This is a genomic window from Parvularcula lutaonensis (assembly GCF_014651915.1).
Taxonomy (GTDB): Bacteria; Pseudomonadota; Alphaproteobacteria; order Caulobacterales; family Parvularculaceae; genus Parvularcula; species Parvularcula lutaonensis.
The window spans coordinates 962,721-1,185,373 of record NZ_BMXU01000001.1; the positions used below are offsets into that span (position 1 = coordinate 962,721).

Below are 222,653 nucleotides of genomic sequence, written 5' to 3' on the forward strand. Positions count from 1 at the left end.
GTCAATGGCGACCTCGATCGCGTCGGCGAGCTCGGCCCGCAGGCGCGACGCTTCGGCGCGGAGTTCCTCCTGATGGGCCCGCGCAGAAAGGTAGCTTGCCTGGGCTTCGTTCACGGAGCGGGCGGCGCTCAGCAGGGCGATCCGGGCTTCTTCGAGGCTCTTGAGCTGTTCCTCGCTCGCGACACCCATTTCGAGACGGCCAACAACGTCGGCGGACTCTTCGAAGCGCTGCTTGAAGGCCGCGTAGCTTTCCTCGCGAACGGTGTCGCTGTCGGCAGAGATCAGGCTGCCGACATCGTCCGCCATCCTTTCGGATTCGGCGGCAAGTTCGTTGGCCAGGCTGGCTTGGGGAAGCTTCTGCATACTGACCTGACGGACAGCATCCGACGTCGAGAACAGGGCGACGATCGCGATCGCGAGCGCCACCAGCTGCAGTAGCGCGGACGCTGTAAGTCCGCTAAGTAGACGTGTACGGATCGTTGTAAAACGATGCATGTTCCCCAGCCCTGCCTTGCCTTGTTGGTTGTTGGATCAGCCTTGCATCTGGAAGGCGATTTTCTTCTTGATGCCCGTCGTCGGCTTACCGGCTTCGAACTTCCAGCGCTTCACCGCAGCAACGGCGGCACTGTCGAAGATGCCGGCCGGCTCGGCCGAAAGCACTGTCACGTTGCTGACCTTGCCGGAACCATCGACGTCGATGCTGACGATGACGGCACCTTCCATCTCGCGGCGTTCAGCCGCACGCGGATATTCCGGCGGCACCGCTTTGATAACGGCAGGCTCCTCTGCAAATGCGACACTCGAGCCCACCGATCCCAGGAAAACCGCTGCAAAAACAGCCGGAATCGAGGCGCGAGCGCTCCAAGTCTTTTTGGTCATAGCTCTCTCCTCATGGCCGGACCCCCTCCGGCCGTTCCGAGAGCAATAGCCGATGGCCGTTAAGGCCCCGTCATCAAGAGGTGAAGAAAGTCCTGCCACGGAAAAAAGAAACGATCGACAAGACTTAACAGACAGAATCCCATTTCAAGACATCAGCCCTTCAGGGCTTGGTATCATGGGAAACTTTCAGCTGCGGATTGGTTAGCAGTTCAGGTGTCGCCGGAAGACTGGCGAGACATCAAGATTCTGCATTCGCTGTAAAAAAAGCGGTGGCCGCAGGCTACGACCACCGCATCGAAGTTGTGTTAGTTGATCATCTGGCTTTCAGGAGCAGCCATCGGGCCAGAGGCGGCGCCCAGCTTGAACGCTTCCCGCGATTTCAACGGCACGCCGTTAAGGGTCAGCCCGTCATCGTCGGCACCGAGCTTCAGCTCGCTCCCGTCCTTGACGGTCCCCTCGAGAATCAGCTCGGCGAGCGGGTCCTGCACGGCCTTCTGGACGACACGTTTCAAGGGACGTGCGCCGAACGCCGGATCGTAACCCGCCTCGGCCAGCCATTCGCGTGCCGAGTCCTCGAGCTTGATGGTGATTTTCCGCTCGGCGAGCAGCTTTTCCAGCCGGGCGATCTGGATATCCACGATCGCGCCCATCTGGTCCCGCTTGAGGCGCGAGAAGAGGATGATCTCGTCGAGCCTGTTGAGGAACTCGGGCCGGAACGCCGCGCGGACGGCATCCATTACCTGCGGGCGCACCGCCTCGACATCCGCGTCTTCGGCCAGACCCGCCATGAACTCCGCACCGAGGTTCGAGGTCAGGATGATCAGCGTGTTGCGGAAATCGACCACATGGCCCTGGCTGTCGGTCAAACGGCCCTCGTCCAAGACCTGCAGCAGGATGTTGAAGACATCCGGGTGCGCCTTTTCGACTTCGTCGAACAGGACCACCTGGTAGGGACGCCTGCGGACAGCCTCCGTCAGCACGCCGCCTTCTTCATAGCCCACATAGCCCGGAGGCGCACCGACCAGACGGCTCACCGCGTGCTTCTCCATATACTCCGACATGTCGATCCGCTGGATCGCGGTGTCGTCGTCGAAGAGGAACGCTGCCAGCGCCTTGGTCAGCTCGGTCTTGCCGACACCCGTCGGGCCGAGGAACAGGAAGCTGCCCAGGGGACGGTTCGGGTCCTGAAGGCCCGCCCGCGCCCGGCGCACGGCGGAGGACACCGCGGTGACCGCTTCGTCCTGGCCAACGACGCGCTTGTGCAGGGCGTCTTCCATCTTGAGGAGCTTTTCACGCTCGCCTTCGAGCATCTTGTCGACCGGGATACCGGTCCACTTGCTGACGACCTGGGCCACGGCCTCCGCGTCCACGACTTCCTGGACGAGATCGCCCGGATCGTGGCTCTGGGCTTCTTCGAGCTGCTTCTCGACCTGCGGGATGCGGCCATATTTCAGCTCCGATGCCCGCGCGAGGTCGCCCGTGCGTTCCGCATCGGCAAGCTCTGCCCGCATCCGGTCGAGCTGCTCCTTCAGTTCCGTTGCGGACGCCAGCGCCTGCCGCTCCGCCTCCCAGCGGTTCGTGAGATCGCGCGAGCGCTCTTCCATGTCGGCGAGTTCGGCCTCGAGCGTCTTCAGGCGGTCCTTGGACGCTTCGTCGTCTTCCTTGAGAAGCGCTTCCCGCTCGATCTTCATCTGGATGATCTGGCGGTCGAGATTGTCGAGCTCTTCAGGCTTCGAATCGACGGCCATGCGGAGCCGCGACGCCGCCTCGTCCACGAGGTCGATCGCCTTGTCCGGCAGGAACCGGTCCGTGATGTAGCGGTTGGAGAGGGTCGACGCAGCCACGATCGCGCTGTCGGAGATCCGCACCCCGTGGTGCAGCTCGTACTTTTCCTTCAGGCCACGGAGGATCGACACCGTGTCCTCGACCGTCGGCTCGCTGACGAACACGGCCTGGAACCGCCGCGCCAGAGCTGCATCCTTTTCGACGTGCTTGCGATACTCATCGAGCGTCGTCGCACCGATACAGTGCAGTTCACCCCGCGCCAGCGCAGGCTTGAGCAGGTTCGATGCATCCATCGCGCCGTCGGTCTTCCCGGCACCGATCAGCGTGTGCATCTCGTCGATGAACAGGATGATCGAGCCATCGGCTGCCTGCACCTCGGACAGCACGGCTTTCAGCCGTTCCTCGAACTCACCGCGATACTTCGCACCTGCGATCAGAGCGCCCATGTCGAGCGATAGAAGGCGCTTGTCCTTGAGGCTTTCAGGGACATCGCCGTCAACGATGCGCAGGGCCAGGCCCTCGGCGATCGCCGTCTTGCCAACGCCCGGCTCGCCGATCAGCACGGGATTGTTCTTGGTGCGGCGCGACAGGATCTGCATCGTCCGGCGGATCTCTTCGTCGCGACCGATGATCGGGTCGAGCTTGCCCTCCTTCGCCCGCGCAGTGAGGTCGGTCGCGTAGCGCTTCAGCGCGTCATAGGCTTGCTCAGCACTCGCACTATCGGCCGTACGGCCCTTGCGGATGTCATTGATCGCCGCGTTCAGCGCCTGGGGCGAAGCCTTCGCTTTCGCCAGCGCATCCTTCGCGCTGCCCTCTATCCCGAGGGCCACGAGCAGCCGCTCGGCAGTGACGAAGCTGTCGCCCGCCTTCTTGGCGATCTCCTCGGCCAGCGCCAGAACCTTGGCAGTGTCCTGCGCGAGGTAGGTCTGCGCAGCCTGTCCCTCGACCTGGGGCAGCTTGGCCAGCGCCTGCTCCGACAATTGCAGGGCAATCGCGGGGTCGCCGCCGGCTTTGCGGATGAGGTTGGAAGCAAGCCCCTCGCTGTCGTCGAGCAGGGCCTTGAGGAGGTGGTGCGGGGTAATCTGTTGGTGGCTCTCCCGGACGGCAATCGTCTGGGCGGCCTGGATGAGACCGCGAGCGCGGTCAGTGAAGTTTTCGAATTGCATGTCGACCTCGTCTGAGCATCGTTGGAACGCAGCGTCCCTGACGGCAACGCTGGAACGCAGATGGGTGTTTGCTTTGTCACAATCAACGCCCCACCGGACAAAAAGAGAACAGCCAGCGCGTCAACCTTGCGAAACTGCACGCAGGCGGTCACACCATGGCGACGTCTTTTCCGGGGAGCATCCAATGTTCGAGCTCAACCTTCCGCGCGCCCTTCTCTGCGGCGCAGCCAGCCTCGCCCTCCTTGCCGCCTGCGGCGAAACCGAGACCCCCGCGGCAGAGCCCGCTCCGAAACAGATGGAGACCGGCGCTGCGCCCGAGCAGGTGGAGGAGACTGCGGACGAGGCCTTCGAGCGCCTCGTCGATGAAGCCACCACGGCATCGCTTCGCGCCAATCCGCGACGGGCGAGCTACGCCAACCTGCCCGAGGACGTGGCCGGCGGGCGCTACAAGGACCGCTTTGAAACGCCGGGTATCGCCGGGCTAAGCGAGCGTCGCGCCATCGAGAAAGAGTATCTCGACAGGCTGCGGGCGATCGATCCAGCGACCCTTTCGCCGAAGAACCGCGAAGGCCTCGCCATCCTGCTTGCAGGTGCCGACGCCATCGAGCGCGCCTACGCCATTGCCGACGAGGCAGGCTATTTCCTCGACCCAGACAACTACCTTTCGCCGTACAACATCACCCAGATCGGGGGCATCCACATCGACCTGCCCCAGTTCATGACTGGCGGTCATGCTCTGTTCACGGAAGATGATGTCGAAGCTTATATCGATCGCCTCGACCTGTTCTACGATCAGTTCCAGGGCGAGATCGAGATCTTCGAGGCCAATGCTGCCGCCGGTGTCCTGCCGCCGGACTATGCCATCGACGGCGCCATCGCGAACGCTGCCCGCTTCATTGCCATGGACCCATCCGAGAACCCCCTCGTCTCTCATCTCGAAACCGCGATCGAGGACATTGAGATACCGGACAAGGACGAAGTCATCCAACGCGCGATCGGTGCCGTGGAGACGTCGGTCTATCCTGCATATGAGGCGCTTCTTTCCACCCTCCGTCAGTATCAGGATGACGCCACCCACGACGCCGGTATCTGGGACATCCCACGCGGATCCGAACTTTACGCCCAGCTCGTCAAGATCAACGGCGAAACCGATCTCTCCCCGGACGAAGTCCACCAGCTCGGCAAGCGAGAAGTCGCACGGATCCATAACGAAATGGAGGCCCTGTTCGAAGAGATCGGCATGACCGAAGGCGACATCCGCAGCCGCCTCGCCGCCCTTGCCACCGACCCGGCCCAGATCTTCCCAAACACGCCCGAAGGCAAGGAAGAGCTCCTCGCCTATGTCCGCGAACTCGCCTCCGAGGCTGAAGAGGTCATGGACGACTATTTCCTCGTCACGCCGTCGATCGGCTTCGAGGTGCGACCGGTGCCTGCCTATGCGGAGGACGGGGCTCCGGGCGGATACTACAATTCGCCTGCGGAGGATGGATCGCGCCCCGGCGTCTACTACATCAACCTTCGGGATACAGCGGCGCAGGAAAAATTCTCCCTGCCGACCCTCACCTATCACGAGGCTGTGCCCGGCCACCACTTCCAGCTCGCCCTCGCCGTCGATGACAAGGACACCAAGCTTGCCATCCGCAATGCGGCATCGAGCAATGGCTTCGTCGAGGGATGGGCCCTCTACTCGGAAAGCTTTGCCGAAGAAATCGGTCTTTATGATGACGATCCTTACGGCAATATCGGACGCCTGCGCGACGAGCTCTTCCGCGCTGTCCGCCTTGTCGTCGATACCGGGATGCATGAGAAACGGTGGAGCCGCGAAGAGGCCATCGACTACATGGTCGACAACGCCGGCATGAACCCGGGCGGCGTGGCCACCGAGATCGAGCGCTATTCCGTCTGGCCGGGCCAGGCCCTGGCGTACAAGATCGGTATGCTAAAAATTCAGGAACTTCGCGCCAAGGCCGAAGAGGCTCTCGGTGAAGACTTCGATGTCGGCGCTTTCCACTACCACGTGCTGCGCGGCGGCGGCGCCCCGCTTCCGATCCTCGAACAACGCATCGACGCCTGGATCGCCGAAGGCGGCCCTGCACCCGAGATCGGCTAGCCCTCACCACTCGTCATCCCGGGCCCGCCGTGCAAGCGCACCGGGGTGACAGCCCATCGGGCACTTCCCACGCATCGACCGTGGGGAGCGTGGCTGGAACGACTTATCCCCGCCCGCTCCAGCCAGCGTATCCTGTCCGTCCCTGCTGCTAGTCAGGACAATCCGGATTCGTCACGGTTTGGCAGCGGCCGGTGTTCCTCGTCGCTACGGATGACAACCGTGGCACGGGGACGAGGGCTTGAAGTGCTCTGTGGGCCCCTCGCAGAAAAACACCGGGAGCGGGCGCAAAAGGCCCGCATACAAATTAAACTAGAAGCGAGCCCTAGCGTCCGTTGTCCTCAAACAGCGAAGCGATAGGACAGACGAAAACCAAAACCGCTTACGGACGGACGAACCTGCTGCCTGCCGTCCCGGGGCGCTCGAAGAGCGAGCCCGGGAGCCAAACAGTGCCCCGTCTGGCTCCCAGGAGCCTCGCCTCGCCCAGAATGACCCAGATGGAAAAGCGTGCGCCCGGCGACTCAGTCCTTCACGACCTTCTGGTCGATGGCCCCGAAGATCGAACGGCCCTCGTCGTCCTCCATCCAGATCTTCACCCGATCGCCGTCCTTCAGGAAGGATGTCTTCGGCTCGCCGTCATTGATCGTCTCGATCATCCGGATTTCCGCGATGCAGCTATAGCCGGCACCGCCTTCGGAGACCGGTTTGCCCGGCCCGCCATCGAGCTTGTTCGAAACCGTCCCTGAACCGATGATCGTTCCGGCACCAAGCGGTCGCGTTCGCGCAGCATGGGCCACCAGCTGGTCGAAGCCGAAAGTCATTTCTTTTCCGGCATCGGCACGGCCGAACGGTTCGCCATTCACGTCGATCTTCAGGATGCCGCTCAATTTCCTGCCGTCCCATGCATCACCGAGCTCGTCCGGTGTCACGGCAACAGGGGAGAACGCTGTTGGCGGCTTCGACTGGAAAAAGCCGAACCCCTTGGCGAGCTCGCCTGGAATCAGGCCCCGTGCACTGACATCATTGACCAGCATGACGAGGCGGATCTCCCGCTCCGCTTCTTCCGGACTGACCCCGCGCTTCACGTCGCCGGTGATGACGGCGATCTCTCCTTCAAGGTCGAGACCCCAGCTCTCATCACCAAGGGGAATGTCCTCCGTGGGCGCAAGGAAATCCGTCCCCCCCTGATACATCAGCGGGTCGGAATAGAAGCTTTCCGGAACCTCGGCCCCACGCGCCTTCCGGACCAGCTCCACATGGTTGATATAGGCCGAGCCGTCTGCCCACTGATACGCACGGGGAAGAGGTGAATGGAACTTTTCGGCCTCGAACTTCTCGGAGGCCACATCCCCCCGCTCGAGCATCGCGCTCAGCTCTTCAAGCCGGGGCTTTGTCGCTGACCAGTCGTCCAGAGCAGCCTGCAGCGTCGGTGCGATATCCTCGGCGACGGCATAACGGCTAAGGTCTTTCGAGACGACGACCAGTTTGCCGTCACGGCCACTTTTCAGTGATGCGAGCTTCATTCCGCGCACTCCCTTGTTTGCCGGTCCCATATCGCCCAAGCCCGCCAATGCCAAACCCTGTGCGGCACCGATAACAGTGAGGTGGAGCGATGAAACTCTATGGCTATTGGCGTTCAGGCACGTCCTACCGCGTCAGGATCGCTCTCGCGCTGAAGGGCGCGACGATCGAGCAGGAGCCGGTGAACCTGCTGGCAGGAGAACACCACAGCGAGGCCTTTCGTGCCAAGAACCCGCAAGGACTCGTTCCTGCCCTCGAACTCGACGATGGAACGATCCTCACGCAGAGCCCGGCAATCATCGAATATCTCGACGAGACCCTGCCGGGCCCGAAGCTCCTGCCGGAGGATCCACTTCGCCGAGCCAGGGCTCGCCAGCTTGCGGCGATCATCGGGTGTGACATCCATCCGGTCCAGAACCTCCGGATCCTGAAATATCTCCAGGACCCTCTCGGTCACGACAAGGAAACCGCTTTCGCCTGGGCAGCGCACTGGATTGATGTGGGCTTTGAGGCGCTCGAAAAAGAACTCGAACGGACAGGCTGGCAGGGCCCCTTCCTCCTCGGCGCACAGCCATCCGTGCCCGACTGCTACCTGCTTCCCCAGCTCTACGCCGGACGCCGTTTCGGCGCGAACGTGCAGCATTTCCCCAAATTGCTTCAAGTCGAAGAAGCCCTCACCGCTATGCCTGCGGTCAAGGACGCGCATCCCGATCACCAACCCGACGCCCAACCATGTTAGCGGCGGTTCGCAAACCGGGGTTAGGATGATGGTCCGAGCAGCTTGAGGGATGCGCGAGAAGGCTATGCTAGCCAGGTTGGCAAAGCCTTCCTGATCGCTTTCAGATCGTCGGTCTTGCCGCATCGGCAGTGTGGACCACCGGGAGACGGTGAGCAGTTCGCCGGCTGGCCGGCGCTTGTTGATCTCTTCGGATAGGCCGTCAAAGCCTGCCTCTATCCCGCGGGCTGCTGCCGACCGAACGCATCGACGCGCTCGTCTTTCTGCAGGGGGCGCAAAGGACAAAAAAGGCCGCGCTGGGGGCGCGGCCTTTCTTTGTGTCGGTCAAGGGAGCCTTAGCCAGCTTCTTCTTCCGAAGCGGTGTCGTCACCCTCGGTGCCTTCAGCTTCGCCCCGTGCTTCGCGAACGAGGCTTTCGGGGGTGGCACCAGCCTCGACCTTGGCGACCAGTTCACGGCAGGCGGCGAGCTGCTCTTCGGGCACCTCGGTCTGGCCACCGAGCTCGATGACATCGAGGATCGTCTTGCACCGATCGATCTGACGGCGCTGGCGCTCGACAGCCTGGCTGAATTCGACCTCGGCCTGGCGTTTGAGGGTCGTCTCGATGGTGTCGATATACTCGATCCACGAGTTGGCCGTGCGCGCTGCGCTCGGATAGTCCCGGGCACGGACGAATTCAGCCCGCGCAGCTTGTCGCCCTTCCCGGCTGTCGCTGTCCTTCTGGAACAGGGCCGTGCCGAGGAGGACGTAGGCATTGCCCACTTCGCGGTCGTCGAGACCGCCACGCCGCAAGGCCTGACGAAGGTTCGAGATCGCACGATCGTAGTTCTCGTCAGCAAGATAGCTCTGGCCAAGCTGGTAGTAGAGACGACCGTCCGAACGCTTCGGAGCCGCTTCATTCAGGATCGCGATAGCCTTTTCCTGCTCACGCGCCGCGGCCCAGAGTTGGGCCAGCAGTTCGAGATTGGAAAGGTCGCGTTTGACGTTGCCCGCGTTCATCTCTGCTTCGAGAAGCTGGGCGCCGCGGAACGGGTTGTTCTGGTCGTAGTAGTACTGCGCGAGGGCGACAATCTTGTCTTCCTCGTCGATCAGGCCAGCTTTGTAGGCGACCTCAAGAGCAGCGAGGGCATCGGCGCGGCGATTGGCCTGCGAATACGCACCAGCAAGTTGTTCCCAGTAGCTGGCCTCGCCGGGGAAGTACTCGACCATGGTCTCGAGAAGACGGCCGCGCTCGGCCTCGAGATTGAGCTCGTTGTAGATGAGGTTCAGCAGGTCGTAGAACTGCTTGTTCCGATTGCCGGACTGCTGGTCGAGGCGAACGGCGGTCTCCGCCGGGCCACGAGCCTGCGAGAACTGGTTGTTCTGCACATAGGCGGCGGCAAGGATGAAGTAATCATTCGCTTCGGCCTCGGCGCCTGCTTCGCGGATATACTGCTCCATGAAGCGGATCGCCTCATCGTAGCGTTCCTGCGTGTAGTACAGCTGCGCGACGTTCCGGCGGATCTGGCGCTGCCGGTCGGAGGGCAGGACGTCGAGATTCAGGACTTCCACGAAGTCACGCAGGGCGGCATCCAGATTGTCGAGCTGGAAATAGAGCTGGCCCCGCACTTCGAGCGCTGTCGCCCGGTCATAAGGCGGCAGGTTGCGCTGCAACAGCGCGTTCACCGTATTCAGCGCTTCCTGGGTTTTCGGCGGTTCCTCGTTGATGAGGTTAATCGCCTCGGCAAGCGCCCGGCCCGAACGCTCCGTCAGGGTCTGGCGCGAACGGCGCCGGTCTTCCTCTTCCTGACTGCGGTTCTGGGCGAACGCAGAATCGATGGGAAGGACCATCCCCGCCGTCATCAGGACAGCGAGAAACGCAGAGGCCGGTTTGCGAAGCTTGGTCATGCGTTCATTCATGCTCATGGCGATCACTCCGCACCAATCGAGAAGACGATGGTCGTTTCCACGCCGCGACGTGGGACCTGTTCGCCCTTCAGGACCTTCGGCTGGTACTTCCAGCGCTGGGCCGCACGAACGGCGTAACGGTCGTAGCAGCGGTCGGTGGAATCGAGGACCTGGACGTTCACGACGTTGCCGTTCGGATCGACGTCGAAACGCAGACGCACACGTTCCTCGCCCACATCACTGTCGATGCAGCGCTCGAACCCCGTCGGATTGACCCGGACGAGCGGCTGGGCGTCCCGGTCTGGGTTGAAACCGGACCCGATATCGACGTCGGCACCGAAATCAGGCGCGGCGGCGCGGACGCCATCGACCTGGGGTTCAAAGTTCTGGCGCTCGATCGCCGGCGGAGGCGGGGGCGGAGCGTCGAGCTTCGGCCGCTCGAAGCGACGCTGGTTCACGAGCTCGGAATCTTCGATCTGGTTCGTGATGGTGATCTTGATCGGTTCCTTGTCTTCCTCGAGCGGGACGTCCTTCGGTCGGATCTGCGCCCACATCAGCAGGAAGAGACCAAGCACGACAACACCGGCGACAGGAACACCGATCACGGTGCGGATGAGGCCACCCATTTGTCTTCCTCCATTCGACTCGAGACGCGCCAGCGCCCGGCCGATTCAAACTTGTTACTCAGCGACCGTCGACAGGGCGACGTCCGCAATCCCGGCGTCCTTCACCTGCTGCAGGACATCGAGGGTCAATTCCGACTTGGCGCCCTGGTCAGCCTGAACGACGGCGTTGCCCTTCGGTGTCTCGCGACGGAGTTCCTCCACCTTGTAGCGGACCTCCGAGAGCTCGACGCGCTCCTTGTTGATGTAGATCTCGTCGTTCTCCGTGATCGCGATGAGCACGGCAGGGTTTTGCTCGACCTGCGTCACCGCGACGGGCCGGACAACTTCGACACCCGGTTCCTTGATGAAGGTCGAAGTGACGATGAAGAAGATCAGCATGATGAAGACGATATCGAGCAGAGGCGTGATGTTGACGTCCTCTTCCTCTTCCGTCGCGCTTTGCAGTCCACGTCTCGACATGGTGTGCACCCAGTTCTTGGTTCTCACTGTGGCGCCGGAGCGCCTCGATTTCGGTGGCGAGGGCCGGATCAACCGGCCCCGCCTTGTTTTCTAGCCCTTGGACTGCGGGGCCAGGATGATCCGGTCGTAGCGATCCTGACCTGCTGCCTGCCGAGCCTCGTCAAGGGTCGTGACCATCACTCCCGTCTCGCTGTCGCCAGCGGCAGAGATGATGACGACGCCTTTCGGCTCTTTCGCCAGGAACTCCTCGACGACCGGCTCCACCGACCGGGGATCGACGATCCTGATGTCATCCACCAGAACGAAGCCGTCGGCCTGAACCGTCAGGAGAAGCGAGGGCGGCGGAATCGAGTCGTTCTCGTCTTCAGGGCTAGGGGTCGGCAGGTTCGGCGCGATGCCGTCCTCGTATACGAACGTCGCCGTCACGATGAAAAAGATCAGCATGATGAAGACGATGTCGAGCAGAGGCGTGATGTTCACATCGGAAGCATCACCCTGCCCGTGTTTGACGCGATGGCGCATCTCTTAGTCCTCCAAGGCCAGGCGGCTCGACACGTTAGAGACGGCGCGCTTCTGCTGACGTTCGAGAAAGTTCATCGCGATGATCCCCGACAGCGATGCGACGAGACCGGCCATGGTCGGGATCGTCGCCTTACTGATGCCGCCAGCCATGAGGCGGGCGTTGGACGAACCGGTCACGGCCATCACGTCGAACACCTCGATCATGCCTGTGACGGTCCCGAGGAGGCCCAGCAGCGGTGAAACCGCCACAAGGCCCTTGATCACCCCAAAGTTCGCGCGCGATTCGACATCGACCTCCGAGATCAGCTTCTCCCGGATCGCATGGGCGTACCATGAGTGCCGCTCAGGGCGGGAAGCCCACTGACGCTCCACGCGCTTCTGGAGAGCACCCAGTCCGGTAGCGAAGAAGATGATCCGCTCGACGATCAGAGCCCACATGATGAATGTGACGATCATGATCACGAGGAGAACATTTCCGCCAGCGAGCAGGAAGGCCCGGATCGCTTCGAACGGGTTCAGGAAAATTTCTGCCATAACAGACAACCTCCCGAGGTTGCCAAGGCGCGCTTAATGGCGCGCCTCAGCGTGTTCCGCGATCATGCCTGCAGCCTGCTCTTCGAGGATCGACGCCACCGACTTGGCAGTGCCAGCCGCGAAGGCATGGATCAGCAGGAGCGGGATCGCAGCGATCAGGCCCATCGCCGTCGTGATCAGCGCGAGCGAGATACCGCCGGCCATGATCTGCGGGTCACCCGTGCCGAACAGCGTGATCTGCTGGAAGGTCTGGATCATACCCACGACGGTACCGAGAAGACCGACGAGCGGCGCAATGGCGGCGAGCACCTTCACGAGGTTCAGGCCGGCATCGAGCTTCGGCAGTTCCTTGAGAATGGCGTCGTCGAGCTTGAGCGCGAGAGTCTCGGTGTCGGCATCCCTGTTGCTCTCGTAAGCCATCATGATCCGGCCAAGCGGGTTGCCGCGCGAGGGCGACTTGCGGCGCATCTGCGATTTCACCGCGGCCTTGACCGACATCAGGGACAGAAGGCGAATGATACCGATCGCCATACCCACGATGAGGATGAAGGTGATGAAGTAACCGAAGATGCCACCGGAGTGGAAGCGCTCCTCCAGGGTCGGCGTCTCGATGACGAGGCTCAGAAGCTGGCCAAGCGACGGGTCGATCGTCCCGGCAATAAAGCCATCACCGGTATAGCTGCTGACGGCCTTGGCATTCGCCACGGCATTGGCCGTGCTCGGGTTGCGGGCGAGTTGGCTCAGGCGCGAACGGCCGTCCTGGAGCTTCTCCATGACGTAGTAGTTGCCGTCGCCGTCGAAAGCCGAGAACGGACCGATGCGGGTAATCCTGCGGGTCACGGTCTCACCGCCAGCGTCGACCACCGACGCGTCGAAGGATGCAACGTTCGACTGCGCAACGATCTGCTCGAACATCACGTCAGTGATGAAGCGGAGCTGCTCTTCCGACGGAAGCGTATCGGATTGGGCGATTTCCTGGAGCGGCTGAACGCGGCCAGGGAACTGGGCCGAGATCACCGAATCGGCAAGCTGAGCGGCGAAATCGCCAGCGGCGGAGCGAGCGACACCGAAGAGCTCGCCGAACTCGCCCTGAGCTGCCTGCAGCTCGGTGGTAAGCTCGTTGATGCGGGCGTCATTGGCCTCGAACTCAGCGGCCAAGCGGTCGGATTCGGCCTCGGCGGCAGCCACTTGGGCACGAACCTCGGCGAGGCGGGCAGCCTGGCGGTCACGCTCGGCGAGGAATTCCCGCTCGCGCTGGCGGTCGGCTTCACGGGCGCGCTGTTGCTCCTGGCGAGCGGCACGCAGCACGTCTTCAAGCGAAACGCCGGTGTCTTGGGCGAGGGCCGTGGTCGTCGCCGCTGCAGCGAAGGCTGCGCCGGCAATGAGACCCTTTTTGAGCATCTGAAACATCATCATCCTCTATGAATCTCTTATCGTACCTTATTCGCCCGACGTATCGGAAACGGCTTCGATCGCCGGTTTCGGCGCAGTCACCGGCACTTCCAGAAGGCCCGGAGGCGTCTGTTCCTTGGCCATGCGGAGGCCGAGGCGGACATCGTCAAGGAATGACTTATCGAGGTCTTCGAATTCGCGGGTTTTCTTGTTGTAGATACGCAGGATGCTGTCGTCGGCGGACTTGTAGATCAGCGCAATACGACCGATGCGGAGGAACTCGACCGTGAGCTCGGTCCCGTTGTCATCAACCGTGCCGTCATAGGCCTGGATGGTGCGGCCGTACTCGTTCTCGATCTGGTAGGCCTCAATAATCAGGCGATAACGCGAGGCCGCCGTCTGGGTCGGGTCGGCCATGACCGCTTCCAGTCGCTCCAGACGCCTCTGGCGCTCAGTGCTCAGGAACGGAATGTCGGCGGCAACAATCAGCTTGAGCTGTTCAAGCATGTCCCCGATCAGAGGAACGACGGCGCGCTCGAGACCTTCGACGTTAGCGATGTCTTGCTGGAGACCGGCGATCTGCTCGAGCTGGTTCTCGATCTCAGCCCTCTGGCTGGCGTTGAACCGCTGCAGCAGGTCCAATTGCTTCAACGCAGCGCGATACTCCGTGAGGAGCTCCGTGGTCTGCTGGTCCAGCTGCTCGATCCGCTGCTGCGACTGCGCACCGGCGCGTGCCGTCTGGCGGCTGATATCGAGAGCCTCCCGGAATTGAGCCGAAGCCGGAGCGATCGCCGTCACAGCAACCACGGCGGCCGTGCCGAGCAGCGCAATCTTCTTGTGCATGTGCTTCACCTTCAAGTGTCTCCACCCATCTTGGTAACAGGCAAGGACACGAATGGTGCGCCTCGCCCCAAAAACTTTCCTACGAAGGGGTCCCGATGCGCCCTCGGCGCCTCACCCCACCAGTCCCAGCCGCCCGACGACGGAACCTTACCATGAAGCCAAACTATCCATTTGGCAACAAATTGGACGCCCGCGGTTAACCGCGTGAACGCAACATCCCTCCTGTCGGCCACCAAAGAGCATGATCTGCCCTTTGGCGAATCAAGCGTGACGTAAAAACGCCCGCGGATCAATCGCGCCTGAAAGCTTCTGTTGCAATCTTCACGACGCAATCGCGCTCTTAACATTACGTGAGAAAATCACAACAGGGCATAAGGAAGATCGGGCGGGCGCTCTCAAGACCGCCGCCTATCCGGATTACCTTAAACCTTCGTGATGGATGGCTGGGGTGGCAGGATTCGAACCTGCGCATGGCGGTACCAAAAACCGCTGCCTTACCACTTGGCGACACCCCAACTGGAGACCGAGGCAATAACGACCTCCGCCTAGGGATGCAATGCAAAACTGGAATGAAAAATACACAGGATTGTCGCGTCGATTTTTCGGGCGAATACCGATTGACGGGCGCGCGGCCCTGGGTCTATGGGCCGCTCCCTACGGAGTGTAGCTCAGCCTGGTAGAGCACTGTCTTCGGGAGGCAGGGGCCGGAGGTTCGAATCCTCTCACTCCGACCATTCTTCACATCGAAGGAGATCAACCGATGCGGCGACTGAACGAAAAAGTCTCCGTTTCAGGCCAGATTTCTCCCGAAGATCTCCCCAAGCTCAAGGCTGCAGGCTTCGACGTTGTCGTCGACGGTCGGCCCGACCAGGAAATTCCTGCTGAAGCAGGCTCTGCCGTGATGGCCGAGAAAGCCGCCGAGGCGGGCCTTTCCTTCCATTATGTTCCGATCACGCCGGGTTCTCTGCCCTCCGAGGAGCACGTGGCAGCCTTCCAGAAGGCGCTGGGCGAAGGCCGGGTCTTTGCCTATTGCGGGGGCGGACCGCGGGTGATCGCGCTGGCGAGCTTCGCCGCGGCGGCCGAGGGTCGGCTGGTGGACGAGATCATCGAAGAGGCGCGTACGGCCGGCATCGATCTTTCCCAGGCAAGGCTTCTCCTGATCGAGCGCGGCGCGCGGGAGAGCTGATTCGTCCGTGGGCATCCCCTTCGTCCATGCGCCCGATCTCGAACGCGGCCAGCCAGAACGGCTGACGGAGCGAATCACGCGGGTCATCGCGAACAACCCGGGGCCTTTTACCTATACAGGCAGCGGCACCTATCTGCTCCAAGGAGAGGGTGAGACCTGGGCCATTGATCCAGGGCCCTTGGACGAGGCGCATCTTGCGCTTCTCAAGCAGGCCGCACCCTCCCCGATCACCAAAATCATGATCACCCATACGCATTCGGATCACTGCGGGGGAGCGAACGCCCTCAAGGAACGCACCGGGGCGACGACCTTCGGCTTCGGCCCCCACCCTTCGGCGCCTGATGATTCTCCACCGGCACTGGACGAAGGCGCGGACCATTCCTTCAAGCCTGACGAGCTCCTGTCGGATGGTGATTCCCTGGTGATTCCCGGACTGACCATCAGGGCACTGCACACGCCGGGACACATTTCGAATCACCTCTGCTTCGTGCTCGAGGAAGAAGGCGCGCTGTTCACGGGCGACCACATCATGGGCTGGGCCACGACCGTGGTTGCGCCGCCCGATGGCGACATGCGGTCCTATATGAAGAGCCTCGACCTGCTGCTCGAACGGCGGGACCGGGTTTATTATCCGACCCACGGCGCCCCGATCACGGATCCCCTGCCCTTTGTCGAAGCGGTCAGGGAGCACCGGCTTGGCCGAGATGCCGCCATCCTTCGTGAGCTCGAAGCCGGAGCGCGGAGCATCGAAGAGCTGGTGGAGGCGATCTATGTCGGGCTCAACCCGGCCCTGAAAATTGCCGCGGGCCTCAACGTGAAGGCCCACCTCGATGGCCATGTCTCGGATGGCACGGCAGAAGAGATCGAACCGGGACGGTTCGCGCTTCTTTGATCAGATCTCGCTCGGCGCGGGATCGTCGCCGATAGCTTCGAGTCGCTCGGCAAGGCCGGGGAAACCGGGGTCCAGCTCGGCAGCCTTTTCGTAGAGAACGGCCGCGCCGCGGACATTGCCTTCTTCGGCTTCGAAATCGCCCATTTCGACGAGGATGGCGGGGTTCGAGGGCTCGAGCTCAGCGGCCTTTTCGTAATGGCGACGGGCCTCGTCCACGCGGCGGCCGTTTTGGGCCACCTCCGCCCGGACCACCCAGACACCCGGATGGCTGGGCGCCAAGCGAGCGGCGATTTCAGAGATCTCGTCAGCGACGGAGAGTTCGCGGGCTTCAAGAGCGAGCCGGGCGCGATCGCAAAGAATTCCGACACCCACCTCAGGACCGTCCTCAGCCGAGCAGCGCTCAAGGCCGTAAGGTTCCTGCACCGCCGCCTGGGCGGCGAAAAGAATGACTGCCAGCGTGATCACGACCGGGATGCTAACCCAAGCCGGTAAACCGGCCAATACGGCCAGCCAACAGAGTCAAGGAAAGAGAGTGACGATCCCGTCAGGACCGAAATCCTCAGCCCTGGCGTGCCTTGAAGCGACGCTGCGTCTTGTTGATCACGTAGATGCGGCCCTTACGGCGCACCACGCGGCAGTCACGGTGACGGTTCTTCAGCGATTTGATCGAGCTGCGGACTTTCATCGGTCTCTCTCAGAAGAGGGAAAATAAGAACGCGCCCCATGCCGCATAGCCGGGGGACAAGTCAACGCCTGATGCGGGAGAATCGACGCGTTGATTATTCGACACGGAGCGAAATACCTGTCACACGATCACGCGAGGGTGAGGTCGAGGGATTGTAGGTGGAGACAAGGACGCTCGGGCGGTGTCTTGTGACAGGCGCAACGGGGTTTGTCGGTCGACGCCTCGTGAAACGCCTGCTCCGCGAAGGTCATGACGTCAGGGTGTTCGACCTTCCCGGCTCGAAGATTCCAAAGAAATGGGATGTCGAGGTCGTCTCCGGGGACATTGCGGACGCTGAGAGCGTCACCGAGGCCGCCGCCGGTGCTGACACGATCTTCCACCTCGCAGCCTTCATTGGTGATTACGGTCCCTGGTCCCGGCACGAAAAGGTCACGGTGGAGGGCACTCGCCTGGTGGCAGGGGCTGCCGCGGCAAGCGGCGCGCGGCTCGTCGTCTCCTCTTCGATCTGCGCCTACGGCACCGCTCTGCGCAATGGGCCGGTCACGGAAGAGACGCCGCGGGGCAAGCCGACGGGGCGCTACGACCGCGCCAAGCAACTCCAAGAGGATGCGGCGCTCACAAGCGCCGCGGACGTCGCGATCGTCAGGCCCGCGAACGTCATCGGCGCGCGATCGGGACCGTGGGTCCTCGCGCTCACCGAGACAATCCGCAAAGGCGAGCCGGCGATCATCGGCGACGGCTCGGGCAATGCCGGCCTCATTTATATAGAGAACCTGCTCGATATCCTGCTGCTGGCGGCCGAGCGAGCCGAACTTCCCCACCGGGTGTTCAATGCCTGCGACCGCTATGGCGTGACGTGGCGACAGTATGCCGAGGATCTTGCCAAGCTGATCGGCGCGCCGCCGCCGAAGATGATCCCGCGGCATACTGCATGGATGGTTGCCAACGCTGCGGACGCGCTGTGGCGGGCGACCGGGCGGCAAGACCGGCCTCCCCTCACCCGCTCGACGGTCAATCTCTGCGGCTATCCTATGCTGATCGACATGACGCGGACCGAAGAAACCTTCGGCCCGCTTCACTCCCGTCCCTATTCCGAGGCCCTGGTCGAGATAGCGGAATATCTCGACAAGAACCCCTCGCGGACACCCACCGTGGGCAAGGCTTTCGGCTAGAGCAGGCTCTGCTGGTCACCTGATGGCGGGGTCTTCTTTCTCGGCTTGGGTGCAGGCCTGCCCGAGCCGACACGGGCCGTGCCGTCGGCAAAGGTGAGGTTGAGGACCGGCGCCGCTTCAGCGGCTTTTTTCGTCTTGACGACCCTGCCTTCATCGTCCGTGACCAGAGCGAAGCCCCTGTCCAGAACGCCCTTGTAGCTGACCGAATCTAGAAGCCGTCCGGCCTGGGCCACCCGTTCTTCTCGCCGTTCGAGGCGGGAGAGCATCAGGCCGCGAGGCAGGCTCGCACGGCCGAGGCGGTACTCCATTTTCTCTACCGGGCGCAGCAGGAGGCTCGGCTGGAGCCGGGGCAGGCACCTGCCGAGTGCAAGCTCCCGACCTTGCAAAAGCCCCTGCCGGAGCGACAGGAACCGGCTGTCGGCGCGGTCGAGACGCTGCTCCGCCGTGGACAGAAGGCTCTCAGGACTTCCAAGGCCACGTTCGGCCGAGCGCAGCGCCATGCGCGCGCCCTCGAGGAGCGCGCCCATCTGGCGACGCAGGCGCCCTTCGCATTGGCTGACCTTCGCCATGAGTTCCGAGCGCACCGGCACCGCAATCTCGGCTGCGGCTGTCGGGGTCGGGGCGCGGACATCAGCCGCGTAGTCGATCAGTGTCGTGTCGGTCTCGTGCCCGACAGCAGAAATCAGCGGGATCGGGCTTGCCGCCGCTGCGCGCACCACCGCTTCGTCGTTGAAGCACCACAGGTCCTCGAGGCTGCCGCCGCCGCGGGCCACAATGACAACGTCAGGACGCTGACCTTCGGGCATGCGGCCAAAGCCCTCGATGCCGCGGACGATGCCTGCGGGCGCACCCTCTCCCTGCACGAGGGTCGGCCACACCATGACATGGCTCGGGAAGCGGTCGCGCAGGCGATGGAGGATGTCGCGGATCACCGCTCCCGAAGGCGAGGTCACGACACCAATCCGGGCCGGCAGCATGGGAAGCGGCCGCTTGCGGGCGGGATCGAACAGTCCCTCCGCGGCGAGCTTCTTCTTCCGCTCTTCATAAAGCGCCATCAGCGCGCCTGCGCCCGCCGGAGCCAGCGTGTCGATAATGAGCTGGTAGCGCGACTGGCCCGGGAAGGTGCTCATACGTCCGGTGGCGACGACCTCCATACCCTGTTCGGGCTTCACGGTCTGGCGCTGGGCCGTGCCCTTCCACATCACCGAAGAAAGGACGGCGCGGTCATCCTTGAGGTCGAGATAGACGTGCCCCGACCCTGCGCGGGTCACGCGGCCAAGCTCGCCCCGCACACGGACATAGCCATAGGCATCCTCGATAGTGCGTTTCAGCTTTCCAGCCAGCTCGGTGACGGTGAATTCGGGGACGTTGCCATCGGACATGCAGAACGATGTGTGCGAGTCACGCGGTAGGCTCAAGGGCGGATCAGCTGCCGCTGGGGCTGACCGGGTTGTAGGTGGCTGCGTCCTGGTCGCGCTCGCGCTCTTCCTGAATCGCCTGCTCGACCTCCGAGGAGCGACCGAACTCCTGGATCGCCTGGCGGCGCCGCAGCTCCACCAGGGCTTCCTCGTATTGTCGCAGGACTTCAGGTGGGACTTCGAGACCGGACGGATAGCCGAACTCCTGCGGATTCACCGGCGCGCGCAGGGGGCCATAGCGGATCTGCCGCCGTCCCGTCCCCAACGTCTCGGCGAAGCTGGTCCAGTCATCGGCAAGGGTCGAGGCGAGCTCTGCGCGCCAACCCGACAGGATCTCGCGGCCCGCGCATTCGAGAGCTTTCTCACGGTTGTCCGAGAAAACGGCGTAGCAGTCGACGCCGACAATGCCGTCGGGGCGGCCCTCCCCGGCATCAACTTCCGGCAGGGCGATCGAAGGAATGTCCACGCCGACCCGCGCGGCAGTGGTCTGCTCGCCCACCTCTTCTTCGGGGGGCTGTTCGCCTTCGAGTTCACCGACCTCCTCGCCTTCCTCGATGGCGTTGCCCTCGGGAAGGGTTTCGGCGCCGACCTCGGCATTTTCGGGCTCGTCAGTGTCCTCTGCCTTGATCTCCGGCTCGGGCTCCTCGGTCGGGATGGCGTCGAAGAACTCGACCGAGACCACGCGGTCACCCAAACCGCCGTCACGAATGCCCTTGGCAACGAAGGACGTGTAGCCTGCGGCCAGGGCGAGGACGAGCGCACCATTGAGCAATGCGGACAACGCATAGGGCGAGGCGCGGCGCGCGCGCGCGAGCTGCGCCGCCACGCCGGGGCGCCGCTTCCAGCGGCGCAATCGCACGGCCGCACGCAGAATCCTCACACTCGTCATAGACCTGAGCCTCGACCGCAGCATAAAGCCGGTCACGTGACATAAGATAGAGGGTACAGCCTTGAAGATCCTTCTTATTGGAAGCGGTGGCCGCGAGCACGCCCTTGCCTGGAAAATTGCGCAAAGCCAGCTTGTTAGCAGGCTCGTCTGCGCGCCTGGCAACCCTGGAATGGCGAAAGTGGGCGAGTGCATTCCCGTCGATGACCCCATCGCTTTTTCCAAAGAGAACAGCATCGACCTCGTGGTGGTCGGCCCTGAGCAGCCCCTCGCGGAGGGGCTGGCGGACAGGCTGGCAGAGGCGGGCATCCCCTGCTTCGGCCCGGTGAAGGCTGGCGCCATGCTGGAAAGCTCGAAGGCTTTCACGAAGGAAATCTGCGACGAGGCGGGCATTCCGACCGCGCGCTACGGCCATTTCACCGAAGCGGCTTTAGCGAAAGCATTCCTCGATGAGTTCGAAGCGCCCTTCGTCATCAAGGCCGACGGCCTCGCTGCCGGCAAGGGCGTCATCATCGCCGAGGACCGTCAGCAGGCGGAAAAAGCGATCGACGACCTTCTCAACATCTCAGGCTCGCTCGTCATCGAGGAGTTCATGAAGGGCTACGAAGTGTCCCTCTTCGCGGTCACCGATGGCGAAACCGTGCAGCGCTTCGGCACGGCCAGCGACTACAAGCGCGCTTTTGACGGCGACAAAGGTCCCAATACGGGCGGGATGGGCTGCGTGTCCCCCGCCCCCCGGTTCACGAAGGAACTCGAAGACCGGGCAATGGAGGAGATCGTCCTGCCCACGGTCCGGGCACTGAAGGCGCGGGGGGTCACCTATCGCGGGGTCCTCTATGCCGGCCTGATGGTGACGGATGACGGTCCGAAGCTCGTAGAGTACAATTGCCGTTTCGGCGATCCTGAATGCCAGCTCCTGATGCGCCGCCTACGGTCCGATGTCGTGCCTTCGCTTTGGGGGGCGGCGACCGGACGGCTCGCGGGTGTCGGGCTCGACTGGAAGGACGAGGTCGGTGTGCTGATCACCTACGCGACCAAAGGCTACCCGGGTGCGTATGAAAAAGGCTCTGAGATCAGGGGAGTCGAAGAAGCCGAAAAAGACGACAGCATCGTGATCTTCCACGCAGGGACAAAAGAAGAAGGCGGAAGGCTGCTCGCCAATGGGGGCCGCGTCCTGTCAATCACCGCGCTCGGCGAAGACTACGCCTATGCGCGCGGCAAGGCCTACCAGGCGGCAAACCTGATCGACTGGCCCGAAGGATTCTACCGGAAGGACATCGGTGAGGGGTTCTAGATGTCCAAAGGGATATCGTCCCAGTCGGTCCCCTGATTGCAGACCCACTCAATGGCGTGGCGACGCGCCTTGATGACGGAGAACCATTCCGGCGGCAGGTTCCGCTCGGCAGCGCCATGACGGGCTGCCCAGTGCAACCGGTAGTGTCGGTCGAGGGCGACCTGTAGCTCCTCCTTCGGACGAAGCCTTGCCTCCGCGAGCATCGCTGCAGGATCCGTCCACGGAGCGATGATCTCGCGCAGCTTGGCGGGAGCAGTCGCGAACGGGTTGAGCTCCACAACGCCAAGGCACCAGCCGAGCCCAGCGATAGTCTCATAGGTCCAGCGCGTATCGATCCGCGCCCAGGCCGGGATGAAAAACCGCTTTTCGACCGCCGTCTGCTCAATCGGCGTGAGGCCGTCCCAAAGGCGATAGGCTTTCAGCGCTTTCTTGATCCGGCGCTTCCGCACGCCCTGGCTGATCCCGAGAAGGTGCATCAGGGCAAAGGCGCGCCGCATGACTTCCGCAGGCGCGCGCGGCTTCAGTTCATCCAGCTCCTCGATCAACGGCAGGCCGGGAACGAAACCGATACCCTCGGACGCAAGCCAGATCTCGGTTTCGGCCTTGAGTTTCTCGGGATCCATCAGGCTTCTCCTCGCCCTATCTCTAGCGTGCTGCGAGAAACGGAACCATCCACGTGACTCAACGCCCGGCGAGGACTAGAGCGCGGCCCATGAAAATCTTCATCGACACCGCCGACACCGACGAGCTGCGCGCGGCCTTCGACACGGGCCTCGTGGACGGCTGCACCACCAACCCTTCGCTGATCGCCAAGTCCGGCAAGGACTTCAAGGAAGTGATCGCGGAAATCTGCGGAATGACCGACGGCCCGGTCTCCGCCGAGGTTGCTTCGACCGAAGCCGACATGATGATCAAGGAAGGCAAGCGCCTGGCCGAGATCGCGGACAATGTCGTGGTCAAGCTGCCGCTGACCTGGGACGGCCTGAAAGCATGCCGCGCCCTGACGGCGGACGGCATCGATACCAACGTCACCCTCTGCTTCACGGCCACGCAAGCCTGGCTCGCGGCCAAGGCGGGCGCGACCTACATCTCGCCCTTCATCGGCCGCCTCGACGACCTCGGCCAACAGGGCATGGAGCTGATCGGTGAGATCCGCGCGCTCTACGACGCCCAGGACTACGACACCCAAATCCTCGCCGCCTCGATCCGCGGCCCGCTGCACGTGAAAGAAGCGGCCCTTCTGGGTGCCGATGTGGCGACCATCCCGCCGAAGGTCTTCAACGCCCTGCTCAGCCACCCGCTGACGGACAAGGGGCTCGACGCCTTCGTCAAGGACTGGGCCGGCACGGGTCAGTCGATCCTCTAGCGAACTCACCGGCTAAGTTGCTGTCGCTGTGACAGTCTTTCCGCGCAGCCGTGCTCGAACCGTATTCGCATGAAGGCGGCGTGATTCAGCCAACAAAAAAGCCGCGCTGGGATTTTCCCGGCGCGGCTTTTTCCTTGTCTTGTCCGCCGGTCGGCGGCGTTCTGGGATCAAACCAGGACCCCTGTCTGGGTAACGGCAGTACCAATGACCACAGCGCTCATGACGACGGTGACGAGCGAGACGAGGGTGAGTGCGAAACCTGAGGCTTTCATTGTTTTGATTCCTTGTTCTGCGAGCGGATCATTCGCTTGAGTTCTGTTCTTGGCCGGACGCGTGGCTCAGACCAGGACATTCATTTGCGTGATCGCGGCGCCAATGGTGACGGCGCTCATGACGACGGTGATGAGCGAAACGACGGTAAGTGCGAGACCCGATGCAGACATGGTGTTTTCCCTTCTTCCTTGAGCGGACGGTCCGCTCTCTGATTTCCTTGGCTCTGTTTCGATAAGTGTCGTCCTTATCGACTCTCGATATTGTCGCTTCTCGATAAATTACAAGTGCCGACCCACACTTTTTTCAGCTCGTCAAGAAAAATATTGCAGGTAGGGGAAGGCATGAAAAAACCGCCCGGCTGGGACAAAGCCGGGCGGTCAGTCTGGGGAGCGAACCGGAGCAAGGGGCAGTTGCTGCGGCCGTCCCTGAAGCGTAGGACCCCGCCTCCGGTCCATTGGTGGGGACATCGGGGCAGTCCGGGAGCGGGGCCTACACCTCGAAAAGGTGCAGTTTAGCGGGTCGCTTTGAACTCGCTTCGCATATATTTTTTCATCGACCGGTCGAGACGTTCGTCTTCGACATTCTCGACAAAGAATTTCATCATACGGACACGACACTTATCGACGATAATGACACCATCCGTCAGCTCACTGCTGGCAACGCAGAACTCGGTCGCTGCCTCGTCCACTTCGGCCAGAAGCTCGATCCGGCTCTCGGCGGTGGCGAGCTGTTCCTCATCGAGATCGATGTCTATCGTCAGGTCGCGGGCCGAGGCCGTGGCGGCCAGTGTCAGGGCACAAGCAGCAGCTGTGAGCATCAGTTTCATTCTCGTCTCCCTCTCCCCCCCTCAGCGGGGCCTACCGGTCAAGGTGGCGGTGGGCATCCCGCCTCCCCTCAAGCGACACAACTTGCGCTGTATCGAAACTCGATATTATCGCTTTTCGATGAGTTACAAGACGCCGCCAGCAAAAAAATCGCTCTTTTTGCAGCGCTGCCCGGAAAGTGAGACTGCGCCAGCCTTTCAGCCGCAAAGATAGCTTTTGACGGCGGGGCCGGAGCGACGCATGTCCCGTTCATGCATGGAAGTCTCGGTACCACGAAAAGCAGGAATGGCTGGGCTGTTGCAGGCACGGTTGCGGCGCTTTGCGTTGCTGGCCTGCTGATCGCAGCGAAGGCCTATGCCTTCTTTGTCTCAGGATCCGTTGCCGTTCTGGGCAGCCTGGCGGACTCGGCGCTCGATCTCCTGGGTAGCGCAGCGGCGTTCTTCGCCGTGCGCTACGCCTCGCAGCCGCCGGATGATGACCACCGCTTCGGTCACGAGAAGGCCGAAGCCGTCAGCGCGCTCGCCCAGGCTTTCCTCATTTCCGCCTCAGCGCTTTTCATCGCCGTGGAGAGCATCAAGCGCCTCGTGCACCCGCAGCCGCTGGAGGATAGCGGGGCTGCGATCGCCGTTCTCACGTTCGGCGTGGTGGCGACGGTGGGGCTGGTCACGTTCCAGACATTCGCGCTCAGGCGGTCGGGATCTCTGGTCGTCGAGGGAGACCGGGCGCACTATCTCGGGGATGTGATCGCCCATTCGGGCGCGCTGGCCGCGGTGTTCCTTTCGGCCCGGTTCGGTTTCTTCAGGGCCGATGCCATCGCGGGACTTGTCGCTGCGTTTTTCCTTGCCTGGTCCGTGCGCGAGCTGGTCGGCAAGGCCCTGCCCCAGGTCATGGACCAGGAGCTGCCAGACGAGGACCGCGACAGGATCATCGCGATCATCGACGAAGAGCCCGAGGCCTACGGCTTCCATAATCTCCGGACACGGAGGTCGGGCAATGTGCGTTTTGTGCAGATGCACCTCGACATGCGGCCGGACCTGACCCTGCGCGAGGCCCATGAGATTGCCGACAGGGTCGAGAAGAAGATCGAGGCGATCTTTCCCGATACGGACGTGATCGTTCACCAGGACCCGCTGGAAGCGTGGGAAAAAGAGTAGGCTGGAAGCGGGAGGACAAAACCGCTCCCAGCCCGTGCGCTGGTTGAAGACACCCTGGGGCTCAGTGGCCGTGCTTCATGGCGGCGCGATAACCGTCCCTGTTCATTTCCTGGATGTCCCAATCGCCGAGGTCATCGACCAGGCTATCGACATAGTCCTGGGCGCAGGTCGCAACGGAGGACAGGCGCTTGGTCGGGCGAAGGCTGGCGCGGCATTCATCGAGGGCTTCCTCGACAAACATGGCGTAGATCTCGGCGCGGCCTTCATCGGATTTGAGCAGTTTCTCGTTGAATTCCACTTCGACGTCAGCAGACGCCGTGCCCAGCATGGCGGCGGCACCGGTGATGGCAGCGGCGAACATAGCAACAGTCTTCATGATGGTCTCCTCTCCTCGACCTCGTTCCTCCGGGCGCAGGCCAGCCTGCGGGGTTCCGGCGCGAGCCGGGTGTTGCCTCCTGAGACTGCCTCAGGACCCGTCGGACACACTCGTGATGTATGCGGAGGGAAATTCCTCCGCGGTTGCCGATACGGTTCGTTCGTATCGAAATACGATATTATCGCTTTTCGATGATTTACAAGATTGCGTGCTGAGAAAAGTTCAGTACGGATATTACGGCACTGATAGTTTCAAGCGAAACCAGGTGCTGGTGAATCAAGACTTAACAGGCAAAGGGGCAGAAGGCGAAGGAGCAGCACAGGCAGGATCGCCATTCGATCGCGATACGGATGAAAGCGGCTGGAGCCGCGCACGCTGGAGGGCGTCCCGGCTTTCGGGACCGCCCTACTGGTTTGCGGCGCGTTGCTGGTTGAGGTCGAAGAGGCGTTTGAGGATGTCCTCCTCGTCCATCCCGGCCTCCCAGTCGTCCTCCCAGCCATAGGCGGCGGCGACGGCGCGGTCGAGTTCGGCGTGGGCGTGGTCCAGCCAAGCCGGGCGTTCGTTGTAGAGATTGGTCAGTGTGCGTTTCTTGAGGATCTTCGCCGCTTCCTCGTCCCTGGGCAGGATGCGGTCGGGATAGCCCTCCACGACCTCAGGCTCGCGGATGACGAGGTCCTCCGGGTTCAGCCAGTTCTCGCGCAGGGTGTTCAGCCTCTCAGCGGCCTCGGCAATGCGGATGGCGCGGGGGTCATCGGCGTAGTCTTCGGCGGGGATGTCGGGGGTGAGGCCTTCTGGGAAGGGGAAGGTTTCGAACGAGTTCGTTGGCGTGTACTGAGGGTCATTCCCTTTGCCGTGCCAGCCTCCCGTAGCAAGCGACCAGACTTCGTGAATGCGCCCCTGTAGGAGCACGAAGCTTGTGTCATCGTCCCGAGCAATCACGACTAGCCGTCCATCGGGAACCACCGAAACGTCCAGCCATTTGAAGAGCCGCCACTTAGCTACACGTGGGGTCGCGAGGTACCTAGCCCTTCCAGTCAGTGCGCGACGCATAGCAGGCCGCGCCTCTCCAAATATCCACCATCGTTCGCGATGATTTCGTCGCCGCACCTTGGCCCGAGCGGGCTTCACCTTGTGCAACAGGTGCTCAAAAGGAGCTTCGAACATCGCTGCATCCGCTTCAGAAGCGTCAGTGCCGAAGTCGATTATCCACTTTTCACTACTGCGGCCAGTTACATCCTGACCGTTAGCCCAAGGACGGACGACGCGTTCGTTTCGTTCGCCGTTCGGGTTCGTCGGCGCATTTATGAGCCGGACAGCCAGTTCACGCTCGATGTCAAAGTCGCCAACCTTTATAGTTCCTTGGAATGAGGCCTTAGCATTCTCACCAAGACGTGCAGCCCTTGAAAAATCAACGCCACTGGTACGCGCCGACAGATCTGCGTTGATGGTGGGGACTTCGCTGCCATCGAGATAACGTTTGCCACCGCGATCGCCCAAGAAGACAATTGACACACGGACCGCGGCGCCGTCCGCTGCCCAAGGCTAATCTGAGTACGCGCGAAAAATCTGCTGATTGTCGGCGGCGGCTTGTAGAACCGATCTGTTATTCTGCCCCCGGATGGAATTAGTTGTTACAAGACCAGAATACTTAACTTCTGAATTCCGGATCAGCTTCCAAGTTCGAAGAACCCAGAACATAACGAAATCCGCGGTTTTCGGGAGTTCGCGATACGCTCCCCGGACGTCCAGAACATATTGCTCCCCCAATTCACCGATCATCCGCTTGTTCCCCAAAAACGGCGGGTTCCCCACGATCACGTCGGCTTCGGGCCATTCCGCTTCGCGCCATTCGCCAGTCTCTTCGTCCTGCTCGATCAGGGCGTCGCGGTTTTCGATGTTGTTCAGGGGGCGGAGAATGGGTGTCGAGGTGCCGAAGCCTTTCTTCTGCATCCACTGGATATCGCCGATCCAGACCGAGACGCGGGCGAGTTCGGCGGCGTAGGGATTGATCTCTATGCCGAGGACATTCTCCGGCCCGACCCGCGGCAAGCCGCGCGGGAGGCCCAGATCCTCGGCCTCTGAATTCGCGCGCTGCTCGATGTCCTTGAGGGCCTTGAGCGAAAGGTAGAGGAAGTTGCCGGAGCCGCAGGCAGGGTCGAGGACGCGGAACCCCGCGAGCTTTTCGATGAAGTCCGCATGCAGCTTTTTCGCCCTGTTCATCGCACGGGTGCGGGTTGCGCCCTTGCCCTTCGCGGCCTTGGCCAGCTCTGCCTCGATCTTGCCTCGCACCTCCTCCCACTCTGCCGTGAGGGGCTCGATGATGACGGGCTCGACGATCATCATGATCTTCTCGGCGTCGGTGTAGTGGGCGCCGAGCTGGCTGCGCTTGGAGGGGTCGAGGCCGCGTTCGAACAGCGTGCCGAAGATCGAGGGGTCGATCTCCGACCAGTCGAGCTTGGCCGCGTGGACGAGGAGCTTCACATCCTCCTTCTCCAGCGGCAGGGCCGTGTCGTCGTCGAACAGGCCGCCGTTGAAGTGCGGAACGGCTACAAAGCCGACGCGGCCACCAAGGCTCATCGCGCGGAAGAGATCGGAGAGGTTCTGCTGCGCCTCCGCCGGGTTCTTCACCGCCAGCTCCATCGAGCGCTGGAAGAGCTTGTTGGGCAGGAGGTTCACGTCCTCCGCGAACATGCAGAAGACCAGCCTGTTGACGAAATGCGCGACGGTGTGGGGATCGTGCCCCCTCTCCCGCAGGCGCTGGGCCAGGCCCGAGAAGTCGTTCGCCGCATCGCGGGTCAGCTCGTCCCGGCTGCGCTTGGGCCTGAGGGCCGAGGGGTTCTCGAAGACGTTTTTGAGAAACTCGCGCTTCTTCGCGTCGAGAAGATCGTCGAGAGCGATCTCGTGGACCTCGGTGACGTAGTTGGTCCAGTCGGTGTAGACGCGGATCGTCTTGGTGTCCGAGACGATGAGGAGCGGCGGGTTGCCGAGCGCGCCCTTGTAACGCTGGAGCTGGCGGTAGGCGGCGTCGAGGTCCTTGCCGGGACCCTTGTACTCCCACGCGAAGTGGCCCTTCTTCCAGACATCCGCGAAACCGATGCGGCCGTCATCCTTCGCGGTCTGCTTTTCGAAGGTGTATGTGTCGCCCTTGGTGTCGTCGTCGAGGGGCTTCGTAACACCGAGAAGATCGCAGAGGTCGTTGAAGTGGCTGTGCGCGGCCTGGCGCTCGCCAAGCTCCATGTCCCGCCATTTCTTCACGAAGTCAGTCGGTTGCATCAGAGCCTTGTAAGCAGCTTCGCGTGACGCGCCAGCCCCGATAGCACTTGCCCCCCGCCCCCTTTTCCGCTAGCCGCCGCGTTTCGAGCAGCGGTCGGCTGGCATCTGGGATTGTCCCGCCGTCAGTCGAGCCGAAGGCGGTCCAGCGTTCCCGCGCCCCGTCTCCGCTGCCAGACAAGGGTGATAGAGCATATGGCTCTTTACGAGCACATCTACATCGCGCGTCAGGACGTGAGCCCCGCGCAGGTGGACCTCATCACTGAGGAACTCCAGAACATCGTGAAAGAGAACGGCGGCAAGGTCGAGAAGACCGAATACTGGGGCCTCCGTAATCTTCAGTACAAGATCAAAAAGAACCGCAAGGGTCACTACTCGCTCATGCAGATCGACGCGCCGTCCGAAGCGCTCGTCGAGATGGAGCGCCAGATGAAGCTGAAAGAGGACATTCTCCGCTTCATGACCATCCGCGTGGACGAGTTCGACCCCGAGCCCTCGCCGGTGATGAGCCGCCGCGACCGCGACGAAAGGAAGCCTCGCTAATGGCCAAGACCTTTTTCCGCCGCCGCAAGACCTGCCCGTTTTCGGGCGAGAAGGCGCCGAAGATCGACTACAAGGATCCCAAGCTCCTCGGACGCTACGTCTCCGAGAAGGGCAAGATCATCCCGTCGCGCATCTCGGCCGTCAGCCAGAAGAAACAACGCGAGCTCGCCCGCGCCATCAAGCGCGCCCGCTTCCTCGCGCTTCTTCCCTATGTTGCGCAGGACTGATCCATGACCCAGGTTATTCTCCTCGAACGCGTCGAGAAGCTCGGCTCGATCGGTGACGAAGTCACCGTGAAGCCCGGCTTTGCCCGCAACTTCCTCGTGCCGAAGGGCAAGGCCCTCCGCGCCACCGCCGAGAACCGCAAGAAGTTCGAAGCCGAACGTGCCGCGATCGAAGCCCGCAACGCCGAAGAGCGTGAAAAGGCCGAAACGCTCAGCCGCTCGGTGGCGGGCAAGCAGTTCACGGTCATTCGCTCGGCCTCCGACAGCGGCATGCTGTTCGGCTCGGTCTCCTCGCGCGATATCGCCGAGACCGCTTCGACCAAGAAGCTGAAGCTGAACCGTCAGAACGTCCTGCTCGACTCACCGATCAAGACTATCGGTATCTTCCCGGTCCGCATTCGCCTGCACCCGGAAGTGACGGTCGAGATCGAGGTCAACGTCGCCCGGACCCAAGAAGAAGCCGAACGCCAGGCCCGCGGTGAGAACGTCCTCGCCAAGGAAGAAGAGGTGGTCGAAAAGGTCACCGGCACCGGCTTTGATGAAGACGAAGAAGGCACGGAAGCTTCTGCAGAAGCCGCCGACGCCTCGGCCGAAGAAGGCACCACGGAAAACGTCACCGACGCTCCGTAAGCCCCGCTTCTTCTGCAAGCATCCAAGAGCCCCGCATGTTCCCCATGCGGGGTTTTTCATGCCTGAAGGGGAGCCATCGTCATCGCCGCTGCGGACGCCGACCCCGCTCGGTGCAAGGCACGTTCAGCCGCAGCCGTAAGGCGCGGAGATGCGCCAACGCACCCCCTGCTGGTCGGTGCCCCAGATCGGACCCTCGGCGATGCTCGCCCAGGTCGGCACCGACACGAGAGCGATGCCGTAGGCGGTGGGTATCGAGATGTAGTTGCGGTCGGTCCGGTAAACGCCACCACCGACAGCCCGGTTGAGGGCTTGCCCGCTGCGGATCTGCACCACGGTGATCCTGCCCCGGTCATTGCCGCGGGCGGCGCAAACCCTGACCGATCGAGCCGGGACCCCGCCATAGCCGGAACCGTATCCCGAGCCGTAACCCGGATCGTAGCCGGAACCGTAACCGCTCCCGTAGCCTGAGCCGTAGTAAGGGTCGTAGGTGGCCTCCGCGAGGCCGTTCGAGATACCCTGAAGCAGGGCTGCCTGCTCCTCCGGGGTCAGTTCACAAGCCGACAGGCCGAACACGGCGAGAATGGCAAGGCCAAGTCGTTTCATCATCACAACGCGCTCCCTCGTTCGTGAGAGGGTGACGCCCCTGCCCGCATAGTCAAACCCCCGGTGCAGCAGGCTGCACAAGCGGGCCGTGTGTTCAAAGCTAACTCTTTCCCCCGGCGCACGAAGATGGAATCCTGCCTCATGCCCGACGGATCACCCCTCCCCGCACCCGCAGGAGCCGAACAGAAGCTCCCCTACTCCCTCGACGCTGAGCAGGCGCTCCTCGGCGCGGTGCTTTACGACAACGAGGTGTTCTACAAGGTCAATGGCTTCCTGAAGCCGGAACACTTCTATGACCCGCTCCACGGGCGGATCTATGCCGCGTGCGAGAAGCTTATCAGCTCGGGGCGTCTCGCCTCGCCGGTGATGCTGAACACTTATCTCGGCGAGGAAGACGCGTTCCGCGAGGCTGGCGGCGAGCGCTATCTGGTGCAGCTTGCGCAGTCGGTTCCGACGACGGTGGGCGCGGCGGACTATGGCCGGCTGATCTTCGACCTGCACACCAGCCGCGGGCTCATCAATATCGGCACACAGATGATCGAGCGGGCGAAATCCGCCGACATCGAGGACGACCCGCAGGCACAGGTTTCCGAGGCGGAGAAGGAACTCTACACCCTCGCAGAAACCGGGCATTATGGTGGCGGCTTCCAGAATTTCGAGACGGCGCTGACCGAAGCGATCAACATCGCGCAGGCTGCATACCAGCGCGGAGGCGGCCTCTCGGGTGTGACCACGGGCCTGCGCGATCTCGACGCCAAGCTCGGCGGGCTGCACAACTCGGACCTCCTGATCCTTGCCGGGCGTCCGTCGATGGGCAAGACGGCGCTCGTCACCAATATCGCCGTCAACGCGGCGAAGGCGTTCGTGCCGGAAAAGGCGGCAGACGGATCGTACAAGGCAAAGGAAGGCGCGCGGGTCGGCTTCTTCTCGCTGGAGATGTCGGCGGACCAGCTTGCAGGCCGTATCCTGGCCGAGTTTTCCGGCGTCGCCTCGGACAAGATCCGGCGCGGCGACATCACGGAAAAGGATTTCGAGGAGATCTATGATGCCTCCTCGAAGCTCGAGCAGCTGCCGCTCTACATCGACGACACGGGCGGGCTGACGATTGCGCAGGTTGCGGCGCGGGCACGGCGTTTGAAGCGCATGAACGGTCTTGACCTCCTCATCATCGACTACTTGCAGCTTCTCGCGGGCTCGAAGAAAGCGGGCGAGAACCGGGTGCAGGAGCTGACCGAGATCACGACGGGCCTCAAGGCGCTGGCGAAGGAACTTGCGGTGCCGATCATCGCGCTGTCCCAGCTCTCACGCCAGGTCGAGCAGCGCGAAGACAAGCGCCCCCAACTTTCGGACCTCAGGGAATCAGGCTCGATCGAACAGGACGCGGACGTCGTGATGTTCGTCTATCGCGAGGAGTATTATCTCGGCCGGGCCGAGCCGCGGGAGGGCACGCCGGAACACCTCGAGTGGCAGCAGAAGATGGACGAGGTCCATGGTCAGGCCGAGGTCATCATCGGCAAGCAGCGCCACGGCCCGATCGGCACCGTGAAGCTCGCCTTCCAGCCGGAGCTCACGCGCTTTGGCGATCTTGCGAACCCCGAGCGGTTCCCCTCAAGGTACTGATCCGTGTACGAGGATTTCCGCCCGCGCCTGACCGTCGACCTTGGCGCGCTGCGCCGCAATCTCAAAACCGTGCGGCAGCTTCGTCCGCAGGCGGAGCTTATGCCTGTGGTGAAGGCGGACTGCTATGGCCTGGGCGCGGAACAGCTCTTGCCCGTGATGATGGAGGAAGATTGTTCGACCTTCTTCGTGGCCTATCCCGAAGAAGCGACGGTGCTGCGCCGCGTGGCGACGACAGGCGTTTTCTATGTCTTCGGCGCGGCACCGGGCACCGGTCCCTACAATGAGCATTGTCGCCCACTGCACTACCGGGCTGACGACCTGCGCGCATGGTCCGGCGGCTCCTGCGGTGTGCAGATCGAGATCGGGATGAACCGGCTCGGCATGCGGCTCGACGAGCTTGAGGGCTTGGAACCGCGCGAGGACGTGAAGCTGGTCCTGGCGCATATGAGCGATGCGAGCGACGAGCACTCGGCGCGGAACGAAGAGCAGCGGACCAGGTTCGACGAGATCGTCCGGGGGCTTCAAGCGAAGTTCCCGAAAGCGAAGTTCTCGCTGTCCTCGACAGGAAACTTGATGCTGGAAGGCGTGCGGCAGGAAGATGCCGTCAGGCCCGGTATCGGGCTATATGGTGCCTCGCCGGGAACGCAAGACCCGCTCGAGCCGATTGCAACGCTGGAGGCGCGAGTTCTGTCCGTGCACGATGTTCCTGCTGGCGAGCGTGTCGGCTATGGCGGTCGCTGGACGGCGGAGCGGCCTTCGGTGATCGCGACCCTTGGCACGGGTTATGCGGATGGCCTGCCGCGGAGCCTCGAGAACAGCGGGAAGGTGTGGCTCGGCAATGGTCAGCGCACGATCGTCGGTGCTGTTTCGATGGACCTCATCACCGTCGATGTCACCGATGCACCGGGTGTGAAGGTCGGTGAGTGGGCCGAGATTTTCGGGCCGAACCTGGCGGTGGACGCGCTGGCGAGGGAAGCCGGTACCATCGGGTACGAGCTCTTCACCTCGATCCACGGGCGGACCCAGCGGGTCTATACCAGCGGCTAGCCGCGGCTGAGCGCGAGGTACCGCAAAACGTCGTCGAAGTCGCGTCGGAGCGCTCGCTCGCGCGCTTCGGCCTCGGCATCGAGGCCCCACTTCTCGGCTTGGAACGCTTCATCGAGGCGTGCAGCGGCGAAGGCATTCTCCGGGTCCTGATCGGCATAGAGCGCGAGGATGGCAGAGCCAGTGATCTCTGTTAGGAGCTTGCGCGGAAAGACCTCCAAGGTCGGACGGTCTTCGAGCCATGCGCGGACCCTGTCGATGGTGGCGCGCGCCTGGGTGACCGGGACAATGCCCTCGGTCATGGTGAAGGTCATGCCCTCATCAGATGCGCGGTCGAGGAAGGGGCGGAAGAGCTGTTCCTGCCGCGCAGCGAGATCCCTGTCCGAGGCGCGGTAGCAGAGAAGATCGCTGCCTGCGTATTGGACAATGGTGTCGATGAACTCAGCACGGCCCTCTTCTCCGGCGTCGAGGACGAAACCGTGGAGGCGGGTAAGCGGCATGGTTTCCATGCTGATCGTCCCGGACTGGGCGTCCCATTCCGCCCGCAAAGCTTCGGCCAGCGCTTTGGGAGCGACAAGCTCGGCACGGCCTGCAGTCCTGGCGAGCCGGCCATCTAGGGCGACGGCGAAACCGTCCTTGCGCTCAGCTAGCGAGACGTCCTTGTAGAAACGCTTGGGTCCGTCGGTCATAGGTTCTCCGGCCATCCAGGCTGGGCGTTGTCGTCGAAATCGAAGAGCTTCCACGTCTCTTTCATATGGCCGTGGAGCGGCGCTTCGAGCACCAGCGGGCGGCGACCGGGGCGCGGGATGACCAGCCTGCGGCAGAAAAGATGCATCTTCTGGGGCAGGCCCTCGACCTTCGCCTCGGCGCCGCCATACTTGCCATCGCCGACAATCGGTGTGCCGATCAGCGCCATGTGGGCGCGGAGCTGGTGGGTGCGCCCGGTGATCGGCCGCAGTGCGACGAAGCTCGCCTTCATCGCGGCGGTGTCGATCACCTGGTAATCGGAGATCGCGCGCTGGCCGTCCTCCGAATGCCGCGCTTTTTCTGCGCCCTTGGGGCCAGATTTCTCGAGCGCGGCGTCGATGCGGCCTTCAAGAGGCTGGGGCACGCCTTTGACGAGGGCCCAGTACTCCTTCTCGACCTGACGCTTGCGGAAGGCTTCGGTCAGCCACTGGGCTGCCTTCCGGGTCTTGGCGGTGACGAGGAGGCCGCCGGTGTCCTTGTCGAGGCGGTGGACAAGACGCGCGCGGGTTTCTTCCGAGCCTGCATCCTGCAGCAGGGCATCGACATGGTTCGTGGTCTTCGCGCCGCCCTGCACGGCGAGGCCGAAGGGCTTGTTGAGGACGAGGACATCGCTGTCTTCATAAAGCGTCATCGCGGCCAGTGCCTCACGGGCTTCGGCGCGGCTTCGCTGCTGCGGCTTCTTGGGCGCGCCGCCCGGATCGTTCATAGGAGGCACACGGACGGTTTCGCCTGCACAGAGGCGGCGGTCGCCCTTGACGCGGCCACCGTCGACCCGGACCTGCCCCTTGCGCAGGAGCTTCTGGAGCTGGCCGAAGGATAGTTGCGGGAACCGCTCCTTGAACCAGCGGTCGATGCGTAGGCCGTCCTCGTCGTTCTTCACCTTGATGTTCTGCACACCGCTCATAGTGCCCTCGCGAGCATCAGGCCGATCACGAAGGCTGTGATGGCAAGCACGACGGATGCGGCGATGTAGAGCGCGGACTGCACAGGATTCGCGACAAACAGCCTGACGGCATCTGCCGAAAACGTGCTGAAGGTCGTCAGCGCACCGAGAAGGCCGGCGCCGAAGAAGATGGTCCAGAACTCGGAACGCCCCTCCCCGCTGGCAAAGAGAAAGCCGAGGGCGAGCGAGCCGCCGACATTGAGGCACAGGATACCGAGCGCGCCGCCCTGCACGAAATAAAGGAAGGCGTAGCGCAGGCTTGCGCCCAGGGCGCCACCTGCCGCGGCCGCGAGGAGTGTCATGGGAAACTGGGTCACATGCGGCGCTTTAGAGAAGCCAGGGCAAGCGCGAAAGGGTCAGCCTTGATAGGCTTCCTCGAGCGCCTCCACCCGCGCCGCGAGGTCGATGTCGAGGGCGCTTGTCACTTCGAGACCTCGGTCCTCGAAGACATCGCCCTCATGCTCCTCGGCCCAGCGGGCAACAGCCTCGTCTCGCTGGCGCAGCAGCCTGACGATCTCGGGGCGGTAGAGCCTGACGATGTTGGTGAGCCAGAGATTGAGCGGCCAGCTAGGCGTCGAGAGATCGACATCGAAGCGGTCGAGCATCGCGATCATGTCCTCGGCAGGATACCAGAGCTCTCCCGTGACCCACCGGTTGGTCGTGAAGAGCCTGATCGGGACGCCCTTTGCGTCCATACCGATGCCGATGATGTGGGCCGCGATGTCGCCCGGCTTCTCCGGCACCTCCTGCCCCGGCGCAGGCTGCCGGTCGATGGCCGGACCTCTCAGGAAACAGTGGAAATGCCCGTGCTCGTCGTCGTGGATCGACGGCCTGTCCGGCTTCTTGGAATGGGCATGGTAGTAGTATTGGGAAGCGTTCTCGCGATCGAACACGTCGCCGCGGGGCATGTGCTGCCACTCGATGAACTCGTCGCCGGTGCGGAGGATCTCCGCCACGGTGTTCGAGCCTGACTTGTGCAGCACGCGCATCGTCTCCGCTACGATGCTGGCCGCCTCGAACTGCGCTTCGAGGGCAGCGGGGTCGGCGCCCTCGAAAAGGTTGTGAACGTTGCCTGTCAACGCATTTGCGCCCGCTTACTGCGGCTCACACGGATTGCACGGGGTGCACGGGCCACAGGGCGCCTCCGCTGCGCAAGGATTGCACGGGTTGCAACCATAGCCCTCGGCTTCCTCGTCCCAGCCGCAAGGGTTGCAAGGATTGCAGGCACCGCAGGGCTTCTCCGCCGCGCACGGGTTGCAGGGATTGCAGCCATACTCCTGGGACTTGGCGCTGCACGGGCCGCAGGGCTTGCAGGCACCACAGCTACAGCCCGATGCCGAGGCAATGGCAGCCGCGCCGATGCCGATGGCGGCCCCTCTCAGGGCGCTCTTGGTGATCTTCTTCCTGAAAAGGGATTTTTGCATGGTGGCCCTCCGTGCCGGTCCGCAAGTCTATGGCTTGGGGTTCGCAGTGTCGTGGCTCAAGGTTTCAACGCAGCTGCTCTTTCTACGCGATCCTGCCCGCGACGATCGTGAGGGGCATGGAAATCGTCACGGCGCGATCGCCGAGCTCCGCCAGCGCGCGGTCGGTGACAGCGTCCAGCCTGGCCGCTTCGCCCTCGGCCCGCGCGCGGGTCATGGCGGACCAGCTGCCGATGAAGGCAAGGACCTTTGCGACGGTCCAGTCCATGGTCATGGAGAGGCTGGGAGCTTCGACCTCCATGAAAGGGAAGCCGATTTCATCGCGCGGGTAGCGCCGGAGCGCCAGCCTGTTCCCCTCGGCCCAGTAGGGATCGATGATGGCGAGAACGGGCTCGATCAGGTGCGCCATCAGGGGAGCGGGACCGTCGAAGAGGCCATAGGTCCAGCCGCAGAAGAGGCCTCCGGGACGGCTGACCCTGCGCACCTCCGCCCAGAACCGGGGGAACTCGAACCAGTGCAGCGCCGTGGCGACTGTGACGGCATCGACCGAGGCGTCGGGCAACGCGGAGGCTTCCGCTTCAGCGACGGCATATTGGATGTTGGGCCGGCGCACGGCATGGGAGACCTGCTCGTGACTGATATCGGTGGCGTGGACGATGGCGAAGCGCTCCGCGAGCTTTCGGGCCGCCTGGCCCGAGCCGGTCGCAACGTCGAGGACGCTCCACGTGGCGGGCGCTTCCCCGGCGATCCAGTCGAAAAGCGCGTCGGGATAGCTCGGGCGAGCCTTGGCATAGGCGCCGGCGTACCGGCCGAAGGATTGCGCATTGGCGTCCATGGGGCGAGTGTCGCCGCGGCACAGCATTTTCGTCCATATTCTTCTGCAGTGCCCGCGCGTCACGGCTGGCGCGATGGCCTGAACGGCCCTAGCTTCCTTGCGACATGAACAGCGTTTCCCGTTTTCCCTTTGCCCGCCCGGAGCTGCGTCTCACCCGGCCTATTGTGCTGGTCGGCCTGATGGGGGCTGGCAAGTCGACCACTGGCCGCCGTCTTGCGCGGCGCCTCGGGGTCGGCTTTGCCGATGCCGACGACGAGATCGAGGAAGCGGCGGGGATGCGTATCGCGGACATCTTCGAGATCTATGGCGAAGCGGAGTTCAGGGATCTCGAGCGTAAGGTGATGCAACGCCTGCTGGCGGAAGGGCCGCGGGTGCTCGCGACCGGCGGCGGGGCGTTCATGAATGACGAGACCCGCGCAATGGTGAAGGACCTCGGCACGTCGGTCTGGCTGAAAGCCGATCTCGATACCCATGTGCGGCGGACGGCGCTGCGCGACACGCGCCCGATCCTGCGCAAGGGCGATCCGAAAAGCATTCTCGCCAAGCTGATCGAGGAGCGAAGCCCGATCTATGCGCAGGCGGACATAACGGTGGAGAGTCATGACGGTCCGCACAAGGATACTGTCGGAAAGATCGTGAAGGCGCTGAGCAATCGCGTGCGCGCGGGGGATCCTGTCTGATGCACACCGTTCCCGTTGCCCTTCCGGGCAAGAGCTACGACGTGGTCATCGGCAGGGGTGCGCTCGGGGACCAGGCCGGAAGGATCCGTGCCCTGACGAAGAATCCGAGTGCAATCGTCGCCGATGAGGAAGTCTGGAAGCGGCATGAAAAGGCACTGCGCGCGGTCCTGCCGGACCTGCCGGTGATCGAGGTGCCGTCAGGAGAGAAATCGAAGAGCTGGGCCGAGTTCGAGCGGGTTTCCGAGCTGCTCCTGGCCATGGGGGTCGAGCGCGGTGGATCCGTGGTCGCCTTTGGCGGCGGTGTCGTGGGGGACCTTGCAGGCTTCTGCGCCGCGACCCTGCGGCGCGGCTGCAAGCTGGTGCAGGTTCCGACGACGCTGCTTTCCCAGGTCGACAGCTCCGTAGGCGGGAAGACTGCGATCAACACGCGGGCTGGCAAGAACCTCGTCGGCGCCTTCCACCAACCATCGCTCGTGGTGATCGATACTGAATTCCTCGGCACGCTGCCGAGGCGGGAACTTCTCGCTGGCTATGCGGAAGTGGTGAAATATGGCGCGCTGGGCGACGAGGCGTTCTTCGACTGGCTGGAGCAGCATGGCGGCGGTGTGCTGACGCTCGACGACGCGCCGCTGTCGGAAGCCATCGCCAAGAGCTGCGCGGCGAAGGCTGCGATCGTGGCGGATGACGAGAAGGAGGCCGGCAAACGCGCGCTCCTCAATCTTGGCCACACTTTCGGCCACGCCATCGAGGCGGAAGGCAAGTATGACGGGCGCATCCTGCATGGCGAGGGCGTGGCGATCGGGATGGCCATGGCGGCGCGCTTTTCCGTGCGGGAGGGCCTGTGTCCGCCGGGCGATGCGGATCGGCTTGAACGGCTGCTGAGAAGGGCCGGGCTGCCGACGCGGCTGGCCGATATGGGCTCCATCGAGACCACCGCCGAACGGCTCGTCGATCATATGAAGCAGGACAAGAAGGTCGAAAGCGGCGCGCTCACTCTCATTCTGCTCCGGCGGCTGGGCGACGCCTTCGTGGCGAAGGACCAGGATCCGTCACGAGTGCTGGACTTTCTCGCGGAAGAGACGCACCTCCCTGCCCTATGATCACCACGGCTCTCTTCATCCTTTTCCTGCTGATGATGTCAGCGTTCTTTTCGGGTTCAGAGACAGCACTGACGGCGACGTCGCGGGCGCGGATGCGCTCGCTGGAGCTCAAGGGCGACAAGAAGGCCGCCGCCGTCAGCCGTCTGACGGAAGATCGCGAACGGCTGATCGGCGGCATTCTCCTCGGCAATAATGCGGTGAACATTCTCGCTTCAGTGCTGGCGAGCGGGTTGTTCGTGGAGCTTTTCGGCGAAGGCGGAACGGCGGTGGCCGTGTCGACGATCGTCATGACGCTGCTCGTGCTGGTCTTTGCCGAGGTGATGCCGAAGACGGCCGCCATCGCCCGCGCCGATTCGATCGCCATGCTGGTTGCGCCGGTGATGAGCCGGATCGTGGCGATCCTCGCGCCGATCACCGGTGTCGTGCAGCTCATTGTACGGACGACGCTGCACCGGGTTTTCGGCCTCGATGTCACCTCAATGGACGATGCGCTCTCACCGCAGGAAGAGCTCAAGGGCGCGATCGAGCTGCACCACGAAGAGGGCCAGATCGAGAAAGAGGCCCGCGACCTGATCCGCGGCGCTCTGGAACTCGACGATATCACGGTCGAGGATATCATGCTGCACCGGAAGCAGATCGAGATGCTCGACGTGAACGCCCCTAAGCAGGAGATCGTCGAGGCGGTCCTTGCGTCCAACCACACGCGGATCCCGCTTTACGACGAGGATCCGGACAATGTGGTCGGCGTCCTCCACGCCAAGGACATGCTCCGCGCATTGTGGAAAGTCGGCAATGACGTGGACAAGATCGATGTCCGCGAGATCGCGATGGAACCCTATTTCGTTCCGGAAACAACGACGCTGAAGGAGCAGCTCGACGCCTTCAAGAAAAGCCAGCAGCACTTCGCGCTGGTCGTGGACGAATATGGATCATTGCGCGGCCTCGTGACGCTCGAAGACATTCTCGAAGAGATCGTCGGCGAGATCGAGGACGAGCACGACGTCGTCGTCACCGGAGTCGAGAAGCAGCCTGACGGCTCGGTCATCGTCGATGGCGATGTCACCATCCGCGACCTCAACCGGATGATGGACTGGCGCCTGCCGGACGACGAAGCCGTCACGGTTGCAGGCCTCGTGATCCATGAGGCGCGCTGCATCCCGGACGTGCATCAGGTGTTCAGCTTCCACGGCTACCGTTTCGAGATTCTCGCCAAGCGCCGCAACCAGGTGACCAAGCTGCGGATCGTGCCGTTGCAGGATTCGGCGTGAACGAGGTGGCGCCTCCGGGCCAACCCTTCCGCTTGACCCGGACTGCCCCTGACCCCACGAGGCGATGATGACCGAGAGTCCTGCGATAGCGCCCAGGCGGGCGCTTCTTTTCATGTTCATCACCGTCCTGCTGTCGATGATCGGGTTCGGCATCATCATTCCGATCATGCCGGCACTGCTGATGGACGTGACCGGAGAGAACATCTCGGGCGCGGCAGCGCTCGGGGGATGGCTCTATTTTGTCTACGCGCTGGCGCAGTTCATCATGTCGCCGATCATGGGCGCCCTCTCCGACCGGTTCGGCAGGCGACCCGTAATTCTCATCTCGCTGACCTTCTACTCTCTCGACTTCCTCCTGATGGCCCTCGCGCCCAACTATGCGTGGTTGGTCATCGCGCGCTTCCTGTCAGGCGCGACAGCGGCGACCTACTCGACGGCCAACGCTGTCATCGCCGATGTCTCACCGCCGGAGGAACGCTCGGCCAATTTCGGAATGATCGGCGCTGCCTTCGGACTCGGCTTCATCATCGGGCCAGTGCTTGGCGGGCTGTTCGCGGAGATCGACGTGCGGGCGCCCTTCTTCGCAGCCTCAGCGCTCGGCGCGGTGAACGTCCTTTTCGGCTATTTCGCCCTGCCCGAGACCCTCAAGCAGAAGCGCCCCTTCAACTGGCTCCGGGCCAACCCGCTGGGCAGCGTGTGGTCGGTCGGGCGGCACGGCATCGTGCTGACGGTGCTCGGCGCCTATTTCCTGATGCAGTTCGCGCACAACGCCCTGCCCGCGGTCTTTGCCTATTTCGCCAAGTTCCAGTTCCAGTGGTCGGAGCTCGATATCAGCCTCGCGCTCGCTTATGTCGGCCTCACAGCGGCCATCGTGCAGGGCGGACTGACCCGCAAGCTCATTCCGGTTCTCGGCGAAGCGCGGTCAGTGCTGGTCGGCGCGACAGCCATGACGGTGAGCTTCATCGGCTACGCCTTTTTCTCACCCGATGGCGGGTTCCTCTATCTCTGGATTACCGTCGGGGCGCTCGGCGGGCTGATGATGCCTGCGATGCAGGGAATCATGTCCCATGCCGTGCCTGCCGACAGCCAAGGCGAGCTGCAGGGCGCCATCGCCAGTGTTATGTCACTGACGATGATGACGAGCCCCCTGCTGATGACGAATATCTTCAGCCGCTACACGGACAGCGAAGGCGTCATCTTCCCCGGCGCGCCGCTTGTCCTGGGCGCGATCCTGATCGTGCTGTCGATGATCCCCTTCGCGGTGATCGTCTTCAAGGCGAGAAGAGTAGCGGGTCAGGCCTCTCCCGGGGTGAGCGCCTGAATCGAAAGGGCGTGAACGGGACCTGCGAGCTCGTCCTTCAGGGTATCGTTGACCGCGCGCTGGCGCTCGACACGGTTCATTTTTCCAAACAGCTCGCTGACGATCTTGACCCGGAAGTGCGACTCCCCACCTTCCGGAGCCCCCGCATGACCTTTATGGAGGTGGCTCTCATCGACAATCTCGAGCACGAGCGGTTCGAACCGCGCCTTGAGCTTGCCTTCGATTTTTTCAGCCACCTGGCCCATAAAGCCTCCTTCGGGAAAAATGCCGCAGTCGGCCCGCGATCCTGTGTCCTGTCAAGGCTGGTTCGTCGGGCGCATGAGGACCATAATTCAACCATGGCCGACGACCAGTTCAACTATCGCCCCCGTCACGGTTTCGACATCCGGATCAAGCCGACCAAGGGTTCGAAGAACTCCAAGAAATCTTGGGCAAAGACCGAGACGCGCACTTGTGACCACGAGGGCTGTGACAAGCCCGCGGAAACCCGTGCGCCGAAATCGCCGGACCAGATGAACCAGTACCTGTGGCTGTGCACCGCCCACGCACGGGAGCACAACAAGAACTGGAACTTCTTCGAGGGCAAGACCGACGCCCAGGCCGCGCAGTTGCGCGATGCCGCGCGCTATGGCGAACGGCCGACATGGAAAATGTCGAAGAACGGACGGGCTGCCGCCGCAGCGAGGGCGGGGATGCATGGCTTCGCGGAGATCGACGATGCCGTCGGTGCCCAGACCCGGATCGACGCCAGTTCCGGCGATGATGGCGTCTATCGTGAAGGCCGCCGCCTGACGCGGCTGCAGCTCCAGGCTTTCCGCACGATGAACCTGAAGCCGAATTCCTCGAACGCCGACGTGCGAAAGCGCTATGCGGAGTTGGTCAAGCGCTTCCACCCCGATTCCAACGAAGGCGACCGCTCGGCCGAGGCGCAGCTGCAGGAAGTCATCAAGGCGCACCAGATCCTGAAAAAGGCCGGCTTCTGCTAGGTCGCCCTGCCCTCTGACGCATTCTATTCGCCCATGAAACAGGCGGTCCGCTGTGTCGGCCGCCTTTTTTGATTCGGCTGGAGGGCGACCTCCTGCTTCGACTGGGAATTTAGAACAATATTGTGCTAAATCATGTGGCGAATGCGCAACCACGAGCTATGAAATGTCATAAATCTGCTGTCGAACTGACGTTTTATTGCGCGCTGGCCTTGCTGCGCCGCACAACAATTAATTAGCGTCCCCTTTTGCTACGCACCAAAAGGGGATACAAAATGCGACATTACGCTCCTCCGAGAAGAATTTCTCGCTACGGAATAGCGGCTCTCGCAATATTCGGCTCACTCGCGGGGACGAGCCACGCACAGGACCCGTGGGCTTTCAGCGGCGGCGCAGCCGTGGTTTCCGACTACCGCTTCCGCGGGCTTTCCCAGACGATGCGAGACCCCGCTGTCCAGGCTTCGATCTCGGCGGCACGGGGCGGGTTCACCGGGTCGATCTGGGCGTCGAACGTGGAAGGCTTTGCCGACGCCGAAATCGACTTCGTGCTCGACTATGGCTTCAGCCACGGCGACAACAATTTCAACGTCGGCGGGATTTACTACGCCTACGCCGGATCGGGCACCGACGGCCTCGACTATGTCGAGGGCTACGCCACTTGGGGACGCAGCTTCGGTGACTGGAGCCTCGGGCTTGCGGGCTATTACAGCCCGGATTTCTTTGGCGGGTCGGGCAATGCCACCTACTCCCAGGCCTCAGCCTCGTTTGCGGCGACGGAGAAGGTCAGCATCAACAGCTATTACGGTTATCAGTATGTGGAGGAAAGCGGCGTCTACGGCGTGCCGGACTATTCGGTCTGGTCGATCGGCGTGAGCTACACCCCAGATATCGTGACCTTTGCCCTCGATTATGTCGATACGGATATTTCGGACACAGAATGCGGCGGCAACTCTTGTGACGGCAGCCTGATCGCCTCGGTCAGCGTCTCGTTCTAGCAAGGGGCGGCCCGGGGTCAGGCCGTGGTTTGGGTCACTCCACCGGACCCGGCGGCCTGGCCCCGGACACTGTCCGCAAGCAGGTAACGCCAGATACCGATCACGTTGATGACGAAAAGCACGGCGTTCTGGATAGTCAGGGCGGTTTCACCCTGAATCACCGCCGTGGCGATCCAGCACACGGAGCTGAAAGTAAAGACGACGAAGCCCCAGCCGGTCTTCGTTGGGCCAAGGTTGAGCGAGACAATGACAGCGGCAACGATGCCGGAACCCGTCGCCGCCCATTCGAGCAAGGTTGCGAAAGTCATGGCCTGAGAATGCCGCGCTCCCGCAACCCGTTCCTTTATGCGACCGATTAGCCGCGGAGCTCACCGTTCTGCCAGTAGGTCTTACCGCGGGTCTCGTCGAAGTAGTAATACCGCCCGGCACGCTGGTCGTAATAGAGCTCGCGCCCTCCCGGACCTTTGCGCAGGCGGGTGCCCTCGCCGGACTGGAGGTCCTGCTGGCGCCCGCGTGCGGCACCGGCAATCGCGCCGACGACAGCACCGACTTCGGCGCCCTCCTCAGCATCACCGCTGCCAACATTGTTTCCGATCACCGCACCCGCCGCCGCGCCGAGGGCAGCGCCGCCGACTGCGTTTCGCTCGATATTACCTGTTGTGGTGCAGGCGCTGAGAAGAAGCGCGCCGGCACCAAGACTGATGGTCAGAGCCTTCATGATGGGTCCTTTCCGTTCCCGATCCAACAAACGTGGGACGAAAACGGGCCTTGGCAAAGGGTGGTTCCCATGAAGAGCTGGTGAGAACCAGCGTCAGCCAACGAGGAACACCGCTGCGAGACCCAAAAAGACAAAGAAGCCAACCACATCGGTGACCGTTGTCACGAAAACCGCGGAGCTGACCGCAGGATCCTGACCTATCCTGCTGAGCCCCAGCGGGATCAGGATGCCGGCAAGGCCGGCGCACAGCATGTTGATGATCATCGACGCGGCCAACACGCCGCCCAGCGCCACTGCTTCGGAGCGCGGCTGTCCCGCCAGCAGGCCGTACCAGACCGCCGTAGCCGCCCCCATCAGGATGGCGAAGGCCACGCCGTTGATGATCGAGACAGCGGTCTCCTTGTAAACGGCGCGCAATGCCGTGGCGGTGGTGAGGGTCCGTGTGGAGAGGTTCCGGACCGCGACCGTCATGCTCTGGGTGCCTGCATTGCCCCCCATGGAGGCAACGATGGGCATCAGGATTGCCAGGGCGACCATCTGCTCGATCGTCGCGTCGAAAAGGCCGATCACGAAGCTCGCCAGGATCGCCGTTCCGAGATTGACGAGCAGCCACACGAAGCGCGACCGCGCCACTTTGATTACAGGCGCATTGATCGAGTTGTCCTCGGCGATACCGGCGAGGGCGAGCATGTCTTCGTCGGCCTCCTCCCGGACGACTTCAACGATGTCGTCCACCGTGATCATGCCGACCAAGCGCTTGGATTCGTCCACGACCGGAGCGGAGATCAGGTTGTATTTCTCGAAGAGGTAGGCAACCTCCTCTTGGTCCATGTTCGCGTCGATAACGATCGGATCCGGGGTGCAAAGGTCCTGGATGACAGTATCCCGCTTCGCCTTGATGAACTTGGAGAGCGGTACGGAGCCGATGATCCTGTAGCTCGGATCGACGACGTAAACGTCGTAAAATCTGTCCGGCAGGCGCTCGACCGACCGAAGCCGATCGAGAATCTGTCCGACATTCCAGTAGCCTGGTGCAGCGAAAACGTCGCGCTGCATGATCCGGCCGGCCGTATCCTCGTCGTAGTCGAGAGCCGCCTTGAGCGCCAAACGATCGGCGATCGGCATCTCGGCAAGGACTTCGGCCCGCTCCTTTTCATCAAGATCCTCGAGAACGAAGGCGGCCTCGTCGGTGTCGAGCTCGCTAACCGCCTCCGCAAGCTGCTCCGTTGACAGAGCATCAACGACGATGTCGCGGGATCCATCCTCAAGCTCGGGAAGGACCTCGAAGGGAAGCTCCGTTCCCTCGATCGCCACGAATTTGCGAGCATCTTCCTCATCGAGCTGTTCGATGAGGTCCGCGATGTCCGCCGGCTTGAGCTCGGCTACGATCCGCCTGACCTCTTCTGCGTCGCCTTCGTCGATCCGTTCCCGGATCATCCGGACGAAGTCAGATGTCAGAGACCCCCGTTCATCAAGCACCGTTTCCTGTTCTTCTTCGGGCTCGATGGTTTCGGGGGGAAGGTCTTCGCGCAGCGGTTCAGGCGTCGTGGTTTCGGACACGCGTCAGGCAATCTCCAGGTTCGAATTGTCGGGATGCCTTCTACATAGCCTATTTCGCGCGCAAGGCAACGCTGGGTTGCAGCATTCATGCGGCTTTGCGGCCTAGTCGGGCTGGAGCACACCGCTCGAGACAAGAAGGAAGACGACGAACCAGACCGGGATGGCGATCATCGTTGTCAACCGGACCTTGAACCAGATCTCCGGATTGACCGGCGCACCGCGGTCGACGCCTTTGGCGTGTTCCTCCGGCTCTTCCCAGACATTGCGCTGCCTGATCGGCAGCACGCAGAACAGGCATAGCCACCAGATGATGACGAACGAAACGATCGAACCACCAACACCCATATCAGACCCTCAGTATCAGGACGGCAATCTCGGAGCGCTTGCCCCAGCGCGGCGTCAGCTCCGAGCGGATGGCACGGCGGATCTGGAGTTCCACCTCTCGGTCATCCATGCGGCGAGGCTTGGGCAGCGCGTCGAGCGCTGCGTCAATTCCTTCGGTGATGAGGTCTTCAAGAACCTCGCCCTCTTCGTCCTCGGACGGAATCCCCTTGAGGAACACCGGCCCTCGGTCACGGATATTGCCCTTGTCATCGATCGCGACAGTCACGACGATGACGCCCTCTTCCGCAAGCCTCCTCCGCTCACGGAGGACATTGTCACCCTCCGGAACCAGGATCTTGCCGTCAAGATAAAGCCGTCCCGCGGGCACCTCATCGATCTTCTCGGGCCGGCCCGGTGCGATGCGAATGAGATCGCCGTTCTTCGGCACGATCGACCGCTTGGCACCGATGGTCGTCGCGAAGGCACCATGCTCCGCGAGATGGCGGCCTTCGCCGTGGACCGGGATGGCGATTTCGGGCTGCACCATCTGGTACATGTCCTTCAGTTCGTCGCGGTTCGGGTGGCCGGAGACGTGGACGAAAGCATCCTTCTCGGTGATGACTTCGCAGCCCATTTCAGTGAGCTGGTTCATCAGTTCATAGATCTGGCGTTCGTTGCCGGGAATGATCTTGGAACTGAAAATGACCGTATCGCCCTCGTTGAGGACGAGCTCGGGGTGTTCGTCGCGGGCAATGCGGGCAAGCGCGGCGCGGTCCTCACCCTGGCTGCCGGTGCAAAGGTAGAGAACCTTGTCATTCGGCAGGTAGCCTGCCTCGCCAGGATCCACGAAGCTGACGCCATCGGGCAGGAGGCCAACGTGGCGAGCGACATCCACCATGCGAAGCATGGAACGTCCGAGGAGGCATACGGAGCGATCAGCCTCCACCGCTGCGCGGCAGATCGAGACGACGCGGCTGACATTCGATGCGAAGGTCGTCACGGCCACGCGCTGCTTCTGTTTCTTGATAAGCTCGGTGAGCGCTTCGGCCACGTCGCTTTCGGAGCCTGAATGGCCATCGGAGAAGACGTTGGTGGAATCGCACATCATGGCGAGGACGCCCTCGCGCCCAAGGGCTTCGAGGGTCTCACGGTCTGTCTTCTCACCCAGCACCGGGCGCGGGTCGATCTTGAAATCTCCCGTATGAAGGATCAGGCCGAGGGGTGTACGGATGGCTATTGCGTTCGGTTCGGGGATCGAGTGCGTCAGCGTGATGTACTCGATGTCGAACGGGCCGAGATCAAAACGCGAGCCGAGATCCTTGATATGGAGCGGCGGGTTGTCGATGCCCACATCGACGAACTTGCGACGCACGAGCTCTGCCGTGAACGGCGTGGCGTAGATCGGGCCTTCGAAGCTGGGCCAGAGGTGGGCGACGGCGCCGATATGATCCTCGTGCCCGTGGGTCAGCACGAGGCCGAGAAACTCCGATCCCTGATCGAGGTCGTCGAGAAGGTAGTCGATATCAGGCGTGATTAGATCGATGCCGGGCAGGTCGTCACCCGCGAAGGTGACGCCGCAGTCGATCATCATCCATTGGCGATTGCCGGGGGGGCCGAACCCGTAAAGGTTCAGGTTCATCCCGATCTCCCCCGAGCCGCCGAGCGGGAGGAAGACGAGTTCGTCGGTCATGTTTGACCTTTCACTTTGTAACGGCGGGCGATTTCGATGAGCCCGCGAATGGTGAGGTCCTGGTCAAAATGGTCGATCGCATGGGTCGCGCCCTGGAAGAGCGCGGAGACGCCGCCGGTTGCAACAACCGACATATCCTCTCCGTATTCGGACTTGATGCGGGAGATCATGCCTTCGATAAGACCGATATAGCCGTAGAAGACGCCCGACTGAAGCGCCTCCACGGTGGTCTTGCCGATGGCTTTGCCAGGATCGGTAATAGCGATGCGCGGCAGCTGGGCCGCGGCTTCGTGGAGAGCTTTCTGGCTGAGATAGATGCCGGGTGCGATAACGCCGCCTTCGAAACCTCCATCCTTGCCGACAATGTCGAAGGTGGTCGCCGTACCTGAATCCACGATAATCAGTGGACCGCCATATTGCATGAAGCCGCCGACAGCGCCGACGAGGCGGTCGGCCCCGGCTTCTGACGGGCGGTCTATGCGGACCTCGACGCCGGGAATATCGGCAGTGACCACCATCGGCTCAACGCTGAAATAGCGCCGACTGAGATTGCGGAGGTGGAACAGCGATTGCGGCACCACGGTGGAGACGATGCACTCGGTGACGGCGGAGAGATCGCCATGGCCGTTGAGGTTCAGGAGCTGCGCCAGCCAAACGGCATATTCGTCCGCCGTCCGTTCAGGGATCGTCGCGGAGCGCCAACGCTCGAGCGGCTCGCCATCCCTGACGAGCGCAAAAACCGTATTCGTGTTGCCGACATCGATAGCCAGAAGCATAGGATTGCCTTGTGCATGATTGGCAGGGCGAGGTCACCTGCGCGCAGCGTCGCCTGCCGCGATTATGCGGTGCTCCCCGGTGGGAAGACGGAGGATCATCCGGCCGTGCCCGTCGATGTCCTCGAAGATGCCTTCGATGGGTTCGCCAGACGTACGGACGGCCAGCGGCTCGCCCAGCCTCCAGGCGTGGCTTCTCCACGCAGCGAAGATGTGGGGAGCACCCTGGGCCTCGGCAAGGCTGATCCAGCGCAGGAGCGTCTCGCCGAGACGCTTGCCGAAGCTTTCAGGGTCCGGGGGATCCGCGTCAAAAGCCGCTGCGGCAGGGAAGGCGGTCGCCTCGGGAGCCTTCCGGAGATTGACCCCGATGCCGATGATGAACGCACGCCGGGTGCTGTCCTCGACCATCTCCGCGAGGATGCCTGCGACCTTTTGCTCGGATTTGAGGACGTCGTTGGGCCATTTGAGGGTGAGGTCCTGACTGTCGGCACTGCAAGCGACGAGCGCATCGCGGACGGCGAGACCTGCGAGGAGGGAGACCGCGCCCGGATGGGAGAGGAGCGCTCGGGTTGCTTCGACGAGGAAGCTGCCGGCGAAGTTTCCCTCAAGCTGGGCCCAAGGACGGCCTTCCCGCCCCCTGCCCTCGGTCTGCTGTTCAGCGGAGATGAGAAGCGGGAACGCCGCGCCCTCAAAGAAGGCACGGCGCACTTCGTCATTGGTCGAGCCGCAGGTGACGAGGCGCTGGTGCCTCACCCTGCCGCCGGGAAGAGCGAACTCGCCGCCGCATCCGCCACGGACGCGAACGGGCCGACGAGGAAGATGAGGCCTGCCGTCACGATGATGGCCGAAGCCCAGGCGGTAAGGCTGACCGTGCGGTCATTGTCCTTGACGAACTCCGCCGCAGGCTCAGCAAACCAGATCGTTCTGATCACGGAGAGATAGTAGAAGGTGGCAATGACCGAGGTCACGACCCCGATGATCGCCAGGATATAGAGGCCGCTGTCCACCGCCGCCATGAAGACGAAAAACTTCGCGAAGAAGCCGATGAAGGGCGGGATGCCTGCGAGGCTCAGGAACAGTGCGGTAAAGAGCATCGCAAGGCCAGGGCGGGTCTGCGACAGGCCCGAAAGGTCGGAGATGTTCTCGGCCATCCCCTCCGGACGGCGCATCATCAGGATACAGGCGAAAACGCCAAGGGTCATCACGAGATAGATCAGCATGTAAGCGACCATGCCGCTGAGGCCGGTCTGCGTCCCCGCGGTCAGGCCGATGAGCGCGTAGCCCATGTGACCGATCGAGGAATAGGCCATCAGGCGCTTGATGTTCGTCTGGACGATGGCGCTCAGTGCACCGATGACCATCGAAGCCGCAGCGATGAGCCACATGACAGGCTGCCATTGGTCGATGAGGCCCGGGAAAGCCTGCACCAGAATGCGGCCGAAGAGAAACATGCCGGCAAGCTTCGGCGCGGCGGCGAGGAAAGCGGTCACCGGAGTCGGTGCGCCTTCATAAACGTCCGGCGTCCACATGTGGAACGGCGCAGCAGAAACCTTGAAGGCGATGGCTGAGATGAAGAAGACGAGACCGAAGGTCAGGCCGATACCCGGCTCGCCGGACATACTGGCAGCTGCGATATCCGCGAACTGGGTCGAGCCCGTGTAGCCGTAGATGAGCGAAGCGCCGTAGAGCAGGAAGCCCGAGGAAAGCGCCCCCAAGACAAAATATTTGAGGCCAGCTTCGGTGGAACGCTTCGAGTCCCTGTTCAGCGTCGCCATGATGTAGACGGAGAGCGACTGGAGCTCGACACCGAGATAGACCGAGATCAGGTCCGAAGCCGAGACCATCAGCGCCATGCCGACCGCGCTCAAGAGGACGAGCACGACATATTCAGGGCGCAGCAGCTTCTCCTGACGGAAAAAGCCGGTGGAGATCAGGAGCGCCACGGCCGCCGCAAGGAACACCGCGATGCGGCCCGAGAGCGAGAAGACATCCGCCCGGAACGCATCGTCGAAACCGGACGCGGCGGCGGGATCAGGGTTCGGGACAAGGACCGCTGCAATGACGAGAAGCAACGCCCCGAGGAAGGTGAGCTCGCGGGTGCGTTCGGCCTTGAGGAAGACACCTGCCATGAGCACGGCCATTGCCGAGATGGCAAGGAATAGCTCCGGCAGCAGGAGCTGAACATCGACGAAAGGCTGGATCATCAGTGCGCCTCGTTCGTGGAAGCGGGGTCAGTCTCCTCGGCACCGGCGAATTGCTCTTCGCCGCGCCGGGCAGCGAGCTGCGCGTTGCGGCGCTCGACAGCCTCGAGAATCTCGGCGCTGATCGGTGCTGTGGGGACGGCGAAGACGTCGAGGGTCGGGGTCGGACGGACACCGAGGTAAAGGGTCATGAAGCCAAGAACGGCGAGCATGCCCAGCTCCCGGCGGTTGAGGTCCGGCGTGGTGGGGTCGTCGTTCCTGGGTGGGTCGAAGACAACTTCGCGATAAAGGCGAAGGCCATAGGCCGCCGAAAAGATCATGCCGAGAGCAGCCAGCGCCGCGACCCACGTATTGATCTGGAACGCGCCGATCATGGTCAGGATCTCACCGATGAAGCCCGACAGCCCCGGAAGGCCGACATTGGCCATCGAGAAGAACAGGAAGAAGAAGGCGAAGACCTTCATCGACTTGGCAAGCCCCCCGAAGGCCGCGATCTCACGCGTGTGGCGGCGCTCATAAAGGATGCCGACGCAGAGGAAGAGCGCGCCCGAAATGAAGCCGTGGCTGAGCATCTGGAACATGGCGCCGTCGATGCCCTGCTGGGTGCCCGTGAAGAGGCCCATGGTGACGAAGCCCATATGCGCCACGGACGAGTAGGCGATGAGCTTCTTCATGTCCTCCTGTGCGAAGGCCACGAGCGATGTGTAGATGATCGCAATCACCGACAGGGCGAAGACCAAGCCGGAGAAGTAAACGCTGGCGTCAGGGAACATCGGCAGGCTGAAGCGGATGAAGCCGTAGCCACCCATCTTCAGGAGGATCGCCGCGAGGACAATCGAGCCACCGGTGGGCGCCTGGACGTGGGCATCGGGCAACCAGGTGTGGACCGGCCACATCGGCATCTTCACCGCGAAGCTGACAAAGAAGGCGAGCCAGAGCCATTTCTGGGCCTCGAAACCAAAGTCGGTCTGCAGCAGGGTCGGAATGTCCGTCGTGCCCACGGTCAGGTAGATGTAGATCAGGGCGATCAGCATCAGGAGCGAACCGAGAAGCGTGTAGAGGAAGAACTTGAACGCCGCATAGACACGGTTGGACACGGTCCGGCCGAAAATCTCGCGGGTCCCCGGACTGCCCCAGATACCGATGATGAGGAACATCGGGATCAGTGACGCCTCGAAATAGACGTAGAAGAGGACGAGATCGAGCGCCGTGAAGACGCCCATGATCGCGGTCTCGAGAACCAGGAAGGCCACCATGAAGTCACCGACCCGCGACGTGATCGACGTCCAGCTCGCCAGGATGCAGATTGGCATGATGAAGGCCGTCAGCAGCACGAAGAGCACGGAAATTCCGTCCACGCCAACCTTGTAGGCGATCCCATTGCCAAGCCAGTTTGCCTGTTCGACCAGCTGGAACCCCTCTTGCTGGGGGTCGAAAAGGACGAAGTAGACAAAGGTCGTCATGAGGAAGACCGCGCCGGTCGTCACGAGTGAGACCCAGCGGGCGGCGTTCGCTGCCTGCTCTTCGTCCGAGTCCGAACGGATACGCCCGTTGAAGATGATCAACGCCGCGCCGACGAGCGGCAGGAAGGTGATCAGCGAGAGCCAGGGGATAGCTGAGGTGCTTTCAGGCATGTCAGAAGACGATCAGTGAAAGGAGGATGATGACGCCGAGAAGCATCACGAAGGCATAGTGGAAGACGAAGCCGGTCTGGAGGCTGACAGCCCGCTGGGCACCGATGATCATCAGCTTGGCCAGGCCGTTCGGCCCGCCGCCGTCAATGATCGCCTCGTCACCGTATTTCCAAAGGACCCGGCCGATGATCCGCGCAGGCTCCTGGAACAGAATCTGGTAGAGCCGGTCGATGTACCAGCGGTTCTTGAGGAACTCGTAGAGAAGGCCGCCTTCCCTGATCAGGCCAGGCTTGAGCGGATCCTCTCCGAGATACTGGTACATTGCTGCGATCAGGCCGAGCGTGCCGGCGATGAGCGGCGCCCAAAGGACCCAGATAGGAATGTCGTGGCTGCCGCCATGCTCTTCATCGGCATGGCCATCGTCCGCGTAGGTCGCCTCGGCGCTGTGGCTGTCAGCGTAGGCGTCTGCCCCATGCTCCGCGCCGTGGCTGTCGCCATCGCCATAGGCAGCCTCGGCTTCATGGGCGATGTGAATGGCGCCGTCCCAGAACTTCTCGGCACCCTTGCCAACAAAGGGCTTGTAGAAAACCATGCCAGCGAACACCGCGCCAATGGCCAGCGGGATGAGCGGGATCAGCATGACATTGGGCACGCTGTGCGGGTGCTTGCGCACCTCCGCCGGGGCGCGCCACTTGCCGAAGAAGGTCAGGAAGATGAGACGCCAGGAATAAAAGCCCGTCAGGACCGCGGCGAACAGGCCACCGAAGAACGCCGCCGAGGCGAAGGCCTTGCCGGCCTCGATGCCAAAGAAGGCTTCTTCCAGAATAACGTCCTTGGACACGAAACCCGCAAATCCGACAGGGAACGGTGCGAAGTCAGGATAGAGGAAGGGCAGCCCGACGCCGGTGATCGCCAGCGTGCCGAGCATCATGCAGATGAAAGTCAGCGGCATCTGCGTGCGCAGCCCGCCCATGTTGCGCATGTCCTGTTCATGGTGACTGAAATGGATGACCGCGCCCGCCCCCAGGAACAGCAGCGCCTTGAAGGCCGCGTGGGTGGTCAGGTGGAACATCGCCGCGCCATAGCCGCCGAGCCCAGCCGCGAAAAACATGTAGCCGAGCTGCGACGCCGTCGAATAGGCGATGACGCGCTTGATGTCGGTCTGCACGAGGCCAACCGTCGCGGCAAAGATCGCCGTGGTCAGACCGATCACCGTCACGATGGCCGAGGCTACCGGAGCTGCGGCATAGAGGTCCGACATCCGGCAAACGAGGAACACACCGGCCGTGACCATCGTTGCGGCGTGGATGAGCGCCGAGACAGGTGTCGGGCCCTCCATGGCGTCGGGCAGCCAGGTGTGCAGCAGGAACTGCGCCGACTTGCCCATTGCGCCAATGAAGAGAAGCACGCCGATGATCTCGATCGCCGGATAGGTCCGGTCGAGAAACTTGATCGACAGGTCCGACAGGTGGACGGCTTCGGCAGCGAAGGGTGGCTGCACCATGCCATCGGTACGGATGATGTCGAGGATCGGATCGAACTCGACCGAACCGAAGACGAAATAGCAGGCCATGATGCCAAGGCCGAGGCCGACATCGCCCACACGGTTGACGACGAACGCCTTGATGGCCGCATCATTGGCCGATTTCTTGTGATGCCAGAAACCGATCAGGAGATAGGACGCCACACCCACGCCCTCCCAGCCGAAGAAGAGCTGGAGGAGGTTGTCTGCCGTCACCAGCGCCAGCATCGCGAAGGTGAACAGGGACAGGTAGGCGAAGAAACGCGACCGCGACGGATCCTCCGCCATGTAACCGATGGAGTAGAGGTGCACGAGCGCCGAAACCGTCGTGATGACGATCATCATGGTCGCCGAAAGCGCATCGACTCGGACGGCCCAGTTGGCCTGCAACGAACCCGAACGGATCCACTCGAAGAGGACAATGGTGGTTTCGCCCTCGCCAAAGCCGACGGCGAAGAAGGTCAACCATGCGAGCACGGCGGCAATCGACACCAGCGAGGTGGTGACGATCTCGGCCGCGCGATGGCCGGAGGTCTTGCCGATCGGCATGGCCAGCATGGCACCGAACAGCGGGAGGAGAACGATGAAAGCCTGCACGTCTTAGTTCCGCATCGTGTTGGCAGTCGTCACGGAGATGTCTCCGCGGTTCCGGAAGAAGGCGACGAGGATCGCGAGGCCGATGGCAGCCTCTGCCGCGGCCACGGTCAGCACCATGAACGCGAAGACCTGGCCGACAAGATCCTGGAGGAACATCGAGAAGGCGACGAAGTTGATGTTCACGGCGAGGAGCATCAATTCGATCGACATCAGGATGATGATGACGTTCTTCCGGTTGAGGAAAATACCGACGACACCGATCGCGAAGAGGATGCCGGCGACGAGAAGGTAGCTCGAGAGTTCGCCTGCCATGTCAGATCCCCCGTCCTGTCGGCACTGAAACAACTTCCACCGCGTCTTCGCGGCGGCGGCCCACCTGGGCACCGACGTCCTGCGTCTTGATGCCGCGGCGCTCACGGAAGGTCAGCGTGATGGCGCCGACCATGGCCACGAGAAGGATCAGCCCGGCGATCTGGAAGAAGTGGACATACTTCGTGTACAGAACCATGCCGAGCTGTTCGGCATTGCCCACCTCTTGCCCCGTCACGTCGAGAACCGTCTCGGTCGGCTGCGTCCGGGCGGCCACGGCGGCTTCGGGGATGTGCCAGTCACCGACGGCGAGGCCGATCAGCGCGACCAGCGCCACGGCAACGACACCGCCGAGCGGCGCATAGCGCATATAGTCCGCCCGCAATTCCGCGAAGTCGACGTCGAGCATCATCACGACAAAAAGGAACAGGACGGCAACGGCGCCGACATAGACGACGACCAGGAGGAAGGCGAGATACTCGGCGCCCATGAGAACGAAGAGCCCTGCCGTCGAAATGAAGGCGAGGATCAGCATCAGGACCGAGTGAACGGGGTTCTTCGCGAGAATCACCCCGAGACCGCTCAGGATCGTCGAGGCAGCGAAAATCAGGAATGCAAGGTCAGCAAAGCCCATTGGTACCATGAGATCGGGACGACCGGCCGGATGACCGGGCGCCCCCTTAGAAGCTTCGCGGCGCGCTAGCGCAATCGCCTTGCAAGGGAAAGCCCCGCCGGGTGGTTGGAATTCCACCGGACGGGTTTTTTCGGGATTTTACCCCTCGGCGGCTTCGTCGCCTTCGGGATTGACCAACATATCCTCGGCAATCAGGCCGGCATTCTGGCGAATCTTTTTCTCGATCTCGGCAGCGATGTCGGGATTGTCCTTGAGGAACTGCTTGGCGTTCTCGCGCCCCTGCCCGATCCGCTCGGAATTGTAGCTGTACCAGCTGCCCGACTTGTCGATCACATTGCCGAGGACGCCGAGGTCGATGAGCTCGCCGGTCTTCGAGATGCCTTCACCGAACATGATGTCGAACTCGACCACCTTGAACGGCGGCGCCACCTTGTTTTTCACCACCTTCACCTTGGTCTGGTTGCCGATGACCTCGTCACGCTGCTTGATCGAGCCGATGCGGCGGATGTCGAGGCGCACCGAGCTGTAGAATTTCAGCGCATTGCCGCCAGTGGTCGTCTCGGGCGAGCCGAACATGACGCCGATCTTCATGCGGATCTGGTTGATGAAGATGACGAGGCAGTTCGAGCGTGCGATCGAGCCTGTCAGCTTGCGCAGCGCCTGGCTCATCAGGCGGGCCTGGAGACCCGGGAGACTGTCCCCCATGTCGCCTTCGAGCTCCGCCCGTGGCGTGAGCGCAGCGACCGAGTCGATGACCAGGACATCGACAGCCCCCGAACGGACCAGGGTGTCGGCAATCTCGAGAGACTGCTCACCGGTATCGGGCTGGGAGATCAGAAGCTCGTCGAGATTGACGCCCAGCTTCTTGGCATAGACCGGATCCAGCGCGTGTTCGGCATCGACAAAGGCCGCCGTGCCGCCCTGCTTCTGGATTTCCGAGACCACGTGCAGCGCGAGGGTCGTCTTGCCGGAGCTTTCCGGCCCGTAGACCTCGACGATCCGGCCCTTCGGCAGGCCGCCAATGCCAAGGGCGATATCCAGGCCGAGAGAACCGGTGGACACGGATTCGATCTGCACGATCGCATCCTTGCCCCCGAGCTTCATCACCGAGCCCTTGCCGAAAGCCTTATCAATCTGCGAGAGCGCCGCCTCGAGAGCCTTTGCCTTGTCCATTCCGCCGTCCACTACGCGTAAGTTCTTGGTCATGGTGGGCAATCCTCTCATCTCTGCCAAGCACCAACCTCGTCGGTGGTGCTGCTGAATGCCGTTGACGAGGACAGCCGTACACGTTTTGTTCTCGCCCGCAAGAGGGCGAGCTGAGATTTTTCTTCGAGGGAGTCGCCATGGGTTTGAACACACCTTCTGACGCAGCCGCCGATCTTCAGGTCGGGCCGACCGATCAGGGCATGGTTCGCATTTATGTGAGTGGCGAAGGCGTCGACCTTCCGCTGGACTTCGACCCGGATGATGCCGAAGCCATCGCCGAGGAGCTGATGTCTGCGGCCAAGACGGCACGGGAGATGACGGGATGAAATGGCTCTTGCGGATCGGGATCGGCCTTGTTGTTCTCATGGTTGTCGGCGTGCTGCTGGTCCCGATGTTCATCGACAAGGATGACCTTCTCCGCAGGGCCGAAGCGCAGGTGAGCGAAACGCTGAACCGTCAGGTCTCGATCGGCGGGATCTCCGGGGTCAGTCTCTTCCCTGCCCGAATCACCATCAGCGACCTCTCCGTGGCGAGCGGCGACGGGTTCGCGGCTGAGAACCTCGTCACCGTCTCCGAAGCGCAGCTCGGCGTGGCGCTCTGGCCGCTGCTGTCAGGACGGGTGGAGATCCAACGCTTCGTGCTGACCGAGCCGGTGATCGCGCTTGAGCAACGTGCGGACGGGTCGAACAACTGGACGCTCGGACAGGGCGCCGGGGATGCCCCCCCTGGCGAGCAGGAAACGGGCGAGCCCGAACAGGCGCCCATCGTAGGCACGATCGAAGTGATCGACGGGACCGTCGCTTATACCGCACCGGACGCTTCCTATCGCGCCAGCGATGTCGACATGGTCTTGGTGCTGCCAGAGCTTGGCGATGCGCTGCAGCTTGGCGGGACGATGGCGCTCGAAGGGGTGCCGACGCGGGTCGGCATCCAAATCGCCGATCCGTGGCGGATCACGGCGGAAAAAGCCTCGGCGATCGGCCTCGACATCGAGCTCGGCGGCAACACCATCAAAGGCGATGCGGATGTGGTGCTCGAACCGCTGACGATCCGTGGCCCGCTGGAGATCCGCGTGCCAAATCTCCGCGCGCTGACGCCTCTTCTCGGCGAAGAGCTGGTCGCCTCGGCGGATAGCTTCAGCCCCATGGAACTGTCGGGCATCGCCGATGCCACAGCCCAGTCAGTGGCTTTCGAAACATTGCGCTTCTCGACTGCGCTCGCGTCGGGAACAGGCGACCTCAATCTCGACCTGTCGGGCGCCAAGCCGATGCTCACGGGGAATGTGACTGCGGGCGAGGTCGACCTCAGGCCGTTCTTCCCCGAAGGCACAGGCGAGCCTGCTCCGGATGCGGATGAGCCTTTCCCCGCCTGGTCCGAAGAGGAGATGGATTTCTCCGGGATCGACGCGGCCAATGCCGCGGTGGACGTCGCGGCCGGGCGGATCATCCTGCCGACCTATGAGCTGACCAATGTGAAAGCCGCAGCGGCCCTGACCAACGGCCTGGCCCGGTTCAACCTTCAGAATGCGGAAGCTTTCGGGGGGACTGCCGCGGGCGCCTTCACGCTTGATGCACGGCAAGCGATGCCTCGCATCACATCGGCGCTCAACTTCGCCAATGTCGATTTTGCCCGCGCCGCCCCTGCCCTGCTTTCAACGAAGCGCCTGACAGGCCGCGGCACGATCCATTTTGACATGACGACGAGCGGGGCGAGTGAGGCTGCCTGGGTGCGCAATCTCGATGGCACCGCGAATGCAGACATTGCCGATGGCGCGATCGCCGGGATCAATCTCTCGACGATCGCGACGACCGGCCTCGCGCTCGTCCAGGAGCTTCGCCAGGATGCGAAGAAAGCGCCGGCCTTCCGTACCGCGATCAATACCCTCCGCACCGAAGCCATCGCGCCCGGTGCGATGACGCGCTTCGATCTTGCGGATTTCGACGTGACGGTCGTCGATGGCTACACGCAGCTGGGCGAGGCGAAGCTGGTCTCGGACACCTTCCGCGGAACGATCAGCGGCGGCATAAACCTGCCCGCCCAGAGCCTCGACCTCAAAATCCGGGTTGCCGCGAAGGCGCCATCGGAAACGGCCTTCAGGGAATTCCGTATACCAATCGTCGTCACAGGCAGCTTTAGCGACCCGGAGATCGCTCTCGATCCCGATCCGCTGATCCAGGAGCTCGTCCGGGGCGTGGCTGCGGACGCGCTCAGCCGTGCGGGAATTGACGTCCCGGAAGGTCAGGATATCGAGGGTGCCCTGCGCGAGCGGGCGGCGACGGAGCTGCGCAACCTGCTGGGCCGGAGACGACCGGCGCAGCCCGCAGAGCCTGCCGATACTGCGCAGGATACGGAAGAGCCTGCGGGGGAAGCCTCGACCGACGGGGCGGCTTCCGATAGCACCGGCCCTGAAGAGGATACCGGGGACGGACCGCAGGAATGACAGAACTACCCCAAGCCACGCTTTTATGGGCCGGACTGCTCGGCCTGCTGATGGCTTTTCTCAGCATAAGGGTGCCGCTGCGGCGGCGCGCCCTTCAGGTTTCGCTCGGCGATGGCGGGGACGGAGACCTGCTTGCCCGCATCAGGGCCTTCGGCAACTTCATCGAATACGTGCCGATGATCCTCCTGCTCCTCCTCATGATCGAGCTGTCGGGCGGGGCGACGGCGTTCATCCATGCCTGCGGCGCCCTGCTCTTCGCGGCGAGGCTGTCACACGGGCTGATGCTGACCGCCGGTGCTATGACCAGGCCCCAGCGTATGGCGCGGATGTTCGGGAGCGGCATGACTTTCCTGGTCCTCACCATGTCGTCCGTCTACGTTATTGCTCTCTTTTTCTAACCAGTTCCAACCAGGCCGCATGAAAAAGCCCTCGCGCGGGACGCGAGGGCTTTGCTATTGATCCGCTTGCGGATCGTATCAGCTGGCGGTGGGCAAGACGTAGTCCTTGAGCATTTCGCGGAGCTTGGTCTTCAGGACCTTGCCGGTTGCACCGATCGGGATTTCGTCGACCGCCACGACGTCATCCACATGGCTGATCTTCGGCAGCTGTTTGTTCACGAACTCCTTGATCTCGTTGAGATCAGCGTCCTTGTTCTTGAGCTGGACGACAAGAAGCGGCCGCTCGTCCCATTTCGGATGGGGCATGCCGAGGGCGGCGGCCTGAACCACTTCGGGGTGGTTGAGCGCGGCGTTTTCGATGTCAATCGAGCTGATCCACTCACCGCCGGACTTGATGACGTCCTTGGCCCGGTCGGTGATCTGCATCTGGCCGTTCGGATGGATGACGGCAACATCGCCGGTGTCGAACCAGCCGTCCTTCGTCAGCGCACTCTCCTCCGAACCGTAATAGGCCTTGATGATCCACGGGCCGCGGACCTGCAGGTGGCCTTCGGCCTTGCCATCATGGGGGAGAACTTCGCCTTTCTCGTTGACGATGCGCATGTCGACGAACGGCACGGGCTTGCCCTGGCGCAACATGAATTCGATGCGCTCGTCCACCGGTTTGTCGTAGAAACCCGGCGGCTCCATGTTGACCGTGCCGATGGGCGACATTTCGGTCATGCCCCATCCCTGGCGGCAGCGCACGCCGTATTTGTCGTAGCCGCGGATCAGGTACTCTGTCAGTGCCGAGCCGCCAATGAGGCTATATTTCAGCTTGCCGAAGTCGAGATTGTTCTCTTCCACATAGGCGAGAAGGTTGAGCCAGACCGTCGGCACACCGAGGGCATAGGTCACTCCTTCCTTGACGATCAGTTCATGGAGGCTGGCGCCGTCAAGGCCGGGGCCCGGCATGACGAGCTTCATGCCGAGAAGAAGCGCCCCATACGGAATACCCCACGCATTGACGTGGAACATCGGCACCACCGGCAGGCAGACATCGTCCTGCTGGCAGCCGAGAGATGTCGGAAGGCAGCTGACCAGCGACTGCAGCACCAGTGCGCGGTGGGAATAGAGGACGCCTTTCGGCTTGCCGGTCGTGCCCGAGGTGTAGCACATCGCGCAGGCTGTGTTCTCGTCGAAGGATGGCCAGTTGAACTCCTCCGGCTTGCCCGCGATCAGGGCTTCATAGCTTTTCGCTTTGAGGTCGTTCTGGCTCGTCTGTCCTTCGGGGCAGAGTTCGACATAGTGCTCGACGGACTTGAGGTAAGGCGAGAGGCCCGCAGCAAGAGGCGCGAAGGTCGCGTCGTAGAAGACCGCCTTGTCGCCAGCATGGGCCATGACATAGCCCGCATTCTCTGGCCCCAAACGAGGGTTGATCGTGTGGCAGACGGCGCCGATCCCGGCGAGCGCGTAATAGAGTTCGAGCTGGCGATGGGTGTTCCAGCCGATCACGCCGACACGGTCGCCCATGCCGATGCCCATTTCGGTCAGCGCATGGGCGAGTTGCGCGATGCGCTTGCCCGCGTCGCGGTAGGTGTAGCGATGCATCCCGCCCTCAACGAGGCGCGTGACGATCTGCTGTTCGGGAGCGTTGCGAAGCGCGTGGCGCAGGATATCGGTGAGCAGCAAGGGCACATCTTGCATCAGTCCGAGCATGAAATTCCTCCGGGCGGATTGTTTTTGGTCGTTGCCGCCATCGTAGGGAACCCCGCCGCGCATGCAAGCACGGGCGGCGATGGCATCGCCGCCCGGCTATCGCGGGACCTGAAGTGGGACAAAGCGGCAGGAGCTTTGCAACAGGCCCCGAAGAAGCGCCCTAGTCCGGGTTATCGCTGGAGGCGCAGCGATTCCTTGTAGTGCTTCTTCTCTTCCCGGCTGAGACCCTGGCGCTCGATGAAGCGCAGCATCTCTTCGGAGGCGAACCGGTCGCGGCCACCGGTGGCACAGACCGCGCGGATGCGCTTGCCACCTTCGATCCGCTCACTGAGGATGATAGGCTTGTCGCTCTCTTCCTGATGGTCAGCGCATTCATCGGCAAGTTCTTCGAGGGCTTCACCCGCGACCTCCATCTTCGCGCCCCACGCCTCCATACGTTCGCCGAAGGCTTCCATTTCCTCTCCGAAGGCTTCCATGGCGACTTCGAACTCGGTCATGTCGGGCTCGTCGGGGATGAGGATCCAGGTCCCTTCCTCGGTCTCGCGCGTTTCGAGTTTCGGCGCCTTGATTTCGACCTTCGGGGCTTTCGGGGCGACAACCGGCGGGACCTTCAGGCCTTCGAAGGGGTCCGTCAGGAGAACCATCATCTCCTTGTGGCCGTCGTGGTCCACCAGGCCGATCCGGTCGGCGTGGTCGTCGTTATGAAGGCGGAGGCCATGCTTGCGCTCGCCTTTCGGGACCAGGACAGCGACCTTGCTATCCCCACCACCGAGATCGACGACCACCGGACGGTCGCCGTCGGAGAATGAATAACCATAGGTCTCGTCGCCGGATGTCCGCTTTTCACCCGGTCGGCGAAGCACAGCAGCCCGGTCGCCACGCTCCTTCGCGAGACCGGCGACCACGGCCACGGCCTCGCCATCGCGGCTCGCGAAGCGGAGAGGCTGCGCCTTGCCGATGAAGACATTCTTGCCGCCGGTATCGAGGTCGAAGCCAACCTCGCCATCCGTCTCGGGGAAAACATCGATATCGATGTCGTTTTCCCTGGCGAAATCCTCGAGCTCGTCGGCGTTGAGGAGCTTGCCTTCCGGATCAATGATCAGGTCGATCGACTCGCCCTTGCCGCGACCGACGCGGACTTCGATCCTGCGAAGCTCGCCGCCATCCCTGCCGCCTGAAAAGAAGACATTGGAGGAGTCCTCGCGGGCGCGTTCCCGAGCCCGTTCGATCGCTGCTTCTGCCCGCGCGCGGGCTTGGTCGCGGCGCTCCCGGCTTTCCTCGCTGCGCCATTCGAGCTGCTTGCGCTCCTGCTTCATCTCCTTGCGAGCGGCCTCGAGTTTCTTCTCGAGCTTGGCCCGCTCCTTGTCGGAGAGGCCCTCGACACGCAGCACTCGGATCTTGTCTTCAAGCTGAAGCTCCTTGTCAGCGAGGCGTTCAAGAGCGATCTCCAGCTCGCGTTCCGTGACCGTCTCCTCGTCCTCGATTTCGGCGAGGAAGCGTTCCCATTCCTTGTCCTCGACCTTGTCGAATCCGTCCTTCTCCTTCGCCGCCTCCTTCTCTGGGTGCACATATTCGGTGACGGTGGTGGAGCTGGCGGTGAAGCCGGCAACGGCGAGGGCCGAGACACCTGCGGTCAGGATGAAGGCGTAGCGCCGGAAAGGTGTTCCAAGAGGGTTCTGCATACGAACGATCCGTTCCTTGAGACTGTGATCCAGGGTCAGCGCCGGGACCGGGCGCCCGATGCTGGCGGCTTTCAGGAGAAGCTCCGCGTAACCCTTGGTGCTGACACCGAGGTCCCGGACGGCTTCGTCGCAAGCGGCTTCCTGGTCGGCGCGGAGCGCTTTGCGGGCATGCCGGGTCAATGGGTTGAACCACTGCAGGGCGAAGGAGATCTCCGAAAGGAGGAGCACGGAGAGATCATGCCGCCGCAGGTGGATCAGCTCGTGGAGCAGCGCCATTTCCTGCTCTTCCTCATCATAGCGCTCGGCAAAATCGACCGGCAGGGCGAGGAGCGGCTTGCGAAAGCCCATGAGCTGGGGTGTATCGGCGGCGCCTGACACCACGAGGGTGAAGTTCTTTTTCGTGCCTACGCGGTCGGCGGCGTCCTCCGCCATCCTTGCCAACGCCTCGGGGACGTCGGCGGATTCGGCCAAAAGCGTCTTCCGCCATGAAGCCGCCCTGCCGGCACAGAGCGCCAGTGCGACGACGACACCGAGGAACCACAGGCTGAGAACCAGCGAAGCAAGGACTTCAGCTGTGATCAGCTCCCGGAACATCGGCAAGAACTGGGCCAAAGCCGGAGTCTCTTCGACGGGACCCGCATAGGTCATGACGGCATCGCGGACGCCAGGTTCGGGGTTCGCCACGGGCTGCGGTTCGAATGTCCAGTTCTCGCCGGTGGGGGCGAGCGGCGCGGAGTCGGTCGGGGACGGGACTTCGATCGTCTCCCTGCGCGTCACTGTCGGGGCAAATAGGCGGAGCGCAGGGAGCGACCAAAGAAGGATGGCGGCGCGGGAGCCGAAGCGGGCCGTGACCGGGCCGCGGAGGCTGAGCGCCAGGATGATCAGCAGGCTGACCCAGAACGTGGTCTCGAGACCGTGGATGAGGAATTCGCTAGCGGTCATCTTTCAGTCTCCGAACCAGGTTCTCGAGTTCTTCGATGTCATCGTCCGAGAGGTCGCGGGCATCGGCGAGATGCGCGACCAGCGGGGCGGCCTTGCCGCCGAAGAGCGTGTCGGCGAGACGGCCCACGGCGCTCTTTCTGTGCTCGGAGCGTTTGACCAGCGGATGGTAGAGGTAGCGGCGCCCCTCAGGCTCGGCGCGCAGGGCGCCCTTGTCCACAAGACGGGCGAGCAGCGTCTTCACGGTCTTGTCGGACCAGTCCTTGTCCTCGATCCGCGCGACGACGTCGGCGGCAGCGAGACCAGGGTCGGACCACAGGACCTCCATGACACAGAGCTCTGCATCGGAAATGCGCATAGCGTTCCCTCTATGACTACGGATGTAGGCTTATGCTATGACTACAGATGTGGTCAAGCCAGAATGTCGCAGATGTCCTCGGAGTCATGGTGAACGTGTCTTGCCTGCCACGAGGCAGGTTCATGAAGCTGTTTTACCGCGTCTTTTTTGTCGGCGCCGGGACGGCTGCGATGCAACGGCGCGGCGCGGGGAGCGGCGAAGCGGAACGAAACGCGCCACTGGGAGCCGATCCCCCGAGCAAAGCGCCATGCCGTCGCCGCCAGCGCTTCCCCTCGCCCCCGTTCCCCGCTATCCGCGCCGTCCCATGCTGCACATCAATGACCTCACCTACCGGATCGAGGGGCGGACGCTGTTCGATCAGGCGACCGCCATGATCTCGGACGGCTGGAAGGTCGGCTTCACCGGACGCAACGGGACGGGGAAATCGACCCTCTTCCGCATCATCCGTGACGAAATCAGCCCTGACGCCGGCTCGGTCTCGATCCGTCCCGGCGCACGGGTCGGCGGCGTGGCACAGGAAGCTCCGGCGACCGAAGAGAGCCTGCTCGACACGGTGCTGAAGGCCGATGAGGAGCGCCACGCCCTCCTCGCCCGCGCCGAGAGCGAGACGGACCCGATGAAAATCGCCGAGATCCAGACGCGCCTCGCGGATATCGAAGCGCATTCGGCCGAAGCGCGCGCCGCGGCGATCCTTTCGGGGCTCGGCTTCTCCACCAAAGAACAGGCCCGTGCGTGTGCGGAATTTTCGGGTGGCTGGCGGATGCGCGTGGCGCTGGCGGGGGTCCTTTTTGCAAGGCCGGACCTTCTCCTGCTCGACGAGCCGACGAACTATCTCGACCTTGAAGGCGCGGCTTGGCTCGAGAGCTATATTGCGAAGTATCCCTATACAGCTCTTATCATCAGCCACGACCGCGGGCTGCTCAACCGCTCGGTGACGCATACGCTCGCGCTGGACCAGAAGAAGCTGTCCGTACACAACGGCGGCTACGACACCTATGCCCGGCGGCGCGCGGAACAGGCGCGGCTCGCCTCCATGCAGGCGGAGAAGATCGAGGCCCAGCGCGCGCACATGCAGGCCTTTGTCGACCGCTTCAAGGCCAAGGCGTCGAAGGCCAAGCAGGCCCAGAGCCGGGTAAAGGCGATCGAGAAGCTGGCCAGTGTCGACCTGCCGGTCGCCGAGCGCACGACACCGTTCCACTTCCCCTCGCCCAAGCCGCCCATGGCGCCGCCGATCGTGCGGCTTCAGGACGCCGACATCGGCTATGAGGAAGGCAACCCCATCCTCCGGAAGATCACTCTACGGATCGATAATGACGATCGCATTGCGATCCTGGGCGCCAATGGCCAGGGCAAGTCGACGCTGGTGAAGGCGATCTCCGGACGTCTGCCGGTGATGTCGGGCAATCTGTTCAAGCACAAGAAGCTCAAGATCGCCTATTTCGCGCAACACCAGCTCGACGAGCTGAAGCCGAAGCAGACGCCCTTCGAGCACGTCCGTACCCTGATGCCCGACGGGACCGAGGCGGAAGTCCGTTCGCGGACGGCCCAGCTCGGCTTCGGCGCGCTGAAAGCGGACACCAAGGTCGAGAATATGTCCGGCGGCGAGAAGGCGAGGCTCCTCTTTGGACTGATCACCCTCGACAACCCCCACATGATGATCCTCGACGAGCCGACCAACCACCTCGACATCGACAGCCGCGACGCGCTGATCGAGGCGCTGAACGCATATGAGGGCGCGGTGCTCCTCATCACCCACGATGCGCACCTGGCCGAAGCCGTGGCAGACGTTCTGTGGGAAGTGCGCGACGGCGACGTGCACCGGCTCGATGACAGCCTCGAGGACTACCGCGCAAGGGTGCTGGCGGCGGAGAAGAAGGAGACGCGCAGGGAAAAACCCCAGGCCGAGACCGCAGCGGACCGCAGGCGCGACGCTGCGGAGAAGCGCAAGGCGCTGCAGCCCCTCAAGAGGAAAGTCACCGATTCCGAGAAGCTGATGGAAACGCAGTCGGCGCTGATCGCGAAGCTGGACGACGCCCTCGCCGACCCTGCCCTCTACGAGAAAGACCCTGCCAAGGCCGCGGATCTCAACAAAAAGAGGGCCGACGCTGTGCGGGCTCTGGAGGCGGCGGAAGAAGCCTGGCTCGAGGCCAGTGCGGCTTACGAAGAGGCGTCCGGGGACGCGTGAACTCTTCGCAACTGCGAAATCCCCATTTGGCGATGGAACCTTTTGGCGGTAATACCCTGTTGAGCATATCTCACAGTCATGGGGACAACATGAAAAAACTCACGATCCTGGCCAGCGCAGTCTCGCTGCTCGCCATCGCCGCCTGCGGTGACAACGAAACCGAAGCCGAAGAGTCGCTCGACGAAGCCGTCGAGGAAATGCAGGGCTCGACCGAAGAAGCCACTGAAAATATGGGCGAAGCCGTGGAAGACATGGGCGACGCCATGCAAGACGCTGCCGAAGACACCATGGATGCCATGGAAGACACGGCCAACGACGCCGGTGAAGCCATGGAAGATGCTGCGGACAACGTCGGCGAAGCCATGGAAGATGCTGCGGACGACGTCGAAGACGCCATGGACCCGCAGGTCGATGAAGAAGACCCGACCCGCTGAACCACGGTCACTTCGAATGCAGAAAGCCCCGCCCCGGCGGGGCTTTTTCTTTGGACAGCGGCGCGAAGGCTTGGAACATTGCGCATGGAGGTCCGGCGCAGGGACGCGCCGGACGGGGAGGATGACGATGCTGAAGTTTCTTGCGAGCCTGATCGTTTCGCTGGCCGGGATCGGCCTTCTTGTCATCGGGGTCATTGGACCGCTGACCGTTCCGGGCGTACCGAAGCTCGCCGATATCGGCCTCTACGCCGTGCTGCCGGTTGCGATGATCGCGGTGAGCATCAGCTACACGAGCTCGACGATCCTCAAATTCCTGCTGACCATCGTGCTGATCGCGGCGATCGCCGTTCTTGGCTATGTGGCGCTGGCGTTCTTTGCTTGAAAGCAGGGCTTAGTAGCGCGGACGGTAGTCCCGCAGGCCCAGCTCCTCCTGCAACATGAACAGTGCCGCCTCGGCCCGGGCCAGGTCGCGCTCGCGGTCCCGCAGGAAGAACCGCACGCGGTACTCGCGCCGGTCGAAATCGTCGAGCTCGTCGTAATAGTCCTCGAGCTGACGGCGGAAGTTCTTGCGCTTCTCGTCCGAAAGGCCGTCGTCATAGGCCAGCTTGTCACGGATCTCTTCGATCTCGCGGCGGACAAACCGGCGGCGGTTGAAGAGCCGCTCATATTCGTTGCGCGCGCGAGCGACATCGCGGCGGGCATTGAAATACTCGATCGTGATGCGATGGATGCGGGCGAGTTCCGGTGCGTTGCCGCAGACGGCGGCACTGCCGCGTCCGCGCATGCCGGCCTCGTAGACGCCTTGGGGCGTGCAGTAGGTCTTGAGCCCTTCCTTGCGTCCACGCTCATAGGCGACCGAGTCCGGACGGATGCCGTAGCGGCCACATTCCTTGACATAGCGCTGGAAGGCGCCCGAACTCGATCCATTGGCACCATCGTTCTGGCCGACGAGCTCCCAATCCGAATACTGACATTCTTCTTCGGAAAAAGTGGCACAGGATGCCAGCACGGCCGCCGCCATCAAGAGGGGGAAAATTAGACGGAAAACCACTGCCCTGACTCCCTGCGCCACAGCGACGCTGACACCTCTGTCACGAAACTGCAAGGAAGCATCACTCGACGAGATGCTTGTTCTCAATTCGCAAAACCCGCGGGAGCCTAGCGGCAAGACCTTGATCGTGGGTTGCCATGACGAGCGCCACGCCCTCCTGGGCCACGAGTTCTAGGAAGAGGTCGAAAACCTTGGCCGAGGTCTCCTGGTCGAGATTGCCCGTCGGTTCGTCCGCCAACAGCAGCCGTGGTCGGTTGGCCAACGCCCGCGCGATCGCGACGCGCTGCTTCTCGCCGCCCGACAGCTCAGGAGGCTGATGGGTCAGCCGCTCCGCTAGGCCAAGCCGGGTGAGGAGTTCTGTCGCGCGCTCCCTCGCCGCGGCCTTGGACGCGCCCTTGATGAGCATCGGGACCATGACATTCGTGACGGCGTTGAACTCAGGCAACAGGTGGTGGAACTGGTAGACGAAGCCGATCTTGTCCCGGCGGATGGCGGTGCGCTCGCGGTCCGAGAGCGCCTTCGTCGCCCTCCCCTCGATCAGGACCTCGCCTTCGCTTGGCTCTTCGAGGAGGCCTGCGATGTGGAGGAGCGAGGACTTGCCCGAACCCGACGGGCCGAGCAGCGCTGCAGCCTCGCCGCGCCCCACGCGGAGGTTCAGCTTCTCGAAAATCAGGAGCTCACCATAACGGCGGGTGATGTTGTGAAGGTCAAGGACATCACTCATAACGAAGCGCCTCCACCGGATCGAGCTTTGATGCCCGCCATGCGGGATAGGCTGACGACAGGAGGGCCATCGACAGGGCGAAGACGAGGACGAAGAGCACCTCGCCGGGGTCGATCGCGAAGGGCACCTCGCTCAGGTAGTAGACATCCGGCGGGAAAAGGCAGGTGTCAAATTGCCTGCAAAGATACTGGTCAAGCGGTCCAAGATTCGAGGCCAGCGCGACGCCCGTAATGACCCCAAGGATTGCGCCCGTCACGCCGATCAGCGCCCCGACCATGAGGAAGATTCGCATGACCGAGTTCGCCGTCGCACCTACCGTGCGCATGACGGCGATGTCGCTGGTCTTGTCTTTCACCAGCATGACGAGGCTCGAAATGATGTTCAGGGTCGCGATGGCGATAATCAGTGACAGGATGATCCGCATCAGCCCGCGTTCTGTCTGGAGGGCATTGAAGAAGGTCTTGAATCTGTCCCGCCAGTCGAACAGCAGCACTCCCGGCCCTGCCGCCTCACGGATCGCGTCGAGATAGAGGTCGATTTCGATCGGCTTTTCGACCCGCATCTCGATTTCGGTGATCTGCCCGCGCTTGCCCGAGAAGAGCTGCGCCTCCTCGATCGGCATATAGGCGAGGATGTTGTCGTATTCGTAGTTCCCTATGCGGAAGACCGCGTCGATCCGGTAGGACTTCTGCGTGGTCGGCAGGGTCCCGAAGGGGGTTTCGCGCTGGCGGTTGGTGACGAGGGTGATGTACTCCCCTGCCCGCGCCTGAAGCTTGTTCGCGACGCCATAGGCGATGACGATGCCCGGATCCTCGGTGTTCACACCGTAACCGTCGAAAGAGCCCTCGAGCAGCGAGCGGGGCCCTGTCACCTCCTCGATCTTCATCAGGTCATCGCGGGCGACGCCCTGGATATAGACGGGAGCCTGCCCCCCCGAAGGAGCGAGAGCGAAGGCTTCGACCTTCAGCACCGGGACAACGAAGGTCACGCCGTCCACGCTTTCGAGGGTTTCAAGGTAGCCGTCCCCGTCGGGCAAGGTCTTGTCCACAGGCTGGACGAAGACGTGACCGTTCACGCCGAGGAGCTGCTCGAGCAGCGTGATTCGGAAGCCCTGCATCACCGACATGACGACGATGAGCGTGGCCACCGAAAGCAGAATGCCAAGAAAGGCGATAGCGGAGATCAGGCTGACCCCCGCACCGCGGCGGGTGGCCCGCAAATAACGCAACGCCAACATACGCTCGAAAAGCCCGAAGGGCTTCGAGGCGGACTGATCGCTCATCGGGGAACTTCCCTTTGTCTTCTTCGCATGTGGCAAGTTCCGCTAGCGCCGACAAGCGACGGGTGGGAAAGGTTTTGCCGGGAGGGAAGAGGCGGTGACAGGAGACTGGATGCCGAAACGCGACGGCGTGCCGGGGCACGAGGCCCTGCAGGGTCGCCTCGTGACCCTGACCCCCATCGCCGAAGCCAACGTGGCGGAGACGCTGGCTGGCGCGATGGTCGCTGAGGAGGCCGCGCTCTGGCGCTGGATGGGTATCGGCCCCTTCAGGGACGAGGTCGCCTTCCTCGCGATGGTGGCGCGGCAGAATGCGCAGGGCGTCAACCTGATGGCCATTGCGAAACCAGGTGGACCGCCCCTCGGCATGGCGGCCTTCATGCGCATGAAGCCCGAGCATGGCTGTGCCGAGATCGGCTCGGTCGCCTATGGCGCGAAACTGCAGCGGAGCCGCGAGGGGACCGAGGCGATCTACCTGATGCTGCGGCACCTGTTCGAGGATTTCGGCTGGCGCCGGGCCGAGTGGATCTGCAACGCGGAGAACGCGCCATCCGCGCGCGCGGGCGAGCGCTACGGCTTCGGCTATGAGGGAACATTCAGGCAGCACCGCTGGGTCAAGGGCGCGAACCGGGACACGAAGTGGTTCGCGATGCTCGACCATGAATGGCCGCAAAGAAAAGCCGCCTTCGAGGCATGGCTCGATGACGGCAATTTCGATGCTGGCGGGCGACAAAAACGGCCGCTTCAATCGTTCATGTAGATAGTCATTCCGGGGCAACTGAAGGGTGAGCCCGGAACCCAGACGGTGATCTCTTTGGGTCCCGAGCAGCGGCTTTGCCGCTCTCGGGATGCCAGGGATTAGGCGCTCAGAAGCGTCGGCTCGACCGGCTCCACTGTCTGGGCGCCTGCCGTGACCGCCGGGGCAAGGCCAGAGGCGCGCGGCAGGAGGTTGTCGCAATAGAAGCTCGCAATGTGGATGCGGCTATCGAAATAGTCAGCCCGCGACGGGTCCTGCTTCTTCGCTTCCAGCGCGGAGATCGCCCCCTTCAACAGGTAGTGACCGCCTGCGATATAGCCGAACTGGTCGAGATAGGGCGTGCCGCCGGCGAGGCCCTCCTCGGGGTTGGTCTGCATGGCGGAGACCATCCACTCCGTGTTCTGACGGAGGCTTTTGGCTTCGAGCTTCATGCGTTCGCCCGCGCGCTTGAGATCGGCATCGCCAGTGGCGATCGCCGCGTCGGCGTTCGCCATCGCCTCGTCGATGAAGTCATAGGCAAGCTTGCCCGAACCCATGCCAAGCTTCCGGCCGATGAGGTCGATGCCCTGGATCCCGTTGGTGCCTTCGTAAATCGTGCAGATCCTCACGTCACGGAAGAATTGCGCGGCACCGGTCTCCTCGACATAGCCCATGCCGCCATGGACCTGGATGCCGATATTCGTCGTCTCGAGGGCACGGTCCGAGGAAAAGGCTTTCGAGATCGGCGTCAGCAGCTCCTCGCGCTCTTTCGCGGCTCGTGCGACATCAGGATCGGGCGAACGGCGCGCGAGGTCATAAGCGACCATGTTGGCGAAGCAGATGGCCTTCGACGCATCGGTCAACGCCTTCATCGTATACAGGTTGCGGCGAACGTCCGGGTGGTTCCAGATCGGTGTCGCCGGGCCTGCCTTGACGCCGAACTTGCGGCCCTGCGGCCGGTCAAGGGCATATTCGAGAGCCTTCTGGAATGAAGCCTCGCCCACCGAAGCGGCCTGCATCCCGACGTCGATCCGGGCCGCGTTCATCATGACGAACATGTTCTTCAGCCCCTCGTTCTCCTTGCCCACGAGGGTGCCGATGCACTGGTCGTTATCGCCATAGGCCATGACGCAGGTGGGCGAACCATGCTGGCCCAGTTTCTCCTCGATGGAGACCACCTTGACGTCGTTATGCTCACCGATGTTGCCATCGCTGTCCACACGGAATTTCGGCACAAGGAACATCGAGATGCCGCGGGTGCCCTCTGGAGCGTCAGGCAGGCGCGCAAGGACAAGGTGGACGATGTTGTCCGCCATGTCGTGGTCGCCATAGGATATCCAGATCTTCTGGCCCTTGATGTTGTAGGTGCCGTCGCCGTTCGGCGTCGCCTTGGTCTTGATGGTGGCGAGGTCGGAGCCGGCCTGCGGCTCGGACAGGTTCATCGTGCCCGACCATTCCGCGGTGGTCAGCTTGCCGAGATAGAGCCGTTTCTGCTCCTCGGTGCCGAAGGCGAGGAGCGCCTTCACGGCGGCGGTGGTCAGCATGGTGCCCATGGCGAAGCTGATGCAGGCGCCCTGCATCGCATCGACGACGGCGAGCGCGACAGAGTTCGGCAGGTTCTGCCCGCCCCACTCCTCCGGGAAGGCGACCGAGTTCCAGCCCGCCTCGACATATTGCTTGTAGGCTTCCTTGAAGCCTGGCGTGGTGATGACCCTGCCATTCTCGAGGCGCGCGCCCTGCTGGTCCGAGATTCGGTTGAGAGGCGCGAGGATGTCGTTTGCGAACTTGCCGGCCTCTTCGAGCACCGCTTCGAGGAAATCGTCGGAAAGGTCCTCGAAGGCACCAGTGGCGCGGACCTGGTCGAAATCCGCAGAGTGATTCAGCAGGAACTGAACGTCTTTGACCGGGAAATTGTAGGGCATAAAGCGTTTCTCCCTTATCGGGGTTTTACATCGTTGGACGCCTTGTGCGGCAGACAGGACCGGAAAGCAAAGTGACGAAGGGCAGCAGAATGTTGCGCAATGCAGCCGAGGCGGCGGAGATCCTTGCCGCGGGTGGCCTCTGCGCCCTGCCGACCGAGACAGTCTATGGCCTCGCGGCCCTTGCCGAGAATGGCGAGGCGGTGGCGAGGATCTACGAAACCAAGGGCCGCCCGCGCTTCAACCCGCTGATCGTGCACTGCGCGTCGCTGGAGCAGGTCGGGCGCGTGGTGAAGCTCGACCACTGCGCGCGGGGACTCGCTGCGCTGTTGTGGCCAGGGCCGCTGACCATCGTTCTTGAGAAACAGGAGGACGCGCCGGTGTCGGAGCTGGCGGGCGCGGGCCTCGACACGCTGGCCGTCCGGATCCCCCGACATCCTCTGATCCGCGAGGTCATCGAAATCCTTGGCAAGCCCATCGTCGCGCCCTCCGCCAACCGTTCGGGCAAGCTCAGCCCGACCGCGGCAGGGCATGTGGTGGCCGAGTTCGGCGATGCGGTCCCCGTTCTCGACGGCGGGCCTTGCGAGGCGGGCATCGAAAGCACGATCATCAGCCTCGCGAAAAGCAGGCCGACGCTCTTGCGTCCCGGCGCGATCCCTGCGCGGGAGGTCGAAGCGCGGCTGGGCCACCCGCTTCAGGCTCCCGGCGGCGGCATCGAAGCGCCGGGGATGCTGGCGAGCCACTACGCGCCCAATGCGGCGCTGAGGCTGAATGCTCAGGCAGCGCGGGAGGGTGAAGTGCTGCTCGGCTTCGGCGGGACGGACGGTGCCGCGCTTGACCTGTCGCCGTCGGGGGACCTGCGCGAGGCAGCTGCGAACCTTTTCAGCCATCTCAGGAAGCTCGATGAGCGGGGCCAGCCAATCGCGGTCGCTGCGATCCCCGAAGAAGGCCTCGGCGTCGCGATCAATGACAGGCTCCGGCGCGCCGCTGCGCCCCGGGGATGACCCGGGCCGGGGGCGTGATAAGGACGACGGCCTCGGGAGGACAGACCATGACCATCAGCCGCCGCGCGCTTCTCGCGCTGACCCCTGTCGCGCTTGCCGCCTGTACGACGGACGAGCTCAATTCGGTGCTGGGCGATGTCCTGGGCGGGACCACCGGTCGCGGAGGCCTGACCCCGGCGGAGGCGGCGGAAGGCATCCGCGCCGCGCTTGACCAAGGGGTCAGCGCGGCCATCGCGCGGGTCGGCCGGACCAATGGCTATCTCGGCGATCCGACCATCCGGATCCCCCTTCCGGCGCGGCTTGCGAGCATACAGACGACTCTCAGGCGCTTCGGCCTCTCGGCGCTGCTGGACGATCTCGAAGTCCAGATCAACCGCGGCGCCGAAGTGGCGGCTCCGCAGGCGCGCTCGATTTTCGTCGCGGCGATCCGCCAACTGACGATACCCGACGCCATTGCCATCGTGAATGGCGGGCCGACAGCAGCGACCGACTATTTCAAGCGCACCACGACCCCGAAGCTCACGAACCTCTTCACACCGATCATGACGGACGCCCTACAACGCGCAGGCGCGATCCAGACCTTCGACCAGATGGTGACCCGGCTCGAAGGCATCCCCCTCGCCCCGCAGCTGGGTGCCGATGCGAAGCAGGACCTCATCCGCCACGGCGTGACCCGCGGCCTCGAAGGGCTCTTCGTCTACATCGCCGAAGAGGAAGCGCAGATTCGGCAAAACCCGGCCAAGCGGACGAGCGAGATCCTTCGGCGGGTATTCGGGTAATCTCGTCATCTCCGAAAGCGAACAAGCGCTGATCCGTAACACGTGGCTGAACGAACGGCCCGGCAGCCCGAACTTGCGTTCTATATCCTCAAAGAGCATCTCCCGCCCATGACCAAGATCCCCGAGAGCGCCCTTCAAGCCCTGCGCGCCGTCGCTGACCCGAAGTCGATCCTGCCTGAGGATGCATGGGCGCCGCATCTCGAGGAATGGCGCGGCCGCTGGCCCGGCGAGACGCCGCTGGTGCTCGCGCCGGGGTCGACCGAAGAGCTTTCGAGGATCATGGCCGCGGCCTACGCCCATGGTGTCGCCGTGGTACCGCAGGGCGGCAACACCGGCCTCGTCGGCGGCGGCGCCGCGAAAGGAGAGGTCATCATCACGACCAAGCGCCTGCGCAAGGTGCGTGACGTCTCGCCCGAAGGCTTCACCATGACGCTCGAGGCCGGCATCACCCTGCAGGAAGCGCAGCAGGAAGCCGAGAAAGCCGACCGCCTTTTCCCCCTCTCGATCGGCGCGGAGGGAACGGCGAATATCGGCGGTGTGCTGAGCACAAATGCAGGGGGCGTGCATGTCCTGCGCTACGGCAATGCGCGGGACCTGGCGCTCGGCCTCGAAGTCGTACTTCCGGATGGACGCATCTGGGAGGGACTCAACGCGCTGCGCAAGAACAACACAGGCTACGATCTCAAGCACCTGTTCATCGGCGGCGAGGGAACGCTCGGCATCATCACCGCCGCTGTCCTCAAGCTCTATCCGCGTCCAAAGGATCACGTGACGGCGTTCCTCGCTGTTCCGTCCCCGGAGCATGCCGTGAAACTCCTGTCGATGGCGCAGGACCGGTCCGGCGGGCAGCTTGGCAGTTTCGAACTGATGAACGCCGGGACTGTGGATCTCGTGCTCGAGCATTTTCCCGACCTTCCGCGCCCGGTTAAAGAGCGGGCGCCCTGGTATGTGCTGATGGAGTTCGCCTCGGGCCAGAAAGGCATTCTCGCGCAGGTGGCAGGGGGTATCCTCGAAAACGCCTTCGAGGAGGGGCTCGTCAGCGACGGCACCATTGCCACCTCAGAGGCGCAGGCCCGCGCCCTGTGGACGATCCGGCATAATGCTTCGGAGGCAATGAAAAACGACCCCTCGCCTTGCGTGAAGTGTGACGTGAGCGTCCCGATCGCCTCGATCCCGGCGTTCCTCCGGCGGGCGGACGAGACGGTGCACGGCATGGAACCCGGTGCACGGATCATCGCCTTTGGCCATATGGGCGACGGCAACATCCACTACGACATCCTCGGTCCGAAGGATGGCCCGCACGATGCGTGGCGCGCGCGGATGACCGATTTCGAGCATAGTATCCATGATGTCGTGGTGGAGTTCGGCGGGTCGATCTCGGCCGAGCACGGTATCGGCCAGCTCAAGCGTGACGAGCTTGCCGAGCGGAAGAGCCCGGTGGAGATGGACCTGATGCGGGCGATCAAGCACGCGATCGACCCCAAGGGCCTGATGAATCCTGGCAAGCTGCTCGGATAACCGAGGCGCAATTCAAGGAGATGGGCAAAATGCCCATCCCGAGCTAGGTTACGCTATCGAAAGCCTGAAACGTCCAGGGAAATTAGCGTCATTGGCGAGGAAGCGTAACATGTCGGTCCTGTCCGAGCTCACTGGAATCCTTGGCGGGACCAACGCCCACATCCTGCTGGCCGCGCTGGAACAGCTTGGCGAAGGCGTCATCGTTGCCGATACCGAGGGCAAGCTGATCTACGTCAATTCGGCTGCCGAGGCGCTCCACGGCGTCAAGGAACTGGACGTGGAGCCAGACAGGTATTCGGAAACCTACCACCTCCTGACCCCCGAGGGGGAGCCCCACCCCTTCGAGGACCTGCCCCTGGCACGCGCCGTGATGAAGGGCGAGACCGTCGAGAACGCACATTGGAAGATACGCAGGCCCGACGGGACGGAAGTCGACGCTGTCGGTACGGCGCGGCCGGTTCTTGATGAGAACGGCAAGCAGGTCGCCTCGGTTCTCACGATCTTCGACCGGACCGAAGACCTGCGTCGCCAGCGCGAACTCGACACCGCGCTCGCGGCCAAGGAGACGCTGCTCTACGAAGTGAATCACCGGGTGAAGAACAACCTCGCCATCGTCTCGTCGATGATGCGGATCCAGGCGCGTGCGGTGGAGGACAAAGCGGCCAAGAGGCTCTTCGAGGAGGCGTCGAGCAGGGTCCATACCCTCGCGGAACTCCACCGGAAGCTCTATCAGACCGGCCAGCACAACAAGATCGAAATCGTCAGCTATCTCTGCGAAAATGTCGAGGAAACTGTCGAAGCGCTTTCCTCGGGCAAGACCGTCTCCGTGCGGACCAAGACGAACGGGGTCGCAGACATGACCCTCGACAGGGCAGTGCCGTTCGTGCTGGCGGTCAACGAGCTGACGGTGAACTCCATGAAGCACGCCTTCGCGGACACCCCCGATCCACGGATCGAGCTGGAGATCGATGTGACGGAGACGGCCGTGGACGTGGTCTACCGTGACAATGGCTGCGGAATTTCCGAGGCATGCTATCAGCAAGCCATGAAAAGCCGTGGCCTCGGGCGGGCGTTGATCCTCAACCTGTCGAGCCAGCTTTCTGCAACCGTCGACGTCCTGACGGACCAGAAGGGCTATTGCGCCAATATCAGTGTGCCGATCGAGGCAGTCCGCTGAGGCGCGCCAGCGCCCCTGTCAATGCACGCTCGGCTCGGCTACATGCCCGTCATGCTGATTGTCCTGTCCCCTGCCAAGAACCTGAATTTCGAGCCCGTCGACCTGCGCGTTGAAACCACGGCCCCGCGCTTCCCCGAGCAGACGGAAAAGCTTGTCAGCGTGCTGCAGAAAAAGTCGGCGCGGCAGCTTGGCGAGCTCATGGGCCTGTCGGAGAACCTCTCGACCCTCAATGCCGAGCGCTACCGGGCCTTTGGCGAGCAATCGAGGAAACCAGCGATCCTCGCCTTCAACGGCGATGTCTATCGCGGCTTCGACGCGGGCACGCTCGACGCCGACGGGCTGCAAGCGGCGCAGGACCGGGTGCGAATCCTCTCGGGCCTCTACGGCATCCTGCGTCCCCTCGACGAGATCGAGCCCTACCGCCTCGAAATGGGGACGAGACTCAAGGTCGGACGCGGGGAGAGCCTCTATGACTATTGGGGCGACCTTCTGGCAAAGTCCCTCGACGAGGAACTCGGCGGCCAAGCCCTCGTGAACTGTGCCTCGAACGAGTACTTCAAGGCCGTGAAAGGGGTGAAAAGCCCGGTCATCACGTGCCATTTCAAGGAGGAGAAAGAAGGGAAGCTGCGCACCCTCGGCTTCTTCGCCAAGACCGCGCGCGGGATGATGGCGCGCTACGCCGTCGATCACCGCATCGACGATCCCGAGGGCCTCAAGGATTTCCGTGGCGGGGGCTACCGCTTCAACCTGCAGGCATCGACTCCCCGCGACTGGGTTTTCAGCCGGCCGCAGCCGCCCAAGGCATCCTGATTTCGGCTTGCCGCAGGGCGCTGGAGATCTTAACGTTCTGTTGACCAAGGAGGGCAGCATGTTCCGAATTCTCGCCATTCTCGCGGCCTTTGCAGCTTCGGTGGCCAGCGCGCAGATTCCTGCGAAGCTCGCGCGGACGCTGCTTCCCGATGTCAGCGCGGAAACGATCCGCCCGGTCCTGCGTCAGCAGGGCCTGACGCCCGAAACCCAGACGATCTCCGGCCGGGATGTCCTGGTCCTCCGGTCCGACCGGCATGCGATCATCCTGCAGCCGCGCGTCTGCAACCCGAAATGCACCGGGCTCCTGATGATCACGCTGATGGAAGGCTCGGCGCCGAGCCATCTCGTCAACGACTTCAACCAGGAAACGCCGCCCACCATGGCCTATACCCAGAACGGTGCCACGGTCCTGTCGCGCTACCTGATCGCCGATCACGGCATCACGGCGGGCACCCTGCTGGTGAATATCGGTGTTTTTGACGAGACCGTGCGCAAATGGCTTTCGAACCAGCGGGCCAGCAGCCTCTCCGTGTCGCTGGCCGAGCAGGGTCCGGCGCCCGAAATCGACACGGAAACGCGAGAACTTTTGAGCGAGATCCGTCGCCGTCCCGAGCTCATCAGCGGCCGGATCCAGTCCGCCTACTGATCAGACGAAAATATCCAGGATCGTCCCGAGGATGCCGCCGCTCGCCTGTGCGGAAAGCGGCACTTCGGTCTGGATGATGACGTCGCCCGTGCCCGAGAGCCTGACGTTCTCGGCCTCGCCGCTTTTAAGGTATTGCGCGCCGGTGAAGACTTTCCCGTGGGCGGAAAAATCCCCGCGAACAGCCGCGACATAGTTGGTGTCCACGATCACCGGCTCGCTCGAAAGCTTCTGCCGGAAGCTGCGCCCCGGCGCCTTGATCCACACGGTGCCCTCGCCCGTCACCTCTGTCAGGGTCCAGAACTCCCGCTTCGCCACGCGCCGGGTGACGAAGGACAGCGTCCCCCTGTGGCCGAGATAGAGCGAGGGCTGGAGCCAGACCGGTTCCTCGCCTGAAACCGGCAGCCCGATCACGGTGCCGTGGAAGTCACGTCCCGCGATGATCTTCACCAGTCCGCGCGCCTCGAACCGGTTGGCCCAGAGGTTCTGGCCGGAGAAAAGGCCGAGGAGCGGAAGGCCCCTCTTGGCGATCCGCTCCGTCGTCATGTGGAAATCGCCGCTGGCGAACATGAGGGACGAGCGGCGGGCATAGGCCGTCTCGCCCTTTTCGAGGTCGAAGGTCAGGACATGGTTGTCGAGGACCTGGTCCTGCCTGAGGGCCACCTCGGCCTGGCCTTCCTCGCGGCCAAGGACGGGCAGGCGTTTCAACGCCTCGCCAAGGCGGGCGCGGCGGGCAGCGAGCGGGAGTTCGGGCAGGCGCCTGGTCATCGGACCTATATAGGGACGCCGCGCTCAAGGCGCCCCCCCCCCTTTCCTTCCTCCGCGAGCTTTGCTCCTAAGGAAGGTATGTTTCTACTCGTCGGCCTCGGAAATCCGGGCTCCAAATATCAGGCCAACCGGCACAATGCGGGCTTCATGGCGATCGATGCCATCGCCGAAGCGCAAGGAATGCCCTCGTTCCGGTCGAAATTTCAGGCCGAGGTCACCGAAGGGCGCCTCGGACGTGAGCGGGCGATGCTGCTCAAGCCCCAGACCTATTACAACGAGGCAGGCCGCGCGGTGCAGGAGGCCTGCCGCTTCCACAAGATCCCTCCGGAGGACGTTATCGTCTTCCATGACGAGATCGACCTCGCCCCCGGCAAGCTCCGTATCAAGAAGGGCGGCGGACTCGCAGGCAATAACGGCCTCAAGTCGATCGCCGCGCACCTTTCCCCCGATGTCTGGCGCTGCCGCATCGGGATCGGCCATCCGGGGCACAAGGATGCCGTGACCCACCATGTGCTGAGGGACTTCTCCAAGGAGGAGCGCGAGGGCTGGCTTGATGAGATGCTGGCGCGCATGGGCCCGGCCGCGGAGCACCTTCTTCCGCTGACGGAAGAAAATACGAACCGCTTCATCTCTTCGGTGCTCCAACCCCCCAAGCCAAAGCGCGACAAGCCGATCACGCCCAAGCCTGAAGCGGCGGCGAACGAGAAACCCCAGGAGAAGCCCTCCGCATTCGACGCGCTGAAAAGCCTCCTGCCGAAAAAGGACTGATCCGATGAAACGCCTTCTCCTCGTCCTGGCCCTTCTCGTTCCAGCGTGCACGGAGGAGGCACCGATCATTGGCGATGACAAGGTCAGCGTGACCGTCATCGCCAACGTTCCCGCAGCGACGGGTCCAGTCTATCTCGCGGGCAGCATCGAAGAGCTCGGCCCGTGGGATGCCAATGGCCTCATCATGCAGGGCCAGGGCACGGAGCGGACCGCCACTTTCTCGATGGATGACGGCGAGGAGCTGCAGTACAAGTTCACGCTCGGCGAATGGTCCCGCGAGGCTGTCGACGAGAACAAGTTCCCGCTCGACAATTTCATCCTCACGGCGAGCGAAGGCCTGACTGTCGAGCACGATATCGCAGGCTTCCGCCCGGACATGCGTGTGCTGATGGATGACTGGGAAGGATCGGGCGTGATCGGCACGCTCGTCTATGAGCAGGACGTCGAGAGCGCGTTCCTCGAGCTGCCGCGGCATCTGTCGGTCTGGCTGCCCCGCGACTATGACGCACCGGAGAACGCCTCCAGGCGCTATCGCGTGATCTATATGACCGACGGGCAGAACCTTTTCGATCCGCGCATCGCCAATACCGGCACCGACTGGGGCGTCGACGAGGCGATGATGCGCGGTGTCGAGGCAGGCGAGTTCGAGTCCGCCATCATTGTCGCCACGTGGTCCACGGACCAACGTTTCGAGGACTACAGCCCGTGGCACAATGGCCCTCAATATGCGCGTTTCCTGAAGGAAGAGCTGAAGCCCCGGATCGATGCGGCGTTCCGTACACTGCCCGAACGGGAAAACACCTTCGCCATGGGCAGTTCCATGGGCGGGCTGATGGCGATGTATCTCGTCACCAGCCATGGCGACACTTTCTCCGCCTGCGGATGTGTCTCAACCCATACGCCGCTAAGCCCCAATGTGGTGGCGGAGTGGACGGGCGAGAAAGCGGATCCCACGCCCTACCTCACTCGCGACATCGAGGAGGGCCGCCTGACCATCCCTGAAGGCGTTCGGATGTTTTTTGACTACGGCACGGAGACGCTGGACGCAGAATATGGCCCCGGCCACGAAGAGCTGCGCCGGTTCTTCACCAGTCAGGGTCTCGAGGAAGGTGAGGATTTCCTGATCCGCGAATACCCCGGAGCCGCCCACAACGAGGCTGCCTGGCGTGCCCGGGTCGGCGACCAGCTCACCTGGATGCTCGCCGGCAACGTACCGCTCCCACAGGCGGGAGCAGGCACCAATCGTGAAGTCGAGTAGCTTCGTCAGGACACTCATGTGACCTCCCAAGGCGGGTTGGCCCGCTCGGACACGAGGAAGACAACCGGGCTTTTGCCCGGCTTCCAATGATCGGCGGTGCGGAAGCCGGCCGCGACCATTTCGTTTTCCAACTGCTTCGCCGTGAGGAACGAGACGAAGGGCAAACGCCCGAGCATCCGGCCGACCGACAGGACCGGCTTCAGATACCAGTGCCGCTCCCCGAGGCAGACTGTGCTGGTGATCAGCACGCCGCCAGGCTTGAGCAGCCTGTGCACCCTGGCGAGGACCGCTTCGCGGTCGTGCACGAGGTGCAGGATGCTCATCCCCAGCACGGCGTCATAGCTCTCCTCCGGTGCATCGAATTCGGCGATGTCCGCGCACTCGAAAGTGACGTTCTCGACGCCGTGCTGCTTCGCCTGCTTGCGCCCGAAGGCCAGCATGTTCTCGGAGATGTCGATGGCGTGGACATGCTCGACATGCGGCGCGTGCGTGATGGCCGTCCCGCCGGTGCCGCAACCGAACTCGAGCACCCGAGCATCAGGCTTCAGGTGCTCGCGCGTGATCGCAAGCTTCCTTTGATAGGCTTTCTCGTCCTTGATCGGCTGACTGAAATACTTGGCGGCGATCTTGTCCCAGAATTTGGGATCATGTTGCATGGTCGTTCCCTCTAAAATCATCCGTTTCCGGAAGGCGAAGCGGTTTCCTCGCCGCAAAAGCCAGGCTGATCTGGTTGAAAAGCGGCATCCCCGCAGGCTCGATGCGCTCGACGTCCGACGCTCCTGCTTCTGAAAGCCAGGCTGCAAAGCGGTTCGCTTCGAAGCCGTGGGTCTTCCAGAACACCTGGATCGGCAGGCTGGCCGCCGACGCCCTTGTCGCAGCGATCAGGATCCTGCCGCCAGGTCGAAGCACACGGAACATCTCTGCCAGCACGTCTCTTGGCTCAGCGAGATGCTCCAGCACGTGGGCCATGAGGACCACGTCCAACGTCCCATCGGTAAAGGGCAGCCTACGGACGTCACCGAGGTGGAGCCGCGCTTCCGTCCCCATCTCGCGATAGCGCCGCTGTGCCTCCACGAGCATATGCCGAGAGGTATCGAGCGCGTGCAGCTCGACCCGCTCCACCGCTTCGCGGAGGAAGGCGGAGGAAAACGCCCCCGTCCCCGCACCAGCGTCGAGGACTTGGAGCGGCTGGCCGGGAACAGGGGCCGTCAGATCGCGCGTGAAGGCGGCGCAAAGCGCACGATAGGCAGCCTCCGTGCCGAGAGTCCCGAGAGCCCGGTTCCAGCCCGATGCCTGGGCATCATAGGTCTGGCGAAGCTCGGGGTCCGACATGACCCGCCGGTGAAGGGACAACCTCCAGGAGCCAATCCAGCGCTCGGCCACGGGAATGCATCCGGGGTCTCGGGACGGTGCCCTGGTTGTCTCTGGCGCGGTCATTCTGGTCTCCATCGTCTGACCTGGCCCAGATATAGATGCGGAAAGCATGGAGGAATTGCCGAAAAACGATGAGCTGCTATACGCTAATGCATGGATCAACCCCAAGGCATGTTTGACTGGAACCAGATCCGGGCCTTTCTCGCCACGGTGGAGGAAGGCTCGCTATCCGGCGCCGCACGGGCACTCGGCCTGACCCAGCCAACGCTCAGCCGACAGGTCGCCTCGCTCGAGCGGGATCTCGGCGTCACGCTGTTCGAGCGTGGCCCACGGACCATGATCCTGACAGAAGCAGGCCGCCAGCTCGTCGATCATGTCCGCGCCATGGGCGAAGCTGCAGACCGCATCTCCCTTATCGCCATGGGCCAGAGCCAGGACGTGAAGGGTCACGTGAAGATTTCCATGACGACAGCCATGGCAACCTGGCACATGCCGAAAGTCCTCGAGGCCGTGCGCCGGGCCGCTCCGGCCGTCAGTGTCGAGATCATCGGCTCGAATGATCTCAGCGACATAAGCAGGCGCGAAGCCGATATCGCTATCCGTCATGCGAGACCCGAACAACCCGAGTTGATCGCCAAGCTCATTGGCGAGACCTCGGCCCATCTCTTCGCATCGAAGAAACTGCTCAACCGGGTCGGAAGGCCGCGGACAGCCGACGACCTCAGGAAATTCGACGTGATCGGCTTCAATTGGAAAGTCGGCTTGCGGAATGCCCTTCTCCAGTATGGAATCAATGTTCCCGTCCGCGATCCGATGATCATTACCGAGGCCGGTACCGCCCTGTTGCAATACGTCCGGCAGGGACTGGGAATCAGCATCTTGACGAAGGATGTGCTCGACCTGTTCCCGGACCTTGAGATCGTACTGCCCGACATCGGCTTGATCCCCGTCCCGGTATGGCTCGTGACCCACCGGGAGCTTCACACCAGCAAGCGGATCCGGATTGTTTACGACGTGCTCTCGGAAGAGCTGGGCAAGCTCGCGGCCTGAGCCCGCAAAGCAGTTGTTCCCTCGATATTGCCATCCTGAAACCTTACCTCGCCGGAAACCGAAGGAGGCGTTCATGGCCGATCCAACCTACACCCCGCCTGAAGTCTGGACTTGGGACCGGGATAGCGGCGGAAAGTTTGCCAATATCAACCGGCCGATCGCCGGGAAAACCCACGACAAGGACCTGCCGAGAGGCGAGCATGACTTTCAGCTCTACAGCCTCGCCACCCCTAATGGCGTGAAGGTGACGATCCTGTTCGAAGAGCTCCTCGAGCTCGGGATCAAGGAAGCTGAATACGACGCCTACACCATCAATATCGGTGAGGGCGAACAGTTCGGTTCGGGCTTCGTCAGTATCAACCCGAACTCGAAAATCCCGGCTCTTCTCGACCGCTCCGGCCCCGAACCCGTGCGCGTCTTCGAGTCAGGCTCGATCCTCGTCCACCTCGCCGAGAAATTCGGCCAGTTCCTCCCCAAGGAGGGTCCCCAACGCACGGAGGTCTTTAACTGGCTGATGTGGCAGATGGGCTCTGCGCCCTTCCTCGGTGGCGGGTTCGGCCATTTCTACGCCTACGCGCCGGAGAAATACGAGTATCCGATCAACCGCTATGCAATGGAATTGAAGCGTCAGCTCGACGTGCTCGACCGTCAGCTTGCCGACAATCCGTATATTGCAGGCCAAGAATACTCCATCGCGGATATGGCGATCTATCCGTGGTATGGCGGTCTGGTCCGCGGCAAGCTCTACGATGCCGCGAAATTCCTCAGCGTGCACGAGTACGAGAACGTGCTGCGCTGGGCCGAGGAACTCTCGGCACGTCCTGCCGTGGAGCGCGGCCAGATGGTCAACAAGGCCTGGGGCAACCCGGGGACGCAGGTGCGCGAGCGCCATGGCCCTGAAAGCTTCACGGAAGGCACCTGGGACAAGGTTGGCCCCAAGGACGAGCCACAGGACTAGGGCCTCGCGGGATCAGCCCCACCAGAACCGCCGCTGCTTCTTCGGAGGCGGCGGCGCGAGCGGTGTCCATTCCGGCTCCTTCTCCCCCCAGAGTGGCAGGTAGTTTCCCTCTCCATCGAAGGAAACGATCAGCCTGCCGCCATTTCTCTGCCAGAATGGATGACGTTCGAGGATCCGGCGGTAACTCACCCCCACGAGATCCGGCGCCTCGATCTCGTCTCCGACAAAGGCCCACTTGCCATTCCTCGGCTGCCAATCGTCGATACCGAAGCAGGCCACGCCGACGCCTCGCTCCACCGCGACAGCCACCGCGTTCCATGCGCGCTGCTTCTCGCCGAAACTCCAGTCGCCGCGGGCTGCGTCGTAGACGGAGAGGCCCCGCGCCCTGCTCCGCGCGATATTGAGAAGGAACACAGCATCATAGGGACCGGGGTCGACAGGCGGCGCGAACCGTCCGCATGCCGCATCAAGGCTCAGGAAACCCCGCGCCTCGACGTCGTTACCCGATAGCTGGTTGGTGAGAGCTTCCGCGGCGCCGAGGTTGAGCGCGTCGATGACCGCGGCCTCGACATCGTCGAGGGTCTCCTCGTCCTTGATACCCCGCCTGAGGAAGACGATCTCGACCGCCTCCCCCGCGCGCCAGATATCGAGGATGACTTCGAGCTTGTCCGAGAGGGCCCGCTCACCCCGGTCAGCCTCGACGGCCTCGGTGAAATGCTGGTTGGGGCGGCTGCGCCTGCCCTGCCCGACATAGAACGGACGCCCGGTGGCGGGGTCACACAGGGCGTAGACATAAAGGCCGAGATCCTTCTCGACCTCTGCAGGAACCATGGGCTGGAAGGAGGGCACCGTCTTTAGCGGGCGCCTGCCGAACAGGAAACGCATGGGTGCTGCCTACACGGGAACAATCAAAGAACAAGAGCCTGCCGAAAGCCTTCCCAAGGGGATCCATCACCTTGCACCGCAGCACGGCAGCGCGCATAGCCAAGCGCAAAACACCACGAGAAAAGGCGACCATGGGTTTCAAATGCGGCATTGTGGGCCTGCCGAATGTCGGCAAGTCGACACTCTTCAACGCTCTGACCAAGACCGCGGCTGCACAGGCTGCGAACTATCCGTTCTGCACGATCGAGCCGAATGTCGGCGACGTGGCCGTGCCCGAGCCGCGTCTCAAGATGCTGGCGGAAATTGCCAACTCCGCCGAGATCATCCCCTCGCGCCTCCAGTTCGTCGATATTGCGGGCCTTGTGAAGGGCGCTTCGAAAGGCGAGGGCCTCGGCAACCAGTTCCTCGCCAATATCCGCGAGGTCGATGCCGTGGCCTATGTGCTGCGCTGCTTCGAGGATGACGACATCACCCATGTCGAAGGACGCATCGACCCTGTCGCCGACTTCGAGACCGTCGAGACCGAGCTGATGCTTGCCGACCTCGAAAGCCTCGAGAAGCGCCGCGTCAATCTCGAGAAAAAAGCCAAGGGCCAGGACAAGGAGGCGAAAGCCACCCTCCTCCTCGTGGACCGGGCCCTGGAACAGCTCCGCAAGGGCAAGCCCGCCCGGACGGCGGAGATCGCCCCGGACGAAGAAAAGGCCTGGAAGGGCCTGCAGCTCCTGACGACGAAGCCGGTCCTGTTCGTCGCCAATGTGGATGAGGCCAGCGCTGCCGAAGGGAACAAGTATTCGGACCAGGTTTTCGAAGAGGCGAAGAAACACGGCGCGAAAGCCGTCCTCATTTCAGCCAAGATCGAGGCCGAGCTGGCAGCCCTCGACGACGAGGAAGCAGCGGAATTTCTTCGCGAGATCGGCCTCGAGGAACCAGGCCTCAACCGGCTCATCCGCGCTGGATACGATCTGTTGGGACTTCACACTTACTTTACAGCAGGCCCTAAAGAAGCTCGGGCATGGACTATTCGCAGAGGCGCGCTTGCCCCCGAGGCCGCGGGAGTTATCCATACTGATTTCGAAAAGAAATTTATTAGGGCGGAAACAATTTCTTTCGACGACTATGTCGCTCTCGGTGGCGAGACTGCGGCCAAGGAAGCAGGAAAGCAACGAATCGAAGGCAAGGATTACGTGGTGCAGGACGGGGATGTCATGCATTTCAGAACAGGGAACTAGCGTGCATGGGTAATGATCACGGTCTTTCGGGGCTTTTTGACGAGGACGGCAGCGTCCGCGTGAAGAAGCCTGCGTCGAAGAAGAGCGATGCGCCGAAGAACGATGATCTGCCGCCGGTCCTCGATGACGCCGACAAGTCGCCGCTGCACCTGCTCGCCGACAAGATTGGGTTTGATCCTTCAGAAGGCTCGGCAGCACCTGCGCCGCCTCCCCCGCCGGAGAAGGCCCCGCCCGCGCCTGAACCCGAGCCCGAGGCATTCGCGCCAGAGCTCGCCCCTCCGCCCCCGCCGTCCAGGCCGGCTGCGCCGAAACCCGCGGCGGCAGAGGCCCCACGCTACCGCCCTGCCGATGATGGCGGCCACGACGCCTTCGCTGCGGCCCTCGGCGCGGAACCCGTCGCCCGCCAGCCAGCACCCGTGCCCGAGATGTCCGCGGCCAAGCCTGCCGAGAGCCTGCCGCGTCGCGGTGCTCCGGCACCCGCGGTCGGTGGCAGCATCCTCTGTTTCCTGATCCCTTCCGATGATGACCGCGCCCGGCGCCGGACCCTCGAAGCGATCAACGTCGCTGCTGGTACCGGTTCGGTGCGCCTGCGGTCCCTGCCGCGCGATCCGTCACTGATGGACGAAGCGCTGTTTGATGCGCTGGCGACGTCCGACAGCGAGTTTGTTGCCTTCCTCAGCGCCGGAACGGAACCCGCCGATGACTGGGCCATCGAGGTGCAGAAGGTCTTCGAAGAATACCCGAGCGCCGGCGCCGTGACCGTGCGCGCTGCCAATGCCGATCCGCTCAGCCCCTGGGCCCGCGTCGGCTTCTTCATGGACGAGGTCGAGCGCCAGAATGGCCTGGCCAGCGGATTGGACACCATGGTGTTCCGTGCCTCGGTCCTGCGCGAGATTGGCGAGCAGCTCGGCGTGGTCATCCGCAATGGCCGCCTCGCTTCGGCTGTCGAGGGCCGCGGCCACCGCATCGTCACGGCGAGCGAAGCCCGCGTCTCCATCGCCACGCCCGGCGACCGCCGCGAGGTCATCCGCCACGTCAAGGAACAGGCCCGGCTCGCTGCGCGCCAGCGTGCCAAGGGCAAGAACCCTTTCACCCGCTTCATCCTCGCGGCTGGGATCCTGCTGGGCTATCCGTTCCGGATCATGACCGTCCGCGCTGCTGCCAAGAAATCGATCGGCAGCACGCAATTCCGCGAAGTCGCTTCGAAAGCGGCGATGGCGATCCTCGCGGACCGCCACACCCGTGCCCGGACCATGCTGTTCCCCGGCAAGGACAAAGCGTAGCCCTTCCCTCGCATCCTGAGGCTCTTGCCGTTGAGGGTGTGGAGACGCACCTTGCCTGCCAACGCCCGCTCTCCGAGCTCGACTGGGTTGCGCAAGAGGTGGACGCGGCCTCCGCACCGCCCCATTGTGCGCCGCTGAGGAAACACCTGACAGCGGGGCATGATGACCGACAAGGCACGCCGCGGATTTTTGAAGAAAGCAGCGCTCGCCGCGCCCCTCGCGCTGGCGGCCTGCGACTGCGCCGAGCGCTGCGCCGCCGTGGCGCCGGTGGAAGCGAGCGCGGGCATTGAGCCGCGCAGGCTCAAGATGGTGACGACTTGGCCGAAGGACTTCCCCGGCCTTGGCGATGCAGCGGAGCGCACGGCGGACTTCATCCGTATGCTGTCGGGCGGCGCGATCGACATCGAGGTGTTCGCGGCGGGCGAGCTGGTTGGCGCGTTCGACAGCTTCGATGCCGTGGCGGCGGGGGCCGCCGATCTATATCATGGTGCGGACTATTACTGGACGTCGAAGTCCCGCGCCTATCCCTATTTCACAGCCGTCCCCTTCGGCATGACCGCTGTCGAGCAGATCGGCTGGCTGGAAGCAGGCGGCGGGCAGGAGCTTTGGGACCGTCTCGCCGCGCCCTTCGGCATCAAGCCGTTCGCGGCGGGGAACACGGGACACCAGCTAGGCGGTTGGTTCAAGAAGGAGCTCGTCGAGGTCGATGGCCTCCGCGGCCTCAAGATCCGGATGCCGGGCCTTGGCGGCGAGGTCATGCGCCGCGCCGGGGCCTCGCCTGTCCTTCTTCCGGGCTCGGAGCTTTACCAGTCGCTGCAGTCCGGTGCAATCGAGGCGACGGAATGGGTGGGTCCCTGGAACGACCTTGCCATGGGCTTCTACCGCGAGGCCAAGTACTACATGTGGCCGGGCTTCCACGAGCCGAACGCCCAACTTGCCATGGGGATGAACCTTGACCTGTGGAATTCGATGAGCGCGCAGGAGCAAGCCATCTTCAATGCCGCGGCGCGATCTGCCAACCATGAGAACCTCGGCACCTATATCATCAGGAACGCCGAAGCCCTCCGTGTACTAACTGAAGAACATGGGGCCAAGCTGACGCCGATGCCCGACGATGTCATGGCCCTTCTCGCCGAGAAGACCAAGGAAGTCCTCGAAGAGGTCGCGGACAGCTCGCCCATCGCACGCGAGATCCACGACAGCTACATGAAGACCCTGCGCGAGACGATGCCGCTGACAGCCATCACCGACGCTGCCTTCATCGAGCTGCGCCAGAGACTGATTGCAGAATGAGCTGGCCCGTTTCCGTCCTGACCAATCCCAACGCCCGCGCCCTGCCATTCATTGGCACAGCCTGGGCCTGCGCGACGATCCCTGCACTGATCATCGTCCTGGCGCTTGAACAGGTCGTACCCGCCGCGTGGACCGATGCTGCGAACGAAGCCATCATTCCCGAAAACGTCCCGCCCGCGATGCTCGCCTTCGGCTTCGTCGTCTTCGCACCGATCGTGGAGACCGCGTTCATGGCGGTGCTCTACGCGATCCTGGGCCTTTTCCGGCTTCCGGTCCGGGTCCAGATCGGCGTGACGATCCTGCTCGCCGCCATCGCGCACGGGGCACAGGCGATCATGTGGGCCGCGGGCCCGGCGTGGATCTTCTTCATTCTTGCCGTCGTCTGGTTCACCAAGCGGCAGAAATCCTGGGGCGAGGCCTTCGCCTTCACGACGATTGTCCACGCGCTGAACAACGCCGTTCCGTCGGTCGGCCTCTTCTTCCCAGAACTCGCGGGCACCGCATGACGATCAAGATCATCGCCATCGCGGCGCTGTTCCTGCCGCTCCTCCTCGCCCAGGTCACCCCCGCGGCGGAAGGTGTCCTCAGGAAGATCGTGCACGGTGCGTTCGCCATTGCTGTGGCCAGCGCCCTGCCGCTCTTCCTCGTCCAGCTTGCCGTCGTCATCCTGCGAAGCGTCTTCTCGGTGAGTTTCATCTGGCTCCAGGAATCGGTGATCTACCTCTTCGGCACGATGTTCCTCCTGTCGTCTGGGGCACTGCTCGTCAGCGAGGGGCACGTCCGGGTCGATATCCTCTACGCCAAGCTCTCCAAGGAGAAGCAGCGCATCATCGACCTCCTTGGCCAGCTCATCTTCGTGATGCCGCTCTCGATACTCATCATCCTCGTCAGCTGGGACTACGTCGCGACGAGCTGGGCGCAGATGGAGCGCAGCCAAGAAGCTTCGGGCATCCATGCCGTCTTCCTCCTGAAGTCACTGATCCCGGCCTTTGCCGTCCTACTTCTCTTCGCCGCGCAGCTTCAGGTCCTGCGGCTCTCCCGCGCGATGCGAGGCGTCGATGCTTGACCAGGTGATCCTCTGCTTCTGTGCCTGCGCGACGTGGCTCGACATCGCCATGGTGCTGGTGCTCTGCGCGCTCTTGCTCGCAGGGTTTCCCGCAGCCTTCACCCTCGCAGGGACAGCGCTTCTCTTCGCGATGATCGGTCTCGGCATGGGCGTCCTCGACGTCACCTTCATCACTGAGCCCTATCCGATCCGCATTTTCGGCATCATCAGGAACCAGGTCCTGCTCGCCGTACCGCTCTTTGTGCTGATGGGCGTGATCCTCGAACGCGCCAAGGTGGCCGAGGAGCTGCTCGAGACCACGGCCCGCCTGTTCGGCCCGATGCCGGGGGGCCTCGGCATCGGCGTGATGCTCGTCGGTGCTCTGCTGGCCGCCTCCACCGGCATTGTCGGCGCGACGGTCGTCACCATGGGCCTTCTCAGCCTGCCAACGATGCTCCAGCGCGGCTATTCGCCAGCCCTCTCGTCAGGGTCGATCGCAGCGGCGGGCACGCTGGGCCAGGTCATCCCGCCGTCGATCGTCCTCATCCTCCTGGGCGACGTGATGTCAAACGCCTATCAGGAAGCACAGATCAGCCAGGGCATCTTCTCGCCCGAGCCGATCTCCGTGGGCGACCTTTTTGCAGGCGCTCTCATTCCGGGGCTCGTCCTTGTCGTCCTCTATCTTGCCTATCTGGGCATTGTTGCGGTGGTGAAGCCGTCAGCCAGCCCTGCCGTGCCGAGCGAGGACCGCTATGATTTCCGCGAGGGCGTGGCAGCGGCAATCAAGACCCTGCCCGCGCCGCTCCTCCTCATCATCGCTGTGCTCGGCTCGATCCTGACAGGGGCGGCGACCGCAACCGAAGCCTCCGCCATCGGCGCGGCGGGCGCGTTCCTCATTGCAGGCAGCAAGAAGCGCATCGCCGACGGTCTGCCGCGAACGCTCGCCATCGCTGGCATCGGCGCCAGCGTCGTCCTCATCCTCCTGGCCGACAATTTCGACCTGCGCCTTGGACGGAAAGCCTCTGCTGCTGATACCGCGGCGATCTGGGCCGCAATGGCCGCCACCGGCGTTCTCATGGCGGGCCTCGCAGCAAGCCTGTGGAGCGTCTCGAAAGAGCTTCTCTGGCCGATGCTGAGCCGGACCACCGAAGTTACCTCCATGGTCTTCACCATTCTCATCGGCGCGGCGCTCTTCAGCCTCGTCTTCCGGGGGCTCGGCGGTGACGAGACCGTCGCGGCGGCGCTGCAATCCGCGCCGGGCGGGGTCTTCGGCGCTCTTGTCATGGTGATGGTCGTGATGTTCCTCCTCGGCTTCTTCCTTGATTTCATCGAGATCACGCTTGTCGTGGTGCCTTTGGTCGCCCCGCCGCTCTTGATGGCAGGGGTTGATCCGGTGTGGCTCGGCGTGCTGATGGCCGTGAACCTGCAGACCAGCTTCCTAACGCCGCCCTTCGGCTTCGCGCTCTTCTACCTGCGCGGGGTGGCCCCGCCGGAGCTGCCGACAGCCGCGATCTACCGCGGCGCACTGCCCTTTGTGGCGATCCAGATCGCCATGCTAATTCTACTGGCGCTGCTGCCGAGCCTTGCGACGTGGCTACCGGAGCGCATCTACGGCTAGCGCCAACCGACGCGGAGAGACCCGATGTTCCAGACCTTTGATTCCGTTTCCGACAAGAGCTTCGGCGCGAAGCACCTGCCGCTCCTCCGTGCACGCCTCAAGGAGATCGGCCTCGACGGGTTCCTTGTTCCGCACGAGGACGAATATCTCAACGAGTACCTGCCGGACAATGCGGAGCGTCTTGCGTGGCTCACGGGCTTTTCCGGCTCGGCCGGGTCCGCGATTGTCCTCACCGACAAAGCGGCCGCCTTCTCCGACGGCCGCTATGCCGTCCAGCTCCCGCAGCAGGTGGACGAGGACCTCTTCGAGCTGAAGATGACCCATGAGACGAAGCCCGAGGACTGGCTTCGCGAGAACGCACCCGCCGGAACCAGGATCGGCTATGACCCGCTCCTCTTCTCCGAAAGCGCGCTCAAGCCCTTCCAGACCGCCGCGGTGAAAAAGGGCTTCACCCTGGTCCCAGTGCGTCCGAATCCGATCGACGAAGTCTGGAAAGACCGTCCAGACGCTCCCGCAGCCCTCATCCATCCGCACCCGATCGAATTCGCCGGGGAAGACCACGCCGCCAAGCGCGCACGCATCGGCAGGGACGTGGCGGAAGCGCAAGCCGACGTTGCGCTTCTCACCTCGCCGTCCTCCCTCGCATGGCTCTTCAACATCCGCGGCGGCGACGTGCACGCAGCGCCCCTTCCGCTCGGCCGAGCCCTGATCTTCGCTGACGGAAGAGCGGAACTCTTCGTGCATCCCGACAAGGTCTCGGCGGAGCTGCCTTCCCATCTTGGCGATGAGGTCGCGCTTCACGCCGAGGACGAGATCGACACCCGGCTCGAAGCGCTTGCGAAAGAGGGCAAGCGCGTCCTCGTCGATACCGGGCTGACCCCCGTCCATTACATCGACCTTGTCGAAAAGGCAGGAGGCTCGGTCGTACGCGATGTCGATCCCGTTGCCCTGCCCCGCGCCATCAAGAACGCCGCCGAGAAGGAAGGCGCACGCCAGGCCCATATTCGTGACGGTGCGGCTGTCGTCCGTTTCCTCCGCTGGCTGAGCATCGAGGCTCCGAAAGGCACGGTCAGCGAGATCGACGCCGCGAAGAAGCTGGAAGGCTTCCGCATCGAAACCGGCAAGCTCAAGGATATCAGCTTCGATACCATCACCGGCTCTGGCCCCCATGGCGCCATGGCGCACTATCGCGTCACCACCGAGACCGACCGCAAGCTCCAGCCGGGCGAGCTCTTCCTCGTCGATTCAGGTGGTCAGTACGAAGATGGAACCACCGACATCACCCGCGTCGCTGCCATCGGCAAGCCTTCCGAGGAGATGCGCGAGCGCTACACGCTCGTTCTCAAGGGCCATATCGCATTGGGCATGGCGCGCTTCCCCAAAGGCACTTCGGGCCATGCCCTCGACGCCATCGCGCGCCTTCCGATGTGGAAGGCCGGTTTCGACTACGACCACGGCACGGGCCACGGGGTCGGAAGCTTTCTCTCCGTCCACGAAGGGCCGATGCGCATCTCGAAGGCACCCAACGCCGTGGCCCTGGAACCAGGGATGATCCTTTCGAACGAGCCCGGCTATTACAAGGCCGGCCATTACGGCATTCGGATCGAGAATCTCGTGCTCGTCACCGAGGCCACCCCGATCGAGGGTGGCGAGCGCCCGATGATGGGCTTCGAGAACCTGACCATGTGCCCCTTAGAGCGTGAGCTGATTGTCACCGACATGCTCACCGCTGACGAGCGGCGCTGGGTCGATCAGTACCATGCCGAAGTCCTTGCGAAGCTGAAGCCCCTTCTCGGTGCTGATGATGCAGCCTGGCTCGAGGGTCGTTGCGCTCCGCTCGACTGAGCTCGGTTGTCGCCAGAAGACGTTTTCCGTCGCCATCATCGGCTGGGCTCTTCGTCATCGTCGCGGCCATGACGAGACCGTAGAACGGGTCGAGCGCTCCAGCCCCGCGCAGGGCTGCCTGCCTTGGAGGTCATGACCAACACCGTGCGGCACCCTTTCGACGGAAGGGACACAGATCCGCCTGAGGCATCTTTCCGAAAGAGTGATACGCCGCGAAGTGATCGATGGCGGTGCCGGCTTCCGACAAAGGTCGGCTGGCCAAAGCGTAATGGGAGCGGCGCAACCATCGTGAACTCTCTGCTCGAGGGCGCAGAGGGCACAACGAACATCGCGTGAGGGGTTGCAGGAAAGACGGTCAACGTCGATGTTCCCCTGACCGATCTGCGCGAGAAACATGCCAATTAGCAAGCTCCTCATCACGCTCGCCCTCGCTGTCCAGGCCACCGATGCGCCCTCTCCCGCGCCGCTGACGCCTGAGATACTCGATGCCGAAGTCGTCCGCACCTACCCGCACGAAACCGATGCCTTCACCCAGGGCTTTCTCTTCGCCAACGGTGTCCTGATCGAGAGCACCGGGCTCGAAGGCGAATCGCGCCTTCGCAAGCTTAGCATCAAGACGGGCAAGCCAGTGCAGGAGATCCACCTGCCATCGGATGTCTTCGGCGAAGGCACTGCTCTCGTCGGCGACAGGCTCGTCACCCTCACCTGGAAAGCGGGACAGGGCTTTGTCTTCGATCTCGAAACCCTCGAACAGGTCGGCGCCTTCACTTATGAAGGCGAAGGCTGGGGCCTGACCTATGACGGCGAACGCCTGATCATGAGCGATGGATCGGACGAGCTGCGTTTCATCGACCCGGAGACTTTCGAAGAAACGGGCCGGGTCGCAGTCACGCTATCCGGCCAGCCGCTCAGGAACCTCAACGAGCTCGAATTCGTGGACGGAAAGGTCTGGGCGAATATCTACTTCCAGGACTTCCTTGTGCGGATTGATCCTGAAACAGGCGTCGTGGACCAGATCGCCGACCTGCGGGCGCTTTTCCCGCGGGACCTTCGCGAGGAGCCCTTCCGAGATGTCCTCAACGGCATCGCCTACGAAGAGAATTCGGGCCGTCTTTTCGTCACTGGCAAGAATTGGCCGCAGATTTACGAGATCAACCTCCGCCCACGGACGGGAGCAGAATAGATGCCTGGACTTTGGTTTTCAGAGTTCGAAGAAGGACAGGTCTTCGAGCACGAATGGACGCGCACGGTCACAGAGAGCGACAATATGTGGTTCTCGATGATGACCATGAACACGCAGCCGCTGCATATCGACAGGCACAAGGCCGCGGAGACGGAATTCGGTCAGCCGCTGGTCAATTCCCTGTTCTCGCTCGGTCTTCTTGTCGGCATGACGGTGAATGACACGACGCTGAACACCACGGTCGCGAACCTGGGCATGGAGAAGGTGCGCTTCCCGGCACCGCTGTTCCACGGCGATACCGTCCGTGCCAAGACAACCGTCATCGGTGTGCGCCCTTCGAAATCCCGGCCGGGCCAAGGCATCGTGACATTCCTGCATGAACTGTTCAAGCAGGACGGCACGCTGGTCGCGAGCTGCGAACGCGCGGCCCTGATGAAGGCGAAGCCCGAAGGCGCCTAGTGCGCAGGGGAAGCGAAGGCTTCGACAACTGCGTTAAGAAGAGCCTGGACGTCCATTTCGGCTGAGGCGTTCTCTCGGCGGGTCGCCGACGGGATCGCCTTTTGCGGCAGCGGGTCGACAGTAAAAGGCTGCGGCCAGGGCAGCTTCGGGTCGAGAAGGAGCGCCTCGCCCGGCTCGAGCCGCGAGCATTCCCGCGCGATATCCGCCTCGGCGCCCTGCCCTTCTCCGAGACGGGCGATGGTTGCTGCGTGGCGGTGAAGGATGCAAAGGCTGGAGGCTTCGGCACCGTACCCCGCGGAACGCACTACGGCAAAACGTCCGTGGACCGCGCTCAGCTCATCACGCTCCGTAAAGAGATCATCGCAGCCATCAATGGCCAGCAGGACAGGCACCCTCCCGGCGGCCTGTTCACCCAGTGTCCGCGACAAGCGCAGGATGACGCGGGCAGCCACGGGCTTGAGCGCGTCATCGACATCGCCGAGCTGGCAGACTGCCATGGGCGGGCGACCGTCGGGCAGTCGGAAAAGACGCTGGAGGATTGCCTCCGGCGTCAGGTCCTCGGCGGCCTCGCCAAAGAACAGCGCGAGCCTCTCATCGTCCCGCGCATCGCGGAGCCGCCTGAGGAGGGAGGCATAGGCATCGTGGGAAGCTGCGCCCGCCTGGCCACGCTCGCGCTCGAACGCCGCGATGAGCTGCTTCAGCGAGCGTTCGCCGGCCACTTGCGCCATGCGCAGGAAGTACCATTCGTCATCCGTCAGCGGAGTATCGAAGGCTTCGAGGCAAGCCCGCATCTCCTCAGATGTCAGGAGACCGGCAGGCAGCAGGGCTTGGTTGCAATCTACGATTGACGCTGCCCGCCCGAAACTCGCCGTGAACCGACTGTCTGCATCGAGAAACACCAGGCGCGCGGGGAAACGCTGCCTCAGCAGCGCACGGACCACCACCGCGAGCGTTTCGCCCGTGTCCTGATCACTGTCGCCAACAATTTCGAGGCCCTCGGCCAGGAGCCGCTGGGCGTCCAGTAGCAGGCTGGTATCGCAAGTGGCGGCACCGAGCGGCACGGGTGCAGCGAAGCGGCTCTGCCACTCGCCGAGCGCCGCTTCTCGATCGAGAATGGTGGCCCGCGCTCCGACTGCAGGGCAGCATGGCTGCGGCTGCGGAATTCCCTCACAGCTCAGCCTGCCCACAAGTTCAGCTTCGATGATGACGAGCTCAAAGCTATCTGCGTCGGCATCGGCGGCGGGAGTTTCGACGCCGCGGATCACCGCGATCGCCCGCGGGTCGCCTTCGATTTCGAGATAGGTGCCAACGGTCACGCCGGCGTCCCGCGCCCTGTCCGCAGGCATGGCGACCAGCGTATGGACAGCTGATACGGCGGCGACGACGCCGGTGGCGGATGGGCTGCGTTCTTGATTGAACGATAGCGGCTGGGGGGCTGCGTTCACGCGGCTTTCTCCTGAACGGTTCCGGGAAGCGCCAGCACCAGCGCAGGCCCATCATCGAGCTCGATTTCGTCAAGGCGCAGGTCGGCCCGCATCAGGTCAGTACGCAGCGACCGGAGGACTGAGAGCGGCAGCCCTGCACGACCCGAAAGAAGCTGAAAGGTAATAAGGACATCGCTCCCATGCCGCCCGCCCGAAGTGACCGACAGGCCAACCGCGCGGCGTTCGCCGCCGTCGACACAGAAGGCAGCGAAGACGCGCTGCAGGGCCCGGTAGAGGTCTCGACTCGGCAGCGTGGTGGCGGGCAGCTCGTCGTCGATTTCGACGCGGCCGACGAACAGCGCGTTGGCATGCTCCTGCAGCAGGCGCCGGAGGATTGGCAGCGGGTCCGTCCCTGGCGCGCGCTCCTCGACGGGTCGTGGCGCGTACGCCGCCGCCTCGAGAATCGCGTCGATCTGCTCGCGTAGATTCTCCGCGGACTGAAGGACATGATCGAGATACTCTTTCGCCTTCTCGGCGGGAAGATCTGGGTTCTCACGGACCATCCCGGTGAAACCGGTGATGTGATTGAGCGGTGTACGGAGTTCGTGGTTGAGTCCGGAGAGGAACGCGGCCTTGGAAGCTTTCGCCTGTTCCGCATCGAGCTTGGCTGCGGCAGCCTCGCTCTGTGCCAGTCGCAGAGCCCGGCGCGCGGCATAGCTCTTCGCGTATTCGCGAAGGTAGCCCGCGCCGGAGGTGCCGATCGTGCGCCGCATGCCGCCCCTTTCACATTCCCCGCGGGAACGCGTTAGGACTACGTGCGTCAAGCTTAACCGGTGGTTAATCCAAAGACTCGCCGACCTTATCCAGTGCCTCTTCCTTGGCTTTCTCGATCGCGTCCGGCTTTTCCTCCTTGGGCGTTTCGTCCCCTTTCGTCCGGTTCAGGACAGAAGGGGGCACATAAGCGAGGACCCGGTCTCCCGGCTTCAACTGGAAAGGCCGGTCGGAGCTCACGAACTGCAGTTGACCGTCGCGCTCGATCATGACGATGACACTTTCCTCGCCGATGGCTTCGAGGAACTCCTCCGGGCCGTAACTGTCGGAGATCCGCGTCAACTGGAAGCCCCAGCCGTTGTAATGGCGCTGCATCAGCTCATCGAGGCTAAGCGGTTTCGACAGAAGCGGCCGCCCCTGCAGGGCATAGGACACCGCACGCCGGTGCTCGCCGACGCCTTTCGGAGAAGATAGCTGGAACGTCCGTGAACGGTCCATTTCATGGGCAAGGTCAGTGCAGACCAGGGCATTGTGGCTTTCGTTCGGACCGACGGCGAGCAACGTGTTGTAGCGCCCGAACTCGATGTGATGATCGGAGACCTCGGACAGGATCTCGCCATAGAATGTGTCGAGCCCCCTGTTCCGCGCCGGCCGCAAGGCGCGGTAGCTCGAATCGGCGATCAGGACGGGAACGTCCAGTTCTCTGAGCTTCTCTCCCAAAGCTGCGGACCAGGCCGAGCCGCCAACGATCAGGACGCCGGGCCGGCCCGTATGGGCCAGGCCCATCCGCTTCGCCAAGGGCCCGATGGTAAAGCCGTGTGCCACCACTGTGGCGAAGACCATGGCGAAAGCCAGCGGGACCATCTTCTGGCCGTCCATGTAGCCAAGCTCCACCATTTTGGCCGCGAAGAGCCCGGAGACGGCGACGGCGACGATACCCCGCGGCGCAATCCAGCCAATCAGCAACCGCTCCTTCCACGTGATCGGGGTGCCGATGAGGGACAGGATCACGGAAGCCGGGCGGACGATGAACAGCATGGCAATGACGTACAGCGCATCGGACCAGGTGAGGCTGAACAGGATTTCCGGCGTCAGGTTGGCCGTCAGCATGACGAAAACGCCGGAGACGAACATCACCGCGATGTTCTCCTTGAACTGACGAAGCTGGTTGATGCTTGGCAGCTTGGCATTGGCGATGGTGACACCCATCGCGGTCACCGCTAGCAGCCCGCCCTCTTCCTGCAGCGCATTGGCTAGCGCGAAACAGACCAGAACCGTCGACAGCAGCACCGGTGTCTTCAGGAATTCCGGCACCCAGCCATTGCGGAAACTGCGGGCGATGAACAGGCCCAGGACAATGCCAAGAACCGTCGACAGGACTGATCCGAGAAGGAGGCTGCCCGTGACTTGGAAAGGCGAAAGCCCGCCTGCTGCCGGATCGGTGAGGTGCAGCACCTCGAAGACAAAAACAGCGAGCAGCGCGCCGATCGGATCGTTGACGATGCCCTCCCACCGAAGGAGCGTTGCAGGCCGGCTTGAAAGTTTGGCCTGACGCAGCAGCGGCATGATGACCGTCGGTCCGGTGACCACCATGATGCCCGAGAAGAGAAGCGCCGTGGGCGCACTGAGCCCCGCGATCTTGTGGGCGGCGAGATAGCCGAAGATCCAGGCGAGGAAGACCCCAGGCACCACGAGGCGGCGCACGCCCTTGCCGACCTCGCGCAGCTCATCGAACCGGAGCTGCAGGCCACCTTCGAACAGGATGATACCGACCGCGATGGAGATCAGTGGACTGTAGACATCGCCGAGGATTTCCTCGGGTTTCAAAACCCCCATCACGGGACCAAGAATGATCCCCGCGATCGCCATCAGCACGATGGCAGGAAGGTTCAGCCGCCAGGCCAACCATTGGGCGCCGATCCCGGCGAAGCCGATCAGCGTGACCGCGAAGACGATATCCATGGCCTCTCCAGGTTAGCCCGCGAGCGTGGACTGGCCTCTCAACAGTCAGGCGTCCTTGAAGTTCGGCTCTCTCTTTTCGATGAACGCCTTCATGCCTTCTTTCTGGTCCTCGGTGGCGAAGACCGAGTAGAAAAGGCGACGCTCGAAAAGGACACCTTCGGCCAGGGTCGTTTCGAAGGCGCGGTTCACGGCTTCCTTGACCATCATGGAGACAGGGCGCGAGTAGCCCGCGATCTTCTTCGCGACCTCGATGGCCGTATCCATCAGCTCGGCCTTCGGCACGACGCGGGAGACGAGGCCGCAGCGTTCGGCTTCCTCGGCCCCCATCATCCGGCCGGTCAGGCACATGTCCATGGCCTTTGACTTGCCGATGAACCTGGCCAGGCGCTGGGTGCCGCCTGCACCCGGGATGGCGCCGATGGTGATTTCCGGCTGGCCAAACTTGGCATTGTCCGCCGCGATGATGAAGTCGCACATCATCGCCAGCTCGCAACCGCCACCCAGGGCATAGCCCGCAACCGCCGCGATGACCGGCTTGCGGGTACGGGTGACCTGTTCCCAGTTCGAGGTGATGAAGTCTTCGAGATAGGCCTCGGTGGCCGTCTTGTCGGCCATTTCCTTGATGTCCGCACCTGCGGCGAACGCTTTCTCGGAGCCGGTGATGATGATGCAGCTGATCTTCGGATCCGCATCGGCAGCCTTCAGCGCGTCGGTCAGCTCGTTCATGAGTTCGTTATTGAACGCATTGAGCGCTTCGGGCCGTGACAGGCGGATGATCTGGACACGATCGTCGGTTTCGGTCTCTAGGCAGTTGTAAGCCATAGGAAATTCGCTCGTCTTTCTGCCGTCCACGGGAGCGGGACAAGAGGCCCCAATAGACCTCTCATTACTGTCCCGCAACAGCCGTGGGCGGACGCTTTGTCCGCATCTTCGGGGGTGACGGGAGGCGTGAGCGTCGCTATCTGCGCTGCTCAAGATCATTTCCTCGTTCGGAGATCCGCATGTTTTCGATCCTCGCCGCGTCGTCCGGCAACTTCTTCAGCATTTTTGCTGCGCCGTCCCTGCAGGCGATCATTCTCTTTTTTGCAGCCTTCTTTGCGCTGAACGTCCTCGAGAAAGGCCGTTGGGACTGATCTTAGCTCCATGATCGAAGCGATCCTTTTCCTGCTCCTCGGGCTGGTCATCCTGCTGGCCGCGGGTGAGAGCCTCGTGCGCGGGGCAGCCAGCCTTGCCAAGCTCGCCAACGTGCCACCGCTCGTCATCGGCCTGACGGTGGTTGCCTTCGGCACGTCGGCGCCCGAGCTCGTGGTCACGGTAAACGCCGTTCTGGGCGGCGCGGCAGGGATCGCGATGGGCAACATCGTCGGCTCGAATATCGCCAATGTGATGCTCGTGCTCGGCCTGCCTGCAATCCTGACTCCGATCTCGATGGCGGTGCCGCGGCTGCGTCGTCATGCCTTGGCGCTGATCCTCGCGACAGCCGTTTTTTGCGGGATGGTCTACTGGAACCGGGAGATCGCCCTGACCGAGGCGCTCGTCTTTGCTGGCGGCATGGTCCTTTATTTCGCCCTGATGGCCTATGAGGCCCGGACGGGAGAGGCGGACATCGCTCTCGAGGCCGAAGGGCTGGTCGAGGCGAGGCCTCATCTTGGAAAGACCCTCGCCCTCACCATCATCGGGCTCGTGGGCCTTCCGATCGGTGCGACGCTCCTGGTAAACCATGGTGAGCATCTGGCAAAGATGCTGGGCGTGCGCGACGAGATCATCGGCCTGACAGTCGTTGCCTTCGGCACGTCGCTGCCGGAGCTCGCCACCGTCCTCGCCGCCGCGATCCGGCGGGAGGCCAGCGTGTCCGCCGGCACGATTATCGGCTCCAACATCTTCAACATGCTGTTTGTCGGGGCAGCGGCAGGCTTCGCTGGGACCAGCCGGTTCAGCGATGAAGCCGTGACGTACGACCTGCCCATGATGATCCTCGCGACGGCGCTTGTGGCGGTCCTGATCTTCACGCGTCGGAAGTTCGGCCGGATGCTCGGAATCTTCAGCCTCACGGTCTACGTTGCCTACATCGTGTTCCTGGGAACTGGCTCTGTCTGATGACTCGAACGGTGCTCGTGACTGGCGGCGGCAAGAGGCTCGGCCGCGTGATCGCGCTGACCTGCGCCAAGGTCGGCTGGCGCCCGGTCGTCCACTACAACACCTCCGCTGACGAAGCCGAAGAGGTCGCCAAGGAGACAGGCGGCGTTGCGATCGGCCATGATCTCGCCCTCGACGGTGCAGGCCACGCGGTCATCGAGAAGGCTCGCCAAGCCGCGGGCTGCCGCATCGACGCGCTCGTCAATTCAGCATCGATCTTCCCCTTCGACGAGGCCCGCGACGCGACCGAGGACAGCCTTCTTGAGAACTTCCGGATCAACGCCATGGCGCCGATCATGCTGGCCCAGGCGTTTGCCCACCAGGCCGAAGACGGCGGGGTCGTGGTCAACATGCTCGACCAGAAGCTTTTCAACCTGAACCCGGACCATTTCAGTTACACCGTCTCGAAACAGGCCCTGCACGGCGCCACCATCACCATGGCCCAGGCCTTCGCGCCCAAGGTCCGGGTCGTTGGCGTCGCGCCCGGCTACAACCTCCCCTCGCCCGGCCAGGACGAGAAGACATTCGAACGCCTCGCCCCCACGGTCAACGTGTTGCACAAACGCCTGCAACCTGAGCAGGTGGCGGACACGGTGCTCTTCTGCATGCAGAACACATCGATCACCGGGCAAGTCATCATCGCCGATAATGGCGAGCACCTCAAAGCGGCGGCGCGGGACGTCGCCTTCGCGGACTAAAGACCATGCGCCTGCCCAACCTAGCCGAAGGCTACTATGCCGTCTTCCTCGAAGACCTCCGGGCCCACGTGAAGCTCGGTGTGCTCGAGCACGAAACTCGTCCGCAGGCGGTCAGTTTCCAGGTCGGCGCGATCGTCACCCGCGTCGGCAAGGGCGACGGCATCGAGGATGTCGTTGACTATGACCACCTCCGCCAGACCGTGCTCGACGTGACCGAGGGCGAGCATTTCGGCCTGCAAGAATCACTCTGCGAGGCCATCATCAAGACGCTCCGGACACACGGCAATGTCCACGGCGTCGTGGTCGAGACCCGCAAACTCGCTGTCTACGACGATGCGCAAGCCGTCGGCTGCCGCATGGCCTCTATCGACCGGGAGGCGCTGCTTTAGATGTTCGAACAGCGTTACCGCTTCCACTTCGAAGCCGCCCACCAGCTTGGCGTCAATGTCGACACCAAGGACCACCCCTATGCCCATGTCCATGGCCACAGCTTCGAGGTGTTCCTGATCCTGCGCGGCAAGGAGCTTGGCCCGAAGGGCTGGCTCACCGATTTCGGCCGTGTGCGGAAGACGGCGGAGGAGATCCACGACCTCCTCGACCACCGCTACCTCAACGACATCGAAGGGCTGGAGGTCCCGACGCTCGAAAACATCGCGAAGTTTATCTTCGACAAAGCAAGCGCGTCACTCGAAAAGCTCGCAGCCGTCGAGGTCAACCGCCCGTCGCTCGGCGAACAGGTCCGCTACGAAGCGTAGCTGCTAACCCGAGGCCGCTCAACGTAGCCCAAGACTCACACGGCGCTTCGTACGGCTTCCCTGCCCGCTCTACGAGCCTCCCGGACTAATGGGGGAACTTAGCTGAAGACCACGATCGTCTGCCGTGCCGCCGCCAGCGGCCGCCCGTCCCGCGCCCAGACGCCCATGTCCTGCGCGGACCATCCGTCCCCTGCCGAATTGGCATGGCTGTGGATGAGGTACCAGCCGTCCTGCGACGACAGGTCTTCGGACAGGATGTCGATGTGCCAGTTCACGGAACTCACCGGCGCAAAGGTCTTCATCAGCGGTGCTGCCGCCGGTGGGGTCAGGTCCCCGATCGCGACCAGCCCTTCCTCCGTGCCCCGTGCGGCCTCGTCGCGGTGGCGCGCCCACCACGTCATGTGATGCTCGTTCGTCCCCATGAACGGCAAGCCGCCAGCCGCCGGAGCGATCTCGAAATTGCTCAGGAACTTGGGATGGAAAGGCGTTATCTCCATCCGCTCAAGACCCTCAGGACCCGGAACTTCGGGCATGGGCATGTCGGTCAGGGACACCGCACTCTCCCTGCCCGAGCCGTAGACCAGCGACCCCCGGCTTGCGATGCCCTTCTCCGCCGTCACGTCGAACTCGACGAAAGTCGTCGACTTGCCCTGCCGGAGGACCCGGCTCGTCGCGGTCACCGAGCCAGCGGCAGGCCCGATGAAAGCAACCTGCACGGAGCGAAGCGGCGGCAGGTCCGAGGTGCCCCGCCGTGCTGCCACCAAACCGATCGCGGCGGTCAGTCCGCCGTAAGCGGTCCGGCCCTGCGCCCAGCTCTCCGGGATCTCGACCATGAGGTCACCCTCGGCCGCTTTGCCTTTCAGGAGATCGGAGAAAATCATCACGCTACCCTTTCGCCTTCGCCCGCACGGTGCCAAAGCCCGCAGCCATGAGTGCTCCTAGCGGCAAGATCTTCTCCGGCGAAGCGACCTTTATGCTCGGCGCCGTCAACATGGCGGGCCTGCCGCCGGCTGACCTCGGCGAATTCGCCTTCGCCGGACGGTCCAATGTCGGCAAGTCGTCGCTTCTCAACGCGCTGATGAACCGCAAGGGCCTCGCGCGCACTTCCAACACCCCCGGCCGCACGCAGGAGGTCAACTTCTTTGACATTGGCGGAGAGTTCAGGCTGGTCGACCTGCCGGGCTATGGCTACGCCCGCGCCTCGCGGTCCAAGGTCGATGCGTGGACGCAGCTCATCTTCGACTACCTGCGCGGCCGTCCGAACCTCTTGCGCGTCTTCGTGCTGATCGATAGCCGCCATGGCATAAAGCCGGTGGATGAGGAAGGCATGGCCCTCCTCGACGAGGCGGCGGTCAGCTACCAGATCGTCCTGACGAAGCTCGACAAGATCAAGGAGACCAAGGCGGCGTTTCGCATCAATGAAGTGACCGAGCAGCTTGCCAAACGCCCTGCCGCCCACCCACGGGTCCTCGCCACGTCCTCGGAGAAAGGCATCGGCATCAAGGAGGTCCGGGGAGAGATGCTCGAGGCCCTGCGGAACTGGAACGGCTGAGGCTCCCGGCAACGAAAAAGGCCGCCCAGCGGGCGGCCTTCTCTGTTTTTTCGAAACAGGATCAGCGGAACTTCACCGACTGACGCGCGCCCACATCCGGCGTCTTCTCGTCAATCAAATTCGCCTTGGCGATCTCCCAGCCGAACTTCACCGAGCTATCGGTCGAGCCCCAGACCGTTGCGGTCTCGAGGTCGAACTGCAGCAGCACCAGCGTCGGGTCGTCCTTTCCGCTCTCGTACCAAGCCGCGACAACGGGGTTCCAGAGCTGCTCGACCTTCTCTCGCACTGTGTTCTCGCGGATGTGACCCGTGGCGCAGGCATGGAAGTCATGGTTCTTGCCGACGACGCAGAAATGGGCGGTGTTGTGGCCGCTCCGGATTTCGGAGACGAGATCGCTGTCGCTCTTGGCGAAGATCCAGAGGGTGTTCGTTCCCTCTTCGCGAGTCGCAGCCATTGGCTGGGCGTGGAGCGACGAGCCCTCGAGGTAGAGCATGCCCGCGGGCACGTCATCGAGCTGTTCGAAGAACTGCTTGTCGGGGTGGTTCTTGGTCTCGTTCAGGTCAACCATCATGTCCTCCAAATCGTTTGCCCCCCGAACAGGGAGGCGGCGGAGGCGGTTCCGGGCTGCGGCAGTGTAACCTGTCGCTGGGTCATCGAGAACAAGGGCCCAGAGACACGGGGAGCACCGGCATGACCGGCACGCCGCAACTGAGAGTGATCGACGGGAAGACCGCATCGTCGCGTCCTGTCACCGACCTTTCCGGTCTCGGCCGGTTGATGGCCGAGGCCCAGGCTGGCGACAAGCGGGCCTATAACCAGGTCCTCAAAGCCTGCGACGCATGGCTGCGGGTCTTCCTCGCTCGCCGCGTCGCGCCGGAGTCGGTCGAAGACATCGCGCAGGAGGCCCTGATGGCTCTTCACCGCAAGCGCCACACCTACGACCCGGACAAGCCGTTCGCGCCGTGGTTCGTGGCCATCGCGCGCTACAAGTGGCTCGACCGGCTGCGCCAGCACTATCGCGCCGAAGAAGTCGAACTCGAGGACCAGGCCTCGGTCGGGGGCCATGAAAGCGCCGTGATGTCGAGGATCGTCCTCGAACGCCTCCTCGCCCACATTCCGGAGAACCAGGCCCAAGCCATCAGGCTTGCGAAGATCGACGGGTACGCCCTCGACGAGATCGCCCAGATGACCGGTCAGTCCCTGTCCTCGGTCAAGGTCAGAATTCACCGCGGCATGAAGCGGATGATGAAGAAGCTGGAAGAATCCCATGCGTGAGCATCAAACCTCAAGCAGCACCCAGTCGCTGATCGACGGCCTGACCGAGAGCATGGCTCCGGTGGCGCGCCGCAACCCGCGCCGCGAAGCGCTCGTGCTAGGCGGCATCCTGTTCCTGCAGCTCGCGGGCACGATAGCCCTGATGGGCACCAATGCCGTTGCGGTTTTCACGCATGATTTCTGGGGCTCTGCCGCGAAGGCTGTGATGTTTGCAGGCTTCGCCCTCGGTTTCGCGCTGCTCGCTTTCAGGAGCTTCGATCCCACCGCGCCGCGGCAGAAGAACCTCGCCATTGCCATGGCCGGCGCCCTTGTCGGGTTCGGTGTCCTGACACTCGACCGGAATTTCGGTGGCGGTGCGCTCAATGTCCTTCGCCCGGCCAATGGTATCCAGTGCCTCATCAGCTCGATCAGCTTCGCCATCCCGATGTTCATTGCGCTGACCGTTTTCATGCGCGGCGCGGCACCGACCCAGCCAAGGATGACGGCCCTGTTCATCGGTATTGCATCCGGCGCTTGGGGCACCTTCATCTACGCCCTGCAATGCCCCTTCACCAATATCGGGTACCTTGCAGCCTGGTATGGCGGCGCCATCGCCATCACGACACTGGTCGCGGCAGTTCTCCTGCCGCGCCTTGCGCGTTGGTGACCTGGCCGCTGAGCAAGGCAACGCCCTGAGCGAACCGCCGCGCCTTGAGCGCTGTTCATGGTCCCATGACGGTCGGGTGCACGAAGTTTCAGCAGCTTGTCCTTTCCGGTGGCGGCACGCGCTGCTACTGGCAGGGCGGCTTTCTGCACGCGGTCGGAAATGAGATCGGTCTTGGCAGCATTGAGCGCATCTCCGCGGTCAGCGGCGGCGCCCTGACCGCCTGCGGCCACGTCGCCCATATTGGCGAGCGCATTCTCGAGAAAACCCTCGAAGTCTTCGAGCGCGAGACCTCCAACCTCGATCCGTCGAGCGAAGAAGGCGGCCCCACCCCTCACGAAGAGGCGTACCGAGAGATAGTCGAGGCGGTTTTCGACGAGCCGGCCATCCGCTCGGTGGCGGAAGGCCCGGAGATCGAGATCGTCCTGACTGGCCTGCCGGAGAAACTATGGGACGAGCTTTCGATCGCCGCCACTTTCGGCCTCTATCTGGTGGACCGCCTTGCCAGGGGCTCGACGACCAAGACACTGACCAAGCTGGCCGGGATCGAGGAAGTCCGCGTCAGCGCGAGAAAGGCCGCGCGCGACGGTCGCCTCGTGGATCTTGTCACCACCGCCGCCCGTATCCCGCCCGTGTTCGACGTCGATAGCTGGAACGGCCAGCACGTGATCGACGGCGGTTCGATCAGCGACGCTCCCTTTCCCAGCGAAGACAAAGGCAACAGCCTTATCCTTCTTGCCTCCGACTTCAGGCATGTTCCGCACAAGGAAGGCCGTATCTTCGTCATGCCTTCCCAGACAGTCCCCACCGACAAGATCGACTTCACCGATCCCACGGAGGTCCGCGACGCCTGGGATCTCGGGCAGAAGGACGGCTTGGCCTTTCTCGAGGCATGGAGGATGGGACCCATGGACTGGCAAAAGGTCTACACACCCTCATGAGCACGACGCTTGCAAAAAGCTCCGCCCACGCCCCGGATGCTGGCCAGCCGCTCAGGTTCGACCAGCTCGTCCTGTCGGGCGGCGGCACCCGCTGCTTCTGGCAGGCGGGTTTCCTCCACCGGGTCCGCGACGAGATCGGGCTGGAACCGTCGCGCATTTCGACGGTCTCGGGCGGTGCCATGGTCGGGGCTGGCTTTGTCGCCCGGCTTGGTCCCGACCTCTTGCGCCTCACGAAGATCAGCTTCCGCCACGCGCGCAACTTCCACTGGCCCACGAGCTATCTCGGCTTCCTTCCGCATGAGGAACAATACCGCCGCGTCATGGAGAAGGTGTTCGACGATGAAGCCTTAGAAAAAATCAAGAACGGTCCCCCGATCGAGGTGGTCCTGACCGAGCTTAACGCGCGCATGCCCGACGGTCTGTCGGCCGCTGCCGGGCTCGTCACCTATCTGATCGAGCGTGCGTGGAAGGATTCCACGGACAAACACTGGACCAAAAAGCTCGGGCTCAAAGAATACCGTGCCTGCGCCCGTGAGGCTGCGGCAGAAGGCAGGCTGCCGGAGCTGATCCTCACCGCGGCGCGCATCCCACCGATCTTCCAGTTCGAACATTGGGACGGACGCCCGGTGATGGACGGCGGTTCGATCTCCGATGCGCCCATGCCGAGCGAGGAGACAGGCAACACGCTTTGCCTGCTGGCGAGCTATTTCAGCTTCCTGCCCCACCGCAAGGGCCGCTACTTCATCATGCCTTCGCGCACGATCCCCACGGGCAAGATCGACCTCACCGAGTCCAAGGAAATCCAGGAGGCATGGGACCTTGGCGAGGAGGATGGCGAGGCGTTCCTCGAGATGTGGCGCAAGGGCGAACTCGACTGGCGGCGACCGCAAGTGGCGTCCAGACACCTAGGGCGCTACGTTTGCATGATGGTCCATCCGATGAACATCGTCGTCCTGACAGGCGCAGGCATCTCTGCCGACTCTGGGGTCGATACCTTCCGCGATCCCGACGGCGCGTGGGTGAAGAACGACCCGATGAAAGTCGCAACGCCAGAGGGCTTCGCCGAGGATCCCGCGCGGGTTCATGCCTTCTACAACGCAAGGCGCGCACAACTCCCGACTGTCGATCCGAACCCGGCGCATTTCGCGCTGGCCGAACTGGAGGCCGAGCTGGTCAAGGCAGGCGGCAGTTTCACCCTCGTGACCCAGAACGTCGACAACCTGCACCAGCGCGCAGGGTCGAAGCGGGTCCTCCCGATTCACGGATCGCTCGACAAGGCGGAATGCTCGGCCTGCGGACATGTGACCGTGTGGAAGGACGACCTCTCGACAGAGACGCCCTGCCCCGCCTGCGGGACCACGGCCATGCGACCCTATATCGTCTGGTTTGGAGAGATCCCCCGCCATTTCGACGAGGTCGAGGACGCGATGATGGATGCTGATCTCTTTGCCGCGATCGGGACGTCGGGCAGCGTCTATCCTGCTGCGGGCCTCGTCGCCTTCGCGCGGGAGCGCGGCATTCCCCGGATCGAGCTCAATCTCGAACCTTCGGACAATGCTGCGCTCTTCACGGAGAACCACTACGGCAAGGCGAGTGAGATCGTGCCCGCCTGGGTGAAGACCGTGCTCGGATAATCAGGCGTCGAATGCGGCCTTGGTCGTCTGGCGCAGAAGATCGAGATCGACACCCGGCGCCATCTCCACGAGCTTCAGCCGCTTCGAATCCTTGTCGACGTCGAAGACCGCATGGCTCGAAATCACCCGGTCCACGACCTGCACGCCGGTCAGCGGCAGGGTGCATTCGGGCAGCAGCTTCGGATCGCCCGACTTGGAGACGTGATCCATCAGAACGACCACGCGCTTCACCCCGGCGACGAGGTCCATCGCGCCGCCCATGCCCTTGACCATCTTGCCCGGAATCATCCAGTTGGCGAGGTCGCCAGCCTGGGACACTTCCATCGCACCGAGGATGGAGAGGTCGATATGACCCCCACGGATCATCGCGAAGCTGTCGGCGGAGCTGAAATAACTTGTCTTGTCGAGCTCGGTGATCGTCTGCTTGCCGGCATTGATGAGGTCGGCATCGACCTCGTCCTCGGTCGGGAAAGGCCCCATGCCGAGCATGCCGTTCTCCGACTGCAGCGTCACCTCCATCCCTTCAGGAATGTAGTTCGCCACCAGCGTCGGAATGCCGATGCCGAGGTTCACATAGAAGCCGTCTTTGAGTTCAGTCGCGGCCTTCTCGGCCATCTGTTCACGGGTCCAGGGCATGTGATGCTCCTTTCATTATCTGCTGACGGAGAGCTCAGGCGGCACGCACGGTCCGCTGCTCGATCCGCTTCTCCTGATCGGCCTGGATGATCCGGTCGACATAGATCCCCGGCGTATGGATATGATCCGGGTCCAGATCACCTGTTTCGACCAGCTCCTCCACCTCGGCAACGCAGACCTTGCCAGCCGTTGCCATCATCGGGTTGAAGTTGCGCGCGGTTTTTCGATAGACGAGGTTGCCCTCCCTGTCGCCCTTCCATGCACGGACGATCGAGAGGTCGGCCTTCAGGCCCGTCTCCATGATGTAGCGCTCCCCGTCGAATTCGCGCTCCTCCTTGCCCTCGGCAATCAGCGTACCGACGCCTGTCTTGGTGAAGAAGGCCGGGATGCCCGCGCCACCAGCACGGATGCGCTCGGCCAGGGTGCCTTGCGGGTTGAATTCAAGCTCCAGCTCGCCTGCAAGATATTGCTTTTCGAAAGTCTTGTTCTCGCCCACGTAAGAGCTGACCATCTTCTTGATCTGCCGGGTCTGCAGAAGAAGACCGAGCCCCCAGTCATCGACGCCGGCATTGTTCGAAATGACCGTGATGTCCTTCACGCCCGAATCGCGCAGCGCGATGATGAGCTGCTCGGGGATCCCGCAGAGGCCGAAGCCCCCGGCCATCACTGTCATGCCGTCGAAAGTCAGACCGTCCAGCGCTTCCCTCGCGCTGGAGAACACCTTGTTGGCCATCGCGTTTCTCCCGTGAAAGCTCGTTTCGGCCACGTGTTGCCGAGCCCACGGGATTCCGCAAGGGCGGGTTCCATCATGTGATTGAGCGAAATGGTCCTACCAGGCCGGCGGGACTTCCATGATCCGGAAGGTGGTTGCCTCGACGGCTTCCGCCGCCTCGCGCTGGGCCGCGAGCTGACCGGGGAAACGCGGCGCCGCAGGGCTGTCGCAGCCCATGGCGAAGCCGACACCCTTCAAGTAGCTGCGGCGCAGGCGGCCATTGCGATAGGCTTCTCTGATTGCCCGGTCATGGGCATTCGCCCCGGTCGCGCGGCGAACCACGGAGCGGAAGGGAATGAGGTCGGTCGTCAGGTCACTGACGAGCTTGTAGGCCTGGTCGTCGGCGAGGTCGGAAACCTGCCCACGCAGGGATGTCGTCTCTTCGATATCGAGTGCATCAATATCCGAGCCGACATAGGCTTCCAGGTCGAGAATCTCGATCTCGATCCCGGCGCAGCTCGTCGGAACCGGTTTCTCGTAGACGTTCAGGTCGCGCAGGATCGGCGGGATTTCCTCGCGACGGACATTGAGGTCCGCCAGCGGGGCGAGCACGCCCTCGGTAATCCCCCCCGTGACGCCATCATCGGCATCATGGGGCCGGGTATGACACCCGGAGACCGCCATCACCACTGATGCGAGCGTCAGACACTTCCACCAACCCATGGTTTCACCGTACCACGAAGACCCTTCAAAGTCACAACTACCATTCAGAAAACGCAACAATCCTGCCGAAGTTCGCTGCTGATCGGCAGGAGTGTTCACGCCTGCGTGCACTGGGGACAGTTCGATCTGTCCCGTGTTGGGAAAGGTGTAGCCAATCTGAGGGCCGACTTATGAAGTTTCTGCTTTCCACCACCGCAATCTCCACTCTCCTGTTGACCACGACGGCCTTTGCCCATCTTGGCCAGGACACGCAGGAGACGGAGGCAAAAGACGTCGAGAAGTACGTTGAGGACTCGGCGGAGCAGCCGATCACGCCGACTGATCTCGACCAGGATGCGTTGGATCGCGTCGAGGATGCCGAGACCCTGAACAAGATCGTTCTCGACGCCACGACCGAGGCCGGCGACGGTAAGGTTATCGTCGAAACAGGTGATGATGAACGGAAACAGGTCGTCGCTGATGCTTCGACCACGCCTGACCGTCCGTCCCAGAATGAAACGGACGATGGCGATGACAATGAGTTGAATGAAACCCAACGTCGCCAGCAGGCCGCAATCAACGCGATCCTCGCAAAGACCTCCGACGAAACCCGCACCGCAAGCAGCGACGTCGATAGTGACGAGAACAACGCCGAGCCGGAGAAAGTCGCAACCAACGCAGAGGTCAAAGAGGACGAAACCTACGAAAAGCAGGCCAAGCCCGAGGCCGAGTCGCCGATGATGAGCGCGGCCATGCAGGACAAGCATCGGAAGATGATGACAGAGCAAGCGGAGATGCGCTCCGACGATGTCTTCATCACGACCACCTCCGTCCGCCTGCGCCCCGATGCGATCAACGCCAACCGCTTGCTGGGCGAGGACATCGACAGCATCGAAGGCGATGACGATATCGCAGAACTTGATGACCTCATTATCGACAAGGACGGCCGGGTAACCGAGGTTGTCCTGAAGGCCGGCGGCGTGCTCGGCCTTGGCGAGAAGACCTATGTGTCGACCTTCGACAAGCTGACATTCCGGCCTGAGGAGGACGACGACGAGGACGAACTCGACATCATCATGAACGCGGACAAGGACACGATCAAAGCGCTTGCGCCGTGGTCGCGGGATGAGTTCGCCATCGGTGAGAACGGAATGACGCTGCTCACCGAACTCAAGGGCGCCGAGCTACGCATTCCTGGCGTCGATGAGGAGGTCGAGGTCCAAGACGTGATCATCAGCCCAAGTGGCCTCGTCCGTTCTCTGATCATCGAGCGTGACGGCCAGCGATTTGCCCTCGACTACGACCGCATCTCGGTCAGCGAAGGCAGTGCTGATGACGATGCAGGCTATACGGTCAACCTGACCCCTGCCGAACTCGCAGCGCTCCCGGTCCTGATCGTCGATATCGAGGACAACCCGCTCCGCCGGGTGGGAACGGCCATCGAGAATGCCGCCGAGAACACAGCGGAAAAAGCCAAGAAGGCCACCCGTGCCCTGCGTTCGGAGGGCCGTGAGGCCGCCGAAGAGGCAGACGAAGCCGCTGGAAACGCCAAGCAGGAACTCGAAGAGACCGGCAATGAGGTGGAAGCCGAAGCCGAAGAGACCTGGAACGAAACCAAGGAAGCCGCCGAGGCCGCCGAAGAGGAAGCCGAGGAAACCACGAACGAAGCTGCTGATGCAGTCGAGGACGCAGGCGACGATTTCAAAGAAGGCGTTGAAGAAGCGACCGACGGTCGTCCAAACCGCTAAAACCGATCATCGGTTCAAAAAAGAAAGGCCGGGGTTCGCCCCGGCCTTTTTCGTCTCCGTTTGCGGCGGGCCTTAGAGGTCCAGCAGCAGGCGTTGCGGATCCTCGAGGTTCTCCTTGATCCGCACCAGGAACGTCACGGCGCCTTTGCCGTCCACGATCCGGTGGTCGTAAGTCAGCGCGAGGTACATCATCGGGCGGATCTTGATTTCGTCATTGATGACCACCGGACGCTTCTCGATACGGTGCATCCCGAGAATACCCGACTGCGGCATGTTCAGGATCGGCGTCGACATCAGCGAGCCGTAGACACCGCCATTGGTGATGGTGAACGTGCCGCCCTGCATTTCTTCGAGCTTGAGCTGGCCGTCACGGGCCCGGCGACCGAAGTCTCCGATCTCCTTCTCGATCTGCGCCAGGTTCTTCTCGTCGGCATCACGCACGACAGGAACAACGAGCCCTTTGTCCGTACCCACCGCAATACCGATATCGTAGTGGTTCTTGTAGATGATATCGGTCCCGTCGATCTCGGCATTGACCTCGGGCACTTCCTTGAGAGCCTGGATAGCCGCTTTCACGAAGAAACTCATGAAGCCGAGCTTCACGCCGTGCTTCTTCTCGAAGAGGTCCTTATATTTGGAGCGCGCCTGCATGACGGCTGTCATGTCCACGTCGTTGAAGGTGGTCAGCTGCGCTGCCGTTTCCTGGCTTTCCTTCAGGCGGCGGGCGATGGTCTGGCGCAGGCGGGACATCTTCACGCGCTCTTCGCGCTCTCCCAGCTCACGCGGAGCGACCGGTGCCTTGGCCTTGGCCGGTTCCGACGAAGCGGCACCCGCCTTCTCGAGGGCTTTGAGGGCATCCCCCTTGGTGATGCGCCCGCCGCGGCCCGTGCCTTCGATGTTCGACGGGTCGAGACGGTTCTGCTCGACGATGCGGCGCGGTGCGGGCGAAAGTTCCGTATTCGTCTGCTGGACCTGGCTCGCGGCAGCCTGAGGCTTGGTTTCCTTGGCAGTGCTGCCGGCAGCAGCTTCCCCGGACGTGATGATGCCGAGAACTGCGCCGACGGAAACCGTCTCGCCTTCCTTCGCGACAATCTCCTTGAGGACGCCCGACACAGGGGCGGGCACATCGACCGCCGCCTTGTCCGTCTCGAGGGTGACGACCGGCTCGTCGATTTTCACGTAGTCGCCGACCTTGACAAGCCATTCGCCGACATCGGCTTCCGTCACGCTCTCGCCGGAGGACGGCGCGAGGATTTCGACCTCTTCGCCCTCAGCCGTCGCGCTCTCCTTGATGGTGCCTTCGCCCGGAGAAGCTGCGGCGGTCGTCAGTTGTTCGTCCGTAGGCTGCACACCGCCGCCTTCGTCGCCTGCAGCATTGCCGTTCACCGCAGCGCCAGAGCTCTCGCCGATTTCGCCAAGCAGAGCGCCTAGCTCGACCGTGTCGCCTTCCTTGGCGGCGATCTTGCTCAGCACACCCGCGGCAGGTGCGGGCACCTCCACGGAGACCTTGTCAGTCTCGAGTTCAACCACAGGCTCGTCGGCGGCGACCTGGTCGCCTTCCTTTTTCAGCCATCGGCCAATGGTGGCCTCGGTGACGCTTTCTCCGAGGGTGGGGACGCGGATCTCTACCATGATGCTTAACCTAGGGCTTCTTCGAGGAGGGCCTCGAGTTCGTTCTTGTGTTGCTGGGCGTGGCCGGTGGCCGGCGAAGCGGCGGCGGGACGACCTGCGTAGCGGGCGCGGCGGTGCTTGGCATCAATCTGCTCGAGCACCCATTCAAGGTTCGGATCCATGAAGAACCACGCCCCCATGTTCTTCGGCTCTTCCTGGCACCAGACCATCTCTGCATCCTTGAAGCGGCGCAGCTCCTTGATGAGCGAGCCTGCGGGAAGCGGATAGAACTGTTCCACACGGAGAAGGTAGATGTCGTCGGCGCCGCGCCTCTCGCGATCCTCGAGCAGGTCGTAATAGACCTTGCCCGAACAGAGCACGACGCGCTTGATCTCGTTGTCCGGTTTCAGCGTGAGCGTCGAACCCGGATTATACTCCGCATCATCCCAGAGAAGGCGGTGGAAGGTCGAACCGGGGCCCATCTCCTCGTAGGTCGAGACCGCTTTCTTGTGCCGCAGCAACGACTTTGGCGTCATCAGCACGAGCGGCTTGCGGAAGTCGCGCTTCATCTGACGGCGGAGAATATGGAAATAGTTCGCAGGCGTCGTGCAGTTCGCGACCTGGATGTTGTCCTGTGCACAGGCCTGCAGGTAGCGCTCGAGACGAGCGGAAGAGTGCTCCGGACCCTGACCTTCGTAGCCGTGCGGCAGGAGAAGCGTCAGGCCGGACATCCGCAGCCATTTGCGTTCGGCCGAGGAGATGAACTGGTCAAAGATGATCTGTGCGCCATTGGCGAAGTCGCCGAACTGCGCCTCCCACAGGACTAGCGTTGTCGGGTCGGCCAGTGAGTAGCCGTACTCAAAGCCCTGCACCGCGAACTCGGAAAGGTTGGAATCGATGACCTCGAACTCCGCCTGGTCGTCCGAAAGGTGACGAAGAGGCGTCCAGCGTTTTTCCGTCTTCTGATCGACAAAGCTTGCATGGCGCTGGGAGAATGTTCCGCGTACGGAGTCCTGTCCCGAAAGGCGGACACGGTAGCCCTCGGTGAGCAGGCTACCGAACGCCAGTGCTTCAGCGGTCGCCCAGTCGATGTTCTTGCCGGTCTCGAGGGTCTTCTTCTTGGCGTTCAGGATCCGGCCAAGGGTCTTGTGGATGGTGAAGCCCTCGGGAACGTAGGTCAGCTTTTCGCCAATGCCCCTGAGCTTCTCGACGTCGACAGCCGTGTCGCCCTTGCGCTCGTCATCCTGTGGCGGCCGGAAGCCCTTCCAGCGTGCATCGAGCCAGTCGGCCTTCGTCGGTTCATACGCCTTGCCCTTCTCGAACTCGCTTTCAAGGAAGGCGCGGAAGTCCGAAATCTCTTTCTCGACCTCCTGTTCCGTGACCAGCCCTTCCTGCACGAGGCGGTCGGCGTAGAGCTCACGGGTCGTCCGCCGGTTGCGGATCTTCGCGTACATCAGCGGCTGGGTGAATGCAGGCTCGTCACCCTCATTGTGGCCGTAGCGGCGATAGCACCACATATCGATGACCACGTCGTGGCCGAACTCCATGCGGAACTCGGTCGCAACCTTGGCGGCGAAAACAACCGCCTCCGGATCATCACCGTTGACGTGGAAGATCGGCGCCTCGACCATCTTGGCGACATCTGACGGATACGGAGAGCTTCGCGAGAAGCGCGGACTCGTGGTAAAACCGATCTGGTTGTTGACGATGAAATGGATCGTCCCGCCGGTGCGGTAACCCTTGAGCTGGGTAAAGCCGAAGCATTCCGCAACGACGCCCTGCCCGGCGAAGGCCGCATCACCATGCAGGAGGAGCGGAAGCACGTGGGTCCGCGCGACCTTGATCCTCTCGCTCGGCTTGGTCATGTCCTGCTTCGCGCGGCACTTGCCGAGAACGACCGGGTCCACGGCTTCAAGGTGCGAAGGGTTGGCCGCGAGCGACAGGTGGACTTTGTTGCCGTCGAACTCACGGTCAGAGGACGCGCCGAGGTGATATTTCACGTCACCCGATCCGCCCACGGAGGAAGGAATGGCGGCACCTCCCTGGAACTCGTGAAAAATCTGGTGGTAGGGCTTGCCCATCACTGCAGCGAGGACGTTGAGCCGGCCGCGGTGCGGCATTCCGAGATCAATCTCCTCGACACCGAGCGCGCCGCCGCGCTTGATGATCTGCTCGAGCGCAGGAACCATCGACTCGCCGCCGTCGATACCAAAACGCTTCGTGCCCTGATATTTCACATGGAGGTAGTTCTCGAAGCCTTCCGCCTGGATCAGCTTGCTGAGGATCGCCTTCTTGCCCTCGGGGGTGAACTTGATCTCCTTGTCCATGCCCTCAATCCGGCTCTGAAGCCATTGCTTCTGGTCCGGGTCGGTGATGTGCATGAACTCAATGGCGAAGGTGCCGCAATAGGTCCGGCGCAGGATCTCGAGGATCGTCCGCAGGCTGCCGGTTTCGAGGCCGAGCACGTTGTCGAGGAAGATCTCGCGATCATAATCCTTTTCGGTGAAACCATAGCTCGCAGGATCGAGTTCGGGATGCACCTCGACCTCGCGGAGCCCGATCGGATCGAGATTGGCGATGAAATGGCCCCGCACACGGTAAGCGCGGATCAGCATCAGCGCCCGGACGCTGTCCCGGACAGCGGCCTGCACGTCAGCAGTCGAAACACCTGCGGGCTGTTTCTCTGCAATCTTCTTGGCCAGCTTGTCGGCGACACCTGCCCAGTCACCGCTAAGGGCGGCTGTCAGATCGTCACCAGGCCGTCTGGGCCAGTCGTTGCGGCGCCAGCTGGGACTCTGGGCATTCTGCTTGGCAATATCCTTACCGTCGCCAAATGCATCGAAATAGGCGCGCAGGGCGGGGTCGACGCTGTTCGGATCTTCCGCATACCGCGCATATTGCTGCTCGAGATAGACAGCGTTTGCACCGGACAGGAACGAGATGTCGTCTGCAGCCTTCCGGTCATCAAAGTCGGAGCCTGGGCTTCCGTCGTGAGCCATTTTTTGGCCGTACCTTCGGTCGACTGCGGCGGTGCCGGCCACCGCAGAAAGTCAATCATACAGAATGGGCCCGGAGCCCACGCCCTACATAGAGGGCAAGTGTCGAGACGCAACAGCCTGCGACCTAGGCTGCCGCGTCCCAATATTGCGTTACAGTTGCCCCTGTTCCTTGAGCAGTTCGACCAGCGTCGTGCCAAGGCTGGCTGGCGTTGGCGCAACGCGGATACCCGCTTCCTTCATGGCCGCGATCTTCGATTCGGCTGTATCCTCGCCGCCTGACACAATGGCGCCGGCATGGCCCATGCGGCGGCCCGGAGGCGCGGTGATACCGGCGATGAAGCCAACGGTCGGCTTCTTGATCTTGTGCCCTGCAAGGAAGCGCGCAGCATCCGCCTCGGCGGAGCCGCCAATTTCACCGATCATGATGATCGACTTGGTCTCGTCGTCGTTCAGGAACAGCTCAAGGACATCGATGAAATCCATGCCCTTGACCGGGTCGCCGCCGATGCCAACGCAGGTCGACTGGCCAAGGCCCGCATTCGTGGTCTGGTGCACCGCCTCATAGGTCAGCGTGCCCGAACGCGAGACGATGCCGACCGAGCCGCGGCGGTGGATGTGGCCCGGCATGATACCGATCTTGCACTCGTCAGGGGTGATGACTCCGGGGCAGTTCGGGCCGATAAGCCGGGTCTTCGAGCCATTGAGCGCGTCCTTCACCCGCACCATGTCGAGGACCGGGATGCCTTCCGTGATCGTGACCACCAGCGGCATCTCCGCCTCGATCGCCTCGATCATCGACGCAGCGGCGAATTTCGGTGGCACGTAGATCACCGAGGCATTGGCGCCGGTTTCGGCCATGGCCTCGGCCACCTTGTCATAGACGGGGAGTGTCGCGCCTTCGGCCACACCGCTGCCGACCCAGGTCTGGCCGCCTTTGCCCGGCACCACGCCGCCGACCATTTTCGTGCCGTAGGCGATCGCCTGCTCGGTGTGGAAGGTCGCGGTCTTGCCGGTCAGGCCCTGGCAGAGGACTTTCGTGTTCTTGTCGACGAGAATGGCCATCGGTGCGGTTTGCTCCTTCGAGGGAATTTGCTCGCTCGATAAGGAACGCCGGGCCGTTGGGCAACAGGGCAAAAGACAAGCAACAGACGAATTCGGATCTGGAACTATCCCGATCCCTTGAGTGGACCCGACGGCAGCGCTCTCGACGGGCTGCAGGGACAATCCTATGGCGCACCGTGCTCAGCCCGATCGGCCTTGTCATCCGCCGGGAGCGGAACAGGACCCGAACCAGCGTGTTGGTCAGGTAGCAAGCTAATTTGGAGGCTAGCTATGGCACATCAATCCGCAACCGAGACCAAGGCCGAAGGCGCCGGCGACAAGCTGAAGGGCCAGATCAAGGAAGGCATCGGCGAAGCGACCGGCGATGATGACCTGAAACGCCAGGGCAAGCGCGAGCAATCGCAAGGTGCCCTGAAGAAAGCCTGGGGCAACATCAAGGAAGCGTTCTCAGGCTCCAAGCACTGACAGCCGGTGTAAAGACAAAAGGGCCGGAAGCGGATGCTTCCGGCCCTTCTCGATTCTCGCCAGATGAAGGGCCTCAGCCCTTCACCGCTTTCACGATCTTTTGCGCCGCATCTTCGAGATCGTCAGCACTGATTACGTCGAGATCGGAGTTGTTGATGATCTCCTTGCCCTTCTCGACATTCGTGCCTTCGAGGCGAACGACGAGCGGGACGGAGAGACCGACTTCCTTCACCGCGGCGAGGACGCCCTCAGCGATGACGTCGCATTTCATGATCCCTCCGAAGATGTTGACGAGAATGCCTTCGACACCGGGGTCGGAGGTGATGATCTTGAAGGCCTCGGTCACCTTCTCCTTGGTCGCGCCGCCGCCGACATCGAGGAAGTTCGCAGGTTCCGCGCCATAGTGCTTGATGATGTCCATCGTCGCCATGGCAAGGCCGGCACCGTTGACCATGCAGCCGATATTGCCATCGAGTTTCACGTAGGAAAGATCGTGCTCGGACGCCCTGATCTCGAGCGGGTCCTCCTCTGACAGGTCGCGCAGTTCGAGGATGTCCGGGTGCCGGAAGAGCGCGTTCGGATCGAAGCTGACCTTTGCATCGAGGACACGGATGTGATTGTCGGGCATGACGATCAGCGGGTTGATCTCCAGCATCGCCATGTCCTTCTCGGTGAAAGCTTTGTACAGCGCGCGGACGAGCTTCTTGCCTTCCTCGGCAGCGGTGCCTTCGAGCTTCAGGCCCTGGACGATCTTCTCGGCGACCTCGTCAGTGACGCCCTGGGAGGGCTCGACCGGCACGGTGACGATTTTCTCGGGGGTCTCCTCGGCGACGGCTTCGATGTCCATGCCGCCTTCGGTCGAAGCGATGAAGGCCACCTTGCCCAAGGCGCGATCGACGAGGACCGAGAGGTAGAGTTCCTTCTCGATGTCGGCGCCCTCTTCGATGTAGACGCGACCGACCTGCTTGCCTTCTTCGCCGGTCTGGACCGTCACGAGCGTCTTGCCGAGCATCGCCCGTGCCTGCTCGGCAGCTTCCTCGGCGGACCTTGCCAGGCGCACGCCGCCGCCCTCTCCGGCTTCTGGCTCTTTGAAGTGGCCCTTGCCGCGGCCGCCTGCATGGATCTGCGCCTTGACGACCCAGAGCGGTCCGGGCAGCTCCTTCGCCTTCGCTTCGGCTTCGTCAGCATTCAGAACGATGACGCCGTTCGCCACCGGTGCGCCGTAGGACTTCAGGAGTTCTTTCGCCTGGTACTCATGGATGTTCATCGCGCGTCCGTCTCTTTCCTTGGCCTCGATCAAGGCCGCTCGCATTCGCGGCGCTTATGGCAGTGGTCAGGCGAGGCATCAACGGCTGTCTCGCGGCGAAATGACGGGTTCTTGAGGCCGGTTGTGACGCAATCACTCTTGCACCCATCGCGTGTTCCTGATGGGATTGGACAGGGGTAGGAGGGAATTGAAAATGCCTGAAAATGAAAGAGATGCCGTCTCGAGCCTGACAGAAACAACGCTCGATACCTACGCGCAGCTTTTCACCCTCGCCTGCAACGTCTTGAAGCTGCCATTCACCTTGCCCGGCGATGCGGAACATTCGGGGACAGAGGACGGGGGGCCTGCGGGCTCGCACCTGACCGGACCCGAGGTTGCGCCGGAATTCAACGCCCGAGGGCGCGAAGCGTTGGCTCGTTACCAGGACGGCCACCAAGGCTCCTGCGACATTCCGACCTTCAACGACATCGACCCCGACTGCGACGCCCCCGCGAATTTCGGCGTTTGAGCCGGCGGGATCACGTCTGCGCGCGCGATCCGCATTTCCCCGGCACTTCTGGGCCGCGAGGTGTTTCCCGGACAACCGTCGAAGGAAGCACGCAATGAACCCGTTCAGCCTGTGGATCAAAAGCATCGAGCTGACCCAAACTTGGTTCAAGGCCAGCTTTGACATGGCGCAATCGGTTGTCGGCACGGGACTTGGCGGGGCCGGAACGCTGCAGCCAGCCCGCAGCCAGCACCAGCTGCCCGGTCACGCTTCGCATGCTGACATCCTGAACGAGGCATCCAACAGGGCACTCGCCACGCGAAACCTCGACCCAAAAGTCGAAGTCACGGACATTCCGCAGGCTCCGCCCGGGCTTGAGATCAAGAACGGAAGCTCAGCTCGCTGACCGAAGCGCATCGCGCGCTGCAATGGTGCGTTCGATCCATCCGCCGCCGAGCACCCGACTCGATTCAGGCTCATAGAAGACACAAGCCTGACCCGGCGCGACGCCCGCCTCGGGCTCACCGAGATCGACGAAAACGCCCTGGTCGTCCCGGCCCAGGGTCGCCGGCCCTGGCTGTCGGGTCGACCGGAGTTTCACGCGCACCGGCTTGCCCGTCGGCACTTCCGTGCCGTCGCCAATCCAGTTCACCTCCTTGAGGCGGACACGGGAAGTCAGGAGCGACGCCTGCGGGCCGACAACGACCTGTTTCTTCTCCGCATCTAGGCGGACGACGTAAAGAGGCTCCTCGAGACCGCCGACACCCAGCCCGCGCCTCTGGCCCACAGTGTAATGAATCACGCCTGCATGGCGACCCAGCACGTCGCCGTCTTCGGTGACGATCTCTCCGGGCTCTGCCGCACCGGGGCGCAGGCGCTCGACCACCGAGGTGTACTTGCCCTCTGGCACGAAGCAGATGTCCTGGCTGTCCGGCTTGTCGGCGACCTCGAGCCCCATTTCCTCGGCGAGCGCACGGGTCTGCGCCTTCGGAAAACCGCCCAGGGGAAAGCGCAGGAAGTCGAGCTGCTCGCGGGTCGTCGCGAACAGGAAATAGCTCTGGTCCTTGCCTGCATCCTCGGCCCGGTGCAGCTCCGCTCCGTTCGGGCCTTCGACGCGGCTGATGTAATGGCCTGTCGCCATCGCCTCAGCGCCCAGTTCCCGCGCGGTGGTCAGGAGGTCCTTGAACTTCACGGTCTGGTTGCAACGAACACACGGGATCGGCGTCGCGCCGGCCAGGTAGGTGTCCGCGAAGTCTTCCATCACGCTCTCGGAGAAGCGGTCTTCGTAATCGAGCACGTAGTGCGGGATGCCGATCTGCTCGGCCACGGCCCGCGCATCGGCGATGTCCTGCCCGGCACAGCAGGCCCCCTTCTTCTGGACCGCCACGCCATGATCGTAGAGCTGCAGCGTGATGCCCACGGCGTCATAGCCCGCTGCCTTGACGAGAGCGGCGGTCACCGAGCTGTCGACACCGCCGGACATCGCCACCACCACCCGGCTGCCTTTCGGCACACCGAGATCAAGGCGATCGGCCACTTCGCTGAGGGTGAGCATGGTCATGGCGGCCAGATAAGCCATCCCGATCACGAACGGTAGAGGCGGGATCGCGCGTCTTTGGCCACAAGATTGCAGGGAATCCGCGGATCGCGGGCGAGGTTGGGGATTTTACATCACTTCTTTGTGGAAGAGCCCCCTCACCTGTGGTTGAGACAAACGAGAACAAACAGGGGCGGCCTCTCGCGGTCGCGCAGGGATTATGCGTAACAAGCTTTCGAAACTGGCCATTGGCCTCCTTGCAGCAACGGCGATCAGCGCCGCAGGCATCTCCGGCGCGCAGGCAGGCGACGCCGAAGGCCGCTATGCCGTCAAAGGCATCGGGCTGATGCCCTGCCAGACCTTCGTCCAGGCCGCCCAGGCAGGCCAAGGCCCGGAAGTTGCCCTCGCGATGTCCTGGCTTTCTGGCTACCTCACGGCCGCCAACATGCTCCTCGATGGCACCTATGACCTCGTGAGCTGGCAGAACGAGGCGATCCTCGCCAACGCGCTGGTCCAGACCTGCGCTGCGCTTCCGGACCAGCCGCTCGCCGTCGCCGCGACGCAGGTCATCCGGACCCTAGGCCCGGACCGGGTAGCGACGGCAGAGCAGCCCGAGCGGATCGTCGTGGGTGATAACCAGACCGCGCTCTACCCTTCGGTCGTCCGCAAGCTCCAGCAGGCCCTCAAGGATGCCGGACAGAACGTCACCGTCGACGGGGATTTCGGCCCGGGCACCCGCACGGCCATCACGGCGTACCAGAACGCCCGCGGGATCGAGGCCACCGGCTTCCCGGATCCCGTCACACTCATCAGCCTCTTCGCAGGCCAGCTCCCGCCGCAGCAGGCGGCCGCCCAGCCGCGTCCGCAGCAGCCCCTGCCCCAACCCCAGCCCCAGCCGCAACCGCAGCCGCTGGACATGGAGCCGGTGAAGCCGGCCCTTGGCGGACCGGGCCGCTAGGACTTAGCTCAGGCCGATTTCCCGGAGGCGTTCCGCTAGGAATTCGCCTCCGGTGATGTCGTCCATCTCCGTCCCGTCACGGAACTGCGGGAAGACCGACAGCACCGCCTCGGGCTTCGGGTGCAAGAAGAACGGCATCGAATAGCGCGAGATATTGGGTCCTTCGGGGTTCACGACCCGATGGGTCGTCGCAGGGATCCTCTGATTGGTGATCCGCGCCAGCATGTCCCCCGCGTCGGCGATGATCGCATTCGCAGGCGCCTCAACGGCGCGCCAGTTGCCGTCCCGGTCGAGAAGCTCCAACCCTGCCGACGATGCCGAAACCAGGAGGGTGATCAGGTTGATGTCCTCATGCGCCGCCGCCCGCACGGCCTTGGGATCCGCATCCTCCGCAACCGGAGGATAGTGAAGAAGCCGCAGCACCGAGTTGCCCCCGGCCGCCATCCTGTCAAAGGTATCCTCGGCCACATCGAGCGGCTTCGTTAGCGCACGGAGGATGTCCAGCCCCACCCGATCGAGCTCGTCATAGAGCCACGCCACCTCGCGCTCGAAAGCTTCGGGTCTCTCCGGCCACACATTTGGTGCGATCGACTCGCGACCGACATGCCAGAATTCCTTGAGGTCCGGGACATCGTTGCCCTTGGCATTCTCCCGGCCGAAGGCGGTGTAGCCCCGCTGGCCATCCTTGCCGACGACGTATTTCTCCTTCTCCTCGGTGGGGAGCGCGAAGAAGTCCTCGACGGCCCTGTACGCGTCCTCGAGCCGCGACAGGTCGATCCCGTGATCGGTGATCACGACAAAGCCGGTATCGGTCAGGGCCTTGTAAAGCGCATCAGCGTCAATGCCGTCCCTGATCGACAGGACGGGAACGGCGGGTGTGTTCTGCGAATCCATGCGCCCCGCTAGCGCCCGCAAGGCACCCTCGTAAAGTCTCACAAGGGTCAGCAAAAATCCTTACAGCGCCGCGGTCTTCTCACTTTCCCCGGCGTCACTTAAGTCCCCCGGCATGACAATCCACAGTTCCGTTCTCGGTGCCATCGGGAACACGCCCCTCATCAAGCTCCGCCGCGCCTCGGAGGAGACCGGCTGCACCATCCTCGGCAAGGCGGAGTTCCTGAACCCCGGCCAGTCGGTGAAAGACCGCGCCGCCCTGAAGATCGTGGAGACGGCGGAGGCCGACGGCAGCCTCAAGCCGGGCGGCACCATTGTCGAAGGCACGGCGGGCAACACCGGTATCGGCCTCTGCTTGGTGGGCAAGGCCAAGGGCTACTCGGTCAAGATCGTGATGCCCCGCACCCAGTCCAAGGAGAAGAAGGACGCCATCCGCTTGCTCGGCGGCGAGCTGATCGAGGTCGACGCGAAGCCTTACGCCGACCCCGGCAACTACATCCACGTCTCCGAGCGCCTCGCGAAGGAGACCGAGAACGCGATCTGGGCCAACCAGTTCGACAACACCGCCAACCGTCAGGCCCATGTCCAGACGACCGGCCCCGAGATCTGGCGCGACACCGAAGGCAAGATCGACGGCTTCATCTGCGCCGTCGGCTCCGGCGGCACCCTCGCAGGGGTCGCGCAGGCCCTGCGCGCGAAAAAGCCGGATGTGGTCATCGGTCTCGCCGACCCCTACGGCGCCAAGCTCTTCGATTATTACACCAAGGGAGAACTCACCACGGAGGGCGGCTCGGTCATGGAAGGCATCGGCCAGGGCCGCATCACCGCCAATCTCGAAGGCCTCGAAATCGACAGGCCCTTCCGTGTCGCTGACGCCGAAGCCCTCGAAACGATATTTCAGCTCTCGGAAGAAGAAGGCATGTGCCTCGGCGGATCGGCCGGGATCAACGTGGCTGGCGCCGTCAAGCTCGCCAAGGACATGGGACCGGGGCACACCATCGTCACGGTGCTCTGCGATTACGGCAACCGCTACCAGTCGAAGCTCTTCAACCCTGAATGGCTCCGCGAACGCGACCTGCCTGTTCCGAAATGGTTGGTGTAAGGATGGATCAAACCGATATTCCTTGGTCGACGCAGCCGGATTCCGGGATCCGGACGGCACCTTCCATGGGTTTCCGGCGCGCTCCCCGACTCCCTTGGAAAGGCAAGGCAACCAATCCATGAGTGCCGCCCCCAACACCCCCTGCGAGCGCCACGAGGTCACGATCCACTACCTCGAACAGCGGGAGCCCAAGGCCCACCCGCCGCTGCCGACCCCTGCCCGCAAGCTTGCCATCATGCGCGCCGAGAAGCCGCCCGTCGGGTTCTACCGCTTCCTCTTCGACGGCATTGGTGAGCAGCACCGCTGGGTGTCCCGCCGTTACCTTTCAGATGAAGACCTCAAGCGCCTCATTCACGACCCTGAGACATATATCTATGTGCTGTATGCGGAGGGCTCGCCCGTGGGCTTCGGTGAGATCGACGGCCGCGAGCGCGACCACGCCGCGATCAAGTTCTTCGGCCTCCTGCCGGAGGCGCAAGGACAGGGCCTTGGCCGCTGGTTTTTCCGGGAGATCACCGAGCTCGCTTGGCAGCTTCGCCGGGGGCGCGTGATTATCGAGACCTGCAGCCTCGACAATCCCCGGGCACTGCAGATCTACCAGCTCGAAGGCTTCACGCTCTACGATCAGGCAACCGGCATCATCGAGTGGCGCGGATGAAGGAAGACACCAAGCTCTGTCACGTCGGCCGGCCGCGCGAAGGCGTACGGATGGTCAATCCGCCCGTGGAGCGCGGCTCGACCGTCATGTTCCCGGATTATGACACCTTCCGTGAACGCAAGCGCCCGCGCTATTACGGCCGTCACGGCACCGATACCCATGATGCGCTGAAGGAGGCTGTCGCCGAGCTGGAAAGCGCGGCCTCGGTGACGCTGACCAGCTCGGGCCTCTCGGCTGTCTGCCTCGCAATCCTCGCCTTCGCCGAGCCGGGTACGGACATTCTGGTCACGGATACGACCTATGACCCCGTGCGCAGCTTCTGCGAGCAGTTCCTGAAACCCCGCGGGGTCAGCGTGCGCTATTACGACCCGCTGGTCGGCACCGGCATCAAGGATCTCATCAGGCGAGAGACCGCCCTCATTCATACCGAGAGCCCCGGCTCCCTGACGTTCGAGGTGCAGGACCTGCCTGCGATCTGCGAAGCGGCGGGCAACATTCCCGTCACGGTCGACAACACTTGGGGGGGGGGCGTTTTCCTGAAACCGCTAGAGTTCGGCGCGGCGATCTCGATCCAGGCGGCGACGAAATACATGGGCGGGCACTCCGACGTTTTCCTCGGCACCATCGCCAGCCGGACCGAGAAGGTCGGCCAGAAGATCTTCAAGACCGCCCAGCTTCTCGGCAACGCGACCTCGCCCGACGACGTCTACACCGTCCTGCGAGGCCTCCGCACCCTGCCCCTGCGCCTGCGCGAGCATGAGCGCCAGGGCCTTGCCCTCGCCCGCTGGCTCGAGGCCCGTCCGGAGGTTGCGAAGGTCCTTCACCCCGGCCTTGAGAGCCATCCGCAGCATGCTCTCTGGAAGCGCGATTTCTCCGGCGCGTCAGGGCTCTTTTCCGTTATCCTCGAGCGCGGGGACGAAGGTTTTGTCCGCAAGTTTATCGACAGCCTTAATCTCTATGGCCTCGGATACAGCTGGGGCGGGTATGAGAGTTTGTGCCTTCCCGCGTGGCCAAAATCCTGTAGGAGCGCGACATCCTGGGACGTCGATGGCCAACTCCTCCGTTTTCACGCGGGGCTTGAGGCCATTGACGACTTAACCAACGATTTAGCACAGGCGTTCGATAAGGCGTCTGTGGAGGCGAGACCGTGAGAAGCATTGGTATTGCCGCTGTGCTGGTGTTGCTCGCCGCGTGCGAGACCACAGGGCTGCCCGAAGGTCTCGCGATCGCCCGACCCAACCGGAACGCCGCGCCCGGAACCATCATCCAGACAATTCCCAGCGGTGCCACACTGATTTATCCTGACGGCGAATGCCTGACCCCGTGCCGCGTGGATTACAGCCGGGAGATCGAGGTCATCCTCGGCAAGGCCGGCTACAAGCCGCTGGCGCTGACGATTCCGGTCGGCGCGGCCGATGCCGAGTTCGAGCTCGAGCCCGTGGGCCGCAGCACCGCCGTCCAGGAGGAGAGCTTGCCCGAGCTATGAGCTTCAAACCGACGGCTCTGGCGCGGGACCTCATCAACGCGGAAGGGCCAGATGCGGAGCAGCTGCTCAACAGCGTGCTCAGTGCAGACGTCTCGGGCAAGAAGCCCGGCGACATCGTCTATGCCTGTCTCCTGACACCCCAGGGGAAGGTGCTCGATGTCATGTACCTGCACCGGCTCACCAATGGCTTCCTGATCGACGTCTTCCAGGGCCGCGGCGCGCCGCTGGCCAAACAGCTCAACATGTACAAGATGCGCGCCCGCGCGACCTTCGAAAAGGTCCCCGGCGGTGTCTTCGTGGCGCCTGACCACCTCGCACCGGAAGATGCAGGCAGCGACCCCAGAATGGAGGGGCTAGGCAAACGCTGGTACACCCTAGGCCCCCTCGTGGAAGGCCCGAAAAACCCCAGCTTCTTCCAGCTCATGCGCCGCCTCGGCATCCCCGAGTTCGGCCTCGACTATCATTCAGGGGATGTCTTCCCGATGGACGTCAATCTCGACGCCCTCGGCGCCGTCGACTACAAGAAAGGCTGCTTTGTCGGTCAGGAAGTGGCAAGCCGCATGTTCAGGAAGGGCGAGATCAGGAAGCGCACGCTAAAGGTCTACGGCGACGCCGACCTCCCCCGCGGCACCACCCTGCGCCAGCGCGGCAACATCGTCGGCACCGTCACCTCGATGATCGGCGGCGAAGGCCTCGCCATCATGCGTCTCGACCGCATTCAGGGTGCGGAATGCTTCGCCCTCCACAACGGCTTCGACCTGCAGCTGAAGATCCGGAAGCCGGCTTATCTTGCGTGAGCGGACAGTGCACCCTCCGATCTGGCGGCAGGTCCTAGTCGCCATCGTCATTGCCACGAACGTAGCCAACGTCCCTTTTTTCGTTCTTTTCGGTCCCTTCGCGATCGTCGCTTGGGTATTTTCCTGGCCCGGCGCGTTTCTGATCGGCGCACCGCTCCTTCTACTGATCCTGAGAAAGCGTGACCTGCTCTATGTCGACGGACTCATTATCGGCTGTCTTGCGGCGCTTCCCGCATTTCCGATTGCAATGTTCGCTTCAGAGGTGCCCGAACCCATCACTTGGCAACGTTTCATATCGCTCCCTGTCGCCGCCCTCAGTGCAGTGAGCGGGTCCCTGGGCGGTATCGTGGCGGTCTACTACAGGCGTCTCGGGCTTAAGCGCAGAAGGGGCGAGCGATGACTGACCCCACCCGCTGCCCCTGGCCCACGCCCGGCGACGCGCTTTACGAGCACTACCACGACACTGAATGGGGCGTGCCCGAATATGACGACCGCGCGCTCTTCGAGAAGCTCATCCTCGACGGCTTCCAGGCGGGTCTCTCCTGGCGCACCATCCTCCACAAGCGCGAGAATTTCCGCGAGGCTTTCGACGGCTTCGACCCGGAGAAGATCGCCCGCTACGACGAGGCCAAGATCGAGGAACTGCTCGGCAATGCCGGCATCATCCGCTCCCGCCTCAAGATCGAGGGCGCCCGCAAGAACGCCCGGAGCTGGCTCGCGGTCATGGAGAAGGAGAGCTTCTCCGAATGGCTCTGGAGCTACTGGGGCGGCAGCCCGGTCCAGACCAATCTCGAACGCATCGAGGACATGCCCGCCAAGACCCCCGTCTCTGAACAGATGGCGAAAGACCTCAAGAAACGAGGCTTCACCTTCTGCGGCCCCGTCATCGTCTACGCCTTCGCCCAGGCGGTCGGCATGGTGAACGACCACCTCACCTGCTGCTTCCGGCACGAAGAGCTCAGCTAACCGCCTCCACAATCCGTAACCCGTTGAGACCCACTCCCGGTTGATCCCTCCCGCGCACAGGCGCACAAAGTCGGGACATCAGAACACCACCCCCGTGAGGTCCCATGAAGCCCGCCATCGCCCGCATCCTCTCGACCGGCCTCTTCACGCCGGAGCAATCGATCTCGAACGAGGAGCTGGTCGAGGCCTACAACGCCTTCGTCGCCAAGTGGAACGCCGAGAACCCGGACGGCGAACAGCTCGAGCCCTCCTCCGCCGAGTTCATCGAGAAGGCCTCGGGCATCAAGAGCCGCTACGTCCTCGACAAGAAGGGCCCCCTCGACCCCGAGCGCATGCGCCCGATCCTCAAGAGCCGCCCGAATGACGAGATTTCGATCATGGCCGAGATGGGCGTGAAGGCCGCGAAGGACGCGATGGAGCGCGGCGGCTTCACGGCGGAAGACATCGACGCGGTCATCTGCGCCGCCTCGAACATGCAGCGGCAATACCCGGCCATGGCGGTGGAGATCCAGAGCGCCCTCGGCATCGACGGCTACGGCTTCGACATGAACGTCGCCTGCGCGTCGGCCAGCTTCGGCATCCAGACCGCCGTCGGCCTCCTCGAGACCGGCGCGCGCCGTGTGCTGATGGTCAATCCGGAGATCTGCACCGCGCATATCAACTTCAAGGACCGCGATGGCCACTTCATCTTCGGCGATGTCGCGACCGCGGTCATCATCGGCAAGCCCGAAGGCGAAGCCCCGAAAGGCGCCTTCGACATCCTCGGCACGCGGCTGAAGACCCAGTTCTCGAATAACATTCGCAACAATTTCGGCTTCCTCAACCCGAGCGAAGACGAAGTGATCGACACGGACGATCCGAAGACGGACAAGCTGTTCAAGCAGAACGGTCGCTCGGTCTTCAAGGAGGTCGTCCCCATGGTCGCCGCCATGATCGGCGAGCATCTCGAGGACGAAGGCATCGACAAGGCCGAAGTCAGCCGCTTCTGGCTCCACCAGGCCAACCTCAACATGAACGTCCTGATCGCCAAGAAACTCCTGGGTCGCGATCCGTCCCCGGAAGAAGCTCCTGTGATTTTGGATGAGTACGCGAACACGAGTTCGGCGGGGTCGATCATCGCCTTCCATAAGCATAAGGACGATATGGAGAGTGGTGCGCTGGGTGTGATCTCAGGGTTCGGTGCGGGGTACAGCGCTGGCTCGATTATTGTGCGGGCTTGTTAAGGTGCAACCCCTGTCCAAAATCGGCATCCTCTGCATAGCTGCAGCCATTGTTCTGGCGGTGATGGCTTTCGGAACACTATTCGGCGTTCTATTTCCGATCCCAGACAACCCGGACTCGCAGTTCTCTCTCTTCGTCTTGTTCGGCGTCGGCGCAGGCGCAGCGACGTTCACTTCCATCATAGCATTTTTCGCCCAAGGTTTCCTGGACAAACGCTAGGTACTGTCATCCCGGGGCAGGCGGAGCCTGAGCCCGGGACCCATACAGGGTCGCTCTATGGGTTCCGGGCTTGCTCTTCGAGCGCCCCGGAATGACAGGTGTTGAATTGGCGCTGGGTCATTCCGAAGAGTGACGGGTAGAGATCATTCCAGTCGAGATTGCGCTCTTCGATCAGGTTGATCTTCCATTGTCGGCGCCATTTCTTGATCGCTTTCTCACGCGCGATGGCGGCTTGGATGTCGGAGTGCATTTCGAACCAGACCAGTCGGTGTACCGCATACTTGCTGGTGAAACCCTCGCGGTAATCGGTGCGATGCTCCCAAACTCGCCGCTTCAGATCGCGCGTCACGCCTACGTAAAGGGTGCCGCTGTGGCGCGATGCCATGAGGTAAACGGCATAGTTTTGGTCCATTTGTTCACTGTGAACAAAACAGGAACTCCTGTCGAGCGTTCTCAGCAGCTGTCATCCCGGGGCCGCGCAGCGGAGCCCGGGACCCAAACGTCGCGCTGTATCGGTTCCGGGCTCGCTCTCCGAGCGCCCCGGAATGACAAAGCAACTTATCCCCGCCCGCACCCCATCTCCTAAACTCCCCCCATCGAACAGACTGCGGGAGGTCAGGATCCGTCGTCTGGTGCTCTGTTCGTGTCGGGACTGTCCGTCTTCGGCCCTACCGATCTCGTCGCTATGCACCGCCGACGCGAAAGCGTCAGCACGCGCTCAAAGAGCGAACGAGAGCGAGCGAGAGCGAGCGAGAGCGAGCGGTAGCGCCAAAAAGAAGAAGCACGGACGTTCAAGGGCGTGAGCTGATGTTCGGCCGTCCGAGAACTGAGGCAGACCCGGCCTCGCGCGCGGTCGGCCCTGGAAAGCCTCATGCCGCGGCACAGAACAAATACGATCCTCCGCTGCGACAGCCGCGCGCGAGTTTCCCAACCGCCCACGGGCGGCTCCTCGTGCTGCCTATCGCCCGTCTCCTTGGCTCTTCGCCGCGCTGCGATCGAGACGTGGAAAGCCCGGTCGTGACGCCGCCATCATGCCTCGCTAAACGACCTGAATGACCAAGAACCCGCCCCGCGCATGGCAGCGGATGCTGTCCGGCCGACGTCTCGACATTCTCGATCCCTCGCCGCTCGACGTCGAGATCGAGGATATCGCCCACGGCCTTGCGAGGGTCGCGCGCTGGAATGGCCAGACCATCGGTACACAGCCTTTCAACGTGGCCCAGCACTCGGTCGTCGTGCTCGACATGTGCATGCAGATGAAACCCAGCTGGCCACGGGAGTGGCAGCTGGCCGCCCTCCTCCACGACGCGCCGGAATACGTCATCGGTGACATGATCTCGCCCTTCAAGGCGGTGCTCGGCGGCAACTACAAGAAGGTGGAGCACGGCCTCCACCGGGCCATCCATATCCGCTTTGGCCTGCCGCCTGAGCTGCCTGCCGAAGTCGAGAAGCTCATCAAGAAAGCCGACCGCGCCTGCGCCTATTTCGAGGCGACCCAGCTCGCAGGCTTCTCGGTCGAGGAGGCCGAAAAACTCTTCCCCGTACCGAAGAAAGTCGAGCCCCTGACACTCGAGATCCTGTCCACCGAGGAGAGCCAGACGCTCTACCTCCAGCGGTTCGCGGAGCTGCAATGAGGCGCGCCCCTTGAAGCGCTCCTCCAAAACGCTCACACGCAACCGGTGGAACACAGGCTTGTCATCGGTCTCAACATCGCGCTCACCGCCCTGCGTGACGGCGAGCCCCATGTCCTGTGCGTCAAGCGGCCCGGTGGCTGGGGCCTGCCGTTTGGCCGTTTCGACCCCGATGAGCACCGCACCTTCGAGCTTGCCCTGCGCGATTTCGTCGAGCGCCAGACCGCCGTGCCCCTTGGCTATGTCGAGCAGCTCTACACTTTTGGCGACAAGGGCCGTGAGGCTCCCCGTGCTTCGCTCGTCTCCGGCGACGAAGCGGACCGTATCGTCTCGGTCGGCTATCTCGCCCTCTCCCCCGAAGCGACGGAGCCTAGCCTTGAAAGCGCCGCGTGGCTGCCCTGGTACCGCTTTTTCCCATGGGAGGATCAGCGTGCGGAGGGCCAGGACCTGCGGCAGGTGATTGCCGGACAGCTTTACCGGTGGGCAGGCGATCATGAAGACCGGCAGGAGCGGCTGCGCAGCACATTCTTCAGCGCTGATGACTGCTGGGAGGAAGAACGCGCCCTCGACCGATACGAGCTGATGTACGAAGCCCGCCTCGTGGCCGAGGCCCACCGGGACCGTGACGGGGTCGAGGGGCCCGAGCTCTTCGGCGAGGCGATGATTTCCGACCACAGACGGATCCTGGCGACTGCGATCGGGCGCCTGCGCGGCAAGCTGCGCTACCGCCCGGTGATCTTCAAACTCATTCCCGAAACCTTCACCTTGAGCACGCTGCAGAGCGCCGTGGAGGCACTGCTCGGTTTCTCCGTCCACAAGCAGAACTTCCGCCGCTCCGTGGAGTCAGCAGGGCTCGTGGAGAAGACATCGCAGACGGCGCAGCAGACCAAGGGAAGGCCCGCCGCGCTTTACCGCGCCGGTCCCCTCGCCGATGTCGCCACCGCAACAGGGCTGACCCTGCCGAGGCTCAAGATCCCGGCGCGTCAGGTCGTGTCGTCGCCAGAGCCGTCAAAAGGTTCTTCGACCAAATGACCCGACGGCACCGCTAACGTGAACAGGCTCGGCGACGGGGCTGGTCGGTCCCCGGCCGCATTGAACAAGATTGAGCTCGGCGTGAGCCGCTTCTCGCGCCCCCAACCGGGTCGGTGAAACTATCTTGATTTCAAGGGGTTCACCTGCGCTGAAAAAGCCCTTGCCCCGATGTGACCGGGACGCCATATACTCGCAGTGAGCAAAAGTCGGAGCCAAGCCCATGGCAGCCTTTGAGAACGGAATGGAAGAGCTGTCGCCGGAACAGGTCCGGGCCATGACAGATCACCTCTACCCACTCGTTTCCGCCAAGATTCCGCGTTTCGAATGGGATTTGATGGCTCCTGTGATCGCCCGCATCAACCAGCTCAAGGAAGAGCGCAACGCGGTCATTCTTGCGCACAACTACATGACCCCGGAGATTTTTGCCTGCGTCGGCGACATCCGTGGCGACAGCCTGCAACTGGCACGCGAGGCGGCAAAGACGGACGCATCGGTGATCGTGCAGGCCGGTGTTCACTTCATGGCCGAGACCTCGAAGATCCTCGCGCCCGGGAAAACAGTCCTGATTCCGTCGATGGAAGCGGGTTGCTCCCTCGCCTCGTCGATCACGGGCGCGGATGTGCGCCTTCTCAAGGAGCGCTATCCCGGCGTGCCGGTCGTCACCTATGTGAACACCACGGCGGACGTGAAGGCGGAGACCGACATCTGCTGCACCTCGTCCAACGCCGTGCAAGTGGTCGAACACATCTGCCATGAGTTCGGCACGGACGAGGTCATTCTGATCCCTGACCAATATCTTGCGAAGAACGTCGCCCGCATGACCGACAAGAAGGTCATCACCTGGGCTGGCTCCTGCGAGGTGCATGAGCGTTTCACCGCCGACGACATCAGGGAGATGCGGGCCGCCAATCCCGGCGTCGTGGTTCTCGCCCATCCCGAATGCCCGCCGGATGTCCTCGCCGAGGCTGACTATGCCGGTTCCACCGCGGCCATGTCTGGCTACGTTGCAAAGGAACAGCCGCGCCAAGTGGTCCTCATCACCGAATGTTCGATGTCGGACAATGTCGCGCTGGAGAATCCGGGCGTCGACTTCGTCAGGCCCTGCAATCTGTGCCCACACATGAAGCGGATCACCCTCGAAGGCATCCAGATGGCACTCGAGACCATGACCCACGAAGTCACGGTCGATCCGGTCATCGCTGCCCGCGCCCGTGAAGCCGTGGAGCGCATGATCGAACTGCCGAACCCGTCCTCACCTGCTGCCTTCACCAGAGGACATGGCGGCGACGTGATCTCGGTCGAGCACCGCTAGACCACGGTGGACGTCACCGGGGCGCGGGGAAGCGTTCTCATCATCGGAGGAGGCATCGCCGGGCTCTGGACCGCACTCAGGCTTGCGCCACATCCGGTCACTGTCGTCACCGCCGGTGCGCTCGGGCATGGAAGCTCCTCTTGGGCGCAGGGTGGGCTCGCTGCCGCGATCGGACCTGACGACAGCCCCGCCCTTCACGCTGAAGACACCCTCACCGCAGGCGCAGGCCTCTGTGATCGCGAGGCTGTCCGGGTCCTGACCGAGGGCGGGCCCGACGCAGTGCAGTCACTGGCCGAGCTGGGCGTCCCGTTCGACCGTATGGAGGACGGCTCATTCAGGCTCGGGCGCGAGGCTGCCCACGGCCGCGAGCGCATCGTCCATGTCGGCGGTGACGAGGCCGGTGCCGCCATCATGAACTGCCTTGTCGAGGCCGCGCGCTCCGCCGGGCACATCGAACTTCGTGAACGGATCATCGCGGAAAGGCTGATTACGGATGCCGACGGCGTCTGCGGCGCAGAGCTCTGGGACATCGAAGGGCAGCGGCCCCTCTTCCTGACGGCCGGTGCCGTGATCCTCGCCACGGGCGGGCTCGGCGGTCTCTACGCTGTGACCACCAATCCACTCTTCAGCCAGGGACAAGGCATCGCGCTTGCGGCGGAGGCTGGTGCGACCCTGCGCGATCTCGAATTCGTCCAGTTTCACCCCACCGGGCTCGATGTCGGTCGCGATCCGGCTCCCCTCGCCACCGAAGCGATCAGGGGCGAAGGCGCGCATCTTCTCGACGGGGATGGCGACCGCTTCATGCTCAGGCATCATCCGCAGGCCGAACTTGCGCCGCGGGACGTCGTCGCGCGGGGTGTGGCGCAGGCCATTGCTGAAACCGGCGGCGCTTTCCTGGACGTTCGGGAAGCGATTGGCGAAGCATTCGCGGAGCGCTTCCCCACTGTCGACGCGGCCTGCCGGGAAGCCGGCATCGACCCGGCGAAGGACCTGCTTCCCATCGCGCCAGCCGCTCACTATCACATGGGCGGTGTACGGACGAATATCAACGGTCAGACCAGCATCAAGGGCCTCTTCGCTGTCGGCGAATGCGCCAGCACAGGAGTCCACGGCGCCAATCGCCTTGCCTCCAATTCGCTGCTGGAAGCCATTGTGTTCGGTACACGCATTGCCGAGGCCCTGAGAAGCCGCGACATCAGGAAGCCGGGGATCAAGGACGTCGCACCGGAAACCCTGGGCCACGGTCGGCCCGATAACCTGAAACCGCTGCGACGCACGATGGCGGACAAGGCAGGCCTGCTTCGCAACCGGACGGGACTCTGTGCTGCGCTCGACTTCATCGAAGCACAGCACCCGGATACGGTGGGCCACAGGCTGGCCCTCCTGACGGCCAAGCTCGTGCTATCCTCTGCCCTCGCGCGCGAAGAGAGCCGAGGGGCTCATCAGCGGACAGACCATATCGAACTTGCGGCCAAGGCACGGCACAGCCTGATGACGCTTCGCGGCTCGGACATCGTGACAGAATGGGAGGACGTGAACGCATGAACCCGATCCCTGATGAACTGCTGAAGCCGCTCATCCTTCGCAGCCTTGAAGAAGATCTCGCGCAGGGCGGTGACCTGACAACCCTTGCGACGATTGATCCGAAGACGGAAGCCATGGCCACGCTGAACGCCAGGTCCGAGGGGTGCGCTGCCGGTGTCGGCGTTGCCGTTCTTGTCTTCCGCATGGTCGATCCCACCCTCGAGGTAACCGCCAGAGCCACGGACGGCGATCCCTTCGCGGCGGGGGCGACACTCCTTGAAGCGAGAGGCTCGGCCGCCTCGCTCCTGACGGCAGAGCGAACCGCTCTCAACATCCTCAGCCATATGTGCGGCATCGCTGCGCTGACTGCGGACTATGTTGGCAGGGTCCAGGGCACGAAGGCGCGCATCGCTGCCACGCGGAAGACGCTTCCCGGCCTTCGGTTGGTCCAGAAGCACGCGGTGCGCTGCGGCGGCGGGATGACCCACAGGATGAGCCTCACCGACGCGGTGATGATCAAGGACAACCACATCGCCGCTGCGGGATCGATCGCTCAGGCCATCGCCAAGGCGCGCGCCTTTGCGGGGCACACGGTGAAGATCGAGGTCGAAGTCGACACGCTCGACCAGCTTGCCACTGCACTTGAAGCAAAACCTGACATCATTCTTCTCGACAACATGACCGCCGATACGCTCCGTGAAGCGGTGACCATCACGAAGGGGCGTTGCGTGCTCGAAGCATCAGGAGGAGTGAACCTCGACACCGTCCGCACCATCGCGGCAACAGGCGTCGATGTGATCTCGGTCGGCGCTCTCACGCACTCGGCGACGGCGCTCGATATCGGGATGGAGCTCGTCGCCTAGCTCGACAACTCCTCGAGATCGATGCCGAGCCGGTTCGCGGCAAGCTTCAGCGTCCCCGGTGGGCGGAAGAAGATGTGGTCGCCGATCACCCGCGTCTGGTCGAATGCCTTTGCCCAGTAAGGATCGACATAATCGGCATGGTAGAACGTCGCGAAATTCGTCAGCGGCGGGCGGAAACCCCGGTAGATCACATCGGCCAGTGCCTCGGCCCTGTCCCACGCCCGCGGTTCACGCGGCCTGTTCAGGCTGCCGTCACAGGCAAAGCTGAACTGACAGCCGTAGCTCTTGCCCTGCCCCTGGAACACCACGCCGCAGATGGTCGAGGGGAAGCGCCGGTCGGCAACACGGTTGAGGACGACATCGGCAACGGCGATCCGGCCCAGAACGGGCTGGTTCCGCGCTTCGTAATAGATCGCCTGCGCAAGACAGTTCCGCTCTTTCTTCTGCTCCTCGGAAAGCTCGAACGGAGAATAGTTCGGCAGGGAGAAGAGGTTTGAAGGAACCCCAGCGAGCAACAGATCGGTGGAGATCGCGCGGCCGTCAAAACCGGCTTCATCGAGCAAATCGATTGCGCTCACGACAACCGCGTCGGGGACCTCCGCGCGCTCGAGCGCGGCTTGCTCGAAAATATCCGAAGCCCAGACCTCGACCGAAGCGACGACCTCGTCCTGACGCGACATCAGCATCGTCGCTGAAATGACAGCGACGATAACCAGAATCAGCGAAAGGCTTCGTTTGAGCCCCTTGATTTTCGTCGGCTTTCGGGCCTGCAAGAGTTCGGTCTCCCCTTCCCCAGTCATGGAGAAGTCGTGATCAGCGCTGAGCAATGCAACAGCAAGGTTGCACCGCTCAACATAAGAACACGTTAGGTCAGCCTTCCGCTCTTTTTTTCGCAGCAAGCGATGCCTGTGCAGCGGCCAGCCGTGCTATCGGCACGCGGTATGGCGAGCAGCTGACATAATCGAGGCCGATTCCCTCGCAGAAGGAGATCGAGGCCGGATCACCGCCATGCTCGCCGCAGATACCGAGCTTGATGAGCGAGCGGGTCTCCCGCCCTTTCTGCGCCCCGATCGCGACGAGCTGGCCGACGCCTTCCTGGTCGAGGCTGACGAAAGGGTCCTGGTCCAGGATGTTGTGGCGCAGGTAGTTCGGCAGGAACGAGCCGGCATCGTCACGGCTGAGGCCGAAGGTCGTCTGCGTCAGGTCATTCGTGCCGAAAGAGAAGAACTCGGCCGAGTGCGCGATCTTGTCTGCGGTGAGCGCGGCACGCGGCAGTTCGATCATCGTGCCGACGGTGTAGACGAGCTTCTCGCCTGCCTCGGCGAACACCTTCTGGGCCACCGCGTCGATGCGGTCCTTGACGAGGTCCAATTCCTTCTTGGTGCTGACGAGTGGCACCATGATCTCCGGCTGGACCGGGTCGCCGGTTTCCTTGCCGATGGCGATGGCGGCCTCGAAGATGGCGCGCGCCTGCATCTCGGCGATTTCGGGATAGCTGACCGCAAGGCGGCAACCGCGATGGCCGAGCATCGGGTTTTGCTCATGGAGCTGGCTGAGGCGGTCCTTCACGTCCTTGACGTCGCGGCCAAGGGCGTTGGCCACCTCTCCGATTTCTTTCTCTCCGTGCGGAAGGAATTCGTGTAGCGGCGGATCGAGGAGACGGATCGTGACCGGAAGGCCTTTCATCTCCCTGAACAGCTGCTCGAAATCGCCGCGCTGGAAGGGCAGCAGCCTGTCGAGGGCCGCGCGGCGCCCCTGTTCATTGTCGGCGAGGATCATCTCGCGGACGACGTTGATCCTGTCTGCGTCGAAGAACATGTGCTCGGTGCGGCAAAGGCCGATGCCCTCGGCGCCGAAGCCGCGGGCGGTCTTGGCGTCGAGCGGGGTTTCCGCATTGGCGCGAACCCGCATGCGGCGATGTTTGTCGGCCCACTCCATCAGCTTGCCGAAGTCGCCGGAAAGTTCAGGTTCGATGGTGGCAACGGCGCCAAAGAAGATCTCGCCGGTCGAGCCATCGATGGTGATCTGGTCGCCCTTCTTCACCTCACGTCCGTGCACGGTGAATTTGGAGCCGTCCTTCTCGATCTTGAGGTCGCCAGCGCCGCAGACACAGGCCCGTCCCATGCCGCGGGCCACCACGGCGGCGTGGGAGGTCATGCCGCCGCGGGCAGTGACGATCCCCGCCGCAGCGTGCATGCCGTGGATGTCTTCAGGGCTCGTCTCCACCCGGACGAGCATGACGCGCCTGCCTTCCTGCGCCAGGCGCTCGGCTTCGTCGGCGGTGAAGACCACCTCGCCGGAGGCAGCGCCCGGACTGGCCGGCAGGCCCTTGGCGATGAGGTCGCGCTCCGCATTCGGATCGAGCGATGGATGGAGGAGCTGGTCGAGCGCTGCGGGATCGACGCGCATGACAGCTTCGTCTTCGGAGATCTTGCCCTCGGCACAGAGATCGACAGCGATCTTGAGAGCCGCCTTCGCAGTCCGCTTTCCGTTGCGGGTCTGCAGCATGTAGAGCTTGCCCTGCTCGATCGTGAACTCGATGTCCTGCATGTCGCGATAGTGGTCTTCGAGCTTCTGGAAGACCGCCGCGAGTTCCTTGTAGGTCTCGGGCATCGCCTCTTCGAGGGAGGGTTCGTCCGAGCCCTGCTCCTCACGGGACTGCTTGGTCAGGCTCTGCGGCGTGCGGATACCGGCAACGACGTCCTCGCCCTGCGCATTGATGAGGAACTCGCCATAGACCCGCTTCTCGCCGGTCGAAGGGTTACGGGTGAAGGCCACGCCGGTCGCGGAGGTCTCGCCCATATTGCCAAAGACCATGGCTTGCACGTTGACCGCCGTGCCCCACTCCGCGGGGATGTTGTTCAGTCGGCGGTAGGTCTTCGAACGCTCGTTCATCCACGAACCGAAGACCGCGTCAATCGCGCCCCAGAGCTGCTCCTGCGGATCTTGGGGGAAGGGTTTGCCGAGGGCGCTCTCGACGGCTTCCTTGTACTCCGCAATCACAGCCTGCCAGTCCTCGGCGGTCATCGACGTGTCGAGAACGTAGTCGCGATCGTCCTTATACGTATCGAGGATTTCCTCGAACGTGTGGTGCGCCACGCCAAGGACCACGTCCGAATACATCTGGATGAAGCGGCGGTAGCTGTCATAGGCGAAGCGTTCGTCGCCCGAAAGCTTGGCGAGACCCGCGACAGTGTCGTCGTTGAGGCCGAGGTTGAGGACCGTGTCCATCATGCCCGGCATCGAAGCCCGAGCACCGGAGCGGACCGAGACGAGGAGAGGGTTGGAGGGATCACCGAATTTCTTCCCGGTGATCCTTTCGACTTCGCCCAGCGCCTTCTCGACTTCCTCTTTCAGGCCCTCGGGGTACTGACGGTCGTTGGCGTAGTAGGCCGTGCAGACCTCTGTGGTGATCGTGAAGCCCGGCGGGACCGGCAGCCCCAAATTGGCCATCTCGGCGAGGTTCGCACCTTTCCCGCCGAGGAGGTTCTTCATCCCCGACCGGCCTTCGGCTTTACCGCCGCCGAAGGCGTACACCATCTTCTCAGGAGCTGCGCCGCTCATTTGGATACCCCGTCTCTCAACCTTCGAGCCGATCGAAGTCGGCCACCAATTTGACAACATCCCGGAAACGCAAGAGTTGCGCCAAACGGTTCGCGCGCAATTCCTGCTTGTCCGAATTGACTGTGACCCCGTCAAAGAACGCATCCATGACAGGCCGCACGGCCGAGAGTGCGCGCATCGCGCTCGCGAAATCCTCGGCTTCCAGCGAGTCCCTAGCCTTAGTTTCCGCTTCATCGAGCGCGTCGTTGAGCGCGCGCTCTTGATCTTCTTCGAAGAGGGTCGGATCCGGCGAAGCCTCGGGCAGATCGCCCTTTTTCGCCTCGGCCTTCAGGATGTTCGCCGCGCGTTTGTACGCTGCGGAGAGGTTGGCGCCGTCCTCGGTGTCGAGGAAATCCGACAGCGCCTTCAGCTTTTTCTCGATCAGGACGAAATCATCCGCCCCTTCCTCCAGCACAGCCGCCACCCGGTCATGCCGGAAACCCTGGTCCCGGAAATAGACAGTCAGACGGTCGTGGAAGAAGGCGAGGAGGTCGGCAGAAAATTCGCCAGACACATATTCGCTCACGTTCAGGCGGAGATCGTTCTCGAGCACCATCCGGATCACCGCCAACGCAGCCCGCCTAAGCGCGAACGGGTCGCGTGAGCCTGTCGGCTTCTGGTCAATTCTCCAGAACGCCGCCAGCGTATCGAGCTTATCCGCCAAGCTCACCGCCACACCCACAGGGTTCGTAGGCAAATCATCCGACTGCCCCTGCGGCTTGTAGTGGTCGCGGATAGCATCGGCGATCACGTCGCTCTCGCCTTGCGCCAGCGCATAGTAGCGGCCCATCAGGCCCTGCAGCTCGGGAAATTCGTAGACCATCTCCGAGGCGAGGTCCGCCTTAGCGAGGCGCGCCGCGCGCTCGGCTTGATCCGGGTCCGCACCACAGGCCGGGGCCAGCTCGCGGGCCAGCGCAGCGACGCGCTCGACCTTGTCAGCGATGGTGCCGAGGCCTTCGAAGAACGTCACACCACTGAGCTTCTCAGCGTGCTTCTCCAGCGGCTTCTTGAGGTCGTTGTTGTAGAGGAAGAGCGCATCCGACAGCCGGGCCGTCAGCACACGTTCATAACCGGCAAGCATCCCCTCGCCCGACTCGATATCCGCCACGGTGACAAAGCGCGGCGCAAGGCGGCCGGCCTTCGGATCGCGTACGGAGAAATATTTCTGGTGCCCGCGCATCGCCGCTGTGATGACCTCATCGGGCAGCGCCAGGAACTTCTCGTCGAAGGTGCCTAGTTTCGGCGTCGGCCATTCGGCGAGGCCCGCCACTTCATTGAGCAGCCCTTGATCCTCGACCAGATCCAGCCCCTCATTCGCACAGAGAGCCTTGGCCCCCTCCATGATCCGCGCCTTGCGCTCCTCAGCGCGCAGGACCACCCGGCCTTCGTGCAGCACCTGTTCGTAGTCGGCAAAGGACGCGACCGTGGCTTCGCCACCGCCCAGAACACGGTGAGTCTTCGTCGTCAGCCCCGCCTCGATCGGCTGGCTGCCATTCTCCAGCGAGAACGGAACGGGCTTGCCGCCAAGCGCCAGCAAGATGCCGCGAAGCGGCCTGACCCAGCGCAGGTCGCCATCGCCCCAGCGCTGGGACTTCGGCCAAGGGAAATCGGTGATCGTCCCGCGCAGGGCCTCGGTCACGACCTCGCTGGTCGGGCGTCCCTTCGTCTCGATGACCGCGACGTAAACTGGGCCCTTTTTCGTCTCCTGAATTTGCGCCTCGGAGATGTCCGAAAGACCCGCGCCGCGCAGGAAACCCTGGATCGCCTTCTCCGGCGCACCGACCTTCGGACCCTTGCGTTCTTCACGGGTGTCCGGCGAGGCATCAGGCAAGCCGTCCATGGTCAGGGTCAGCCGACGGGGACCATAGAAGGTTTCAACTCTCTCCCAGCTGAGCCCTGCGTCCTCGAGCTTGCCCGTCAGCAGGCGTTCGAGGTCAGCAGCGGCCTTCGCCTGAAGGCGCGCGGGGATTTCTTCGGAGAACAGCTCAAGGAGAAGACTCGGCATAACGCCGCGCCATAGAACGCGTTCTTTCGCGCTGCAACCAACACGGCCCAGAGAGTTGTGAAAGGAACCAGCGCGCCGGCTCCTGCGTTCTCGTCAACATGAGCTTCGGTGAAAAGATCAGGCGGGTTGCGACGCTGGTCGGAGGCGGGGTTCTCGTCCTGTTCGGCGTGCTGTTGGCTATCTCGCCACTGCCGATGGGCATCCTGCTGGTTGCCATTGGCATGGGTCTCCTGGTGATGGGCAGCCCGCGCATCGCCGCTTGGCTCCGGTTCAACCGGACCTACAACGACACCCTCGACAAGCAGGCCGCCATCGCGACCAAACACGCACCCAAGAAGATCGCGGAGGCTCTGGAGAAGACAGACCCCCGCAGGCGCTACGACTAGCGCTCGAGGCTCGAACGCAGCATCCAGGCCATTTTTTCATGCGCCGTGATGAGGTCGGCCAAGAGTCCCTCCGTCGCCGGATCACCAGCCTCTTGGGCAATGTCGAGCGCCTTCTTTGCGCCTTCAAGGAAGGTTTCGTGGCCGCTGACGAGGTTCTGCACCATCGCATTGGCTGACGGGACGCTGTTATCCGTGCTGTCGATGGCGGCAAGCTGGGCAAGCTCCGCACCCATCGGGGCATAGACGCCAAGGGCGCGGATGCGCTCGGCGATCTCGTCCATGCTCTGCCACATCTGCGTGTAGTTCAGTTCAAAAAGCTCGTGCAGGCTCTTGAAGTTCGGGCCCTCCACATTCCAGTGGTAACCGTGCGTCTTGAGATACAGCGCGTAGGTGTCCCCCAGAACGCGCTTCAGGGCTTCAGCGGTTTTGGTCGTGTCCGTCATGGTCATTCTCCCTTTCAACCGGGATATAGAAATGGCGGGCCTATCCGCAAAATGAAAGGTTCCGCTAAGACCCATCGATCCTGTCGATAGGGCTAGCGCTCCACCCGCTCACAGAATCTGGTGATGCGTTTGCCGGCTTCTTCGAGTTCCTCCATCGAGGCGGCGTAGGACAGGCGCAGGAACGGCGCCTTGCCGAATGCCGTTCCCGACACCAGCGCGACCAGTTCCTCCTCAAGAAGCGCTTCTGCGACTTCGAGATCGGTTTCGAGAATCCTCTCTCCAACCTTGCCGCCAAGCAGGCCCTCGCAACTGAAGAAGAGATAGAAGGCCCCCTCGGGCTTGTTCACGCTCAAACCGGGCGCCTTGCCGAGGACGTCGAGGAGATGGTCCCGCCGCGCGCGGAACGCCTTGTTCCGCTCGGCAAGGAAGCCGTGGTCGCCATTGAGCGCCGCCACAGCCGCCCACTGGCTGATCGAACAGGGATTGGTGGTGGTCTGGCTCGCCAGCTTGCGCATCGCCGCGATCAGGGAGGACGGGCCGCCGACATAGCCAATGCGCCAGCCGGTCATGGAATAGGCCTTGGACGCACCATTCATTGTCAGTGTGCGTTCTTTTAGCTTCCGCTCGACCTGGGCAATCGTCGCGAAGGTCGCATCATAGATGACATGCTCGTAAATATCATCCGTCAGCACCCAGACTTTCGGATGCTTGAGCAGCACGTCCGCAATTGCGCGCAAATGCGGCTCCTCCATCACGCTTCCGGTCGGGTTGCCGGGCGAGTTGAGGATCAGCCAGCGAGTCTTGGGCGTGATCGCTGCCTCCAGCGCCTGCGGGTCGAGCCTGAAACCGTCTTCGGGCTTCATCTCGACGATCACAGGCTTTGCGCCGCAGAGTTTCACAATGTCCGGATAGCTGACCCAATAAGGAGCCGGGACGATCACCTCGTCGCCGGGATTCAGCGTCGCCATCATCGCAGCGTAGATCGCGAACTTGCCGCCGGAGGTGACGGCAATCTCCGTGCCCGCGTCATAAGTGAGGTTGTTGTCGCGCGCAAACTTCGCGGCCACTGCGTCCTTGAGCTCAGGAATGCCGTCGACCGCCGTGTAGCCGGTATGGCCGTCGCGGATCGCCTTGATCCCAGCCTCGGCAATATGTTCAGGCGTCGGAAAGTCCGGCTCTCCTGCAGCGAGGGCAATGACATCACAGCCTTTGGCCTTGAGGTCCCTTGCCTTCTGGCTGACGGCGATGGTCGGCGACGGCGCGACCCTGCCAAGGGCTTCGGAGACGATGAGGTTGGTCATTGCGCGGCCTTCTCCGGACAAGGCAGCATTGGGAATCGCGGGCGAATCTTGACCTAAAGCAACAAGCCCAATGCTGGGGGCGAAACAGACAATCAAGGGCAGACCATGCTGACGACAAATTCAACACCGACCGGCAGCGGCCCGGTGGGCAACACCATCGAAGAGGCCCAGTCCTGGCTCGGCAACTTCCTGCGGCCAGAGACGATCTCCTCGATGACGGAAACCGCCATCGGCTGGGGCCTCAAGGCCGTCGGCGCACTCATCGTCTTTGCCATCGGCGTCTGGATCGCCGGTCGCTTGCGCAACGCCGTGACGTCAGCGGTGGAGCGCGCGCCGAATCTCGATGTCACCCTCGCCCGTTTCTTCGGATCGATCGTCTACTGGCTGGTCTTCGCCTTCGTGGTCATCGCCGTCCTGTCGATGTTCGGCATCCAGACCACGGGCCTCGCCGCGGTCATCGGCGCCGCGGGTCTCGCCATCGGCCTCGCGCTGCAGGGCACGCTCAGCCACGTTGCTTCCGGCGTGATGCTCCTTGCGTTCCGGCCTTTCAAATACGGCGACTTTGTCGAAGCGGGCGGCGTTTCGGGTACGGTGAAGGGCATCAACCTCTTCACCACAGAACTCGCCACGCCCGACAACAAGAAGGTTATCGTGCCGAACGGCGACATCTACTCGACGTCGATCACAAACTATTCGGCCTATGACACCCGCCGCGTCGATATCGTCATGGGAATTTCCTACGACGACGACATCGACAAGGCGATGGCCACCCTGCGCGGCGAGATCGCCAAGGATGACAGGGTCTTGGCCGATCCCGAGCCCTTTCTCGCCGTCAAGGAACTGGGCGACAGCTCGGTGAACATCGTCTGCCGGATGTGGGTCGCGAAGGACAATTTCTGGCCGGTGACGTTCGACCTGACCAAAGCGTTCAAACAGGCTCTCGACCGCGACGACATCACGATCCCGTTCCCCACCCGCACAATCTATACCCACGAGGTGGCCAAAAGCACCTGAGCGGGACATTTTCCCGGCTGGCAGAGATGGAAGTCAGTCGGGGCAAGAAAAGCATGATGCATCAAGACGATCAGCCGACACCTGTCGACGAGATGCTTGCCGAGAGCCGGGATTTTGCAGGCGAAGCGATGACCCTGGTCGAACAGGGCCTTGCCTGGCTCGAAGCCAGTGGGATCCAATGGGGCCTGGCCGCATCCATCGTCATCGGCCTCTTCATTCTGTTCCGCATTCTCAGGTCGGCCGTCTACGGCGTCCTCCACCGCAGGAAGAAGTCCGAAACCACCGTCAGGAACATCGTCGCGGAAATCGTCGGCGCGACGAACAGCGTTTTCCTTCTCCTGCTCGCCGCCATGCTGGTCATACCGTTCTTCTTCGAGCTGACCGAGCGTCAGGATGCTTGGCTTTCCCGCGTCTTTACCATCGTCTTTGCCTTCCAGATGGCGTTCTGGGTACGGGTCGTCGTCACCGCCTTTCTCGAGCGGGCAGCGAGCCGCCATGCGACCCACGACGACAGCAGCCTCGCCAATGCGCTGGGCCTGCTGAACGTCTTTGCGAACGTCCTGGTCTTCGCCGTCGCGCTCCTGTTCATCATCGACAATCTCGGCGGAGACGTCACCGCGCTGATCGCAGGTCTCGGCGTTGGCGGCATCGCTGTCGGCCTTGCGGCCCAGAGCCTGTTCGAGGACCTCTTCGCCGGGCTCGCGATCGTCCTCGACAAGCCCTTCGTCCGCGGTGACTTCATCATCTTCGGTGACAACATGGGCACGGTGGAGAGGGTCGGGCTCAAATCCACCCGGATCACGACGCTCCAGGGCCAGCAGCTGACCGTGAAGAACGCCAAGCTGCTCGACTACGAGATCAACAACTACCGCCGGATGGCCGAGCGCCGTGTCGTCGTGAAGATCGGCGTCATCTACCAGACCCCGCGCCAGAAACTCGCCATGATCCCCGGCGCTATCAAGGACATTGTCGAAGCGCAGCACGGCGTCCGCTTCGACCGATGCCACCTTGCGGGATACGGTGACTTCGCGGTGCTCTTCGAACTCGTCTTCTGGGTGCAGGACCGGGATTACACCGTCTATATGGACAAGCAGCAGGCGATCCTGCTCGCCATCCACGACCTCTTCGAGCGCAACGGCATCGAGTTCGCCTACCCGACCCAGAGCCTTCACATCGAAAGCTGGCCCGATGCCGGCGGCCCGGCTCAGGGCATGCCGAGGATGGAACGCGCGCGCTAAGGAGTTTTGCGGGCCGCAGGCGGTGTGCCGCTTTTGGCGTGACGGGCGAGCTCTGTTAACAGGAGGACATGATGGTCCTCAACTCGCTTGCCACCGCCCTCCTCCTGCAGACCGCACCGCCTTCGGAAGTGGCAAAGCTCTACGAGATCGCCGATGCGCCGCAGGCGGATCGCATCATGGCCGACATCCAGACGCTGGTCGATTTCGGCACGCGGCACACTCTGTCAGAGACAGAAAGCGACACCCAGGGCATCGGCGCGGCACGGCGATGGATCGCTGCCGAGTTCGAGGAGATCTCCCGCGACTGTGGCGGCTGCCTGGAAGTGCGCGTCATCTCCGGTGTCGTCGAGGGTGAACGCCGGATACCCGAAGCGACAGAGATCGTCAGCGTCCTCGCGTTCCAACGCGGCAAGCTCGACCCGAACCGCATGGTCATCATGTCAGGCGACATCGACAGCCGTGTCTCCGACGTCATGGATGCAACCTCCGAAAGCCCCGGCGCCAACGACAATGCAAGCGGCATGGCAGGTGTCATCGAAGCCGCACGGGTCCTGACCCAATACGAATTTCCGGGCACGATCGTTTACGCTGGCCTCTCCGGCGAGGAACAGGGCCTCTTCGGCGGGGAGATCGTGGCCGCTGTAGCGACAGAGGAAGGCTGGAACATCAAGGCCGTCCTCAACAACGACATGATCGGCAATATCGCGGGAATCGATGGCGTGATCGCCAACAATACGATCCGTGTTTTCTCAGAAGGTACGCGTGCGGATGAAACACCCGAAGCCGCGCGCTACCGCAGGTTCCGGGGCGGAGAGGTCGATAGCCCCGCCCGCAATCTTGCCCGCTACATCGACGACATGGCGGAGGCCTACCTGCCGAACCTCGACGCCGAGATGATCTACCGCCTCGACCGCTTCGGCAGAGGGGGGCACCAGACGCCCTTCTCGAATGCCGGCTTCCCCGCTGTGCGCATCATGGAAACCCATGAGCACTATGACCGTCAGCATCAGGACCTTCGCAATGAAGAAGGAAGGCACTATGGCGACACGATTGCGTACGTCGACGGCGCCTTCGCGGCCCGGGCCACCGCACTCAACGCCCTGACGATGGCAGGAATCGCGGGCGCCCCGCCCTTCCCCACCGACGTCGAACTCGGCGGCGCGGTCCAGCCTTCCGCAGTCCTGACCTGGAAAGATGGCGGCGAGGGCCGCAAGGCTCGCCGCAACCTGGCGGGATACCGGGTCTACTGGCGACGGACGACTGCGCCTCAGTGGACCAACAGCCGCTTCGTCGGGAAGGTCAACGAATGGACCTTCAGGAATCTCGTGGTCGACAACTACTTCTTCGGTGTCAGCGCCGTCGCCAAGGACGGCTCCGAGACCCCGGTTGTGTTCCCGGGGCCTCCTGGCCGCTTCGAACCGCTTGGCTTACCGCGCGATGAGGAGCGGTAGAGGCGGCTCTTCGAGATAGGACTTGGTGACGCCGCCGAGGATGACCTCACGCAAGCGCGAACGGGAATAGGCGCCGAGAACCATCATCTTGGCCCCCGCCTCGATGGCGATGTCCGCGAGCATCTTGCCGTCAGATCCTCCCGGCTGCCCGCGCAAGACCTCCGCTTCGGTGCCGCAGTCGTTGAAATGCGCCGCCATGTCTTCCGCTGACGGAGTACCGGTCTGCTCACGCCCGATCGTCACGACAAAGATCTTCTTTGCCTGACGCAGGAGAGGCTGGGCCAGCGCCACGGCGCGGGTGGCTTCAGCGCTGCCATTCCATGCCACCGCAAGAACATCAGGACGGGCACGAAGGCCAGACGGTGGCACGAGCACGAGCGGACGACCCGAGCGGAAGAGCAGCTCCTCGATCAGCATCGGGTCGAAGGCCTTCTTCTTCGCACCGCGGTGGCGGTAGAGGATTGCTTCGCAAAGGCGCGACGCCAGCGCCGCTGCACGCGGCATCTCCCCTTCTGCGCTTCGGAAGGTACACTGAACATTGCCGGGCAGTTTTGCTGCGGCGTCATCGAAGGCTGTGTGAAGCTCCTTCTCGAGGCGCCTCGCCAGGGTGCGCTGGGCCTCGACGATCTGGTTGAGGTTCACCGCATCCGCCATCGAAACTGGCGGGCGATAGTCATCCACGACAAAATGCGCTCGAATCACGCCGGGACCATCGCCCAGCATGACCCCGGCATCCGCGACAGCCCCCGCAAGGGATCCTGCATCGAGAGCCGGAATGAAAAGACTGCGATAAGCCATGACGCTGCGTTCTCCAGATGAGCAGGGTCAGGCTAGCAGCGGAAAACCGGCGCACCTTGCGCTCGATCAGACCTGGCTCATCCTCTCAGCGCGTCGCGCATCACCGCGGCCGCACCATAAAGCGCCGCATAAGGATCCGTCACCAGCCGCACCGGTACATCGGCAAGATAGTCTCTCAGGATACCGGGGCGTGCGAAGGTGCCCGCGAAATTGGCATGCGGAAGAAGGTCCTTCAGCCGGGGCATGATCCCGCCTGACACCGCGACCCCGCCCCGCGCGCCCGTGCAGACACAGGCATCCGCTGCAGCACAGGCGAGATAATCGATGAACCAGAGGATCGCCTCGCGGGCGTGGCCGGGCCCTTCGAGCGCCGCCTTGGTCACCGCAGGCGGTTCGACCGGCTCTGGTGTCTCCCCGGCATCGAGCACGACCGCTTCGTAGATGTTGACGATGCCGCGACCCGAAAGGATGTCCTCGAGGATCGGCGGATGGCCCATTTTTTTCTTGAGACGTTCGTAGAGCCGCAACTCGCGCTCGTTTCGCACGGGGAGGAGGCGGTGCCCGCCTTCCGTCGCGATGACCTTGGGCGGATGGCCCGGGATGAAGAGCGCCTGGCCGAAGCCCGTCCCCGGTCCGACCGTCAGCACCGGTGCACCCTCCATCGGGGTGCCCTCTTTGAGGGTGATGCCCGCATCCGGCGGCATCATCCCGGCGAACCGTGCCTGGGCCTGGAAATCGTTGATGAGCCGCACGGCTGAGAAGCCGAACTGGGTTGCAAGCGCGTTCTCCCCGAGGCTCCACGGCGCATTGGTCAGGTGGATCGTGTCTCCCTTGATCGCCCCGGCAGAGGCAACGCAAAGGGTTTTCGGCACCTTGTCGAGCTGATCGACATAGGCCCTCAGCACGTCGTCGAAATTCTTGTGATCGGCCACGGCAAGGACCTGCACGTCCCGCAGGCTGCCGTCAGGACAGGAGATCGCAAAACGCGCATTCGTCCCGCCAATGTCTCCGACCAGAAGTTCTCCGTCAGCCATTGCCGACACGCTCCAGAATTCCAACACGTACGCCGTCGAAGATGTACTGCGTTGCCAGCGCCATGAGCAACATGCCCAGGAGGCGCGAAATCATATTCATGCCCGTCCGGCCCAGCGCCTTCGCGATCGATCCGGACGACATCATCACGGGTATCCCGATCAGCAGCACCAAGGCCAGCGCCAGCAGCACCGCGGCCTGCGCAACAAAGGCCTGGTCGCCGTATTCCTTCGCGCCGTCGTTCATCAACAGCATGACGGTGGCGATGGCCCCCGGTCCCGCCAGCATGGGCAGGGCAAGGGGGAAGAAGGCGACATTGTCCCGCGCGGACGCCTTGGGGCCCGGGCGCTTGGCTTCGACCTCCTCGTCGGGGTCAAAGAACATGCGGAAGCCGATCAGGAAGAGGAGAAGCCCGCCAGCCGCGCGGAACGCAGCCAGTTCGATGCCCAGGTGTTTCAGCATCCACGGGCCGAGCAGCGCGAAGAAGACGAGGACGCCGAGCGAGATCGCCGCAGCCTGGATAGCGATCCTTCGCCGCTCCTTCTGGGTGTTCTGGTGGGTAAGCGCCGCGAAGAGAGGTGCGACGAGGATCGGGTCGATGACAATGAAAAGAGTGACGAAAGCGGTGAAAAACGCCGCCAGGAAACTCTGATCCATGACCTTTCCGGCTCCTCTGTCCGCTCCCGAAGCATCGGGCGGTAACAGAGGTCACGCGCAAGGCCAAGGTTTGTGTTCGGTTCGGTGAACGCGGCCACTGCCATCCCCGGAGCGGTTGCGACGTTCAGCGCCGCCCGAACAGCCTCTCCACGTCCTTGAGCTTGAGCTCGACATAGGTCGGACGGCCGTGGTTGCACTGGCCCGAATGAGGGGTCGCTTCCATCTGGCGCAGGAGTGCATTCATCTCCTCCGTAGTCAGACGACGGCCTGCACGCACGGAGTTCCTGCACGCATGATTGCCAAGGGTCTCGGCAATCATGTCCTTGAGCGCCGTGTCCTGCCCCAACCCCGCAAGATCACAGGCGATGTTCTTGACCAGCCCCTTGATGTCAAACTCCCCGAGCACCGCAGGCACCTCGCGGACAAGCACGGCACCGCCGCCGAAATCCTCGATCACGAGGCCATAGGCCGAAAGCTCGTCCTTCCGCTCAAGGACCAAGGTCGCTTCATCCTCGGCCAGCTCGACCACTTCAGGCACGAGAAGCGCCTGCCGCTGGGGCTCCCGCCCCTCCCCTGCCTGCTTGATACGCTCGTAGACCAGCCGCTCATGGGCCGCATGCTGATCGACGATCACGAGCCCGTCACTGGTCTGTGCCACGATATAGGTGTCGTGAAGCTGCGCCATCGCCGTGCCGAGGGGATAATCCTCTGGCTGCGGAACCGGCGCCGGATAGGCATCCGGCTCCGGTTCGTAGCGTCTCGCACTCGGCGCCGAAACCGGGGCCAGCCGCGTCTGTCGTTCGGAAAATCCCAGGAAGGGGTTGGAAGGACGCGGCTCCGGCGGCGCGACCTGAGGCCGCCCGGTCTGCGCGGCGCGCATTGCCTGCGCTGCCACGGTGGTCGATGCCTTGTGACCTGCCTCGGCGATCGCAGTGCGCAGTCCACTGACGATCATCCCACGCACCAGCGCAGCATCACGGAACCGCACTTCCGTCTTTGCCGGGTGCACGTTCACATCGACGAGGTCCGAGGGCATGTCGAGGAAAAGGCAGAGGAGCGGATGACGGTCGCGCGCCAGGAAATCGGCATAGGCCCCACGCACGGCACCGACCATCAGCTTGTCACGGACAGGTCGACCACGGACGAAGAGATACTGCTTGTCCGGAAGGCCCCGGTTGAAAGTCGGGACGCCAGCAAACCCGGATAGCGTCATCCCTTCCCGCTCGAGCGCAACGGGCACGGCATTCTCGCCGAAGTCCCTGCCCATGATGGCAGAGAGCCGCGCAAGATGACCCTCAGGACCCGGAGGTTCGGCCCGGTAGGCAAAGCGCTGCCTGCCATCAACGGTCAGGGTGAAGGCGACATCGGGCCGGGCCATGGCTAGCCGCTTCACCGCATCGGCGCAGGCCGAACCCTCCGCGCGCTCGCCCTTCATGAATTTGAGGCGCGCCGGGGTGGCAAAAAAGAGGTCCGCGACCTCCACCCTTGTGCCCGTCCCGGCAAACGGCGCCGGGCAAGGTTCCGCCATGACGCCCGCCTTCACAGACAACTGCCAGCCCTCGCCGCCTTCAACGCGCGACGTGATCGTCAGCCGCGCGACGGCGCCGATCGAGGGCAAGGCTTCACCGCGAAACCCCATCGTATCGATGGTCAGGAGGTCGACCTCCCCATCGCCCGTGGCGTTGAGCTTCGATGTGGCGTGTCGCTCGAGCGCGAGGGGTAGCTCCTCAGGCCCCATGCCGCAGCCATCATCGGTGACGGCGATCAGCTTGCGCCCGCCCTCTTCGATCTCGACCGCGATTCTGGTCGCCCCAGCATCGAGGGCGTTCTCGACAAGTTCCTTGACGGCAGCAGCGGGCCGCTCGATCACCTCACCCGCGGCGATCCTGTTCACCGCGCCGGCAGGCAGGCGGCGAATACGGGGGTGTAGACTCGCGCGTTCTGTTGGCGACATCCGCACTCGTTAACGCGACTCATGAAGCAGTCCCAACCACCGCGTTTTGCACAATCCCAAGCGCAGCTTGCTGTGCCCAACAGAGTGGTGCGCTGGACCGCGCGCCGTGATGACACTGCCTCCCGAGCTGCAATGCAGTTGGTTGCTCGCCAAGGAAAAAAATCTACACTGCCATTACTTCTGACCTTTTGCCCTATTTTGATAAAGTCTCTAATTGATCAGACCTCATCCGGGACTCATGATGCGTTATTATCTACTTATTTCACTTATTTTCTCAGTTCTCCTTCTTTCGTCCTGCGGATCTGACGGCCAATCACTGGGACCAATTGAGAATTCGCAGTCAGCAAGCACGACGGTTCTTTCCACCGCGAGAAATACGGCATTCATCGTCCCCGCGCAGAGCGAGGATTTCTTCGGAAAGGTGACGAACGACCCTCTCTACGGCCCGCGCTATGCACAGGTCGTCGTCAGGAAAGCCGACAACGTCATCGCGTCGAATGGGCCGTTCGCCTGCGACAGTAAATCGATCCTCAGCCAGTTCATGAAGGGCTTGGGCATTCGCAGCGATGGTCAGGCTGCAGTCACCGTCAGTGTGCGGCATAGCCGGAATCCGACAGTCTATCTCGCAAAAGACCTTCCGATCTATGTGGCGACGAAAAGAGGTAACGAATGCAATGATTTCTACCTGACGAAGGCCATAACGCCCTTCGTCAAACCGCTCTCGCAGGAGACGGTCCTGCTCGAATTCGAAGTGCGCCACTCAAGGAAGGACCAGTCCAGCATCGGCGAAATCTTCTCGCTGGCCCAAGAAATATCTTCATTGGTGAGTCAGAACGCTACCGACGGTCTCGTCAGTGACCTGACCAAATTCACCACGAGCGGCCTTGCGGAGAAAACCGAAGCGCTGCTGGCCCGCTTCAAGGATTCGACCGGCGTCATATCCGGTGCGGTCGAGATGCCCCTCAGCCTCAACAGCCGCAACATCAGAAGCGATCGCTACACGTTTTCCCTCATCAAGCCGCAGGGTAGAAATGGCGGCATTTCCTTTGACCCCAGTCGGACCGAGGTGATCCCAATCATCCTCGAAGCGTCCTTCGCGCCCTCTATCTTCGCAGGCTGCCCGACCCACCGCATGGTGGCCGAGAACGCTGCCGATGCCGGGTCGATCACACAGCGCGCAGCTTCGATTCATTGAGCGACGTTCTCGACAAGAAACTCGATGGCGAACCGATCATCACCCTGACCGAAGAAAGTCCGCAGGCGATCGGATACCGATTGAATATGCTCGACGGCAAGGCGCGCAGCGGCCAAGATATCCGTCCTGAGCTCAGCACACTTTGTGCCGAGATGCGGACCAGCTTCGAACCTTCCGCGGACCTCAACACGGTCGATCAGGAGATCATGCGCCTCGCAGTCTTGGACGAATATGTCAGCTATCGGAGCAAGCCCGAGGTGCGGCATCAGGAGTGCATCAATGATGATACGGAGCGAAAGCTCTCCCTTCTTTCCCCGTCTCAATACCGGTTGATCGGGGACAGGCCCAATGAGATCGTTGTCCGGGAGCGCATCACGGAGTTCGCGAGAACTCTCGAGCGGAACGATGAGGCTGCCATCAAGAATGCATTCTCAAGTGACGGCCGCGTGGTCATCGAAGCGCCATTCATGCTCGAAGCGGGCTATCCCAGCCAGCGCAACATGCCCCAAGCAGCAGGACTCTTGGTCGATATCGACTTCTACGGTCCCGAATACTGCCACGAGATTCCGCGTCCTAGGGACGGCTCGAGAAGCCGGACGCCGATCGGCTTTTACAAGAACATCAAGATCGAAGGCACTATCAAAGCTGTCGCCATGGTCGTCGACTATCACGACGACAACCAGGCGCTCGTTCGCGATCTCTTCTTCACGACGCCGGACATGATGTACAGGCGTTTGGACCGCGATGGATCTGCGGCGAATTCCGTGCTCGTCACCAACAAGAACTGTATCTCGGCGGATGACGTTCCGCGTTTCAAGGAGCTTGCAGGGATCGACGGATAGCGGCCCCTGCAGCCTGATTGTTCACCGCGGCGGGAGACGGGAAACGAAAGCTACATCAGGCGGTCCTTGACCCACGGAACCAGCTGGTCTGCAGCCACGGTCTCCTGGCCGGGACGCTCCTCAGTCCATTCCTCGCGGCTTTCGATGTTCTCAGAGGCCGCCTTCCCAGCGCGCAGGTCCTTGATGGTGACCTGGTCGTTCGCGCGTTCGTCCTCGCCGCAGATGACGACGATCGGCGCGCCGCGCTTGTCAGCATAGCGCATCTGGGCCTTCATTCCTGCGCCGCCGAGATACACCTCCGCGGCGATGCCCTCTGCCCGCAGGGCTTTCGCCATGCGGTGGTAGCGCGGCATCTGGTCACTTTCGAGGGCGAGGACCACGACAGGACTGACCGGCTCGGGCAGGGCCGATTTCGATTTCAGTGCCGTCAACAGACGGCTGACGCCTACGGAGCATCCGACCGAGGGCACGTCCTGCCCCTTGAAGCGGGCAATGAGGCCGTCATAGCGGCCGCCTGAGCCCACCGAGCCAAACTGCACCGTCTGGCCCTTTTCGTTCTCGACGTCGAAGGTCAGCTCCGCCTCGAAGACAGGGCCGGTGTAATAGTCGAGGCCACGGATGACGGAGGGGTCGAGTTTCACCCGCTCGCCATAGCCAAGCTCCGTCAGGGTGGAGATGATTTGGGCCAGCTCCTCGGTCCCCTCGGCACCGATCCTGTTAGCGGACAAGGCCTCTGCCATGTCGCCGCCTTCCATGAAGCGCAGCACCGAGTCGATCTGACCGGGCTCGAGCTTTGCGCCTTCGGTGTAGTCGCCGCTTTCATCCTTGCGGCCTTCACCGAGGAGGAGCGCAACACCGTCAGGACCAAGACGGTCGTATTTGTCCATCGCTCTCAGGACCGTGCCGGACCGGCCCTTGTCCTCGGGATCAAGACCGATGATCTCGAGCAGCCCCGTCATCACCTTGCGCGAGGAAAGCCGGATTTCGACGTCCTTGTCGTCAACGCCAGCAGCAGACAGGGCATCGATGAACATCATGATGATCTCGGCGTCCGCATGGGGCGGCGGCGCGAAACAGGCATCGGCGTCGATCTGCGTGAACTCACGGAAGCGGCCGGGACCCGGCTTCTCGTTCCGCCAGACGGTCCCCACCGCATAACGACGATAGGGCCGCGGCAGCGCATCCATGTTCTCCGCCACATAGCGAGCGAGCGGCGCGGTCAGGTCGTAGCGCAGGCTCATCCACTGCTCGTCATCGTCCTGAAGCGAGAAAACACCGGCATTGGGGCGGTCGACATCGGGCAGGAACTTGCCCAGCGCATCGGTGTATTCGAAGGCGGGGGTCGAGAGCGGCGCGAAGCCGTAGCTCTCATAGACCTTGCCGATGCGTTCCAGCATCAGGCGCTCGGCGATCAACTCGGCGCCTGAGCGGTCCGGGAAACCCCGGGGTTTGCGCGCCTTGGGGCGCAGCACTTTGTTCTTCTTGGCCATGGCCCGCCGTTAGCGGCGAAGGCACGGGTTGTGAAGCACGCGAAAACGCAGGACCGTCACCTGATGAGCTGGAAAGACGCCCTCCCCGCCCCAATCGCGCGTTCCGAGCTCATTGGCACGGGCTCCAGCGAGGCTGGCATCACCGTCTCGCGGCATTGGCTGGCCGATGGCAGCTCAGTTGTCAGCAAAGTCGCCTCTGGCCCAACCGAGGAGCTGCCGATCGAGGCCGAGATGCTGCGCTATCTCTCCGAACGCACGCAGCTGCGGGTTCCTGAGGTGCATTTCTCCGATGCCTCGGCCATCGTCATTGAATGGCTCCCGTCGGGGGCCCGTCTGTCGGGAACGGCGGAACACGAAGCGGCCGATGCTCTCGCAGCACTTCACGGCATCAGTGCCGACCGCTACGGCTTCGACTGGCCGACGGTCATTGCTGGTATCCCGCAGGACAATTGCTGGCAGGATGATTGGTACACGTTTTATGCAGAGCAACGGCTGGTCCCTCTCGCCCGTCAGTGCGTCACCACCGGGCGCGCAAGGTCAGACATCCTCAAGCTGACCGATAAGCTCGCCGGTCGGCTCCCGAACCTGCTTGACACGCCGAAGCCGCCGGGACTGGTGCATGGGGACCTTTGGAGCGGGAACATCATCGTGAGTCCCGATGGGTTCAGCGGCCTTATCGATCCCGCCATCTATTTCGGAGACCCCGAGATGGACCTCGCCTTCGGCACGCTTTTCGGGGCTCTTGGTGACGGCTTTTTCGCCCGTTATAGAGAGCATCGTCCGTTATCGGATGACTTCTTCGAGGTGCGGCGCGATATCTACAATCTCTGGCCTCTCCTCGTCCATGTGCGCCTTTTCGGGGGACACTACGAGGGACAGGCGATGCAAGTCCTTGAACGCTTCGCAGGGGCGTGAACCTGATGCCCCATGGACGGCGAAGCCTTGTCTACAAGGACGACAAAGGATGGGCCATGGCCGGTTTGATCCTGGCCATGGCCCGCCGTCAGGGCGTTTGGGAGGTTGATCCATCCCAGGGGAGGCCCGTCGGGTTACTGAAGAACAATCTCCGCATGAAGAGCACCGGCAGCGCGAAGCGCTTCGAAAATCTCGATCATGTCGCGCGGCGGCACGTCGAGAGCGTTGAGCCCTTCGACGAGGTCACGCAGCGATGCACCGCCCTCAAGCGCCGACACGGTCCTGTTCCCCCCCTCGCTCACAGCGATGCTCGTGCGCGGCAGGACCACGGTTTCTCCGGCAGCGAATGCATTGGGCTGGGAAGCGACCGGGGTCTCCGCCACGCTGATGGTAAGGGCGCCCTGCGCCACCGCGACAGGGGCAATTCGGACATTCTCGCCAAGGACGATCGTTCCCGACCTCTGGTCGATCACGACCCGCGCTCGCCGCGCCGGGACAAGCGGCAGTTCTTCCACCCTGGCGATGAGCTGCGCCGGTCCGAGATTGCTGGCGGGCACGTCGATGACCACCGTCCCGGCGTCGATCATCCTCGCAAGTCCCATTCGGAACTCACGATTCAGCGCATCCTCGATCCGGCTTGCCGTGGTAAAGTCGGGATCGCGAAGCGCGAGACGAATTTCATCCATGTTGCTGAAGACGAAGGGCACTTCCTGCTCGACGCGGGCACCGCCGGCGATCGTCGCGAGGGTCGGGTTGCCTTGGCTCGCGCGGGATGCCTGGCCCTCCACGTCAAAGCCGCCGACAATCAACGGCCCCTGCGCGACGGCGTAGACCTCATTGTCAGCTCCCAGGAGAGGTGTCATCACGAGCAGTCCGCCCTGCAGGCTTTCGGCATCGCCGATGGAACTGACAGCGACGTCGATCCGGCTTCCGGTCCTGGCGAAAGGCGGCAGGGTGGCCGTGACGATCACGGCGGCAACATTGTCCGGCCGGAAATTCTCATCCTGCATGTTGACACCCAGGCGTTCGAGCAGGCTGAGGAGCGCTTCCTCCGTATAAGGCGAGTTCCGCAGGGTGTCGCCCGTACCGTTGAGGCCGATGACGATGCCGTAGCCGATGAGGTCGTTACCCCTCACCCCTTCGACATCGACAAGGTCCTTCAGGCGTACCGACTGGGCAGACGCCGTCGCAGCAAGAGCGAGAATGATGGTCAGAAAACGGATCATCGCAGGAAATTCGTGAGCCTGAGGCCGGCAAGTCGACCGGTGATCGTATAGGCGGCCTGGAGGCGGGCTTCGAGGGCCTGGGTTTCCGAAGCGGCTTCGAACGGGTCACGCCCGAGTATCGTCTCGACAGTCTCATTGGCGTCGAAAAGGAGGGCCTCCTGTCGAACCATCTCCCGGTCGATGGCGTTGCGTGCAAGACCGATGCTCGCTTCTTCCGCCGTCAGGGCGTCGCGCGCCGTCTGGGTCACTTCCGCCGAGCGGAGAAGGAAGGACGATCGCTGGTCTTCCTGCACGCGCTCGTTGAAGGCCTGCATGGCCAGGCCCTTGAAGACCTGGCGCATCGGGCCGGAGTCGGCGGTGATGATCGGCGCTAGCTGCTGCCCATCAGAGAGTTGCGCCCCAAGCGGCTGCCCGCCGAGATAGACGTTGATCTCGAAGCCGCCACCGGGAGCGAATACGGAATCGATCGCCGCTTCGACGCTGGCAGCGTCGGTCAGTGTGCCAATCGCCGCATCCACCTCTGCCAGGAAAACAGAAACATCGGCCATGACCTGTCCTGCGCCCAGGTCCCCGCCGAAAAGTGCGCGCCCGCCGAACCGGGCTTCGAGGGTGGAGAACATCGTGGCGAGGCTCGTCCGCGCCTCGGTGGCCGCGAAGCCATCGGCATCAACGCCTGCGGCAAGATCGCCTGCTGCCTGCGCGCTGACCAGTGTCGACCCTGCGAGGTCGTTCACGGTGCGTAGGGTCAGACCGGCCGTCCTGAACCGGCCCTCGAGCACATTAAGACGGGCCCGCTCAGGCTCGAACGCTTCGATCGCGGCCTCGGCACGGAGAAGGATATTGTTGTCCCCGCGGACCGCAGCGTTGACATCCTGCCGCCGCCCCGTCGCTAGTTCGGTGGCGACTTCGTCAAGGCGGGTACGGAGATTTGCGATCTGGTTACTGAATGCGGACTGGTAAAGGGCGTCGGGAGAAGTCAGGAGCATGGATCAGATCTCCAGCAGTTGGCGGAGCATTTCGTCCGCAGTTTGGATGACGCGAGCATTGGCGGCGAAGGCCTGCTCCACGAGAAGAAGCTCCTGGAGCTCCCTGTCCGTATCGACGCCGGTTTGCGCACCGACTTCGCGGGCGAAGGTCTCGCGGGCACCGCGGGCCGCCTCGCGGATACCTTCGGCACGCAGGGCCTGGGTTCCGAGCTCCGTACCGAGGGCGCCGAGGGTCTCCAGATAGCTGAGCGCACTGCTGGTCCCCGTCGCGGCGGGAAGCGGCCTGCCATTGTCGAGTTCAGCCTTGAGCGCGCCGAGTATTCCGTCGCCGGCAGATGGTCCGGCAATTACCGCACCCATTCCATCTCGAACACGGAACAACTGCCCGCCTTGCGCCGGATCCGCCGCTGCATTGACCTGCAGCCGCTGCGCGGCACTGCTGGTGCCAGCGGAGAGAACGAACAAGCCGTCCGGGCTCGTCCCATCGGCAATCGCAGACCGAGCGGCAAGTTCCGCGGCGGCTGCGTCGAGCCGGCTGGCATAGTCCTGCGCAATCACGTCGCGGACTGCGAATTCGGCGGCCAGCCCTCCGTCCTTCAGCCCTTGCAGCGTTCCCGGAGTAATGTCGTAGCCGCCGACCGTCAGCCCCGAGAAATCGCCATTGGCATAGGAAAGCTCGAAGCTCGCCGAGCCTGCTGCGGTGAAGTCGAGATATTGGGGTTCATCTCCCAGGAGGAGAAGTCCGCCTTCGGTCCGCAGCTCGATCCTGCCGCCATAGGTGCCGTTCACATTGACATCGAGTTCGGCGGCAATCTCCGACACCAGGGCCTGCTGTCTCTCGGCAACGGTTTCCAGCGCGACGCCTCGCGGGCGGAGGGCCTGCTGGTTGAGATTGTCCAGTTCGACAAGCGCGTCGTTCAGGCGGTTTACCTTGGTAGCAATGGCACTATCCGCAGCCAGGCGCATGGCCTGGGCTTCGGTATCGAGCTGCTGGAAGGTGCCTGTCACGTCCTGCGCAGCACGGAGGAATGCGAGCTGTGTGGAGCCGCTTTCAGGGGTCAGGCGGAGATCAGCTAGTGCCTGTTCAAACCTGGCGAAGGACGCGTAAAGACCATTCGGGTCTCCGGGCTCCCCAAACGCCGCGTTGATCTGCTTGAGGGCATCGGCACGAACCTCCGCGCCCCCCTGCTCCGTACCGGCACCAAGCAATTGCCGTTCGAGGTGGCCAGTCTCGGCCCGCTCGATCCCGACGGCGCGCACTCCGCCCGGCTGGGCTGCGGCGACGCTGAGACTGCGGCGGGCGTAGCCAGCGGTGTTGGCATTGGCGATGTTGAAGGACAGCACCTCGGCCCGCAGCGATGCCGCGTTGAGACCCGACAGGCTGTTCGTCATGATGGCTGAAAAGGTCATCGGATCTCTTCTTTCCGTCTAGAAACGACTAGCGCAGGATGTTCGTTGTTTCCTGCAGGACCTCGTCCACCGCGCGAATGACGTTGGCGTTGGAGGCATAGGCCCGCTGGGTCTTGATGAGTTCTGTCAGCTCCGTACCGAGATCGGTTGTCGATTCGGCAAGGGCATAGCCGACCATCGCTCCGACGGAGCTGTCGCCTGCGTCAAACAGGAAGAAGTCACCTGACTCCTGGCTGATGGCGAAGTTCTGGTTGTCCTCTGGACGCAATCCGTCAGCATTGGGAACATCGACCACCGGAATCTGGTAGATAAAGCGGCGGAAACCCGTGTCGTAAACCGCCTCCATGCGGCCCTGCTCATCCACTTCGACGCGCGAGAAGTCGCCGGCCGGGGCACCGTTCCTGACGACGTTCACCGGACGGAAGGTCGACGAAAACTGGCTGAGCCCTCCGGCCTCACCGGGCTTACCGATATTGATGGTCAGCGGGTTGCCCGCGCTCAGCCAGCTCACAGAGATGTCTCCGGTCAGCGGGTCATAACTGGCCCCGCCGCCACCGGTGACGCTCGCAATGGTGCCGCCATTGGGGTTCGTGTCGTTGAAGGTGATCGTCAGCGACCCAAGCGACACGGGTGGTGTCTGGCTCTGGTCCGTCAGGTCCATCGTCCACTGGTTGGAGAAACCCGCCGCAGGGACGACTGGCGTGAAAGTCGCGTCGATCGTCTGGATACGTCCGAGATTGTCGAAGGCTTCGATCGGCAGGACATAGGGCTGTGGTGTCGTGCCTGCGGCCGTGTCGTCAGCCGGCAGGTTGACGCCGATCGAGACATTGGTCGTGGGTTCTGCCGCGAGTGAGCTGAGATTGATGTTCACTGGCTCGAGGTCTGCGGACGAGCGGCGCGAAACGTTGCCGATCGTGCCATCCGCCTGCACCGGCCAGCCCAGAAGTGCCGTGCCGCCAGGGGTGATAAGGTAGCCGCTCTCGTCGGCACGGAAAGAGCCTGTCGCCGTCAGGAGGAGCGGACGCTCGCCGGGCTGGTCATTGATATTCAGCTCTTGCGTCACCGGCAGGAAACCCGGACCCGCAAGGGCGATATCGGTGCTGCGACCGGTGGAGAAGAGCGCCCCCTGTTCGGAGGCAAGCCGGGTCGTCTCTACGCGGACCCCACCTGCGGTGAAGGCGGAGGGGTTGTCAGCAATCACCATACTGAGGAAATCGGCTGTCGCTCGCTTGTACCCGATCGTGCCTGAGTTCGCGACGTTGTCAGATATGGTCGCGAGTTTCGTCGCGTTGACCGACAGGCCCATCACGCTGGCATTCAGGGAGGAGGAAATCGTCATGCTAAGCTCCTGATCTCTACCTTGGGTTGTAGCTCAACACGGTTAATGGGCGTTTAATGGGATCGACTCTGGATTGAGAAGAATGATCGAGATCCGGCGGTTCTGGGGCGCGGCAACATCGTCCGAGATCGGAAGACGGTCGGCCTGGCCCGCGACTTCGTAGAAGGCGCGCTCGGGGACGCCCTTCTTGATCGCGAGGCGTCGCGCGGCATTCGCCCTGTCTGCTGACAGCTCCCAATTGCTGTAGTCGCCATCGGCAAAGCGCAGCGCATCGGTGTGGCCGACGATCTTGATCATCCGGTCACTGGTGGCGAGCATCGGCGCGACGCGGGAGATGACCTCGTCAAGGCGCCGCGTGGTAACCGCCTTGCCAACCGGGAACACAGGCTCCTCGGATGTATCGAGGAGATCGATGACAATACCCTCGCTCGACCTCGTCAGGCGGACGGTTTCGCTCTCCACGGCCTCCTTCAGGCTAAGACTCAAGGCCTGGAAGAGCTCGCCCTCGAATTCCATCGTCTCGCCAAGACCGCCATGATTGTCCGAAGCAAGCGTGTCGCTGGAGAAGACACTGTCCCCCTGCAGAAGGTCCGTGCCGCCACCGGACACGGCGCTGATCGGGATCGACGGGTCGAAGAAATCGGCCAGGCCCTTGCGCTGCTCTTCTGTCGTGGCGTTGAGCAGCCACATCAGCATGAAGAACGCCATCATTGCCGTGACGAAGTCGGCATAGGCCACCTTCCACGCACCGCCGTGATGGCCCTCCGCAGCGAAGACCCGCTTGCGCCTGATTATAACCGGCCCGTCAGCCATACCGCACCCAACCCGCTTCGCAATCCACGGTTGAGGCTATCAGGCGCCTGTAAAGTGAAATTTAACAAGTATAGCGTGTAGAGTCTGAACATGGCTCGTACAATTTCAATCAGATCACTGATCAGGGAAAGACCATCGTCCGACGCGGCGGGGACAGGGCAGGCGCGCCTGCCCGACTGCCTGCAGGACAGCCTGCCCCTTTGGAGCGTGCTGGCGCAGCGCGCTGGCGAAGTGCTCTCCCCTCTCCTCGGATGCGACGTGACAGTCCGGAGCCACCTCTCCGCGACCACCCATGAAGAGCTGCGCCGGTCGGCGGAGAAACCAGGCCTTTTCCTGCCGCTCGAACCCCTGACCAGTGGCGCGATGTTCCGTTTCCCGGGCGAGACCGCGATCGATCTGAGCGCCTTTCTTTTGCGGGCCGCCGACAGCACACTGACCAAACCCGAGATGCCGGACGGCCTCGATGACGTCCTGACCCGGGAAGTTGCGATTGCACTGGCAGGGCTGGTCGAGGACGCTTTTGGCCTTCGTCTCCGCCTCGCTGCCGAGGGTGAAGGCGAGACGAGCTGGCCACTGACCCCGCCGCCGGGCGGAACGAAGCTGCTTGCAACCTTCACGATCGAGCCGGAGGGAGGGGAAGCGCGCGAAGTCCAACTGGTCTTTCCCACACTCGAAGAAGCGCATTTCGCCAAAATTCTCGACCGCAGCGATCGCGGGATCGACCTCTCGGGCGTCACCCTGCCGGTCACGGTCGTTCTCAGCCGTTGGACCGCCGACGCAGTGACCATCGCGGGCCTCGCGCCCGGCAACGTGATCTCCATCCCGGGGGGCGACCTTGGGCGTGTGATGCTGGAGGCGGACGGTGCGGACTGCGCGAAAGACATAGCGATCGGCGCTCTTGGTACGGAGCGTGGTCGCCACTCGGTGAAGGTCCTCTCCACTCTCTAGCGCTTGAGGGCCCGTACCCGGTCGGCGAACCTGATCGCTGCAGCGACTGCCTTGAAATGCTCCGATGTGATCGGATCCCCGATTTCAATGGTAGCGTGGAGCGCCCTTGCGCAGGGCGGATCCTCGCGGACGGGAACGCCTGCCTCCTCCGCAGCCGCGCGCAGGCGGAGGGCGAGCTCGTCCGCGCCCTTCGCAATACAGACCGGAAGTTCTTTCCCGCTCCGGTCCCATTTCAGGCCAACGGCGTAGTGCGTCGGGTTGGTGATGAGGACGTCAGCTTCCTTCACTTCGCTGATCATCCGGCTCATGGCGATCTTTTCGGCACGGCGGCGGCGCTGGGCCTTGAGGGCCGGATCTCCCTCGCTTTCCTTGGTTTCGTCCTGCTGCTCCTGACGCGACATCTTTAGCCGCTTCTCCCTCTGGGCGCGCACCAGGGGGATGTCGATCAAGGCGAAAAGAGCGGCCACTGCAACGCCCAACCCGAAGAAGACGATCAGCTCACGCAACAAAAGTCCCGGTATCGCCTGCGCCGGTGCGGTAAACGCGGCACCGATACGCCGCACCTCCATCCACAGGATCGCGGCGCCTCCTGCTGAAAGGACAGCAATCTTCAAGCTGTTCTTGGAGAATTCGAGAAGCGCCTGCGGGCCGAATTTCTTTCCGGCTCCCTTCACCGGATTGATTTTGTTGATGTCCGGCTTGATCCTGTTCGGTGCGAATACGATGCCCTGCTGGACCGCCAGCGACAGCAGCACTGCTGCAGCAGGAAAGACGACCAGCGGAAGAAGAAAGAACACTCCTGCGAGGATCAATCGTTCCGTCAGCGGACCACCCAGGAGCGCCGCCGCCGCTGGCTCCGGTCGCAGGAAGAAGGCACGGAGTTCAGTCGCAAGGTCGTCGGCGAAGGGCGCCACCACGGCGAGGGCGACGAGGAAGCCAGCGAAAGCCGCCGCCGTGTTCGCCTCCTGCGAGATGGGAACGTCGCCTTTCTTCCGTGCCCGGCGCTTCTTGTCCGGGGAGGCCTCGGCAATCTTTTCGGCTGCGTCGTCGCTCATGAACCGAGGACCCCCGCTACACGGCCGAGCCAGACAGTCAGCATTGCCACAATCGACAGCGTAAGAAGCGTGAGCCCGCCAAGGGTCACGGCCGGAAGCCCCACAAAGGTTATCATGAGCTGCGGCATCGCCCGGTTCAGGAAGCCCAGGATGATGTAGTAGGCGAAGTTGAGGACCAGGAAAGGCAGCGTGAGCGTGATGCCGAACCGGATCGCTTCGGCTGCCAGCCCCGTCGCTTCCGCAGCGATGTCCGAACTCGGGAGGGTCGCGGCAAAGCCCAGAGGCATTGCTTCAAGATTGCCGATCAGCAAGCGGATCGCCTCGATTTCGAGATCGGCTGTCAGGAACAGCGTCGAGGCGCCGAGGGTCAGGATTGTCGACAGCAGGCTCGAGCTGTCGCCTTCGGCGCTGAACCCGAAGATCTGGCTGAGGGACAGGGTCTGGGCGATGATGGCGCCGCTGATCGACAGAGCGAAGAGCAAGATACGGACAGTAAAGCCCAAGGTCAGGCCGACGAGGATCTCTCCCACAATCAGACCGACCAGTGCTCCTGTCGTCCCGGATTCGACGGGTGAAACGAGCGGAAAGAGGATTGACATGAGGCCGAGCGCCAAAGCGAGACGCACCTGGATCGGCAGCATTCGTCCGCCAATGCCAGGCAACATCAGCATGAGGATGGAAAGGCGTGAAAAGAGCCCAACGCCCGTCATCAGCTGCGCCTCGAACCGGAGAACGAGCGGCGCGAGGAGATCCAGGATCTCATTCACGCCGTACCGAAGAGGACAGGCTTCGCGTGCCCCCTGATCTCGTCGAGGGAAAGGACCGGGTTGCGCATGCCATGGGTGGCAAGGATACGGCGCACGAGGCGACGCATCGGACCGGCCACGGCCACGACCGGGACAACCCCGGCCTCTGCTGCCTTGTCGATCAAGCTGCCGATAGAGCGCACAAGCTCTTTCATCGTCTCCAGCGAAGGCTCGCCGCCTTCGGACGTTAACCGCTCGGACCAGTCATCCCCGATCTGCACGGCCGGAATCGTTCCGTCATCGGACGTCAGCTTGCTGACGAAGCCAAAGGCTATGCGCCTGCGCACGTATTCGACGGTGTCGTCCGGGCCGAGATCCGCTCCGCGTGCCTCTGCACAGGCTTCGATGATGATCGGTAGCTGCCTGATCGACACCCGCTCCTGGAGGAGGTCGGTGAGCACCTGTTGGAGGAGTCCCATCGGGACGCGCTCGGGGATCATTTCGTCGATGAACCTGCGGTTCGCCTGGGCCCTTTCCGGGTCAGTGGGCTGGGTGAAGGCGTCGAGGATGGTGCGCAGGGCCCTGCGGGTCATCAGCCTGCCAAACTCGGCCTGCACGCTTTCAAGAAGGTGCGTGGCGAGGACCTCGGCGGGCTCGACCACGGTGTAGCCGCCGAGGACCATTTGCTCCTTGCCCGCAAAATCGACCCATCGTGCCGCAGCGCCATAGACCGGTTCCTTCGTGTGTTCGCCTTCGACGTCAGGGCGCTGATCGTCAGCGATCAATGCGAGCCACTTGCCCGCGCGGAGATTGCCCCGCGCCGCGCGAACCCCTTGAATCTTGATCTCGTAGGTCTCGGGAGGGAGAGACGCGCGGTCTGTCACGCGGACCGGCGGCAGGATGAAACCGAACTCCTGGATGATGAAGCGCCTGATCTTGTCCACGCGTGTGTCAAAGCCCCCCTGGTCCCGGATCACCGCGGCCACGAGGTCGGGCGACAGCTCGACATGGATCTCGTCGACATCGAGCAGGTCGCCGAAATTCGCTTTGGGCTCGGCCGGAGCGGGCGTGACCGCCTCTGGCTCATCCTTTCTTCTTCCCCGTAATCGCCAGGCGAGGTAGAACAGGATACCCGCGCCGAAGACGAATGGGAGAAACGGCAGGCCGGGAAACAGCGCAAAGGCCACCATCACGACACCAACGGTCACGAGCGCTTCTGGACGGCCACCGAGTTCCCGAACGAGAGCAAGGTCGACGGCCTCCTCGCCCCTGCCCTTCGACAGGAGGAGCGCTGCTGCGACCGAGATGACGACGGCCGGGATCTGGCTGACGAGCCCGTCGCCTACGGTCAGGACGGAGTAATTCTGAACGGCTTCGCCGAAGCTGATCCGGTGGACCAGCATACCCACGGCAATGCCTGCTATGAGGTTGAGAAGCGTGATAAGGAGACCCGCTACGGCGTCCCCCTTCACGAATTTCGAAACACCATCGAGCGAGCCTAGGAAGGCCGTCTCCTGTTGCTCACGTGCACGGAGGACTTTCGCTTCCTCATGGGTGATCGCTCCGGAGGAAACATCGGCATCGATGGCAAGCTGCTTGCCCGGCATGGCGTCGAGGGCAAAGCGGGCGCCGACCTCGGCCATCCGGCCTGCACCCTTCGTGATGACGAGAAAGTTGACGATCACCAGCACCGCGAAAACGATCAGGCCGATGGCGATGCTGCCGCCCATGATGAACATGGCGAAGCCTTCGATGACCCCGCCGGCTGCGCCGGTGCCTGTATGCCCTTGGCCTATGATGAGCTTTGTCGAGGAGATGTTCAGTGCCAGCCGCAGCAGCAGCGACACCAGCAGGATCGCCGGAAAGCTCGAGAAATCAAGGGGCCTTTCCACGAACAAGGTGGTCGTGAAGATCAGGATCGCGAAGGCGAAGCTTGCCATCAGGCCGATATCCAGCACGATAGGCGGCACCGGCAGGACCATCATGATCAGGATGGCCATGAGACCAACCGCCAGCGCCACGGCCGGGTTGATCGTGAGTTTACTGAGCAGCTCTCCCATACCCGTCTACCCTGCTAGCTGAAGAAAAGTGGCAACACTTTCGTCTCGAAGAAACCGAGCAGGCTCACCGCCATGAACCCGGCCGTGAGCCAGAACACGATGATGATCACGAGAAGCTTCGGCACGAAAGTCAGTGTCAGCTCCTGGATCGAGGTCAGCGCCTGCATCAGGCCGATCGCCAGGCCGGCCAAGAGTGCAGCGATCAGGATCGGGGCCGCCATGAGGCTTGCGGTCCTGAGCGCCGCCCTCAGGAGAGTGAGAACATCAGCCTCGGTCATATCGGCATCCGGAGGATTTCCTGGTAGGCTGCGACCACCCGGTCACGAACGGTGATCGCGGTCTGGAGCGCAAGCTCGGCCTGGCTCAGGGCTTCGACGACGGACTGTGCGTCGATGTTCTTCGTCGCAAAACCCTCAACGGCAGCGTCCGCCCTGTCGAAAACCGCGGCGAAACGCTCGCCGAGGGCCTTGAGCTCTGACCCGGAACCCGGCTGCACCGCCATCGATCCATAAGCGCTGGCAGCAGCCACTTCATTGATGTTCATTATTAATTCCTATCGTTCGAGGACGGAGAGAAGGCCGCGGTAGAAACCCTGGGCCTGACGGAAGACCTGGAGGTTGGCATCGAAACTCCGCCGCGCCTCGCGAGCATCGGCAAGCTCGACCATCGCGTCGACATTGGAGAGGGTCACCATACCCCTGTCATCTGCAAGCGGATGGTAGGGGTCGTAGCGCTCCTTCCCTGCCTCGCGGCTGAGGTCGAGCCGGGATAGCTCCACGCCGCCATCCTTCATGGCCTCGAAGAAGAGGAGCTTCCGCCGATAGCCGGGTGTGTCGATATTCGACAGGTTCTCGGCCGTCGTTCGCATACGGAAACTTTGGGTCTCCATACCGGAGGATGCAGCGCCCATGGCGCCGAAGATCGGATCAGCCATCATCCTTGCGGCCCTCCGATGGCGATTCTCATCATGCTGAGCGTGCTCTTCCAGACGGCAAGAGCGGCGTCATGGCGCCCCCTGGCCTCGCCCATGGCGAGCATCTCGCGCTCGATACTGACGAGCCCGCCCTCGTCCCGTGCGCGAAATTCGGGCGAGCCCGCACCGCGAAGGCTTGCCTGAAAGTCAGCCGCAGCCTTCGCTCGCGCACCCGGAATATCCGCTCGCGCAATATTGTCAGCCGTCACCGCATGCGCGTGCGCGGCATGCCGCGCCATCGCGCTCGTCAATTTCAGGATGGATACGCCGTGGTCCATCAACACCCTCCGCAAGTTCACGGATCCGGCGTACACAACTCAAGGTAAGCAAAAGGTTAACAGCTTCCTTACCAATTCACCCGGAGGTTGCTGTTGGCCCGGTCCCCCCGCCAGCGAGCAGCAGCACCTCCTCGGGCAGGAGGGGGCGCAGGGTCCGCAGCACCTTGAAGAAGCGCTGCTCCGAGGCGTGACGCAAAGCGTGTGCGATCGGCGGTGGATGGCCCAGCGCCTCCCCCGCTTCCGTCAGCAGGCGAAGGAGAAGAGGCAGATCCGCACCGCCTTCGTCCTTGCCGAGCAGCAGGAGCTGCGCCGTGTAGTAGGCGCGGGTGAGCGGCGTTTGGACTTGGTCCGGGTGCAGCGCATCACTGAGGCGCAGCACCCCCGCCTGCTCGTCGCGCACCCTGATCTGGGCACGCTTTCCACCGTTCTGCAGCACGAGATCCCCAACCAGGAAGGTCTCCCAGGGGCGAAGATTCAGAATGAGACCGGTCATGGGTCAGGCGCCGAGAAGCTCGCGGCTGGGCGATGCCGGCGACCGCGGGGGCGCAGAATGCCTCAGCCCGGCAATGATGCTCTCGTTGATTTCAATCAAGCTGCGGAGCACATCAGGGTTCTTCGACGCCGCCTGTGTGTTGCGCTCGACAAAGCCCGCGATCGAAATCATCGACGCCTTGAGGTCGTTCGAACAGAGATTGTTCGGATTGGCCAGATCGCTGGCGAAGGTCATCCAGATCGCGCGGTTCCGCTGCAGGGCTTCGTGGAGCTGGGCGAGGCCAGCCACGTCGCTCGGGTCTGCCGCGCGCATCCGGGTCGTCACGCGCTCGAGCACCTCCCGCTCAAGGTCGCGGCCCGAAGCCGTTTCGCGTTGTACGACGCCGTATTCCATACGGTGCACCTTTCTTTGTCAGGCTAACGCCTGGGGGTAAATCTGGTTCAAAAAGGGTGCCGCCGGGGTGCACGATCAAAAAATCCCCGGCGGCTCAGAGGCTTACTGGAACAGCGCCAGCAGGGCCTGCGGTGCCTGGTTGGCGATCGCGAGAGCCTGGATATTGAGCTGCTGCTGAACCTGCAGCGCCTGCAGGCGGGCCGAGGCTTCCTCGAGATTGGCGTCGGTCAGGGACGAGATGCCGCTCTGGAGCGAGGAAACGAGGCTATCGATAAAGGTCGACTGGATGTCGATGCGGTTCTGGACCGAGCCAAAGGCCGCGGTGGCGTCGATCGCCGACTGGATCATGTCTTCAACATCCAGCAGGGCCTGATCGATGTCCGCGTCGACGGTGGTGTCGACGTCGATCGAGAACAGGCGGCCAAGATCACCGCCCGCAACGCCATCGTTGAACGAGTCACCTGCGAGCGCGACGGCCGTGGCTTCATTGTTGGTGATGTTGATGACCGCGTTCTGGGTCAGCGGATCGGTCCCGACGGTAAGGGTGAAGTCGACATCGGGCGAGGAACCCGGCGTCGTGGCTTCGAGAGCGGCGAACTGGACGCCGAATTCATCGACAAGTGCCTGGGCGACATCGTTCACGGTGTCACCCTCGCTGGCAATGTATTGCACCGTGGTCGACGCAATCGTCGCCTCGAAGCTGTAGCCGGCATTGATCGTTCCGGCGGTGAGCGTGAGGGTTTCCGTAGCACCCGCCGCGATGCTCGCCGACGATGCCGTGTTCAGGCCGGCACCCGCGGTGATCTGGGTCGTCCCGAAGACCCCCTCGACCTGACGCAGATCCGCGCGTGCCACGGAGATCTCCGCCGTCGTCACGTTGCCCGTCGAGTCGCGGTTGAACGACGACAGGACTTCAATATCCGCACCGCCTTTGAGAAGGTTCAGGCCGTTGAACTGCGCCGCATCGACGATCGAAGAGATCTGGTCCTTGAGGGCGACGATGTCCCGCTGGATCGCCGTGCGATCGACATTCTGTTCCTTGGCGGAAACGATTTCGGCTTTGATCTGGGTCAGGAGGTTGCTGACCTGCTCCGACGCCGCCCGCGCGACCTCGACGGTCGAGGTGCCGAGGTTGAGGCTGTTGGTGATCTGCTGGAAGCCCATCACATCAGAATTCATCACCGTGCTGATGGCCCAGACTGATGCGCTGTCCTTCGCGTTCGCGATGCGCTTGCCCGTCGAGATCTGGTCCTGAATCTTGAACAGGTTCTCGTTGACCTTGCTGAGGTTCATCAGGGCGACTTGGGCGCTCTGGTTGAAGTTAATCGAAGGCATTTGGTTCTCGTCTCACTGGTTGCCAGCGCGGATCCCTCGTCCCCGGGCCCACTGGCGGCCGCAACTTCCAGTTGCCTTGCCATCCTTAGGTTGTGAGCCTTAATAGCCCGTGAAGCCGGGAAGATTCAGTCGCAAATAACCGGGACTGGAAGGTCAGGGCAGCTCGCCCTCGGCGCCTCGGAGCTGTTGGTAAAGACGGTCCGCGAAGCGCGTGTCTGCAGCGGCGATATCCTCTGCAACCCGCTGCAGGACATGGTCTGTCAGGCTATCGAGCGTGTCGCTTCCGGTAGAGAATGCTTCGGCGAAACCTCCATGGCGCAGCAGCTGGGTGAACAAGGCCGCCTGCAGCTCTGTTGCCGATTTTCGGATCGGATCTGGCGAGACGGCAGCGACGTCGAGTGTGACCGGATTCATAAAGAGCTCCCCTTTAGATTGCCGTTCATGGTTTATGCGCGTAAAGGTTGTCGTAAGGTTTAGATGATATATGACAGTCATGCAGACACCCCCAAGCAGCACGCTTGCCAGCATGATCCCGGCGAGCACCGCCCAGAACACGGCAGTCAATCCGTCTACCGATGAAGCATCCTCCGCCTTCCACGGCCTTGTGGAAGGGGTGGTGATCGAACCACAACCCTTGGTCACGAAGAGCGCCCTCAACCTGACAGAGGCCAGTGCCGAGGTGATGCAGCGAGCACGGAGTCCGCTGACTGATGGACCTTCGTCGGCGCTTCTCGATCGGGTCCAGGTGCCCGGCCTTCGCCAAGCGGTCGATCATGCGGGGATACCCGCGCAGCTGACCGTGTCCGGCAGCGAAATGGTGCCTTCAACAGGAATGGCCGCACCGCGGAAAGTTTCGCCCATCGCCCATCATCTGCAACCGACGCCACCTGCGCAGCTTCCGGCCGGCATGTCGCCCGCCGCAACGGGCGGTGTGGATCATGCCGGTGAAGCATCCCGATCGCCGCTTGCCGCGCAGCCTGTCGCTTCTCGTCAGGCACCGGATGATGCAGGCGCTTCCCTTCTCAGGGCGCAGCGCCCTGAAACCTCCGTCGATGCAACAAAGAGAGCCGAGCAGTCGGTCAGGACCGAGGGCTCGGAACGGTTGGCGCGCGAAACCTCGCCACTGCCACTCGATGGCTTGAGCGGGGCACGGATAAATATTTCCGAGGCCATCGCAACCGAGCTCCCAAGGCCCATGGCGGGTCCCGTGAAGTCAGTCGTGGTCGAAACGGCTGCCGCTGGTCTTCCGCTGGACCTCGCCTCGTCCCATTCCCTGAAGCCTGGCGCAACGCAGCCGATGACCGAGGCTAGAATGCCGAGCCCGGTGACGGACCAGATCCGTACGGCAATCGAAGCCCGCGGTCCGCAGCAGCGAATCGAGGTCCAGCTCGATCCGCCGGAGCTCGGTCGTGTACAGATCGAATTTGAAGTCAGCCGTTCAGGCTCGCTCCGCGCCATCATCACGGCGTCAGAGATGGACACGGCGGATCTGCTTCGCCGCCACGGAGGCTCCTTCGCTGAGGACCTGCGCGACCAGGGCTTCGAGGACGTCGATCTTGCCTGGGGCGACGACCGCGAAAGTGACCCAGCCCCGTACGCCACGCCCCCGGATCTCCGCGCAGCCTCACCACAAATGACGGTGGGCCACGCGCGTCGCGACTCTGATGCCCTTCTCGACATCCAACTCTAGGAGAACTTCATGGATATTGCCGCTCTCAGCGCCAGCACGAGCACCGATCCCGCCATCGGCGGGGCGCGCACAGACCAGTCGCAGGAGATGAGCGAGTTCCTCCGCCTCCTGACGGCACAGATCGAGAACCAGGATCCGATGGAGCCGTTGGAGGCGAACCAGTTCATCGAGCAGCTCGCCACCATCAACGCACTGGAGCAACAGATCCAGACGAACGCCTATCTTGAACAGATGGTCGATCTGCTCCGCGATAGTAGCTAGATGATGCGCTTGCGGAGGAAGTCCTGGATGAGGACGTCCTCCACGGCCTCGGGATATAACGCCTCGACCGCGTCCCTGATGGTCGTCTTGATGAGGTCAGAGAGCGCCGGGTCCGTGATTCCCATGTCGAAGTGACCGTCATGGCTCAGGCCGATGAGCGCGGTCAGGATCCTGTCCCGCAACAGCGACTCGCTTTCTTGCGCCTCGAGCGCATCCTTCCCCTTCATCTCGATGTTGACGCGCAACACCACGACACTGACGGTCCGGTGATTTTCCGACACGGGGACCACGAAGGGACGGTTGAGTTTCACGGTCGAACTCACCGCGACTTTCTTCGATTTCGGCGCAGCCTCCGCATCGGTGGGCGCCGTTACTGCTGCCACCAAAGCGAGAGCGAGCGTCGCAGCAAATTTTCCGTACACCATAATATTCCTCCTTGCTTGATCCCGGTTAGAAGGGAACGATGAGGTCCAGCAGCCTGTTCCCGACGCCTTTGCGCCCAGTGGCCGAGATCGGGCCCCGGCCGACATAGCGGATGTCTGCCTCTGCGATCCGGTCGTGTTGCACCGTATTTTCGCGGGATATGTCTTCGGGGCGCACGATCCCGGCGACCATCAGCCTACGGACATCGCTGCCGACCTGGACCTGCTGGCGTCCCTCGATGATGAGGTCGCCATTTGGCAGACGGCCGGTGATCCTCGCGGCAAGGCGAAGGGTGATCCGGTCCTGCCGACGCAGGTTCCCCTGCCCACGCAGGCGCTCCTCGCTGACGAGATCGACGCCGGGGTTCAGGTTCGCGCCACCGGGAAGAGCATTGTCCGCCCACTGCGGAAGCCCCAGGGCTGCAGGCGACTCGAAGCGTCGCTCGTTCGTACGGTTGCGCTGGGTATCGTTGAGGATCTGCGCCTCGTCGTCGATCGACACGAGGACGGTCAGGAGATCACCGACCTCCCGTGCACGCCGGTTGCCGAAGAGGCTCTCGGGATCCTGGTTCCACAAGGAGGCATCCTGCGAGGGACGGTTCTCCAAGACAATCCTGTCCTCCGCAGGAAGAGGTTCGCGCGTGGCACACGCCGCGATGAGGAGGGTCGAGGCAAGAAAGAAGCGCTTCATCCATGCACCGCCACACGACCGGGAGCCGTCACGACACCCGAGACAGGCTTGCGCCTTCCGGGCAGCACGACCTCGACCGTGGTGCCGATCGTGCCATTGCTGAGGGACCGACCTTCGGTCCGCAAGGTCAGGGTACCGCGCTCGAAGACGACAATGACCGTCTGCTGGCGACTGACGGCAATCGGCTCACGCACATCGAAAGGCCTGACCCGCGCCCCCTCGAAGAGCGGACGGCGCGCTTCCTTCCCAATGAAGAAGGCGAGCGCCTCTTCCGCTCCGGTGAGATCTCCGGCCGTGATGACCTCCCCGCGAGCAATCGGGCGGGAGGCTTCCACCTCTCCAGCAGCTGCACCGACGAGGAGGAATGCGAGTCCTGCCAACAGCATCAACGGATCCTCGTCGTTGCGGCGAGCATTTCATCAGCAGCCGTCATGACCTTGGAGTTCAGCTCATAACCGCGCTGCGCCTCGATCAGGTCCGCGATCTCCGCCACCACGTCGACCGAGCTGTCCTCGAGGAACCCTTGGCGCATGAAACCGGCACCATCGAGCCCGGCAAATCCGCCCAGCGGCGGCCCGGACGCTTCGGTCTCGCGGAACAGGTTCCCGCCGAGGGCTTCTAGGCCCTGGTCGTTGGTGAAGGTCGTGATACCGATGATGCCGAGGTTCTGGGGCGGCGTGCCGTCTGCAAAGACGGCGAAGACCTCCCCGTCTGGGGTCACGCGGACGGACCTTGCGACCTCTGGGACCGCAATCCCGCCCGAGATGGGAAAGCCTTCGGCAGTCACAATCGTCCCGTCAGGCGAGAGCGAGAAACGACCGTCACGGGTATAAACGGTCTCGCCGGAAGGAAGTTCGACGTCGAAGAACCCGCGCCCCTCGATCGCGATGTCGAGATCGCCGCCCGTGGTCGTCAAAGACCCCTGCTGCTGCTCGGCCACAACGGAGGCGGTCCGCACGCCGATGCCAAGCTGGATGCCGCCCGGCACAATGGTTCCAGTCCGTGAGCTGAGCACCCCCGGCGTCACTTCCTGACGATAGAACAGGTCGGCGAAGGCCGCCCGGCGGGGCGCATAGGCCGTGGTCGACATGTTGGCGATGTTGTTGGCGATGGTGGAGACGCGCGTCTGTTGCGCGGCCATGCCAGTGGCGGCGATGTTGAGGGCGTTCATTCTCTCTCCTAGTTTCGTCCGAGGGCTTCGATGAGCGCCTGGATCCTTTCATGTTCATCCGTTTGCAGAGCAGCACCTGCTTCATAGAGGCGCTGGGTCTCGATCAGCCGCGCCATCTCCTCAACGGGAGAAACGTTCGAGCTTTCGAGGAAGCCCTGGCGGACGCGCGGTGTATCTTCGAAGCGCAGGGCCCCGGTCGTGCGCCAGAGATTGTCGCCCGCACGGACAAGGTCCTCCGCTTCAGCAGAAAGGACGCCAATCTGGGCAACCCCGAACCCGTCGGCGGTGATCGTTCCATCGGGGCCCACTGAGATCTCCGACGTGTTCGGAGGAAGCGTGACGGGAGCGCCGCCTTCGTCGAGGACGGGATCACCCATCGGCGTGACAAGATTGCCTTCATTGTCGAGCATGAAATGCCCCGCGCGAGTCAGCAGCACGTCGCCGTCTCGCCCGACACCGAACCAGCCGGCCCCTTCGATGGCGAGATCGAGGGCGCCGCCGGTCTTCCGCATCGTGCCCGTGGAAAGGTCGGTATAGTGCCCGCGCAGAGAGCCCATCGACGCGGAAGCCTGTTCAGGCAGTTCACGGACAAACTCGGCGAAGACAGCAGCCTCCCGGCGGAAGCCATCCGTGGAAGCGTTCGCGATATTGTTCGCGATCACCGAGAGCTCCTGCAGGAGCCCCGACTGGCGCGTGAGGCTGACGGAAATGGCGTCGGTCATGGGTCAGGCGGCTTTCTTCATGGAACGAATTGCATCGTCGAGTTCGAGGAAGCTCGGCCGCACCTTGTCCGGGGCGTTGCGCCTGCCGACCTCCACGCACATCACGGCGGGGTGCTGGTGCAGCCAGTGGACGAGGACTTCGCGGATCAGCCCGTAGAAGGCCTGCTCTTCCTCCCTGAGCTGCTTAATACGCTCCGCCCACGGACCGACGATCCCATAGGCGAGGAAGACGCCGAGGAAGGTGCCGACCAGCGCCGAGCCGATCATCTGGCCGAGGATCTCCGGCGGCTTGTCAATTGAAGCCATGGTCTTGATGACGCCGAGAACGGCCGCGACGATCCCCAGGGCTGGCAGCGCGTCGGCCATGCGGCCCAGCGCATGGGCGCCGTGCAGGCTGTCTTCTTTCATCTGCAAAAGCTGCTTTTCGAGCATCTCTTCGACCTGGAAGGCATTGTCGAAGTTCATGATCATCGAGCGCATGGTGTCGCAGATGATCTCGATGGCATGCTTGTCCTTCGCGATGTTGGGATATTCTTGGAAGATCGGAGAGTTACCGGGATCTTCGATCGCCTTTTCGAGCTCCGTTGGATCCTTTGCGCCGAGGTTGAGCAGCGTGTGGAGCAGGCACAGGAGATCCTGGTAATCCTTCTTCCCGAACCTCGGTCCACTGATGAGTGCCTTCATGTCGGCACCCGTGTGCTTGATCACCGCCATGTTGTTGCCGGCGATGAAGGCGCCCATCGCGGCGCCACCTATGATCATCATCTCGAACGGCAGCGCCGCGATGATGATACCGAGTTTCCCTCCGGCGAGCGCGTAGCCGCCGAAGACCATGATGAGCGTGAGGAGAACACCGAGGAGCGCAACCATGCCCTTCCGATACTCCACCATTGGTTGCCGAACGCTTAACGAAACCTTTTTTTGCTCGCCCCTGGCGCGTGCCGCGCGCTCCACTCCCGGGGCTCTGCAGGTCCTTCCCGGATCACCAACCTGTGACAGGCTGTCTCAGTCTCGTGAGCGCTTTGTGATGTTTGCGCCACAACTCGCAAAAAGCCTGATGTGAAATCGTCTGTGTGCAATGCGAAATTGCAGTATCTGCCTTGTTTTCGCCCTGCGGCTCACCTCCTTGATAGGCCAACAACACTATAAGCAAGGGAGACCAACGCTCGTGACATTATCCACTAGACTTCGGCTTTGCCTTTCCGCCTCCATGATCGCTGGCATCGCCTCCGCTCCGGCCCTGGCCCAGGACGAAGAGGACCGGGGCTCCATCAGTGACCTGACCGACGTCATCACGGTGACGGCGACCAAGAGCGCGGACCCCGAGGACGTGCAGGACGTCCCGGTTGCCGTGACGGCGTTCAACAGCGGCACGCTCGATGCCCTCAATGTTCGCGACCTCGAAGACCTGACCTTCTCCGCCCCGAACGTCTCGCTCGACGACATCGGCACGGCACGCGGCCAGGCCAATTTCTCGATCCGCGGCCTCGGCGTGAACTCGTCCATCGGCTCGATCGACCCAGCGGTCGGTGTCTTCGTGGACGGCGTCTATATGGGCATCAATTCGGGGATCGTGTTCGATCTCTTCGATCTTGAATCGATCGAACTTGTCCGGGGTCCTCAAGGCATCCTCTTCGGTCGCAACACGACGGGCGGCGCCGTGCTCGTCAACACCGGCAATCCGACCGATGAGTTCGAGGGCCGGATAAGCTACATCTATGAAACGCCGATCGACGACGACCGCGGCGGTGCGAACCACTACATCATGGGCACGGTTTCAGGTCCGATCGTCGAGGGCAAGCTCAACGGCAAGTTCGGTGCCTTCTACAACGACGACAAGGGCTACTTCCAGAACCAGCTCGATGGCGGCAACCTCGGTGCGGCGGATACCAAGATCCTCCGCGGTGCGCTGGAATGGATGCCGACCGACAACCTCTCTTTCCTCGCTAAGGCTGAGCTGTTCGATAGCTTGTCCGACGGTCCGGTAGCCCAGAACCGGGGCATTTTCGAACGTGACAGCTTCGATGTCTCGATCGACGAGGTCGGGTTTGCCGATGTCGAGGCCCAGACACTTTCGCTGCGCACGGACTGGGAGCTTGATTTCGGCACACTGACGAATATCACCGGCTACCGGAACTTCACCCAGAACACCCTCGGCGATATCGACTCGACGCCAGCGTTCCTCTTCCACTCGGACACCCAGACCGAGCAGGAGCAGATTTCGAACGAGTTGCGCTACGCTGGCACATGGGGCGCCTTCGATGTGAAAGCTGGACTCTTCTACTTCCACCAGGACATCGGTGTGAACGAGAACCGGGACCTTCCCTTCCTGCCGCCGCCGCTTGGCAATACCACCTTCACCGGTGGCGGGGTCCAGGACCAGGACGTGTACGGCGTGTTCACGCAAGTCGACTGGAATGCGACCGACGCGCTGAAACTCACCGGTGGCCTGCGCTTCTCCTATGAGGAAAAGGATGTCGCCATCGCCTATGTCATCCCGCGTATCCCACCCTGCGATGTCCTCGCCGGCACCTGCCCGACCAACGACATCCTCAGCACGGGCTTCGAGGATGATGACGCCTGGCAGAACCTGTCGCCGAAGCTCGGCTTCCAGTGGATGCCGTCAGGGGATGCGCAGGTTTATGGCTCATGGACCCGCGCCTTCCGTTCCGGCGGCTACAATTTCCGCATCACGGACCCGAGGGCTTTCATCAACCAAGTGATCACGCAGACCGAGATCGCCACGGATGAAGAGCAGGTCGACAGCTTCGAGCTTGGCACCAAGCTCCAGGGCCTCGAAGGCCGCGGCCAGCTCAACGCCGCCGTGTTCTTCACCCAGATCGCGGACATGCAGCGTGAGGTGAACCTGTCCGACCCGACCGCAGGTGTCTCGCAGCTGATTACCAACACTGCGGACGCGGACATCTTCGGCATCGAGCTCGAGGGCCAGTACCTCCTGACCGATAGCCTGCTCGTGATGGGCAATTTCGGCTGGATCGATGCTGAGTACACGGATGTTCGTTTTGACCTCAACGGGGACGGTCTCGTCACCGACGCGGACGAAAGTCTCGCCATCCCTCGCGTGCCGGAATTCACCTATGGCGCAACGCTGGTCTGGGAAGTCCCGGCGGGTGACATGGGCGACTTCACAACGCGTATCGGCTACCAGCACCGTGACGAGTTTGCGTACACGGACAACAACTTCGGCTGGATCCAGGAAGCCGACATGCTGGAGTTCAACGTGACGTGGGAAACCCCGCGTGAGGGCCTGACGTTGTCCTTCTTTGGCGAGAACCTTCTCGACACCGTTCAGGCAGGCGGCGACACCCAGATCCCGTTCGGTGGGCCCCTGTCCGACGGAACCAACGAGCCGTTCGGCCAGTATCCCGCCGCCGGAACGCTGTCACCGCTCAAGAAGGGTCGGCTGCTTGGCTTCCAGGCAACGCTCGAATTCTGATCCGCAAGAATCTTCTGAATGCAGAAGGGCGGCCTGCGGGCCGCCCTTTTTCATTCCGTAGACGTCCATTCGAAGGGGACGTTCTGGTAGATTTCATGCACCCAGTTGGTGAAGAACAGGTGCCCATAGGGCTTCCAGCTATGAAGCGGCATCTGTGACGGATCGTCACCGGGAAAATAGCCTGCGGGGAGTGAAGGCTCCTCCCCGCGTTCGAGATCGCGCTTGTATTCCTCGCGCAGTGTCGCACGGTCATATTCGAGGTGATTGAGAATGTAGAGCCGCCGCTTCGCGGGTTCCTCGATCAAGCCGATGCCGGTTTCTTCCGAGCTGAGCAGCACGTCGAAAGCATCGTTCCCTTCGACGGCTGCGGCGTCAATCGTCGTCCAGCGAGACACCGGCATTGGAACCTCCGCGCCAAGCCCGGTGAGGTAAGGCGAGCCGGTCTTATGGTTCGTGTGCTGATAGACGCCGAAAGCTTTTCTCTCGAGCCGGGTCCGGTCGATACCGTGAAAGTAATGCATCGCCGCCATCGCACCCCAGCAGACGAAGACAGGGGCAAAGACGTGGTCTTCGGTCCAGTCGAGAAGCGCGGTCAGCTCGGCCCAGTAGGTCACCTCTTCAAAAGGCACCATGCCGAGGGGCGCGCCGGTCACGATGAAGCCGTCGAAGCGCTCCTCCTTCAACTCCTCCCAGTCGCGATAGAAGGCATCGAGATGTGCAGCTGACCGCTCCGTCGGCTGATGGGATTTCAGGCGAACGAGGCTGAGCTCGATCTGCAGGGGCGAGCCACCGAGGAGGCGCGCGAACTGCGTCTCCGTCTCTGGCCTGTTCGGCATCAGGTTGAGAAGCCCGATCCTGAGCGGGCGAATGTCCTGCCGGATAGCCGTTGAGCGGCTCATCACGCGCACGCCCTCCCCTTCAAGAATAGGGCGGGCAGGCAGGTTGTCAGGAATACGGATCGGCATCGGCAGGAATTAGGGTCGCGAGCAGCCAAGGTCCAGCATTCCATGCGCTCTCGTCGTCCAGTTGCAGCTGTGACGAGACATCCACCGGAGGCATCCAAGCACTGGGAAAGTCTCAACCAAGGCCACCCCTTACCTTTTTAGAAATTTTACGCGCCGCTCCTAGTGGCGCCGCCCCAAGTTGAAGGAATTCACGATGGCAGACATGAAAACTCGGCTGGTGGCCAAGGTCGTGACTACGGTCATGCTTGCCATCTGGGCCGGACTAGCCCCCGCCCATGCAGGTTCGAGCGACTTCCAGGTCCTCGCCCGCATGCTTCACTTCATTGAAGGCGTCCCCGATGGCGAGCGCACCGTCGGCGTGGTCATCGATCCCGCTGTCCCTGGCGCCGTTACCGCTGCCGAGGAACTCAAAGCCGCGTTCGGCACAGGCAAGACCTTCGAGAACATCACCCTGACCGCGAAAGCCATTTCGCCGAGCGAAATCGGCAGCGTGGACATCGTCTTCGTTCCCGAGGGCCTCAGCAAGCACCACGCCATGATCTCTGCCGAAGCACAAAAGAAGGGTGCCCTGACGATCACGAATGACCCGGCCTGCGTGGAAAGCCAGGACTGCGTCATCAGTGTGCGCCGACGTGCACGGACGGAAATCCTATGGAGCCGCGGCGCGGCCCAACGCGCTTCCGTCGGTCTCGGCGAAACCCTCAAGGCGCTCGTCGAAGAGCGTCCGTAACCTTCCGCGCGCACCCTCGATTTTGGAGAGACCCATGAAGATTCGCGCCTTTCTCGCGACCTCGACCCTTCTGTGCGCGGCTGGCAAGGCCTCGGCGCAGACCATCGACTACGGCTCGATCGAAATGCTGTTCGGCGAACCCGTGACCACCAGCGCCACCGGTTCGGCCAAGCGCCTGTCCGAAGCACCCGCGACGATGGAGATCATCACCGCTGACGAGATTCGCAGCTCCGGCGAGACCGACCTGCCTGGGATTCTCTCGCGGGTCAGCGGCATCTCGACCCAGCGCTTCTCGCGGAACTCGGCCGACGTCGCCGTCCGCGGCTACAACCGCAGCTTCACCCCGCGGCTCCTCGTTCTCGTGAACGGTCGCCAGGTCTATCTCGACACCTATGGCTATACCCAATGGGACCTGATCCCGGTGCAGCTCCAGGAGATCCGTCAGATCGAAATCGTCAAAGGTCCGAACACCGCACTGTTCGGTTTCAACGCTGTCGGCGGCGTGGTCAACATCATCACCTTTGATCCGACCTATGACGAACTCGGCACCGCCAGCCTGCGGGTGGACCAGGAAGGCGGCTTCCAGGGCTCCCTCGTGAAGAGCCTCAAGCTCGGCGAGCGGCTTTCGGCCCGCGGCTCGATCGGCGGCTACCAGCTCGACGATTTCGACAATCCAGTCTTCGCGACCGATCCGGTGATCGCCGATGCGGACCCGGAGCGCTTCGCCGCCAGCGCTGACATCCGCTACCGGCTTGCCGACAAAACGATCCTCGGCTTCGAAGCGACCCGTTCGGAAGTGACGACCTATGAGCGCACGGCCATTCCGACCGTCGACCAGGCCGCCGACTATGAGACGTCGAGCTACCGCGCGACCTTCGACAGCGAAGGGGCATGGGGCCTTTTCTCATTCTCCGCCTATCAGAACCGGTCGGAGCGGACCTTCCGCTCACCCCTGGGCAATAGTCCGGCGCTCGCGGCCGAACTCATGGTCGTCAAGGCCCAGAACGTCTTCAAGCCGCTGCCCGCGCACACCCTGCGCGTTGCAGCGGAATACCGCGATAGCAGTCTCGAGCTTGAAGGCGATATTCCTTCCCCGACGATTTCGCTGACCGCGTTCGACCTCAGCTACGACGTGGTGTCGGGCGCGGCGATGTGGAACTGGCAGGCGTCCAGCCGCGTCTCCACGACATTGGCGGCACGGCTCGACCGGCTTGAGTGGACGACCGAGGACGTGACCGAGCCGAGCTACAACGCCGCCGTGGTCGTCCAGGCAACCGACACCACCATGATGCGCTTCCAGGCGTCCCGCGGTCTCCAGATCCCGAGCCTCTTCGACATCCAGTTCGCCAACAGTCTCGAGCCGGCCATCGTCGACAATTATGCCGTCGACCTCGACCACCGGATCGACGCCATGGGGGGCGGCATCAAGGCTTCGGTCTTCTACCAGCAGAACGAGGACCTGCGGCAGGTCGTGGTCAACCCGGTGCTCTTCACCATCGCCTCGACCCAGGTCGCCGATTCCGATCTCTTCGGCATCGAACTCGCCGCCGATGGCCGGGCCGGCCCGGTCAGGTGGGACGCTTCGTACACCTACCTTTCGGTTGAGGACGACCCCACCCCGGTTGCCCAGCTCACCCCGATCGGCGACTTCAACTTCGAGGGCCTGACCCCGGAGCACGAAGCCAAGGCGCAAGCGACCTATGAAGCCGATCGCCTCGAACTGGGCGGCGCGGTCCGCTATGTCTCGGAACGCGAGTTCCTCGATCCCTTCAACATCGCAGGCGGCGGCCTGTCCGAACTCGACAGCTATATTGCCCTCGACCTCCGCGCCGCCTACGACGTCACGGAGCGCGTGGCCCTCGCCTTCGAAGGCCAGGACCTCACCAATGACGGCGACACCCAGGTCCCCGGCGGCACCATCGAGACCCGCGCCTGGGTCTCGCTGACCGTGAATTTCTAGGACACGGTGGGAGACTGTGTGAGAGGCGGCCCGTGGGCCGCCTTTCGTTGTCCTGGGGACGATCAAAGCCCTTGCCGCGGGTGGTTTCTTGCGGTAGCGGCCCCGAACTCCGCTGGACGGCGCCCTGGCGGAGGAATTGTCCACATGGCGCACGGAGACTGACGAGATGTCGATTACGGCTGACCGCAAGGAAGAGCTGCTGAAGGAATACGCGACCAAGGAAGGCGACACCGGTTCGCCCGAAGTGCAGGTCGCCCTCCTCACCGAGCGGATCAACAACCTCACCGAGCACTTCAAAGAGCACAAGAAGGACAACCACTCGCGTCGTGGCCTTCTGAAAATGGTTTCGCACCGCCGCAACCTGCTCGACTACGTGAAGCGCAAGGACGAGGAGCGCTATCAAAACCTCATCAACCGTCTTGGGCTACGTCGCTAACAGGGCGGGCGTTGCGACAAGGGATAGCTGCCGATGGATTCGACGGATCAGATCGGCAGCGGTCCCAAGGTCGCTTACCTCCTGAACACCTATCCCGTCCCCTCGGGCACGTTCATCCGGCGAGAGATTGCCGCGCTTGAGGGGCTGGGGCTGCCAGTCACCCGCTACGCCGTCAGGCCCTGGGATGACCAGCTGGTCGACCCGCAGGACCAGGCCGAGCGTGACAAGACCCACTACATCCTGAACCAAGGCGCTGTCGCGATCCTGAAGGCGAGCCTCGGCACGGCCCTGCGCGCGCCGGTTCGCTTCCTGAAAGCCCTGGGCGCGACAGGCACCCTGGCGAAGGGCCGCGGCCTGCGCGCCTTCGCCTACCTTGCCGAGGCCTGCTACCTCCGGGAGCGGACGAAAACTGACGGCATCACGCATGTTCACGCGCATTTCGGCACCAATGCGGCCGCCGTCGCGATGCTATGCCACCTCCTCGGCGGCCCACGCTACAGCTTTACCGTCCACGGGCCGGACGAGCTGCACGAGGCCCCGCTCAACGCCTTCGAGATCAAGATCGCGCATGCCGATTTCGTGGCGGCGATCACGGACTTCGCCCGCGCCGAACTCCTGCGCATTGGCGGCTATCAGTATGCCGACAAGATCGATGTGATCCCCTGCGGCCTCGATCTCGGCGATTTCGGCGCCCAGGCCACGGCGCCGGAGAAGCCACATTTCGTCTGCGTCGGAAGGCTATGCCCTCAGAAGGCGCAGCGCCTGATCCCCGAGGCTGTCGCCCCGATCGCTAAAGACCACCCTGACCTGCATATCGAGCTGATCGGCGACGGAGACGACCGGCCCCTGATCGAAGCGGCCATCAAGCGGCATGGTCTCGAGCGCAACATCACGCTCACAGGCTGGGCGGACAACAAGAAGGTCCGTGAGCGGATTCTTGCCAGCCGCGCCCTCCTCCTGCCGAGCTTCGCCGAGGGGCTGCCCATTGTCATCATGGAAGCCTTCGCTCTCCGCCGTCCTGTGATCTCGACCTATATCGCCGGCATACCGGAGCTTCTCGATAGCCAGTGCGGCTGGATCGTGCCCGCAGGCTCGGTGACGAAGCTGCGCCGAGCGATTGAAGAGGCCATTATCGCAAGCCCGAAATCCATCGAAGCGATGGGCCGGGAGGGGCGGGCCCGAATCGAGGCCCGTCACCAGGTCCAGCAGGCGGCTCGTCGCCTGGCCGAGCACTTTCAGCGACCGGTTTCCTGAAGCCCGTATCGGATGAGCAATCACTCACCGGACGACGACGGATAGCCCACAGCCCAAGATCCCGGCCGTCCTGTAGCAGGCAGAGGATACAGGACGGCCGGGCCATGCACGTGGCGGGACAAGGCAGAACCCGCCACACACCGCTGGCCGTCGCCTGCGGTCGCAAGGTCGGAACCCGGAGGGTCCCAGAGCAAGATGGTGCAGAATCCGTGCAGGGCCAGCCGGGCCCTGCACCTCCCAAATGGAGGCCACACCATCTTCCCGATATGCAGATCCCAGGGAAGTTCTGACGGTTTACACCGAAGCCAGCCCGAATTTCTCTCGGCGGAACTGCATGGACGCGCTCCTGTCACCGGAACAGGTCTATTGCAACCGCTGGTTTTCAGAAAGCCTCTCTACCGCCCTAGATTGTGCACAACTCGGGTTATCTAGGCTTCGTGCTCCACACCACGGTCGCCCCGCTGAGAAAGATCACGGCGCGCCGGACGCTGGCGTTGCGTTCCGTAGCGCTTCCCGCCATGAGCGTCCCACGCGCATTCCAAGCGACGGCAAAGACTGCCCTGGCAATCCGGTCAGGGTCGAAAGACAGAAACGAAAAGTATGTTCAACATCACCAGGAAAACCATGACGTGGGCCGGCCGTGAGCTGACCCTCGAATCGGGCCGCATTGCCCGCCAGGCTGACGGCGCCGTGCTCGTCACCTATGGCGAAACCACCGTCCTCGCGACGGTCGTCGGCCGACGCGAGGCAAAACCCGGTCAGGATTTCTTCCCGCTGACGGTCAACTACCAGGAAAAAGGCTACGCAGCCGGTCGCATTCCGGGCGGCTTCTTCAAGCGCGAAGGCCGTCCCACCGAGAAAGAGACGCTGACCTCGCGCCTCATCGACCGTCCGATCCGCCCGCTCTTCGCTCCGGGCTTCAAGAACGAAGTCCAAGTCGTCCTCACCGTGATGAGCCACGACCTCGAGAACGACCCTGATATCGTCGCGATGATCGGCGCCTCGGCTGCGCTTACCATCTCCGGCATCCCGTTCATGGGTCCGATCGGTGCGGCACGCATCGGCTACAAGGACGGCGAGTACCTCGTGAACCCGACCATCGCGGATCTCGAAGGCTCCGAGCTCGATCTCGTCATGGCCGGTACCCAGGACGCCGTGATGATGGTGGAATCGGAGGCCAAGGAGCTGTCCGAGGACGTCATGCTGGGCGCCGTGATGGAAGGCCACAAGGCTTCGCGTGAAGTCATCGACCTCATCATCAACTTCGCCGAAGAATGCGCCAAGGAGCCGTGGGATTACACCCCGCCGGACTACTCCGACATCATGCCGCGCGTCCGCGCCGAGGCCGAAGCGGGCCTGCGCGAGGCCTATGCCCTGACCGACAAGCAAGAGCGCTACACCAAGGTTGGTGAGGTCAAGGCCGCTGCGAAGGAGAAACTCGCCGGTGAAGACGCCGAGGATCCGATCGACGAAGTGGTCCTCGGCAGCCTCCTCAAGGAGCTCGAATCCGAGATCGTTCGTGGCCAGATCATCGAGACCGGCAGCCGTATCGATGGCCGGACCACGACGGAAATCCGCCCGATCGTCGGCGAAGTCGGCATCCTGCCGCGCACGCACGGTTCGGCCCTCTTCACCCGCGGCGAAACCCAGTCGATCGTCGTGGCGACCCTTGGAACCGCAGACGACGAGCAGTTCATCGACGCCCTCGAAGGGACGTACAAAGAGAACTTCCTACTGCACTACAACTTCCCGCCCTACTCGGTCGGTGAGACGGGTCGCATGGGCTCGCCGGGCCGCCGCGAAATCGGTCACGGCAAGCTGGCATGGCGCGCTGTTCGCGCTGTCCTTCCGAGCCAGGACGAGTTCCCTTACGTGATCCGGCTCGTTTCGGAGATCACCGAGTCCAACGGTTCGTCGTCGATGGCGACGGTCTGCGGCTCGTCGCTCGCGATGATGGACGCAGGCGTGCCGATCAAGCGCGCCGTGGCCGGTATCGCCATGGGCCTGATCCTCGAAGGCGACAAGCATGCCGTTCTCTCGGACATCCTCGGCGACGAAGACCATCTCGGCGACATGGACTTCAAGGTTGCCGGCACGTCCGAAGGCGTCACCTCGCTGCAGATGGACATCAAGGTCGCGGGCATCACCGAAGACATCATGAAGACCGCTCTTGGCCAGGCCAAGGACGGACGGATGCACATCCTCGGCGAGATGAACAAGGCGCTGGGCGAGAGCCGCTCTGACCTCGGCGAATTCGCGCCGCGCATCGAAACGATGACCATCCCCAAAGAGAAGATCCGTGAAGTGATCGGTTCTGGCGGCAAGGTCATTCGTGAGATTGTCGAGACCACCGGTGCCAAGGTGAACATCGACGACGACGGCGTCATCAAGATCGCCTCCTCCGACAAGTCGCAAATCGACGCCGCTGTCAAATGGATCAAGTCGATCACCGACGAGCCGGAAGTCGGGGAAATCTACCAGGGCAAGGTCGTCAAGACGATGGACTTCGGTGCATTCGTCAACTTCTTCGGTGCCCGCGACGGCCTCGTCCATATCTCCCAGCTTGCGGACAAGCGCGTCGAGAAGACCACCGATGTCGTCAAGGAAGGCGACACGGTTTGGGTCAAGCTCCTCGGCTTCGACGACCGCGGCAAGACGAAGCTCTCGATGAAGGTTGTCGATCAGGAAACCGGCAAGGAAATCGAGAAGAAGGACGACTAATTCGTCCGCTCTTTGAACACATCAGGGCGTCCGGAGCGATCCGGGCGCCTTTTTTCTTGCCCCGATAGGATGCGCTCGATGAACACGGTCCTCAGAAGGCTGGCCTTCCTCGCCATGCCCATCGCCGCCTCCGGCCTCCTCGGTACTGAAACCCAGCTGACGGAGCTCATCCGCAGCCTGTGGAACCTGATGATCCTGCCGATCGTCGCCTTCGCGGGAATTCTCGCATGGCGCGGCGAATGGCTGACGGCGGGCGCCCTCGGCGTGACGGCGACGGCCCTCTTCGCTCTCGTGGTCCCCCACTTCCGCGATGCTCCGCCCCCGGACGGGAGGGCCGATGTCAGAATCGTGTTCGCCAACATCCTCTATAGGCAGGTCGTACTCGACAGGACGGCAGAGTGGGCGCTGGCGGAAGGCGCGGATGTCCTCGTCATCGCGGAAATGCCGCGGGGGCCAATGCCGGTCATGCCGCCCGGCTGGACTCCGATGCCGCAGCGCTGCCTCCCCTCCCATATTTTCGTCTTCGTCCGTGAGGGAACCGTCAATTGCCGTGCGATTGGCGACAGTCGCCGGCCGGGGCTGCTATTTGACGCGCCAGCAAACCTCCAGGTCATCGGCCTGCACACCACCGTTCCGTTCAAAGTGAATGGCCTTGCCCGGAGAAAGCGCGAGCTTGCCGGGGTTGCTCATACAGCCCCGGAAGGTCCGCTGCTCCTCATCGGTGACTTCAATATCGTTCCTTGGTCGGACGACTTTGAACTTATGTCGTCGAGAGGCTTCACGCGCCTGCCGATAGGCGCTCAGTCCACGTGGCTGTCAAGCTCGCCAGCACTCGGCCTGCCAATCGACCACGCGCTCGTCCGGGGAGACCTGGAGGCCTCTGCCCGGCCTGGACCGTGGATGGGCTCTGACCACCGTCCCCTTTTCGTCCAGATCAGCTTGCTCGACTAGAGCCGCCCTCTTTCCACTTTAAAGTGCGCACTCAAATCCTTACATGAAGCTCATGAAGTCAGGGAGGGACCCATGGATATTCAGTTGATCGTGTTGGCAGTAGTCGTCGTCTTGGCGCTGCTGCTCGTCAAATCCGTCATCGTCATCGTGCCGCAGGGCTACAACTACACGGTCGAGAATTTCGGCCGGTACACGAAGACTCTCACCTCGGGCCTGCATATTCTCGTCCCGTTCATCCAACGGGTGGGGCGAAAGATGAACATGATGGAGCAGGTGATCGATATTCCGGGTCAGGAAGTCATCACGCGCGACAACGCCATGGTCACCGCGGATGCCGTGGCCTTCATCCAGGTCATGGACGCTCCGAAAGCGGCCTATGAGGTCAACAATCTCATCAACGCCATCACAAATCTCAGCATGACGAATATCCGTTCCGTGATCGGTAATCTTGAGCTGGACGAGGTCCTGTCAAACCGTGACGAGATCAATTCGCGCCTCCTGATGGTCATCGACGCCGCCACCAACCCTTGGGGCGTCAAGGTCACCCGCGTCGAGATCAAGGACCTCCTGCCCCCCGCGGACATCACCGAGGCCATGGCCCGCCAGATGAAGGCGGAGCGTCTCAAGCGCGCGGAGATCCTGCAAGCGGACGGTGACAAGCAGTCGGCGATCCTCCGTGCGGAGGGCGAGAAACAGTCCGCGATCCTCGAAGCCGAGGGCCGCAAACAGGCCGCCTTCGCTGATGCCGAGGCGCGGGAGCGCGAGGCTGAAGCCGAGGCCAATGCGACCAAGATGGTCTCCGAATCCATTGCCGAGGGCGATATCCAGGCCATCAACTACTTCATCGCGCAGAAATACGTCGAGGCCTTCGAGAGCCTCGCCACAGCACCGAACCAGAAATTCGTCCTTTTGCCGACGGAGCTGACCAATCTCGCCGGGACGGTTGGGGGAATCGGTGCCCTTCTCGGCCAGAAAGACAGCGCGCCGAAAGGCCCGTGGACGAACAACCACGGCAAGGACGACGAAGCGAGGACCTGAGTGATGGAGCTTCTTCTCGACCCGCCTTTCTGGGCCTGGTTCGTCCTTGCGGGGATCCTGCTGATCCTCGAGCTGATGACCGGAACGTTCTACCTCCTCTGGCCTGCTGCGGCGGCGGGCCTGACGGGTCTCGCCACCCGCGCGCCGTTCACGCCGTCGGGCGCAGGGGAATGGCTCCTGTTCGCTGTGCTGACGGTTGTGCTGACCCTCGCCGCCCGAGCGATGGGCCTTAAACGGCGGCCTTCCCCTGATGACACACGGCCCTTCAACCGCGCCGATAGCCGGGTCGGCCAGCACGCCCGCGCCATCGCTGCCTTCGAAGCCGGGCGTGGCCGGGTCCGGCTTGGCGACACGGATTGGCAGGCCCGTTCCCCGGTCCCCGTTGCGGCAGGAGATGACGTCGTCATCACAGACGTCGATGGCTCCGTCCTGGTCGTCGCGCCAGCAGGGACGCAAACGCAGTAGCCCGGTGAACCATCGGCAGGCTCGCCGTGTTCCATCACATATCTGCCCTCAAGCAGCACGGAAACAAACGAGTACGTAGATGGAAGTCGGTATCATCACTGCCATCATTGTCGGCGGCCTCGCCGGCTGGATCGCGGAAAAACTCATGAAGTCCGATATGGGCCTGCTCGCCAATATCGGCCTTGGTATCGTTGGCGCGCTGTTCGCCAACATCCTGCTGGGTCTGATCGGTTTCTCGCTCGGCGGCGTGCTGGGCTACCTGATCGCAGGCATTCTTGGTGCCTGCCTGATCATCTTCATCGCGCGGAAAGTGCGTAAGCCTTCAGCTTGAGCGGTTGCCTTTCCGGGTGTGAAGCCGCGGCCATCGCCGCGGCTTTTTTTCATTGCGGCCGGTCCACAGCATGAGCCTTCAGGTCTGAAAGCGCGACCCTGTCCAGCGCCCTCTCATGGCACGCGGCCAGCACAACTCCGGGGGCTCGACCCGCCTGCCGCGCCTCCTCCCATCGGCCGGCACAGACGCACCAGCGGTCTCCAGGCTTCAGCCCCGGGAATCCCCATTCGGGCCGCGGGGTCGAGAGGTCATTGCCCTTTTGTCGGGTGAAGGAAAGGAAGGCCTCATCCACGACCGCGCAGACCGTATGGCTGCCTCTATCCTGCCGTCCTGTTTCGCAGAAGCCGGTGCGCGTGAAGCCGGTCATCGGGTTACAACCACAGACCTGAAGCTCCCCACCCAGAACATTCTTTGCCATTCAGTCCTCCAGCCGTTTGTAGAACTCCCGCGCCGACGCACGCAGCGAGAGCTTCTCGCTTTTGTCCTTTTCGTCGAGGTTCCGCATCACCATCCCCATCCGGTGGTTGGCGCGCAGCTTGTCCTCGTTCCGCATGATGAAGTCCCAATAGAGATAATTGAACGGACAGGCCTCTTTCCCGGTCCGTTCACGGACATTGTACCTGCAACTCGAGCAGTAGTTCGACATCCGGTTGATATAGGCACCGCTCGCGGCATAGGGCTTTGAACCCAGAACGCCGCCATCGGCCCAGATGGCCATTCCGTGGACGTTGGGCAATTCCACCCACTCATAGGCGTCGGCGTAGACGATCAGGTACCATTCATTGATCGCATCCGGGTGCACACCAAGCAGCAGTGCCAGATTGCCCGTCACCATCAGCCGCTGGATATGATGCGCATAGGCGTGATCGCGCGTGTTGCGCACGGCCTCGGCCACGCAATGCATATCTGTCTCGCCGGTCCAATAGAAATCCGGTAGCGGACGATCGGCATCAAGGGCGTTCTGTTCTTTATATTCTGGCATTTTCAGCCAGTAGATGCCGCGAACATATTCGCGCCATCCGATGATCTGGCGGATGAAGCCCTCTGCCGCATTGAGCGGGGCGTGACCCTCTTTATACGCCTCTTCCACGGCATCGCAGACTTCCAGCGGCTCAAGCAGTCCCGCATTGAGATAGGCGGAGATCAGGCCGTGATTGAGGAAATCCTCCCCTGTCGCCATTGCGTCCTGATAGTCACCGAACCCCGGCAGGCAATGCTCGATAAAGAAATCGAGGCGCTTGAGCGCCCCGTCGCGGGTCGTCTGGTAGCGGAACTGATCGAGTGTCCCGAAGTGGTCGCCAAAGCGGTCGTCGACGAGCTTCATCACCTCACAGACGGTTTCGCTGTCATTGATCGGCGGTGGCGGTGGCGGCTCATAGCCCTTGGGCAGCTTCTTCCGGTTCTCCTGGTCGTAGTTCCACTCGCCTCCCTCAGGCTTGTCGCCATCCATCAGAAGGCCCGTTTTCTTTCGCATCTCGCGATAGAAATACTCCATACGGAGCGTCTTGCGCTCATCTGCCCACGCCCTGAACTCAGGAAGCGAGCAGACGAAGCGGTCATCGCCCTTGATCGTGACGGGCCGGTTCAGCTTCCGCCCCCAGCTCTCCATGTCCTGCGCCAGCCGGTATTCACCGCAGGCGGTGCAGACCAGCTCGTCCACATCCTCATCGCTGAACGCGCGCTGCACCTCGCCGAAGAGCGAGCCCTGATTGTCCTCGTCGTCGAGCTTCACATAGCGGACGGTGTAGCCGTCATTGCGCAGGCCCTGGGCGAACTCCCGCATCGCTGCGAACAGGAACACGATCTTCTGCTTGTGATGGCGGACATAGGTCGCCTCCTTCATCACCTCGGCCATCAGGATCACATCCTGCGCAGGGTCCGCACCGCGCAGGGCGGCGACGTTGCGAGAAAGCTGGTCAGCGAGAACGAGACGCAAGGCGGGCACGGCATTCCTCCGGTAGGAACTGCCATTTGGCGCGATTTCCGGTTTTGCCGAGGCGGCGAAGCGGCGCGGCCTGTGCTACAAGTCCCCGATCCAGTCGGGAGGGCACGCCTTGGACAGCCAGATCATGTTCATCCTTGTCGCCGCCGCGATCGTCATCGCCGGCACCTTCATCCTGCGCTCGCTCGCCAGCGGCGTGATCAAGGTCGTGGGCCTGATGATCGTCGCCTTTCTCGGTCGCCGGGCCGATCTCGGCGCCACGGGCATGGGCTGGATCGAGGGGCAGGACGTAACCGTTATCGTGGCGGCGGCGCTTTTCGGTTGGGTTTCGGGGATCGTGCTTGGGGCGTTCGTGTTCAAGAGCGACGGCTTCGGTCGCCACTTCTTTATCCCGATCATCGCTGTCGGGCTGACTTACCTGGCTGCGATCTTCATCGAGCTTTAAGGAGCTGTCATCCCGGAAAGCGCGGAGCGCTTGTCCGGGACGCAAACTGTCCGCTGTAGGGGTCCTGGGCTCCGGCTTCGCCGGCCCCGGAATGACAGCAATTTACCGGTCAATCTCGCCGAACACGATGTCCAGCGTACCGATGATCGCCGAGACGTCGGCCAGCATGTGGCCGCGGTTCATCCAGTCCATCGCCTGCAGGTGGGCATAGCCCGGCGCGCGGATCTTGCAGCGGTACGGACGGTTCTCACCGGTCGAGACGAGATAGACGCCGAACTCGCCCTTGGGCGCTTCGACGGCGGTGTAGACTTCGCCAGCCGGGACCTTCGGACCTTCCGTATACAGCTTGAAGTGATGGATCAGTGCTTCCATCGACTCCTTCATTTCCGCGCGGCGCGGCGGGCCGACCTTGCCGTCGGTGGTCATGACGGGACCGTCTTCGAGTTTCTCGATGCACTGGCGGATGATCTTCACCGACTGGTGCATCTCCTCGATGCGGCAGACATAGCGGTCATAGCAGTCGCCGTGCTTGCCGATCACGATGTCGAAATCGAGCTCGTCATAGATTTCGTAGGGCTGCGCCTTGCGCAGGTCCCACGGCACGCCCGATCCGCGCAGCATCACACCGGTGAAGCCCCAGTCGAGGGCTTGCTGCTTCGACACAACGCCGATATCGACATTGCGCTGCTTGAAGATGCGGTTGTCCGTGATCAGGCCTTCGATCTCGTCCGAGACTTTCTTCCAGGTCTCGGTCCAGGCGTAGATGTCATCGATCAGCTGCTGCGGAAGGTCCTTGTGGACGCCGCCGACGCGGAAATAGTTCGCGTGCAGACGGGCACCGCACGCGCGCTCGTAGAACGTCATCAGCTTCTCGCGCTCCTCGAAGCCCCACAGCGGCGGGGTCAGCGCGCCGACGTCCATCGCCTGGGTCGTCACGTTGAGGATGTGCGAAAGGATGCGGCCGATCTCGCAGAACATCGTCCGGATGATCTTGCCCCGGCGCGGCACCTCGACACCGAGGAGTTTCTCCGCCGCGAGGACGAAGGCGTGCTCCTGGTTCATCGGCGCGACATAGTCGAGACGGTCGAAATACGGGATCGCCTGAAGGTAGGTCTTGTGCTCGATCAGCTTCTCGGTGCCACGGTGCAACAGGCCGATATGCGGGTCAACGCGCTCGACCACTTCGCCATCAAGCTCGAGGACGAGGCGAAGAACGCCGTGTGCCGCGGGGTGCTGCGGGCCGAAATTGATCGTGAACGGACGGTCTGCGTTGGCGTCCGAGGGGCTGTCTTCGACAGTGATGGTTCGGGTCGCGGACATCTTATTTCTCCTCCGCCTTCTCGTCGCCGGGGAGGACGTAGTCACCGCCCTGCCACGGAGAGAGATAGTCGAAGTTGCGGTATTCCTGGGTCAGCTGCACGGGCTCGTAGACAACCCGCTGCTGCTCGTCATCCCAGCGCACTTCGGTGTAACCGGTCAGCGGGAAGTCCTTGCGAAGCGGATGGCCCTCGAAGCCATAATCCGTCAGCAGGCGGCGCATGTCGGGGTGGCCTTCAAAAACGATGCCGTACATATCGAAGGCTTCACGCTCGTACCAGTCGGCATTCGGGAAGACCGGCGTCACGGTTGGCACGGTGTCCCCTTCCGCAGTCTGCACCTTCACGCGGATGCGCGCATTGTTCTCCATGCTGAGCAGCATGTAGGCGACATCGAAACGTTTCCGGCGCTCAGGATAGTCAACACCCGCGAGCTCAATGAGCTGCGTGAAGCGACACATCGCATCCTCTTTGAGGAATTTCAGCGTCGGGACGATCTGGTTGCAGGGCACCTGGATCGTCAGCTCGCCATAGGCAATCTGTGCACTGACGAGGTTATCGCCGAGCTGCGCTGCGACGTGGTCCTGCAGCTCAGCCAGGTCTTCAAGCATAGTTTGTGATTGGCTCATCTAATGATCCTCGCCACCACCGTTATCGATTAAAAAAACTGCTTCGTAGTCGCGCCGGACTACGACAGCTTGCGGATCGACCGCATATCTCGGCTGTTCGAAAAACCGCGACGACCGCCGGGCGAAACAGTTGAAGAGGGCTTCATCGGGCACCCCCCTCGACGGCTTCGAGATATTCGAAAGATCAAGAAACCTGGCGTTCGAGTAATTGTCGTCCGACATGATGTCGACGTATGCGGTGAGGCGCAGATCATCAGAAAAACCAATATCCTGCATGCGTTCAAAGCACGAATCGAGCGGTGACGGTGCGATACGAACGGTCTCCGCGCAAGCCGCGGACACCAGAAGTGTCACGCACAAACCCATGCCAAACGCATTCAGCGATGCATTGGTCATCGCTCGATCGTCCCCTCACGGCGGATCTTCTTCTGGAGCTGCAGCAAGCCGTAGACCAGCGCCTCGGCGCAGGGGGGGCAGCCCGGGACATAGACGTCCACCGGCACGATGCGGTCACACCCGCGCACGACGGAGTAGCTGTAATGGTAATAGCCGCCGCCATTGGCGCAGCTGCCCATCGACAGGACGTAACGCGGCTCGGGCATCTGGTCGTAGACCTTGCGCAGAGCCGGAGCCATCTTGTTGGTCAGCGTGCCCGCGACGATCATCAGGTCCGACTGGCGCGGGGAGGCACGCGGCGCCATGCCGAACCGCTCCATGTCGTAGCGGGGCATCGAGGCCTGCATCATCTCGACCGCACAGCATGCGAGACCGAAGGTCATCCACATGAGCGAGCCCGTCCGGGCCCAGTTGATGACGGCATCCGCCGGCGCCGTGAAGAAGCCCTTATCCGCGAGCTCGGCATTCACATGCTTGAAGAAAGGGTCTTCAGCCTTGGGGTCGTAGCCCACGACATCCGCGCGCCCTGCCGTGCCATAAGGCAGGTCGGAAGGCGTGAGCGGTCTCGGCTTCGGCATCGCCTGCAGCGGGTTGTCGCTCGGCGGGGTGATCGTTTCGATCTTCGTCGCCGTTCCCGGCTTGGTTTTCAGTTTGGTGTCGTCAGCCACGAAACGCGTCCTCTTTTCACAGAGAGATTAGGAACTCCGGCGCATGGCCGGGATGGGACAAAGCGGCCCTGGGGCGCTTCAGCGCCACTCCAGCGCCCCTTTCTTCCATTCGTAAAGGAACCCGATGAAGAAGACCGCGAGGAACACGAACATCGACCAGAAGGCGAAGATCTGGAAGTCGCGGTCGAGACCAAGCTCGGGGTTGAACAGCGTCACCGCCCAAGGGAACAGGAAAGCCACGTCGAGGTCGACGATGATGAACAGGATCGCGACGATGTAGAACTGCACGTCGAACTTCATCCGCGCATCTTCGAAGGGCTCGAAGCCGCACTCATAGGTCGAGTTCTTCTGGAGGTCCGGGTGAGACGGCGCGACGGCCAGCGGGATCGCTAGAAAAACACCGCCGAGCACCAAGGCGAGCCCCAAGAAGATGATGATCGGGAGATAGTCGAGGAGAAACGAGGATTCGGCCATGGGCGCCTTCTAGCGGCGCAGGCCCACGGTGCAAGGAAGAACGGTGCCGCAAGGGTGTCTCTCGCCTGAAATCCTATCGCCCGGACGGAACGTGAACGATAGGACGGGTTCAGTTCCGTTTCACCTGATGTGGTATAATGCTTGTCATGACCGCCAGGACCTTCAAACCGCGCGAGGTTTTCAGCCCCGAAGAGTGGGAGAAACTGATTGCGCCCGTCACATGGCAGGGCCCTGCCCTGGTGCTTAATGCCTGGGCCGTGATCGGCCTCTCCATGGCGGCTGTGAGTTTGACGGGACACAATCCGGTGGTGTTGCTCTTGGCGGTGATGGTGATCGGGAATCGCCAGCTCGGCCTTGCCATCCTGATGCACGAAGCGGCGCACGGGCTTCTTCACCGTAACAAGAAGCTCAACGATTTCATGGGTCAGTGGCTGGCTTCGGCGCCGGTCGGGACGGATCTCGATTTCTACCGCCCCTATCACTTGAGCCACCATCGCCATGTCCAGACCGACAAGGACCCTGACCTGCCCCTTGCCGCGCCCTTCCCGACGACCAAGGCATCCATGCGGCGAAAGATCCTGCGCGACCTGACAGGCCAGACTTTCGTCAAGCAGCGGCTTTTCGCCATTCGGGCTTTCTTCAATCCGGAGCTTGCCAACCTGCCGGGGGCCGAGACCATCGCAGCGCGGTCGGCGGTCCTCAGGTTCCTTGCCGTGAACACCGGCATGTTCGCCGTGCTGACCCTCTCGGGCCACGGCATTCTTTACTTCACCTGCTGGCTGCTGCCGCTGGCGACCTGGAACCCGCTGGCGACGCGGATCAGGAACATTGCCGAGCATGCATGTGTCGAGACGGACCACTCGAACCCGCTGACCCAGGCCCGGACCACGAAAGCCAACTTCATAGAGCGGGTGCTGTTCGCCCCTTACTGGGTGCACTACCACGCCGAGCACCACGCGATGATGTATGTCCCCTGCTTCCGCCTGCCGGCAGCGCACCGGATGCTGAAGGAAAAGGGCCTCCTCGAAGAAACCGAGATCGCACCGGGCTATCTCAGCGTTCTCAGGAAGGTCACGACCGCTCCGGCTTAGCTCACCTCTCCCCATGCGGAAGAGGTCGAAGTCTATTGATTTCGGGTGAGGGGTTTCTCACCCGCTGAGTTTCTCGGCTGACAACCGGTTTTCTGGGCAGTGTTCCCTCACTCCGGCCCCTCTTCTCACCGGCCGGGAGAGGGGAGCAACAAAAAGGGCGCTCCGAAGGGCGCCCTTTTCCATCCTGTCAGCTCGAGCCTACTGCCCGCGCTGGCTGTTGAAGTAGCGGAAGAACTCCGATTCCGGCGACAGGATGATCGTCGTCTCGCCGTCCTGCAGCGCCTTTTCGTATGCCGTCAGTGAGCGGTAGAAGGCGAAGAACTCCGGATCCCGCGTATAGGCATCGGCGAAGATCGCGTTCCGCTCGGCGTCGGCGGCACCGCGGATGCGCTGGCTCTCTTCATCGGCCTGGGCAATGATCTGGACCGCCTGCTTGTCGGCAGCGGCGCGGATCTCGCGGGCACGGCGCTCGCCGTCGGCGCGGATGCGCTGGGCCTGCTGGTTGTAGTCCGAACTCATCCGTGCATAGACGTTCTGGGCGTTCTCCTCGGGGAAGTCGGCCTGGCGGATACGCACGTCGATGATCTCGACACCGAGCTGACGGGCCTCTTCGGCCACGGCTTTCTGGATAGCCGCCATCAGCTCGCCGCGGCGTTCGGTGATGATGTCCTTGATCTGGACCTCACCGAGCACCTGCCTGATCGCTTCGTTCAGGACCGCACCGATCCTGCTGTTGAAGCGGTTGCGCATGGCAACGGCATCGTCCGAGCCGCCGGACAGGCGCTGGAAGTAGAGAAGCTGGTCAGCGATCCGGTATCGGACGAATGCATCGACGAGCAGGCGCTCCTCGTTCGCCACGATGACCTCCACCGGGTCAGCGTCGTAGTTGAGGTTCTTGGCGTCGAACTTGACGACATTCTGCCACGGAAGCTTCGTGTGCAGACCAGCGTCTTCGCTGTCCACTTGCGCGACCGGGTCACCGAATTGAAGGACGATGGCCTGCTGGTCCTCACGCACCGTGAAGAAAAAGAACGACGCGGCGATCCCCGCGATAACGGCGAGCGCTACGATCACGGTCAGGATACGGTTCATTGCTGGCCTCCCGTCGCGTTGTTGCTTGTCCGCGAGCGCTGCCCTTCACGGGCGATCTCGTTGAGGTTGAGGTAGGGAAGCGTCCCGCCGGCCTCATCGTCGATCAGCACCTTGTTCATGTCACCAAGGATGCTTTCCATGGTCTCGAGATACATCCGCTGGCGCGTCACTTCGGGGGCCTTGGAGTATTCTTCGAGAATGGACGTGAAGCGCGAAGCGTCACCGCGGGCTTCGGCCACGACGCGGGAGGCATAGGCTTCAGCCTGGAGGACTTTTTGCCGGGCCTCACCTTCTGCACGCGGAACAACCTGGTTGGCATAACCCTGCGCCACGTTGACGTCGCGCTCGGCCTGGGAGGTTGCGTCGATCACGTCCCGTTGGGCCGGAATGACTTCCACCGGCGGGCTCGCCTCTCCGAAGTTGACCCGGATCACCCGGATACCGCTGTCATAGCTGTCAAGGGTCTGCTGAAGGATCTCGGCGGTGCGCTCGTTCACGATGGCACGGCCGCGGGAGACGATCGGGCCGAACTCGTTCGCGCCGACGACTTCGCGGAGGGCCGCCTCGGCAGCGCTTTTCACCGTGCCCTGAGGATCCTCGATGTTGAAGACGATCTTCGCGGCGTTCGGCAGCTCTTCGGAGCCCGGACTCCAGCCGCCATCGTCCTTGACCTGGTAGTTCACGTCCAGGGTCACATCGACGATGTTGAGGTCAGAGGTCAGCATCGAGACCTTGTTCGACCGGCCGCCAATCGAGACGTCACGGTCGCCTTCGGTGTCGACGATGGTCACGCTCTGCACCGGGAACGGGATGTGCCAGTTGAGGCCCGGACCGGACAGGCTCGTGAACTTGCCGAAGGTCGTCACGACCCCCCGCGCGCCCGGCTGCACCTGGTAGATGCCCGAGAACAGCCACAGCGCCAGGAGGCCGATGACGAAGATGCCGAGCACCTGTCCCGAAGGCATCTGGAAGCCCGCGCCTCCGCCGCCGCCGGTCCCGCCGCCACCGCGGCCCTTGCCGAAGCGTTCGCGGCCCGAGCGCAGCAGCTCTTCGAGGTCGGGCGTGCCCTGCCCCCGTCCGCCGCGGCCTCCGCCGGAGCCGCCTTGGCCTCCGCCGCCGCCATTATTTTGTGGTCGGCCCCAAGGGCCGGGATTGTTTGAGCCGTTCGAAGGCTTATCAGTCCAGGGCATCGATCCGCCGTGCTGAAGGGGGCCAGCCCTGATGTGATGAGCGACCCCGGTGAAAATGTGTGTCTATGGGTTGAGAGGTATATGTGGCGTTGAAAAGACTGTGCAATGACGGGAGCCAGTGGGCGCGATGATGCGGCGCATGCGAGAAGCTGCGAAAAAGGGCCGGGCGGAGGCCGCCTTGCGGAAGATCCTGTCCGCCGAAGGCTTGTCGGGCGAGGTGACGATCCGCAGCCTCGATGACCGGATGGCCGCGTCGGTGATCCTTCAAGATGCGGCTGAAATCGACGAAGGCGCGCTGTCCGAACGGCTGAAGGCCGCAGCGGGCCTTGATCGCGTGACCGTGGTGCGCACCGCCCATGGCGGTGGCGCGCCGACGCCGGCCCCGGCTCCCAAGCCCGCGGGCGGGCATGCGGATCCCCTGCACCTCGGCAGCAGGCCCGCCCAGCGTCCCGAACCCCAGCGGCCCGAAGGCGTGCGCGCAGTGGTCGCGGTCGCTTCCGGCAAGGGCGGTGTGGGGAAAAGCACGGTTGCGGCCAATCTTGCCCTCAGCCTCCGCGATCAGGGCCTCAAGGTAGGCCTTCTCGACCTCGACATCCACGGCCCGTCCCTGCCCGTTCTCTTTCCTTCTGGCGAGAAGCTGCGTTCCGAAGACGGCAAGATCGTCCCTGCCGAAGTCGCCGGGCTGAAACTCGTCTCGATTGGCTACATGGTCGATGAGCGCAAGGCCGTCGCCTGGCGCGGGCCCATGGTGATGAACGCCGCGCGGCAGATGATCGACGACAGCGGCTGGGGCGATCTCGACGTCCTCGTCGTTGATACCCCGCCGGGAACGGGCGATGCCCACCTTTCCATGGTGCAGCGGCTCAAGCTCGACGCGGCGATCCTCGTCGCCACGCCCTCTCCGCTCGCCACTGCCGATGTCCGCCGCGGCGCGGAGCTCTTTCGCAAGGTTGGCGCGCCGGTCTTGGGCGTTGTGCTCAACATGACCGGCGGCCCTCTGGGCGATGACCTCGATGAGGGTCTCCTCGCCGAGCTCGACCTCGAGATCCTCGACCGCCTTCCGCTCAGCCGCGAGACGGCACAGGTTCCGCTCGAGTCGCCGCAGGCGGAACTCCCCGCTGTTCTCAGGGTCTTGATGGCAAAACTGCCTGCGCTATCCCGTGACAATGCGCGCGGAAGCGCCTAGGGGGCCGCAAATGGATGACACGACGGAACTCGACTACGCTTGGCTGACGCAAAATGCGATGCGCGGCGTCGTGCGCGACGTGCTGAACATCACGTCGGAGCTGGGTGACCTACCCGGCGAGCATCACTTCTATATCGAATTCGAGACAGAGCACCGCGGCGTCCAGCTGGCCGAACGTCTGCGTACGCAATATCCCGAGCGCATGACGATCGTCCTGCAGCACCAGTTCGACGACCTTGATGTCGACGAGGACAAATTCGCCGTCACGCTGCAGTTCAAGGGCGTGCCGGAGCGGATCGTGATCCCTTTCGCCGCTATTACCCAATTCGCCGATCCATCGGCAAATTTTGTCCTTCAGTTTCAATCTGTCGAGGTCGGCGAGAGCGACGATGAAGCTGTCGATGACGGCCCGGACGACGATCCAACGCCCCCGGAGGATACACCCCCCACGGGTGGGGCCGACGTGGTCAGCCTCGATCGCTTCCGCAAGAAATAGCTGATTCTCTGACGGGAATCTCATCCCGCATCGGATAAGTTAACGCTTTACGCGGGAATCGAAGCGCCGTTAGACTCACCCTTGCGTGCAGGCGGTGGACGGACCTCCGTGCCCGTTAATCTTTATGAAAGTAAATTCTTGTTAGCCTGAACAAAAGCTTCACAGGGGTCGCGCGCTGAGTGGCCGGGGGCAAACGAACGAGGAGTTTTCCATGCGGGTTCTGCTGATCGAGGACGATGGCGCCACCGCTCAGTCGATCGAGCTGATGCTGAAGTCGGACGGCTTTAATGTGTATACGACCGATCTCGGCGAAGAGGGTGTCGATCTCGGCAAGCTCTACGACTACGACATCATCCTGCTCGACCTGAACCTGCCGGACATGACGGGTTTTGACGTTCTGAAGCAGCTCCGTGTCGCGAAAGTCGGCACGCCGATCCTGATCCTCACGGGTCTTGGCGACACCGAAAACAAGGTCCGCGGCCTTGGCTTCGGCGCTGACGACTACATGACCAAGCCGTTCCACAAGGACGAGCTCGTCGCCCGGATCCACGCGATCGTGCGCCGCTCGAAAGGCCACTCGCAGTCGATCATCAATACTGGCGCCCTTTCGGTAAACCTCGACGCCAAGACCGTCGAAGTCGCCGGCCAGCGCGTTCACCTCACCGGCAAAGAGTACCAGATGCTGGAGCTCCTCTCGCTCCGCAAAGGCACCACGCTGACAAAGGAAATGTTCCTGAACCACCTTTACGGGGGCATGGACGAGCCGGAGCTGAAGATCATCGACGTCTTCATCTGCAAGCTCCGCAAGAAGCTCTCCGCTGCCACCGATGGCGAGCATTACATCGAAACCGTCTGGGGCCGCGGCTATGTGCTCCGCGACCCGGCGGAAGAAAAAGGCGCGGCCTAACCGCGCTCACCCCCACCAAACTTCAGACACTGACTGCGGGCCCTTCGGGGCCCGTTTTCTTTGCCCCCGCCCAGAGCATCCGTGGCCCATTGCACCTGTGGCCCATACGCCATGAAGGCGGGATAATCCTGCGAAACCCGGCCCGTGCGTCAGGTTAATGTTGCATTAAAATGGCTAGATCCGCTTTATTCCTGCCATCTTATGCGGGCAGGGTATTCTCCATGACAAAAACAATGATGGCTGCGCGTCTGGCAGCTGCGACACTCTTTGGCCTCGTGGCCGCCTGTTCGGGCGGTGGCGGCGGAAATAGCGGCGGCGGCTTTACCCCTCCCCCGAGCGGTGGGGGCGGTTCCGGAGGCGGCGGGGGCGGTAGCTCGAACAACGAGCCAGACTGGACGCCGGGCACCTACGAGCCGGCCAGCACCTTCAAGGACCGCTGCGAGGTCGTCAGGACAGGTGTCGATATCGAGGGCAACCCCTATCCCGACGTCGCAGGCTCCACCACGATCGAGAATTTCTGGCTGCGTTCATGGACCGAGGAGACCTATCTCTGGAATGACGAGGTCACCGACCGTGACCCCCGGACCTTCACCGACCGGGTCGCCTACTTCAATCTCCTGAAGACGACCGAAATCACCCCCTCCGGCGAAGAGAAGGACGACTTCCATTTCTCCGAATCCACCGAGGACTTCCTGGCCGCACGGAACTCCGCCGGCACCGCAGGTTATGGTTTCAGCCTCGCCGCGATCCGCAATTCGGTCCCGCGCGATTACCGCATCCGCTACGCCGACCCCAACACCCCGGCTTCGGAGATCGTCAACGGCCAGCAGCAGTTCCTTCGCGGGACGCGCATCCTCGAAGTGGACGGCGTCGACCTCGTCAGTGGCGGCTCGACCCAGGCGGAGATCGATACGCTGAACGCGGGCCTGTTCCCGGCCACCGCCGGCGAGACGCACACCTTCCTCGTCCAGGATGAGGGCGCCTCGACCACGCGGACCGTGACGATCGTTTCCGCGGACGTCTCGCGCAAGCCGGTCTTCGACACCCAGGTCATCAACACGGCGACGGGTGATGTCGGCTATATCATCTTCAACACGTTCAGCCCCTTCGCATCGGAGCAGGAGATCGTCGACGCCATCCAGGCCATGTCGAACGCTGGCGTCTCCGACCTCGTGCTCGACCTGCGCTACAATGGTGGCGGTCTCCTCGCCGTGGCGTCGCAGCTCAGCTACATGATCGCCGGGTCCGGGAAGACATCAGGCCGGAACTTCGAGCGGCTGCAGTTCAACGCGAATGCAGGCCCGAACAACCCGGTGACCGGCGAGTTTAACGCCCCCGTCCCGTTCTACGACACGACTGTCGGCTTCTCGACGGTCGCAGGCGTGCCGCTGCCCACCCTCGACCTCGACCGCGTCTTCATCCTGTCGACGGGCGGGACGTGCTCGGCATCGGAGGCAGTCATCAATGGCCTGACCGGCATCGATGTCGATGTCATCCTCATCGGCGACATCACCTGCGGCAAGCCTTACGGCTTCTACCCCACCGACAATTGCGGGCTGACCTATTACACGATCCAGTTCCAGGGCGTGAACGACAAGGGCTTCGGTGACTATGCCGACGGCTTCGTGCCGGACGACAACAGCTTCTCCTTCGGCGCGCGCCTCCCCGGCTGCACGGTGGCGGACGATCTCGCCTTCGCGCTTGGCGACCAGAACGAGCCGTTGCTCGCCGCCGCGCTGCACTACCGGACCAATCTGAGCTGCCCGGCGGGCAGCGGTGCATCCTCGGTCGCGCAGAGCAGCTTCGAGACACAGAACAAGCGTGACCGGGTGATCCGCAGGCCGATCAGGCTGATGGAAGAGAACCGCGACATGCGCCTGCCGAAGGGTCACCTCTGATGCGGACGTTCCTCAAAGCTTTCCCCTGCGCAGCCCTCGCCATGACGATGGCGTCGGCCTGTGCGTCCCTTGGCGGAGGCGAGCGCTACGCCGTCTTCGCGGAAGACACGGACATGGACAGTGTGAAGGCGCAGCTTGCCTCCGCGCTAGGCCGTGCTTCGGTCACGCTCGGCGAAGGCGACCCGCGCGACGTGCCGCAGCTCGTGGTGCTTCCGCCCCCGCCGGGGCCCATGGAGAGCCGCAGCACCGTCGTGCCGATGGTGTTCGACATCAAGCGAGACGGCGACGCCTGCATCCTCTCGCGCCGAGACGACGGGATGACCGTCAGCCTCGAAGGCGTGACCTGCAAACCGGCCTGACCGTCGGGCGGCGGACGAAACGAGAAAAGCCCCGGAACCTCCGGGGCTTTTTCCATGGGCCGACGCAAGAAAAAAGCCGGCGAGGACGCCGGCCTTCTCGATAAGGAACGCTGAAGACCGGTCAGCCCTCCTTGTCGACCTGGTGGTATTCCAGCTCCACCGGCGTGGCCCGGCCAAAGATCGAGACCGAGACCTTGAGGCGCGCATTCTCTTGGTCGACATCCTCGACGACGCCCGAGAAGGACGCGAAGGGACCGTCGATGACCTTCACCGTCTCGCCGACATCATAGATGACCGACGGCATGACCGGAGCCTGCTCGCTCTCTTCCATCGTGCCGAGGATACGATCGACCTCCTTCTGGCTGATCGGGAGGGGTTTCTTGCCCGAACCAAGGAAGCCCGTGACCTTGTTGGTCTCGTTCACGACGTGGAAGGTCTGGTCGTTGAGGACCATCTTCACGAGGACATAGCCGGGGAAATAGCGCCGCTCCGTGTTGACCTTGCGGCCACGGCGCACCTCGACGACCTCTTCGGTCGGGACGAGGACTTCCTCGATCAGATCGCCAAGGCCCTTCTCTTCGGCAGAAGCCTTGATCGCTTCGGCGACCTTCTTCTCGAAGTTCGAATAAGCGTGGACGATGTACCATTTCGCTTCGGACATGGGCGGATCCTTAGAACAGATTCAGCGACAGGATCATCGGGATGATCCAGCGCAGGACTTGGTCAACGGCAAAGAAGAACAGGCTCATGATCGTGACCATGATCAGAACCATGATCGTCGAGACAATGACCTCCCCACGGCTGGTCCAGGTCACCTTTCGCCCCTCGGCAATGACCTGCCGAAAGAACTCGACCGGGCCGACCTTTTTCTTCTTCAGCGGGGCTTCGGCGCGCTCGGAGCGGTTGCTCTCGGCACCGCCTTCGACGGTTTCGGTTCGCAGGCTGGCTTGCGCACCCGTACCGGCGACCCGGTTGGACTTCGGCTTGCGGCGGTTCTTCGACTTCGGCATCGGCCTTCTTCGCTCATTGTTTTGCTGACAGCCGCCCTCGTTCCCCGGTGGGGATGGTAAGGCTTCCGGCTTGTCGGGAGAGACCCTGAGCTACGCTCTGCGGGCGCAAAGTCAAGGGCCACAATGCCCGGACAACAGGCATGGCGGTCGAGGCAGGAGGTTGTGCTGCTCCACGGAACTTCCCGGCCTAAGTTTCTGATTCATCTATCTGTTCACGCCTGCGTCAGAAACGTTGGCGTGATCGAACCCAAGGCGAACCTTCCTTCAGCCACCGTGTCCCCGGACTGATCAATTTTGATCAGTAGTTTGAGGAGATCCTTCATCCGCAAGCTTCTGACGGCCGCAGCGATGGGCGCTGCCCTTTTCGCGACCGCCAATGCCGCAGCGATCAAGAACGGTGAGACGACCGTGACCGTCGTCTTCGATGTCGAGGACAACAATCTGACGGCAAAGGCCGTCGAAGGGGCCAAGGTAAGCTTCGCAGGCAATGGCCAGCCGGTTTACGAGTTCCGCATCACCGGCGGCACGCTCAATGACGACCTCAGCGGGACCATCGAGCACTCGGGCGGCGCGCGCCTCGAAGCCTCGGGCGATCCGTCGACCTTCATCGAGCTGACCAATTTCACGTTCGACCTGGGCGCGGGTGAAGTCTACGGTGATGTCGAGGATTCGCTGGGCACGGACGTGACCCAGGCCCTGCTCTTCAACTTCACCCCGACGACGCGGTCGCCGGTCAGCGATCCGTTTGACGCGATCAATGACCTGCCTCTGATCATCAATTTCGACTCAGTCGCCATTGCGGCTCTGACGGACCTGCTTGGCTCGACGGAATTCATGACGGGCGATGCCTTCGCCACCGCCGCGACGGATCCGAGCGCCGTGCCGATCCCGGCAGGTGCCATCCTCTTCGCTCCGGTCGCAGCCGGGCTTTGGGCACGCAGCCGCAAGAGGAAGCAGGCGGCCTGAGACCGCTACGGCCTCTCCAAAGACCAAGGCCCGCGCGAGCGGGCCTTTTTATCATTACATGTTCGGGTAGTTGGGGCCACCGCCGCCTTCGGGCGTGTGCCAGACGATGTTCTGCGCCGGGTCCTTGATGTCACAGGTCTTGCAGTGGACGCAGTTCTGCGCGTTGATCTGGAACCGCGTCTTTCCTCCGTCCTCGACATACTCGTAGACACCCGCCGGGCAGTAGCGCTGCGACGGTCCCGCATAGACCGGCAACTCGAGCTTCAGCGGAATGGTCTCGTCCTTGAGGCGGAGGTGGAGCGGCTGGTCTTCTTCGTGGTTGGTGAAGCTGTAGCTGACATTAGTCAGCCGGTCGAAGGTGAGGACACCGTCCGGCTTCGGATATTCGATCGGCTTGTGTTTCGAGGCAGGCTCGGTGCATTCCGCATCCGTCTTGCCATGCTTCATGACGCCGAAGAACGAGAAGCCGCGCGTCAGGACGTTGGTCCAGATGTCGAAGCCTGACAGCGCGATTGCGCCGAGGATCGTGCCGAACTTGGACCAAAGCGGCTTGGCGTTCCGTACAAGGCGCAGTTCCTCACGGACCCACGAGTTGTTGTAGCGGTCCTGGTACTCGAGCAGCTCGTCGCCCTCGCGCCCCGCCTGGACGGCCTCGAAGGCCGCTTCCGCAGCCATCATGCCGGTCTTCATCGCGTTGTGGTTGCCCTTGATGCGCGGGACATTGACGAAGCCTGCCGAGCAGCCGATCAGCGCGCCCCCCGGAAAGGTCAGCTTCGGGACGGACTGGAAGCCACCTTCGGTGATGGCCCGCGCGCCATAGGCGACGCGCTCTCCGCCCTCGAGATACTGGCGAACCTCCGGGTGCGTCTTGAAACGCTGGAACTCCTCATACGGAGAAAGATACGGGTTCTTGTAATTGAGGTGCGTCACGAAGCCGACAGAGACGTAATTGTCGCCGAAATGGTACATCCACGAGCCGCCGCCCGTGTCGTTCTTCAGCGGCCAACCGAAAGTGTGCTGGACGAAGCCCTTCTTGAACTTCTCGTCCGGGACCTTCCAGAGTTCCTTGATGCCGAGACCGTATTTCTGCGGCTCGACATCCTTGTCGAGACCGAACTCCGCGATCAGCTGCTTGGATAGGGAACCGCGTGCGCCTTCTGCGAACAGGACGTATTTGCCGCGCAGTTCCATGCCCGGCTCATAGGTGTCCTTCTTGCGGCCATCCCTGCCGATCCCGACCTCGCCGACGATCACGCCTTGCACGGTGCCGTCGTCGCTCCGCACCGTGCGGCTCGCGGCCATCATCGGATAGACCTCGACGCCCATTGCCTCGGCTTTCTCCGCCAGCCAGCGGCAGACATTGCCCATCGAGACCACATAGCATCCGTGGTTCTTGAGCATTTTGGGCAGGCCGAAGTTCGGTAGCGGGATCGAGCCTGACGGGCCGAGATAGAGGAACTGCTCCGAGGTCACCGGCGTGTCGATCGGGCAGTCATCCTCCTCGCGCCAGTCGGGCAGCAGTTCGTCGAGGGCACGGGGATCAAGCACGGCACCTGAAAGGATGTGCGCGCCGACTTCCGAACCCTTCTCGACCACCACGACCGAGATTTCCTGGCCGCGTTCGGCCTCGAGCTGCTTCAGCCGGATCGCCGCCGAGAGGCCCGCCGGACCTGCCCCGACGATGACCACGTCGAATTCCATGCTCTCACGTTCTACCGGCGTATCGTCGTACATCCTCAACCCACAGTGTTGTTTCTTTTGCAGCGCACATATGACGCCTGCGTTTCAGAAAAGCCAATGCACTGCGCCATCGGAAAAATCCATGTGCTGGGACAGCGCAGAGGCGTTGAGGTTCCGCGCCCGCTTCGGCAAACCGGGGCCATGGCAGCCGCACCCGCCTCGCCCGAGGCCCTTGCAATCCTTGAATTCTACCGTGATGCCGGCGTGACCACGGCGGAGGCGGACACGCCGGGCGGCCTGTGGGGATGGGACGAGGCTGCTGCGAAAACCCTTCGCCCGCCGCCCAGGCCTGACACGCCGAAACCAAAGGTGAAGCCGACGGGCGTCTCCGCGGGCCTTGAGGAAGCACTCGCCCAGGCCGAGCAGCTCGCCGCAAGCTGCACGACGCTCGAAGACCTCACCGAGGCCATCCGGGAATTCACCGGCTGCCCGCTTCACGAGAGCGCGCGCGGCGCGGTCGTCCATGACGGCGTTCTCGGCGCCGACATCCTCGTCATGGGCGAGGCTCCGGGGCGCGAGGAAGACCGGCAGGGCAAGCCCTTCGTCGGCCGCTCGGGCCAACTCCTCGACCGGATGCTCGCCGCCATCGGCGTGTCCCGCGTGCCCGAAGGCGACCAGCAGGCTGCCTGCATCACCAACGCGGTCTACTGGCGGCCGCCGGGCAACCGGAACCCGACCACCTCCGAAGTCGCTGTCTGCCTGCCTTTCGCCAAGCGCTTCATCGCCCTTTCCAAGCCGAAACTCGTCTTCCTAGCGGGCATTGTGCCAACCAAGGCCCTGTTCCCGGATGCGCCGAAGATCACGCGTGCGCGGGGTGTCTGGCGGGAGATCGAGCTTGAGGGATTAGCGCCGATCCCGGCGCTGCCGATCTTCCACCCGGCCTTCCTCCTGCGCCAGCCGGCGCAAAAACGCTGGGCCTGGCAGGACCTTCTGAAAGCGCAAGCGAAGCTTAACGAAACGCGGTCCTAATCTTCTGCTTCTATGGTGGGGGGCTGGACCGCCAATTGGAGAGAAACTCAGGTGTTTCGCTTCGTACTTGCAGGGCTTGCGCTGATCGCAGGCATCGCCACCGCCGCCGAGCCGGACGTCCTCACGCCGGCTGACGAGAGGCGCTACCGCGACATCTTCATGCTGCAGGAAGCCGGCAAGATGTCCGACGCCGATGCCCTCATCAAGAAGGTCGAGAACCCGATCCTTCTCGGCTACGTCTTCGAGCAGCGTTACATGCACCCGACGGCGTATCGCAGTTCGTATACGGAGCTGTCGCGCTGGCTTTCGAGCTATGCCGACCATCCGAACGCCGCCCCGGTCTACCGCCTCGCGCTGAAGCGCCGTCCCAAGGGTGCATGGCCACAAAAGCCGGTCAGCCGCCGCTGGCGCACTGCGACCGGCGTCGACCTCAACCCTGCCCTCGAAGAAGACTACCGCCGGCAGGGCGAGAGCCGCAGGCGCCAGGTCTCGCGGATCGAAGGGCGCGTACGTTACCTCCTCGCCAAGGACCGCCCGACCCAGGCCCTCAACTACATAAACGACCCGCGCCAGTTTAACCTGCTGACCTCGCGCCAGACCGACCGCATCCGCGGCTGGATCGCCGAGAGCTACTACGTCAACGGCAAGCTCACCGAGGCCCGGCGCCTCGCCGAGAAGGCCGCCGACCGCTCGGGCGGCTCGGCCGTCATGGCGCAGTGGACCGCAGGGCTGATTGCGTGGCGTCAGGGCAATTACGAGAAAGCCTTCCGCTACCATTCCGCGATGGCGGACGAGCCGCACCAGGAAAGCTCGCTCCGCGCCGCCGCCGCGTTCTGGGCTGCCCGCTCCGCGCTCGCCACGGGCCGGGGTGAAGAGGCGACGCTCTATCTCGACATTGCCAGCGACTATCCGCTGACCCTTTACGGCCAGCTCGCCCTCGCCCAGCTGGGCCGCGGCTCGGGTATAGACTGGTCGCCGATCGCTCTTGATGACGGGCAGCTCGACATGCTCCTCGACAAGAGCCCGCGTCTCTCCCGCGCCATCGCGCTCGCCGAGGTCGGGAAGTACCAGGAAGCCTCGATCGAGCTGCGCTACGCCCATGGCGAGCTGAAGCCGACGGATGACGCGGCCCTTCTCGCCCTTGCAGGCCGCATCAATGCCCACTCGGCGCAGGTCCACATCGCCGAAGCCATGAACATCCGTGAAACCGGCGACCGTACACTCTGGCCCGCGCTCTATCCGGTTCCGGAGGATCTCAAGCCCAATGGCGGCTTCAAGATCGACCAGGCGGTTCTGTTCGGCCTCATCCGCCAAGAATCCAAATTCATGACCCATGCGGAAAGCCGCGTGGGGGCGGCGGGCCTCATGCAGCTCATGCCGCGCACGGCCAGCTACATCACCGGCGACCGTGCCCTCGCCCGTCGCGGCAGCCGCGCATCGAAGAAGCTGTACGATCCCGGCTACAACATGCAGCTTGGCCAGTCCTATGTCGAAATGCTGCTCACGGAGTATAACAAGGGCGAAGGCGACCTCTTCGAGATGGCGCTCAGCTACAACTGGGGCCCCGGCAATTTCCGCCGCTGGAAGGCCAGCTCGGGGATCGCCGACCAACTCCTGATGCTCGAAAGCGTCCCGAACAAGGAAGCGCGCCACTTCGTCGACGTCGTGATGACCAATATCTGGGTCTACCGCGACCGGCTCGGCCAGAACGCCCCGGCCCGCGACGCCGTGGCGGCAGGCGGGCGCCCGATCTACCAGAGCGCACGGTGAAGACGGTCCATGTCAGCCGGACCATCAACGTCCCGGCTGACACCCTCTGGGATCACCTGATTTGCTATGACACTTTTGCGGAGGTCGAGCCGGGCGGCATCGACCTCTCGCGGTTCCGTGGCCGGATCATGCGCGAGGGAGATGACATCAGCGTCCCGCTCAGGATCGGTCCCTTTCCCGCAGGGACCTGGACGATCGACGTGCTTCGCGTGGATCCCGACAACCGCGTCATCAAGACCGAGGAATGTGGCGGGCCGGTGAAGCGGGTTGCCCGCACCATGGTCGCCACCTGGCTCGCCGAAGACTACTGCCGTTACGACGATCATGTGGTCATCGACGCAGGCATGCTCTCCGGCCTGGTCGCCGCCCGCGTCCGCCGGGCCTGCCAGGCGCGCCAGGAACGTCTCGCGGCACTTCTCGAAAACGCCTGATTGCGCGACGGCTTTTCCTTCTCTAGGGGAGCCATCCGTCGGGGCGTAGCGCAGCCTGGTAGCGCATCTGCTTTGGGAGCAGAGGGTCGCAGGTTCGAATCCTGCCGCCCCGACCATTTTCTCCGGAGATGTCGGGTCTGTTTTGTCTCACGGCGCGTGGCGCCTCCGACGGGGCGGACGACGTCCGAGCGGCTTTGCCGCTACTCCCCTCTCCCCGGGGGAGAGGGGCTGGGGGTAATGGGGCGACCCTCAGAGCAACATACCCAGCGCCCAAGAGCGCGACCGCGCTCCGGCCGGTCAGGCCGCCCCGTCGGAGGCGCCACCCACTGGGCGTGAGACACGACAACGAAGCTCTTGCGAAAATCGCCTTCCTGCCCCATCAACCCCGCCATGTTCGCGCGCATCTACAAACCCTCCCGCACCGCCATGCAGTCCGGCAAAGCCAAGGCCGAGGACTGGGTGCTGGAGTTCGAGCAGGAATATGCCAAACGCCTCGATCCGCTGATGGGCTGGACCAGCTCCGGGGACATGCAGGCGGGCCAGGTCCTTCTGCGCTTCGACACCAAGGAGCAGGCCGTCGCCTACGCCAAGGAGCACGGCATCCCGCACCGGGTGATCGAACCGACCTCCGGCAAACGCACCCTCAAGGCCTATAGCGACAACTTCACCACCAACCGCCGCAAGCCCTGGACGCACTAATCCTTCCCGCACCGGCGAGCCATGCTATGTCGGCGCGAAGAGGCCCCTTAGCTCAGCTGGATAGAGCACTCGCCTTCTAAGCGAATGGTCACAGGTTCGAATCCTGTAGGGGCTACCATTTTTGATTGCACGCGCCGCAGGCCCCTCCCATGGGCGGGCCGGCCGCCCGGCGCCCGGTTGGATGCTTGGGTGCCCAGCTCCTCCCCTTTCCATCCTGAAAGAGAGGGGCCGGGGTGAGCGCGCCTACTCCGCTGCGAAAACGCCGCGCGCGATCGCCCGTGCCACCACGTCCCCAGCGATGCTCCCCAGCTCCGTCAGTGTCCGGAGCGGCGCGTCCACCTTCTTCGCAGAGGTCGACAGGGCAAACACGATATCGCCATCGGCAGGTCCATGGGCAGGCCGCAGCGCCCGCGCCAGGCCGTCCTGCGCCATCACCGCAAGGCGCTTGAGGTCCGGCGCGGAAAGATCGGCATCGGTTGCAACCACCACCAGCGTCGTATTCTGCCGCGCCATGGCGGCCGCCTTCGTATCAGGCGGGAAGCCAATCGCCCTCGCCTTCTGCGGAAAGCCCCGTCCCCCGAACTCATCGCCAATCTCATAGGGCGCGGCCCAGAACTGTTTCGTGCCCTGCACGTAAGGCGAGCCGAAGCTGTTCACCGCGGCCAGCGCACCGACCGTGAAGCCTTCACCGGAAACGAAAGACGCTGTTCCCAACCCACCGGGATAGTCTCCGGCCGTCGCCCCGGCGCCAGCTCCCTCCGCACCGGGAACAACCTCCTCCGAAACCGCAGCCAGCGCCTCGCGTGCCAGCCGGGGATAGGGCGGCTCCTCGCCCCACGCCTTGTCCCCGCCATTGGCGAGATCGAAAAGGATGGCCGCAGGCACGATTGGCGCCACCGGCACCTTTTCATCCGACATCAGCGTAAAGCCCTGCCGCCTCGCCCCCAAGGCAGCGACCACTGCATCAGCGGCGCCAAGCCCGTAGACAGAACCGCCCGACAGAACGAGCGCATCGATCCTGTCCACCAGCGTGTCGAGCGCCAGGGCATCGGTCTCCCGCGTTCCCGGCCCGCCCCCGCGCACGTCGACGGCAGCGCGCATCGGCGTATCCGGCAGCAGCACCGTCACCCCGGTCCGCACGTTCTCGTCCCGCGCCGAGCCGACCTTCACCCCTGCGACATCTGTGATGCTGTTGCGCGCGCCAGCCTTCATCGCTTGCCTCTCGCCGTTCGATGCACAAGGTTGTGGCGTTGCGTCATTGCCCGGAGCAAGCATGGACCGCAGAGCCGCCTTATCCGGCCTCTTCCTTCTCGCCCTCGCCGCCTGCGGCAGGGAAGCCGAGCCCGAATCAGCCGCCCCCTTCCCCGCCCCCCTGCCCGAGGTGCCGTGGATCGTCTCGGCAGCCCATCCGCTGGCCGTCGACGCGGGCGCCGAGATTCTCGCCAAGGGAGGCTCGGCCGTCGACGCGGCGATTGCCGTCGAAGCCGTTCTCGGCCTCGTCGAGCCCCAGAGCTCGGGCCTTGGCGGCGGTGCGTTCATGCTCTTCTACGACGCTTCGTCCGGTGAGACGATCGCCTATGACGGACGCGAGACGGCACCCGCCTCCACCATCCCCACCGTCTTCTACCGCGAGGACGGCACGCCGATGGGCTTCTACGAGGCTGTCACGTCCGGCTTCGCCACAGGCGTTCCGGGCCTCGTCGCGATGATGGACCTTGCCCACCGTCAGCACGGGAAGCTTGAATGGGCCGAACTCTTCGCCCCCGCCGAGCGGCTCGCACGCGAGGGTTTTCCCATGCCCCAGCGCCTTCACGACACCCTCGGCCGCTTTCCGCAATTCCGGGAAGATCCGGAGACCGAAATCTACCTCCTCGAGGACGGCTCGGTGAAGCCGATCGGCACAACCGTCACCAATCCTCTTTATGCGGAAACCATCCGCGAAATCGCCGAGGGCGGCGCTGCGGCCTTCTACACTGGCAGCATTGCCGATGCGATCATCGAGCGGGTGAACGGCAAGACGGGTGTCGAAACGCTGACCAAGGACGACTTCCTCTCCTACGTCCCCGAAATCCGCGAGCCGGTCTGCGCTGTGGTCTACGCGCACAACACCTGCTCGATGCCGCCGCCGGGATCAGGCGGGATTACCCTCATCCAGATCGCCACGATCTTCGAGGAAGTGGCAGGCCGGGCCGCGCCAGAGGACGCCCTCCTGGCCTATATCGAAGCCAGCCGGCTAGCCTATGCCGACCGTGGACGGTTCATCGGTGATCCGACGGCCATGGGCACCGACATGCTGTCTGCCGACGATCTCGTCCTTGCACTGACGAGCCGTACCTATCTCTCCGAACGGGCCAGGCTGGTGGGCGACAAGCCTGCCGAGGAGGTCGCCCCCGGCAACCCGGATGGCTACCTGCTGCGCGAGGGCCGGATCGACGATACGGCCTACGAGGTCCCTTCGACGACCCATTTCTCGATCCGCGACAGCGAAGGCAACATCGTCTCGATGACGGCAACCGTGGAATTCCCGTTTGGCAGCCAGATGATGGTCCGGGGAATGGTTCTCAACAATCAGCTGACGGACTTTTCTCGTATTCCCGAGGTCGACGGTGTCCCGGCGGTCAATGCCCCCGGCCCCGGCAAGCGACCGATGAGCTCGATGACCCCGTTGATCGTTTTCGATGCCGATGGGGAACCTTACGCCGCGCTCGGCAGTCCCGGTGGCACCGCGATCATTGGCTATGTGGCCAAGCCGCTCCTGCGTCACCTGGCGACCGGCGAACCGCTCAGCGAAGCGATCAAGCGCCCGCATGTCGTGGTCCCGCGGGGTTCGGTGATCGTGGAGGAAGGTGGCGATGCCCTTGCAAAAGCCGCGGAGGAGCTCGGCTATTCCGTGACCCAGCGGCCGCTCTCATCGGGCATCTACGGCTTCGCCCTCACCAATGGCGGGATCGACCTCGTGGTCGACCCCCGCCGAGAAGGCTCTGCAAAGACATCAGTGGACTGAAGACCTAAAGCGCCTCGATCCGGGCCTTGGCCGCCTGGAGCTGTTCCAGCTCGGCCGTGAATGCGGCCACGCGCTCGCGCTCCTGCTCTACCACCTCGGCCGGAGCATTGGCGACGAAGCGCTCGTTCGAGAGCTTGCCATTCGCCTTCTTCAGCTCGCCTTCGGTCTTGCCGATGGCTTTCGCGAGCCGCTCCATCTCCGCCTTGAGGTCGATGACATCTGCAACAGGCAGGGCGTAGGTCACCCCGCCGCTGACGATCTGGACCGACCCCTTGGGCGGCTCGGAGGCATGGGTGATCGTCTCGATCCTCGCCAGCCGCTTGATTGCAGGGGCCTGGGCATCGAGCAGCGCCTTGACCTGGTCCGGGGCATCGACGGCAACCAGTTCGAGCTTCGCCGCAACAGGCACGTTGACTTCCGTCCGGGCACTGCGGATTTCAGAGATCAGCGCTATGGCCGCGGCGATCTCGCCGGCCGCACCATCATCGGCAAAGCTGCTCGCAGGCCATCGCTGGTCGTCGATCGTTTTCTTGCCCTCGTTCATCGCGTGGTAGAGCTCACGCGTCACGAACGGCATGAACGGCTCGAGGCAGATCAGAATCGTCTTGAGCGCTGCACCCATCGCCTTGCGGGTCTCGGCCTGCGCGGCCTCGTCCCCCTCGTCGAGGATTGGCTTCGACAGCTCCAGATACCAGTCGCAGAAGGTGCCCCACGCGAACTGATAAATCGCGGACGCAGCCTCGTCGAAGCGGAAATCGTCAAGCGCACGGCTCACCTCCCCCGCCATCTTCGCGCCCTCATGGGCGATCCAGCGATTGAGGGGAAGCTCGAACGTATGGGGATCGATCTCTTCGTCCGTGATCGGAACGGAGCGCAGCTGGAGGAATCGCGCGGCGTTCCAGAGCTTGGTCCTGAAGTTCCGATAGCCCTCGACCCGTTGCTTCGATAGCGACAGGTCCCGCCCCTGGGTTGCCTGGCTTGCGAGGGTAAAGCGCAGCGGGTCGGCGCCGAACTCGTCCATATACTCGATCGGATCAACGACATTGCCTTTCGACTTGGACATCTTCTGTCCGTGTTCGTCCCGGACAAGGGCGTGGATATAGACCGTGCGGAACGGCACCTCCCCCATGAAGTGCATCGCCATCATCATCATCCGGGCAACCCAGAAGAAGATGATATCGAAAGCCGTCGAAAGCACCGCGGTCGGATAGAACTCCCGCAGCTCCTCCGTGTCTTCGGGCCAGCCAAGGGTCGAGAACGGCCACAACGCAGAGCTGAACCACGTATCAAGAACATCCGAGTCTTGGACGAGATCGACCGCTTCGCCGTCGTAGTGCTCCGTCGCTAGACGATGGGCTTCGGCCTCGTCCTCGGCACAGAACGGCGTGCCGTCCGGGCCGTACCAGACCGGGATACGGTGCCCCCACCAAAGCTGGCGCGAGATGCACCAAGGCTCGATATTGTCCATCCAGTTGAAGTAGGTCTTCGACCAGTTCTCCGGCACGAATTTCGTCCTGCCCGAGTTCACGGCCTCGATCGCGGGACCCGCAAGGGTCTTCGCGTCGACATACCACTGGTCGGTCAGCATCGGCTCGATGACGACGCCGGAGCGGTCACCGAAGGGCTGCATGATCAGCTTGTCCTCGATGCCCCGGAGAAGGCCGAGTTCCTCGATTTCCTTGACGACGCGCTCGCGCGCTTCGAACCGGTCAAGCTTGTGAAACCGTTCGGGTACGCCATTTTCCTCGGTTGCGATGATCCGCGCTTCCTCGTCCATCAGGACGATCAGCGGGATATCATGGCGCTTGGCGACTTCGAAGTCGTTGAAGTCGTGCGCGCCCGTGATCTTCACCGCGCCGGTGCCAAGCTCCGGGTCGGGATATTCATCCGCGATGATCGGGATCAGGCGATCAACGATTGGCAGACGGACCTTCTTCCCGATCAGGTTCTTGTAGCGCTCGTCGTCGGGGTGCACCGCGACTGCGCCATCGCCGAGCATCGTCTCGGGGCGCGTCGTCGCTATGACGATCTCCTTGATGCCGTCGACTTCGCCATCCTCCAGCGGATAGGCGAAGTGCCACATCTTCCCGTTCACCTCCCGGTTCTCGACTTCGAGATCGGAGATGGCGGTCTGGAATTTCGGGTCCCAGTTCACCAGCCGCTTGTCGCGGTAGATCAGCCCTTCCCTGTAAAGCTGCACGAAAACCTTTCGGACGGCGGCCGACAGGCCCTCATCCATGGTGAACCGCTCGCGGGACCAGTCACAGCTCGCGCCCAAGCGCTTGAGCTGGTTCTTGATCATGCCGCCTGACTCGGCCTTCCACTCCCAGACCTTCTGCACGAAGGCCTCGCGGCCGATGTCGCGGCGGTGCGGCTCCTGACGCTCCGCCATCTGACGTTCGACGACCATCTGCGTGGCGATGCCGGCATGGTCGACGCCGTATTGCCAGAGGACCTTGCGGCCCTGGCGGCGGCGGTAGCGGCACAGGATGTCCTGCAGCGTATTGTTGAGCGCATGGCCGACATGCAGGCTGCCGGTGACATTGGGCGGCGGGATGACGATCGAAAACGGCTCGCCCTCGCCTGCGGGTTTGAACAGGCCGGCTTCCTCCTGCTCGCGGTAGAGGCGCGGCTCGGCTTCGAGGTGGTCAAAAGTCTTGGGCAGGTCTCGCATCCCGCCCGCTTAGCGCCTGCAGCAGGAAATGCCACGGGGGACTTGCGGCAAAAGAAAAGGGCGGCCGAAGCCGCCCTTCCCCACCCACTCACTGGGTATCGTTTCAGCTTACCACTCGTAGCGGAAGCCGATGCGGGCCTGGTAGAAGGACAGGTCCGGCTCGAAACGGCCAGTCGGATCGTCGTCCAGGAAGTTGAAGCGGTACAGGCAGTCGTCAGCCTGCACGCAGACGGTGCGGGGGTCGTCGCCGACCAGCGCGGTCGCACCATCGACACCATTGGCGGCAACATCGGCAGCGGACACGAGGTCAGCCGAGACGGTGTTGTCGGCGTTGAAGCGCGGAGCGCGTTTGAAGGTGCCCCACTCGTCGTTGAGGAAGTTGCCGACATTCTCGATGTCGAGAATGAACTTCAGCTTGTTGCCGGTGAAGCGCTCCATGCCGAAATTGGCGAACGGGAGCTCCTGCTCGAAGTGGAAGTCCCAGAACTGGTTCCAGGGACCTTCGTCACCGCCACGCGGCTGGATGCCCGGGGACATGCCACGCTCGTTGACGAAGCGCAGGAAGTCGGCCTGATCGAAGGTCGAGGCGAAGACGACACGCGGATCGTTGAAGCCGCTGGCGTCAAAGCTCGGCACATAGAGCAGGTCGTTGTCGAACGGGTTCTCACCATCACCCGGACGGCCGAACAGCGGGTTCGAGCTCGAGGTGTTGAAGGTGTAGCTGAAGGTGTCGCCCGACTGGATGTCACCGAACAGCGCGATCTTGGTGTTCAGGCCTTCGAAGAGCTCGGTCTCGTAATCGAGGAAGATCTTGAAGGCATGCTCGACCTGGAAGTTCGAGGTGCCGGCCGAAGGGAAGTTCCGGTCGCTGTCGATGATCGCACGGTAGTTCGAGATGCCGCGCGAGCTGGTGCCCGGCGTGACGCTCTCGATGTCCTGGTGTGCGTAGCTGACATTGAAGCCGAAGCCGTTGTCGTAGTTCTTGGCCAGCGAGACGGTGAAGGTGTTCGAGACGCCTTCCTCGAAGTTGTCGAGGGCGACAACGTTCGAGATGCCGAGGGCCTGCAGGTTGGCATAGATCGGACGACCGTCGGGAGCCGTGCCGGTCGGCTGGGTTGCCGGCAGTTGCGTCTGCGCCAGGTTGCGCCACAGGAAGCCGTTTTGGGTTTCCGTGCGGAGGTACTGGAGCGTCAGCTGGTAGTCGGTACCGAGATCAACCGGAAGACCGAAGCCCGTGAAGTCGAGGTCGAACGACTGGTCGAGGCGGAGGGAGCCCTTCCAGTCCGACGGGATCTCGAAGTCAGGCGAAATGACGTCGATCGGGACGAACGTCGCCAGGGTGGTCTGAGCGACCTGGTCCTGCAGGGCTTGCGGGACCGTGTTCGGGTTCACACCGGTGAAGGTGCCCGAAGCGGTCGGCGCAACGAGGCCCTGGAACGCGTTGGAGATCCAGACCTTCGGATCGCCACCGGCGAAGAGACCGAAGCCGCCGGTGATCTTGGTGCGCGGCAGCGGGTCGTATTCGAACGAGACGCGCGGCATGACCAGCGACTTGCCATCGAGATTCTGCGTCGATTCGAAACCGTAGGTGTTGAAGAACGTCGTCGACGGGATCGGCTCGTCGTCTTGCTGGAAGAGCTCGATGCGGACGCCGAGATCGACCGAGAGGTCCGAACGAATCTGCCAGGTGTCCTGGGCGGACAGCGACCACTTGCTCAGACCCCACTCAGCGGCGGCGTCATTGGCGTCGTTGGTCGGCGCGTTGCGGTACTCGACGTCGGCGACGCCGTTGACGAGGTCGTCATAGTTATCGAACGTGAACCGGCCGTTCGAACGTTCGACGAACAGGTTGAAGAGTTCGTAGTTTTCGTACTCAGCACCGAAGGTGAGCTGGTGATCCTGCCAGGTGTAGTCGGCACGGGCCAGGATCTGGAGACGCTCGTCCTCGAAGGCATTGGCGTGACGGAAACGGTCACATCCGCCGGTGAGGAAGATCTCGTCATCCGGATCCGGCGTGTCGATCAGGCCGTCCAGCGGCGAGCCGGCGATCTGGTTCTCGGTCAGGCTGAAGCGGATCTCGCCGACACCCGGCAGGCCACAGATCTGGCCACGGGAGTTGTCCTTGAAATTGACACGGAGCTGGGTCGACAGATCGTTGGTCCAGTCCGAGAACAGCTCGGCGGTGTAAACATCGACTTCCTGCGGGACGTTGTACCAGGTGTTCCGGAACTCGCTCGCGGAGATCGACTGAAGGCCGTTTTCCTCCGTCGACTGATAGGTGAACTTCGCACGGTGATCGTCGTTGATGTTCCAGTCGATCGAGCCGAGGAAACGCTCTGAGGTCTGCGGCGCGGCAACGGTGAGCGGACGGCCACCCATGTCGATGCCATAGGTGTCCAGAACGAGCTGGTTCAGGGCCGGGAAGAGGTTGGAGTCGATGTTGTCTTCGGCATCTTCGTCCGCAAACGAACGGGTCGAAGCCGATTCGAACTCGTCATAGGACACGAAGAAGAACAGCTTGTCCTTGATGATCGGACCACCGAAGGTGAAGCCGTACTCTTTCTCGTCGAATTCCGGCTGGGGAACGAGCTGACCATCGGCGACGTCGCCATTGTAGTCTTCGTTACGGCGATAGTAGAACGCCGTACCCTTGAATTCGTTCGTACCCGACTTGGTGACGACGTTGACGAGACCGCCGGTGAAGCCCGACGAAATGGCCGAGTAATCAGCGGCGACGATCGAGGCGTTCTCGACGGCGTCCAGGTTGATCGGCGAACGAGCCGTCGGATAGGTCGAGTTGGACAGGCCGAAATCGTCCTGCAGCAGCGCGCCGTTGACGGCGAGGCCGTTGAATTTCGGGTTCGCACCGGCGACCGACAGGTTGCCTTCGCCGTTCGACTGGGCGAGCGGATCGCGATTCAGGGTAGCGATGAGGTCACGCTGGACGGTCGGCGTGGAAGCGATGTCGTCTTCGCTGAAGGACGAGCCGACGCCGCCGTTGAGATCGAGACGCTTCGAACGGGTTGCCTTGACCACGATGGTGTCGCCTTGCTCGGCGCCATCGAGGTAGAGGGTGATCGAGTTGGACGACGGCTGCAGGCGGATACCTTCACGCGTGACCGAACCGCTCTCGGCCTCAGCCGTGATGGTGTAAGGGCCGCCGACGGCGAGACCGCTTTCGAAGAACACACCGTTCGACGACGTGGTGGCACGGGCAGAACGGCCCGTCCGCGTGTCGGTGATCGTGACGGTGACACCTGCGACCGGGTTCCCGGCAGCGTCCAGCAGCGTGCCTTGGAGATCGGAAGAGGTGAACTGCGCATGCGCAGCGGGCGCGAGAGACGCCGCGATGGCCATTGCGGCAGCGCCGCCGGCCCAACGATTGTTGAACATAGTCAGTCCCCAGATGGTGAGTGAGTCTAAGTAACGAACTCGTGGGGGCGACTAGTCGCGGAGTATGACGCTTTCTAACGACTTTTCTGTCAGATTTGTGACAGGCGCGGCTTCCCCTCGGGGTGGTGCGGAGAAGCCACAGTTTGTGAAGGAGATGCTTACATTTCTTGAGGGATTTGAATCCCTAGCTGGCCAAGAATGTCTTCGATCTGTCGCAACGTGACGGCCACGAGCGCCAGCCGCGAGCGACGGATATCCGGGTCCTGTTCGTCGGCGATTCTGCAATTGGCATAGAACTTTGAGAATGCCTGCGCCGTCTGGAACGCATGTTCGCAGAGGATATGCGGCATCCGTTTTTCGTAGGCACTCCGGTGGGCATCGCCGTAACCGAGAAGTGATGTCGCGAGATCGACCTCGGCTTGC

Annotated in this window: 222 protein-coding genes and 4 tRNA genes (2 of these 226 cut by a window edge); 108 read left to right on the forward strand and 118 right to left on the reverse strand. The window is 62.9% G+C overall.

The window, feature by feature from the left end:
• The 3 genes from IE053_RS04565 to clpB all read right to left on the reverse strand — a co-directional run.
• Nucleotides 1-426 carry the 5' portion of a methyl-accepting chemotaxis protein gene (locus IE053_RS04565; RefSeq protein WP_189572476.1) on the reverse strand. The gene continues 2,361 nt to the left of window position 1, outside the view, so the window shows 426 of its 2,787 coding nt (coding positions 1-426); its start codon is at nt 424-426; its stop codon lies off the left edge, out of view.
• A 105-nt stretch (nt 427-531) separates the two neighbouring features.
• Nucleotides 532-879, reverse strand: coding sequence for an energy transducer TonB (locus tag IE053_RS04570; protein ID WP_189572479.1), 348 nt, complete (start codon nt 877-879; stop codon nt 532-534).
• A 305-nt stretch (nt 880-1,184) separates the two neighbouring features.
• Nucleotides 1,185-3,830: an ATP-dependent chaperone ClpB gene (clpB, locus tag IE053_RS04575; protein WP_189572482.1), complete on the reverse strand. Its 2,646-nt coding sequence runs from the start codon at nt 3,828-3,830 to the stop codon at nt 1,185-1,187.
• A gap of 184 nt (nt 3,831-4,014) precedes the next feature.
• Between clpB and IE053_RS04580 the strand changes: the two genes are divergently transcribed.
• On the forward strand, nt 4,015-5,940 hold the full coding sequence (locus tag IE053_RS04580) for a DUF885 domain-containing protein (RefSeq protein ID WP_189572484.1): 1,926 nt from the start codon (nt 4,015-4,017) through the stop codon (nt 5,938-5,940).
• Nucleotides 5,941-6,458: 518 nt separating this feature from the next.
• Here IE053_RS04580 and IE053_RS04585 read toward each other — a convergent pair.
• Nucleotides 6,459-7,460 (reverse strand): fumarylacetoacetate hydrolase family protein, encoded by a 1,002-nt coding sequence (locus IE053_RS04585; RefSeq protein ID WP_189572487.1) that lies wholly within the window; start codon nt 7,458-7,460, stop codon nt 6,459-6,461.
• 89 nt (nt 7,461-7,549) lie between these two features.
• Here IE053_RS04585 and maiA point away from each other — a divergent pair, with 89 nt between their 5' ends.
• Nucleotides 7,550-8,197: a maleylacetoacetate isomerase gene (gene maiA, locus IE053_RS04590; RefSeq protein ID WP_189572490.1), complete on the forward strand. Its 648-nt coding sequence runs from the start codon at nt 7,550-7,552 to the stop codon at nt 8,195-8,197.
• 332 nt (nt 8,198-8,529) lie between these two features.
• Here maiA and IE053_RS04595 read toward each other — a convergent pair whose 3' ends face one another.
• From IE053_RS04595 to IE053_RS04630, 8 genes are all read right to left on the reverse strand, one after another.
• The gene (locus tag IE053_RS04595) at nt 8,530-10,098 is read right to left on the reverse strand and encodes a tetratricopeptide repeat protein (RefSeq protein ID WP_189572492.1); all 1,569 of its coding nucleotides are present in this window, start codon (nt 10,096-10,098) and stop codon (nt 8,530-8,532) included.
• Between the two features lie 5 nt (nt 10,099-10,103).
• Complete coding sequence (locus tag IE053_RS04600) at nt 10,104-10,706, reverse strand: energy transducer TonB family protein (protein WP_189572495.1); 603 nt, start codon at nt 10,704-10,706, stop codon at nt 10,104-10,106.
• Nucleotides 10,707-10,760: 54 nt separating this feature from the next.
• A complete protein-coding gene (locus tag IE053_RS04605) occupies nt 10,761-11,165 on the reverse strand; it encodes an ExbD/TolR family protein (protein WP_189572497.1) in 405 nt (134 codons plus the stop codon).
• A gap of 90 nt (nt 11,166-11,255) precedes the next feature.
• On the reverse strand, nt 11,256-11,687 hold the full coding sequence (locus IE053_RS04610; RefSeq protein ID WP_189572500.1) for an ExbD/TolR family protein: 432 nt from the start codon (nt 11,685-11,687) through the stop codon (nt 11,256-11,258).
• A 3-nt stretch (nt 11,688-11,690) separates the two neighbouring features.
• Nucleotides 11,691-12,221: a MotA/TolQ/ExbB proton channel family protein gene (locus IE053_RS04615; protein ID WP_189572503.1), complete on the reverse strand. Its 531-nt coding sequence runs from the start codon at nt 12,219-12,221 to the stop codon at nt 11,691-11,693.
• Nucleotides 12,222-12,254: 33 nt separating this feature from the next.
• Nucleotides 12,255-13,637 (reverse strand): MotA/TolQ/ExbB proton channel family protein, encoded by a 1,383-nt coding sequence (locus tag IE053_RS04620; protein WP_189572506.1) that lies wholly within the window; start codon nt 13,635-13,637, stop codon nt 12,255-12,257.
• Nucleotides 13,638-13,661: 24 nt separating this feature from the next.
• Nucleotides 13,662-14,456, reverse strand: a complete 795-nt coding sequence (locus IE053_RS04625; RefSeq protein WP_189572509.1) for a DUF3450 domain-containing protein — start codon at nt 14,454-14,456, stop codon at nt 13,662-13,664.
• A 440-nt stretch (nt 14,457-14,896) separates the two neighbouring features.
• Nucleotides 14,897-14,971 (reverse strand) — tRNA-Gln (locus IE053_RS04630).
• Nucleotides 14,972-15,113: 142 nt separating this feature from the next.
• Between IE053_RS04630 and IE053_RS04635 the strand changes: the two genes are divergently transcribed.
• From IE053_RS04635 to IE053_RS04645, 3 genes are all read left to right on the forward strand, one after another.
• Nucleotides 15,114-15,190, forward strand: a tRNA-Pro gene (locus IE053_RS04635).
• 26 nt (nt 15,191-15,216) lie between these two features.
• Nucleotides 15,217-15,642: a protein tyrosine phosphatase family protein gene (locus IE053_RS04640; protein ID WP_189572512.1), complete on the forward strand. Its 426-nt coding sequence runs from the start codon at nt 15,217-15,219 to the stop codon at nt 15,640-15,642.
• 7 nt (nt 15,643-15,649) lie between these two features.
• Nucleotides 15,650-16,534, forward strand: coding sequence for an MBL fold metallo-hydrolase (locus IE053_RS04645; protein ID WP_189572515.1), 885 nt, complete (start codon nt 15,650-15,652; stop codon nt 16,532-16,534).
• Here IE053_RS04645 and IE053_RS04650 read toward each other — a convergent pair whose 3' ends face one another.
• Both IE053_RS04650 and ykgO read right to left on the reverse strand, forming a co-directional pair.
• Complete coding sequence (locus IE053_RS04650) at nt 16,535-16,999, reverse strand: tetratricopeptide repeat protein (RefSeq protein ID WP_189572518.1); 465 nt, start codon at nt 16,997-16,999, stop codon at nt 16,535-16,537. It abuts the gene before it with no gap.
• Between the two features lie 94 nt (nt 17,000-17,093).
• The gene (gene ykgO / locus IE053_RS04655) at nt 17,094-17,219 is read right to left on the reverse strand and encodes a type B 50S ribosomal protein L36 (RefSeq protein WP_031553840.1); all 126 of its coding nucleotides are present in this window, start codon (nt 17,217-17,219) and stop codon (nt 17,094-17,096) included.
• 188 nt (nt 17,220-17,407) lie between these two features.
• Between ykgO and IE053_RS04660 the strand changes: the two genes are divergently transcribed.
• Complete coding sequence (locus IE053_RS04660) at nt 17,408-18,391, forward strand: NAD-dependent epimerase/dehydratase family protein (RefSeq protein ID WP_189572521.1); 984 nt, start codon at nt 17,408-17,410, stop codon at nt 18,389-18,391.
• On the opposite strand, the gene xseA is transcribed toward IE053_RS04660, so the two are convergent.
• Complete coding sequence (xseA, locus tag IE053_RS04665) at nt 18,388-19,773, reverse strand: exodeoxyribonuclease VII large subunit (RefSeq protein ID WP_189572524.1); 1,386 nt, start codon at nt 19,771-19,773, stop codon at nt 18,388-18,390. The two genes, IE053_RS04660 and xseA, sit on opposite strands and share 4 nt — an antisense overlap.
• Before the next feature lie 43 nt (nt 19,774-19,816).
• On the reverse strand, nt 19,817-20,635 hold the full coding sequence (locus tag IE053_RS04670; protein ID WP_189572527.1) for a hypothetical protein: 819 nt from the start codon (nt 20,633-20,635) through the stop codon (nt 19,817-19,819).
• Nucleotides 20,636-20,759: 124 nt separating this feature from the next.
• Here IE053_RS04670 and purD point away from each other — a divergent pair, with 124 nt between their 5' ends.
• Complete coding sequence (gene purD / locus IE053_RS04675; protein WP_189572530.1) at nt 20,760-21,989, forward strand: phosphoribosylamine--glycine ligase; 1,230 nt, start codon at nt 20,760-20,762, stop codon at nt 21,987-21,989.
• Here purD and IE053_RS04680 read toward each other — a convergent pair.
• A complete protein-coding gene (locus tag IE053_RS04680) occupies nt 21,986-22,612 on the reverse strand; it encodes a DUF4272 domain-containing protein (protein WP_189572533.1) in 627 nt (208 codons plus the stop codon). The two genes, purD and IE053_RS04680, sit on opposite strands and share 4 nt — an antisense overlap.
• Nucleotides 22,613-22,701: 89 nt before the next feature.
• Between IE053_RS04680 and fsa the strand changes: the two genes are divergently transcribed.
• Nucleotides 22,702-23,355: a fructose-6-phosphate aldolase gene (gene fsa, locus IE053_RS04685; RefSeq protein WP_189572536.1), complete on the forward strand. Its 654-nt coding sequence runs from the start codon at nt 22,702-22,704 to the stop codon at nt 23,353-23,355.
• A 784-nt stretch (nt 23,356-24,139) separates the two neighbouring features.
• Here the strand turns inward: fsa and IE053_RS04690 are convergent.
• Complete coding sequence (locus IE053_RS04690) at nt 24,140-24,454, reverse strand: UrcA family protein (RefSeq protein ID WP_189572539.1); 315 nt, start codon at nt 24,452-24,454, stop codon at nt 24,140-24,142.
• A gap of 249 nt (nt 24,455-24,703) precedes the next feature.
• Between IE053_RS04690 and IE053_RS04695 the strand changes: the two genes are divergently transcribed.
• Nucleotides 24,704-25,606 (forward strand): cation diffusion facilitator family transporter, encoded by a 903-nt coding sequence (locus IE053_RS04695; protein WP_189572542.1) that lies wholly within the window; start codon nt 24,704-24,706, stop codon nt 25,604-25,606.
• 61 nt (nt 25,607-25,667) lie between these two features.
• Here IE053_RS04695 and IE053_RS04700 read toward each other — a convergent pair whose 3' ends face one another.
• From IE053_RS04700 to IE053_RS14420, 3 genes are all read right to left on the reverse strand, one after another.
• Nucleotides 25,668-25,982, reverse strand: a complete 315-nt coding sequence (locus IE053_RS04700; RefSeq protein ID WP_189572545.1) for a UrcA family protein — start codon at nt 25,980-25,982, stop codon at nt 25,668-25,670.
• Nucleotides 25,983-26,387: 405 nt separating this feature from the next.
• The gene (locus IE053_RS14415; protein ID WP_229786054.1) at nt 26,388-27,032 is read right to left on the reverse strand and encodes a hypothetical protein; all 645 of its coding nucleotides are present in this window, start codon (nt 27,030-27,032) and stop codon (nt 26,388-26,390) included.
• 492 nt (nt 27,033-27,524) lie between these two features.
• The gene (locus IE053_RS14420) at nt 27,525-29,255 is read right to left on the reverse strand and encodes a DNA methyltransferase (protein ID WP_229786055.1); all 1,731 of its coding nucleotides are present in this window, start codon (nt 29,253-29,255) and stop codon (nt 27,525-27,527) included.
• A 192-nt stretch (nt 29,256-29,447) separates the two neighbouring features.
• Here IE053_RS14420 and rpsF point away from each other — a divergent pair, with 192 nt between their 5' ends.
• Genes rpsF through rplI form a run of 3 tightly spaced genes read left to right on the forward strand, consistent with a single transcriptional unit; the run spans nt 29,448 to nt 30,649 of the window.
• The gene (gene rpsF / locus IE053_RS04710; RefSeq protein ID WP_189572548.1) at nt 29,448-29,795 is read left to right on the forward strand and encodes a 30S ribosomal protein S6; all 348 of its coding nucleotides are present in this window, start codon (nt 29,448-29,450) and stop codon (nt 29,793-29,795) included.
• The gene (rpsR, locus tag IE053_RS04715) at nt 29,795-30,022 is read left to right on the forward strand and encodes a 30S ribosomal protein S18 (RefSeq protein WP_189572551.1); all 228 of its coding nucleotides are present in this window, start codon (nt 29,795-29,797) and stop codon (nt 30,020-30,022) included. Before rpsF ends, rpsR begins: the two co-directional genes overlap by 1 nt.
• 3 nt (nt 30,023-30,025) lie before the next feature.
• Nucleotides 30,026-30,649: a 50S ribosomal protein L9 gene (gene rplI, locus IE053_RS04720; RefSeq protein ID WP_189572554.1), complete on the forward strand. Its 624-nt coding sequence runs from the start codon at nt 30,026-30,028 to the stop codon at nt 30,647-30,649.
• A 123-nt stretch (nt 30,650-30,772) separates the two neighbouring features.
• On the opposite strand, the gene IE053_RS04725 is transcribed toward rplI, so the two are convergent.
• Nucleotides 30,773-31,255: a hypothetical protein gene (locus tag IE053_RS04725; protein ID WP_189572557.1), complete on the reverse strand. Its 483-nt coding sequence runs from the start codon at nt 31,253-31,255 to the stop codon at nt 30,773-30,775.
• A gap of 138 nt (nt 31,256-31,393) precedes the next feature.
• Between IE053_RS04725 and IE053_RS04730 the strand changes: the two genes are divergently transcribed.
• Nucleotides 31,394-32,872, forward strand: a complete 1,479-nt coding sequence (locus IE053_RS04730) for a replicative DNA helicase (protein WP_229786056.1) — start codon at nt 31,394-31,396, stop codon at nt 32,870-32,872.
• Between the two features lie 3 nt (nt 32,873-32,875).
• The gene (locus tag IE053_RS04735; RefSeq protein ID WP_189572563.1) at nt 32,876-33,919 is read left to right on the forward strand and encodes an alanine racemase; all 1,044 of its coding nucleotides are present in this window, start codon (nt 32,876-32,878) and stop codon (nt 33,917-33,919) included.
• On the opposite strand, the gene IE053_RS04740 is transcribed toward IE053_RS04735, so the two are convergent.
• The 6 genes from IE053_RS04740 to IE053_RS04765 form a co-directional block, all read right to left on the reverse strand.
• Nucleotides 33,916-34,605, reverse strand: coding sequence for an ATP12 family chaperone protein (locus tag IE053_RS04740; RefSeq protein WP_189572566.1), 690 nt, complete (start codon nt 34,603-34,605; stop codon nt 33,916-33,918). The two genes, IE053_RS04735 and IE053_RS04740, sit on opposite strands and share 4 nt — an antisense overlap.
• Complete coding sequence (locus tag IE053_RS04745) at nt 34,602-35,567, reverse strand: RluA family pseudouridine synthase (RefSeq protein WP_189572570.1); 966 nt, start codon at nt 35,565-35,567, stop codon at nt 34,602-34,604. The genes IE053_RS04740 and IE053_RS04745 overlap by 4 nt, the downstream gene beginning before the upstream one ends.
• On the reverse strand, nt 35,564-35,923 hold the full coding sequence (locus tag IE053_RS04750; RefSeq protein ID WP_229786057.1) for a fluoride efflux transporter FluC: 360 nt from the start codon (nt 35,921-35,923) through the stop codon (nt 35,564-35,566). The genes IE053_RS04745 and IE053_RS04750 overlap by 4 nt, the downstream gene beginning before the upstream one ends.
• 39 nt (nt 35,924-35,962) lie before the next feature.
• Nucleotides 35,963-36,685, reverse strand: coding sequence for a DUF6969 family protein (locus IE053_RS04755; RefSeq protein WP_189572573.1), 723 nt, complete (start codon nt 36,683-36,685; stop codon nt 35,963-35,965).
• A 15-nt stretch (nt 36,686-36,700) separates the two neighbouring features.
• Nucleotides 36,701-37,030 (reverse strand): hypothetical protein, encoded by a 330-nt coding sequence (locus IE053_RS04760; protein WP_189572576.1) that lies wholly within the window; start codon nt 37,028-37,030, stop codon nt 36,701-36,703.
• A gap of 82 nt (nt 37,031-37,112) precedes the next feature.
• Entirely contained in the window at nt 37,113-37,862 is a 750-nt protein-coding gene (locus IE053_RS04765) for a class I SAM-dependent methyltransferase (RefSeq protein WP_189572578.1), read from the reverse strand.
• Between the two features lie 104 nt (nt 37,863-37,966).
• On the opposite strand from IE053_RS04765, the gene IE053_RS04770 reads away from it, so the two are divergent.
• The 4 genes from IE053_RS04770 to IE053_RS04785 all read left to right on the forward strand — a co-directional run bounded on the left by IE053_RS04770 (nt 37,967) and on the right by IE053_RS04785 (nt 42,231).
• Nucleotides 37,967-38,542, forward strand: a complete 576-nt coding sequence (locus IE053_RS04770) for a shikimate kinase (RefSeq protein WP_189572581.1) — start codon at nt 37,967-37,969, stop codon at nt 38,540-38,542.
• Nucleotides 38,542-39,642: a 3-dehydroquinate synthase gene (gene aroB, locus IE053_RS04775; protein ID WP_229786058.1), complete on the forward strand. Its 1,101-nt coding sequence runs from the start codon at nt 38,542-38,544 to the stop codon at nt 39,640-39,642. The genes IE053_RS04770 and aroB overlap by 1 nt, the downstream gene beginning before the upstream one ends.
• Nucleotides 39,639-40,910 carry an HlyC/CorC family transporter gene (locus IE053_RS04780; RefSeq protein ID WP_189572584.1) on the forward strand — a complete coding sequence of 424 codons (1,272 nt, stop codon included), beginning with the start codon at nt 39,639-39,641 and terminating at the stop codon, nt 40,908-40,910. Before aroB ends, IE053_RS04780 begins: the two co-directional genes overlap by 4 nt.
• Before the next feature lie 67 nt (nt 40,911-40,977).
• On the forward strand, nt 40,978-42,231 hold the full coding sequence (locus tag IE053_RS04785) for a TCR/Tet family MFS transporter (RefSeq protein WP_268249054.1): 1,254 nt from the start codon (nt 40,978-40,980) through the stop codon (nt 42,229-42,231).
• Here IE053_RS04785 and IE053_RS04790 read toward each other — a convergent pair.
• Entirely contained in the window at nt 42,204-42,476 is a 273-nt protein-coding gene (locus IE053_RS04790; protein WP_189572591.1) for a BolA family protein, read from the reverse strand. The two genes, IE053_RS04785 and IE053_RS04790, sit on opposite strands and share 28 nt — an antisense overlap.
• 93 nt (nt 42,477-42,569) lie before the next feature.
• On the opposite strand from IE053_RS04790, the gene IE053_RS04795 reads away from it, so the two are divergent.
• A complete protein-coding gene (locus IE053_RS04795; protein WP_189572594.1) occupies nt 42,570-43,217 on the forward strand; it encodes a J domain-containing protein in 648 nt (215 codons plus the stop codon).
• Nucleotides 43,218-43,489: 272 nt separating this feature from the next.
• Entirely contained in the window at nt 43,490-44,209 is a 720-nt protein-coding gene (locus IE053_RS04800) for a TorF family putative porin (protein ID WP_189572597.1), read from the forward strand.
• 17 nt (nt 44,210-44,226) lie between these two features.
• Here IE053_RS04800 and IE053_RS04805 read toward each other — a convergent pair whose 3' ends face one another.
• The 13 genes from IE053_RS04805 to recA form a co-directional block, all read right to left on the reverse strand.
• A complete protein-coding gene (locus IE053_RS04805; RefSeq protein WP_189572600.1) occupies nt 44,227-44,517 on the reverse strand; it encodes a hypothetical protein in 291 nt (96 codons plus the stop codon).
• 47 nt (nt 44,518-44,564) lie between these two features.
• Nucleotides 44,565-44,927: a YMGG-like glycine zipper-containing protein gene (locus IE053_RS04810; RefSeq protein ID WP_189572614.1), complete on the reverse strand. Its 363-nt coding sequence runs from the start codon at nt 44,925-44,927 to the stop codon at nt 44,565-44,567.
• 93 nt (nt 44,928-45,020) lie between these two features.
• Nucleotides 45,021-46,487, reverse strand: coding sequence for a magnesium transporter (mgtE, locus tag IE053_RS04815; protein WP_229786060.1), 1,467 nt, complete (start codon nt 46,485-46,487; stop codon nt 45,021-45,023).
• Nucleotides 46,488-46,589: 102 nt separating this feature from the next.
• Complete coding sequence (locus tag IE053_RS04820; protein ID WP_189572618.1) at nt 46,590-46,832, reverse strand: DUF1467 family protein; 243 nt, start codon at nt 46,830-46,832, stop codon at nt 46,590-46,592.
• A gap of 1 nt (nt 46,833) precedes the next feature.
• A complete protein-coding gene (locus IE053_RS04825) occupies nt 46,834-48,501 on the reverse strand; it encodes a ribonuclease J (protein ID WP_189572621.1) in 1,668 nt (555 codons plus the stop codon).
• Nucleotides 48,498-49,277 carry a type III pantothenate kinase gene (locus IE053_RS04830; RefSeq protein WP_189572624.1) on the reverse strand — a complete coding sequence of 260 codons (780 nt, stop codon included), beginning with the start codon at nt 49,275-49,277 and terminating at the stop codon, nt 48,498-48,500. The genes IE053_RS04825 and IE053_RS04830 overlap by 4 nt, the downstream gene beginning before the upstream one ends.
• A gap of 33 nt (nt 49,278-49,310) precedes the next feature.
• The gene (locus IE053_RS04835) at nt 49,311-50,027 is read right to left on the reverse strand and encodes a biotin--[acetyl-CoA-carboxylase] ligase (protein WP_189572627.1); all 717 of its coding nucleotides are present in this window, start codon (nt 50,025-50,027) and stop codon (nt 49,311-49,313) included.
• Entirely contained in the window at nt 50,024-51,478 is a 1,455-nt protein-coding gene (gene nuoN, locus IE053_RS04840; protein ID WP_189572630.1) for an NADH-quinone oxidoreductase subunit NuoN, read from the reverse strand. The genes IE053_RS04835 and nuoN overlap by 4 nt, the downstream gene beginning before the upstream one ends.
• Nucleotides 51,478-53,109 carry an NADH-quinone oxidoreductase subunit M gene (locus IE053_RS04845; protein ID WP_189572633.1) on the reverse strand — a complete coding sequence of 544 codons (1,632 nt, stop codon included), beginning with the start codon at nt 53,107-53,109 and terminating at the stop codon, nt 51,478-51,480. Before IE053_RS04845 ends, nuoN begins: the two co-directional genes overlap by 1 nt.
• A 1-nt stretch (nt 53,110) precedes the next feature.
• On the reverse strand, nt 53,111-55,228 hold the full coding sequence (gene nuoL / locus IE053_RS04850) for an NADH-quinone oxidoreductase subunit L (RefSeq protein WP_189572636.1): 2,118 nt from the start codon (nt 55,226-55,228) through the stop codon (nt 53,111-53,113).
• 3 nt (nt 55,229-55,231) lie between these two features.
• Nucleotides 55,232-55,540, reverse strand: coding sequence for an NADH-quinone oxidoreductase subunit NuoK (nuoK, locus tag IE053_RS04855; protein WP_189572639.1), 309 nt, complete (start codon nt 55,538-55,540; stop codon nt 55,232-55,234).
• A gap of 1 nt (nt 55,541) precedes the next feature.
• The gene (locus tag IE053_RS04860; RefSeq protein ID WP_189572642.1) at nt 55,542-56,171 is read right to left on the reverse strand and encodes an NADH-quinone oxidoreductase subunit J; all 630 of its coding nucleotides are present in this window, start codon (nt 56,169-56,171) and stop codon (nt 55,542-55,544) included.
• Between the two features lie 138 nt (nt 56,172-56,309).
• Nucleotides 56,310-57,377 (reverse strand): recombinase RecA, encoded by a 1,068-nt coding sequence (recA, locus tag IE053_RS04865; protein WP_189572645.1) that lies wholly within the window; start codon nt 57,375-57,377, stop codon nt 56,310-56,312.
• Nucleotides 57,378-57,514: 137 nt separating this feature from the next.
• Here recA and IE053_RS04870 point away from each other — a divergent pair, with 137 nt between their 5' ends.
• Genes IE053_RS04870 through IE053_RS04880 form a run of 3 tightly spaced genes read left to right on the forward strand, consistent with a single transcriptional unit; the run spans nt 57,515 to nt 60,215 of the window.
• Nucleotides 57,515-57,703 carry a DUF6324 family protein gene (locus IE053_RS04870; protein WP_189572648.1) on the forward strand — a complete coding sequence of 63 codons (189 nt, stop codon included), beginning with the start codon at nt 57,515-57,517 and terminating at the stop codon, nt 57,701-57,703.
• Nucleotides 57,700-59,817 carry an AsmA family protein gene (locus IE053_RS04875; RefSeq protein ID WP_189572652.1) on the forward strand — a complete coding sequence of 706 codons (2,118 nt, stop codon included), beginning with the start codon at nt 57,700-57,702 and terminating at the stop codon, nt 59,815-59,817. The genes IE053_RS04870 and IE053_RS04875 overlap by 4 nt, the downstream gene beginning before the upstream one ends.
• Nucleotides 59,814-60,215, forward strand: coding sequence for an MAPEG family protein (locus IE053_RS04880; RefSeq protein ID WP_189572655.1), 402 nt, complete (start codon nt 59,814-59,816; stop codon nt 60,213-60,215). Before IE053_RS04875 ends, IE053_RS04880 begins: the two co-directional genes overlap by 4 nt.
• Nucleotides 60,216-60,293: 78 nt before the next feature.
• On the opposite strand, the gene IE053_RS04885 is transcribed toward IE053_RS04880, so the two are convergent.
• From IE053_RS04885 to IE053_RS04895, 3 genes are all read right to left on the reverse strand, one after another.
• Nucleotides 60,294-61,913, reverse strand: a complete 1,620-nt coding sequence (locus tag IE053_RS04885) for a long-chain-fatty-acid--CoA ligase (protein WP_189572658.1) — start codon at nt 61,911-61,913, stop codon at nt 60,294-60,296.
• Nucleotides 61,914-62,083: 170 nt separating this feature from the next.
• Nucleotides 62,084-64,537: a M56 family metallopeptidase gene (locus tag IE053_RS04890; protein WP_189572661.1), complete on the reverse strand. Its 2,454-nt coding sequence runs from the start codon at nt 64,535-64,537 to the stop codon at nt 62,084-62,086.
• Nucleotides 64,527-64,892 carry a BlaI/MecI/CopY family transcriptional regulator gene (locus tag IE053_RS04895; protein ID WP_189572664.1) on the reverse strand — a complete coding sequence of 122 codons (366 nt, stop codon included), beginning with the start codon at nt 64,890-64,892 and terminating at the stop codon, nt 64,527-64,529. The genes IE053_RS04890 and IE053_RS04895 overlap by 11 nt, the downstream gene beginning before the upstream one ends.
• Before the next feature lie 247 nt (nt 64,893-65,139).
• On the opposite strand from IE053_RS04895, the gene IE053_RS04900 reads away from it, so the two are divergent.
• The 3 genes from IE053_RS04900 to IE053_RS04910 all read left to right on the forward strand — a co-directional run bounded on the left by IE053_RS04900 (nt 65,140) and on the right by IE053_RS04910 (nt 67,893).
• Nucleotides 65,140-67,077 (forward strand): ABC-F family ATP-binding cassette domain-containing protein, encoded by a 1,938-nt coding sequence (locus IE053_RS04900; RefSeq protein WP_229786061.1) that lies wholly within the window; start codon nt 65,140-65,142, stop codon nt 67,075-67,077.
• Between the two features lie 89 nt (nt 67,078-67,166).
• The gene (locus IE053_RS04905) at nt 67,167-67,511 is read left to right on the forward strand and encodes a phasin family protein (RefSeq protein ID WP_189572667.1); all 345 of its coding nucleotides are present in this window, start codon (nt 67,167-67,169) and stop codon (nt 67,509-67,511) included.
• Nucleotides 67,512-67,638: 127 nt separating this feature from the next.
• Complete coding sequence (locus tag IE053_RS04910; RefSeq protein WP_189572670.1) at nt 67,639-67,893, forward strand: hypothetical protein; 255 nt, start codon at nt 67,639-67,641, stop codon at nt 67,891-67,893.
• 9 nt (nt 67,894-67,902) lie between these two features.
• On the opposite strand, the gene IE053_RS04915 is transcribed toward IE053_RS04910, so the two are convergent.
• The 3 genes from IE053_RS04915 to IE053_RS04925 form a co-directional block, all read right to left on the reverse strand.
• The gene (locus IE053_RS04915) at nt 67,903-68,562 is read right to left on the reverse strand and encodes a DUF2799 domain-containing protein (RefSeq protein ID WP_189572673.1); all 660 of its coding nucleotides are present in this window, start codon (nt 68,560-68,562) and stop codon (nt 67,903-67,905) included.
• 61 nt (nt 68,563-68,623) lie between these two features.
• Complete coding sequence (locus IE053_RS04920; RefSeq protein ID WP_189572676.1) at nt 68,624-69,286, reverse strand: ABC transporter ATP-binding protein; 663 nt, start codon at nt 69,284-69,286, stop codon at nt 68,624-68,626.
• The gene (locus IE053_RS04925) at nt 69,279-70,568 is read right to left on the reverse strand and encodes a lipoprotein-releasing ABC transporter permease subunit (RefSeq protein ID WP_189572679.1); all 1,290 of its coding nucleotides are present in this window, start codon (nt 70,566-70,568) and stop codon (nt 69,279-69,281) included. The genes IE053_RS04920 and IE053_RS04925 overlap by 8 nt, the downstream gene beginning before the upstream one ends.
• Nucleotides 70,569-70,677: 109 nt before the next feature.
• On the opposite strand from IE053_RS04925, the gene IE053_RS04930 reads away from it, so the two are divergent.
• Nucleotides 70,678-71,322, forward strand: a complete 645-nt coding sequence (locus tag IE053_RS04930) for a GNAT family N-acetyltransferase (RefSeq protein WP_189572682.1) — start codon at nt 70,678-70,680, stop codon at nt 71,320-71,322.
• Nucleotides 71,323-71,420: 98 nt separating this feature from the next.
• Here IE053_RS04930 and IE053_RS04935 read toward each other — a convergent pair whose 3' ends face one another.
• Nucleotides 71,421-73,220, reverse strand: a complete 1,800-nt coding sequence (locus IE053_RS04935; RefSeq protein WP_189572685.1) for an acyl-CoA dehydrogenase — start codon at nt 73,218-73,220, stop codon at nt 71,421-71,423.
• 89 nt (nt 73,221-73,309) lie between these two features.
• On the opposite strand from IE053_RS04935, the gene IE053_RS04940 reads away from it, so the two are divergent.
• From IE053_RS04940 to IE053_RS04965, 6 genes are all read left to right on the forward strand, one after another.
• The gene (locus IE053_RS04940) at nt 73,310-74,221 is read left to right on the forward strand and encodes an L-threonylcarbamoyladenylate synthase (RefSeq protein ID WP_189572688.1); all 912 of its coding nucleotides are present in this window, start codon (nt 73,310-73,312) and stop codon (nt 74,219-74,221) included.
• Between the two features lie 47 nt (nt 74,222-74,268).
• On the forward strand, nt 74,269-75,000 hold the full coding sequence (locus IE053_RS04945; RefSeq protein WP_189572691.1) for a DUF4197 domain-containing protein: 732 nt from the start codon (nt 74,269-74,271) through the stop codon (nt 74,998-75,000).
• A 42-nt stretch (nt 75,001-75,042) separates the two neighbouring features.
• Nucleotides 75,043-76,518 (forward strand): FAD-binding oxidoreductase, encoded by a 1,476-nt coding sequence (locus IE053_RS04950; RefSeq protein WP_229786062.1) that lies wholly within the window; start codon nt 75,043-75,045, stop codon nt 76,516-76,518.
• 109 nt (nt 76,519-76,627) lie between these two features.
• Nucleotides 76,628-77,695 (forward strand): histidine kinase dimerization/phosphoacceptor domain -containing protein, encoded by a 1,068-nt coding sequence (locus tag IE053_RS04955; protein ID WP_189572693.1) that lies wholly within the window; start codon nt 76,628-76,630, stop codon nt 77,693-77,695.
• A gap of 51 nt (nt 77,696-77,746) precedes the next feature.
• A complete protein-coding gene (yaaA, locus tag IE053_RS04960; RefSeq protein ID WP_189574756.1) occupies nt 77,747-78,505 on the forward strand; it encodes a peroxide stress protein YaaA in 759 nt (252 codons plus the stop codon).
• A 58-nt stretch (nt 78,506-78,563) separates the two neighbouring features.
• Nucleotides 78,564-79,151: a YbjN domain-containing protein gene (locus IE053_RS04965; RefSeq protein ID WP_189572696.1), complete on the forward strand. Its 588-nt coding sequence runs from the start codon at nt 78,564-78,566 to the stop codon at nt 79,149-79,151.
• Here the strand turns inward: IE053_RS04965 and IE053_RS04970 are convergent, their stop codons facing one another.
• Nucleotides 79,152-79,916, reverse strand: a complete 765-nt coding sequence (locus IE053_RS04970; protein WP_189572699.1) for an AIM24 family protein — start codon at nt 79,914-79,916, stop codon at nt 79,152-79,154. It abuts the gene before it with no gap.
• A 78-nt stretch (nt 79,917-79,994) separates the two neighbouring features.
• On the opposite strand from IE053_RS04970, the gene pth reads away from it, so the two are divergent.
• A complete protein-coding gene (pth, locus tag IE053_RS04975) occupies nt 79,995-80,684 on the forward strand; it encodes an aminoacyl-tRNA hydrolase (RefSeq protein ID WP_189572702.1) in 690 nt (229 codons plus the stop codon).
• A 4-nt stretch (nt 80,685-80,688) separates the two neighbouring features.
• Nucleotides 80,689-81,942 carry an alpha/beta hydrolase-fold protein gene (locus tag IE053_RS04980; RefSeq protein WP_189572705.1) on the forward strand — a complete coding sequence of 418 codons (1,254 nt, stop codon included), beginning with the start codon at nt 80,689-80,691 and terminating at the stop codon, nt 81,940-81,942.
• Nucleotides 81,943-81,956: 14 nt separating this feature from the next.
• On the opposite strand, the gene IE053_RS04985 is transcribed toward IE053_RS04980, so the two are convergent.
• Nucleotides 81,957-82,598, reverse strand: a complete 642-nt coding sequence (locus IE053_RS04985; RefSeq protein WP_189572708.1) for a class I SAM-dependent methyltransferase — start codon at nt 82,596-82,598, stop codon at nt 81,957-81,959.
• Nucleotides 82,588-83,379, reverse strand: a complete 792-nt coding sequence (locus tag IE053_RS04990) for a class I SAM-dependent methyltransferase (protein ID WP_189572711.1) — start codon at nt 83,377-83,379, stop codon at nt 82,588-82,590. Before IE053_RS04990 ends, IE053_RS04985 begins: the two co-directional genes overlap by 11 nt.
• A gap of 90 nt (nt 83,380-83,469) precedes the next feature.
• Here IE053_RS04990 and IE053_RS04995 point away from each other — a divergent pair, with 90 nt between their 5' ends.
• Nucleotides 83,470-84,366 carry a LysR family transcriptional regulator gene (locus IE053_RS04995; protein WP_189572714.1) on the forward strand — a complete coding sequence of 299 codons (897 nt, stop codon included), beginning with the start codon at nt 83,470-83,472 and terminating at the stop codon, nt 84,364-84,366.
• Nucleotides 84,367-84,439: 73 nt separating this feature from the next.
• The gene (gene yghU / locus IE053_RS05000; RefSeq protein WP_189572717.1) at nt 84,440-85,324 is read left to right on the forward strand and encodes a glutathione-dependent disulfide-bond oxidoreductase; all 885 of its coding nucleotides are present in this window, start codon (nt 84,440-84,442) and stop codon (nt 85,322-85,324) included.
• Between the two features lie 12 nt (nt 85,325-85,336).
• Here yghU and IE053_RS05005 read toward each other — a convergent pair whose 3' ends face one another.
• Nucleotides 85,337-86,209, reverse strand: coding sequence for a GIY-YIG nuclease family protein (locus IE053_RS05005; protein WP_189572720.1), 873 nt, complete (start codon nt 86,207-86,209; stop codon nt 85,337-85,339).
• Nucleotides 86,210-86,340: 131 nt separating this feature from the next.
• On the opposite strand from IE053_RS05005, the gene ychF reads away from it, so the two are divergent.
• The 9 genes from ychF (at nt 86,341) to IE053_RS05050 (ending at nt 96,164) form a co-directional block, all read left to right on the forward strand.
• On the forward strand, nt 86,341-87,438 hold the full coding sequence (ychF, locus tag IE053_RS05010; RefSeq protein ID WP_189572723.1) for a redox-regulated ATPase YchF: 1,098 nt from the start codon (nt 86,341-86,343) through the stop codon (nt 87,436-87,438).
• Between the two features lie 5 nt (nt 87,439-87,443).
• Entirely contained in the window at nt 87,444-88,721 is a 1,278-nt protein-coding gene (locus tag IE053_RS05015) for a glycosyltransferase family protein (protein ID WP_189572726.1), read from the forward strand.
• Between the two features lie 159 nt (nt 88,722-88,880).
• Nucleotides 88,881-90,014, forward strand: coding sequence for a TRAP transporter substrate-binding protein (locus IE053_RS05020; RefSeq protein ID WP_229786064.1), 1,134 nt, complete (start codon nt 88,881-88,883; stop codon nt 90,012-90,014).
• Entirely contained in the window at nt 90,011-90,520 is a 510-nt protein-coding gene (locus IE053_RS05025; protein ID WP_189572729.1) for a hypothetical protein, read from the forward strand. Before IE053_RS05020 ends, IE053_RS05025 begins: the two co-directional genes overlap by 4 nt.
• The gene (locus IE053_RS05030) at nt 90,517-91,080 is read left to right on the forward strand and encodes a TRAP transporter small permease subunit (protein WP_189572732.1); all 564 of its coding nucleotides are present in this window, start codon (nt 90,517-90,519) and stop codon (nt 91,078-91,080) included. The genes IE053_RS05025 and IE053_RS05030 overlap by 4 nt, the downstream gene beginning before the upstream one ends.
• A complete protein-coding gene (locus IE053_RS05035) occupies nt 91,073-92,677 on the forward strand; it encodes a TRAP transporter large permease (protein WP_189572735.1) in 1,605 nt (534 codons plus the stop codon). Before IE053_RS05030 ends, IE053_RS05035 begins: the two co-directional genes overlap by 8 nt.
• Before the next feature lie 24 nt (nt 92,678-92,701).
• Nucleotides 92,702-94,522, forward strand: coding sequence for an aminopeptidase P family protein (locus IE053_RS05040; RefSeq protein ID WP_189572738.1), 1,821 nt, complete (start codon nt 92,702-92,704; stop codon nt 94,520-94,522).
• 394 nt (nt 94,523-94,916) lie between these two features.
• Entirely contained in the window at nt 94,917-95,705 is a 789-nt protein-coding gene (locus IE053_RS05045; protein WP_189572741.1) for a glutaminyl-peptide cyclotransferase, read from the forward strand.
• Nucleotides 95,706-96,164, forward strand: a complete 459-nt coding sequence (locus IE053_RS05050) for a MaoC family dehydratase (protein ID WP_189572743.1) — start codon at nt 95,706-95,708, stop codon at nt 96,162-96,164.
• Here IE053_RS05050 and IE053_RS05055 read toward each other — a convergent pair.
• The 4 genes from IE053_RS05055 to IE053_RS05070 form a co-directional block, all read right to left on the reverse strand.
• Nucleotides 96,161-97,609: a hypothetical protein gene (locus IE053_RS05055; RefSeq protein ID WP_189572746.1), complete on the reverse strand. Its 1,449-nt coding sequence runs from the start codon at nt 97,607-97,609 to the stop codon at nt 96,161-96,163. The genes IE053_RS05050 and IE053_RS05055 overlap by 4 nt on opposite strands.
• Nucleotides 97,606-98,361: a sensor histidine kinase gene (locus IE053_RS05060; RefSeq protein ID WP_189572749.1), complete on the reverse strand. Its 756-nt coding sequence runs from the start codon at nt 98,359-98,361 to the stop codon at nt 97,606-97,608. The genes IE053_RS05055 and IE053_RS05060 overlap by 4 nt, the downstream gene beginning before the upstream one ends.
• A 64-nt stretch (nt 98,362-98,425) precedes the next feature.
• Nucleotides 98,426-100,321, reverse strand: coding sequence for a cation:proton antiporter (locus tag IE053_RS05065; RefSeq protein ID WP_189572752.1), 1,896 nt, complete (start codon nt 100,319-100,321; stop codon nt 98,426-98,428).
• A gap of 45 nt (nt 100,322-100,366) precedes the next feature.
• Nucleotides 100,367-101,143 carry an enoyl-CoA hydratase gene (locus IE053_RS05070; RefSeq protein WP_189572755.1) on the reverse strand — a complete coding sequence of 259 codons (777 nt, stop codon included), beginning with the start codon at nt 101,141-101,143 and terminating at the stop codon, nt 100,367-100,369.
• 179 nt (nt 101,144-101,322) lie between these two features.
• Between IE053_RS05070 and IE053_RS14565 the strand changes: the two genes are divergently transcribed.
• From IE053_RS14565 to IE053_RS05090, 5 genes are read left to right on the forward strand one after another with little or no spacing between them, the layout of a single operon-like run.
• Nucleotides 101,323-101,454, forward strand: a complete 132-nt coding sequence (locus IE053_RS14565; RefSeq protein ID WP_268249044.1) for a hypothetical protein — start codon at nt 101,323-101,325, stop codon at nt 101,452-101,454.
• A 10-nt stretch (nt 101,455-101,464) separates the two neighbouring features.
• Entirely contained in the window at nt 101,465-102,418 is a 954-nt protein-coding gene (locus IE053_RS05075) for a calcium/sodium antiporter (RefSeq protein WP_189572773.1), read from the forward strand.
• On the forward strand, nt 102,418-103,155 hold the full coding sequence (locus tag IE053_RS05080) for an SDR family oxidoreductase (protein ID WP_189572776.1): 738 nt from the start codon (nt 102,418-102,420) through the stop codon (nt 103,153-103,155). The genes IE053_RS05075 and IE053_RS05080 overlap by 1 nt, the downstream gene beginning before the upstream one ends.
• Before the next feature lie 5 nt (nt 103,156-103,160).
• Nucleotides 103,161-103,544, forward strand: a complete 384-nt coding sequence (locus tag IE053_RS05085) for a dihydroneopterin aldolase (protein WP_189572780.1) — start codon at nt 103,161-103,163, stop codon at nt 103,542-103,544.
• Nucleotides 103,545-103,910: a 6-pyruvoyl trahydropterin synthase family protein gene (locus IE053_RS05090; RefSeq protein WP_189572784.1), complete on the forward strand. Its 366-nt coding sequence runs from the start codon at nt 103,545-103,547 to the stop codon at nt 103,908-103,910.
• Between the two features lie 98 nt (nt 103,911-104,008).
• On the opposite strand, the gene IE053_RS05095 is transcribed toward IE053_RS05090, so the two are convergent.
• Nucleotides 104,009-104,791 carry a thioesterase family protein gene (locus IE053_RS05095; protein WP_189572787.1) on the reverse strand — a complete coding sequence of 261 codons (783 nt, stop codon included), beginning with the start codon at nt 104,789-104,791 and terminating at the stop codon, nt 104,009-104,011.
• Between the two features lie 47 nt (nt 104,792-104,838).
• On the opposite strand from IE053_RS05095, the gene yihA reads away from it, so the two are divergent.
• Nucleotides 104,839-105,462: a ribosome biogenesis GTP-binding protein YihA/YsxC gene (yihA, locus tag IE053_RS05100; protein ID WP_189572790.1), complete on the forward strand. Its 624-nt coding sequence runs from the start codon at nt 104,839-104,841 to the stop codon at nt 105,460-105,462.
• Nucleotides 105,463-105,523: 61 nt separating this feature from the next.
• Here yihA and IE053_RS05105 read toward each other — a convergent pair whose 3' ends face one another.
• On the reverse strand, nt 105,524-106,033 hold the full coding sequence (locus IE053_RS05105; RefSeq protein WP_229786065.1) for a pyridoxamine 5'-phosphate oxidase family protein: 510 nt from the start codon (nt 106,031-106,033) through the stop codon (nt 105,524-105,526).
• Nucleotides 106,034-106,152: 119 nt separating this feature from the next.
• Between IE053_RS05105 and IE053_RS05110 the strand changes: the two genes are divergently transcribed.
• From IE053_RS05110 to IE053_RS05125, 4 genes are read left to right on the forward strand one after another with little or no spacing between them, the layout of a single operon-like run.
• Nucleotides 106,153-106,737, forward strand: a complete 585-nt coding sequence (locus IE053_RS05110; RefSeq protein WP_229786066.1) for a sigma-70 family RNA polymerase sigma factor — start codon at nt 106,153-106,155, stop codon at nt 106,735-106,737.
• The gene (locus IE053_RS05115) at nt 106,730-107,383 is read left to right on the forward strand and encodes an NrsF family protein (RefSeq protein ID WP_189572793.1); all 654 of its coding nucleotides are present in this window, start codon (nt 106,730-106,732) and stop codon (nt 107,381-107,383) included. The genes IE053_RS05110 and IE053_RS05115 overlap by 8 nt, the downstream gene beginning before the upstream one ends.
• A gap of 44 nt (nt 107,384-107,427) precedes the next feature.
• The gene (locus IE053_RS05120) at nt 107,428-108,321 is read left to right on the forward strand and encodes a patatin-like phospholipase family protein (protein WP_189572796.1); all 894 of its coding nucleotides are present in this window, start codon (nt 107,428-107,430) and stop codon (nt 108,319-108,321) included.
• Nucleotides 108,318-109,955 (forward strand): Sir2 family NAD-dependent protein deacetylase, encoded by a 1,638-nt coding sequence (locus tag IE053_RS05125; protein WP_189572799.1) that lies wholly within the window; start codon nt 108,318-108,320, stop codon nt 109,953-109,955. Before IE053_RS05120 ends, IE053_RS05125 begins: the two co-directional genes overlap by 4 nt.
• Here IE053_RS05125 and IE053_RS05130 read toward each other — a convergent pair whose 3' ends face one another.
• The 3 genes from IE053_RS05130 to IE053_RS05140 all read right to left on the reverse strand — a co-directional run bounded on the left by IE053_RS05130 (nt 109,956) and on the right by IE053_RS05140 (nt 112,026).
• A complete protein-coding gene (locus IE053_RS05130; protein WP_189572802.1) occupies nt 109,956-110,591 on the reverse strand; it encodes a CoA transferase subunit B in 636 nt (211 codons plus the stop codon).
• 34 nt (nt 110,592-110,625) lie between these two features.
• A complete protein-coding gene (locus IE053_RS05135; RefSeq protein ID WP_189572805.1) occupies nt 110,626-111,324 on the reverse strand; it encodes a CoA transferase subunit A in 699 nt (232 codons plus the stop codon).
• Nucleotides 111,325-111,420: 96 nt separating this feature from the next.
• A complete protein-coding gene (locus IE053_RS05140; protein WP_189572809.1) occupies nt 111,421-112,026 on the reverse strand; it encodes a hypothetical protein in 606 nt (201 codons plus the stop codon).
• Nucleotides 112,027-112,196: 170 nt separating this feature from the next.
• On the opposite strand from IE053_RS05140, the gene IE053_RS05145 reads away from it, so the two are divergent.
• Complete coding sequence (locus IE053_RS05145; protein WP_189572812.1) at nt 112,197-113,753, forward strand: PRC-barrel domain-containing protein; 1,557 nt, start codon at nt 112,197-112,199, stop codon at nt 113,751-113,753.
• 72 nt (nt 113,754-113,825) lie between these two features.
• Here IE053_RS05145 and odhB read toward each other — a convergent pair whose 3' ends face one another.
• The 3 genes from odhB to sucD all read right to left on the reverse strand — a co-directional run bounded on the left by odhB (nt 113,826) and on the right by sucD (nt 119,425).
• The gene (gene odhB / locus IE053_RS05150; RefSeq protein WP_189572815.1) at nt 113,826-115,385 is read right to left on the reverse strand and encodes a 2-oxoglutarate dehydrogenase complex dihydrolipoyllysine-residue succinyltransferase; all 1,560 of its coding nucleotides are present in this window, start codon (nt 115,383-115,385) and stop codon (nt 113,826-113,828) included.
• Nucleotides 115,386-115,390: 5 nt separating this feature from the next.
• Complete coding sequence (locus IE053_RS05155) at nt 115,391-118,363, reverse strand: 2-oxoglutarate dehydrogenase E1 component (protein ID WP_189572818.1); 2,973 nt, start codon at nt 118,361-118,363, stop codon at nt 115,391-115,393.
• A gap of 150 nt (nt 118,364-118,513) precedes the next feature.
• Complete coding sequence (gene sucD / locus IE053_RS05160) at nt 118,514-119,425, reverse strand: succinate--CoA ligase subunit alpha (RefSeq protein ID WP_189572821.1); 912 nt, start codon at nt 119,423-119,425, stop codon at nt 118,514-118,516.
• A 270-nt stretch (nt 119,426-119,695) separates the two neighbouring features.
• Between sucD and IE053_RS05165 the strand changes: the two genes are divergently transcribed.
• A complete protein-coding gene (locus IE053_RS05165) occupies nt 119,696-119,890 on the forward strand; it encodes a CsbD family protein (protein ID WP_189572824.1) in 195 nt (64 codons plus the stop codon).
• Nucleotides 119,891-119,963: 73 nt separating this feature from the next.
• Here the strand turns inward: IE053_RS05165 and sucC are convergent, their stop codons facing one another.
• Nucleotides 119,964-121,157 (reverse strand): ADP-forming succinate--CoA ligase subunit beta, encoded by a 1,194-nt coding sequence (gene sucC / locus IE053_RS05170; protein WP_189574768.1) that lies wholly within the window; start codon nt 121,155-121,157, stop codon nt 119,964-119,966.
• Nucleotides 121,158-121,350: 193 nt separating this feature from the next.
• Here sucC and IE053_RS05175 point away from each other — a divergent pair, with 193 nt between their 5' ends.
• A complete protein-coding gene (locus tag IE053_RS05175; RefSeq protein WP_189572825.1) occupies nt 121,351-121,665 on the forward strand; it encodes a hypothetical protein in 315 nt (104 codons plus the stop codon).
• Nucleotides 121,666-121,759: 94 nt separating this feature from the next.
• Nucleotides 121,760-122,050 (forward strand): hypothetical protein, encoded by a 291-nt coding sequence (locus tag IE053_RS05180; RefSeq protein ID WP_189572829.1) that lies wholly within the window; start codon nt 121,760-121,762, stop codon nt 122,048-122,050.
• Here IE053_RS05180 and mnmA read toward each other — a convergent pair.
• Nucleotides 122,039-123,205: a tRNA 2-thiouridine(34) synthase MnmA gene (gene mnmA / locus IE053_RS05185; RefSeq protein ID WP_189572833.1), complete on the reverse strand. Its 1,167-nt coding sequence runs from the start codon at nt 123,203-123,205 to the stop codon at nt 122,039-122,041. The genes IE053_RS05180 and mnmA overlap by 12 nt on opposite strands.
• Before the next feature lie 196 nt (nt 123,206-123,401).
• On the opposite strand from mnmA, the gene IE053_RS05190 reads away from it, so the two are divergent.
• A complete protein-coding gene (locus IE053_RS05190; protein WP_189572835.1) occupies nt 123,402-124,139 on the forward strand; it encodes a peptidoglycan-binding domain-containing protein in 738 nt (245 codons plus the stop codon).
• A gap of 3 nt (nt 124,140-124,142) precedes the next feature.
• Here IE053_RS05190 and IE053_RS05195 read toward each other — a convergent pair whose 3' ends face one another.
• A complete protein-coding gene (locus tag IE053_RS05195; protein WP_189572838.1) occupies nt 124,143-125,033 on the reverse strand; it encodes an isopenicillin N synthase family dioxygenase in 891 nt (296 codons plus the stop codon).
• Between the two features lie 112 nt (nt 125,034-125,145).
• On the opposite strand from IE053_RS05195, the gene IE053_RS05200 reads away from it, so the two are divergent.
• From IE053_RS05200 to IE053_RS05230, 7 genes are all read left to right on the forward strand, one after another.
• Nucleotides 125,146-126,132: a cysteine synthase A gene (locus IE053_RS05200; RefSeq protein WP_189572841.1), complete on the forward strand. Its 987-nt coding sequence runs from the start codon at nt 125,146-125,148 to the stop codon at nt 126,130-126,132.
• 118 nt (nt 126,133-126,250) lie between these two features.
• Nucleotides 126,251-126,790 carry a GNAT family N-acetyltransferase gene (locus IE053_RS05205; RefSeq protein ID WP_189572844.1) on the forward strand — a complete coding sequence of 180 codons (540 nt, stop codon included), beginning with the start codon at nt 126,251-126,253 and terminating at the stop codon, nt 126,788-126,790.
• On the forward strand, nt 126,787-127,941 hold the full coding sequence (gene metC, locus IE053_RS05210) for a cystathionine beta-lyase (RefSeq protein WP_189572847.1): 1,155 nt from the start codon (nt 126,787-126,789) through the stop codon (nt 127,939-127,941). Before IE053_RS05205 ends, metC begins: the two co-directional genes overlap by 4 nt.
• Nucleotides 127,938-128,276 (forward strand): hypothetical protein, encoded by a 339-nt coding sequence (locus IE053_RS05215; protein ID WP_189572849.1) that lies wholly within the window; start codon nt 127,938-127,940, stop codon nt 128,274-128,276. The genes metC and IE053_RS05215 overlap by 4 nt, the downstream gene beginning before the upstream one ends.
• A complete protein-coding gene (ygfZ, locus tag IE053_RS05220; RefSeq protein WP_189572852.1) occupies nt 128,273-129,073 on the forward strand; it encodes a CAF17-like 4Fe-4S cluster assembly/insertion protein YgfZ in 801 nt (266 codons plus the stop codon). Before IE053_RS05215 ends, ygfZ begins: the two co-directional genes overlap by 4 nt.
• 396 nt (nt 129,074-129,469) lie before the next feature.
• Entirely contained in the window at nt 129,470-130,039 is a 570-nt protein-coding gene (locus IE053_RS05225; protein WP_189572855.1) for a DNA-3-methyladenine glycosylase I, read from the forward strand.
• Nucleotides 130,040-130,143: 104 nt separating this feature from the next.
• A complete protein-coding gene (locus IE053_RS05230; RefSeq protein WP_189572858.1) occupies nt 130,144-131,262 on the forward strand; it encodes a beta-ketoacyl-ACP synthase III in 1,119 nt (372 codons plus the stop codon).
• Between the two features lie 272 nt (nt 131,263-131,534).
• Here the strand turns inward: IE053_RS05230 and IE053_RS05235 are convergent, their stop codons facing one another.
• The gene (locus IE053_RS05235; RefSeq protein ID WP_189572861.1) at nt 131,535-131,891 is read right to left on the reverse strand and encodes a GIY-YIG nuclease family protein; all 357 of its coding nucleotides are present in this window, start codon (nt 131,889-131,891) and stop codon (nt 131,535-131,537) included.
• 640 nt (nt 131,892-132,531) lie between these two features.
• Between IE053_RS05235 and IE053_RS05240 the strand changes: the two genes are divergently transcribed.
• From IE053_RS05240 to nadC, 5 genes are all read left to right on the forward strand, one after another.
• Nucleotides 132,532-133,113: a YfbR-like 5'-deoxynucleotidase gene (locus IE053_RS05240; RefSeq protein ID WP_189572864.1), complete on the forward strand. Its 582-nt coding sequence runs from the start codon at nt 132,532-132,534 to the stop codon at nt 133,111-133,113.
• A 45-nt stretch (nt 133,114-133,158) separates the two neighbouring features.
• Nucleotides 133,159-134,142, forward strand: a complete 984-nt coding sequence (locus IE053_RS05245; protein WP_189572867.1) for an NUDIX hydrolase — start codon at nt 133,159-133,161, stop codon at nt 134,140-134,142.
• 220 nt (nt 134,143-134,362) lie between these two features.
• Nucleotides 134,363-135,454: a quinolinate synthase NadA gene (gene nadA, locus IE053_RS05250; protein ID WP_189572869.1), complete on the forward strand. Its 1,092-nt coding sequence runs from the start codon at nt 134,363-134,365 to the stop codon at nt 135,452-135,454.
• A 6-nt stretch (nt 135,455-135,460) separates the two neighbouring features.
• Complete coding sequence (locus IE053_RS05255) at nt 135,461-136,999, forward strand: L-aspartate oxidase (protein WP_189572872.1); 1,539 nt, start codon at nt 135,461-135,463, stop codon at nt 136,997-136,999.
• A complete protein-coding gene (gene nadC, locus IE053_RS05260; protein WP_189572875.1) occupies nt 136,996-137,841 on the forward strand; it encodes a carboxylating nicotinate-nucleotide diphosphorylase in 846 nt (281 codons plus the stop codon). Before IE053_RS05255 ends, nadC begins: the two co-directional genes overlap by 4 nt.
• Here the strand turns inward: nadC and IE053_RS05265 are convergent.
• The 3 genes from IE053_RS05265 to glyS all read right to left on the reverse strand — a co-directional run bounded on the left by IE053_RS05265 (nt 137,838) and on the right by glyS (nt 143,449).
• Nucleotides 137,838-138,641 (reverse strand): cell wall hydrolase, encoded by an 804-nt coding sequence (locus IE053_RS05265; protein WP_229786067.1) that lies wholly within the window; start codon nt 138,639-138,641, stop codon nt 137,838-137,840. The genes nadC and IE053_RS05265 overlap by 4 nt on opposite strands.
• A 70-nt stretch (nt 138,642-138,711) precedes the next feature.
• On the reverse strand, nt 138,712-141,405 hold the full coding sequence (gene ppdK, locus IE053_RS05270; protein WP_189572878.1) for a pyruvate, phosphate dikinase: 2,694 nt from the start codon (nt 141,403-141,405) through the stop codon (nt 138,712-138,714).
• Between the two features lie 16 nt (nt 141,406-141,421).
• Nucleotides 141,422-143,449 (reverse strand): glycine--tRNA ligase subunit beta, encoded by a 2,028-nt coding sequence (glyS, locus tag IE053_RS05275; RefSeq protein WP_189572881.1) that lies wholly within the window; start codon nt 143,447-143,449, stop codon nt 141,422-141,424.
• A gap of 98 nt (nt 143,450-143,547) precedes the next feature.
• On the opposite strand from glyS, the gene IE053_RS05280 reads away from it, so the two are divergent.
• On the forward strand, nt 143,548-143,835 hold the full coding sequence (locus IE053_RS05280) for a hypothetical protein (RefSeq protein WP_189572884.1): 288 nt from the start codon (nt 143,548-143,550) through the stop codon (nt 143,833-143,835).
• On the opposite strand, the gene IE053_RS05285 is transcribed toward IE053_RS05280, so the two are convergent.
• Nucleotides 143,832-144,278 carry a Dps family protein gene (locus tag IE053_RS05285; protein WP_189572887.1) on the reverse strand — a complete coding sequence of 149 codons (447 nt, stop codon included), beginning with the start codon at nt 144,276-144,278 and terminating at the stop codon, nt 143,832-143,834. The genes IE053_RS05280 and IE053_RS05285 overlap by 4 nt on opposite strands.
• Before the next feature lie 92 nt (nt 144,279-144,370).
• Nucleotides 144,371-145,579 carry a pyridoxal phosphate-dependent aminotransferase gene (locus tag IE053_RS05290; protein WP_189572889.1) on the reverse strand — a complete coding sequence of 403 codons (1,209 nt, stop codon included), beginning with the start codon at nt 145,577-145,579 and terminating at the stop codon, nt 144,371-144,373.
• Between the two features lie 105 nt (nt 145,580-145,684).
• Between IE053_RS05290 and IE053_RS05295 the strand changes: the two genes are divergently transcribed.
• The 3 genes from IE053_RS05295 (at nt 145,685) to IE053_RS05305 (ending at nt 149,282) form a co-directional block, all read left to right on the forward strand.
• Complete coding sequence (locus IE053_RS05295) at nt 145,685-146,593, forward strand: mechanosensitive ion channel family protein (RefSeq protein WP_229786068.1); 909 nt, start codon at nt 145,685-145,687, stop codon at nt 146,591-146,593.
• 53 nt (nt 146,594-146,646) lie between these two features.
• Complete coding sequence (locus IE053_RS05300; RefSeq protein WP_189572892.1) at nt 146,647-147,831, forward strand: mechanosensitive ion channel family protein; 1,185 nt, start codon at nt 146,647-146,649, stop codon at nt 147,829-147,831.
• Nucleotides 147,832-147,899: 68 nt separating this feature from the next.
• Nucleotides 147,900-149,282, forward strand: coding sequence for a M28 family metallopeptidase (locus tag IE053_RS05305; RefSeq protein WP_189572895.1), 1,383 nt, complete (start codon nt 147,900-147,902; stop codon nt 149,280-149,282).
• Here IE053_RS05305 and IE053_RS05310 read toward each other — a convergent pair.
• The 4 genes from IE053_RS05310 to mutL all read right to left on the reverse strand — a co-directional run bounded on the left by IE053_RS05310 (nt 149,259) and on the right by mutL (nt 153,723).
• The gene (locus tag IE053_RS05310; protein WP_189572898.1) at nt 149,259-150,080 is read right to left on the reverse strand and encodes a universal stress protein; all 822 of its coding nucleotides are present in this window, start codon (nt 150,078-150,080) and stop codon (nt 149,259-149,261) included. The genes IE053_RS05305 and IE053_RS05310 overlap by 24 nt on opposite strands.
• Nucleotides 150,081-150,157: 77 nt before the next feature.
• The gene (locus IE053_RS05315) at nt 150,158-151,114 is read right to left on the reverse strand and encodes a glucokinase (protein ID WP_189572901.1); all 957 of its coding nucleotides are present in this window, start codon (nt 151,112-151,114) and stop codon (nt 150,158-150,160) included.
• Nucleotides 151,107-151,769, reverse strand: coding sequence for a MarC family protein (locus IE053_RS05320; RefSeq protein ID WP_189572904.1), 663 nt, complete (start codon nt 151,767-151,769; stop codon nt 151,107-151,109). Before IE053_RS05320 ends, IE053_RS05315 begins: the two co-directional genes overlap by 8 nt.
• A gap of 124 nt (nt 151,770-151,893) precedes the next feature.
• Nucleotides 151,894-153,723, reverse strand: coding sequence for a DNA mismatch repair endonuclease MutL (gene mutL / locus IE053_RS05325; RefSeq protein ID WP_189572907.1), 1,830 nt, complete (start codon nt 153,721-153,723; stop codon nt 151,894-151,896).
• Nucleotides 153,724-153,961: 238 nt separating this feature from the next.
• Between mutL and IE053_RS05330 the strand changes: the two genes are divergently transcribed.
• Both IE053_RS05330 and IE053_RS05335 read left to right on the forward strand, forming a co-directional pair.
• Complete coding sequence (locus tag IE053_RS05330) at nt 153,962-154,918, forward strand: hypothetical protein (protein WP_189572910.1); 957 nt, start codon at nt 153,962-153,964, stop codon at nt 154,916-154,918.
• Nucleotides 154,915-155,760, forward strand: a complete 846-nt coding sequence (locus IE053_RS05335; protein WP_189572912.1) for a hypothetical protein — start codon at nt 154,915-154,917, stop codon at nt 155,758-155,760. The genes IE053_RS05330 and IE053_RS05335 overlap by 4 nt, the downstream gene beginning before the upstream one ends.
• A 50-nt stretch (nt 155,761-155,810) precedes the next feature.
• Here IE053_RS05335 and hisS read toward each other — a convergent pair whose 3' ends face one another.
• Nucleotides 155,811-157,250 carry a histidine--tRNA ligase gene (gene hisS, locus IE053_RS05340; protein WP_189572915.1) on the reverse strand — a complete coding sequence of 480 codons (1,440 nt, stop codon included), beginning with the start codon at nt 157,248-157,250 and terminating at the stop codon, nt 155,811-155,813.
• Between the two features lie 63 nt (nt 157,251-157,313).
• On the opposite strand from hisS, the gene IE053_RS05345 reads away from it, so the two are divergent.
• Nucleotides 157,314-158,165, forward strand: coding sequence for a fructosamine kinase family protein (locus tag IE053_RS05345; RefSeq protein WP_189572918.1), 852 nt, complete (start codon nt 157,314-157,316; stop codon nt 158,163-158,165).
• A gap of 134 nt (nt 158,166-158,299) precedes the next feature.
• On the opposite strand, the gene IE053_RS05350 is transcribed toward IE053_RS05345, so the two are convergent.
• Genes IE053_RS05350 through IE053_RS05370 form a run of 5 tightly spaced genes read right to left on the reverse strand, consistent with a single transcriptional unit; the run spans nt 158,300 to nt 163,939 of the window.
• Nucleotides 158,300-159,391: a flagellar basal body P-ring protein FlgI gene (locus IE053_RS05350; protein ID WP_189572920.1), complete on the reverse strand. Its 1,092-nt coding sequence runs from the start codon at nt 159,389-159,391 to the stop codon at nt 158,300-158,302.
• Entirely contained in the window at nt 159,388-160,377 is a 990-nt protein-coding gene (locus IE053_RS05355; RefSeq protein WP_189572924.1) for a flagellin family protein, read from the reverse strand. Before IE053_RS05355 ends, IE053_RS05350 begins: the two co-directional genes overlap by 4 nt.
• A gap of 3 nt (nt 160,378-160,380) precedes the next feature.
• Nucleotides 160,381-161,787, reverse strand: coding sequence for a flagellar hook-associated protein FlgK (gene flgK, locus IE053_RS05360; RefSeq protein WP_189572927.1), 1,407 nt, complete (start codon nt 161,785-161,787; stop codon nt 160,381-160,383).
• A gap of 28 nt (nt 161,788-161,815) precedes the next feature.
• Nucleotides 161,816-163,126, reverse strand: coding sequence for a flagellar hook protein FlgE (locus IE053_RS05365; RefSeq protein WP_189572930.1), 1,311 nt, complete (start codon nt 163,124-163,126; stop codon nt 161,816-161,818).
• 42 nt (nt 163,127-163,168) lie between these two features.
• Entirely contained in the window at nt 163,169-163,939 is a 771-nt protein-coding gene (locus IE053_RS05370; RefSeq protein ID WP_189572933.1) for a flagellar motor protein MotB, read from the reverse strand.
• 90 nt (nt 163,940-164,029) lie between these two features.
• Here IE053_RS05370 and IE053_RS05375 point away from each other — a divergent pair, with 90 nt between their 5' ends.
• On the forward strand, nt 164,030-164,887 hold the full coding sequence (locus tag IE053_RS05375) for a hypothetical protein (RefSeq protein WP_189572936.1): 858 nt from the start codon (nt 164,030-164,032) through the stop codon (nt 164,885-164,887).
• On the opposite strand, the gene IE053_RS05380 is transcribed toward IE053_RS05375, so the two are convergent.
• The 11 genes from IE053_RS05380 to IE053_RS05430 all read right to left on the reverse strand — a co-directional run bounded on the left by IE053_RS05380 (nt 164,884) and on the right by IE053_RS05430 (nt 172,634).
• Complete coding sequence (locus IE053_RS05380; protein WP_189572939.1) at nt 164,884-165,942, reverse strand: EscU/YscU/HrcU family type III secretion system export apparatus switch protein; 1,059 nt, start codon at nt 165,940-165,942, stop codon at nt 164,884-164,886. The two genes, IE053_RS05375 and IE053_RS05380, sit on opposite strands and share 4 nt — an antisense overlap.
• Nucleotides 165,939-166,709 (reverse strand): flagellar biosynthetic protein FliR, encoded by a 771-nt coding sequence (locus IE053_RS05385; protein WP_189572942.1) that lies wholly within the window; start codon nt 166,707-166,709, stop codon nt 165,939-165,941. The genes IE053_RS05380 and IE053_RS05385 overlap by 4 nt, the downstream gene beginning before the upstream one ends.
• The gene (locus tag IE053_RS05390; RefSeq protein ID WP_189572945.1) at nt 166,706-168,748 is read right to left on the reverse strand and encodes a flagellar biosynthesis protein FlhA; all 2,043 of its coding nucleotides are present in this window, start codon (nt 168,746-168,748) and stop codon (nt 166,706-166,708) included. The genes IE053_RS05385 and IE053_RS05390 overlap by 4 nt, the downstream gene beginning before the upstream one ends.
• A gap of 14 nt (nt 168,749-168,762) precedes the next feature.
• On the reverse strand, nt 168,763-169,026 hold the full coding sequence (locus tag IE053_RS05395; protein WP_189572948.1) for a flagellar biosynthetic protein FliQ: 264 nt from the start codon (nt 169,024-169,026) through the stop codon (nt 168,763-168,765).
• Nucleotides 169,023-169,292 (reverse strand): flagellar hook-basal body complex protein FliE, encoded by a 270-nt coding sequence (gene fliE / locus IE053_RS05400; protein WP_189572951.1) that lies wholly within the window; start codon nt 169,290-169,292, stop codon nt 169,023-169,025. Before fliE ends, IE053_RS05395 begins: the two co-directional genes overlap by 4 nt.
• A 9-nt stretch (nt 169,293-169,301) precedes the next feature.
• Nucleotides 169,302-169,685 carry a flagellar basal body protein gene (locus tag IE053_RS05405; protein WP_229786069.1) on the reverse strand — a complete coding sequence of 128 codons (384 nt, stop codon included), beginning with the start codon at nt 169,683-169,685 and terminating at the stop codon, nt 169,302-169,304.
• Entirely contained in the window at nt 169,682-169,999 is a 318-nt protein-coding gene (locus IE053_RS05410) for a hypothetical protein (protein WP_189572954.1), read from the reverse strand. Before IE053_RS05410 ends, IE053_RS05405 begins: the two co-directional genes overlap by 4 nt.
• Before the next feature lie 76 nt (nt 170,000-170,075).
• Entirely contained in the window at nt 170,076-170,492 is a 417-nt protein-coding gene (locus IE053_RS05415) for a flagellar biosynthesis repressor FlbT (protein ID WP_189572957.1), read from the reverse strand.
• 3 nt (nt 170,493-170,495) lie between these two features.
• On the reverse strand, nt 170,496-170,885 hold the full coding sequence (gene flaF, locus IE053_RS05420; RefSeq protein WP_189572960.1) for a flagellar biosynthesis regulator FlaF: 390 nt from the start codon (nt 170,883-170,885) through the stop codon (nt 170,496-170,498).
• Nucleotides 170,886-170,987: 102 nt separating this feature from the next.
• Nucleotides 170,988-172,220 carry a flagellin N-terminal helical domain-containing protein gene (locus tag IE053_RS05425; protein WP_189572963.1) on the reverse strand — a complete coding sequence of 411 codons (1,233 nt, stop codon included), beginning with the start codon at nt 172,218-172,220 and terminating at the stop codon, nt 170,988-170,990.
• Between the two features lie 153 nt (nt 172,221-172,373).
• Nucleotides 172,374-172,634 (reverse strand): hypothetical protein, encoded by a 261-nt coding sequence (locus tag IE053_RS05430; RefSeq protein WP_189572966.1) that lies wholly within the window; start codon nt 172,632-172,634, stop codon nt 172,374-172,376.
• A gap of 79 nt (nt 172,635-172,713) precedes the next feature.
• Here IE053_RS05430 and IE053_RS05435 point away from each other — a divergent pair, with 79 nt between their 5' ends.
• Together IE053_RS05435 and IE053_RS05440 are read left to right on the forward strand one after the other, a co-directional pair.
• Nucleotides 172,714-173,910, forward strand: coding sequence for a flagellar hook-length control protein FliK (locus tag IE053_RS05435; protein WP_189572969.1), 1,197 nt, complete (start codon nt 172,714-172,716; stop codon nt 173,908-173,910).
• Nucleotides 173,911-173,919: 9 nt separating this feature from the next.
• Complete coding sequence (locus IE053_RS05440) at nt 173,920-174,171, forward strand: flagellar hook assembly protein FlgD (protein ID WP_189572972.1); 252 nt, start codon at nt 173,920-173,922, stop codon at nt 174,169-174,171.
• Here IE053_RS05440 and IE053_RS05445 read toward each other — a convergent pair.
• From IE053_RS05445 to motA, 6 genes are read right to left on the reverse strand one after another with little or no spacing between them, the layout of a single operon-like run.
• The gene (locus IE053_RS05445) at nt 174,168-174,596 is read right to left on the reverse strand and encodes a flagellar basal body-associated FliL family protein (RefSeq protein WP_189572974.1); all 429 of its coding nucleotides are present in this window, start codon (nt 174,594-174,596) and stop codon (nt 174,168-174,170) included. The two genes, IE053_RS05440 and IE053_RS05445, sit on opposite strands and share 4 nt — an antisense overlap.
• A gap of 25 nt (nt 174,597-174,621) precedes the next feature.
• Nucleotides 174,622-175,284, reverse strand: coding sequence for a flagellar basal body L-ring protein FlgH (locus IE053_RS05450; protein WP_189572977.1), 663 nt, complete (start codon nt 175,282-175,284; stop codon nt 174,622-174,624).
• Nucleotides 175,281-175,670, reverse strand: coding sequence for a flagellar basal body P-ring formation chaperone FlgA (gene flgA / locus IE053_RS05455; RefSeq protein WP_189572980.1), 390 nt, complete (start codon nt 175,668-175,670; stop codon nt 175,281-175,283). Before flgA ends, IE053_RS05450 begins: the two co-directional genes overlap by 4 nt.
• On the reverse strand, nt 175,670-176,455 hold the full coding sequence (gene flgG / locus IE053_RS05460; protein ID WP_189572983.1) for a flagellar basal-body rod protein FlgG: 786 nt from the start codon (nt 176,453-176,455) through the stop codon (nt 175,670-175,672). Before flgG ends, flgA begins: the two co-directional genes overlap by 1 nt.
• Before the next feature lie 8 nt (nt 176,456-176,463).
• Nucleotides 176,464-177,177, reverse strand: coding sequence for a flagellar basal-body rod protein FlgF (gene flgF / locus IE053_RS05465; protein ID WP_189572986.1), 714 nt, complete (start codon nt 177,175-177,177; stop codon nt 176,464-176,466).
• A gap of 3 nt (nt 177,178-177,180) precedes the next feature.
• Complete coding sequence (gene motA / locus IE053_RS05470; protein ID WP_189572989.1) at nt 177,181-178,047, reverse strand: flagellar motor stator protein MotA; 867 nt, start codon at nt 178,045-178,047, stop codon at nt 177,181-177,183.
• Nucleotides 178,048-178,387: 340 nt separating this feature from the next.
• On the opposite strand from motA, the gene IE053_RS05475 reads away from it, so the two are divergent.
• Nucleotides 178,388-180,634, forward strand: coding sequence for a TonB-dependent receptor (locus tag IE053_RS05475; RefSeq protein ID WP_189572992.1), 2,247 nt, complete (start codon nt 178,388-178,390; stop codon nt 180,632-180,634).
• Between the two features lie 50 nt (nt 180,635-180,684).
• Here IE053_RS05475 and IE053_RS05480 read toward each other — a convergent pair whose 3' ends face one another.
• The gene (locus tag IE053_RS05480; RefSeq protein WP_189572995.1) at nt 180,685-181,599 is read right to left on the reverse strand and encodes a homoserine O-succinyltransferase; all 915 of its coding nucleotides are present in this window, start codon (nt 181,597-181,599) and stop codon (nt 180,685-180,687) included.
• Nucleotides 181,600-181,792: 193 nt separating this feature from the next.
• Between IE053_RS05480 and IE053_RS05485 the strand changes: the two genes are divergently transcribed.
• The 9 genes from IE053_RS05485 (at nt 181,793) to IE053_RS05525 (ending at nt 191,485) form a co-directional block, all read left to right on the forward strand.
• Nucleotides 181,793-182,329 carry a YfiR family protein gene (locus tag IE053_RS05485; protein WP_189572998.1) on the forward strand — a complete coding sequence of 179 codons (537 nt, stop codon included), beginning with the start codon at nt 181,793-181,795 and terminating at the stop codon, nt 182,327-182,329.
• A gap of 34 nt (nt 182,330-182,363) precedes the next feature.
• Nucleotides 182,364-184,289, forward strand: coding sequence for a TonB-dependent receptor plug domain-containing protein (locus IE053_RS05490; protein WP_189573001.1), 1,926 nt, complete (start codon nt 182,364-182,366; stop codon nt 184,287-184,289).
• 166 nt (nt 184,290-184,455) lie between these two features.
• Nucleotides 184,456-184,725 (forward strand): 30S ribosomal protein S15, encoded by a 270-nt coding sequence (rpsO, locus tag IE053_RS05495; protein ID WP_189573015.1) that lies wholly within the window; start codon nt 184,456-184,458, stop codon nt 184,723-184,725.
• Between the two features lie 33 nt (nt 184,726-184,758).
• A complete protein-coding gene (locus IE053_RS05500) occupies nt 184,759-185,979 on the forward strand; it encodes a glycosyltransferase (protein WP_189573018.1) in 1,221 nt (406 codons plus the stop codon).
• A gap of 600 nt (nt 185,980-186,579) precedes the next feature.
• Nucleotides 186,580-188,700: a polyribonucleotide nucleotidyltransferase gene (gene pnp, locus IE053_RS05505; RefSeq protein ID WP_189573021.1), complete on the forward strand. Its 2,121-nt coding sequence runs from the start codon at nt 186,580-186,582 to the stop codon at nt 188,698-188,700.
• Nucleotides 188,701-188,778: 78 nt separating this feature from the next.
• Nucleotides 188,779-189,651 carry an endonuclease/exonuclease/phosphatase family protein gene (locus IE053_RS05510; protein ID WP_189573024.1) on the forward strand — a complete coding sequence of 291 codons (873 nt, stop codon included), beginning with the start codon at nt 188,779-188,781 and terminating at the stop codon, nt 189,649-189,651.
• Between the two features lie 72 nt (nt 189,652-189,723).
• Nucleotides 189,724-190,689, forward strand: a complete 966-nt coding sequence (locus IE053_RS05515) for an SPFH domain-containing protein (protein WP_189573028.1) — start codon at nt 189,724-189,726, stop codon at nt 190,687-190,689.
• Between the two features lie 3 nt (nt 190,690-190,692).
• Nucleotides 190,693-191,154, forward strand: coding sequence for an NfeD family protein (locus IE053_RS05520; RefSeq protein WP_189573030.1), 462 nt, complete (start codon nt 190,693-190,695; stop codon nt 191,152-191,154).
• A gap of 79 nt (nt 191,155-191,233) precedes the next feature.
• The gene (locus IE053_RS05525; protein WP_189573033.1) at nt 191,234-191,485 is read left to right on the forward strand and encodes a GlsB/YeaQ/YmgE family stress response membrane protein; all 252 of its coding nucleotides are present in this window, start codon (nt 191,234-191,236) and stop codon (nt 191,483-191,485) included.
• 49 nt (nt 191,486-191,534) lie between these two features.
• On the opposite strand, the gene IE053_RS05530 is transcribed toward IE053_RS05525, so the two are convergent.
• Together IE053_RS05530 and IE053_RS05535 are read right to left on the reverse strand one after the other, a co-directional pair.
• On the reverse strand, nt 191,535-191,903 hold the full coding sequence (locus IE053_RS05530; RefSeq protein ID WP_189573036.1) for a DUF2237 family protein: 369 nt from the start codon (nt 191,901-191,903) through the stop codon (nt 191,535-191,537).
• Nucleotides 191,904-193,430, reverse strand: coding sequence for a cryptochrome/photolyase family protein (locus IE053_RS05535; RefSeq protein WP_189573039.1), 1,527 nt, complete (start codon nt 193,428-193,430; stop codon nt 191,904-191,906). It abuts the gene before it with no gap.
• 109 nt (nt 193,431-193,539) lie between these two features.
• On the opposite strand from IE053_RS05535, the gene IE053_RS05540 reads away from it, so the two are divergent.
• The gene (locus IE053_RS05540) at nt 193,540-193,872 is read left to right on the forward strand and encodes a hypothetical protein (RefSeq protein WP_189573042.1); all 333 of its coding nucleotides are present in this window, start codon (nt 193,540-193,542) and stop codon (nt 193,870-193,872) included.
• A 102-nt stretch (nt 193,873-193,974) separates the two neighbouring features.
• Here the strand turns inward: IE053_RS05540 and IE053_RS05545 are convergent, their stop codons facing one another.
• From IE053_RS05545 to ndhC, 5 genes are all read right to left on the reverse strand, one after another.
• Entirely contained in the window at nt 193,975-195,192 is a 1,218-nt protein-coding gene (locus IE053_RS05545) for an NADH-quinone oxidoreductase subunit D (RefSeq protein ID WP_189573045.1), read from the reverse strand.
• A gap of 1 nt (nt 195,193) precedes the next feature.
• Nucleotides 195,194-195,799: an NADH-quinone oxidoreductase subunit C gene (locus IE053_RS05550; protein ID WP_229786070.1), complete on the reverse strand. Its 606-nt coding sequence runs from the start codon at nt 195,797-195,799 to the stop codon at nt 195,194-195,196.
• Nucleotides 195,800-195,817: 18 nt separating this feature from the next.
• Nucleotides 195,818-196,213 (reverse strand): hypothetical protein, encoded by a 396-nt coding sequence (locus IE053_RS05555; RefSeq protein ID WP_189573050.1) that lies wholly within the window; start codon nt 196,211-196,213, stop codon nt 195,818-195,820.
• Entirely contained in the window at nt 196,210-196,791 is a 582-nt protein-coding gene (locus IE053_RS05560) for a NuoB/complex I 20 kDa subunit family protein (protein WP_189574780.1), read from the reverse strand. Before IE053_RS05560 ends, IE053_RS05555 begins: the two co-directional genes overlap by 4 nt.
• A 168-nt stretch (nt 196,792-196,959) precedes the next feature.
• On the reverse strand, nt 196,960-197,355 hold the full coding sequence (gene ndhC, locus IE053_RS05565; protein ID WP_189573053.1) for an NADH-quinone oxidoreductase subunit A: 396 nt from the start codon (nt 197,353-197,355) through the stop codon (nt 196,960-196,962).
• Between the two features lie 146 nt (nt 197,356-197,501).
• Between ndhC and IE053_RS05570 the strand changes: the two genes are divergently transcribed.
• Complete coding sequence (locus tag IE053_RS05570) at nt 197,502-198,446, forward strand: fatty acid desaturase family protein (RefSeq protein WP_189573056.1); 945 nt, start codon at nt 197,502-197,504, stop codon at nt 198,444-198,446.
• 198 nt (nt 198,447-198,644) lie between these two features.
• Here the strand turns inward: IE053_RS05570 and hflC are convergent, their stop codons facing one another.
• Together hflC and hflK are read right to left on the reverse strand one after the other, a co-directional pair.
• Nucleotides 198,645-199,538 (reverse strand): protease modulator HflC, encoded by an 894-nt coding sequence (hflC, locus tag IE053_RS05575; RefSeq protein ID WP_189573058.1) that lies wholly within the window; start codon nt 199,536-199,538, stop codon nt 198,645-198,647.
• On the reverse strand, nt 199,535-200,728 hold the full coding sequence (gene hflK, locus IE053_RS05580) for an FtsH protease activity modulator HflK (RefSeq protein ID WP_189573061.1): 1,194 nt from the start codon (nt 200,726-200,728) through the stop codon (nt 199,535-199,537). Before hflK ends, hflC begins: the two co-directional genes overlap by 4 nt.
• 127 nt (nt 200,729-200,855) lie before the next feature.
• Here hflK and IE053_RS05585 point away from each other — a divergent pair, with 127 nt between their 5' ends.
• The 5 genes from IE053_RS05585 (at nt 200,856) to IE053_RS05605 (ending at nt 205,574) form a co-directional block, all read left to right on the forward strand.
• Nucleotides 200,856-201,914, forward strand: a complete 1,059-nt coding sequence (locus IE053_RS05585) for a P-loop NTPase (protein WP_189573064.1) — start codon at nt 200,856-200,858, stop codon at nt 201,912-201,914.
• Nucleotides 201,915-201,924: 10 nt separating this feature from the next.
• Nucleotides 201,925-202,410, forward strand: coding sequence for an SspB family protein (locus IE053_RS05590; protein WP_189573068.1), 486 nt, complete (start codon nt 201,925-201,927; stop codon nt 202,408-202,410).
• A gap of 211 nt (nt 202,411-202,621) precedes the next feature.
• Entirely contained in the window at nt 202,622-203,317 is a 696-nt protein-coding gene (gene ctrA, locus IE053_RS05595) for a response regulator transcription factor CtrA (RefSeq protein WP_189573070.1), read from the forward strand.
• 221 nt (nt 203,318-203,538) lie between these two features.
• A complete protein-coding gene (locus IE053_RS05600) occupies nt 203,539-205,215 on the forward strand; it encodes a S41 family peptidase (RefSeq protein ID WP_189573073.1) in 1,677 nt (558 codons plus the stop codon).
• On the forward strand, nt 205,215-205,574 hold the full coding sequence (locus IE053_RS05605; protein WP_189573075.1) for a hypothetical protein: 360 nt from the start codon (nt 205,215-205,217) through the stop codon (nt 205,572-205,574). Before IE053_RS05600 ends, IE053_RS05605 begins: the two co-directional genes overlap by 1 nt.
• A 121-nt stretch (nt 205,575-205,695) precedes the next feature.
• On the opposite strand, the gene nusG is transcribed toward IE053_RS05605, so the two are convergent.
• Both nusG and secE read right to left on the reverse strand, forming a co-directional pair.
• On the reverse strand, nt 205,696-206,235 hold the full coding sequence (gene nusG, locus IE053_RS05610) for a transcription termination/antitermination protein NusG (RefSeq protein WP_189573078.1): 540 nt from the start codon (nt 206,233-206,235) through the stop codon (nt 205,696-205,698).
• Nucleotides 206,236-206,245: 10 nt separating this feature from the next.
• Nucleotides 206,246-206,584, reverse strand: coding sequence for a preprotein translocase subunit SecE (gene secE, locus IE053_RS05615; RefSeq protein ID WP_189573081.1), 339 nt, complete (start codon nt 206,582-206,584; stop codon nt 206,246-206,248).
• Between the two features lie 348 nt (nt 206,585-206,932).
• On the opposite strand from secE, the gene IE053_RS05620 reads away from it, so the two are divergent.
• Nucleotides 206,933-207,550: a hypothetical protein gene (locus tag IE053_RS05620; protein ID WP_189573084.1), complete on the forward strand. Its 618-nt coding sequence runs from the start codon at nt 206,933-206,935 to the stop codon at nt 207,548-207,550.
• A 54-nt stretch (nt 207,551-207,604) separates the two neighbouring features.
• Here IE053_RS05620 and IE053_RS05625 read toward each other — a convergent pair whose 3' ends face one another.
• Nucleotides 207,605-209,251: an electron transfer flavoprotein-ubiquinone oxidoreductase gene (locus IE053_RS05625; RefSeq protein ID WP_268249045.1), complete on the reverse strand. Its 1,647-nt coding sequence runs from the start codon at nt 209,249-209,251 to the stop codon at nt 207,605-207,607.
• 180 nt (nt 209,252-209,431) lie between these two features.
• On the opposite strand from IE053_RS05625, the gene IE053_RS05630 reads away from it, so the two are divergent.
• The 6 genes from IE053_RS05630 (at nt 209,432) to IE053_RS05655 (ending at nt 213,277) form a co-directional block, all read left to right on the forward strand.
• Entirely contained in the window at nt 209,432-210,259 is an 828-nt protein-coding gene (locus IE053_RS05630) for a uracil-DNA glycosylase (RefSeq protein WP_189573090.1), read from the forward strand.
• Nucleotides 210,260-210,310: 51 nt separating this feature from the next.
• Nucleotides 210,311-212,029, forward strand: coding sequence for a lytic transglycosylase domain-containing protein (locus tag IE053_RS05635; protein WP_189573092.1), 1,719 nt, complete (start codon nt 210,311-210,313; stop codon nt 212,027-212,029).
• A complete protein-coding gene (locus IE053_RS05640) occupies nt 212,026-212,460 on the forward strand; it encodes an SRPBCC family protein (RefSeq protein WP_189573095.1) in 435 nt (144 codons plus the stop codon). Before IE053_RS05635 ends, IE053_RS05640 begins: the two co-directional genes overlap by 4 nt.
• A 39-nt stretch (nt 212,461-212,499) precedes the next feature.
• A tRNA-Pro gene (locus IE053_RS05645) sits at nt 212,500-212,576 on the forward strand.
• Nucleotides 212,577-212,850: 274 nt separating this feature from the next.
• The gene (locus IE053_RS05650) at nt 212,851-213,159 is read left to right on the forward strand and encodes an ETC complex I subunit (protein WP_189573098.1); all 309 of its coding nucleotides are present in this window, start codon (nt 212,851-212,853) and stop codon (nt 213,157-213,159) included.
• 41 nt (nt 213,160-213,200) lie between these two features.
• A tRNA-Arg gene (locus tag IE053_RS05655) sits at nt 213,201-213,277 on the forward strand.
• A gap of 125 nt (nt 213,278-213,402) precedes the next feature.
• On the opposite strand, the gene IE053_RS05660 is transcribed toward IE053_RS05655, so the two are convergent.
• A complete protein-coding gene (locus tag IE053_RS05660) occupies nt 213,403-214,371 on the reverse strand; it encodes a P1 family peptidase (protein ID WP_189573103.1) in 969 nt (322 codons plus the stop codon).
• 61 nt (nt 214,372-214,432) lie between these two features.
• Between IE053_RS05660 and IE053_RS05665 the strand changes: the two genes are divergently transcribed.
• The gene (locus tag IE053_RS05665) at nt 214,433-216,163 is read left to right on the forward strand and encodes a gamma-glutamyltransferase family protein (protein ID WP_189573106.1); all 1,731 of its coding nucleotides are present in this window, start codon (nt 214,433-214,435) and stop codon (nt 216,161-216,163) included.
• Nucleotides 216,164-216,167: 4 nt separating this feature from the next.
• Here IE053_RS05665 and IE053_RS05670 read toward each other — a convergent pair whose 3' ends face one another.
• The 3 genes from IE053_RS05670 to argS all read right to left on the reverse strand — a co-directional run.
• On the reverse strand, nt 216,168-218,837 hold the full coding sequence (locus tag IE053_RS05670) for a valine--tRNA ligase (RefSeq protein WP_189573123.1): 2,670 nt from the start codon (nt 218,835-218,837) through the stop codon (nt 216,168-216,170).
• Between the two features lie 108 nt (nt 218,838-218,945).
• Nucleotides 218,946-222,230: a TonB-dependent receptor gene (locus IE053_RS05675; RefSeq protein WP_229786072.1), complete on the reverse strand. Its 3,285-nt coding sequence runs from the start codon at nt 222,228-222,230 to the stop codon at nt 218,946-218,948.
• Between the two features lie 158 nt (nt 222,231-222,388).
• Nucleotides 222,389-222,653 carry the final stretch of an arginine--tRNA ligase gene (gene argS, locus IE053_RS05680; RefSeq protein WP_189573126.1) on the reverse strand. It continues 1,499 nt past the right edge of the window, so the window shows 265 of its 1,764 coding nt (coding positions 1,500-1,764); its start codon lies off the right edge, out of view — the gene reads right to left on this strand; the stop codon is at nt 222,389-222,391.

Excerpts from the sequence above, each read along its gene's own strand:
- IE053_RS04570 (WP_189572479.1), bottom strand. The coding sequence starts at position 879 with ATGACCAAAAAGACTTGGAGCGCTCGCGCCTCGATTCCGGCTGTTTTT.
- clpB (WP_189572482.1), bottom strand. The coding sequence starts at position 3,830 with ATGCAATTCGAAAACTTCACTGACCGCGCTCGCGGTCTCATCCAGGCC.
- IE053_RS04580 (WP_189572484.1), top strand. The coding sequence starts at position 4,015 with ATGTTCGAGCTCAACCTTCCGCGCGCCCTTCTCTGCGGCGCAGCCAGC.
- IE053_RS04585 (WP_189572487.1), bottom strand. The coding sequence starts at position 7,460 with ATGAAGCTCGCATCACTGAAAAGTGGCCGTGACGGCAAACTGGTCGTC.
- maiA (WP_189572490.1), top strand. The coding sequence starts at position 7,550 with ATGAAACTCTATGGCTATTGGCGTTCAGGCACGTCCTACCGCGTCAGG.
- IE053_RS04595 (WP_189572492.1), bottom strand. The coding sequence starts at position 10,098 with ATGAGCATGAATGAACGCATGACCAAGCTTCGCAAACCGGCCTCTGCG.
- IE053_RS04600 (WP_189572495.1), bottom strand. The coding sequence starts at position 10,706 with ATGGGTGGCCTCATCCGCACCGTGATCGGTGTTCCTGTCGCCGGTGTT.
- IE053_RS04605 (WP_189572497.1), bottom strand. The coding sequence starts at position 11,165 with ATGTCGAGACGTGGACTGCAAAGCGCGACGGAAGAGGAAGAGGACGTC.
- IE053_RS04610 (WP_189572500.1), bottom strand. The coding sequence starts at position 11,687 with ATGCGCCATCGCGTCAAACACGGGCAGGGTGATGCTTCCGATGTGAAC.
- IE053_RS04615 (WP_189572503.1), bottom strand. The coding sequence starts at position 12,221 with ATGGCAGAAATTTTCCTGAACCCGTTCGAAGCGATCCGGGCCTTCCTG.
- IE053_RS04620 (WP_189572506.1), bottom strand. The coding sequence starts at position 13,637 with ATGATGATGTTTCAGATGCTCAAAAAGGGTCTCATTGCCGGCGCAGCC.
- IE053_RS04625 (WP_189572509.1), bottom strand. The coding sequence starts at position 14,456 with ATGCACAAGAAGATTGCGCTGCTCGGCACGGCCGCCGTGGTTGCTGTG.
- IE053_RS04640 (WP_189572512.1), top strand. The coding sequence starts at position 15,217 with ATGCGGCGACTGAACGAAAAAGTCTCCGTTTCAGGCCAGATTTCTCCC.
- ykgO (WP_031553840.1), bottom strand. The coding sequence starts at position 17,219 with ATGAAAGTCCGCAGCTCGATCAAATCGCTGAAGAACCGTCACCGTGAC.
- xseA (WP_189572524.1), bottom strand. The coding sequence starts at position 19,773 with ATGTCCGATGGCAACGTCCCCGAATTCACCGTCACCGAGCTGGCTGGA.
- IE053_RS04680 (WP_189572533.1), bottom strand. The coding sequence starts at position 22,612 with ATGGATCCCGAGAAACTCAAGGCCGAAACCGAGATCTGGCTTGCGTCC.
- fsa (WP_189572536.1), top strand. The coding sequence starts at position 22,702 with ATGAAAATCTTCATCGACACCGCCGACACCGACGAGCTGCGCGCGGCC.
- IE053_RS04690 (WP_189572539.1), bottom strand. The coding sequence starts at position 24,454 with ATGAAACTGATGCTCACAGCTGCTGCTTGTGCCCTGACACTGGCCGCC.
- IE053_RS04695 (WP_189572542.1), top strand. The coding sequence starts at position 24,704 with ATGCATGGAAGTCTCGGTACCACGAAAAGCAGGAATGGCTGGGCTGTT.
- IE053_RS04700 (WP_189572545.1), bottom strand. The coding sequence starts at position 25,982 with ATGAAGACTGTTGCTATGTTCGCCGCTGCCATCACCGGTGCCGCCGCC.
- IE053_RS14415 (WP_229786054.1), bottom strand. The coding sequence starts at position 27,032 with ATGCGTCGCGCACTGACTGGAAGGGCTAGGTACCTCGCGACCCCACGT.
- IE053_RS14420 (WP_229786055.1), bottom strand. The coding sequence starts at position 29,255 with ATGCAACCGACTGACTTCGTGAAGAAATGGCGGGACATGGAGCTTGGC.
- rpsF (WP_189572548.1), top strand. The coding sequence starts at position 29,448 with ATGGCTCTTTACGAGCACATCTACATCGCGCGTCAGGACGTGAGCCCC.
- rpsR (WP_189572551.1), top strand. The coding sequence starts at position 29,795 with ATGGCCAAGACCTTTTTCCGCCGCCGCAAGACCTGCCCGTTTTCGGGC.
- rplI (WP_189572554.1), top strand. The coding sequence starts at position 30,026 with ATGACCCAGGTTATTCTCCTCGAACGCGTCGAGAAGCTCGGCTCGATC.
- IE053_RS04725 (WP_189572557.1), bottom strand. The coding sequence starts at position 31,255 with ATGATGAAACGACTTGGCCTTGCCATTCTCGCCGTGTTCGGCCTGTCG.
- IE053_RS04730 (WP_229786056.1), top strand. The coding sequence starts at position 31,394 with ATGCCCGACGGATCACCCCTCCCCGCACCCGCAGGAGCCGAACAGAAG.
- IE053_RS04740 (WP_189572566.1), bottom strand. The coding sequence starts at position 34,605 with ATGACCGACGGACCCAAGCGTTTCTACAAGGACGTCTCGCTAGCTGAG.
- IE053_RS04745 (WP_189572570.1), bottom strand. The coding sequence starts at position 35,567 with ATGAGCGGTGTGCAGAACATCAAGGTGAAGAACGACGAGGACGGCCTA.
- IE053_RS04760 (WP_189572576.1), bottom strand. The coding sequence starts at position 37,030 with ATGCAAAAATCCCTTTTCAGGAAGAAGATCACCAAGAGCGCCCTGAGA.
- IE053_RS04765 (WP_189572578.1), bottom strand. The coding sequence starts at position 37,862 with ATGGACGCCAATGCGCAATCCTTCGGCCGGTACGCCGGCGCCTATGCC.
- IE053_RS04770 (WP_189572581.1), top strand. The coding sequence starts at position 37,967 with ATGAACAGCGTTTCCCGTTTTCCCTTTGCCCGCCCGGAGCTGCGTCTC.
- aroB (WP_229786058.1), top strand. The coding sequence starts at position 38,542 with ATGCACACCGTTCCCGTTGCCCTTCCGGGCAAGAGCTACGACGTGGTC.
- IE053_RS04780 (WP_189572584.1), top strand. The coding sequence starts at position 39,639 with ATGATCACCACGGCTCTCTTCATCCTTTTCCTGCTGATGATGTCAGCG.
- IE053_RS04785 (WP_268249054.1), top strand. The coding sequence starts at position 40,978 with ATGACCGAGAGTCCTGCGATAGCGCCCAGGCGGGCGCTTCTTTTCATG.
- IE053_RS04790 (WP_189572591.1), bottom strand. The coding sequence starts at position 42,476 with ATGGGCCAGGTGGCTGAAAAAATCGAAGGCAAGCTCAAGGCGCGGTTC.
- IE053_RS04795 (WP_189572594.1), top strand. The coding sequence starts at position 42,570 with ATGGCCGACGACCAGTTCAACTATCGCCCCCGTCACGGTTTCGACATC.
- IE053_RS04800 (WP_189572597.1), top strand. The coding sequence starts at position 43,490 with ATGCGACATTACGCTCCTCCGAGAAGAATTTCTCGCTACGGAATAGCG.
- IE053_RS04805 (WP_189572600.1), bottom strand. The coding sequence starts at position 44,517 with ATGACTTTCGCAACCTTGCTCGAATGGGCGGCGACGGGTTCCGGCATC.
- IE053_RS04810 (WP_189572614.1), bottom strand. The coding sequence starts at position 44,927 with ATGAAGGCTCTGACCATCAGTCTTGGTGCCGGCGCGCTTCTTCTCAGC.
- IE053_RS04820 (WP_189572618.1), bottom strand. The coding sequence starts at position 46,832 with ATGGGTGTTGGTGGTTCGATCGTTTCGTTCGTCATCATCTGGTGGCTA.
- IE053_RS04825 (WP_189572621.1), bottom strand. The coding sequence starts at position 48,501 with ATGACCGACGAACTCGTCTTCCTCCCGCTCGGCGGCTCGGGGGAGATC.
- IE053_RS04830 (WP_189572624.1), bottom strand. The coding sequence starts at position 49,277 with ATGCTTCTGGCTATCGATGTCGGCAACACGAATACGGTTTTTGCGCTC.
- nuoN (WP_189572630.1), bottom strand. The coding sequence starts at position 51,478 with ATGATCCAGCCTTTCGTCGATGTTCAGCTCCTGCTGCCGGAGCTATTC.
- IE053_RS04845 (WP_189572633.1), bottom strand. The coding sequence starts at position 53,109 with ATGCCTGAAAGCACCTCAGCTATCCCCTGGCTCTCGCTGATCACCTTC.
- nuoK (WP_189572639.1), bottom strand. The coding sequence starts at position 55,540 with ATGGCAGGCGAACTCTCGAGCTACCTTCTCGTCGCCGGCATCCTCTTC.
- IE053_RS04860 (WP_189572642.1), bottom strand. The coding sequence starts at position 56,171 with ATGGGCTTTGCTGACCTTGCATTCCTGATTTTCGCTGCCTCGACGATC.
- recA (WP_189572645.1), bottom strand. The coding sequence starts at position 57,377 with ATGACCAAGAACTTACGCGTAGTGGACGGCGGAATGGACAAGGCAAAG.
- IE053_RS04870 (WP_189572648.1), top strand. The coding sequence starts at position 57,515 with ATGGGTTTGAACACACCTTCTGACGCAGCCGCCGATCTTCAGGTCGGG.
- IE053_RS04875 (WP_189572652.1), top strand. The coding sequence starts at position 57,700 with ATGAAATGGCTCTTGCGGATCGGGATCGGCCTTGTTGTTCTCATGGTT.
- IE053_RS04880 (WP_189572655.1), top strand. The coding sequence starts at position 59,814 with ATGACAGAACTACCCCAAGCCACGCTTTTATGGGCCGGACTGCTCGGC.
- IE053_RS04885 (WP_189572658.1), bottom strand. The coding sequence starts at position 61,913 with ATGCTCGGACTGATGCAAGATGTGCCCTTGCTGCTCACCGATATCCTG.
- IE053_RS04890 (WP_189572661.1), bottom strand. The coding sequence starts at position 64,537 with ATGACCGCTAGCGAATTCCTCATCCACGGTCTCGAGACCACGTTCTGG.
- IE053_RS04895 (WP_189572664.1), bottom strand. The coding sequence starts at position 64,892 with ATGCGCATTTCCGATGCAGAGCTCTGTGTCATGGAGGTCCTGTGGTCC.
- IE053_RS04900 (WP_229786061.1), top strand. The coding sequence starts at position 65,140 with ATGCCGTCGCCGCCAGCGCTTCCCCTCGCCCCCGTTCCCCGCTATCCG.
- IE053_RS04905 (WP_189572667.1), top strand. The coding sequence starts at position 67,167 with ATGAAAAAACTCACGATCCTGGCCAGCGCAGTCTCGCTGCTCGCCATC.
- IE053_RS04910 (WP_189572670.1), top strand. The coding sequence starts at position 67,639 with ATGCTGAAGTTTCTTGCGAGCCTGATCGTTTCGCTGGCCGGGATCGGC.
- IE053_RS04920 (WP_189572676.1), bottom strand. The coding sequence starts at position 69,286 with ATGAGTGATGTCCTTGACCTTCACAACATCACCCGCCGTTATGGTGAG.
- IE053_RS04925 (WP_189572679.1), bottom strand. The coding sequence starts at position 70,568 with ATGAGCGATCAGTCCGCCTCGAAGCCCTTCGGGCTTTTCGAGCGTATG.
- IE053_RS04930 (WP_189572682.1), top strand. The coding sequence starts at position 70,678 with ATGCCGAAACGCGACGGCGTGCCGGGGCACGAGGCCCTGCAGGGTCGC.
- IE053_RS04935 (WP_189572685.1), bottom strand. The coding sequence starts at position 73,220 with ATGCCCTACAATTTCCCGGTCAAAGACGTTCAGTTCCTGCTGAATCAC.
- IE053_RS04940 (WP_189572688.1), top strand. The coding sequence starts at position 73,310 with ATGTTGCGCAATGCAGCCGAGGCGGCGGAGATCCTTGCCGCGGGTGGC.
- IE053_RS04945 (WP_189572691.1), top strand. The coding sequence starts at position 74,269 with ATGACCATCAGCCGCCGCGCGCTTCTCGCGCTGACCCCTGTCGCGCTT.
- IE053_RS04955 (WP_189572693.1), top strand. The coding sequence starts at position 76,628 with ATGTCGGTCCTGTCCGAGCTCACTGGAATCCTTGGCGGGACCAACGCC.
- yaaA (WP_189574756.1), top strand. The coding sequence starts at position 77,747 with ATGCTGATTGTCCTGTCCCCTGCCAAGAACCTGAATTTCGAGCCCGTC.
- IE053_RS04965 (WP_189572696.1), top strand. The coding sequence starts at position 78,564 with ATGTTCCGAATTCTCGCCATTCTCGCGGCCTTTGCAGCTTCGGTGGCC.
- IE053_RS04970 (WP_189572699.1), bottom strand. The coding sequence starts at position 79,916 with ATGACCAGGCGCCTGCCCGAACTCCCGCTCGCTGCCCGCCGCGCCCGC.
- pth (WP_189572702.1), top strand. The coding sequence starts at position 79,995 with ATGTTTCTACTCGTCGGCCTCGGAAATCCGGGCTCCAAATATCAGGCC.
- IE053_RS04980 (WP_189572705.1), top strand. The coding sequence starts at position 80,689 with ATGAAACGCCTTCTCCTCGTCCTGGCCCTTCTCGTTCCAGCGTGCACG.
- IE053_RS04985 (WP_189572708.1), bottom strand. The coding sequence starts at position 82,598 with ATGCAACATGATCCCAAATTCTGGGACAAGATCGCCGCCAAGTATTTC.
- IE053_RS04990 (WP_189572711.1), bottom strand. The coding sequence starts at position 83,379 with ATGACCGCGCCAGAGACAACCAGGGCACCGTCCCGAGACCCCGGATGC.
- IE053_RS04995 (WP_189572714.1), top strand. The coding sequence starts at position 83,470 with ATGGATCAACCCCAAGGCATGTTTGACTGGAACCAGATCCGGGCCTTT.
- yghU (WP_189572717.1), top strand. The coding sequence starts at position 84,440 with ATGGCCGATCCAACCTACACCCCGCCTGAAGTCTGGACTTGGGACCGG.
- IE053_RS05005 (WP_189572720.1), bottom strand. The coding sequence starts at position 86,209 with ATGCGTTTCCTGTTCGGCAGGCGCCCGCTAAAGACGGTGCCCTCCTTC.
- ychF (WP_189572723.1), top strand. The coding sequence starts at position 86,341 with ATGGGTTTCAAATGCGGCATTGTGGGCCTGCCGAATGTCGGCAAGTCG.
- IE053_RS05015 (WP_189572726.1), top strand. The coding sequence starts at position 87,444 with ATGGGTAATGATCACGGTCTTTCGGGGCTTTTTGACGAGGACGGCAGC.
- IE053_RS05020 (WP_229786064.1), top strand. The coding sequence starts at position 88,881 with ATGATGACCGACAAGGCACGCCGCGGATTTTTGAAGAAAGCAGCGCTC.
- IE053_RS05025 (WP_189572729.1), top strand. The coding sequence starts at position 90,011 with ATGAGCTGGCCCGTTTCCGTCCTGACCAATCCCAACGCCCGCGCCCTG.
- IE053_RS05030 (WP_189572732.1), top strand. The coding sequence starts at position 90,517 with ATGACGATCAAGATCATCGCCATCGCGGCGCTGTTCCTGCCGCTCCTC.
- IE053_RS05035 (WP_189572735.1), top strand. The coding sequence starts at position 91,073 with ATGCTTGACCAGGTGATCCTCTGCTTCTGTGCCTGCGCGACGTGGCTC.
- IE053_RS05040 (WP_189572738.1), top strand. The coding sequence starts at position 92,702 with ATGTTCCAGACCTTTGATTCCGTTTCCGACAAGAGCTTCGGCGCGAAG.
- IE053_RS05045 (WP_189572741.1), top strand. The coding sequence starts at position 94,917 with ATGCCAATTAGCAAGCTCCTCATCACGCTCGCCCTCGCTGTCCAGGCC.
- IE053_RS05050 (WP_189572743.1), top strand. The coding sequence starts at position 95,706 with ATGCCTGGACTTTGGTTTTCAGAGTTCGAAGAAGGACAGGTCTTCGAG.
- IE053_RS05060 (WP_189572749.1), bottom strand. The coding sequence starts at position 98,361 with ATGCGGCGCACGATCGGCACCTCCGGCGCGGGCTACCTTCGCGAATAC.
- IE053_RS05065 (WP_189572752.1), bottom strand. The coding sequence starts at position 100,321 with ATGGATATCGTCTTCGCGGTCACGCTGATCGGCTTCGCCGGGATCGGC.
- IE053_RS05070 (WP_189572755.1), bottom strand. The coding sequence starts at position 101,143 with ATGGCTTACAACTGCCTAGAGACCGAAACCGACGATCGTGTCCAGATC.
- IE053_RS14565 (WP_268249044.1), top strand. The coding sequence starts at position 101,323 with ATGTTTTCGATCCTCGCCGCGTCGTCCGGCAACTTCTTCAGCATTTTT.
- IE053_RS05075 (WP_189572773.1), top strand. The coding sequence starts at position 101,465 with ATGATCGAAGCGATCCTTTTCCTGCTCCTCGGGCTGGTCATCCTGCTG.
- IE053_RS05080 (WP_189572776.1), top strand. The coding sequence starts at position 102,418 with ATGACTCGAACGGTGCTCGTGACTGGCGGCGGCAAGAGGCTCGGCCGC.
- IE053_RS05085 (WP_189572780.1), top strand. The coding sequence starts at position 103,161 with ATGCGCCTGCCCAACCTAGCCGAAGGCTACTATGCCGTCTTCCTCGAA.
- IE053_RS05090 (WP_189572784.1), top strand. The coding sequence starts at position 103,545 with ATGTTCGAACAGCGTTACCGCTTCCACTTCGAAGCCGCCCACCAGCTT.
- IE053_RS05095 (WP_189572787.1), bottom strand. The coding sequence starts at position 104,791 with ATGATTTTCTCCGATCTCCTGAAAGGCAAAGCGGCCGAGGGTGACCTC.
- yihA (WP_189572790.1), top strand. The coding sequence starts at position 104,839 with ATGAGTGCTCCTAGCGGCAAGATCTTCTCCGGCGAAGCGACCTTTATG.
- IE053_RS05105 (WP_229786065.1), bottom strand. The coding sequence starts at position 106,033 with ATGATGGTTGACCTGAACGAGACCAAGAACCACCCCGACAAGCAGTTC.
- IE053_RS05110 (WP_229786066.1), top strand. The coding sequence starts at position 106,153 with ATGACCGGCACGCCGCAACTGAGAGTGATCGACGGGAAGACCGCATCG.
- IE053_RS05115 (WP_189572793.1), top strand. The coding sequence starts at position 106,730 with ATGCGTGAGCATCAAACCTCAAGCAGCACCCAGTCGCTGATCGACGGC.
- IE053_RS05125 (WP_189572799.1), top strand. The coding sequence starts at position 108,318 with ATGAGCACGACGCTTGCAAAAAGCTCCGCCCACGCCCCGGATGCTGGC.
- IE053_RS05130 (WP_189572802.1), bottom strand. The coding sequence starts at position 110,591 with ATGCCCTGGACCCGTGAACAGATGGCCGAGAAGGCCGCGACTGAACTC.
- IE053_RS05135 (WP_189572805.1), bottom strand. The coding sequence starts at position 111,324 with ATGGCCAACAAGGTGTTCTCCAGCGCGAGGGAAGCGCTGGACGGTCTG.
- IE053_RS05140 (WP_189572809.1), bottom strand. The coding sequence starts at position 112,026 with ATGGGTTGGTGGAAGTGTCTGACGCTCGCATCAGTGGTGATGGCGGTC.
- IE053_RS05145 (WP_189572812.1), top strand. The coding sequence starts at position 112,197 with ATGAAGTTTCTGCTTTCCACCACCGCAATCTCCACTCTCCTGTTGACC.
- odhB (WP_189572815.1), bottom strand. The coding sequence starts at position 115,385 with ATGGTAGAGATCCGCGTCCCCACCCTCGGAGAAAGCGTCACCGAGGCC.
- IE053_RS05155 (WP_189572818.1), bottom strand. The coding sequence starts at position 118,363 with ATGGCTCACGACGGAAGCCCAGGCTCCGACTTTGATGACCGGAAGGCT.
- sucD (WP_189572821.1), bottom strand. The coding sequence starts at position 119,425 with ATGGCCATTCTCGTCGACAAGAACACGAAAGTCCTCTGCCAGGGCCTG.
- IE053_RS05165 (WP_189572824.1), top strand. The coding sequence starts at position 119,696 with ATGGCACATCAATCCGCAACCGAGACCAAGGCCGAAGGCGCCGGCGAC.
- sucC (WP_189574768.1), bottom strand. The coding sequence starts at position 121,157 with ATGAACATCCATGAGTACCAGGCGAAAGAACTCCTGAAGTCCTACGGC.
- IE053_RS05175 (WP_189572825.1), top strand. The coding sequence starts at position 121,351 with ATGCCTGAAAATGAAAGAGATGCCGTCTCGAGCCTGACAGAAACAACG.
- IE053_RS05180 (WP_189572829.1), top strand. The coding sequence starts at position 121,760 with ATGAACCCGTTCAGCCTGTGGATCAAAAGCATCGAGCTGACCCAAACT.
- mnmA (WP_189572833.1), bottom strand. The coding sequence starts at position 123,205 with ATGACCATGCTCACCCTCAGCGAAGTGGCCGATCGCCTTGATCTCGGT.
- IE053_RS05190 (WP_189572835.1), top strand. The coding sequence starts at position 123,402 with ATGCGTAACAAGCTTTCGAAACTGGCCATTGGCCTCCTTGCAGCAACG.
- IE053_RS05195 (WP_189572838.1), bottom strand. The coding sequence starts at position 125,033 with ATGGATTCGCAGAACACACCCGCCGTTCCCGTCCTGTCGATCAGGGAC.
- IE053_RS05200 (WP_189572841.1), top strand. The coding sequence starts at position 125,146 with ATGACAATCCACAGTTCCGTTCTCGGTGCCATCGGGAACACGCCCCTC.
- IE053_RS05205 (WP_189572844.1), top strand. The coding sequence starts at position 126,251 with ATGAGTGCCGCCCCCAACACCCCCTGCGAGCGCCACGAGGTCACGATC.
- metC (WP_189572847.1), top strand. The coding sequence starts at position 126,787 with ATGAAGGAAGACACCAAGCTCTGTCACGTCGGCCGGCCGCGCGAAGGC.
- ygfZ (WP_189572852.1), top strand. The coding sequence starts at position 128,273 with ATGAGCTTCAAACCGACGGCTCTGGCGCGGGACCTCATCAACGCGGAA.
- IE053_RS05225 (WP_189572855.1), top strand. The coding sequence starts at position 129,470 with ATGACTGACCCCACCCGCTGCCCCTGGCCCACGCCCGGCGACGCGCTT.
- IE053_RS05230 (WP_189572858.1), top strand. The coding sequence starts at position 130,144 with ATGAAGCCCGCCATCGCCCGCATCCTCTCGACCGGCCTCTTCACGCCG.
- IE053_RS05235 (WP_189572861.1), bottom strand. The coding sequence starts at position 131,891 with ATGGACCAAAACTATGCCGTTTACCTCATGGCATCGCGCCACAGCGGC.
- IE053_RS05240 (WP_189572864.1), top strand. The coding sequence starts at position 132,532 with ATGACCAAGAACCCGCCCCGCGCATGGCAGCGGATGCTGTCCGGCCGA.
- nadA (WP_189572869.1), top strand. The coding sequence starts at position 134,363 with ATGGCAGCCTTTGAGAACGGAATGGAAGAGCTGTCGCCGGAACAGGTC.
- nadC (WP_189572875.1), top strand. The coding sequence starts at position 136,996 with ATGAACCCGATCCCTGATGAACTGCTGAAGCCGCTCATCCTTCGCAGC.
- IE053_RS05265 (WP_229786067.1), bottom strand. The coding sequence starts at position 138,641 with ATGACTGGGGAAGGGGAGACCGAACTCTTGCAGGCCCGAAAGCCGACG.
- ppdK (WP_189572878.1), bottom strand. The coding sequence starts at position 141,405 with ATGAGCGGCGCAGCTCCTGAGAAGATGGTGTACGCCTTCGGCGGCGGT.
- glyS (WP_189572881.1), bottom strand. The coding sequence starts at position 143,449 with ATGCCGAGTCTTCTCCTTGAGCTGTTCTCCGAAGAAATCCCCGCGCGC.
- IE053_RS05280 (WP_189572884.1), top strand. The coding sequence starts at position 143,548 with ATGAGCTTCGGTGAAAAGATCAGGCGGGTTGCGACGCTGGTCGGAGGC.
- IE053_RS05285 (WP_189572887.1), bottom strand. The coding sequence starts at position 144,278 with ATGACGGACACGACCAAAACCGCTGAAGCCCTGAAGCGCGTTCTGGGG.
- IE053_RS05290 (WP_189572889.1), bottom strand. The coding sequence starts at position 145,579 with ATGACCAACCTCATCGTCTCCGAAGCCCTTGGCAGGGTCGCGCCGTCG.
- IE053_RS05295 (WP_229786068.1), top strand. The coding sequence starts at position 145,685 with ATGCTGACGACAAATTCAACACCGACCGGCAGCGGCCCGGTGGGCAAC.
- IE053_RS05300 (WP_189572892.1), top strand. The coding sequence starts at position 146,647 with ATGATGCATCAAGACGATCAGCCGACACCTGTCGACGAGATGCTTGCC.
- IE053_RS05305 (WP_189572895.1), top strand. The coding sequence starts at position 147,900 with ATGATGGTCCTCAACTCGCTTGCCACCGCCCTCCTCCTGCAGACCGCA.
- IE053_RS05310 (WP_189572898.1), bottom strand. The coding sequence starts at position 150,080 with ATGGCTTATCGCAGTCTTTTCATTCCGGCTCTCGATGCAGGATCCCTT.
- IE053_RS05315 (WP_189572901.1), bottom strand. The coding sequence starts at position 151,114 with ATGGCTGACGGAGAACTTCTGGTCGGAGACATTGGCGGGACGAATGCG.
- IE053_RS05320 (WP_189572904.1), bottom strand. The coding sequence starts at position 151,769 with ATGGATCAGAGTTTCCTGGCGGCGTTTTTCACCGCTTTCGTCACTCTT.
- mutL (WP_189572907.1), bottom strand. The coding sequence starts at position 153,723 with ATGTCGCCAACAGAACGCGCGAGTCTACACCCCCGTATTCGCCGCCTG.
- IE053_RS05330 (WP_189572910.1), top strand. The coding sequence starts at position 153,962 with ATGATGCGTTATTATCTACTTATTTCACTTATTTTCTCAGTTCTCCTT.
- hisS (WP_189572915.1), bottom strand. The coding sequence starts at position 157,250 with ATGGCCAAGAAGAACAAAGTGCTGCGCCCCAAGGCGCGCAAACCCCGG.
- IE053_RS05345 (WP_189572918.1), top strand. The coding sequence starts at position 157,314 with ATGAGCTGGAAAGACGCCCTCCCCGCCCCAATCGCGCGTTCCGAGCTC.
- IE053_RS05350 (WP_189572920.1), bottom strand. The coding sequence starts at position 159,391 with ATGATCCGTTTTCTGACCATCATTCTCGCTCTTGCTGCGACGGCGTCT.
- IE053_RS05355 (WP_189572924.1), bottom strand. The coding sequence starts at position 160,377 with ATGCTCCTGACTTCTCCCGACGCCCTTTACCAGTCCGCATTCAGTAAC.
- flgK (WP_189572927.1), bottom strand. The coding sequence starts at position 161,787 with ATGACCTTTTCAGCCATCATGACGAACAGCCTGTCGGGTCTCAACGCG.
- IE053_RS05365 (WP_189572930.1), bottom strand. The coding sequence starts at position 163,126 with ATGACGATTTCCTCCTCCCTGAATGCCAGCGTGATGGGCCTGTCGGTC.
- IE053_RS05370 (WP_189572933.1), bottom strand. The coding sequence starts at position 163,939 with ATGGCTGACGGGCCGGTTATAATCAGGCGCAAGCGGGTCTTCGCTGCG.
- IE053_RS05375 (WP_189572936.1), top strand. The coding sequence starts at position 164,030 with ATGGCTCGTACAATTTCAATCAGATCACTGATCAGGGAAAGACCATCG.
- IE053_RS05380 (WP_189572939.1), bottom strand. The coding sequence starts at position 165,942 with ATGAGCGACGACGCAGCCGAAAAGATTGCCGAGGCCTCCCCGGACAAG.
- IE053_RS05390 (WP_189572945.1), bottom strand. The coding sequence starts at position 168,748 with ATGGGAGAGCTGCTCAGTAAACTCACGATCAACCCGGCCGTGGCGCTG.
- IE053_RS05395 (WP_189572948.1), bottom strand. The coding sequence starts at position 169,026 with ATGACCGAGGCTGATGTTCTCACTCTCCTGAGGGCGGCGCTCAGGACC.
- fliE (WP_189572951.1), bottom strand. The coding sequence starts at position 169,292 with ATGAACATCAATGAAGTGGCTGCTGCCAGCGCTTATGGATCGATGGCG.
- IE053_RS05405 (WP_229786069.1), bottom strand. The coding sequence starts at position 169,685 with ATGATGGCTGATCCGATCTTCGGCGCCATGGGCGCTGCATCCTCCGGT.
- IE053_RS05410 (WP_189572954.1), bottom strand. The coding sequence starts at position 169,999 with ATGGACCACGGCGTATCCATCCTGAAATTGACGAGCGCGATGGCGCGG.
- IE053_RS05415 (WP_189572957.1), bottom strand. The coding sequence starts at position 170,492 with ATGACCGGTCTCATTCTGAATCTTCGCCCCTGGGAGACCTTCCTGGTT.
- flaF (WP_189572960.1), bottom strand. The coding sequence starts at position 170,885 with ATGGAATACGGCGTCGTACAACGCGAAACGGCTTCGGGCCGCGACCTT.
- IE053_RS05425 (WP_189572963.1), bottom strand. The coding sequence starts at position 172,220 with ATGCCTTCGATTAACTTCAACCAGAGCGCCCAAGTCGCCCTGATGAAC.
- IE053_RS05430 (WP_189572966.1), bottom strand. The coding sequence starts at position 172,634 with ATGAATCCGGTCACACTCGACGTCGCTGCCGTCTCGCCAGATCCGATC.
- IE053_RS05435 (WP_189572969.1), top strand. The coding sequence starts at position 172,714 with ATGCAGACACCCCCAAGCAGCACGCTTGCCAGCATGATCCCGGCGAGC.
- IE053_RS05440 (WP_189572972.1), top strand. The coding sequence starts at position 173,920 with ATGGATATTGCCGCTCTCAGCGCCAGCACGAGCACCGATCCCGCCATC.
- IE053_RS05445 (WP_189572974.1), bottom strand. The coding sequence starts at position 174,596 with ATGGTGTACGGAAAATTTGCTGCGACGCTCGCTCTCGCTTTGGTGGCA.
- IE053_RS05450 (WP_189572977.1), bottom strand. The coding sequence starts at position 175,284 with ATGAAGCGCTTCTTTCTTGCCTCGACCCTCCTCATCGCGGCGTGTGCC.
- flgA (WP_189572980.1), bottom strand. The coding sequence starts at position 175,670 with ATGCTGTTGGCAGGACTCGCATTCCTCCTCGTCGGTGCAGCTGCTGGA.
- flgG (WP_189572983.1), bottom strand. The coding sequence starts at position 176,455 with ATGAACGCCCTCAACATCGCCGCCACTGGCATGGCCGCGCAACAGACG.
- flgF (WP_189572986.1), bottom strand. The coding sequence starts at position 177,177 with ATGACCGACGCCATTTCCGTCAGCCTCACGCGCCAGTCGGGGCTCCTG.
- motA (WP_189572989.1), bottom strand. The coding sequence starts at position 178,047 with ATGGTTGCGCTCCTCGGTGTTCTCCTCACGCTCATCATGGTCTTCGGC.
- IE053_RS05475 (WP_189572992.1), top strand. The coding sequence starts at position 178,388 with ATGATCGCTGGCATCGCCTCCGCTCCGGCCCTGGCCCAGGACGAAGAG.
- IE053_RS05480 (WP_189572995.1), bottom strand. The coding sequence starts at position 181,599 with ATGCCGATCCGTATTCCTGACAACCTGCCTGCCCGCCCTATTCTTGAA.
- IE053_RS05485 (WP_189572998.1), top strand. The coding sequence starts at position 181,793 with ATGGCAGACATGAAAACTCGGCTGGTGGCCAAGGTCGTGACTACGGTC.
- IE053_RS05490 (WP_189573001.1), top strand. The coding sequence starts at position 182,364 with ATGAAGATTCGCGCCTTTCTCGCGACCTCGACCCTTCTGTGCGCGGCT.
- rpsO (WP_189573015.1), top strand. The coding sequence starts at position 184,456 with ATGTCGATTACGGCTGACCGCAAGGAAGAGCTGCTGAAGGAATACGCG.
- IE053_RS05500 (WP_189573018.1), top strand. The coding sequence starts at position 184,759 with ATGGATTCGACGGATCAGATCGGCAGCGGTCCCAAGGTCGCTTACCTC.
- pnp (WP_189573021.1), top strand. The coding sequence starts at position 186,580 with ATGTTCAACATCACCAGGAAAACCATGACGTGGGCCGGCCGTGAGCTG.
- IE053_RS05510 (WP_189573024.1), top strand. The coding sequence starts at position 188,779 with ATGAACACGGTCCTCAGAAGGCTGGCCTTCCTCGCCATGCCCATCGCC.
- IE053_RS05515 (WP_189573028.1), top strand. The coding sequence starts at position 189,724 with ATGGATATTCAGTTGATCGTGTTGGCAGTAGTCGTCGTCTTGGCGCTG.
- IE053_RS05520 (WP_189573030.1), top strand. The coding sequence starts at position 190,693 with ATGGAGCTTCTTCTCGACCCGCCTTTCTGGGCCTGGTTCGTCCTTGCG.
- IE053_RS05525 (WP_189573033.1), top strand. The coding sequence starts at position 191,234 with ATGGAAGTCGGTATCATCACTGCCATCATTGTCGGCGGCCTCGCCGGC.
- IE053_RS05530 (WP_189573036.1), bottom strand. The coding sequence starts at position 191,903 with ATGGCAAAGAATGTTCTGGGTGGGGAGCTTCAGGTCTGTGGTTGTAAC.
- IE053_RS05545 (WP_189573045.1), bottom strand. The coding sequence starts at position 195,192 with ATGTCCGCGACCCGAACCATCACTGTCGAAGACAGCCCCTCGGACGCC.
- IE053_RS05550 (WP_229786070.1), bottom strand. The coding sequence starts at position 195,799 with ATGCTTGAAGACCTGGCTGAGCTGCAGGACCACGTCGCAGCGCAGCTC.
- IE053_RS05555 (WP_189573050.1), bottom strand. The coding sequence starts at position 196,213 with ATGACCAATGCATCGCTGAATGCGTTTGGCATGGGTTTGTGCGTGACA.
- IE053_RS05560 (WP_189574780.1), bottom strand. The coding sequence starts at position 196,791 with ATGCCGAAGCCGAGACCGCTCACGCCTTCCGACCTGCCTTATGGCACG.
- ndhC (WP_189573053.1), bottom strand. The coding sequence starts at position 197,355 with ATGGCCGAATCCTCGTTTCTCCTCGACTATCTCCCGATCATCATCTTC.
- IE053_RS05570 (WP_189573056.1), top strand. The coding sequence starts at position 197,502 with ATGACCGCCAGGACCTTCAAACCGCGCGAGGTTTTCAGCCCCGAAGAG.
- hflC (WP_189573058.1), bottom strand. The coding sequence starts at position 199,538 with ATGAACCGTATCCTGACCGTGATCGTAGCGCTCGCCGTTATCGCGGGG.
- hflK (WP_189573061.1), bottom strand. The coding sequence starts at position 200,728 with ATGCCCTGGACTGATAAGCCTTCGAACGGCTCAAACAATCCCGGCCCT.
- IE053_RS05585 (WP_189573064.1), top strand. The coding sequence starts at position 200,856 with ATGATGCGGCGCATGCGAGAAGCTGCGAAAAAGGGCCGGGCGGAGGCC.
- IE053_RS05590 (WP_189573068.1), top strand. The coding sequence starts at position 201,925 with ATGGATGACACGACGGAACTCGACTACGCTTGGCTGACGCAAAATGCG.
- ctrA (WP_189573070.1), top strand. The coding sequence starts at position 202,622 with ATGCGGGTTCTGCTGATCGAGGACGATGGCGCCACCGCTCAGTCGATC.
- IE053_RS05600 (WP_189573073.1), top strand. The coding sequence starts at position 203,539 with ATGACAAAAACAATGATGGCTGCGCGTCTGGCAGCTGCGACACTCTTT.
- IE053_RS05605 (WP_189573075.1), top strand. The coding sequence starts at position 205,215 with ATGCGGACGTTCCTCAAAGCTTTCCCCTGCGCAGCCCTCGCCATGACG.
- nusG (WP_189573078.1), bottom strand. The coding sequence starts at position 206,235 with ATGTCCGAAGCGAAATGGTACATCGTCCACGCTTATTCGAACTTCGAG.
- secE (WP_189573081.1), bottom strand. The coding sequence starts at position 206,584 with ATGCCGAAGTCGAAGAACCGCCGCAAGCCGAAGTCCAACCGGGTCGCC.
- IE053_RS05620 (WP_189573084.1), top strand. The coding sequence starts at position 206,933 with ATGGGCGCTGCCCTTTTCGCGACCGCCAATGCCGCAGCGATCAAGAAC.
- IE053_RS05625 (WP_268249045.1), bottom strand. The coding sequence starts at position 209,251 with ATGGAATTCGACGTGGTCATCGTCGGGGCAGGTCCGGCGGGCCTCTCG.
- IE053_RS05630 (WP_189573090.1), top strand. The coding sequence starts at position 209,432 with ATGGCAGCCGCACCCGCCTCGCCCGAGGCCCTTGCAATCCTTGAATTC.
- IE053_RS05650 (WP_189573098.1), top strand. The coding sequence starts at position 212,851 with ATGTTCGCGCGCATCTACAAACCCTCCCGCACCGCCATGCAGTCCGGC.
- IE053_RS05660 (WP_189573103.1), bottom strand. The coding sequence starts at position 214,371 with ATGAAGGCTGGCGCGCGCAACAGCATCACAGATGTCGCAGGGGTGAAG.
- IE053_RS05665 (WP_189573106.1), top strand. The coding sequence starts at position 214,433 with ATGGACCGCAGAGCCGCCTTATCCGGCCTCTTCCTTCTCGCCCTCGCC.
- IE053_RS05670 (WP_189573123.1), bottom strand. The coding sequence starts at position 218,837 with ATGCGAGACCTGCCCAAGACTTTTGACCACCTCGAAGCCGAGCCGCGC.
- IE053_RS05675 (WP_229786072.1), bottom strand. The coding sequence starts at position 222,230 with ATGTTCAACAATCGTTGGGCCGGCGGCGCTGCCGCAATGGCCATCGCG.